The 230,686-nt window shown below is 62.0% G+C and carries 168 protein-coding genes and 1 pseudogene (2 of these 169 cut by a window edge); 98 read left to right on the top strand and 71 right to left on the bottom strand.

Annotated elements, in window-relative coordinates; all coding sequences use genetic code 11:
- From C9990_RS16295 to C9990_RS16310, 4 genes are all read left to right on the top strand, one after another.
- Positions 1-123, top strand: the 3' end of a protein-coding gene (locus C9990_RS16295) for an enoyl-CoA hydratase/isomerase family protein (protein ID WP_101270134.1). 675 nt of this gene lie to the left of the window's left edge; 123 of the gene's 798 nt are visible here — the last part of the coding sequence; its start codon lies beyond the left edge, outside the window; its stop codon occupies positions 121-123.
- A 24-nt stretch (positions 124-147) separates the two neighbouring features.
- The gene (locus tag C9990_RS16300) at positions 148-921 is read left to right on the top strand and encodes an SDR family NAD(P)-dependent oxidoreductase (protein ID WP_200846324.1); all 774 of its coding nucleotides are present in this window, start codon (positions 148-150) and stop codon (positions 919-921) included.
- A gap of 118 nt (positions 922-1,039) precedes the next feature.
- Positions 1,040-2,623 carry an MFS transporter gene (locus tag C9990_RS16305; RefSeq protein ID WP_218277276.1) on the top strand — a complete coding sequence of 528 codons (1,584 nt, stop codon included), beginning with the start codon at positions 1,040-1,042 and terminating at the stop codon, positions 2,621-2,623.
- Between the two features lie 54 nt (positions 2,624-2,677).
- On the top strand, positions 2,678-3,475 hold the full coding sequence (locus C9990_RS16310; protein ID WP_256595105.1) for a CoA ester lyase: 798 nt from the start codon (positions 2,678-2,680) through the stop codon (positions 3,473-3,475).
- A 12-nt stretch (positions 3,476-3,487) separates the two neighbouring features.
- On the opposite strand, the gene C9990_RS16315 is transcribed toward C9990_RS16310, so the two are convergent.
- From C9990_RS16315 to C9990_RS16345, 7 genes are all read right to left on the bottom strand, one after another.
- Positions 3,488-4,318 (bottom strand): amidohydrolase family protein, encoded by an 831-nt coding sequence (locus tag C9990_RS16315; protein ID WP_106803939.1) that lies wholly within the window; start codon positions 4,316-4,318, stop codon positions 3,488-3,490.
- Positions 4,319-4,331: 13 nt separating this feature from the next.
- A complete protein-coding gene (locus C9990_RS16320; RefSeq protein WP_106803940.1) occupies positions 4,332-5,102 on the bottom strand; it encodes an enoyl-CoA hydratase/isomerase family protein in 771 nt (256 codons plus the stop codon).
- Positions 5,103-5,161: 59 nt separating this feature from the next.
- The gene (locus C9990_RS16325) at positions 5,162-6,847 is read right to left on the bottom strand and encodes an AMP-binding protein (protein ID WP_106803941.1); all 1,686 of its coding nucleotides are present in this window, start codon (positions 6,845-6,847) and stop codon (positions 5,162-5,164) included.
- Positions 6,848-7,001: 154 nt separating this feature from the next.
- Positions 7,002-8,243, bottom strand: coding sequence for an OprD family porin (locus tag C9990_RS16330; protein ID WP_256595160.1), 1,242 nt, complete (start codon positions 8,241-8,243; stop codon positions 7,002-7,004).
- Between the two features lie 175 nt (positions 8,244-8,418).
- Positions 8,419-9,186: an SDR family NAD(P)-dependent oxidoreductase gene (locus tag C9990_RS16335; protein WP_106803943.1), complete on the bottom strand. Its 768-nt coding sequence runs from the start codon at positions 9,184-9,186 to the stop codon at positions 8,419-8,421.
- Positions 9,187-9,204: 18 nt separating this feature from the next.
- The gene (locus tag C9990_RS16340; RefSeq protein ID WP_106805671.1) at positions 9,205-10,020 is read right to left on the bottom strand and encodes an enoyl-CoA hydratase/isomerase family protein; all 816 of its coding nucleotides are present in this window, start codon (positions 10,018-10,020) and stop codon (positions 9,205-9,207) included.
- Positions 10,021-10,037: 17 nt separating this feature from the next.
- Positions 10,038-10,754: an NAD(P)H-dependent oxidoreductase gene (locus tag C9990_RS16345; RefSeq protein WP_106803944.1), complete on the bottom strand. Its 717-nt coding sequence runs from the start codon at positions 10,752-10,754 to the stop codon at positions 10,038-10,040.
- 96 nt (positions 10,755-10,850) lie between these two features.
- Here C9990_RS16345 and C9990_RS16350 point away from each other — a divergent pair, with 96 nt between their 5' ends.
- Both C9990_RS16350 and C9990_RS16355 read left to right on the top strand, forming a co-directional pair.
- Positions 10,851-11,876 (top strand): GlxA family transcriptional regulator, encoded by a 1,026-nt coding sequence (locus C9990_RS16350; protein ID WP_106803945.1) that lies wholly within the window; start codon positions 10,851-10,853, stop codon positions 11,874-11,876.
- Positions 11,877-11,951: 75 nt separating this feature from the next.
- On the top strand, positions 11,952-12,770 hold the full coding sequence (locus tag C9990_RS16355; protein WP_106803946.1) for an AraC family transcriptional regulator: 819 nt from the start codon (positions 11,952-11,954) through the stop codon (positions 12,768-12,770).
- On the opposite strand, the gene C9990_RS16360 is transcribed toward C9990_RS16355, so the two are convergent.
- The 4 genes from C9990_RS16360 to C9990_RS16375 form a co-directional block, all read right to left on the bottom strand.
- Positions 12,688-13,917, bottom strand: coding sequence for a pyridoxal phosphate-dependent aminotransferase (locus tag C9990_RS16360; protein ID WP_218277277.1), 1,230 nt, complete (start codon positions 13,915-13,917; stop codon positions 12,688-12,690). The genes C9990_RS16355 and C9990_RS16360 overlap by 83 nt on opposite strands.
- Before the next feature lie 40 nt (positions 13,918-13,957).
- The gene (locus C9990_RS16365; RefSeq protein ID WP_106803947.1) at positions 13,958-17,440 is read right to left on the bottom strand and encodes an indolepyruvate ferredoxin oxidoreductase family protein; all 3,483 of its coding nucleotides are present in this window, start codon (positions 17,438-17,440) and stop codon (positions 13,958-13,960) included.
- Positions 17,441-17,573: 133 nt separating this feature from the next.
- On the bottom strand, positions 17,574-17,765 hold the full coding sequence (locus C9990_RS16370; RefSeq protein WP_106803948.1) for a hypothetical protein: 192 nt from the start codon (positions 17,763-17,765) through the stop codon (positions 17,574-17,576).
- Between the two features lie 37 nt (positions 17,766-17,802).
- On the bottom strand, positions 17,803-18,843 hold the full coding sequence (locus C9990_RS16375) for an AraC family transcriptional regulator (RefSeq protein ID WP_256344154.1): 1,041 nt from the start codon (positions 18,841-18,843) through the stop codon (positions 17,803-17,805).
- A gap of 222 nt (positions 18,844-19,065) precedes the next feature.
- Here C9990_RS16375 and C9990_RS16380 point away from each other — a divergent pair, with 222 nt between their 5' ends.
- The 14 genes from C9990_RS16380 (at position 19,066) to C9990_RS16445 (ending at position 35,864) form a co-directional block, all read left to right on the top strand.
- A complete protein-coding gene (locus C9990_RS16380) occupies positions 19,066-19,839 on the top strand; it encodes an enoyl-CoA hydratase (protein WP_106803950.1) in 774 nt (257 codons plus the stop codon).
- Positions 19,840-19,856: 17 nt separating this feature from the next.
- A complete protein-coding gene (locus C9990_RS16385) occupies positions 19,857-20,972 on the top strand; it encodes an enoyl-CoA hydratase/isomerase family protein (protein ID WP_106803951.1) in 1,116 nt (371 codons plus the stop codon).
- The gene (locus C9990_RS16390) at positions 20,954-22,105 is read left to right on the top strand and encodes an acyl-CoA dehydrogenase family protein (protein ID WP_106803952.1); all 1,152 of its coding nucleotides are present in this window, start codon (positions 20,954-20,956) and stop codon (positions 22,103-22,105) included. The genes C9990_RS16385 and C9990_RS16390 overlap by 19 nt, the downstream gene beginning before the upstream one ends.
- 40 nt (positions 22,106-22,145) lie before the next feature.
- Positions 22,146-23,330 carry a beta-ketothiolase BktB gene (gene bktB / locus C9990_RS16395; RefSeq protein ID WP_106803953.1) on the top strand — a complete coding sequence of 395 codons (1,185 nt, stop codon included), beginning with the start codon at positions 22,146-22,148 and terminating at the stop codon, positions 23,328-23,330.
- A gap of 127 nt (positions 23,331-23,457) precedes the next feature.
- The gene (locus C9990_RS16400; RefSeq protein ID WP_106803954.1) at positions 23,458-24,267 is read left to right on the top strand and encodes an AraC family transcriptional regulator; all 810 of its coding nucleotides are present in this window, start codon (positions 23,458-23,460) and stop codon (positions 24,265-24,267) included.
- Between the two features lie 264 nt (positions 24,268-24,531).
- Positions 24,532-24,843 carry a DUF485 domain-containing protein gene (locus tag C9990_RS16405; RefSeq protein ID WP_101270074.1) on the top strand — a complete coding sequence of 104 codons (312 nt, stop codon included), beginning with the start codon at positions 24,532-24,534 and terminating at the stop codon, positions 24,841-24,843.
- The gene (actP, locus tag C9990_RS16410; RefSeq protein ID WP_106803955.1) at positions 24,840-26,504 is read left to right on the top strand and encodes a cation/acetate symporter ActP; all 1,665 of its coding nucleotides are present in this window, start codon (positions 24,840-24,842) and stop codon (positions 26,502-26,504) included. The genes C9990_RS16405 and actP overlap by 4 nt, the downstream gene beginning before the upstream one ends.
- A 69-nt stretch (positions 26,505-26,573) precedes the next feature.
- Positions 26,574-27,182: a TetR/AcrR family transcriptional regulator gene (locus C9990_RS16415; protein ID WP_106803956.1), complete on the top strand. Its 609-nt coding sequence runs from the start codon at positions 26,574-26,576 to the stop codon at positions 27,180-27,182.
- Positions 27,183-27,333: 151 nt separating this feature from the next.
- Positions 27,334-29,172, top strand: a complete 1,839-nt coding sequence (locus C9990_RS16420) for an autotransporter domain-containing protein (RefSeq protein ID WP_106803957.1) — start codon at positions 27,334-27,336, stop codon at positions 29,170-29,172.
- A 79-nt stretch (positions 29,173-29,251) separates the two neighbouring features.
- Positions 29,252-30,268, top strand: coding sequence for an AraC family transcriptional regulator (locus C9990_RS16425; RefSeq protein ID WP_101270066.1), 1,017 nt, complete (start codon positions 29,252-29,254; stop codon positions 30,266-30,268).
- A gap of 153 nt (positions 30,269-30,421) precedes the next feature.
- Positions 30,422-31,768: an MFS transporter gene (locus C9990_RS16430; RefSeq protein ID WP_106803958.1), complete on the top strand. Its 1,347-nt coding sequence runs from the start codon at positions 30,422-30,424 to the stop codon at positions 31,766-31,768.
- A gap of 37 nt (positions 31,769-31,805) precedes the next feature.
- On the top strand, positions 31,806-32,546 hold the full coding sequence (locus tag C9990_RS16435) for a nitroreductase (protein WP_101270062.1): 741 nt from the start codon (positions 31,806-31,808) through the stop codon (positions 32,544-32,546).
- Positions 32,543-34,180, top strand: a complete 1,638-nt coding sequence (locus C9990_RS16440) for an AMP-binding protein (RefSeq protein ID WP_106803959.1) — start codon at positions 32,543-32,545, stop codon at positions 34,178-34,180. The genes C9990_RS16435 and C9990_RS16440 overlap by 4 nt, the downstream gene beginning before the upstream one ends.
- Before the next feature lie 523 nt (positions 34,181-34,703).
- A complete protein-coding gene (locus tag C9990_RS16445) occupies positions 34,704-35,864 on the top strand; it encodes a hypothetical protein (RefSeq protein ID WP_157955083.1) in 1,161 nt (386 codons plus the stop codon).
- A 717-nt stretch (positions 35,865-36,581) separates the two neighbouring features.
- Here C9990_RS16445 and C9990_RS16455 read toward each other — a convergent pair.
- The 4 genes from C9990_RS16455 to C9990_RS16470 all read right to left on the bottom strand — a co-directional run bounded on the left by C9990_RS16455 (position 36,582) and on the right by C9990_RS16470 (position 44,485).
- Entirely contained in the window at positions 36,582-39,686 is a 3,105-nt protein-coding gene (locus C9990_RS16455; RefSeq protein WP_106803961.1) for a multidrug efflux RND transporter permease subunit, read from the bottom strand.
- A gap of 1 nt (position 39,687) precedes the next feature.
- Positions 39,688-40,827 carry an efflux RND transporter periplasmic adaptor subunit gene (locus C9990_RS16460; protein ID WP_087694509.1) on the bottom strand — a complete coding sequence of 380 codons (1,140 nt, stop codon included), beginning with the start codon at positions 40,825-40,827 and terminating at the stop codon, positions 39,688-39,690.
- Between the two features lie 64 nt (positions 40,828-40,891).
- On the bottom strand, positions 40,892-42,307 hold the full coding sequence (locus C9990_RS16465; RefSeq protein WP_087694510.1) for a diaminobutyrate--2-oxoglutarate transaminase: 1,416 nt from the start codon (positions 42,305-42,307) through the stop codon (positions 40,892-40,894).
- Positions 42,308-42,424: 117 nt separating this feature from the next.
- On the bottom strand, positions 42,425-44,485 hold the full coding sequence (locus C9990_RS16470) for a TonB-dependent receptor (protein WP_106803962.1): 2,061 nt from the start codon (positions 44,483-44,485) through the stop codon (positions 42,425-42,427).
- Positions 44,486-44,791: 306 nt separating this feature from the next.
- Between C9990_RS16470 and C9990_RS16475 the strand changes: the two genes are divergently transcribed.
- The 8 genes from C9990_RS16475 to C9990_RS16510 are packed head-to-tail and all read left to right on the top strand — an operon-like array spanning position 44,792 to position 82,663.
- The gene (locus C9990_RS16475) at positions 44,792-45,721 is read left to right on the top strand and encodes a TauD/TfdA family dioxygenase (RefSeq protein WP_218231846.1); all 930 of its coding nucleotides are present in this window, start codon (positions 44,792-44,794) and stop codon (positions 45,719-45,721) included.
- A gap of 8 nt (positions 45,722-45,729) precedes the next feature.
- Positions 45,730-49,101 carry a condensation domain-containing protein gene (locus C9990_RS16480; RefSeq protein WP_106803963.1) on the top strand — a complete coding sequence of 1,124 codons (3,372 nt, stop codon included), beginning with the start codon at positions 45,730-45,732 and terminating at the stop codon, positions 49,099-49,101.
- A 17-nt stretch (positions 49,102-49,118) separates the two neighbouring features.
- A complete protein-coding gene (locus C9990_RS16485; protein WP_087694514.1) occupies positions 49,119-50,165 on the top strand; it encodes a TauD/TfdA family dioxygenase in 1,047 nt (348 codons plus the stop codon).
- Between the two features lie 35 nt (positions 50,166-50,200).
- A complete protein-coding gene (locus C9990_RS16490) occupies positions 50,201-53,212 on the top strand; it encodes an amino acid adenylation domain-containing protein (RefSeq protein ID WP_106803964.1) in 3,012 nt (1,003 codons plus the stop codon).
- A gap of 46 nt (positions 53,213-53,258) precedes the next feature.
- Positions 53,259-67,169: a non-ribosomal peptide synthetase gene (locus C9990_RS16495; protein WP_106803965.1), complete on the top strand. Its 13,911-nt coding sequence runs from the start codon at positions 53,259-53,261 to the stop codon at positions 67,167-67,169.
- Between the two features lie 54 nt (positions 67,170-67,223).
- Complete coding sequence (locus C9990_RS16500; RefSeq protein ID WP_106803966.1) at positions 67,224-77,288, top strand: non-ribosomal peptide synthetase; 10,065 nt, start codon at positions 67,224-67,226, stop codon at positions 77,286-77,288.
- Positions 77,285-81,031 carry an amino acid adenylation domain-containing protein gene (locus C9990_RS16505; RefSeq protein WP_106803967.1) on the top strand — a complete coding sequence of 1,249 codons (3,747 nt, stop codon included), beginning with the start codon at positions 77,285-77,287 and terminating at the stop codon, positions 81,029-81,031. Before C9990_RS16500 ends, C9990_RS16505 begins: the two co-directional genes overlap by 4 nt.
- A complete protein-coding gene (locus C9990_RS16510; RefSeq protein ID WP_106803968.1) occupies positions 81,032-82,663 on the top strand; it encodes a cyclic peptide export ABC transporter in 1,632 nt (543 codons plus the stop codon).
- On the opposite strand, the gene fhuF is transcribed toward C9990_RS16510, so the two are convergent.
- Complete coding sequence (gene fhuF, locus C9990_RS16515; protein ID WP_087694536.1) at positions 82,654-83,310, bottom strand: siderophore-iron reductase FhuF; 657 nt, start codon at positions 83,308-83,310, stop codon at positions 82,654-82,656. The genes C9990_RS16510 and fhuF overlap by 10 nt on opposite strands.
- Before the next feature lie 226 nt (positions 83,311-83,536).
- On the opposite strand from fhuF, the gene C9990_RS16520 reads away from it, so the two are divergent.
- From C9990_RS16520 to C9990_RS32810, 3 genes and pseudogenes are all read left to right on the top strand, one after another.
- Positions 83,537-85,240 carry an ABC transporter ATP-binding protein/permease gene (locus C9990_RS16520; protein ID WP_106803969.1) on the top strand — a complete coding sequence of 568 codons (1,704 nt, stop codon included), beginning with the start codon at positions 83,537-83,539 and terminating at the stop codon, positions 85,238-85,240.
- A gap of 883 nt (positions 85,241-86,123) precedes the next feature.
- Positions 86,124-86,357: a hypothetical protein gene (locus C9990_RS32330; RefSeq protein ID WP_157955084.1), complete on the top strand. Its 234-nt coding sequence runs from the start codon at positions 86,124-86,126 to the stop codon at positions 86,355-86,357.
- A 576-nt stretch (positions 86,358-86,933) separates the two neighbouring features.
- Positions 86,934-87,194: pseudogene (locus C9990_RS32810) on the top strand (integrase); the annotation flags it as partial.
- Positions 87,195-87,253: 59 nt separating this feature from the next.
- Here C9990_RS32810 and C9990_RS16535 read toward each other — a convergent pair.
- On the bottom strand, positions 87,254-88,540 hold the full coding sequence (locus C9990_RS16535) for a CitMHS family transporter (protein ID WP_106803970.1): 1,287 nt from the start codon (positions 88,538-88,540) through the stop codon (positions 87,254-87,256).
- A gap of 98 nt (positions 88,541-88,638) precedes the next feature.
- Entirely contained in the window at positions 88,639-89,571 is a 933-nt protein-coding gene (locus tag C9990_RS16540; protein WP_106803971.1) for an SMP-30/gluconolactonase/LRE family protein, read from the bottom strand.
- Between the two features lie 428 nt (positions 89,572-89,999).
- Here C9990_RS16540 and C9990_RS16545 point away from each other — a divergent pair, with 428 nt between their 5' ends.
- From C9990_RS16545 to C9990_RS16560, 4 genes are all read left to right on the top strand, one after another.
- Positions 90,000-90,941, top strand: a complete 942-nt coding sequence (locus tag C9990_RS16545) for a hydroxymethylglutaryl-CoA lyase (protein WP_106803972.1) — start codon at positions 90,000-90,002, stop codon at positions 90,939-90,941.
- Positions 90,938-92,140: a CaiB/BaiF CoA-transferase family protein gene (locus tag C9990_RS16550; RefSeq protein WP_106803973.1), complete on the top strand. Its 1,203-nt coding sequence runs from the start codon at positions 90,938-90,940 to the stop codon at positions 92,138-92,140. The genes C9990_RS16545 and C9990_RS16550 overlap by 4 nt, the downstream gene beginning before the upstream one ends.
- Positions 92,141-92,312: 172 nt before the next feature.
- Positions 92,313-93,632, top strand: a complete 1,320-nt coding sequence (locus C9990_RS16555) for an MFS transporter (protein WP_106803974.1) — start codon at positions 92,313-92,315, stop codon at positions 93,630-93,632.
- A gap of 82 nt (positions 93,633-93,714) precedes the next feature.
- The gene (locus C9990_RS16560) at positions 93,715-94,539 is read left to right on the top strand and encodes an IclR family transcriptional regulator (protein ID WP_256595106.1); all 825 of its coding nucleotides are present in this window, start codon (positions 93,715-93,717) and stop codon (positions 94,537-94,539) included.
- 323 nt (positions 94,540-94,862) lie between these two features.
- Here C9990_RS16560 and C9990_RS16565 read toward each other — a convergent pair whose 3' ends face one another.
- Positions 94,863-95,783 carry a DMT family transporter gene (locus tag C9990_RS16565; RefSeq protein ID WP_106803975.1) on the bottom strand — a complete coding sequence of 307 codons (921 nt, stop codon included), beginning with the start codon at positions 95,781-95,783 and terminating at the stop codon, positions 94,863-94,865.
- A 153-nt stretch (positions 95,784-95,936) separates the two neighbouring features.
- Between C9990_RS16565 and C9990_RS16570 the strand changes: the two genes are divergently transcribed.
- On the top strand, positions 95,937-96,518 hold the full coding sequence (locus C9990_RS16570) for an XRE family transcriptional regulator (protein ID WP_106803976.1): 582 nt from the start codon (positions 95,937-95,939) through the stop codon (positions 96,516-96,518).
- A 108-nt stretch (positions 96,519-96,626) separates the two neighbouring features.
- Here the strand turns inward: C9990_RS16570 and C9990_RS16575 are convergent, their stop codons facing one another.
- Positions 96,627-97,394 (bottom strand): helix-turn-helix transcriptional regulator, encoded by a 768-nt coding sequence (locus tag C9990_RS16575; protein WP_106803977.1) that lies wholly within the window; start codon positions 97,392-97,394, stop codon positions 96,627-96,629.
- A gap of 74 nt (positions 97,395-97,468) precedes the next feature.
- Between C9990_RS16575 and C9990_RS16580 the strand changes: the two genes are divergently transcribed.
- Positions 97,469-98,611: a cytochrome P450 gene (locus C9990_RS16580; RefSeq protein WP_106803978.1), complete on the top strand. Its 1,143-nt coding sequence runs from the start codon at positions 97,469-97,471 to the stop codon at positions 98,609-98,611.
- Between the two features lie 26 nt (positions 98,612-98,637).
- Here the strand turns inward: C9990_RS16580 and C9990_RS16585 are convergent, their stop codons facing one another.
- Positions 98,638-99,573 carry a LysR family transcriptional regulator gene (locus C9990_RS16585; RefSeq protein WP_106803979.1) on the bottom strand — a complete coding sequence of 312 codons (936 nt, stop codon included), beginning with the start codon at positions 99,571-99,573 and terminating at the stop codon, positions 98,638-98,640.
- A 110-nt stretch (positions 99,574-99,683) separates the two neighbouring features.
- Here C9990_RS16585 and C9990_RS16590 point away from each other — a divergent pair, with 110 nt between their 5' ends.
- Complete coding sequence (locus C9990_RS16590) at positions 99,684-99,908, top strand: DUF2790 domain-containing protein (RefSeq protein ID WP_106803980.1); 225 nt, start codon at positions 99,684-99,686, stop codon at positions 99,906-99,908.
- Here the strand turns inward: C9990_RS16590 and C9990_RS16595 are convergent.
- The 7 genes from C9990_RS16595 to C9990_RS16625 all read right to left on the bottom strand — a co-directional run bounded on the left by C9990_RS16595 (position 99,905) and on the right by C9990_RS16625 (position 107,320).
- Positions 99,905-101,152 (bottom strand): OprD family porin, encoded by a 1,248-nt coding sequence (locus C9990_RS16595; protein ID WP_106803981.1) that lies wholly within the window; start codon positions 101,150-101,152, stop codon positions 99,905-99,907. The genes C9990_RS16590 and C9990_RS16595 overlap by 4 nt on opposite strands.
- A 42-nt stretch (positions 101,153-101,194) precedes the next feature.
- The gene (locus tag C9990_RS16600) at positions 101,195-102,529 is read right to left on the bottom strand and encodes an MFS transporter (protein WP_065905069.1); all 1,335 of its coding nucleotides are present in this window, start codon (positions 102,527-102,529) and stop codon (positions 101,195-101,197) included.
- Positions 102,530-102,598: 69 nt separating this feature from the next.
- Positions 102,599-103,360, bottom strand: coding sequence for a 1,6-dihydroxycyclohexa-2,4-diene-1-carboxylate dehydrogenase (locus C9990_RS16605; protein WP_065905068.1), 762 nt, complete (start codon positions 103,358-103,360; stop codon positions 102,599-102,601).
- A 10-nt stretch (positions 103,361-103,370) separates the two neighbouring features.
- Positions 103,371-104,393, bottom strand: coding sequence for a benzoate 1,2-dioxygenase electron transfer component BenC (gene benC, locus C9990_RS16610; RefSeq protein ID WP_106803982.1), 1,023 nt, complete (start codon positions 104,391-104,393; stop codon positions 103,371-103,373).
- 10 nt (positions 104,394-104,403) lie between these two features.
- Complete coding sequence (gene benB / locus C9990_RS16615; RefSeq protein WP_106803983.1) at positions 104,404-104,892, bottom strand: benzoate 1,2-dioxygenase small subunit; 489 nt, start codon at positions 104,890-104,892, stop codon at positions 104,404-104,406.
- On the bottom strand, positions 104,892-106,265 hold the full coding sequence (locus C9990_RS16620; RefSeq protein ID WP_065905065.1) for a Rieske 2Fe-2S domain-containing protein: 1,374 nt from the start codon (positions 106,263-106,265) through the stop codon (positions 104,892-104,894). Before C9990_RS16620 ends, benB begins: the two co-directional genes overlap by 1 nt.
- Before the next feature lie 107 nt (positions 106,266-106,372).
- Positions 106,373-107,320 (bottom strand): AraC family transcriptional regulator, encoded by a 948-nt coding sequence (locus tag C9990_RS16625; RefSeq protein ID WP_106803984.1) that lies wholly within the window; start codon positions 107,318-107,320, stop codon positions 106,373-106,375.
- Between the two features lie 264 nt (positions 107,321-107,584).
- Between C9990_RS16625 and C9990_RS16630 the strand changes: the two genes are divergently transcribed.
- On the top strand, positions 107,585-108,406 hold the full coding sequence (locus tag C9990_RS16630; RefSeq protein WP_106803985.1) for an SDR family oxidoreductase: 822 nt from the start codon (positions 107,585-107,587) through the stop codon (positions 108,404-108,406).
- Positions 108,407-108,417: 11 nt separating this feature from the next.
- On the opposite strand, the gene C9990_RS16635 is transcribed toward C9990_RS16630, so the two are convergent.
- Together C9990_RS16635 and C9990_RS16640 are read right to left on the bottom strand one after the other, a co-directional pair.
- On the bottom strand, positions 108,418-109,428 hold the full coding sequence (locus C9990_RS16635; RefSeq protein WP_106803986.1) for an aldo/keto reductase: 1,011 nt from the start codon (positions 109,426-109,428) through the stop codon (positions 108,418-108,420).
- A 106-nt stretch (positions 109,429-109,534) separates the two neighbouring features.
- Positions 109,535-110,428 (bottom strand): LysR family transcriptional regulator, encoded by an 894-nt coding sequence (locus C9990_RS16640; RefSeq protein ID WP_106803987.1) that lies wholly within the window; start codon positions 110,426-110,428, stop codon positions 109,535-109,537.
- 163 nt (positions 110,429-110,591) lie between these two features.
- On the opposite strand from C9990_RS16640, the gene C9990_RS16645 reads away from it, so the two are divergent.
- From C9990_RS16645 to C9990_RS16670, 6 genes are all read left to right on the top strand, one after another.
- Complete coding sequence (locus C9990_RS16645) at positions 110,592-111,371, top strand: carboxymuconolactone decarboxylase family protein (RefSeq protein ID WP_106803988.1); 780 nt, start codon at positions 110,592-110,594, stop codon at positions 111,369-111,371.
- Between the two features lie 197 nt (positions 111,372-111,568).
- Entirely contained in the window at positions 111,569-114,001 is a 2,433-nt protein-coding gene (locus tag C9990_RS16650; RefSeq protein WP_106803989.1) for a TonB-dependent siderophore receptor, read from the top strand.
- A 62-nt stretch (positions 114,002-114,063) separates the two neighbouring features.
- Entirely contained in the window at positions 114,064-115,674 is a 1,611-nt protein-coding gene (locus tag C9990_RS16655) for an ABC transporter substrate-binding protein (RefSeq protein ID WP_106805674.1), read from the top strand.
- On the top strand, positions 115,671-116,621 hold the full coding sequence (locus tag C9990_RS16660; protein ID WP_065905052.1) for an ABC transporter permease: 951 nt from the start codon (positions 115,671-115,673) through the stop codon (positions 116,619-116,621). The genes C9990_RS16655 and C9990_RS16660 overlap by 4 nt, the downstream gene beginning before the upstream one ends.
- 3 nt (positions 116,622-116,624) lie before the next feature.
- Positions 116,625-117,521, top strand: coding sequence for an ABC transporter permease (locus C9990_RS16665; protein ID WP_106803990.1), 897 nt, complete (start codon positions 116,625-116,627; stop codon positions 117,519-117,521).
- Entirely contained in the window at positions 117,518-119,140 is a 1,623-nt protein-coding gene (locus C9990_RS16670) for an ABC transporter ATP-binding protein (RefSeq protein WP_106803991.1), read from the top strand. Before C9990_RS16665 ends, C9990_RS16670 begins: the two co-directional genes overlap by 4 nt.
- Here C9990_RS16670 and C9990_RS16675 read toward each other — a convergent pair whose 3' ends face one another.
- The 6 genes from C9990_RS16675 to C9990_RS16700 form a co-directional block, all read right to left on the bottom strand.
- Positions 119,141-120,358, bottom strand: a complete 1,218-nt coding sequence (locus C9990_RS16675; protein WP_106803992.1) for a hypothetical protein — start codon at positions 120,356-120,358, stop codon at positions 119,141-119,143. It lies immediately after the preceding gene.
- Between the two features lie 195 nt (positions 120,359-120,553).
- Positions 120,554-121,393, bottom strand: coding sequence for a sugar phosphate isomerase/epimerase (locus C9990_RS16680; RefSeq protein ID WP_157955085.1), 840 nt, complete (start codon positions 121,391-121,393; stop codon positions 120,554-120,556).
- Between the two features lie 10 nt (positions 121,394-121,403).
- Positions 121,404-122,105 carry a hypothetical protein gene (locus C9990_RS16685; RefSeq protein ID WP_106803994.1) on the bottom strand — a complete coding sequence of 234 codons (702 nt, stop codon included), beginning with the start codon at positions 122,103-122,105 and terminating at the stop codon, positions 121,404-121,406.
- A gap of 72 nt (positions 122,106-122,177) precedes the next feature.
- Positions 122,178-123,992: a thiamine pyrophosphate-binding protein gene (locus tag C9990_RS16690; protein WP_162946080.1), complete on the bottom strand. Its 1,815-nt coding sequence runs from the start codon at positions 123,990-123,992 to the stop codon at positions 122,178-122,180.
- A complete protein-coding gene (locus C9990_RS16695) occupies positions 123,985-125,568 on the bottom strand; it encodes a GMC family oxidoreductase (protein ID WP_106803996.1) in 1,584 nt (527 codons plus the stop codon). The genes C9990_RS16690 and C9990_RS16695 overlap by 8 nt, the downstream gene beginning before the upstream one ends.
- The gene (locus tag C9990_RS16700; RefSeq protein ID WP_256595108.1) at positions 125,569-126,789 is read right to left on the bottom strand and encodes an MFS transporter; all 1,221 of its coding nucleotides are present in this window, start codon (positions 126,787-126,789) and stop codon (positions 125,569-125,571) included.
- 432 nt (positions 126,790-127,221) lie between these two features.
- Here C9990_RS16700 and C9990_RS16710 point away from each other — a divergent pair, with 432 nt between their 5' ends.
- Complete coding sequence (locus C9990_RS16710) at positions 127,222-128,088, top strand: helix-turn-helix transcriptional regulator (protein ID WP_065905153.1); 867 nt, start codon at positions 127,222-127,224, stop codon at positions 128,086-128,088.
- Positions 128,089-128,132: 44 nt separating this feature from the next.
- Here C9990_RS16710 and hisD read toward each other — a convergent pair whose 3' ends face one another.
- Positions 128,133-129,416, bottom strand: coding sequence for a histidinol dehydrogenase (hisD, locus tag C9990_RS16715; protein WP_106803998.1), 1,284 nt, complete (start codon positions 129,414-129,416; stop codon positions 128,133-128,135).
- Positions 129,417-129,763: 347 nt separating this feature from the next.
- Between hisD and C9990_RS16720 the strand changes: the two genes are divergently transcribed.
- The 4 genes from C9990_RS16720 (at position 129,764) to C9990_RS16735 (ending at position 139,930) form a co-directional block, all read left to right on the top strand.
- Entirely contained in the window at positions 129,764-133,684 is a 3,921-nt protein-coding gene (locus C9990_RS16720) for a hypothetical protein (RefSeq protein ID WP_106803999.1), read from the top strand.
- Positions 133,685-134,081: 397 nt separating this feature from the next.
- Positions 134,082-135,323 carry a multidrug efflux RND transporter periplasmic adaptor subunit MexE gene (mexE, locus tag C9990_RS16725; protein WP_065905152.1) on the top strand — a complete coding sequence of 414 codons (1,242 nt, stop codon included), beginning with the start codon at positions 134,082-134,084 and terminating at the stop codon, positions 135,321-135,323.
- A 15-nt stretch (positions 135,324-135,338) separates the two neighbouring features.
- The gene (locus C9990_RS16730; protein ID WP_106804000.1) at positions 135,339-138,518 is read left to right on the top strand and encodes an efflux RND transporter permease subunit; all 3,180 of its coding nucleotides are present in this window, start codon (positions 135,339-135,341) and stop codon (positions 138,516-138,518) included.
- Positions 138,515-139,930: an efflux transporter outer membrane subunit gene (locus C9990_RS16735; protein ID WP_106804001.1), complete on the top strand. Its 1,416-nt coding sequence runs from the start codon at positions 138,515-138,517 to the stop codon at positions 139,928-139,930. Before C9990_RS16730 ends, C9990_RS16735 begins: the two co-directional genes overlap by 4 nt.
- Before the next feature lie 180 nt (positions 139,931-140,110).
- Here C9990_RS16735 and C9990_RS16740 read toward each other — a convergent pair whose 3' ends face one another.
- Positions 140,111-141,127: an AraC family transcriptional regulator gene (locus tag C9990_RS16740; protein WP_106805675.1), complete on the bottom strand. Its 1,017-nt coding sequence runs from the start codon at positions 141,125-141,127 to the stop codon at positions 140,111-140,113.
- 168 nt (positions 141,128-141,295) lie between these two features.
- Between C9990_RS16740 and efeU the strand changes: the two genes are divergently transcribed.
- The 4 genes from efeU to efeO (C9990_RS16760) are packed head-to-tail and all read left to right on the top strand — an operon-like array spanning position 141,296 to position 145,518.
- Positions 141,296-142,141, top strand: coding sequence for an iron uptake transporter permease EfeU (gene efeU, locus C9990_RS16745; RefSeq protein WP_106804002.1), 846 nt, complete (start codon positions 141,296-141,298; stop codon positions 142,139-142,141).
- 10 nt (positions 142,142-142,151) lie between these two features.
- Positions 142,152-143,354, top strand: a complete 1,203-nt coding sequence (gene efeO, locus C9990_RS16750; protein ID WP_065905023.1) for an iron uptake system protein EfeO — start codon at positions 142,152-142,154, stop codon at positions 143,352-143,354.
- Positions 143,355-143,368: 14 nt separating this feature from the next.
- Positions 143,369-144,673, top strand: coding sequence for an iron uptake transporter deferrochelatase/peroxidase subunit (gene efeB, locus C9990_RS16755; protein ID WP_106804003.1), 1,305 nt, complete (start codon positions 143,369-143,371; stop codon positions 144,671-144,673).
- A 26-nt stretch (positions 144,674-144,699) separates the two neighbouring features.
- Entirely contained in the window at positions 144,700-145,518 is an 819-nt protein-coding gene (gene efeO / locus C9990_RS16760; protein WP_106804004.1) for an iron uptake system protein EfeO, read from the top strand.
- Positions 145,519-145,563: 45 nt separating this feature from the next.
- On the opposite strand, the gene C9990_RS16765 is transcribed toward efeO (C9990_RS16760), so the two are convergent.
- Together C9990_RS16765 and pssA are read right to left on the bottom strand one after the other, a co-directional pair.
- The gene (locus C9990_RS16765; RefSeq protein ID WP_157955086.1) at positions 145,564-149,088 is read right to left on the bottom strand and encodes a hypothetical protein; all 3,525 of its coding nucleotides are present in this window, start codon (positions 149,086-149,088) and stop codon (positions 145,564-145,566) included.
- A 209-nt stretch (positions 149,089-149,297) separates the two neighbouring features.
- On the bottom strand, positions 149,298-150,641 hold the full coding sequence (gene pssA / locus C9990_RS16770) for a CDP-diacylglycerol--serine O-phosphatidyltransferase (RefSeq protein ID WP_106804006.1): 1,344 nt from the start codon (positions 150,639-150,641) through the stop codon (positions 149,298-149,300).
- A 125-nt stretch (positions 150,642-150,766) separates the two neighbouring features.
- Here pssA and C9990_RS16775 point away from each other — a divergent pair, with 125 nt between their 5' ends.
- Together C9990_RS16775 and C9990_RS16780 are read left to right on the top strand one after the other, a co-directional pair.
- Entirely contained in the window at positions 150,767-151,330 is a 564-nt protein-coding gene (locus tag C9990_RS16775) for a TetR/AcrR family transcriptional regulator (RefSeq protein WP_106804007.1), read from the top strand.
- Between the two features lie 48 nt (positions 151,331-151,378).
- Positions 151,379-151,858: a nuclear transport factor 2 family protein gene (locus tag C9990_RS16780; RefSeq protein WP_106804008.1), complete on the top strand. Its 480-nt coding sequence runs from the start codon at positions 151,379-151,381 to the stop codon at positions 151,856-151,858.
- Positions 151,859-151,984: 126 nt separating this feature from the next.
- Here the strand turns inward: C9990_RS16780 and C9990_RS16790 are convergent, their stop codons facing one another.
- Positions 151,985-153,142, bottom strand: a complete 1,158-nt coding sequence (locus C9990_RS16790) for a PQQ-dependent sugar dehydrogenase (RefSeq protein ID WP_106804010.1) — start codon at positions 153,140-153,142, stop codon at positions 151,985-151,987.
- 11 nt (positions 153,143-153,153) lie between these two features.
- Positions 153,154-153,468, bottom strand: a complete 315-nt coding sequence (locus C9990_RS16795) for a hypothetical protein (protein ID WP_065905009.1) — start codon at positions 153,466-153,468, stop codon at positions 153,154-153,156.
- Positions 153,469-153,652: 184 nt separating this feature from the next.
- On the opposite strand from C9990_RS16795, the gene C9990_RS16800 reads away from it, so the two are divergent.
- On the top strand, positions 153,653-154,492 hold the full coding sequence (locus tag C9990_RS16800; RefSeq protein WP_065905007.1) for a Ku protein: 840 nt from the start codon (positions 153,653-153,655) through the stop codon (positions 154,490-154,492).
- A gap of 24 nt (positions 154,493-154,516) precedes the next feature.
- Positions 154,517-157,021, top strand: coding sequence for a DNA ligase D (ligD, locus tag C9990_RS16805; RefSeq protein WP_106804011.1), 2,505 nt, complete (start codon positions 154,517-154,519; stop codon positions 157,019-157,021).
- A gap of 19 nt (positions 157,022-157,040) precedes the next feature.
- Here ligD and lpxO read toward each other — a convergent pair whose 3' ends face one another.
- A complete protein-coding gene (gene lpxO, locus C9990_RS16810) occupies positions 157,041-157,940 on the bottom strand; it encodes a lipid A hydroxylase LpxO (RefSeq protein ID WP_065905003.1) in 900 nt (299 codons plus the stop codon).
- A 264-nt stretch (positions 157,941-158,204) separates the two neighbouring features.
- Entirely contained in the window at positions 158,205-159,521 is a 1,317-nt protein-coding gene (locus C9990_RS16815) for a Wzz/FepE/Etk N-terminal domain-containing protein (protein ID WP_106804012.1), read from the bottom strand.
- 398 nt (positions 159,522-159,919) lie between these two features.
- On the opposite strand from C9990_RS16815, the gene C9990_RS16820 reads away from it, so the two are divergent.
- Positions 159,920-160,306 carry a TIGR03067 domain-containing protein gene (locus C9990_RS16820; RefSeq protein ID WP_106804013.1) on the top strand — a complete coding sequence of 129 codons (387 nt, stop codon included), beginning with the start codon at positions 159,920-159,922 and terminating at the stop codon, positions 160,304-160,306.
- 140 nt (positions 160,307-160,446) lie between these two features.
- Here the strand turns inward: C9990_RS16820 and C9990_RS16825 are convergent, their stop codons facing one another.
- Positions 160,447-161,259 carry a bifunctional 2-polyprenyl-6-hydroxyphenol methylase/3-demethylubiquinol 3-O-methyltransferase UbiG gene (locus C9990_RS16825; RefSeq protein WP_106804014.1) on the bottom strand — a complete coding sequence of 271 codons (813 nt, stop codon included), beginning with the start codon at positions 161,257-161,259 and terminating at the stop codon, positions 160,447-160,449.
- Positions 161,260-161,414: 155 nt separating this feature from the next.
- On the opposite strand from C9990_RS16825, the gene C9990_RS16830 reads away from it, so the two are divergent.
- The 3 genes from C9990_RS16830 (at position 161,415) to C9990_RS16840 (ending at position 166,048) form a co-directional block, all read left to right on the top strand.
- Entirely contained in the window at positions 161,415-162,653 is a 1,239-nt protein-coding gene (locus C9990_RS16830; RefSeq protein WP_106805676.1) for an MFS transporter, read from the top strand.
- A gap of 142 nt (positions 162,654-162,795) precedes the next feature.
- Positions 162,796-164,382, top strand: coding sequence for an ABC-F family ATPase (locus C9990_RS16835; RefSeq protein WP_010210624.1), 1,587 nt, complete (start codon positions 162,796-162,798; stop codon positions 164,380-164,382).
- Between the two features lie 490 nt (positions 164,383-164,872).
- Complete coding sequence (locus C9990_RS16840; protein WP_106804015.1) at positions 164,873-166,048, top strand: MFS transporter; 1,176 nt, start codon at positions 164,873-164,875, stop codon at positions 166,046-166,048.
- Here C9990_RS16840 and C9990_RS16845 read toward each other — a convergent pair.
- The 3 genes from C9990_RS16845 to C9990_RS16855 all read right to left on the bottom strand — a co-directional run bounded on the left by C9990_RS16845 (position 166,042) and on the right by C9990_RS16855 (position 168,989).
- Positions 166,042-167,079: a dienelactone hydrolase gene (locus C9990_RS16845; protein WP_065904995.1), complete on the bottom strand. Its 1,038-nt coding sequence runs from the start codon at positions 167,077-167,079 to the stop codon at positions 166,042-166,044. The two genes, C9990_RS16840 and C9990_RS16845, sit on opposite strands and share 7 nt — an antisense overlap.
- A 229-nt stretch (positions 167,080-167,308) precedes the next feature.
- On the bottom strand, positions 167,309-167,920 hold the full coding sequence (locus C9990_RS16850; RefSeq protein WP_106804016.1) for an FMN-dependent NADH-azoreductase: 612 nt from the start codon (positions 167,918-167,920) through the stop codon (positions 167,309-167,311).
- Positions 167,921-168,062: 142 nt separating this feature from the next.
- Positions 168,063-168,989, bottom strand: coding sequence for an AraC family transcriptional regulator (locus C9990_RS16855; RefSeq protein ID WP_106804017.1), 927 nt, complete (start codon positions 168,987-168,989; stop codon positions 168,063-168,065).
- Positions 168,990-169,184: 195 nt separating this feature from the next.
- Between C9990_RS16855 and C9990_RS16860 the strand changes: the two genes are divergently transcribed.
- Both C9990_RS16860 and C9990_RS16865 read left to right on the top strand, forming a co-directional pair.
- Complete coding sequence (locus tag C9990_RS16860; RefSeq protein ID WP_106804018.1) at positions 169,185-170,093, top strand: LysR substrate-binding domain-containing protein; 909 nt, start codon at positions 169,185-169,187, stop codon at positions 170,091-170,093.
- Positions 170,090-170,446, top strand: coding sequence for an MmcQ/YjbR family DNA-binding protein (locus C9990_RS16865; RefSeq protein WP_065904991.1), 357 nt, complete (start codon positions 170,090-170,092; stop codon positions 170,444-170,446). Before C9990_RS16860 ends, C9990_RS16865 begins: the two co-directional genes overlap by 4 nt.
- On the opposite strand, the gene C9990_RS16870 is transcribed toward C9990_RS16865, so the two are convergent.
- Positions 170,435-170,818 carry a DUF1294 domain-containing protein gene (locus C9990_RS16870; RefSeq protein WP_065904990.1) on the bottom strand — a complete coding sequence of 128 codons (384 nt, stop codon included), beginning with the start codon at positions 170,816-170,818 and terminating at the stop codon, positions 170,435-170,437. The two genes, C9990_RS16865 and C9990_RS16870, sit on opposite strands and share 12 nt — an antisense overlap.
- A complete protein-coding gene (locus C9990_RS16875) occupies positions 170,815-171,645 on the bottom strand; it encodes an undecaprenyl-diphosphate phosphatase (protein ID WP_106804019.1) in 831 nt (276 codons plus the stop codon). The genes C9990_RS16870 and C9990_RS16875 overlap by 4 nt, the downstream gene beginning before the upstream one ends.
- 224 nt (positions 171,646-171,869) lie before the next feature.
- Here C9990_RS16875 and C9990_RS16880 point away from each other — a divergent pair, with 224 nt between their 5' ends.
- From C9990_RS16880 to C9990_RS16895, 4 genes are all read left to right on the top strand, one after another.
- The gene (locus tag C9990_RS16880; protein WP_106804020.1) at positions 171,870-173,504 is read left to right on the top strand and encodes a methyl-accepting chemotaxis protein; all 1,635 of its coding nucleotides are present in this window, start codon (positions 171,870-171,872) and stop codon (positions 173,502-173,504) included.
- A gap of 140 nt (positions 173,505-173,644) precedes the next feature.
- Positions 173,645-174,208 carry a nicotinamide riboside transporter PnuC gene (pnuC, locus tag C9990_RS16885; RefSeq protein WP_065904985.1) on the top strand — a complete coding sequence of 188 codons (564 nt, stop codon included), beginning with the start codon at positions 173,645-173,647 and terminating at the stop codon, positions 174,206-174,208.
- Positions 174,205-174,726: an AAA family ATPase gene (locus C9990_RS16890; RefSeq protein ID WP_106804021.1), complete on the top strand. Its 522-nt coding sequence runs from the start codon at positions 174,205-174,207 to the stop codon at positions 174,724-174,726. Before pnuC ends, C9990_RS16890 begins: the two co-directional genes overlap by 4 nt.
- Positions 174,727-174,795: 69 nt before the next feature.
- A complete protein-coding gene (locus C9990_RS16895) occupies positions 174,796-176,301 on the top strand; it encodes an FAD-dependent oxidoreductase (protein ID WP_106804022.1) in 1,506 nt (501 codons plus the stop codon).
- On the opposite strand, the gene C9990_RS16900 is transcribed toward C9990_RS16895, so the two are convergent.
- Both C9990_RS16900 and ggt read right to left on the bottom strand, forming a co-directional pair.
- On the bottom strand, positions 176,298-177,092 hold the full coding sequence (locus C9990_RS16900) for an exodeoxyribonuclease III (protein WP_106804023.1): 795 nt from the start codon (positions 177,090-177,092) through the stop codon (positions 176,298-176,300). The genes C9990_RS16895 and C9990_RS16900 overlap by 4 nt on opposite strands.
- 140 nt (positions 177,093-177,232) lie before the next feature.
- On the bottom strand, positions 177,233-178,957 hold the full coding sequence (gene ggt / locus C9990_RS16905) for a gamma-glutamyltransferase (protein WP_106804024.1): 1,725 nt from the start codon (positions 178,955-178,957) through the stop codon (positions 177,233-177,235).
- Positions 178,958-179,116: 159 nt separating this feature from the next.
- Between ggt and C9990_RS16910 the strand changes: the two genes are divergently transcribed.
- Positions 179,117-179,764: a TetR/AcrR family transcriptional regulator gene (locus C9990_RS16910; protein WP_106804025.1), complete on the top strand. Its 648-nt coding sequence runs from the start codon at positions 179,117-179,119 to the stop codon at positions 179,762-179,764.
- Positions 179,765-179,833: 69 nt separating this feature from the next.
- Here the strand turns inward: C9990_RS16910 and C9990_RS16915 are convergent, their stop codons facing one another.
- The 4 genes from C9990_RS16915 to C9990_RS16930 all read right to left on the bottom strand — a co-directional run bounded on the left by C9990_RS16915 (position 179,834) and on the right by C9990_RS16930 (position 186,130).
- Positions 179,834-183,361, bottom strand: coding sequence for a molybdopterin cofactor-binding domain-containing protein (locus C9990_RS16915; RefSeq protein ID WP_106805677.1), 3,528 nt, complete (start codon positions 183,359-183,361; stop codon positions 179,834-179,836).
- Between the two features lie 5 nt (positions 183,362-183,366).
- On the bottom strand, positions 183,367-183,849 hold the full coding sequence (locus tag C9990_RS16920; protein WP_106804026.1) for a (2Fe-2S)-binding protein: 483 nt from the start codon (positions 183,847-183,849) through the stop codon (positions 183,367-183,369).
- Positions 183,850-184,453: 604 nt separating this feature from the next.
- Positions 184,454-184,888, bottom strand: a complete 435-nt coding sequence (locus tag C9990_RS16925) for a MarR family winged helix-turn-helix transcriptional regulator (RefSeq protein ID WP_065904969.1) — start codon at positions 184,886-184,888, stop codon at positions 184,454-184,456.
- Between the two features lie 189 nt (positions 184,889-185,077).
- Positions 185,078-186,130 carry a 2,5-dihydroxypyridine 5,6-dioxygenase gene (locus tag C9990_RS16930; RefSeq protein ID WP_106804027.1) on the bottom strand — a complete coding sequence of 351 codons (1,053 nt, stop codon included), beginning with the start codon at positions 186,128-186,130 and terminating at the stop codon, positions 185,078-185,080.
- Positions 186,131-186,437: 307 nt separating this feature from the next.
- Here C9990_RS16930 and C9990_RS16935 point away from each other — a divergent pair, with 307 nt between their 5' ends.
- The 6 genes from C9990_RS16935 (at position 186,438) to C9990_RS16960 (ending at position 192,830) form a co-directional block, all read left to right on the top strand.
- On the top strand, positions 186,438-187,571 hold the full coding sequence (locus C9990_RS16935; RefSeq protein ID WP_065904961.1) for an FAD-dependent monooxygenase: 1,134 nt from the start codon (positions 186,438-186,440) through the stop codon (positions 187,569-187,571).
- The gene (locus C9990_RS16940) at positions 187,568-188,365 is read left to right on the top strand and encodes an alpha/beta fold hydrolase (protein WP_106804028.1); all 798 of its coding nucleotides are present in this window, start codon (positions 187,568-187,570) and stop codon (positions 188,363-188,365) included. The genes C9990_RS16935 and C9990_RS16940 overlap by 4 nt, the downstream gene beginning before the upstream one ends.
- 14 nt (positions 188,366-188,379) lie before the next feature.
- Positions 188,380-189,132, top strand: coding sequence for an Asp/Glu racemase (locus tag C9990_RS16945; RefSeq protein WP_010210656.1), 753 nt, complete (start codon positions 188,380-188,382; stop codon positions 189,130-189,132).
- A 331-nt stretch (positions 189,133-189,463) separates the two neighbouring features.
- On the top strand, positions 189,464-190,096 hold the full coding sequence (locus tag C9990_RS16950) for an N-carbamoylsarcosine amidohydrolase (RefSeq protein WP_106804029.1): 633 nt from the start codon (positions 189,464-189,466) through the stop codon (positions 190,094-190,096).
- 318 nt (positions 190,097-190,414) lie between these two features.
- The gene (locus tag C9990_RS16955) at positions 190,415-191,725 is read left to right on the top strand and encodes an MFS transporter (protein ID WP_106804030.1); all 1,311 of its coding nucleotides are present in this window, start codon (positions 190,415-190,417) and stop codon (positions 191,723-191,725) included.
- Between the two features lie 28 nt (positions 191,726-191,753).
- Complete coding sequence (locus tag C9990_RS16960) at positions 191,754-192,830, top strand: nucleoside hydrolase (RefSeq protein WP_106804031.1); 1,077 nt, start codon at positions 191,754-191,756, stop codon at positions 192,828-192,830.
- A gap of 40 nt (positions 192,831-192,870) precedes the next feature.
- Here C9990_RS16960 and metC read toward each other — a convergent pair whose 3' ends face one another.
- The 10 genes from metC to C9990_RS17010 form a co-directional block, all read right to left on the bottom strand.
- Entirely contained in the window at positions 192,871-195,570 is a 2,700-nt protein-coding gene (gene metC / locus C9990_RS16965; RefSeq protein WP_106804032.1) for a cystathionine beta-lyase, read from the bottom strand.
- 27 nt (positions 195,571-195,597) lie between these two features.
- Positions 195,598-196,245 (bottom strand): glutathione S-transferase family protein, encoded by a 648-nt coding sequence (locus tag C9990_RS16970; RefSeq protein WP_106804033.1) that lies wholly within the window; start codon positions 196,243-196,245, stop codon positions 195,598-195,600.
- Between the two features lie 139 nt (positions 196,246-196,384).
- Complete coding sequence (locus C9990_RS16975) at positions 196,385-196,981, bottom strand: cysteine dioxygenase (RefSeq protein WP_106804034.1); 597 nt, start codon at positions 196,979-196,981, stop codon at positions 196,385-196,387.
- Between the two features lie 16 nt (positions 196,982-196,997).
- On the bottom strand, positions 196,998-197,822 hold the full coding sequence (locus tag C9990_RS16980; protein ID WP_065904950.1) for an amino acid ABC transporter ATP-binding protein: 825 nt from the start codon (positions 197,820-197,822) through the stop codon (positions 196,998-197,000).
- Positions 197,809-198,492 carry an amino acid ABC transporter permease gene (locus tag C9990_RS16985; RefSeq protein WP_106804035.1) on the bottom strand — a complete coding sequence of 228 codons (684 nt, stop codon included), beginning with the start codon at positions 198,490-198,492 and terminating at the stop codon, positions 197,809-197,811. The genes C9990_RS16980 and C9990_RS16985 overlap by 14 nt, the downstream gene beginning before the upstream one ends.
- Positions 198,482-199,207 (bottom strand): amino acid ABC transporter permease, encoded by a 726-nt coding sequence (locus tag C9990_RS16990; protein ID WP_106804036.1) that lies wholly within the window; start codon positions 199,205-199,207, stop codon positions 198,482-198,484. Before C9990_RS16990 ends, C9990_RS16985 begins: the two co-directional genes overlap by 11 nt.
- Entirely contained in the window at positions 199,204-200,406 is a 1,203-nt protein-coding gene (locus tag C9990_RS16995; RefSeq protein WP_106804037.1) for an aminotransferase class I/II-fold pyridoxal phosphate-dependent enzyme, read from the bottom strand. Before C9990_RS16995 ends, C9990_RS16990 begins: the two co-directional genes overlap by 4 nt.
- Positions 200,403-201,824, bottom strand: a complete 1,422-nt coding sequence (locus C9990_RS17000; RefSeq protein ID WP_065904942.1) for an FAD-binding oxidoreductase — start codon at positions 201,822-201,824, stop codon at positions 200,403-200,405. The genes C9990_RS16995 and C9990_RS17000 overlap by 4 nt, the downstream gene beginning before the upstream one ends.
- Positions 201,817-202,623: a transporter substrate-binding domain-containing protein gene (locus C9990_RS17005; RefSeq protein ID WP_106804038.1), complete on the bottom strand. Its 807-nt coding sequence runs from the start codon at positions 202,621-202,623 to the stop codon at positions 201,817-201,819. The genes C9990_RS17000 and C9990_RS17005 overlap by 8 nt, the downstream gene beginning before the upstream one ends.
- 2 nt (positions 202,624-202,625) lie before the next feature.
- A complete protein-coding gene (locus C9990_RS17010) occupies positions 202,626-203,447 on the bottom strand; it encodes a transporter substrate-binding domain-containing protein (RefSeq protein WP_106804039.1) in 822 nt (273 codons plus the stop codon).
- 243 nt (positions 203,448-203,690) lie between these two features.
- Here C9990_RS17010 and C9990_RS17015 point away from each other — a divergent pair, with 243 nt between their 5' ends.
- From C9990_RS17015 to C9990_RS17080, 14 genes are all read left to right on the top strand, one after another.
- Positions 203,691-204,542 (top strand): LysR substrate-binding domain-containing protein, encoded by an 852-nt coding sequence (locus C9990_RS17015; RefSeq protein ID WP_106804040.1) that lies wholly within the window; start codon positions 203,691-203,693, stop codon positions 204,540-204,542.
- 263 nt (positions 204,543-204,805) lie between these two features.
- The gene (locus C9990_RS17020) at positions 204,806-205,900 is read left to right on the top strand and encodes a methyl-accepting chemotaxis protein (protein ID WP_106804041.1); all 1,095 of its coding nucleotides are present in this window, start codon (positions 204,806-204,808) and stop codon (positions 205,898-205,900) included.
- 43 nt (positions 205,901-205,943) lie between these two features.
- The gene (locus tag C9990_RS17025; protein WP_106804042.1) at positions 205,944-206,309 is read left to right on the top strand and encodes a response regulator; all 366 of its coding nucleotides are present in this window, start codon (positions 205,944-205,946) and stop codon (positions 206,307-206,309) included.
- 4 nt (positions 206,310-206,313) lie between these two features.
- Positions 206,314-206,631: a lipid asymmetry maintenance protein MlaB gene (locus C9990_RS17030; RefSeq protein WP_106804043.1), complete on the top strand. Its 318-nt coding sequence runs from the start codon at positions 206,314-206,316 to the stop codon at positions 206,629-206,631.
- A 2-nt stretch (positions 206,632-206,633) separates the two neighbouring features.
- A complete protein-coding gene (locus C9990_RS17035) occupies positions 206,634-208,613 on the top strand; it encodes a chemotaxis protein CheA (protein ID WP_106804044.1) in 1,980 nt (659 codons plus the stop codon).
- 19 nt (positions 208,614-208,632) lie between these two features.
- Positions 208,633-210,267, top strand: coding sequence for a methyl-accepting chemotaxis protein (locus C9990_RS17040; RefSeq protein ID WP_106804045.1), 1,635 nt, complete (start codon positions 208,633-208,635; stop codon positions 210,265-210,267).
- Between the two features lie 11 nt (positions 210,268-210,278).
- A complete protein-coding gene (locus tag C9990_RS17045) occupies positions 210,279-210,806 on the top strand; it encodes a chemotaxis protein CheW (protein WP_106804046.1) in 528 nt (175 codons plus the stop codon).
- Positions 210,807-211,619: a protein-glutamate O-methyltransferase CheR gene (locus tag C9990_RS17050; RefSeq protein WP_106804047.1), complete on the top strand. Its 813-nt coding sequence runs from the start codon at positions 210,807-210,809 to the stop codon at positions 211,617-211,619.
- Positions 211,616-212,107, top strand: a complete 492-nt coding sequence (locus tag C9990_RS17055) for a chemotaxis protein CheD (RefSeq protein ID WP_106804048.1) — start codon at positions 211,616-211,618, stop codon at positions 212,105-212,107. The genes C9990_RS17050 and C9990_RS17055 overlap by 4 nt, the downstream gene beginning before the upstream one ends.
- Entirely contained in the window at positions 212,104-213,156 is a 1,053-nt protein-coding gene (locus tag C9990_RS17060; RefSeq protein WP_106804049.1) for a chemotaxis response regulator protein-glutamate methylesterase, read from the top strand. The genes C9990_RS17055 and C9990_RS17060 overlap by 4 nt, the downstream gene beginning before the upstream one ends.
- 116 nt (positions 213,157-213,272) lie before the next feature.
- Positions 213,273-213,929 carry a response regulator transcription factor gene (locus C9990_RS17065; protein ID WP_106804050.1) on the top strand — a complete coding sequence of 219 codons (657 nt, stop codon included), beginning with the start codon at positions 213,273-213,275 and terminating at the stop codon, positions 213,927-213,929.
- A 249-nt stretch (positions 213,930-214,178) separates the two neighbouring features.
- On the top strand, positions 214,179-214,619 hold the full coding sequence (locus C9990_RS17070; protein WP_106804051.1) for a GNAT family N-acetyltransferase: 441 nt from the start codon (positions 214,179-214,181) through the stop codon (positions 214,617-214,619).
- The gene (locus C9990_RS17075) at positions 214,616-215,209 is read left to right on the top strand and encodes an FMN-dependent NADH-azoreductase (RefSeq protein ID WP_106804052.1); all 594 of its coding nucleotides are present in this window, start codon (positions 214,616-214,618) and stop codon (positions 215,207-215,209) included. Before C9990_RS17070 ends, C9990_RS17075 begins: the two co-directional genes overlap by 4 nt.
- 59 nt (positions 215,210-215,268) lie before the next feature.
- Positions 215,269-216,420 carry a MalY/PatB family protein gene (locus C9990_RS17080; protein ID WP_106804053.1) on the top strand — a complete coding sequence of 384 codons (1,152 nt, stop codon included), beginning with the start codon at positions 215,269-215,271 and terminating at the stop codon, positions 216,418-216,420.
- 129 nt (positions 216,421-216,549) lie between these two features.
- Here the strand turns inward: C9990_RS17080 and C9990_RS17085 are convergent, their stop codons facing one another.
- Positions 216,550-216,765 (bottom strand): molybdopterin-binding protein, encoded by a 216-nt coding sequence (locus C9990_RS17085; RefSeq protein WP_003173733.1) that lies wholly within the window; start codon positions 216,763-216,765, stop codon positions 216,550-216,552.
- Between the two features lie 319 nt (positions 216,766-217,084).
- Between C9990_RS17085 and C9990_RS17090 the strand changes: the two genes are divergently transcribed.
- From C9990_RS17090 to C9990_RS17105, 4 genes are read left to right on the top strand one after another with little or no spacing between them, the layout of a single operon-like run.
- Positions 217,085-218,056, top strand: coding sequence for an aliphatic sulfonate ABC transporter substrate-binding protein (locus C9990_RS17090; RefSeq protein ID WP_065904916.1), 972 nt, complete (start codon positions 217,085-217,087; stop codon positions 218,054-218,056).
- A 10-nt stretch (positions 218,057-218,066) separates the two neighbouring features.
- Positions 218,067-218,894, top strand: a complete 828-nt coding sequence (locus tag C9990_RS17095) for an ABC transporter permease (RefSeq protein ID WP_065904914.1) — start codon at positions 218,067-218,069, stop codon at positions 218,892-218,894.
- Positions 218,891-219,604 carry an ABC transporter ATP-binding protein gene (locus tag C9990_RS17100; RefSeq protein ID WP_106804054.1) on the top strand — a complete coding sequence of 238 codons (714 nt, stop codon included), beginning with the start codon at positions 218,891-218,893 and terminating at the stop codon, positions 219,602-219,604. Before C9990_RS17095 ends, C9990_RS17100 begins: the two co-directional genes overlap by 4 nt.
- Positions 219,605-219,635: 31 nt before the next feature.
- Positions 219,636-219,998, top strand: coding sequence for a hypothetical protein (locus tag C9990_RS17105; RefSeq protein ID WP_106804055.1), 363 nt, complete (start codon positions 219,636-219,638; stop codon positions 219,996-219,998).
- A 470-nt stretch (positions 219,999-220,468) separates the two neighbouring features.
- On the opposite strand, the gene C9990_RS17110 is transcribed toward C9990_RS17105, so the two are convergent.
- The 4 genes from C9990_RS17110 to C9990_RS17125 all read right to left on the bottom strand — a co-directional run bounded on the left by C9990_RS17110 (position 220,469) and on the right by C9990_RS17125 (position 223,746).
- On the bottom strand, positions 220,469-221,395 hold the full coding sequence (locus C9990_RS17110) for a FecR domain-containing protein (protein ID WP_106804056.1): 927 nt from the start codon (positions 221,393-221,395) through the stop codon (positions 220,469-220,471).
- On the bottom strand, positions 221,392-221,910 hold the full coding sequence (locus tag C9990_RS17115) for a sigma-70 family RNA polymerase sigma factor (RefSeq protein WP_106804057.1): 519 nt from the start codon (positions 221,908-221,910) through the stop codon (positions 221,392-221,394). The genes C9990_RS17110 and C9990_RS17115 overlap by 4 nt, the downstream gene beginning before the upstream one ends.
- A 93-nt stretch (positions 221,911-222,003) precedes the next feature.
- Positions 222,004-222,621 (bottom strand): LpxA family transferase, encoded by a 618-nt coding sequence (locus C9990_RS17120; protein WP_106804058.1) that lies wholly within the window; start codon positions 222,619-222,621, stop codon positions 222,004-222,006.
- A gap of 48 nt (positions 222,622-222,669) precedes the next feature.
- Positions 222,670-223,746, bottom strand: a complete 1,077-nt coding sequence (locus tag C9990_RS17125; RefSeq protein WP_065901248.1) for a sigma-54-dependent Fis family transcriptional regulator — start codon at positions 223,744-223,746, stop codon at positions 222,670-222,672.
- Positions 223,747-224,147: 401 nt separating this feature from the next.
- Between C9990_RS17125 and C9990_RS17130 the strand changes: the two genes are divergently transcribed.
- The 5 genes from C9990_RS17130 to C9990_RS17150 form a co-directional block, all read left to right on the top strand.
- Entirely contained in the window at positions 224,148-225,215 is a 1,068-nt protein-coding gene (locus C9990_RS17130; RefSeq protein ID WP_106804059.1) for an ABC transporter substrate-binding protein, read from the top strand.
- Positions 225,216-225,229: 14 nt separating this feature from the next.
- On the top strand, positions 225,230-226,456 hold the full coding sequence (locus C9990_RS17135; protein WP_065901243.1) for a lipase family protein: 1,227 nt from the start codon (positions 225,230-225,232) through the stop codon (positions 226,454-226,456).
- A 13-nt stretch (positions 226,457-226,469) separates the two neighbouring features.
- Positions 226,470-227,675 carry an LLM class flavin-dependent oxidoreductase gene (locus C9990_RS17140; protein WP_106804060.1) on the top strand — a complete coding sequence of 402 codons (1,206 nt, stop codon included), beginning with the start codon at positions 226,470-226,472 and terminating at the stop codon, positions 227,673-227,675.
- A 4-nt stretch (positions 227,676-227,679) separates the two neighbouring features.
- Positions 227,680-229,236, top strand: a complete 1,557-nt coding sequence (locus tag C9990_RS17145) for an ABC transporter substrate-binding protein (RefSeq protein WP_065901257.1) — start codon at positions 227,680-227,682, stop codon at positions 229,234-229,236.
- Between the two features lie 152 nt (positions 229,237-229,388).
- Positions 229,389-230,686: the 5' portion of a TonB-dependent receptor plug domain-containing protein gene (locus tag C9990_RS17150; protein WP_106804061.1), read on the top strand. The gene runs 1,264 nt beyond the window's last position; 1,298 of the gene's 2,562 nt are visible here — the first part of the coding sequence; its start codon is at positions 229,389-229,391; its stop codon lies beyond the right edge, outside the window.

The following is a 230,686-nucleotide window of genomic DNA, read 5'->3' on the forward strand; positions in this document are numbered from 1 at the left end:
GTACTGCGCGGCCTGGGGCGACCGCTGCAGGACGGGCTATGGATGGAAAACACCCTCTGGAACAGCACGGTTCACTCAGAAGAACTTGAAAACGGCATCTCCCGTTTCGGCGCGCGTCAATAACTCATCCAATAAGAGGTAATTATCATGACTAAAAACACCAACAACATGACTGGTAAAACCATCATCATCACTGGCGCTGCCCGTGGGCTAGGTCAAACCTATGCGCTGGAACTGGGCCGCTTGGGCGCCAACATTGTCCTGGCAGACTTCAATGACTGTGTAGAGTCCGAAAATCTTCTGGCCAAGGAAAATATTCCCTTTCTGACGGTAAAAGTAGACGTCGCAGACGCGACCAGCACTCAGAAGATGGCAGAGGCTGCCGTTGAACGCTTCGGCAAGATCGACGTCTTGGTCAACAATGCAGCCTTGTGGGCCGACCTCAAAAATACGCCGTTCACGGACATCGATCCGGACATCTGGGACCGCTGCATGAATGTCAACGTAAAGGGTGTCTGGAATTGCTCCAAAGCCGTATTCCCTTCGATGAAAGCGGCCGGCGGCGGCAGTATCATCAACATCGCGTCACTGGCCGCGGTCTACGGCATGCCCTATGCCCTGCACTACACCGCTTCCAAAGCAGCCGTCATTGGTATTACCCGTGGTTTGGCCCGTGAAGTCGGCCGCCACTGGATCCGTGTAAACAGCATCGCGCCGAGCCTGGTACTGACCGAGGCCACCAGCCAGTTCTTCGACGACAAGCTGGACAAAGCTACAGACGCTATCAAGTCGGGTCAGAGCCTCAAGGGCAACCTGACACCGGATGACGTCGTCGGTGCGGTCATCTTCCTCGCCAGCGAAGGCAGCGGTTTCGTTACTGGTCAGACGTTGATGGTGGATGGTGGCACTACCCTCCTCTAACACTTCTGCTCGTCACTAGCCTAAACAATAAAAAACTTCTCAGGCTCGCTACAGCCGTCTCGGTCAACGCACACGTTAGCCAGGAGGGCTGTGGGAGCTCATCCGTAAAACACGGTGAATGACAATGGCTACTGCAATCGATACAGACGCTCACACAACGCACACCACCACCCCCAAAGAAGAACGGCGAGTGATACTAGGCTCGTCACTGGGGACTGTATTCGAATGGTATGACTTCTACTTGTACGGAAGCCTCGCCGTGTTCTTCGGCTCGTTATTCTTTCCGAAAGGCAACGAAACAGCAGCCCTGTTGGCCAGCCTGGCTACTTTCGGCGCCGGGTTTGCCATCAGGCCTGTAGGCGCAATCATATTCGGGCGCCTTGGCGACCTGTTCGGCCGCAAAAAAACCTTCCTCGCCACCATTGTAATCATGGGCTTGTCTACCGCCTTGGTGGGTGTCCTGCCGACCTACGAACAAGTCGGTATTCTCGCGCCGATCCTGTTAGTGCTCCTTCGACTGATCCAGGGCCTGGCCATGGGCGGCGAATATGGCGGTGCCGCCATTTACGTCGCCGAACACGCGCCTGCGAAGAAGCGTGGCTTTCGCACCAGCTGGATCCAGACCACAGGAACCATCGGGTTCTTGCTGTCACTTGGCGTCATTCTTACCTGTCGGTCACTGCTGGGTGAGGAGGAATTCCGTGCGTGGGGGTGGCGTATTCCATTCCTGCTGTCGCTGGTGCTGCTGATGGTCTCGGTCTATATCCGCATGACACTCAGCGAATCCCCGGTTTTTCTCAAGATGAAGGCCGAGCACAAGTTATCGGCCAACCCGGTGAAGGAAAGCTTTGGCGACTCGAAAAACCTGCGCCTGGTGTTCATTGCATTGTTGGGCGCCATTGCCGGACAAGCGGTCGTTTGGTACACCGGGCAGTTTTACGCCCTGTTCTTTCTGCAAAGTATCCTGAAGATCGAGTTTGGCCTGTCCACCATGCTGGTCGCGTTGGCATTGGTCATCGGAACCCCGCTCTTCGTGTTCTTCGGATACCTATCGGATAAGGTCGGTAGAAAGCCGATTATTCTTGCCGGCTGCCTCTTGGGGACACTGACCTTCATGCCTATCTACAAAGGGCTGATGCACTACGGCAACCCCGCCTTGGAAGCCGCTATTGCTACCACCCCTGTAATCCTTACCGCCCCAGAAAACTGCAATAACTGCGATGCCATCCGCAATGAACTGTCGGCGCGTGGTGTGCCCTATCGTACGGTGATAGAGGCAAACAACAGTGTTGCTATTTCCATCGGCGCCCTTAATTTGACCGCGCCCGACAAGCCGACACTGACAGCGGCGTTAGCCAGTGCCGGTTACCCAGGCGCGGCGGACCCGACCCAGGTCAACAAGCCGATGATGTTGCTACTGCTGGTGCTGTTGATGACGTACGTCACCATGGTGTACGGCCCCATGGCCGCCTTCCTGGTCGAGTTGTTCCCTGCACGCATTCGCTACACCTCCATGTCATTGCCCTATCACTTGGGGAATGGCTGCTTCGGTGGCTTCCTGCCGCTGATCTCATCTTGGCTGGTGCTGTGGACAGGCAATGTTTATGCGGGGCTTTACTACCCCATCGGCGTAGCGGCGCTCACCTGCATCGTTGGTTTTATCTACATACGTGAAACCAAGAATCTCGATCTGAATCGTTAATCACTACCTGCAGGTATTGCGCTGTTCAGTGCAATGCCTGCCGCGGGAGCCCCTATGATTAGGACTGTGTTATTTGTGCCTGGGGACAGGCCGGAACGCTTCGAAAAAGCTATAGCGACAGGCGCAGGCCGCGTCGTCATCGACCTGGAAGATGCCGTTGAGCCACAGCATAAGGACCAGGCGCGCGAAAATGCTGATCGGTATTTGGCGCAGACGCGTCATCAAAATGTGATGGTCAGGATCAACTCAAATGGCGATGAGGCTTATAAACAGGATCTGGCGTTGTGCCAGGCTCACCCCCACCTAGCTGGTGTCATAGTGCCAAAGGCCGAAAGCCTTAAACAGCTGGAAGAAGTCGCTGATTCCTGCCGCAAAATCTGGCCACTGATAGAAACACCTCAAGGCCTTTTGACACTCCCCGAGTCAGCGACCTGCAAAGGCATCGAGCGCTTGGTGTTTGGCGTATTGGATCTGGCTATCCAGCTCGGTATCAATGCCTACTCGCCCAGCAGTCACAGGATCTTCGACCAGGTTCGTTATGCGCTGCTATTGCACAGCGCACTCAATGGTCTGGAACCGCCCGTCGACACGGTTTACCCCGTGCTAAGTGATATGGAGGGCCTTAGCGCCTTTGCGACCGCCTCAAAGGATCTGGGCTTCGCCGGCATGCTCTGCCTGCACCCTAAACAGGTCGAGCAGGTCGACAGTATCTTCACACCTTCAGCACACGAGCAAGCCTGGGCAGAGCGCGTGCTCGAGGCGGCAAAGCAGCACGGCGGGGCGTTTTCCTTTGAAGGGAGAATGATCGATGCACCCGTACTGACCTCGGCAAGGCGCATGCTGGGTAAATGACTGTTTGACTCTTTAGCCGGGCAACTTGAATGCCCGGCGCGCATTGTTCGCCAGGAAACAGCGCTGTACATCTTCCTCCAGGTTCAACGCTTGCAGCCCTTGTAAACAATCAGCGGCAGTCAGCATCGGGTAATTGGTGCCAAACAAGACCTTTCTCTTCCCCGCTCCACGCATATACGCCACCAGCTCCGCAGGAAACCGCGAAGCCTTGTAGGCTGATGTATCCACGTAGACGTTCGGGTGCTTCATCATCAGGGAAATCATTTCGGCCACCCACGGAAAGCCGATATGTCCACCGACGATGCGTAGCTCAGGAAACTCGTGCGCTACGTTATCCAGATAAGGCATCGGGCGCCCGGGCTCAGACGGGCGCATCGGGCCTGCATGGCCCACTTGCAAACAGAAGGTGATATCCAGCTCGATGCACTCGGCGTATAGCGGATAGTATCGGCGGTCATCAGGCGGCAGCCCCCATAGCCAGGGCAACACGCGCAAGGCCTTGAAGCCATATTGCCTGACGCAACGACGCAACTCCCTTACCGCATCCATCGGCCGGCTCAGGTCCACTGACGCTACGCCAATGACCCGCTCCGGTTGCGCCGAGACCGCAGCCGCCACTTCTTCGTTAGTGATCATCGGCCCAGCCGGCCCCCACCAGGCACTGGCAAAGACCTTGGATACTCCGTCCTTTCGGAAGGTCTCAAGCGCCTCGGCCGAGGTGATGTCAGGGGTATTTTCGGCTAAAGCCTTCCATGCTGTTGGCCAGCGCCGCAATGACTCAAACATCGAGTCCTGCAAAAAACGCTTGTTGGGAAACTGCATCCAGGCGTCGATTATTTCCACGGCGTTTTAACTCCTATTCACCCATGATTTCCCGGCGACGCTTGTCCTGGGACCGGCGATTACCCTCATCACTCATGCCGGTGGGCAGTTCCTGGTCGAGCAGCGTGGTTCGCAGGTCAATCTGCTGCATGACTGAATCCTGCAAGGCCTTCTTGGACATGGCATACGCCACGTTGCAATCGGGGGTAATGCAGCGCGCATAGGCAAGCGCGGTGGCCAGCAGTTGCGATTCCTCCACCACCTCATGGAAGAACCCGAGCTTCTCGGCCTGCTCCAGAGAATAGAGCTCACCCTTGAGGGTGGTCAGCGCGCCGACCTGATCACCCAACGCGTACTTGATGATTTCCACATACGCGGCGGGCATCGGAATACCGATAGGCACTTCGTTGAGGCCGAACTTGGCCTCTTTGCGCGCAGCGATACGGAAGTCGCAATCCAGAGCCGTGATCAGACCGCCGGCAATGGCATGCCCGTTGATCGCTGCCACCGTGGGGCGCGGGTACTGGAAAATACGCAGGTTGGTCGCGCGGTATTCGGCGTACCACTGGCGGATCCGCTCTTTGTTCTGGCTGCCAAATACATCAAAGCTGTACTTGAAGTCGATACCGGCTGAAAAGGCATTGCCCTGCCCGGTTAGAATCACCGGCAACTCGCTGAACTCGGTTTCGAGCCGATCGAAGGCATCATGCAGGTCCTTGAAGAAGGTGTCGTTCTGCACATTGACCTTGTTAGTATTCATGCGCACAACCGCACACCCCTCCATCACTTCAATCTGCCATGCCATGTTTCACTCCTTATCGGTGGCGCCTCTGAATTGGCGCATCATTGAATGTCAGCAACGCTCTAGCACACAGCCAACGCAAGCTCTTCTTCCATGATTTCGCGCATCCTGAACTTCTGTACCTTGCCGGAGAGCGTCATCGGAAAGCCGTCTACGAAGCGTATGTAGCGTGGGATTTTGTAACGAGCGATCTGGCTGCTGCAGAACTCGCGTATTTCGTCTTCGTTGATCACCAGGCCCGGGCGCACGATGACCCAGACACACAGCTCCTCGCCGTACTTCTCATCCGGCACACCGATCACCTGCGCATCCTGAATGGCCGGGTGTTGATACAGGAACTCCTCGATTTCGCGCGGGGAAATATTTTCGCCACCGCGTATCACCATATCCTTTATACGCCCGGTGATGCTGACGTAGCCCTCGGCATCCATCGTGGCCAGGTCGCCGCTGTGGATCCAGCCGTCGCTGTCGATGGTTTGAACGGTCTTTTCCGGATCATTCCAGTAGCCTTGCATCAGCGAATAACCGCGAATACACAACTCCCCCACTACACCGGTCGGCACAGTATCTCCTGACTCAGGGTGGACCACCTTGGCTTCCAGATGGGGATGCACTTTGCCGATGGTCGACACACGTTTTTCCAGCGGTGTCTCACACGTGCTTTGATAGCTGGCGGGGCTGGTCTCGGTCATGCCGTAGGCAATGGTGACATCGCGCATATGCATGTCGCGCTGAACGCGGCGCATCACCTCGATCGGGCACGCCGTACCGGCCATGATGCCGGTGCGCAAGGTGGACAGGTCAAATTCGTGAAACCGTGGGTGGTCCAGCTCGGTGATAAACATCGTCGGCACCCCATGCAGGGCGGTGCAGCGCTCATTCTGTACTGCCTCAAGGGTGCGCACCGGGTCAAACGTATCGTTTGGGTAGACAATGGTGCTGGCATGGCTCAATGCCGCCAGGTTGCCAACCACCATCCCAAAGCAGTGAAACAACGGCACGGGAATGCACAGACGGTCAGTGGCCGTGAGGCTCATGCCCTCGCCGAGGAAAAATCCATTATTGAGAATGCCGCGATGGGTCAGCGCTGCGCCCTTAGGCGAGCCCGTGGTGCCGCTGGTGAACTGGATGTTGATCGCATCAGTGTTCTTCAGCGTCGCCGCGACACGCGGGACGCGCTCGTCCAAGGCATCCCCCAGGCTCATCAGATCGCGAAAGCGCATAAAACCGGGCACTTGCTCCTCGCCCAGGTGGATCACCGTATGCAACGCGGGCAGCCTCGCAGCACTGAGATGCCCAGGCGCGCAGGTGTTGATTTCCAGGGCAATCGTTCTGATCACTTGCAGGTAATCGGTGGTCTTGAATGCCGACAGGGTGATCAATGCCTTGCAGCCCGCCTTGTTCAACGCGTACTCAAGTTCCATGGTTTTGTAGGCTGGATTGAAGTTGACCAGGATGATCCCGACCTTGGCCGTCGCCAGTTGGGTTATCAACCATTCGGCGCTGTTGTTTGCCCAGATGGCCACACGATCGCCCGGCGCCAGCGACAACGCAATCAGGGCACTCGCCAGTTGGTTTACTTCAGCTTGAAGTTGAGAATAGCTAAGCCGGATATTCTGATGACACGAAACAAGCGCCTCATTATCGGGAAATCGCGCGACCACGTCGTCAAAGAAATCTCCCAGGGTTTTCTCTATCAACGGAATATGAACCGCGCCACGCGAATAACTTCTTTTTATTGTGTTCATCGTGTCTGTCTCAACATTGAAGTACTGCTGTGCCTGTATGCACAGTACGAGAGTCGACAGCGCTGGCACATTGGCAAAACTGACGTTTTTTATGCCAATCTTGCCAAGCCAGTAATTCCCCGTGGGTGTGCGCCAGGCTGCGACTATTTCGGGCCTACCGGAGTGGCAAGCTGTAGCTGACGATCAGGCGGTTCTCATCCAGATCACTCAGGAAGTTGCTGCGGGTGGTGGCGTTACGCAGCTTCAACGCCAGGTTTTTCAGTGGTCCGCTCTGAATGACATACCCCAGATCCGTGTTGCGCTCCCAGGTTCTGCCTTCGCTCAGCCCCGCCCCGCGGTCCACGTTGTCACCCGAGAGATAGCGGGTCATCAGGGTCAACCCGGGAATGCCCAACGCGGCGAAGTCATAGTCGTAGCGCACCTGCCATGAATGCTCATCGCGGTTGCCAAAGTCGTTGATCTGTACCTGGTTGAGCAAAGCATCGTCCGCGCCATTGACGTAGGCGAAACCGGTGCGACCGCTGAGGTGCTGGTAGCCGGCGCTGAAGCTGTGGCCAAGCATTTTGTAGGTAAACAAGGCGCCCAGAGCATCGTTGTCCACGTTACTTCCGCCATCGGCACCCGAGTGTGCAAATCGGATATCGGACTTAAGGCTTTGCCCACCCCCCAACGGCAATTGGTGCACCAGATTGATCAAGTGTTGTTTGTAGATGCCATCAAGACCACCGTAGTAATAACTGGTGAACAGTGTCGGGGTCCATTGATAACGACCTCCGCCAAACAGAAATTCATCACTGGTTTTGGCACTTCCCAGCACTATATTGCGCTTGCCGCCATTGAAGACCGTCATCACTTCATTGTCCGAAGAGTCGCGCTGATTGACCCGGTCAAGACGGCCCAGGTCAAGGTTTAAACCCTCGATCTCGTTACTGGCCAACCAGGCCCCGCGAAAGGTCTGCGGCATAAGGCGTGAGTCATTGCGTATCAGAGGCGGCAACACCGGCTGGACTGTGCCGAGCTTCAAGGTGCTCTTGGAGATACGTACCTTGGCAGTAAAGCCAGACTCGCCATATTCATCCTTGGCACGCTTTGGCCCGACCGCATTGGTCTTGAGCAGGCCAGTGCCAACCCGATCAGGGCTGGAGTCCAGTTTCAGCCCCAGCATCCCGATGGCATCAATACCGAAACCTACTGGGCCCTCGCTGTAGCCGGACTCTAAGCGCAACATAAATCCTTGCGCCCATTCCTCTGCTTTATTTTGCGCCGAGCCGCCCTGTCGGAAGTCGCGATTCATATAGAAGTTACGCAGTTCCAAAGTGGATTTACTGTCCCCCAGAAAGTCTGCGTGAGCCGATCCGACAATACCCAGGGCTGCGACTGCGCAGAGTACGGGCATAACTGTACCGAAGTTGAAATGCATGGTTAGTCTACCTTTCGCTATTTTTATTGTTATTGCTGTTTTTTATTATTTTCGACTGTGACGCACACTTTAGTGCCGCTGGAATGACTTCCAACGTCACCAAACTTATTCAAACTTCCTGTTCACATTAAGCTGTAGCTTGCGTTACTCCTTATTGGGCGGCCATGCGCAGTGCACCATCGAGGCGAATCACCTCGCCGTTGAGCATGGGGTTCTGCACGATCGACGCTACCAGTTGCGCGTACTCGCTACCGCGTCCAAGACGTGACGGGAACGGCACCGTTTTGCCTAGGGACTCCTGTACTGCTGGCGGTAGACCCAGCAGCATCGGCGTCTCAAAGATGCCGGGGGCGATGGTCACGACTCGAATGCCGACACGTGCCAGCTCGCGGGCAATCGGCAGTGTCATGCCAACCACGCCAGCTTTGGATGCCGCATAGGCCGCCTGACCGATTTGCCCATCAAAGGCGGCCACGGAAGCGGTCGTGATGATTACCCCGCGCTCGCCATCGCCATTGGGCACATTGTTGCTCATGGCGGCGACGGTCAATCGGATGGCGTTAAACGTACCCACCAGATTGATCGTGATTGCCCGTGCAAAGGTCTCCAAGTCATGCGGCCCCACTTTACTCTGCACCTTCTGCCCAGGCGCAACGCCGGCGCAGCAGATCAGTCCATCCACCCGACCGAAGCGGCTCAACGATTTATCAATAGCGACCTGCATGGAGTGTTCGTCGACCGTATCCGCATGCACAAACAACGCGGCCGTTCCGAGTTCATTCGCCAGCGCTTCACCTGCCGCTGTATTGAGATCAGCCAACACTACCTGGGCACCGGCCTCGACCAACCATTTGGCTGTGGCAGCGCCTAACCCTGAAGCACCACCCGTGATGAAAAAAACCGAACCTTCGATGTTCATGAAAGACCTCTTGGAGAATTAACGAGAAGCACCAAATTGAGTTTTGCGTCGCTGGCAGAACGCGGCGACGCCCTCTGCAAAGTCAGCGCTGGCGGAAACCGCCACGAACGTGGCTTTTTCGGCTGCCAAGGCCGTTTCCAGGGTTGCGTCCAGGCCGCTACGCAGCAAGCGTTTGATCCCCGCATGCGCCGCCGCGGGGCCGTCGGCCAAACGCTGGGCGATGGCCAGGCCAGCGGTGTGTAGTTCATCGCGAGGCACCACTTCAGTCACCAGGCCCGCGGCCTTCGCGTCCGCGGCGCTCAGTTTCGGGTTCAACAACGCGATGGCCATGGCCCGATGCAACCCAACCTGCCGTGGCAGATGCCAGGTAGCACCGCCGTCTGGCGTTGCGCCAATTGCGCTGTACGCCATCAGGAAGCTTGCATCGTCGGCCGCGACCAGAATGTCGCATGCCAAGGCCAGCGACAGGCCAAAGCCAGCGGCCACGCCGTTGATCAAAGCCAGCACCGGACAGGGCAATTGCGTCAGCCCGGTTACCGCTTCGTTGACGGCACTGATCAGGGTTTCCAACTCATCGGCGCACGCCGCGTTGGAGACATTCAACAAAGCCTCGAAGCGGCGCACATCGCCCCCCACCATGAAGTGCGCGCCACTGCTGCGCAGCACCACAACGCTTGGCGGGTTCACTACCAACGAGCGCACCGCATCTCTCAGCGCCAGCCCCATGCCCAGATCCACACTGTTGCCGGTCTCAGGACGATTCAACGTGATGAAACCAATGAGCCCTTGGCGTTCGACTTGAACGCCTGCATCTGTGTTTAAAGCAGCTGTCATATCGACCTCGCAGACCTTCACGCGTGAGCCGTCGAAGGTTTTGGGCGCAGGATTTCGTCGTAGTCGTCAAGCGACGGAAACTCGAGCGCGGCACGCTGATCCAGGGTCAACAGATGCTCGCGGTACTTCGCCAGGTAGTCCTCACGCGCCGCCTGGCTGATATAGGGCACATGGAAGGCCACGAATGGCGGCAGCACCGTAAGACCGACATAGCCCAGCACACCGCGCTGGATGGGCTGCAACAGGATTTCCAGCTCACCGTGCACAGCGCCGGGACCAAACATATGGTCCTGCCCGCCCAGGGAGAACGCGAGCATGGCTTTTTTATCCTTCAAGCCTCCGCGGTCATAAATGCGTGCACCGCCATAGCAGTACCCCGAAATGAACACGCGGTCGAACCAGCCCTTCATGATCGCCGGCATGCTGAACCAGTAGATCGGGAAGTTGAAGATGATCAGGTCGGCGCGCTTGATCTTCTCCAGTTCAGCGAGGATGTCCGGCGCGAGGGTGCCAGTGGTGTAACCGTTGCGCTGCTCCAGGGCGTAGACCAGGTGCTCGCTGTTGGCGCGCTGGCCAAAGTCGCTGGCGCTGGCGACAGGGTTGAAGTTCATCGCGTATAAATCAGACACGTCCACCTCATGCCCCTGCCCGCTCAACACCTCCACAGCGAGGTTGAACATGGCCGTGTTGAATGACTGCGGTTCGTTGTGCGCGTGGACAATCAGTACGTTCATGAAAGCTCCGGTCAATGGCTGATGAGCTCACTGTACGGAAGCGGATCGCGGTGCTAAATTGGCATTAATGACTATTTTTATGCGTAATTTGCCATTATGAAAATCACCCCGGTACGCGTCGCCATTCTTGCCCTCGATGGCTGTTATGCCTCCAGCCTCGCCGGCATCGCCGACGTGTTCCATGTCACCAATGCGCACCTCAGTCGCCAGCAACACAAGACCGGTAATGCCATTGCCCGGCCCTTTTCCTGGCAGTTCGTGTCGAACAAGGGTAAGCCCGTCACGGCATGCAATGGCTTGGCGTTGAACATTGCCACCCCACTGCCGCAAGAGAAGGTCGATATGATCTTTATTCCGGGGCTGTACTACGCCGGGCATGACGCTTTCGAACAGATGCTCGAATCCGCCGCTCCGCAGTTAGAGTGGCTCAAGGCGCAATGGCGCGAGGGCGCGGTGCTGGCCGCTAATTGCACGGGTACCTTCCTGCTTGCCGAAACAGGCTTATTGCAGGGCCGCCAGGCCACTACCACCTGGTGGCTGGAGCGGCTGTTTCGCGAGCGCCACCCCACGGTGAACCTGCAATTGCGCTCGATGGTGACTGAGGAAGACCGCCTGTGGTGTGCCGGCGCCAATGCATCGTATCTGCTGCAAGGGGTCAGGATGGTTGAGCATTTCTGTGGCGCGAATACCGCGACCCTGACCGCCAAAACGATGCTTATCGACACCAGCCAGACCACTCAACTGCCTTATCTGCCCCTGCAGATGGAAACGGTGCACAGCGACACCATGGTCGCCAAGGCACAGCACTGGCTGCTCAAGCACTTTGCCGAGGATATAAGCCTGCCTGAGCTTGCTTCTGCGCTGTCAGTCAGCGTGCGTACGCTGATCCGCCACTTCAACAGCGTGCTGGGGACAACGCCCCTCGCCTACCTGCAAAATCTGCGTATTGAGATCTCCATGACCCTGCTCGAGAGCGGCGATCTGAGCATCGAGGAGATTGCCAATCAAGTCGGTTATCAGAACGCCAGTTCCTTTACGCGATTGTTTCGCCAGCAAGTGGGATCGACGCCAGCCGCTTATCGCAGTCGGTTTGCGACAACGGGCGGCAATCGACAACGATAGTCTAACCACAAACGTGCAAGCCACGGCCCCCAGTGCAGACGTACTCTGCGGGAAATCACTGAGTAGCCGCTCCCGATGCAGACAAAAGACTGGGTCAGACACGCGCCGCAGACCTCCCCCATAGAGAGACTCGAAGCATTTTTTGGCACCCATGCGTTCAACACGCACCAGCACGATACCTACGCGATCGGCATCACGCTGCACGGCGCGCACCGCTTCAATTACCGAGGTGAGGCCAAAGTTTGCGCCCCTGGTGAAGTGATGGTAGTGCACCCCGACGAACAGCATGATGGCCGCGCCGGTACCGACGCTGGCTTTCGCTATCAGGGCCTGTACTTGCCGCCCGCGCTGGTACAACAAATCCTCCAGGGCAAACCGTTGCCGTTCCTGAAAAACGCGGTATCCCAGGACCCACGTCTGACGACGACGGTATTCGAACTCTTGCACGCGCAAGACCTCGATCCCATGTCTGAAGAAGATGCACTGCTATCCTTCGTGACCACCCTCGCGGCCGTTACCGGCCAACCCCGCACACGCACGGCCCATCATTTCGAGGCCGCACGCAGGGCGCGGGACTATATTCATGACAACCTGGACGGCCCAATCACCCTTGACGAGCTCGCAGAGTGCGCGGGGCGCGACCGCTGGAGCCTGTCAAAGGATTTTCGGGTGTTCTACGGTACCAGCCCCCATCGCTACATCACCGCACGCCGGCTAAGCCGCGTAAAACTATTGGTACAAGCCGGGCAGACCTTGTCCAAAGCCGCGGTCGATGCGGGCTTCTTCGACCAGAGCCATATGTCCCGGCACTTCACGCGCAGTTTTGGGATTGCCCCTTCCCGTTGGCTTTTCCCAGAGCATGGCGCACCTGCAGAAACTGCTCCATACGACTAACCGCTTCTATGAGCCTTTCAATACTGGTCGTGTAGGAGAAGCGGATATAGCGCTCCGGCTGATTGGTCCCAAAATCCAGACCCGGCCCCGTTGCCACCCCAGCCTCTTCCAGCAGCGTCATGGCGAATGCAAAGCTGTCGGTGGTGAATGCTGAACAGTCGGCATAGATGTAAAACGCGCCTTCCGGCTTGGCCACCACACGAAAGCCTAACCTTGCCAACTCGGCAGAAAGGAAGTCGCGACGGCGCTGGAACTCCATGCGACGCGTCTCCAGCAAGTCGAGGGTTTCGGGTTTAAAGGCTGCCAGCGCCGCGTACTGGGCTGGTGCCGACGGCGACAGGAACAGGTTTTGCGCAAGCTTTTCGATGTGCCGTGTATAGCCTTCGGGTACCACCAGCCAGCCCAGGCGCCAGCCGGTCATCTGGAAGTATTTGGAGAAACTTTGAACGATCCAGACGCCCTCGCAGCACTGCAGTGCGGTGGTGGACTCCTGGTCGTAGGTGAGGCCCTGGTAGATCTCATCGAGAATAAAATGCCCGCCCTTGGCGCGGATAAATTCTGCGAACGTGCGGACCTGTTCGAGGCTGAGCATGGTGCCTGTAGGGTTGGCCGGTGAGGCAAACAGCGCGCCGGCGGTCGAATCATTCCAATGGGCTTCAAGGTCAGCCAGGGTGGGCTGGAAGTTATGCGCTTCGCCCACCGGAATCGAGGTAGGCACGCCCTCAAAGATTCGCACGAAATTGCGGTTGCACGGGTATCCAGGATCGGTCAGCAACCATTCCTTGCCCGGCTCGGCCAGGCAGGCCAGTGCGAGTAACAGCCCACCCGAAGCACCCGCCGTCACCACGATGCGTGCCGCCGGCACCGTGACGCCATAGCGCTGCAAGTAGTAATCGGCGATTGCCTGGCGCAGTTCGGGAATTCCCAGCGCCGGGGTGTAGGTGGTCTTGCCGTTGGCCAGGGCCGCTTGGCCGGCAGCAATGATGGCGGGTGGGGTCGGGAAGTCGGGCTCGCCGACCTCCATGTGCACAATGTCGCGCCCTTCCGCCTCCAGCCGCTTGGCGCGGGTCAGGATATCAATCACATGAAACGGCGCCACATCGTCCATACGGGCGGCGATAACGGGCGGTTTGATCAGTGAGTTCATGGTTTTATCCTCCATTGATAATCGGTGCGACCTGGGTGAATCAAGCCACTTTTTTCAGCGCGATCACACGACCGCGCAACACATCCAGCAAAACGCTTTCGCGCTGCCTGGCCAACGCCATGGCTTTGGCGCGAACGTGCCCATAACCGCGGATCTGCTCGGGTAGCGAAACCAGCTCCAGCAGCGTGTCGTAATGCGCGCCACCGTCCTCCAGCAGCGGCAATACCTCAGCAATCACCGCCTCGTAGCGTTGGATCAGCGCGCGCTCCTGACGGCGCTCGACGGAGTAGCCGAACACATCCAGCGCAGTCCCCCGTAGCCCACGCAGCTTGGCGAGCAGGCGGAACACCGGCACGATCCAGGGGCCAAATTCGCTTTTCTTCGGCAGTCCGGTATCAGGCGCGCGTTTGGCAAACAGCGGTGGGGCCAGGTTGAACACCAGTTTGTAGTCGCCTTCAAACTGCTGGGAGATGCGGTCAAGGAAACCGCTTTCTACATGCAGGCGTGCGACTTCGTACTCATCCTTGATCGCCAGCAATTTGAAGTAGTACTTGGCAACGGCCTGGGTCAGTTCGCTACGTCCAGTGCCGAGCCGTTGTTCTGCGTTACGTACCTGTTCGACCAAGGCGCTGTAGCGTTGGGCGTAGGCACTGTTCTGATACTCGGTAAGGAACTGCTGACGGACAGCGATCACCTCATCCAGTGTCTTGACGGGCTCCGGTGAAATACGCACACCCTGGCCGGCAGCCTTGGACTCCAGCAATTGCTCGACGGCTTGTGGGTTGACCGCTGCCTGGCGCCCCCAACGGAAGGCTTCTGTGTTCATCTTTTTGGCTGCGCCATTGAGTTCGATGGCCGATTCGATCGAAGTCGCAGAGATAGGAATCAGCCCGCGCTGGTAAGCAAACCCGAGCATGAACATGTTGGCGGCGATGCTATCGCCCAACAGCGCTGTGGCGATGCGACCGCAATCTACGAACTCGGCATGATCCTGGCCCACCGCCTCGACGATATTGCGCCGCAGCGCTTGGGTGGGGTATTGCATATCGGCATTGCGAGTAAAGGCACCCGGCATGGTTTCCTGGGTGTTGGCCAAGACGTAGGTGCTGCCATGGCGCGTTGCTGCGAGGGTCTTGGTGTTGCCCGCCACAATCAGGTCGCAGCCCAGCACCAGGTCGGCGCCACCGGCGGCGATACGGATGGTCTTGATTGACTGCGGGTCGGGGCCGAAGCGCAGATGGCTCCACACCGATCCCCCCTTCTGGGCCAGGCCAGCCATATCGAGCAAGCCACAGCCGCGCCCTTCAAGGTGCGCAGCCATGCCCAAAATGGCGCCAATGGTGACGACCCCAGTGCCGCCCATGCCCGCGACTAAAATGCTGTAGACCCGATCATCGATACTCGGCCGCATCGGTTCCGGCAGCAACGGTACCGCCTGCCCCTGCACGGCCGCCTCCGGCTTGCTCAGGCTGCCGCCAACAACGGTGACAAAGCTTGGGCAGAAGCCGTTGACGCAGGAATAGTCTTTATTGCAGGAAGACTGATCAATCGCACGCTTGCGACCAAACTCGGTTTCCACCGGCTGCACTGACACGCAGTTGGACTTCACGCCGCAGTCACCACAGCCTTCACACACCAGGTCGTTGATCACGATGCGTTTGGCCGGATCGGGGAAAGTACCGCGCTTGCGGCGCCGACGCTTTTCCGCTGCGCAGGTCTGGTCGTAGATCAGCACCGACGTGCCTTGCACCTCGCGGATCTCGCGCTGGACGTTGTCGAGTTCGTCACGGTGATGGAAGGTCACGCCGGCGGGCCAGGCGGTCTCCAGCGGGTATTTGTGGGGCTCATCGCTGACCACCACGATGCGCTTGACCCCTTCGGCACTGACTTGATGAGCGATGGCCGGCACGGTCAATGCGCCATCGTGTTTCTGCCCGCCGGTCATGGCCACGGCGTCGTTGAACAGAATCTTGAAGGTGATGTTGGTGCCGGCGGAAACGGCGGCGCGTATGCCCAGATACCCGGAGTGAAAATAGGTGCCATCGCCGATGTTCTGGAACATGTGCTTGCGCTTGGAAAACGGCGCCTCGCCGACCCACACCATGCCTTCGCCGCCCATATGGGTGTAGCCCAGGGTGGAGCGGTCCATGGATTGCGCCATCCAGTGGCAGCCAATACCGGCGTAGCCTTTGCTGCCTTCCGGCAGCACCGTGGACGAGCTGTGCGGGCAGCCGCTGCAGAAGTAATAACTGCGTGCCAGCAACTCGGTGTCGCCCTTAACCACTTGGTAGGCACGCAGCTCTTCAATGCGCAGACGCAGGCTGGAGTTGCTACCCAGTTCGAGCAGGCGTTCACCCAGGGCGATAGCGATCTGGTTGGAGTCAAGGGCCATTTCCGACTGGAACAGCGTCTGGCCCGCCTCATCCAGTTTGCCGACAATGACCGGGGCGACGGCGCGGCCGTAGAACTGCTCCTTGAGCTGGAATTCGAGCAGGCTGCGCTTCTCCTCCACCACCAGGATTTTGTTCAGACCCTCGGCAAAACGTAGCGCGCCTTTGGGTTCCAGAGGCCAGACCATCCCGACCTTGTAAATGCGCAACCCCATGACAGCGGCGGCCTGTTCGCTGAGGTTCAGGTCGTCAAGTGCTTGCAGTACATCCAGGTAGCTCTTGCCGTGGGTGATCACGCCAAGCGTAGCGCCAGGGGCATCAATGACTACGCGGTCCAGCGCGTTGTCACGGGCAAAGGCGCGCACCGCATTCAGCTTGTAGCGGTGCAGCCGCGCTTCCTGTGCGTGTGGGGTGTCGGGTTGGCGGATATTGAGGCCATCCGGCGGCAGGGCAAAGTCCTGGGGGATATGGATCTTCACGCGGTTTATGTCCACGTCAATGGTCGCCGTGGCTTCGACGGTGTCCTTGACGCATTTGATGCCGACCCAGCAGCCGCTGTAACGCGACAACGCCCAACCGATCAGACCGAAGTCGAGGATTTCCTGGACGCCGGACGGACTGAGCACCGGAATCATGGCGTCGACCATGGCAAATTCGCTCTGGTGGCAAGTACTGGACGATTCGCAAGTATGGTCATCGCCCATCAGCACCAGCACCCCGCCCAACTGCGCGGTGCCCGCGAGGTTCGCATGCCGGAACGCATCACCTGTGCGGTCAACGCCGGGTCCCTTGCCGTACCACATGCCGAACACGCCGTCGTACTTGCCCTCACCGCTCAGATGAGCCTGTTGCGCCCCCCAGATGGTGGTGGCCGCCAGATCTTCGTTGATACCCGGCACAAACAGGGTGTGGTGCTGCTCAAGGTGCTTTTTCGCCTTGCCCAACTGATCATCCAGACCGCCCAACGGCGAGCCCCGATAGCCGGAGATGTAGCCGGCCGTGTGATGGCCCTGCTGCTGATCACGCTGACGCTGGGTCATCGACAATCGAACCAGGGCTTGGGTGCCGGTGATGAAAATACGCCCATGGGAAAGCGTGTATTTATCGTCAAGCTGGACGGTCTTCAGGGTCATCATTCAACTCCACCCCTTGGCTGGGGTATTTATTGTTTTTAGTTAAGAGCAGGCGCGACTTGACCTCACGCGGCTGCATGGGGCGGCCGCGCGTATTACGTCTGTCTTTGGGGCTAAGCGGTAAGAGGGCTGGCTAGCCCGGCGAACGCCACATCGTGTAGAGCACCAGCGTGGAGAACGCACCAATCGCCAGCCCTGCCGCGAGTGAAATCTTGAGCCCCATGACGCCACCGAAGAAGCCCCCCATCAGGAGCGCCAGCAGCAGGTAAACACTGTCGCTGCGTTTGCGATGAGGGCGAATGATCAAACTCAGAAAGGGGGTCATAACCTTGCTCCGTAGCGATGACAGCCTGGATCAGCCGTCATGTGGAGCTGACTTTATCGGCTGGCGCCGCAATTGGATTGTACGTTTGTAGGTCCGCACCTGGGCGTCGATACGCGCCAGGTGTACTGCCGGTCCAGCCGCGAAAAGCACGGTGAAACACCGCCGTGGAATCAAACCCCAAGCCCAGGGCAATCTGCGTGATGGACAGGTCTGTGTGGATCAACTGCTGCACGGCGATGTCTCGGCGTAGTGCGTCCTTGACCATCTGGTAACTGGTGCCCTCCTCCTTGAGCCGGCGCGTCAACGTACGGGTGGACAGCAGCAGCGCGGTCGCCGCGCCCTGGATGGTGTCAGCCTGCTTGAGATGGGCCAGCAGGTATTGCCGCACCTGTTGCGCCACCAGGCGCTCCTTGAGCGTGGTGAACAGCCAGTATCGCGGGGCTTCGCGCAGGAACGGCAGCAACTCGGCCTTGCTGCGACGAAACTGCAGTGCACCCCACGCGGCGTCGAACGATAACGCCGTGCACGGCTGCTCGAAACGGATGGGGCCAGGGAACATATGCATGTATTCCGACGCATACACCGGCGTCGCGAAAGGAAACGCCACGCTGTGCAGCGGGATCTCCTGGCCGGCCAACCACGACGCTACGCCGTGCACAAGTTTCATCATCAGTTCGTGACCCCAGCGCTGGGCGTTGGCGCCTGGGTTACGTGCCTCCAGCGAGATAACAAGTTGGCCTTCGTGCTCGCTGTAGCTAAAACGATAGTCGTCCAGCAACAGGTTCCAGAACCGTGTGAAGCGGTACATCGCGTTGCCCAGCGAACGAGCATCAAGCAGGCTCGAACACAAATACTTGAGCGTGCCGCTGCGCATGCGCCTGGAAAACTGCCCCATCACTTCATCATCGGTGCCCAACGCAACCTGCTGGTACAAGCGCACAAACTGGTCGTAGGTGACCCGCGCGCCCGGCGCCTCCAGCAAGTGCCCGGCTATGCCTGCGGCGCCGATGAAAGCCCGGATATCGGCCTCGCTGCAGATGTTCAGAGCCCCTTGCAGCAGGCCTTGAACGAAGGTCATGGGTAAGGTGTTATCCACGGAATGGTCCACCTGCTGCACTCCTCTGCTGACGGCTGACATGGCGCGATATGCAAACTATTCGGCGGGTCGGGTTATTTCAAGGCACCGGGTACGCTGGCTAAGCTAGGCCAAAGTCCATATCCAACGCAACCTTACTCGAATGGCCACCTTAAGTAAGCCGCCACGGTCTGGCCGTTAATGCAAACCTACGGAGTCTGAACCATGCCTTTTGAAACCCTGCTGCTGGAAGTCCATGAGCGTGTGGGCCTGATCACGCTGAACCGCCCTAAATCACTCAATGCCATTAACACCCAAGTAATCACCGAGCTGAATCTGGCCCTGGATCAGTTGGAAAAAGACCCGAAAATCGGCTGCATGGTCATCACCGGCTCCCCCAAGGCCTTTGCCGCCGGTGCCGATATAAAGGAAATGGCCGAGTTCACCTACCCCCAGGTGTTTCTCGATGATTTCTTCTCGGCCGCTGACCGCATTGCCAGTCGCCGCAAGCCATTGATCGCCGCAGTGGCCGGCTATGCCCTGGGCGGTGGCTGCGAACTAGCCTTGATGTGTGACTTCATCTACGCGGCCGACAATGTACGCTTCGGCTTGCCGGAGATCACCCTGGGGGTGTTGCCGGGCGTGGGTGGTACACAGCGCCTGACCCGTGCGATTGGCAAAGCCAAGGCCATGGAAATGTGCCTGTCGGGGCGCCATATGGGCGCAGAAGAAGCCGAACGCGCCGGCGTGGTCGCGCGCGTTTTTCCGACTGAAACGCTGCTGGAGGAAACCCTCAAGGTCGCCAGCGCCATCGCCGAAAACTCCCTGCCAGCCACCATGTTGGTCAAGGAAAGTATCAACCGCGCCTTCGAGTCAAGCCTCAGTGAAGGCGTGCGTTTCGAGCGCCGGGTGTTCCATTCGTTGTTTGCCACTGCAGATCAGAAGGAAGGCATGGCCGCCTTCGTCGAAAAACGTGCGCCGCAGTTCAAACACTGCTGATAGGCCGAGGACTCAGCATGAGCAGCACAGAAATTGAACCCTCGATTCTGGCAACCGTACGTAATCGCATAGGCCACCTGACCCTAAACCGCCCGCAGAGCCTCAATGCGCTGACACTCACCATGGTGCGCCTGCTCCAGCAACACTTGCACGCGTGGGAGCAGGATCCGGACGTGGTGGCAGTGGTCTTGCGCGCGGCTGGCGAGAAGGCCTTTTGCGCCGGCGGCGATATCCGCATGTTGTACGAAAGCCAACAAGTAGCTGATGGCGTGCACCAGGTGTTCTTCGCCGAGGAATACGCGCTGGATGAGTACATTCATACCTATCCAAAGCCAGTGCTGGCGCTGATCGACGGCCTGGTACTAGGGGGTGGCATGGGACTGGTCCAAGGCGCGAGCCTGCGCGTGATCACCGAGCGCACCCGAATGGGCATGCCTGAAGTTGCGATCGGTTTTTTCCCCGATGTCGGCGGCAGTTATTTCTTGTCGCGCCTGCCGGGCGCTTTGGGCGACTACCTCGGCGTAACGGGTGTTCAGGTGCGCGCTGCCGACGCCCTGTATGCCGGGCTCGCAGACTGGTGCATCAGCAGCACGCAGATCGCGGAGCTGGATCACTGCCTGAACAACATGAGTTGGCCCCAGCAACCCGGACAAGCGTTGCGGTCGCTGATCGCCACACTGGGTGTCAATAAATTCCCTGGGTCGGAGCTTAAGGCAATGCAGCCCGCCATTGATCAGCACTTCTCGCACCCAGACGTGCAGTCGATTCACGCAGCACTCCAGGCAGAAACGACGCCGGAGTTTCAGGACTGGGCCGAAGAAACGGTCGATGTCCTAAATAGCCGGTCGCCTATGGCGATGGCCATCACCCTTGAGCTGCTGCGCCGTGGCCGCGAACTGTCTCTAAGCGATTGTTTTGCCCAGGAGCTGCAACTCAACCTTCGGTGGTTCGCGGCGGGAGACCTGATGGAAGGCGTTCGCGCACTGCTCATCGATAAGGACAAAACCCCTGTCTGGCGTCCAGCGACACTGGCCCAGCTTGAGCCTGCACAGGTGCAGGATTTTTTCTGCGACTTCGCCCCCGGCGCTGCTCGCCGCTACCCAGGAGCACTGGCATGCACGATCTCGAACTGAGCGACGAACAACGCATGATCCGCGACATGGCCCGCGATTTCGCTCGTGGCGAGATTGCCCCCCAGGCCGAAGCCATGGAGAAAGCCGGCTGGATCACAGATGACCTGGTAGCTCAAATGGGCGAATTGGGTCTGCTCGGGATGGTCGTGCCCGAGGAATGGGGCGGCACCTACATCGACTACGTGGCCTATGCCCTGGCCGTGGAAGAAATATCCGCAGGCGATGGTGCAGTGGGGGCACTGATGAGCATCCACAACTCGGTGGGCTGCGGCCCGGTCCTGAACTACGGCAGCCAGGTCCAAAAGGATCATTGGCTGGTGGATCTGGCCAGCGGCAAAACCATCGGCTGCTTTTGCCTGACCGAACCCCAGGCCGGCTCAGAGGCGCATAACCTGCGGACCCGCGCAGAACTGCATGAGGGGCACTGGGTGCTCAATGGCGCGAAGCAGTTTGTCAGTAACGGCAAGCGGGCCAAGCTGGCGATTGTGTTTGCGGTCACGGACCCTGCGCTGGGCAAGAAAGGCCTGTCGGCGTTTCTGGTACCCACTGACACCCCAGGTTTCAGCGTTGAGCGCAGTGAGAAAAAGATGGGCATTCGCGCCTCCGATACCTGCGCCGTCACCCTGAACGATTGCCGTATACCCGAAGCCAACCTGCTCGGCGCACGGGGCAAGGGCTTGTCGATTGCCCTGTCCAACCTGGAAGGCGGGCGCATCGGCATCGCCGCCCAAGCGCTGGGCATCGCCCGCGCGGCGTTTGAGGCGGCACTGGTGTATGCCCACGACCGCGTGCAGTTCGGCAAGCCGATCAACGAGCACCAGAGCATTGCCAACTTGCTGGCCGACATGCACACACAACTCAATGCCGCACGCTTGTTGATCCTGCACGCTGCACGCCTGAAAAGCGCGGGCCTTCCCTGCCTGTCCGAGGCCTCCCAGGCCAAGCTGTTTGCCTCGGAGATGGCAGAGCGCGTGTGCTCCAAAGCCCTCCAGATTCATGGCGGTTATGGCTACTTAGAGGATTACCCGGTGGAGCGCTATTACCGCGATGCCCGTATTACTCAGATCTACGAAGGTTCCAGCGAAATCCAGCGGTTGCTGATTGCCCGCGAGCTGGCGAACTACTCGATCTGACTACCCCTCGAACCTTTACTTCTCAAAACGGGAGCCTTCCATGGCCCACAAAGATGTGTTCTTCGTTGGCACGGCGCGTACCGCCATCGGCAGTTTTGGCGCCAGCCTGAAAGATGTGCCACTGGTTGACCTGGCCACCGTCGCCGTCAAAGGCGCCTTGATCCATGCCGGGATCGGTGGCGAGCCTATCGGCCACGTTGTCATGGGCAATGTGGTGCCCACCGAGCCCCGGGATGCTTACCTCTCCAGAGTAGCTGCGATGGGTGCCGAGATACCCCAGGAAACCCCGGCCTTTAACGTCAATCGCCTGTGTGGCTCCGGGCTGCAAGCCATCCTGAGTGCAGCGCAGGGCATTCTGCTGGGGGATTATTCAGTGGCCGTAGCCGGTGGCGCGGAGTCCATGAGCCGTGGCCCCTACTTGCTGCCCGGCCTGCGCTGGGGCAGCCGTCTGGGTGATAGCCAGGCCGTGGATTACATGAATGGCATCCTGCAAGACCCGTGGAAGCGCACGCACATGGGCGTGACCGCCGAAAATATCGCCAAGCGCTACGGCATTACCCGCGACATGCAGGACCGCCTGGCCCTGCAAAGCCAGGAGCGCGCTGCTCGCGCGGTAAGCGAAGGCCGATTCAAGGAGCAGATCGTCCCGGTTGAGGTGCAAGTCAAGCGCCAGACGGTGTTGTTCGACACCGATGAAAACGTGCGCGCCAATCTCGACCTCGCACAACTGGGCCGAATGCATGCGGCGTTCCAGAAAGGCGGAACGGTCACCGCCGGCAATGCCTCAAGCCTCAACGACGGCGCGGCTGCTGTGGTGCTGGCAAACGCCAGCGCGATCCAGCAACACAACCTGCAGCCCCTCGCGCGCCTAGTCGCGTATGCCCATGCCGGTGTCGATCCGGATTACATGGGTATAGGCCCGGTTCCGGCCACCCGCCTGGCCCTCAAGCGCGCCGGCTTGAGCATCCAGGACATCGATGTGATTGAGTCGAATGAAGCCTTTGCGGCCCAGGCCTGTGCCGTGGCACAGCAACTGGAGTTTGACCCGGACAAGGTCAATATCAATGGTTCGGGCATCTCCCTCGGGCACCCGGTGGGGGCGACCGGTGCAGTGATTGCGATCAAGGCGATCCATGAGCTGCAACGCAGTGGCGGGCGTTATGCCCTGGTCACCATGTGCATTGGCGGTGGTCAAGGAATTGCCGCCGTTCTCGAGCGGATGTAACCCGCCGGTCGGCTTTTGCCCCGCGAAAACCGTCAGGCCAGGTTAAACCCACAAACGTCCAAGCCAAACGGCGATGCATCTGCTTATGCTCTGCCAGACAACAGCGGTATCGCCTCGGTGCGCCAACATGCAAAACGACCAACCGAAACAAGACTGGGTGAGACACGCAGCGCCGACCTCAAAAGTAGAGCGTTTTGAAGCCTACTTCGGTTCGCACGCGTTTGATCCGCACCGACACGATACCTACGCAATCGGGCGGACCCTGTCGGGCGTACACCGCTTTCACTATCGAGGTGAATCCAAACTGTGCCTGCCCGGCGAAACCATGATCATTCACCCGGATGAATCCCATGATGGTTGCGCCGGCTCCGACGCGGGTTTCCACTATCGCGGCGTGTATGTGTCGCCTTCGCAGGTTCAAGACATCATCAAGGGCAGCGCCCTGCCCTTTTTCGGCGCCTGTATCACGCAGAATAAGCAATTGGCGGTGGCCGCCGACGCACTGCTCAACACACTGGATGCCGACCTGGACTCCATGGCCGAGGATGACGCGCTCTACACGTTTGTCATCACCCTCGCCAGCGTCGCCAACAGCGGCCTTGTCAGCGCTTCCCATCACTTTGCGGCTGCTGCCATCGCGCGCGAATACATCGACGACAACCTCGACCAGGCAATCACCCTCGATGACCTCGCTCATTGCGCCGGGCGCGACCGCTGGAGCCTGTCGAGTGACTTCCGCGAGTTTTTCGGCACCAGCCCCCATCGCTATCTGACGCTGCGTCGCCTCGATCGCGTAAAGGCTCTCGTCCAAGCCGGGCAAGGCTTGTCGGATGCGTCGATCGAAGCCGGCTTCTTCGACCAGAGTCATATGACCCGGCACTTCAAGAAGGCCTTCGGCCTTTCCCCCACGCGCTGGTGCAGCCCGCGAAGAACCTGAGGCCCAGACGCCGCAATGAACTGGCGGGTTATGCAAGTTAATCGGCGCATCGGGTTATTTAAATGCCTGTGAGGCACTGGATAAGCTAACGCCACCTACACCGGACATGACGTCCTCATCACACCTGCAAGGCTGATTCCGGCACGCACTCCACGCGTTATGGAAACGCGGCGGGGCGTAGTGCAGCACCCGCGGTGCGCAAGCACGGCAACCCCATAACAAAAAACTCCAGCCAATAACAATCAAGGTATCAAGGAGCTCAACATGTCATTGCACCCTGCCTATCAGGCGTTGCGCAGCAGCCCGCGTTATCGCGAACTGGTCCGGCGTCGCACTCGCCTGACCTTCACCCTCAGTGCCATTGTATTAGGGCTTTATTCGCTGTTTGTCGCGGCGGTGTCCTGGTTCCCCCATGTCCTGTTGCATGTGCCTGTGGGCGGTGGCATCACGGTGGGGATCTGGTCGGCACTCATCCTGATTGTCGGCTCCTGGCTCTTGACCGGGCTGTATGTGTTTCGCGCCAACCACGTGTTCGACAAGCTGAACCGGGCGCTGCTGTCGGAGGTGCAACCATGAAGGCCTCTCGCCTGTTATTCGCCACGGCGGTGCTTTGCCTGTGCAGCTTTGCGGTCCTGGCTCAAACCAGCCAAGCCGTTGCGCGCCAGCCCAACATGACTGCCATTGCGATTTTCCTGGCGTTCGTCGTGACCACCATCGGCATCACCTACTGGGCGGCTGGCCGCACACGCTCAGCGGCGGATTTCTATACCGCCGGCGGCGGCATCAGCGGGGTACAAAACGGTTTTGCGATTGCCGGCGACTACATGTCCGCCGCCGTGCTGCTGGGTGTTTCGAGCATGGTGTTTTCAACCGGTTTCGACGGCATGATTTACTCGGTCAGCGCGATTCTTGGCTGGCCCTTGATTATGTTTCTGATGGCCGAGCGTCTGCGCAACCTGGGGCGCTACACCCTGGCCGACATCATCGCCTATCGCCTCGACCCGGTGACCACTCGCTTGTTTTCGGCGTTCAGCTCGTTCGTCATCGTATGTTTCTACCTGATTGTGCAGATGGTCGGCGCCGGGCAATTGATCAACTTGCTATTCGGCCTCGACTATGAAGTTGCAGTGGTCTGCGTCGGTGTGCTGATGGTGGTGTACGTCACTTTCGGCGGCATGGTGGCGACCACCTGGGTGCAGATCATCAAGGCCGTGCTGTTGCTCAGTGGCGGCATCCTGCTGACCGGGCTGGCATTCCAGCACTTTGGTTTCAGCATGGAGCGCATGATTGACAGCGCCGTCGCGACACATCAGAGCGGACAGCTGATTCTCGGGCCGTTGAAGATCGCCACGGACCCGGTGTCGATGATTTCCCTGTCCCTGGGGCTGGTGTTCGGCATCGCCGGTTTGCCGCATATCATGATGCGTTTTTTCACCGTTCCGGACGCCAAGGCGGCGCGCAAATCGGTGTTGGTAGCCTATGGCTTGATCGGTCTGTTTTTTATCCTGGTGTGCATCCTCGGCACCGCTGCCATCAGCATCGTCGGCACCGACCCCAGCTACTTCGACCAAGGCGTGATCGGCGGGCCACTGGTGGGCGGCGTAAACATGGCAATCATGCATCTGGCGCAAGCCTTGGGCGGTGATTTGATGTTCGGCTTCCTCGCCGCCGTCGCCTTCGCGACGATCCTGGCCGTGGTGTCGGGCCTGGCGCTTGCCGGCGCGTCCGCCATCTCCCATGACCTCTACGCCAACGTGTTGTGCAAGGGCAAAGCCGACAGTGGCAAGGAAATGCGCGTCAGCCGTTGGGCCACCGTGATCCTGGGTGTGCTGGCAGTTGCGTTGGGGATTCTGTTCAAGGGGCAGAACGTGGCGTTCCTGGTGGCGCTGGCCTTTGGTATTGCGGCCTCGTCAAACTTTCCCATTCTGCTGCTGGCCATGTACTGGAAAGGCCTGACCAGCCGTGGCGCACTGTGGGGCGGGCTGAGCGGTTTGGTCAGTTCCCTGGCGCTGGTGCTGCTGTCGCCGGGGGTATGGGTCAAGGTACTGCATCACCCCGAGGCCTTGTTCCCGTACGACTACCCCGCCCTGTTCTCGATGCCGTTGGCCTTCGCCGTCGCGTGGGGCGTTTCCTGCCTGGATCGCAGCCCGAGCACAACTACCGAGCGGGATGCCTACGAGCAGCAAAGCGTGCGCGCCGAAACCGGCTGGGGGGCGGAGAAAGCCGCACAACACTGAAAACTCTTTCCGGGAGCGTGGCGCCATCGCGTCACGCTCCTTTTTTTTGCGTTATCGGGAGGCCCGACGATGCCTGTTTCTGAACGACGCTCGCATTTCACCCAGTACCGTCCTCAGGTGCTGGAACTGCTGGCCAGCAAAGGTTTCAGTCAGGTCGGCATGCGTGAACTTGCCTCCTCCCTGGGCCTGTCACCGGGTGCGCTTTATCACCATTACCCCAGTAAGCAGGAGCTGTTGTTCGACCTGATTGAAGAGCTGTATGAGGAGTTGCTTGCCGGCGTCGCCAGCGTGAGGCGCGCAGCGGTAAAAAAGCCGGAAAAACTCAACCTGTTGATCCAGGTACACCTGCGCCTGCATGCAGAAATGCCGTGGCACTTGCGCCTGGCGGAGCGGGACATTGGGTGCTTGACCGAAGAACAACAGCAGCGCTTGTACAGGCTGCGTGAAGACTACGAAGGCGGTCTTCATATGACCTTGGGCGCACCTGCCCAGATCGTTGATCCTCAAGCAGTACCGATTGCCAAAATGATCGCCAACTTGCTGCAGTGCGCGCCCGCCTGGCTGACGGGTTTAGCGCTGGATCAGCACCAACAGCATGAATTCCTGCAAGATTTCCTCACCACGGCAATAAACAAGTTGCTAACACATAAACGTACAACTCTCAGTCGTTTAGTTTAGAAAACACATAAGTGATTTTTTGAGTTCTGACATTTGTATCACGCCTTGCCCTGCGCATAATCCTCGCTGACATAAACATGTGACTGCATAACCAACACACTTTTCCGCATTGTCGGAAACGCTGCCAAAACAATAAAAACAGGTAGAGACAGTGAACATCACAGACACGCGAGTCCGCAGTATCCTGATCGCCGGCGTATTGTCGCTATCGTCTTACTCCGCCCAGGGCAATTCTTTCTATTCCTTTGGCGACAGCCTCACCGACAACGGCATTTCTGTGCGTGAATTTGGCGCAGCCATCGGCAACGCGCCTGGTCGCTACCCGGGCGCGGATGGGAAATTCACCAATGGCAGCACATGGGCCGAGGTCCTACCGGGCCTGTCCGGGCTGGCCTTCAGCGATACCAACGGTTATGCAATCGGCGGCGCAAAGAGCGGATATACCGGTTTTGACGACGCCTTGGTGGGGGCGCCCACCGGTTTTCTGACCCAAATAGAAAAGTTCAGCAGTGACGTGGTCAGTGGAAAAAAATCCTTGAGCAAAAATGACCTGATTGGCATCTGGATTGGCACCAACGATATTTTCGATGATGCGTCCCTCGCCGCATTGGATACCTACGTCAGCAATATAGAAACCGGCATCCGAACACTTCAGGCACTGGGCGCACATAACTTTGTGCTGATCGGTTCTGATGACGTCTCGTTATTGACAGACCCTTCGCTCGCGGCAGACCCGGCCCTTGAAGCGCTTTCAATTAGTGCCAAGACCTTCAACCAGCAATTGCTGGCGCTTAATATTTCCAACGTTAACATCTACTATTTCGATGTACTGAATTTACTAAAAAACACGGTAAGTGACCCCGCGAAATATGGTTTCACTCATATCACCAGCCTGGATAACTGCGAGGCCAACCAATGCGACACACTGTCCCTTGCGCAACAGAACACCTATTTAATGAAGGACAGCATTCATTACACCGATCGCTTTGAAAGGCTGATTGCGAGTTATATCGCCAATATCATCAATGCTCGAAACACCCTCAGCGTGCAATCGACCATGGTCGGTTCAGCAGGCAACCACTTTCTTCAGCCGCTGATCAGTCGATATGACCTGCGGGGTATCGATATTGAGGCGCGTAATCAGGCTTCACCCTGGACAGTTTTTATCAACGGTGGCGTCGCTAATGGGGCCGACCATTCGCAGATGCCCGGGCCTGGGCTCGACCCTGGAAAAGACACCTTCAAGAACAACGCCATCAGTATCGGAGTCGACTACCGACTCTCAAGTGAATGGACGCTCGGCGCGGCTCTTAACTACTCAGATATTGAATCGAGGCAAGCAAGCAAAGGTGGCAGCAACACCGCATTGCAGATGGGCCAAGCCGCGGTCATGGCGAGCTTTGCCGCACAAGGGACATTTATCAACATGGGGTTGGCCTATGGCGCCGGCCAGTTCGATATCTCACGGGCAGGCGTGTTCGACAACTTGGCTGCCTCACCCGATGCCAATGTGCTGAGTGCCGCAGTACGTGCCGGACAATGGTTTCGCTTTGAGTCCGTTGAGTTGGCCCCGGTGGTCGGCTTGGATTACTGGCGTAGCAGGATCAGTGGCTACACTGAGCAAGGCGATTCGCTGCTGCGCATGGGCGTGCGCGGCCAGCAATACGAACAGCTGAACGCCAGCCTTGGGGGGCAGATCGGCAAGCGCGTCAACAGCCACGGGGTATCCGTTGAGTCACTGCTGCGCCTTACCGCAGAGCAGGCCCTTACCGACAGTGATCGAACCCTTGAAAGCTATCAGCGCAACGCGCCTAATTTCAACATCAAAACACCTGTCAACGGGGCGAACGAAAGACCGCTCGGGCGGCTGAGCGCGCAAGTCGATATCCATCTGCCATCAGGATGGGGCTTGAACTTGAATGCGATGGGTACCTTCGGCAACCAGCAGGATGATCGCTCGATAATGGCTGGCTTTAGCTACGATCTCTGACGCAGGCAATGGACTTTCCGACTGGCGATCGGTGTGCATTAGCCCTACATTAGGGCCGATTACAGCCCGAGGAGCCTTCATGACACCCCCACAGGACAAAGGCACCACCTCCATTGCCCTGGTGCATGAAGCGTTGCATAGCGCCCGACACAGGTGTCTTGACCTGTCCGTGGCCCTGGCCAACGCAGAGATAGACCCCCTGTTGCTCGACGCGCCAAAAGCCCGGGTGTCGGCGACCGCCTTCGCCCGTCTGTGGGTGGAGTTGGCCGACCTGCTGGACGACGAATTCTTCGGCATCGACAGTCATCCCATGCGCCGCGGCAGCTTCAAGCTGATGTGCCAGGCGCTGCTCGACTGCACCACTCTAGGCCATGCTTTGCACAGAATGCTGGCGTTTCTGAGGCTGGTCCTGGATGACGTGCATGGCGAACTCGTGGTCAAGGACGAGAAGGCGTTTATCGTTTTGCATGACAAGGGCGTACTACGCCGCCTATTTGCCTACGGCACCTGGTTTATCCTCGTACATGGGCTTTCCTGCTGGCTGGTCAACCAGCGTATTCCCGTGCACAAATTGAGCTTTCGCGCGCCCAAGCCCGCGGATCAAAGCGATTACCGCATGCGTTTCTGCGAAGACATCGACTACGACGCCTCTACAACCTGGATCAGCTTCGACAAAAAATGCCTGGATATGAAAATCAGCCAGTCGGGCGCCACCTTGGGCCCGTTTCTCAAGGAAACGCCTGCCAGCCTGCTGGTCAGATACCGCAACGACGACAGTCTCAGCGCACAGATACGACGTTACCTCCGGGGTTTGGCCCCGGAGTGCTGGCCCGAACGCGATGACCTCGCCGGGGTGCTGCATATGTCCAACTCCACATTGCAGCGCCGCTTACAAGCCGAAGGCACGCATTACCAAAACCTCAAGGACGACCTGCGCCGCGACATGGCGATTGACCTGCTCTCCCGTGGCGAAATGACGGTCACACAGGTCGCGACCGCCACCGGTTTCCAGGAAACCAGCGCTTTTCACCGCGCGTTCAAGAAGTGGACCGGTGTGAGCCCCGGGGCGTATCGACGCGGTCAGCTCGACGAATAGCCCCCCTTTCACATTCCCCCCCTTTATCACCCCTTGAATGCCCAAACAGCTCACGCACATTGATGCGCCCAGGCATGGGCGACACGCGGACGCCTTCCTAGAATGTGGCGAAGTGGACTTCACCAACAACAATAAAATTGAAGGAGACACGCCATGCCACCAGTGAACGTCTATACGCTCGCAGGCGAATCAACATTCAACGGGTTCCACCGGCTTATTCTGTTCTGGTGTGTGCTGATCCTGATAATCGATGGGTATGACCTCGCCGTGGTCGGTGCCGCATTGCCCGCCATCATGCAGGACATGGGCATTGACGCAACCAGTGCAGGGGTCATGGCCGGTTCGGCGCTGCTGGGTACGATGCTCGGCGCAATCTTCCTGGGCACCTTGGCAGACCGCATCGGCCGACCGAAGATGATCGCCATCTGCGTCGCGCTGTTTAGCCTGTTTACCGCTGCAGCGGGGCTGACCAGCGACCCCTTCAGCTTCAGTGTTTCGCGCTTCATTGCCGGCCTCGGCATTGGCGGCGTACTACCGATTGTCACCGCACAGATGGGCGAGTTTTCGCCGGCCAGGCTGCGCACGCGCCTTGTCACCCTGGTGTTTGCCGGATACTCAGTGGGCGGCATTCTGGTTGCACTCACCGGTAAGCACCTGATCGAGAGCCATGGCTGGCAGTCGGTGTTCTTTGTGGCAGGGCTGCCGGTACTGCTGATTCCGCTGATTTTGAAGATGATGCCGGAGTCCATGGCGTACCTGCTCAAACAAGGCCGCCAGGCTGAGCTGCGCGGTATTGTGCTGCGAATCAACCCCACGCTTGAGCTGAGCGATGAGACGCTGCTGGCCGGTCATCCGGCAGAGGCCAAGGCCGCCCTCGATAGCCCGATCAAAGGCCTGTTCAGCGAAGGGCGCGGTTTCAGTACCCTGATGATATGGGCGGCGTTCATGACCGGACTCTTCATGGTCTACGCGCTCAACTCCTGGCTGACCAAATTGATGGCGATGTCCGGCCACAGTCTTGGCTCGGCATTGAACTTCGTCATTGTGTTCAACGTTGGGGCGATTGTGGGTGCGATCGGCGGCGGTTGGCTGAGCGACAAGCTCAATATCAAGCATGTGCTGATTGCGTTTTATGTCGTCGGTGCACTGGCGCTCACTGCGATGGCCTTTACTCGCTCCACCGAATTGCTGTTTGTGGTGGTGTTCATTGTCGGCGCCTCGACGCTGGGTACGCAGTTGATTGCCTACGCCTATGCCGGGGATTTCTACCCAACTCCAATCCGTTCAACAGGCGTAGGGTTCGCATCGGGGGTTGGCCGAGTCGGCGCAATCATCGCCCCGGTGCTGATCGGCTGGCTGGTGTCACTGGCCCTGCCCCTTGAGCAAAATTTCATGGTGATCGCGTTGGCGGGTCTGCTTGGCGCGCTGGCGGTTACCTTTGTCAATCAGTCACGGGCCGACTCACAAAGGGTCAGCAAGTTAACGGCACTCACGCGCTGAACCCCGTCCGAACTGAGCCATGTAAAGGAGGTACACCTTGGACCGCTTGTCACCACCGCCGCTGTCTGCGCTGCAACTGCAGCGCACTGTTGACTGGACTATCAGCTCACGTCGCAGTGTCAGGGCGTTTCTTCCGACGGCCGTGGCCCATGAGGAAATCGAGGCCATTCTGGATATCGCACGCTTCAGTGCCTCAGGCGTGAATATGCAACCGTGGCGGGTGCACGTGGTGACCGGTGACGCCAAGGAGCAGCTGTCGCAGGCCATCGCCGCTGTCGATAACGACCCGCAACTCAGTCGCGACATGCAGGACCCCTACGAATACTACCCGCGCGAATGGACCACGCCTTATCTGGATCGCCGACGCAAGGTGGGTTGGGACCTCTACGGGTTGCTGGGGATTGCCAAGCACGAAAAGCAGCGTATGCACCAACAGCACGGGCGCAACTACCGTTTCTTCGATGCCCCGGTTGGCCTGCTGTTTACCGTCGACAAGGTATTGGAGCAAGGCAGCTTGCTGGACTATGGCATGTTTTTGCAAAGCGTCATGCTGGCCGCGCTCGGGCGCGGTTTGCACACCTGCCCGCAGGCGGCGTTTCTCAAGTACCACCCGGTTATCGCGCAGACGCTGAACATTCCCGCCGACCAGATGCTGGTGTGTGGCATGAGCCTGGGCTATGCCGACCCCCAGGCGATTGAAAACACGCTGGTCACCGCACGGGAACCGGTCAGCGCTTTCGCTGTTTTTCACAATAATAATAAGGAGACCTGCCCATGATCAGTGAACTTGAGCACAACCCGGCCAACCATGTGCCCTTGACCCCCGTGGGGTTCCTGGACCGTGCTGCGCTGGTTCATCCGGAACGTATTGCGATCATTCACGGCGACGTGCGGCGCACGTGGGCACACACGCGAGAACGCTGTTATCGCCTCGCTTCAGCGCTAGTCAGCCGGGGCGTACAACCGGGTGAGACAGTGTCAATCCTCTCGCCGAATACCCCGGCAATGATCGAGGCCCACTTCGGCATTCCGCTGAGCGGTGCCATTCTCAATACCATCAACCATCGCTTGGACGCTGACGGCATTGCGTTCATCTTGCAGCACAGCGAGTGCAGGTTGTTATTGGTCGATTGCGAGTTCATGGCCGTGGCAGGCGCGGCACTGTCCAAGCTTGAGCGGCCGCCGGCCATCGTGATGATTCGCGATCACCTGGCCACCCCCTGGACAGGCGCGCAGGCACCGGACTATGAAAGCCTGCTCACGCAAGGCGACCCGCAGTTTGAAGGCGTAAGGCCCGCAACCGAGTGGCAGCCCATCGCGCTAAACTACACCTCAGGCACCACCGGCGATCCCAAAGGCGTGGTGGTCAGCCACCGTGGCACGTACCTGATGAGCCTGCTGCAAATGACCAACTGGCCGCTGCCGCAAACACCACGGTATTTGTGGACGCTGCCGATGTTCCATGCCAACGGCTGGTGCTTCACCTGGGCGATTACCGCTGCGGCAGGCACTCATATTTGCCTGCGCAAAGTCACCGCCGAGGCGGTGCTGGACGCCATCGCCGAGCACCACGCCGACCATTTCTGCGCGGCACCAACGGTGATGGCGATGATTGCCAATACGCCAGCGCCGCCGCCATTACCGCACCCGGTTCGGGTGTTGACCGCCGGCTCGCCGCCTCCGGCCTCCGTGCTGGACGCGGTAGTGGCCATGGGTTTCCAGGTGGATCACGTGTACGGCATCACGGAAGTGGCGGGCACGCCCATCAGTTGCGTCTGGCAAGACGGTTGGGACCAACTCGACGCGACCGACAAAGCCCGGCTGCGCGTCAGGCAAGGCGCTCGGGCGGCGGCATTCGAGGGTTTGATGGTGGCCGACGGCGAAACCCTTGAACCTGTCCCCCACGATGGCCAGACCACCGGTGAGCTGTTGCTGCGTGGCAACACCGTGATGATGGGCTACCTGAAAAACCCCTCAGCTACGCAAAAAGCTTTTGAAGGCGGGTGGTTTCACACGGGAGATGTCGCCGTGGTACATCCCGACGGCTACCTGCAGATCACCGACCGCTGCAAAGACGTGATTATCTCTGGGGGCGAAAATATTTCTTCAGTGGAAATCGAAGACATCCTCCACGGCCACGCATCGGTGCTGCACGCCGCCGTAGTGGCGCAGCCGGATAACAAATGGGGCGAAGTACCCTGCGCCTTCATCGAGTTGAAAAGCCAGGCACCGGTGCCGAGCGAAGCGGAACTGATCGCTTATTGCCAGGCACGACTGGCGCGCTACAAGTGCCCTAGCCGGGTGATATTTGGGGAAGTGCCCAAAACGGCAACTGGAAAAATCCAGAAGTTCATCCTACGCCAACTGGCCGGTAGCCAAGAGGCGATCACCCGCTTGGCTTCCGCCGGCTGACCCCGCCTCAGCTTCCAAACACTGTCCATATTGCGCAGCGCGCGCCGGATGCGCCTTGGGGGAGCCGTGCGCGCTGAAAACACCAAAAACAACAACAAAAGGTGCATAAGACATGCTTATGGACTCATGGAGCTGCAGACTGTAGTGATCCGAGTATCACTGGTGAGAACGTGAAGCTCAGGAACCTGAATACCCTCTCTCTGCAGTTCGTCCATTGCCCTCAGCGCGAGCGCCACAGTGACCGAACTGTCCTTGCCGAAACTGCAGGCGATCACGCAACGCCTCCCGTCCAAGATCTGCTGCTTGATAACCGCGATAGCATCATCAACTTTTCGTCAAATGGAAGCTCCGCGGTAGGCGCTTTGACCGGTGCAGCATCATGGAAGAGGGTGGCGGGGATCAATTGCATGGTGGCGGCTCAGTGATGAAAGTACACTTTAAACATATCGGCAAATCCTAATTCGCAACGACTAGGTGATGCCCTCACTGAGTCGTTCCACCACTCATGTTCAAAAGGTGCTTTTTGACAACCATTACCTGGGATAAGAAGATTCTCTGCGCAGATACGCTTGTAAGTTTCGACACTGCTGCCTTGACTGCAATGTCGAACGCCCGCGGTTGGGAGATAAAGAGCAAGCTGTTTACGCCAGGCAAAGTAGTCATGTTTGAGGGGGCGCCAATTATAGCCGTGGGAGCCGCCGGCAACGGGGCCGCAGGAAACAGTCTCAGAGATTGGCTGTTTGACCAGAATCTGAAACCCGGTTATTACCCCAGACCTTCCGCCCCTCTACGCAACGACCTCATACGGCAAGCACAAATATCTCAAGTGCTTGTGGCAGAGGATTCTTGGCTGTTTGTTCTCACTGAAACCCACTGTTGGCATGTGACCTCTGTCATTGGCATTCAGCCGAGCGTTGATGACGTAACGACGAACTCAACAGCGATCGGCCTCGGTGCAAAATATGCTCGACCCTGCCTGGCCAAAAGACTGGATGGCGTTAACGCTATCATTGAAGCCGCTAAGCACACCGACTCAGAAACTAACTTCAAAATCGAAAGCGTTCAGCACAAGCCCGGTTCGCAGATCAAACTTGAGCTCCGATCGCTAACCACCTTGAAGGATCCAGTGCGCAAAAATCGAGTACTGGCATGCGTCTTGGGAACCGCTGGCCATCTCCTAACTGCCATTTGCGGGGTCTCCCTACTGGCGGGCGGATTTGAGGGACTGACCCGCTTACTGTGGGTTGCCGCCTTAATGCTTGGGGTGATGGTGTCGGGTTGGTCGATGTTGACCTCTTTTAGATCGAAGCGAGCCCCTTTCTACACCTTGGGTGCTCTGATTTTGATGCTGGCGCCTTTGGCGATCCCAGAAACAGAAGCCTTCATCGTTGCCAACAACCTCGAATCGTTGATTGTCCTTCCGTGGTTAGCATTTGCGGTGCTATACCTTCCCACGCAAAGATTTCCGGCATTAATGAATCCCTTGATTGCTTCCTACATTGTTTCTGTACTATCTGTGATTGCAGTGTTGGTAGCCGTGGTGGGGTTCAACGACCCTCCCTACAATTGGGCCGAGGCATTTGTGGGTTTCCTGGGCGTCGGGGTTGGATTCTCTATTGTCTGGCTTTGCGCCAGGCATATCGAAAGCAACGAAAGGCGGTTTTGGCATCTATTTGATCTGTGACCTTGCCGAGGGTATCCCTCGGCTTAACACGAGCTGCATAGCTGCTCGACACGTAATCGCACCCTGAGTACGGTACGTGCGCAGCAACTCCTCCCTAAACCGGCTACCACCGTTATCATCACAGCAGATGACGTCACCATTTTGCGGGAGAAATAACAGTGCCAACCGATCTGGAGGGGCGCGTAGCGCTCAAAGAACTGATTGAGAAATACCTCCAGGGAAGAGATCCCGATTGCGACGGTCTGATCGAAGTTGTTCAGGATCCCTCGCGGCAAGTTCCGATTAGGAGTGTGCTTGAAGGACATTAGACGGTACAACAAGGCCCAGTACACGCAGCAGGAGCTAGATCTGATCGACGACCTTTTGTACATGTATGGGTGATACAGAACGTGCTGGTAGAGGGCAAATGGTTGGATAAGAACTGAATCGCGTTTGGTTTCGTAGACACTTCCAAGCCCAGCAAACCAATTACGTGGATACAAATATTGGGTCGAACACAGCCGATCGGAGTTGCTGTTCTCGACCGAGAGCGGACTAGCTGGTCCTTGATGAGCCCTGCCCTCTCCCACCCAGATCCGATGAGGAGTAACACTGAAAGCCATCGACGACCACCCTAGCCCGCCTCAGAGATCGCCAATCTCGATCGCCCACGTATCCCGCTCTAGTGGGGGCCAAACTGGGGGCACATTTGAATTTTATCCGACTGAAAACACCGTCCTAGAGCCAAGTCCAAATGTTTTTTGGCGACCCCGAGAGTCTTTGAGAAACCGCCATCACCGTTACAAATAGCACTGGCACCCACAACACGCCCAGCACTGTCGCCGCGAGCATTCCGCCAATCACCCCAGTTCCAATCGATTGCTGGCTGGCGGCGCCCGGCCCGGTGGCGAGCGCCAGCGGCACTACGCCCAGGATAAATGCCAGTGATGTCATGATGATCGGGCGAAAGCGCAGGCGTGCAGCCTGGACCGACGCATCTGCAAGACGTGCGCCTTGGGCGTGCAGCTCTTTGGCAAACTCGACAATGAGTATCGCGTTCTTCGCCGACAGGCCGATGATGGTAATCAAACCCACCTTGAAATAGACGTCATTGGGCATGCCCATGATGGTGACGGCCGCCACTGACCCCAGCACGCCAACCGGTACGATCAACAGCACGGCAAACGGTATCGCCCAGCTTTCATACAAGGCCACCAGTACCAGCAGGACCGTCAACAGTGATAATCCCATCAACAGCGGCACCTGGGCACCGGATTGTTGCTCCTGCAGCGACAGCCCGGCCCACTCCAGGCTGAAACCGCCCGGCAGTTGCTCCGCGATGTTCTGCAATACCTGCATGGCCTGGCCGGTGCTGTAGCCAGCCGCGGCGTCACCGGTAAAGCGCAGCGATTGCGAGCCGTTGTAACGCACGATCTGCAGCGGGCCGACTTGCCATTCAAAACGGCTGAAGGCTTCGAGGGGCACCAGCGTGTTCTGCCGGTTGAGCACTTGCAGGCGCAGCAGCGCTTCGGGTGTCTGGCGGCTACCGCCGTCAGCTTGGACAATCACGCGCTGCATACGCCCCTGGTTGGCAAATTCGTTGATTTGCTGTGAACCGAGGGCCGCCGATAACGCAGCGCTGACCACATCGAAACTCACACCAAGGGCCTCGGCTTTTTCCCGGTCGATGTCGACTTTTATCTGCGGCGCGTCCGACAGGCCTTCATCGCGCAGGCTGCCGATCACCGGGGACTCTTTTGCGGCAGCGAGCAGTTGCGCGCGGGCGCCCAGCAGCTCGGCGTGACTGTGACCGGTCAGGTCTTGCAGGCGCAGTTCGAAGCCGGCAGACGTACCAAGACCATCGACCGCCGGCGGCACCGTGCTAAATACGGTGCCGTCGCTGACCTCTTCAAAGGCCTGGGTTGCGCGCTGTGCCACGGCGCGACTGGCCTGGTCGGCCCCGCGAACCGACCAGTCCTTGAGGCTGATATACGACAAGGCGGCATTGGCTCCCTCGCCGGAAAAGCTGAAGCCCAGAATGCTCAGCACCTGTTGGGTGGCCGGTTGTGCCAGGGCATATTGCTCCCACGCGTTCACCGTCACTTCGGTACGCGCTGCGGAGGCCGCTGGAGGCAACTGGATATCGGTGACGGTGTAGCCCTGGTCCTCACTGGGAATGAAGGAGGATGGCAAACGGTGGTAGGCAAACACCAGCACCGCCAGCAACAACAGGTACAGACACACGCTGCGAGTGCCCCGCTGCACCCAGCTGCCGGCGATGCGCTCATAGTGTGCAGTCAACCTGTCAAAGTGTCGGTTGAACCCATTCAGCCGCTGTGCCGGATCAAAAGGCTTGAGCAATGCCGCACAGAGCGCCGGCGTCAGGGTCAGCGCGAGGAACCCGGAGAAAAGAATCGATACCGACAATACCAGGGCGAACTGCTGGTAGATCACGCCCACCGAACCGCCCATGAAGGCCAGTGGCAAAAATACCGTTGAGAGCACCAGTGTAATGCCAACAATGGCGCCGCTGATCTGGCCCATGGCCTTGCGGGTCGCGTCTTGGGGTGACAGGCGCTCCTGGTTGATCAAGCGCTCGACGTTTTCCACCACGACAATGGCGTCGTCCACCAGCATGCCGATGGCCAGGACCATGCCGAACAGGGTCATCATATTGATGGAAAAGCCCAACACCCCCATTACTGCGAGCGTGCCCGACAGGCATACCGGCACGACCACCGCCGGAATCAAGGTGTAGCGCAGCTTTTGCAAGAACAGCCACATCACCAGGAATACCAGCACCATGGCTTCGATCAAGGTGTAGACGACCTGCTTGATCGCGGCCTGGACAAAGGGCGCCGTATCGTACGGCACGCTAAAGCGCATGTTGCTCGGCAGGGTGCTCGACAGGTGGTCCAGACGCGCCTTGACTGCCTGCGCGGTCTGCAACGCATTGCCACCCGGCGCGAGTTGCACCGACATGGCCGCCACGGGCTTGCCGTTCAGACGGGCATCGAAGCGGTAGTCCTGGCGCCCCAGTTCCACCCGCGCCACATCGTGAATTCGCACACTGGCGCCGTCGTCATTGGCACGCAGCACAATATTGCCAAACGCCTCCACCGACTCCAACTGGCCCTGCACCATGACGGTAGCGGTAATCTGCTGGTCCACCGGCCCCGGGCGTTCACCCATGCTGCCGGCCGGCACCTGAACGTTCTGCGCCGCGATGGCTTTGCTCACATCCGCCATCGACAGGCCATAACCCACCAGCTTCGCCGGGTCGACCCAAATACGCATGGCGCGCTCGGCGGTATACATCTGCACGCGGCCGACGCCGGCCACACGACGAATTTCGTTATTCACTGCGCGGGCAGCAAAATCGGCCAGGCCGACCGAATCCTGCTGTTCGTCGGTGTACGAAAGGGCATAAATCATCAGAAAGTTGGCGCGCACCTGCTCGACTTTCAAGCCCTGCTCGATCACCGCTTGGGGCAAGCGCCCCACCACCCGTTGCAAACGGTTTTGCACATCAATCTGCGCGCGGTCCGGGTCAGTGCCCGGTTTAAAGGTGACGGTGGTGTCTGCACTGCCATTGGCACTGGTGGACTCGTAGTACAGCAAGTCAGGCAGGCCGTTGAGTTCTTCTTCCAGCAGGCTGGTGACGTTGAGGTTGATGATCTGCGCCGAGGCACCCGGGTAGCTGGCACTGACGCTGATTTGTGGCGGCGCAACGTCGGGGTATTGGCTGACGGGCAAACGGCCGAGCGCCAGCGCACCCGCCAGCACGACAAACAACGCGATGACCCAGGCGAAATTCGGACGATCAATGAAGAAGTCGGCCATCTCAGTCTGCGGCCTGTCGCGCAGCCAGAGCAACAACGCTGACCTTGCTACCGGCGCTGAGCTTGTCGACCCGCTCCACCACCACCCGCTCACCTGCCTTCAGGCCTTGAGTGATCTGCCAGTCGGGACCGAGCATCGCGCCGGTGCTGACGATGCGCTCCTGCACCACGCCTTGGGCGTCGACCAGCATCAGCCGGGCCTGCCCGTCAGTGCCGCGCTGCACCGCCTGCTGCGGCACGAACATCGCCTGTGGGTCCACCCCGGCCGGTGCCACTACCCTGACGTACATGCCAGGCAGCAGCACGTTATCGGGGTTGGGAAACTCACCGCGCAAAGTGACTTGGCCGGTACTGCGGTCTACGGAGATATCTGAGAACAACAGCTTGCCCGCGCGGGTCTGCATCGGGTTGCCGACCTGCAACGAGACCTGGGCCGCGCCCTCCCCGGTCAACACCAGGCGGCCGTTGGCGACGGCTTGGCGCAGCGCCACGACCTGTTCGGCGGGCTGGGTGAAGTCGGCGTAGATCGGGTCCAGTTGTTGAATCCGTGCCATCTGTGTGGCCTCGTCCTGGCCGACCAGTGCGCCTTCGCTGACCAGCGCACGGCCTATGCGGCCACTGATCGACGCACGCACCTGGCAGTAGTCCAAATTGAGTTGCGCGGTGGCCCGGTCGGCCTCTGCGGCCAGGCGGTCGGCCTTGGCGCGTTTGAGATCGGCCATCGCGTCATCAAATAATTGCGGGCTGACCGCATTGATCTCGACCAGTTGCGTATAGCGCTGCACATGGGCGTTGGCGCGATAGACATCCGCCTCGGCCCTGGCCAGGTCACCTTCAACTCGCATTAACTTGGCCTTGAGCGGCGCCGGGTCGATGCTGAACAGCAACTGGCCCGCCTTGACGTCACTGCCTTCGACAAAATGCCGCGCCAGCACCACCCCGGCGACCCGTGCGCGCACTTCTGCGACGCGCACCGGCTCAATGCGGCCCGGTAATTCGGCAGTCATGGCGAAGGCGCGGGGTTGTACGGTCAGGGTCTTGACCTGCGGCGGCAGCGTCTTGGAAGCAACGGGCAGCGGCCTAACATCGCAGCCGCCCAGGGTCAGCGCAGCAAACAGCAGTGTCGATACAGCCTTGTGCATGTGTCGTCCTTTCGCTGAAAAATGCGCCCTTCCATTCCCTTGGCAGGCACCGGGCATGGCTCGATCAGGGCCGCGTGGTGATCGCGTGGGCAGCCTGGAACAGGATTTGCGCAACAAAATCGATTTCTTGCTCGGTGATGATCAACGGCGGCAGGAAGCGCACCGTTGCTCCATGACGCCCACCCAGCTCGACGATCAACCCATGCTTGAGGCACGCTTGCTGGAAAGCCTTGGCCCGCGCAGTGTCCACCGGTGGGTGCCCTTGTACATCAGATACCCCGTGCGGGTCGACGATTTCCATGCCGAGCATCAGGCCGCGACCGCGAACGTCACCGACCCAGGCGAATTCACTCTGCAGCGCCTGCAAGTGTTTGCGCAAGTGCGCGCCGACGGTCTCGGCGTGCGCCACCAGGTCATTGTCGCGAATGAAGCGCAAGGTCGCCGTACCGGCCGCCATCGCCAACTGATTGCCACGGAAGGTGCCGGCGTGCGCGCCGGGCTGCCAGACATCCAGCGAATCGTTATAGACCATGACCGATAACGGCAAGCCACCACCGATGGCCTTGGACAGGGTGATCACATCCGGGGTAATGCCCGATTGCTCGAAGCCGAACATACGGCCACTGCGAGCAATGCCGCATTGGATTTCGTCGACAATCAGCGGGATACCGTGGGCGCGGGTCAAGCGTCGCAGTTCCTGCAACCAGCGATCCGGCGCGGCAATCACCCCACCTTCGCCCTGGATCGGCTCAAGAATCATCGCGGCCGGTAAGGTGACGCCGCTTTCCGGGTCGTTGAGCAGGTGTTCCAGGTAGCGCACATTCAGGGTCACGCCTTGATCGCCGGCGACACCAAACGGACAGCGGTAATCATGCGGGTACGGTAGGCGTTGCACGCCCGGCATCAACGCGCCGAGGGCATTTTTTGGGGACAGGTTGCCGCTGATGGCCAAGGTGCCGAGGGTCATGCCGTGATAGGCGCCTTCGAAGGCCAGCACCGAATGGCGCCCGGTCGCGGTGCGCGTCAATTTGAGTGCAGCTTCCACCGCATCGGCCCCACTGGGGCCGCAAAACTGGATGCGGGCATTGCGTGCAAAGTCGGGCGGCAGGCAGCCGAAGACTTCCTGAACGAAAGCGTCCTTGACCGGCGTCATCAGGTCCAGCGTGTGCATCGGCACACCGGCGGCCATCAGTTGTGTGATTGCTTCGATAATCACCGGGTGATTGTGGCCCAGCGCCAGGGTTCCGGCACCCGCCAGGCAATCGACAAACACTTGCCCGCGACTGTCCTGTACGTAAATCCCATGGGCGCGTTCAAGCACCAGCGGGATGCGTCGTGGGTAGCTGCGGGCGTTGGATTCTTGCTGTTGCTGGCGCTCGAGTATCGGCGTCAGGTCCAGGCAGTAAGGTTGGGACAGCCCAGTGTGCAACAGGCGTAGCTGTTGCGCACCACCGGTTGTGGCATTCGAAAAAGCGTTCATGAGGTCCTCCATGGAGGCTGGGTTTGGAAGCAAGCAGCGCTGCCTGGACACGAACGCGCCAGGCAGCAAAAGTCTTGAAACCAGACGCAGGGAATGCGCACCCCTGCGCCCATCGACTTACATGTCGTAACGCAGTACCAGGCCGAATGTGCGCGGGGCGCCCACATCGATGATGTCGCCGATGCGGTTGCTGGTGACGTATTCCTTGCCGAAGGCGTTTTTCAGGTAGCCGGACACGGCGACGTTCTTGGTCACCTTGTACTCGGTGCTGAAGTTGGTCAGGACGTAGTTGTCACTGCGGCGCACTTTGCTCACGTTGCCGTTGGCGTCAAATTCGAAGTCAGACGGCGCGGTGCTCTGGTAAGTGAGGTCGGTGTTGAGGGTCAAGCGATCGTTCCAACGGTAGGTACCGCCCACAGACATCTTGTATTTCGGCGAGTACAGGAACGGCTGGCCGCTGCGGTCAAGGCCGTCACCGGTATTGAAGTCCTTGTACTTGGCGTCGGTGATGGCACCGCCGATGTTCAAGGTCAACTGCTCACCGAAGTCTTTCTCGACGCTGACTTCCAGGCCCTTGATGTCACTGCGACCGGCGTTGTAGACGAGGAAGAAATCACCCGACGAGTCAAGCACGCTGACCTGCTGGTCTTTCCAGTCGGTGTAGTACAGGTTGGCACGTGCGCGCAGGCTCTTCTCGAGGAACGAACCCCGGTACGACAGCTCGTAGTTGGTGGTGTATTCCGGATCGTAAGCCTGGTGACCGCCACCGGCTCGCACGTTGACGCCACCCCCACGGTAGCCTTTCTGCACCATGAAACCGACGTACTGGTCGGGGATGAATTGATAGTCGACGCCCAGTTTCGGCAACAGCGCGTGGAAGGTCTTCTTGACCTTGCCAGGGCTGGAGAAGTCATCCTGCTCGATGTCGGTATCGTTGGTTTCGTAGTCGTAGCGCAGGCCGGTGATCAGGGTCCAGTTCGGCGCGAAATCCCAGTCCACTTCACCGAACAACGCGGCGTTGTTGATATCGACATCGCCCTTGGCGGCGCCGCGCTGAACGTTATTGAACAGCAGGCGGTCGTGGAAGCTGTTGGTGGTACGGCCGTAGTACACACCGCCGAAACTGCGGATGGTGTCGGACGTATAGCCCAAACGCAGTTCCTGGCTGAACATGTCGCCGGCCTGGTTACGCAGGATTTCGTTATTCACCGTGGCGGTCTGGTCGAAGTCCTTGCGCGCCGTATAGGACGAATGGGTGTAAGTGGTCAGGTTGGTCAGCGTCCAGGCCTCGTTGAGGCGCCAGTCGATCTTCGCGCTCACCGTATCCTGGTTAAGGTTGTCGTAGGCCTTGGTGTTCGAGGCAATCTTGTAATACTGGACCTTGTCGCCGATGCGGGTGATCGAGTTGTCGCCCTGGCGGTGTTCGTTGTGCGCGTAGGTCAGCAGCACGTCAGTGTCATCGTTCGGCGTGATCAACAACTTGCCGCGGTAGTTGCTGGTGCGGTGCGGGTTGGCATCGTCGTGGTTAGTGGTGTTGCGGATATAACCGTCGCCGTCCTGAGTGTCGATGGCGATACGGCCGGCGATCTTGTCGTCGACGATCGAGCCACCGCCAGCCACGGCCACGCCGCGTTCACCGTAGTTGCCGATGTTGGTTTGGGCGGAGAAGGACGGTTCAAAGGTCGGGTTCTTGGTCTGAATTACTACCGCACCAGCCAGGGAGTTGCGACCTTGGGTGGTGGACTGCGGGCCAAGGAAAACCTCGACCTGCTCCGTGTCCCACAGGCCGATCGGGCTTAGCGTCAGCGCACGGTTGGGTTGTTGCGCGCCATCGACATACACCGACACTGCGCCGTTCAGCGTCGCCGGGCCCTGGTCATCGAAACCGGACACCGGCACACCACGGATACCCCAGTTTTCGTTGCCCGCCTGGTTGTACACACCCGGTGTACGGGCAAACACGTCGATCAGGTTGTGATCGGCTTTGTCGCGCAGTTGCTGTTCCGTCACAACGGCGACGCTCGACTGGGTCTGCTCAAGTGTGCGGTTGATTTTTTCACCAGTGACGGTGATCGGCGCAATCTCCACCGCCGAGGTTTGATCCTCCGCCCATGCACTGTTCAACAGGCACATAGCAGACCCTACCGCCAACGCAAGTGTATTAATTTTGTAATTCACGCCCCGCTCCCCTACCGCAGTTATTTGTATTTTTATCCGTTGGCAAATCGCTGTTTTTCCCCAGCGGGGCCGGAGTCTAGACGAAAAAAAATATTAAAGGAATAGTATTGATAATCCATCTCATTAACACCTAGTATGACCACATGTAACGAGATATAAGCATTTCGTTGCAAAGCTTCATCGAGGCCACTGCCCAGTTTTCACGGCCTGCTGTCACGTCGCTACAGAGCCAAAAAAAACAAACAGGATGTGCAAAGGATGACTTCAATCGAACACCCGAACGGACGTTCGGAGCCTGTTTCAATCATGGATCAAGCCCCTGGCGCAGCCGTTCTGCCAAGGCGCGTGCAAGCCAGCCCGGGCCAGTCGATCCATGCGCTCGAACAGTCGATCCGCGACAGCCTCGACGACAGCTTGCGTACGGCGGGCGGTGTGCTGTTTCGCGGCTTCAATGTCGCCACGCCCATCGACTTCAAGCGTTTCGCCGCCAGCTTCGGCGCGCCATTGGCCAGCTACGAATTCGGCTCCACCCCGCGCAGCAAAGTGTTCGCCGGGGTCTACAGTTCGACGGAATACCCGGCTCACCAATTCATCCCCCTGCACAACGAACAGGCCTATACCCGGCCCTGGCCTGCGCGCATCTGGTTCCACTGCATCAAGGCCAGTGAAACCGGCGGCGAAACGCCGATTTGCGATAGCCGCCTGATCTACCAGCGCATGCCGGCCGAGATTCGCGAAGCGTTCGCCAGCCGTGAGCTGCTCTATGTGCGCAATTACAGCGGCGCCCTCGATCTGCCCTGGCAAAAGGTGTTCAACACCGAAGACCGCGCCCAGGTCGAGCGCTACTGCCAGGACAACAACATCGAGTGGGAATGGAAAGCTGACGGCGACCTGCGCACCCGCCAGCGCTGCGCCGCCGTGTTGCAGCACCCCGAGACCGGTGAGTGGGTCTGGTTCAATCAGGCGCACCTGTTCCACGTCTCGGCCATTGAACCCGGTGTGCGTGCCAGCCTGCTGGCGGCCGTCGGTGAAGAGAACCTGCCGCGCCATGTGTATTTCGGTGACGGCTCGGCGATCCCCGATGCGATGCTCGATACGGTGCGTGCGGTCTATGACCAGACCGCCGTCAGCTTCCCCTGGGAGCCCGGCGACATCCTGATGCTCGACAACCGACTGGTCGCCCACGGGCGCAATCCTTATACCGGTGACCGTAAAGTCATCGTGGCCATGGCGTAAATCCCACCATGTTTGCATTCAATCACTGGATCGAAGTGCTGGAAGCTAACGCCCTGCACTTCCCACAGCGTGCTGCCTTGCACTTCCTGCCCGACGGCGTCGAGATCGGCGAAACCCTGACGTTTGCCCAATTGCACGAGCAGTCGCAATCCCTGGCCGCCGCCTTGCAGGCGCGTTGCAGCCCAGGCGACCGCGTGCTGTTGATGCTGCCCAGCAGCCTCGACTACGCCCGAGCGTTCTGCGCTTGCTTATATGCCGGGCTGATCGCCGTGCCGTTGTTCCCGCCGCCGTCGCGTAAACCGCGGCATCTGGACCGTGTGCGTAATGTGGTGATCGACGCGCAGCCAGCGCTGATCCTCACGCCGCTGGAACATTGCGACAGTCTGCGCGAACTGGTGGAAAACCGCGTCGAGGTGTTGACCGTCAAAGACCTCGGCACACCGGCGCCCAGCCAGTGGCAACGGCCGTCGGTCAATGGCGCTACCGTCGCGTTCCTGCAATACACCTCGGGCTCGACCGGCACGCCCAAAGGCGTCGAAGTGCGCCAGCGCAACCTGATCGCCAACGTCGAATTGATGCGCCAGGCCTACGGTTTCGATGAGCACGGCGCCATGGTCAACTGGCTGCCGCTGTACCACGACATGGGCCTGATCGGCGGCGTACTCGCCCCGCTCTACAGCGGCATGCCGTGCTACCTGATGGCCTCGCAAACCTTCGTGAATGCACCGTCCACCTGGCTGCAGGCCTTGAGCCGCTACCGCGCGACCGCGAGTTTCGCGCCGAACTTTGCCTATGCCCTGTGTCACCGCGTCGTCAGCGACAACCTTATCGCCCAGCTCGATTTGAGCGCCTGGCAGCATGCAATCAACGGCGCCGAACCGATCCACCCCGGCACGCTCGACGCCTTCACCCAACGCTTTGCCGCGTGCGGTCTCAACCCCTTGGCCATCAGCCCCGGTTACGGCCAGGCCGAAGCCACGTTGTGCGTCAGCGCAACACCTGCGAACAAGCTGCCGGTGGTGTTGCGCCTGGACAAAAGCGTACTGGAAACCGGCCAGGTCACCCTGGCGTCCGGCGACGCTGCTGCGGTTGAATTTGTCGCCTGTGGCTACCCGCAAGCGCTTCACGCTGTCGCCATCGCGGACCCGAACACCCACGAACGCTGCGCCGCGGACCGCATCGGTGAAGTCTGGCTGCAAGGCCCGAGCAACGCCGAGGCCTACTGGAAAAACCCCGAAGCCAGCCGCTACGCGTTTGAGGCGCAAATAGTCGGTGAACCCGGCCATTACCTGCGCTCCGGTGACCTGGGTTTCATGCATGAAGGTCAGATCGTCATCTGCGGGCGCCTCAAAGACCTGCTGATACTCAACGGTCGCAACCTTTACCCCCACGATATCGAGTTTGCGATCACTGACAGCGAGCCGGGCATCCGCACCGGGCGCATCGCCGCCTTCTCGCAGATGGACCCGCTGCTGGGCCGCGAGAAACTAGTGATCGTTGCCGAACCGCAGCGCAAGTTCGTTGACCCGGCGCATCACCCGGCGCTGTTCGCGTCGATGCAAACCGCCGTGCGTGAAGCGGCCGACTGCGGTATCGACCAGATTGTGCTGGTGCAAGCCGGCACCATTCCGATGACCACCAGCGGCAAGATCGCCCGTCAAGGCGCACGTAGCCAACTGGCGGCCGGCACCTTGAGCATCATCGCCCAGAGCGGCGGGCAAGCAAGCGCGCCGGTGGAACGGATCGAGGCCGAGCAATTGCGTGAGCAACCGAGCCTGTCTGCCTGCCGTCAGTGGTTGGAGCAGGTCTTGCACGAGGTCAATCCGTACCTCACGGTCGACGTTGAACTCAGCCTGATCGGATTGGGGCTGGACTCCATCGGCATCGCCGATTTTGCCGCCCGCCTTTACCGCGACCTGGGTTGGAACCTCGACACCCAGAGCCTGTTCGGCGAACAAAGCCTGGCCGAATGGGCGCAGGCGCTGCGGGTGTACCTCGGCACGCCAATGCCCATTGCCAGCCCCGAATCAGACGCGACTACTCACCATAGCCGCCAATCCTTCGCCCAGCGCCGCCTGTGGTTCCTGCATCAATTGAACCCGCAGGACACCCACCACAACCTGGTATTGCAACTGAAGCTGCACGGCCCATTGGATAAGGCGCTGTTGTCGCAACGGCTCAGTGCCCTGGTCGAGCGCCACAGCGTGCTGCGCACGATCTACCACGATAGCGTTGATGGCCCGCAGCAACAGGTGCTGGCGGCCAGCAACGTGCCGTTGATCCTCCACGATCATCTAGCGGACTGCCTGGCCCAGGAGCACGCGACCCCGATCGACCTCAAGCAAGGCCCACTGCTGCGCGCCCACCTGATCAGCCACGATCACCAGCACGATCTGCTGCTGACCCTGCACCACATCGCCTTCGATGGCCGTTCCGCGCAACTGCTACTGGCTGAATTGTCGACTCAGGCCACCGATGACGCACCGCAGCAGTACCTCGAATTCGCCCGCTGGGAAGCCGCGCACTGGACAGCTCAACGCATCGCTACCCACCAGGACTTCTGGCGCGAACACCTGGCCGATATGCCGCAAACCCTGGAGCTGGGCGGCAGCGGCACCACACACACCGAACACAGCGTGAATTTCAGCCTGCCCCAAGCCACATGCGACACCCTGGCCGGTGTCGCCCGTGAACAGGGCATGACGCTGTTCATGCTGCTATTGGCGAGCTATCAACTGGTGCTCAAGCAATTGAGCGGCCAGCAACGTTTCCTGCTGGGTACGGATGTGAGCGGCCGCCCGCTGGCCGCGCACAACGAGATGATCGGTTTCTTCGTCAACCAGTTGACCCTGCGCTGCGAGGTCGGCGAGGACGGCACGCTGGCCGATTTTTTCGCGCACGTGCGTGATCAGACCCGCCTGGCGTATGCCCACCAAGACCTGCCGTTCGATCTGGTCGTCGCGGCGCTGGCGCCAACACGCCGCCCCGGCCATTCACCGCTGTTCCAGGTCAAGCTCAACTATCAACCTTCGCGAGTCGAGCCAACCACTCTTGCCGGGGCGCAGCTGACGGCTGTGGACGTCGCGCAGGCGCCGGGAGACTTCCATTTGGTGCTCGACTTGGTGCATGCCAGCCACGGCATCGACGCCACGCTCAAATACCGCGGGGAATACTTCGATCAGGCACGCGCCGAACGCCTGCAACACTTGTGGACGCGCCTGCTCGACGAAGCTCGCGACCTGCTGGATGAGCCGCTGACTGCATTGGCCCAACGCATCGACACCTGGGATCAGGCTTTGCGCAATGAACGCCAGCAATCCCAAGCCCTCGCCGGTCGCAGCCAGTTGCTGCAAACCAAACGTCGCTCACTGACCCTTTGATCAAGGTGGATGCTTGTATGCCTATCGTGCCCCCAGCCGCACGCACACTGGGGGGTGTGCGCCGCAAAGCCATGAACGTCGCTCCCCAGCAACTGGTCAGCGAGCGCCTGCTCAGCCCCGATCACGCCTTGCCGCTGGTCATCGAGCCGGCAGTCAACGGTGTCGACCTGGTGGCCTGGGCCACCGGCGAACGCGAAGCCCTGGAACAGAAACTGCTGCAATACGGCGCCCTGCTGTTCCGCGGTTTCGACGTCGCATCGGTGGAACACTTCGATCAGGTCATCGCTGCGCTGTCGCCCGGCGCGCTGGAATACATGTTCCGCGCCTCACCGCGTACGCGGGTCGGCGGCAATATCTATACCTCGACCGACTACCCGGCCGACCAGATGATTTTCCCGCATAACGAACATTCCTATTCGCCGCGTTTCCCGCTGCGGCTGTTCTTTTATTGCCAACTGCCGTCCGAGACCGGTGGTGAAACGCCGATCGGCTCAACCCGCGCGGTCAAGGCCAGGATCAGCGCCGACATCGAAGCGCGCTTTCGTGAAAAAGGCGTGCTCTACGTGCGCAATTACGGCGACGGTTTCGGCCTGCCGTGGCAAAGCGTGTTCCAGTCCGCCGACCGCAGCGAAGTCGAAGCCTACTGCGCCAGCGTCGGCATCGAAGTGGAATGGAAAGAAAACAACCGCCTGCGCACCCGCCAACGCGGCCCGGCGGTGGTGCGTCACCCGCGTACCGGCGAAGAGGTCTGGTTCAACCACGCGACCTTTTTTCACATCAGCACCCTGCCGCCGGCCCTGCGCGATTCGCTGCAAAGCAACTTCAACGACCTCGACCTGCCGACCAACACCTTCTATGGCGACGGCGCACCGATCGAGCCAGAGGTGCTGGAGTCGCTGCGCGCCGCCTACCTGGATTCACTGGTGCGTTTCTCCTGGCAACAAGGCGACGTGCTGTTTATCGACAACATGCTCGCGGTGCACGGTCGTGAACCCTTTACCGGCAACCGCGCAATCATGACCGGCATGGCCGAGGCCTTGCTGTCCAGCGACGTGGCTGTCTGACCGCTATCCACCCCTTTTTTGCAGTTGAGTTGAACATGAACGGACTTCAAGGCTTTCGAATCTCACCGCAACAGGCGTCGCTCTACCCGCACCTCAACGACGCACCCGAACACACGTTCAGTTGCCAACTGCAATGGACGATCGACCAGGCGGTAGACGCCGACACCCTCACCCAGCGCCTGCAAGCAATGGCCAGCGGCAGCGAGATCCTGCGTACACAACTGACACCGGTGCCCGGCCTGCGCCACCCGGTGCAAGTGATTCATGACGAGGCCGCGCTGACCGTCGCGACCAAGGACCTGCGCCACCTCAGCCCGGCAGACCAGCGCGTTGCCCTGACCACCCTTGACTGGGTTGCGCCACTGACCGTAACGCTGGTGCAGTTGACCGAGGGGCACGTACTGCACCTGGCCGCAGCGAGCAGTCATCTTGACCTCACCAGCCTGAAACTGCTGGCAATTGCCCTGCTGCAAGACACCCCGCCGGACCTGTCCGAAACCCTGCAATACGCCGATTACGCCGAGTGGCGCTGGAGCCTTGCCGAAGACGAGCCCGAGCACCCCGGCGCGCTGTTCTGGAAGCCTTCGGCTGACAGCGAACAGCCCAGCTTGCAGCTGTCGCTGGAAACACCCCGTTCCGGTGGCTTCAGCCCGGAACGTATCGACATCAACCTGCCCGTCCACCCGGCATTGACTTGCGAGCTGATGCTGGCGGCCTGGGCCGTGCTGCTCGGTCGTCTGTCTGGCCAACAGCAGGTGCCGATCACCCTGATCCATGCCAGTCGCGGCCCGGAACTCGACAGCACCTTGGGCCTGTTCGAGCAAACCCTGCCCGTGCGCATCGATCTGCAAGCCCAGGCGACCTTGCTGGAACAAAGCCGCCAGATCAACGCCGTGATCGAGCATGCCGCAGGCTGGCAGGACTATTACACCCACGAGTTGAAGGGCGGTTATGCCTACGCCTGGCGAGCCAGTGATGCGCGCCAACGCGACGCCAGCGCGGTGATGAACCCGGCCAAGGCGTGCCTGCAAGTCCACCAAGGCGCCGACCAGCTCGACGCACAGCTCATCTACGATCGCAACCTGCTAAGCCACGAGGTTGCCGCTTGTATGGCCGAGCAATGGGCGCAGTTACTGCAATCGGCTCTGGCCGCACCGCAACAACCCTGGGCGCACCTGTCCATGAGCGGGCCGCAGCAAGCGCACATCATCGCCAGCCAGGCGCAATCGCCGGTGATTGAAGCGGTGACCCTGGTAGAACTGATTGCTCGCCAAGTGCAGCAACAGCCAACAGCCATCGCCCTCAGCGACCAGCACGGCGAGTTGAGCTACGCGCAACTGGAAGCAAGCTCTGCACACTTGGCACACCAACTGGTCGCTGCCGGCATCGGTGCCGGTGTGCCGGTCGGTATTCTGTTCCCACGCAGCAACGCCGCGATTGTCGCCATGCTTGCCGTGTTGAAGGCCGGTGGCGCTTATGTGCCGATCGATCCGAGCTACCCGCTGGACCGCCGCGCCTACATGCTCGCCGACAGTGCCATCGCGCACATCGTCGTCAGCCCGGAGTTGGCCGACAGCGTCCCATTCGGCCTGCAAAGCTTTGTGCTGGACGACCTGCACGCCTCCAACACCCTGCCGCCATTGCCGCTACCCCGCGCCGACAGCCTCGCGTACCTGATCTACACCTCCGGCTCCACCGGCGCACCGAAAGCCGTCGAAATCACTCACGCGGCCTTGAGCTATTCCACCCAGGTACGCATGGCGGCGTATGAGGCGCCCATGAGCGCATACCTGTTGCTGTCCTCGTTTGCCTTCGACAGCTCCGTGGCCGGTATCTTCTGGACCCTCGCCCAAGGTGGCCGCCTGGTATTGCCGGCACCCGGCGAAGAACTGGACATGCCTCGCCTGGCGCACTTGATCGCCCAGCACCGCGTCAGCCACGGCCTGTCGTTGCCCTCGTTGTATCAAGCGCTGCTGGATCAACTTAGCAGCGTTGCCAGCCTGCAATGCTGGATCGTCGCCGGTGAAGCCTGCCCGCCACACCTGATCGCCCAGCACAGCAACACCCTGCCCCACGCGCTGCTGGTCAACGAATACGGTCCCACTGAGGCGACCGTGTGGGCGACTTACGATGTGCTCAGCCCCGACCGCGCATTAACCATCGGCCGCCCGATTGCCGGCATGGACCTGCGCGTCTTGAATGAACACGACATCGTCAGCGCCATCGGTGAACCGGGTGAAATCGTGCTCGCTGGCCCGACCCTGGCCCGCGGTTATCGCAATAAGCCTGAGGAAACCGCCAAGGCTTTTGTCACCCTGGCCGACGGTACCCGCGCCTACCGCACAGGTGACCTGGCGTGCTGGCTCGCCGACGGGCGCCTGGCGTTCCTGGGGCGCAAGGACCACCAGGTCAAGTTGCGCGGCTATCGCATTGAACTCGGCGAGATCGAGCGTCAATTGTGCAGCCATAGTGACGTGCGCGAAGCCGCTGTGATCGTGCAGGACCAGCCCGCGGGCAAGCGCCTGGTCGCCTACGTCCTCGCCGCCCATGGCTACGCGCCGGATTCGGAAGCACTCAAGCGCTACCTCGGCGAGCGACTGCCGGCGTACATGGTGCCAACGCGGGTGCTGACATTATCAGCCTTCCCCCGTACCCCCAACGGCAAACTCGATGCCCGCCAGCTGCCCGACCCGGACCAGTTCGACCACAGCGCCTATGTCGCCCCGCGTACGCCAATGGAAACCACGCTACACGCCATCGTCGCCAAGGTCTTGAAGCTCGACAACGTCAGTGTCACCGAGAGTTTCTTTGCCATGGGCGGCGACTCAATCCTTAGCCTGCAAGTGGTGGCCCAGGCCCACGAACAAGGTGTTGCCCTGTCGGCCAAGCATGTATTCGAACATCAGACCATCGCGGCCATGGCCGACGTCGCGCAGCCGCTGGAGGCCCGTCACGTCGAACCCGAAAGTGCCGAGTTCAGTGCCTCCGGCATGTCGCAAGACGAGCTTAACGCGTTGATGGCCGAGCTCAACGACGCCGACCTGTAACCGCCGCGCGTATCGCCGTTGCCCCTTTTTCTGCAGGACGTTTTGAATGACCACCGACAAGACCACCAGCAATCCGATCGAAGATGTCTACCCGCTGTCACCGCTGCAACAGGGGATGTTGTTCCACTCCCTGCTGCATGAAGACTCCGGCGTTTATTTGATGCAGGATCGCTACCGCATCGGTGGGGCCATTGATGAAGGCGCATTCCTTGAGTCCTGGCGTCAAGTCGTGGCATTGCACCCCTCGCTACGTGCCAGCTTCCAGTGGAAAACCCAGAAGCAACCGGTGCAGGTGATTCACCGCGAGGTCAAGGTGCCGCTGGACACCCTCGATTTGCGCGGCCTGGCGCCCCATGAGCAGGAAGCGCGGATTCGCGGTGTGCTCGAAGATGAGCAGAAAATCGGCTTCAACCTGTCCAAGCCACCGCTGATTCGCTTCCGCCTGGTGCGCCTGGCGGATGAGTCCTATGAGTTCATTCGCAGCTTTCACCATATCTTGATGGATGCCTGGTGCATTTCCCTGGTGACCGTGGACTTTCTCAAGGTCTACGAGGCGCTGTGCAACGACCGTACGCCACAGATCAAAAGCCCACGCCCGTTTCGTGACTACATTCAATGGCTGCAACGCCAGGACGCAGGCAAAGCCGAGCAGTTCTGGCGCGGTCAGTTGCGCGGGCTCAACGCACCAACGCCGCTGACCGTGGACAACGGCGTGAGCCGCGACCGCTACACCGACGCGGTGCTGGTGGCCGACCAGTTGATCCATCTGAGCGAGGACGAAACCCAGGCCCTGGCGACCTTCTGCCGTCACCGCCGGATCACCCCCAATACGTTTTTCCAGGGTGTCTGGTCATTGCTGTTGTCACGCTACAGCGGTCAGCGTGACGTGGTCTTCGGCGTTACCGTGGCGGGGCGTCCCGCTGAGTTGACCGGCGTCGCCGAGATGATTGGCCTGTTCATCAACACCCTGCCACTGCGGGTCAGCGTCGATCCGCAGGCGACGCTGGGCGACTGGCTCAGCGCGTTGCAGGGACTGAACGTCGAGATGCGCGACTACGAGCACACGCCGCTGACCGACATTCAGGGTTGGAGCGACTTCCCCCGTGGCGAAACCTTGTTTGACAGCATCCTGGTGTTTGAAAACGCGCCGATCGATGAACAGATTCTGGACGGCGGTTTTGAGTTCAGCCTCGACGGCATGGACCACAGCGTGCACACCCACTACGGCTTGACCGTAGTGATTCTGCCCGGCGAGCAACTGGGCATTCGCGTGTCCTACGACCGCGAACGGTTTGAAGCGGAAACGGTGCAGCGCCTGCTCGGCCACCTGGCCAGCCTGGTGCGCGGCATGCTGGCCGCGCCTGAAGCGCCGTTGGGCAGCTTCGAGCTGCTGGCCGCAGACGAGCGCCAGCAATTGCTCGGCGAGTGGGCACTCAACCCCCACGATTTTCCGTTGGATAAAAGCTACGCCGAACTGTTTGCCGCCCAGGTTGCCAAGCGTGGCGATCAGATCGCCGCGATCTGCGCCGGTGAATCCCTGACCTATGCAGAGCTGGATCAGCGCTCCACGCGCCTGGCCCATGCGCTGATTGCAGCCGGTGCCGCAGAGGATCAGTTGGTCGCGCTGGTCGCCCCCCGAGGCCTGGCGTTGTTGACAAGCATGCTCGCCGTGTTCAAGGCCGGCGCCGCGATGCTGCCGCTGGAGGTCAATCACCCGCCGGAGCGCCTGCGCGAGATCCTCAACCTCTCCCGCGCCCCGCTGCTGGTGGCGAGTGAAGGTTGCAGTGGCCTGCTCGATCAACTGCTCAGCGGCCTCGACCACGCGCCCACGGCACTGTTCGCCGAGGCTGCCTGGAACTCACCCAACGACACACCACTGGCGCTGGCCGGCGGCCCGGCCAGCCTGGCCTACGTGCTGTTTACCTCGGGCTCGACCGGTATGCCCAAGGGCGTGATGATCGAGCAACGCGGCATGCTCAATAACATCTTCGGTAAAGTCCCGGCCCTGGGGCTCAGCGCCAACGACCGCATTCCACAGACGGCTTCGGTGGCCTTCGATATTTCCGTGTGGCAATTCCTCGCCGCACCGGTCCTGGGCGCCACCGTGCATATCTTGCCGGATGAAGTGGCCCACGACCCGCAACGCCTGCTGCAAGTGCTCGCCAGCGAACGGCTCAACGTGCTGGAAATCGTCCCAAGCCTGATGCGCACCCTGCTCGCGCTAAGCCCGTGCGACTTGCAGTTACCCGACCTGCGCTGGGTGCTGCCCACGGGGGAAGCGCTGCCGCCGACCGTGGCGCGCGACTGGTTCGCGCGCTTCCCGGACATCGCGCTGATGAACGCCTACGGCCCGGCCGAGTGCGCCGACGACGTGGCATTCCAGCCGATTACCGAAGCTCCGCACGCCAACGTCAGCCACATGCCCATCGGCCAACCCACGGCCAACAACCGCCTGTACGTGATGGATGAGGCCTTGCGCCCGGTGCCGATTGGCGTGGTCGGGGAGATCTGCGTCGGCGGCGTGGGTGTCGGCCGGGGTTACCTGCATGATCCGCAGCGCACCGCCGAAGCGTTCATCCAACACCCACAAATCGAGGGTCGCCTGTACCGCACCGGCGACCTCGGCCGCTGGCGTGCCGACGGTGTGATCGAGTACCTCGGCCGTCGCGACCAACAAGTGAAACTGCGCGGCCATCGCATCGAACTGACCGAAATTGAACACCGCCTGGCCCAACACCCCAACGTGCGTGAAGCCGCGGTATTGCTGCGCGAGAACAACGTAGGCGAAGCCTGGCTGGTGGCCTACTGGTCGGCCCATGACGACACACTGGGCAGCACCGGCCTGAGCGAACACCTGCGCGCCCAACTGCCGCCGTACATGGTACCGGCAGCGTTCGAATGCATGGAACGCTTGCCGTTGAACAACAACGGCAAGGTCGACCGCAAAGCCTTGGCCGCGCTGCAATTGAACTGGCAGGCTGGCACCCGTGAAAGTCTCGCGCCACGTAACGAGCGCGAAGCCGCCATCGCCCGGACTTGGGCCGAGGTGCTCGGCCGCGACAGCGTCGGCGTGGAAGACAACTTCTTCACCCTTGGTGGCCACTCGTTGCTGGCGACCCAGATCGTCGCGCGCTTGCGCAGCCAGTTCAAACTTGACCTGCCGCTGCGTGTACTGTTCGAACAGCCGACCGTCGCGCTGCTGGCCGTGGCCATCGCTGAGCGTGAGGCAAGAGCCGCTGCACCGCAGACCGCCGTCCTCGACACACCGCATGCCAAGGCACGCCCGGCGTTGTTGCCGCTGTCGTTCTCGCAACAACGCCTGTGGTTTATCGAGCAACTGACGCCCGGCACCACGCTGTTCAATATCCCGTTTGCCCTGCACCTCAAGGGTCAACTCGACGTTGCAGCACTGCACGCCAGCCTGAATGACTTGCTGGTGCGCCATGAAATCCTGCGCACCGGCATCCGCAGCGTGGATGGCGTACCGAGCCAGCACATCAGCGAAGCCCTGGACTTTGCGCTCCCGTTTGAAGACTTTTCCGGCTTAGGCGCAACAGCCCGTGAGGGCGCGCAGTTCAACGCACTGCAAGCTACCTTTGAACAGCCCTTCGACCTGACCGCACCGCCGCTGTTGCGCGCCCGCCTGTTGAAGGTCGCGCCGGACGAACATGTGCTGGGCATCGCGCTGCATCACCTGGTCTCCGACGCTTGGTCGGCCACCATCGCCCTGCGCGAACTGGCCTTGGGGTATCAAGCCCGCTGCAATGGTGCAGCCGCGCAATTGCCGGTCTTGCCGCTGCAATACGCGGATTTTGCCCTGTGGCAACGGGAGCATCTGCAAGGTGCTGAACTCAAGCGCCAACTCGATTACTGGACCCACACTCTTGAGCGTCGCGACAGTGACGCCAGCCCGCTGCTGGCCCTGCCCACCGACCATCCTCGGCCGTCAGTGCAGAGCTATCGCGCCGGCCTGGTGCAACGCGAACTGAGTGCCGACTTGAGTGGCCGCGTGCAAACCCTCGCCAGCCGCTTGGGCACCACCCCGTTCAGCGTGCTGTTCGCAGGTTTTGCGGTGCTGATGCACCGTTTGAGCGGCGACGCCACCGTGTTGATCGGCACACCGGTCACCCACCGCGAACAACCCGGTACCGAAGGTCTGTTGGGAATTTTGCTGAACAACCTGGCGATCCGCGCGGACTTCACCGCACAGGCCGATTTCAGCGCCGTGGTCGCTCAGGTCGCCTCCCGACTGCGCGAAGGCCTGCAACATCAGGACCTGCCGTTCGAACAACTGGTCGACAGCCTGCAACTGCCGCGCAGCCTCAGTCATGCGCCGCTGTATCAAGTGATGGTCGCGCAGCAACTGGCCATGGAGTCGCGCCTGCAGTTCCCGGGGCTGGCCTTCGAAGCCCTGGACACGCCGCTCAAACACTCCGAGTGCGACCTGGACCTGCACGTACTGTGCCCGGCCAACGCACCGATTCAGCTGGAGCTGATGTTTGCCCTGGACCTGTTCACCCAGGACAGCGCGCGCCAGACACTCGCTCGCCTGGAACACCTGCTGGAACAGATGCTCGCCGAACCACAACGCCCGGTGGCGGCCCTGCCGCTGCTGATGCCGGCCGAATGGCAGCGCACCGTGGTCGAGTGGAACCGCACCGAGATGGACGTGCCGCAGCACCTGACGTTCGCCCAGTTGTTTGAGCAACAAGCCGAACGCACGCCGCAGCGCGATGCGTTGTGTTTTGAAGGCCAATGCCTGAGCTACGCCGAGTTGAACCGCCGCGCCAACCGAGTCGCACACTACCTGCGCGGACAAGGAGTGGTCGCCAATCGCCCGGTGGCGTTGTGCGTGGAGCGCTCGCTGGAGTTGTTGGTCGGCCTGCTCGGCATTCTCAAGGCCGGTGGCGCCTATGTGCCGCTGGACCCGAGCTACCCGGTTGATCGCCTGGCCTACATGCTCGACGATGCGCAACCGGCGCTGTTCCTCGGCCAGCAAGGCCTGCTCGAACAGTTGGGCAGCGACTTGCCACGCCTGCGCCTGGACGCCGATGCCGCGCTGTTCGCCTCGCAGCCCGAGAGCAACCCTGCACCGCTGGCAGGCCCGGATGACCTGGCCTACATCATGTACACCTCGGGTTCCACCGGTAAGCCCAAAGGCACCCTGGTCACCCAAAAATCGGTGGTCAACTTGGCCTGGGCGCGGATCCATGGCCTGTATCGCCGCTACACCGACCAGCCGATGCGCACCAGCTTCAACTATTCCTTCGCCTTTGATAGCTCGGTGGCGGAATTGATTCTGCTGCTCGACGGCCACAGCCTGTACCTGACCCCGGAAGACGTGCGCTACGACCCTGCCGCCCTGGCGCAGTTCTTCCAGGAAACTCGCCTGGAAGCATTCGAATGCACCCCGGCGCAACTCAAGAGCCTGCTCGAAACCGACGGCGTGCGCCGCGGTGAAACCTACCTGCCGCGCTTCGTGCTGTTCGGCGGCGACGCGGTAGACGCACAGCTCTGGCAACGCCTGCCGTCGATCAGCGGCAGCCGCTTTTTCAATACCTACGGCCCGACCGAGTGCACCGTGGATGCCACCGGGTGTGCGGTGGACGACTTCCCGCAACGCCCGATCATTGGTCGGCCCATCGCCAACGTACGCACCTATGTGCTGGACGCGTTCTTGAATCCGATGCCTGTCGGTGTGCCCGGCGAGCTGCATATCGGCGGCGCCGGGGTGACCCTGGGTTACCTCAACCGCGCCGAACAAACCGCCAAGGTGTTTATCAACGACCCGTTCTCGCCGCTGCCGCAGGCGCGGATGTACAAGTCCGGAGACTTGGTGCGCTGGCTGCCCGACGGCCAGCTGGAATACCTCGGGCGCATGGATCACCAAGTAAAGATCCGTGGTTTCCGCGTTGAGCTGGGCGAGATCGAAGCCTTGATCGGCGCACAACCTGGCGTGCGCCAGGCCGTGGTACTGGCCCGTGAAGACGTGCCAGGCGACAAGCGCCTGGTGGCGTACGTCACTTGCGATCAACCTTGCGAGGTGAATGCCTGGCGCAACAGCCTGGGCGCTGCGCTGCCCGACTACATGGTGCCGTCGGCCTTTGTGGTGCTGGACGAACTGCCGCTCACCGACAACGGCAAACTCAATCGCAAGGCCCTGCCCGCGCCGGATATCCAGGCCGAACCGGACGCCGAAGATCCGCCGCGCACCGACGCCGAGCGCCAGCTGGCGGCCTTGTGGGCCGAGCTGCTGAACGTACCCTTGGGCGCCATTGGGCGTGACAGCCAGTTCTTTTACCTGGGCGGCCATTCGTTGCTGGCGGCAGTGCTGTTTGCCCGACTGCGTCAGCAATTCGCCACGGTCCCGCCGCTGCGCGCGGTGTTTGAACACCCGACGTTGCAGGCCTTGGCTGCGCTGTTGGGGCAACCGCTGCAAACACCTGCCGCGACCTTTGTACCCGCGGCCCGCCCGGCGCACTTGCCGTTGTCGTTCGAACAGCAGCGCCTGTGGTTCCTCGAACAGCTGAGCGGCGCCAGCGAATACAACGTGGTCAGCGCCGTGCAATTCGACGGCGAGTTGAATGTGCAAGCGCTGCAATCGGCTTTGAACACGGTGATCCAGCGCCATGAAATCCTGCGCAGTCGCATCGTGCGTGAGGATGAAGGTGAGTTGGCGTTGGTGATTGAGCCGCAGGTTGAGCTGACGCTCGGCCTGGCGCGGTGGGATACCGTCAGCGATGAACGCTGGCAACAGCTGACCGACGCGGCGATCCAGGCCGCCACCGCGCAGCGCTTTGACCTGGCCAACGAGGTGCCGATTCGCGCCACCTTGCTTTCGCGCAACCACCAGGCGTTGCTGGTGCTGACGTTGCACCATTGCGCGACGGACGACGCTTCCACCCATAACCTGCTCGACGAACTCGCCCAGTGCTACAGCGCCGAATGCCAGGGCCACGTCGCCAACCTGCCGGGGCTGGCGTTGCAATACCCGGATTACGCGCTCTGGCAGCGCGAGCCGGCCCAGCAGGCGCTGTTCGACAGCCAATTGAACTACTGGCGTACCCAGCTGGAAGACGGCAGTTACCAGTTGGAACTGCCCACCGATCAGCCACGCCCGCCTGTGCTTGACCCGCGTGCCGGCTCCGTCCACTTGCAACTGCCTGCGGAACTGAGCGGCCGTCTGCGCCAGTTCGCACATCAACGCGGGGCCACGCTGTACATGCTGCTGCTCAGCGCCGCGCAACTGCTGCTGGGGCGCTACGCAAACCAGCGCGACGTACGTTTCGGCAGCCCGGTAGCCCAGCGCCCACTGGCCGAGTTGCAACCGCTGATCGGCTGCTTCGTCAACACCCTGGTGATGCGCACCGACCTGGCGCCGGGCCTGGATTTTTCCGGTTTGCTCGAGCAGGTACGAGACACCGTACTGGATGCACAACAGCATCAGGACGTGCCGTTTGATCAAGTGGTCGAACACCTGGCGCCAGAACGCAGTCTCGGCCAGACGCCATTGTTCCAAGTGTTGTTCGTGATGCAGAACGCCAACACCACTGCCAGCCAGTGGCCGCAGCTGCAAGTGAGCGAACGCGCAGTGACGGCCGACGCCACCAAGTTCGACCTGAACTGGGAAGTGCATGACGGCGAGGTCCTGTCGGTAATGCTCGAATACCGTAGCGCATTGTTCACCCAGGCCACCGCCGAGCGCTGGCTGGCGCAATGGCAAGCCCTGCTCGAAAGCATGCTGCAAGCACAACAGACGCGTTTGAGTGACTGGTCGCCGTTGACCGTCGCAGAGCGTCAACAGCAATGGGCGTGGAACGCTACCGAGCGCAAATATTCCGGCCCGACGAACTTGCACACGGCCCTGAGCCAGCAAGCCGCGTTGACGCCCAACGCGCCCGCGCTGGTGTTCGAAGGCCAACGCCTGAGCTACGCCGAACTGGACCAACGCGCACAAACCGTTGCCCGAGCCCTGCGCGCGGCGGGCATCGGTCGCGAGTCGATCGTGCCGGTGTGCATGGAACGCTCCGTCGACATGGTCGTGGCTTTGCTCGGCGTGGTGCACGCCGGGGCCGCATGGTTGCCGCTGGATCCGGAGTTGCCGCTCGCGCGCCTGGCGTTCCTGATTACCGACGCCGATGCCCAGGTGACGCTGACTCAATCACAGTGGCTGCCACATTTACCCGCTGGCCATGTCGCCTGGACCTTGGAAACACTGCCTGCCGCTGAAAACAGCGAGCCCCTGAGCGTGGAAGCCAGCGACCTCGCCTACGTGCTCTACACCTCCGGCTCCACCGGCCAACCCAAAGGCGTGATGAACGAACACGGCGCGCTGATGAACCGTCTGCACTGGATGCAGGAGGCGTTCCCGATTGGCCCGAATGACCGTGTGCTGCAAAAAACCCCGTACAGCTTCGACGTGTCGGTGTGGGAGTTCTTCTGGCCGCTGATCACCGGCGCGACGCTCGTGGTTGCGCGTCCGGACGGCCATCGCGACCCGGCGTACCTGAGCCAGTTGATCCAGCAGGAGCAGGTCACCACCCTGCACTTCGTACCGTCGATGCTGCGCGCCTTTGTCGAAGAACCAAGCCTGACCCACTGCCGCAGCCTGCGCCAAGTGTTTGCCAGCGGCGAAGCCTTGCCGGTGGATCTGGTGCAGCGGTTCATGTCCCAACACCCCGCCGCGCTGGTCAACCTGTATGGCCCAACCGAAGCGGCGATTGACGTGTCGGTGTGGCGTTGCTCGGCCAACGACACGCTCGTGCCGATCGGCAAACCCATCGCCAACCTGCGCCTGCATATCCTCGATGAGGCCCAACAACCGTTGCCGATTGGCAGCATCGGCGAGCTGTACATTGGCGGTGTCGGCGTGGCACGCGGTTACCTCAAACGTGCAGACCTGACCGCCGAGCGCTTCCTGATGGTTAACGGTGAGCGCCTGTACCGCACAGGCGACCGTTGCCGCTTCCTTGCCGACGGCAATATCGATTACCTCGGCCGCCTCGACCATCAGGTCAAGCTGCGTGGCCAGCGCATCGAACTGGGCGAGATCGACGCCGCCCTGCTGGCTCAGCCCGGCGTGCGCGACGCGGCCACCCTGCTGCTGGACCAGCGTCTGGTGACCTTCTGGAGCGGCAACGCCGATGAAGCGAGCCTGCGCGACGACCTCGGCAAGCACTTGCCCACGTACATGCTGCCGAGCCTGCTGGTGCAACTTGACCACCTGCCGCTCAACAGCAACGGCAAGCTCGACCGCAAGGCCTTGGCCGCGATCACCTTGCCCGATACGCCCCGCGAGCAACCCCATCGGGCGCCGCGCAACGCCACCGAAACCCTGCTCTGCGACGTGTTCAGCGAAGTGCTGGAATGCCCCTCGGTAGGCATCGACGACCACTTCTTCCACCTCGGCGGCCATTCGTTGCTCGCCACGCGCCTGGTGGCCCGGGTGCGTGAACGCCTGGGCGTCACCTTGCCGTTGGCGGTGGTGTTTGCCCAGCCAACAGTGGCGGCGTTGGCCGACCACTTGCGCGACGCCTTGCCCGCTGAGGTGATCACGGCCCAACCGCGTCCGGCAACGTTGCCGCTGGGTCTGGCGCAACATCGTTTCTGGATGCTCAGCCGCCTGGTGCCGGAGTCCCGCGAGTACCACATGCCGTTCGCGCTGACCTTGAAGGGCACGCTGGATCTGGCAGCCCTGCGCGAAGCCTTCGACCAAGTCAGCGAGCGGCACTTGGTGCTGCGCAGCCGCATCGTAGAAACCGCCGGCCAAGCGCAGTTGCTCATTGATCCGCAAGGCCCTGCGCTGCGGGTGACCTCGGTCGCCACCAACGCCTGGAATGACGCGTGCAGCCGTGCCCAGGCCGAATTGATGGCCCCGTTCGACCTGGCCGCCGCTGCACCTTGGCGTGCACAGTTGCTGCAACGCCAAGACAGCGACGAAAACCTGCTGCTGCTGTGCCTGCACCACAGCGCCACAGACGGCTGGGCCATGCAACTGCTGATCGACGAACTGGCGCTGGCCTACCGTGCCGGGCTGAGCGGGCAGACACCGGACTGGACGCCACTGGACCTCGACTACGTTGATTTCGCCCTGTGGCAGCAACACCCACAAACCCAGGCCCGGCGCCAAGCCAGCTTGGACTACTGGAAACATCATCTGGGCACGGACGATTACGTACTCGACCTGCCCCTGGACAGACCACGCGCCGCCGAAGCGGATCGGCGCGCCGGGCAGTTGATCCTCCACCTGGGCCCCGAGCGCGCCGCCGCGATCCGCCACTTTGCGCGCCTGCGGAGCACCACGCCGTATGTGGTGCTGGCGAGCGCGTTGAGTGCCCTGCTCGCCCGTTACAGCGGCCAGCGCGATATTCGCCTGGGCACCCCGGCCGACCAGCGCGACCAGCCGCAAACCCAGGCGCTGCTGGCCTGCCTGGTCAATACCTTGGTGATTCGCAGCGAGGTCGATCAACAGGCGCCAGCGTCTGCCTTGCTGACGGCGCTGGAGACCGACCTGCGCGCCGCCCAGGCCCACGCCGACCTGCCGTTCGCCACCTTGGTCGGCGCCGTGACCCAGCGCCGTGACCTGAACCGCACGCCGTTGTTCCAGGTGCTGTTCTCCCTCAACCACGGCCGCATGGACAGCCGCGAATGGCCGGGCCTTGAACTCACAGAACAGACTCTGCCCGCCATCGACGCCAAGTTCGAACAAAGTTGGGAAGTCCACGACGACGGCAGCGACATGACCCTGGCGCTGGAATACCAGGCGGCACTGTTCGATGCCGCCACGATGCAGCGCTGGAGCGCGCAATGGTGTGCGCTGCTGGATGCACTCATCGCCACGCCGGAGCGTGCGCTGGTGGCGTTGTTCCCGCAGCAGCAGGATCAGGCGCAACTCGCTCGATGGAATGCCACCGAGCGCGAATATTCGGGCCCGACGAACTTGCACACGGCCCTGAGCCAGCAAGCCGCGTTGACGCCGAACGCGCCCGCGCTGGTGTTCGAAGGCCAACGCCTGAGCTACGCCGAACTGGACCAACGCGCACAAACCGTTGCCCGAGCGCTGCGCGCCGCCGGGATTGGTCGCGAGTCGATCGTGCCGGTGTGCATGGAACGCTCCGTGGACATGGTCGTGGCTTTGCTCGGTGTGGTGCATGCTGGGGCCGCATGGTTGCCGCTGGATCCGGAATTGCCGCCCGCGCGCCTGGCGTTCCTGATTGCCGACGCCGATGCCCAGGTGACGCTGACTCAATCACAGTGGCTGCCACATTTACCCGCTGGCCATGTCGCCTGGACCTTGGAAACACTGCCTGCCGCTGAAAACAGCGAGCCCCTGAGCGTGGAAGCCAGCGACCTCGCCTACGTGCTCTACACCTCCGGTTCCACCGGCCAGCCCAAAGGCGTGATGAACGAACACGGCGCGCTGATGAACCGTCTGCACTGGATGCAGGACGCGTTCCCGATTGGCCCGAATGACCGTGTGCTGCAAAAAACCCCGTACAGCTTCGACGTGTCGGTGTGGGAGTTCTTCTGGCCGCTGATCACCGGCGCGACGCTCGTGGTTGCGCGTCCGGACGGCCATCGCGACCCGGCGTACCTGAGCCAGTTGATCCAGCAGGAGCAGGTCACCACCCTGCACTTCGTACCGTCGATGCTGCGCGCCTTTGTCGAAGAACCAAGCCTGACCCACTGCCGCAGCCTGCGCCAAGTGTTTGCCAGCGGCGAAGCCTTGCCGGTGGATCTGGTGCAGCGGTTCATGTCCCAACACCCCGCCGCGCTGGTCAACCTGTATGGCCCAACCGAAGCGGCGATTGACGTGTCGGTGTGGCGTTGCTCGGCCAACGACACGCTCGTGCCGATCGGCAAACCCATCGCCAACCTGCGCCTGCATATCCTCGATGAAGCCCAACAACCGTTGCCGATTGGCAGCATCGGCGAGCTGTACATCGGCGGTGTCGGCGTGGCGCGCGGTTATTTGAAACGCGCAGACCTGACTGCCGAGCGCTTCCTGACGGTTAACGGTGAGCGCCTGTACCGCACGGGCGACCGTTGCCGCTTCCTTGCCGACGGCAATATCGACTACCTCGGCCGCCTCGACCACCAGGTCAAGCTGCGCGGCCAGCGCATCGAACTGGGCGAAATCGACGCCGCACTGCTGGCTCAGCCCGGCATAACCGGCGCCTGCACGCTGGTTATCGACAACCGCCTGGTGGCGTTCTACAGCAGCCAGGCGCCGCAGTCGGAGCTGACCGCTGTGCTCAGCGCCGAATTGCCAGCCTATATGGTGCCAGCGGTGTGGGTCGAAGTGCCGAGCCTGCCGCTGACCAGCAACGGCAAGCTCGACCGCAAAGCCCTGGCCGCGTTGCCACTGCCGCAGTCCCAACACGAATCCGTCGCCCCGCGTAACGCCTTGGAAAGCCTGGTCTGCCAGCTGTTCAGCGACGTGCTCGGCGACGGCCTCACGGCTGGGCGTGTGGTCGGTACGGCTGACAGTTTCTTCGCCTTGGGCGGTGATTCGATCCTTGGTTTGAAGCTGATTTCGCACCTGCGCGACCAGGGTTACGCCCTGACGCCCAAAGACCTGTTCCGCGCCCAGACACCTGCGGGCCTGGCGCTGGTGATCACACCGCTGCGGGCGGTGGCCGAGCAAGGAGAAGTCAGCGGTGCGATGCCGTTGATGCCGCTGCACCAGTGGTTCTTCGATCAGCAGCAACCGCAGCCCGCCTACTGGAACCAATCGGTGCTGGCCGACAGCGATCGCGTGCTGCAGCCGGTAGTGGTACAGGCCACCCTGGATCGATTGATCGCCCATCACGATGCCTTGCGCCTGCGCTTCATCGAAGTAGACGGTCAATGGCAAGCCCATATTGCAGCGGTCGAGTCTGCCCGCTTGACGCTCGTCACGGACGTGGACCAGTTGCAACAGGTCGCGCAGAGCCTGAACCTGCAACATGGCCCGCTGTTCGCCGCTGCCTTGCTCGAAGGTAATCCGCAACGCCTATATCTGGTTGCGCATCACCTAGTGATCGACGCCGTCTCCTGGACGCCACTGCTGGAAGATTTCCAGCAGCTGTATGCGGCGCTGGAAAACGGCACGCCGACGAGCCTGCCGGCAAAAACCACGTCCTATCGCCAATGGGCCGAGCACCTGCAGGCGCATGCCGGCAAAGTCGCCGCGGAGCAGCGTTACTGGGCCAGCCAGGTCGCAACCAACCCTCGGCCCCAGGCCACCGTGGCCGAGCGCCAGACCTTGTCGGCCCGTTGGGATGCCACACGGACTCATCAATGGCTCACCGAGTCCCACGCCGCCTACCGGACCCAACCGGAAGAGCTGTTGATCGCCGCCCTGGTCGCCACCCTGGCGCAAGCCGAACAGCGCCAGGACATCGTCGTCGACCTCGAGCGCCACGGCCGCGATGCCGGTTTTGAGGGCCTGGATGCCAGCCGCACCGTGGGCTGGTTCACCACCCTGTTCCCGCTGCGCGTCAACGCCCGTGGCGCCGCCGGCGACTGGGTGCGCCAGGCCAAGGAAGCCCTGCGCGGCGTTCCCGGCCAGGGCCTCGGGCACGGCTTGCTGCGCCTGCGCGGCGAGTTGCCAGCGGCCAGCGGTGATGTGCTGTTCAACTATTTGGGCCACGAGCAAACCTCGCCGGGCTGGTTGCGTGCCAGCTCGCTGGCGGCGCCGTCGGAGGTGGCTTTGGGTAACCGCGTCAGCCATGCCCGTGAAGTGGTGGCCTGGCTGGAGGACGGCGTGCTGCACCTGCATTGGCACAGCGTCAACCCGGACGCCGATCGCGACCTGCCTGCGCAACTGCTCAAGCACCTGCAGGCGCTGCTGGAACATTGCCTCGATCCGCAGGCCGGGGCACTGATGCCGTCTGACTTCCCGTTGGCCAAGGCGCTCAATCAGAAGTCCCTGGACGCGTTGCTAGGCAAGCTCAAGAGCAAACCGAATTCCTGAAAACGGCCCGTGGCTGGCCGTTTTCTCCAAGCATTTGAAATGGATCGCACAACCATGAACAACATCGAAGACATCTACTCCCTATCGCCGACCCAGCACGGTTTGCTGTTTCACAGCGTGGTCGAGCCAGAATCCCGGGTGTACTACCAGCAATTGAGCCTGGAGATGAACGGCCCGGTGCAATTGCCGGCGTTTCGCGCTGCCTGGCAAGCATTGATGCAACGCCACGCCGTGTTGCGCAGCGCGTTTCTATGGGAAGACCTCGACGATGCCTATCAGGTGGTGCAAACCGACGTCGGGTTGCCCCTGAGCGAGCTGGACTGGCAAGGCCACGCCGACCCGAAAACCGCGCTGCAGCAATTGGCCCTGGAACAACGCGCACAACCGCTGGAACTGAATGACTCGCCCCTGATGCGCCTGACCCTGGTGCGCCTGGAACCGCAGCGCTGGCACCTGATCTGGACCTTCCACCACATCATCATGGACGGCTGGAGCGTCGGCATTGCGATCCAGGAGTGGCTGGCGCTCTATTACGAACACGCCCATGGCCGCCCGGCCAACCTGGCGCCGACGCGCGCCTACCGCGACTACATCGCCTGGCTGGCAGAACAGGACATGGCTGCCACCGAAGGTTTCTGGCGTGACCAGTTGCAGGACGTCAGCGAACCGACGCCGCTGCCCGATTTCGGCTTGCGCCTGCTTCCCACGACCGACGCGCCATGCGCCGAACGGGAAAACCGCCTGAGTGTCGACGAAACCGAACAACTGGCGCAGTTCGCCCGTCGCCATCACTTGACGCTCAACACCCTGATCCAAGGCGCCTGGGCCCTGTTGCTCGGCCAACACGCAGGCCGCGATGACGTGATCTACGGCGTGACCGTGGCCGGGCGACCGGAAAATCTCGCGGCGGTCGACAGCACAGTCGGCCTGTTCATCAACACCCTGCCCCTGCGCGTGCAATGGGCCGACGGCCCGGCACTGGTGGACTGGCTGCAACAGTTGCAGCAAGCCAACAGCGACCTGCGCCACCACGCCTACCTGCCCCTGGGCAAACTCAAGTCGATGAGTAAGATAGCGGCCGAACAGGCGCTGTTCGATTCGATCCTGGTGTTCGAAAACTTCCCGGTCACCGATGCGCTCAATCAGGACGCCGGCGGCTTGAGCTTCGCCGACCCGAACCGTGAGCAGGCCACCGATGGCCTGGTCCTGACCCAGGGGCGCAACCATTTTCCGCTGTCACTGATCGTGGTGCCGGGCGAACAACTGCACTACCTGTTCAGCTACAACCGCAGCCGTTTCAGTGACGCCGAGATCGCGCTGCTGTCGGCACAATTGCGCAACGTACTGCTGGCCATGGCCGCGCAACCCCAACGCCGTGTGGGCGAACTCGATTGGCTGGGCGCTGACGAACGCCAGCACCTGCAAGCCCTGGGGCGCGGTGTGTCACTCGCCGTTCCTGAGGCGTGCTTGCATCAGCGTTTTGAGCAACAGGTCGTTGCCGCTCCGGACCAACCGGCAATCCGCGACCGCGCAGGCGTACTGAGTTACGCCGAGCTGGACCGGCGCGCCAACCGTCTCAGCCATCATTTGCGCGCCCAAGGCATCGGCCACCAGAGCCTGGTCGCACTGGCCCTGGAGCGCAGCGCCGATTTCGTCATCGCCCTGCTCGCCACCCTCAAGGCCGGTGCCGCCTACCTGCCGTTGGACCTGAAACAACCGGCCGGGCGTCTGGCCGATGTACTGCAAGACAGCCGCGCCGCGCTGCTGATCGGCGCCACGGCTTCGCCCTTGCTGGCACGCCTGGCCGAGCACACGCCGTTGCTGTGCCTGACCGAGCAGGCCGAGGTCATCGCCGCACAGCCGCAGACCTCGCCCGCCGTCGCCCACAGCCTGGATGATGCGGCCTACGTGATCTACACGTCGGGCTCCACCGGTACGCCAAAAGGCGTGGTGGTCGAACACCGGGCAATCGTTGACTACCTGACAGCGGTGCACAGCGTGCTCAAGCCGCCTGCCGCCGCTCGCTACGGGCTGCTGTCGAGCGTTGCCGCCGACCTCGGCCACACTCAACTGTTCGGCGCGCTGTGCAGCGGTGGCAGCCTGTTGCTGGTGGATGACGAGAGCGGTTTCAGCCCCTTGGCCCTGGCGGAGTTGTTCAGCCAGCACCCGGTGGACGTGCTGAAAATTACCCCGAGCCACCTCAGCGGTCTGTTGCAAGCGCTGCCGGATGCGCGTTTGTTGCCAGAGGCGTTGCTGGTGTTTGGCGGCGACGCGCTGAGCCCGGCGCTGCTGGCGCAGGTCAACGGCCTGGCGCCGGGGCTGCGGGTGTTCAACCACTATGGGCCGAGTGAAGCGACGGTCGGTGCGATTGCCACCCAACTCACGCCGGGCCAGCGCAGTATTGCCTTGGGCCGACCGCTGCCGAATCGTCAATTGCAGGTGGTGGATGTTCAGGGTCGTGAGGTGGCGACAGGGGTGAGCGGTGAGCTGCTGATCAGCGGCGCCCTCGCCCGTGGTTATCTGCACCGTGACGACCTCAGCGCCGAGCGCTTCCACCACGATGCCCAACACCAACGTTGGTACCGAACGGGTGACCGCGTGCGTTGGCTGGTGGACGGCCAACTGGCGTTCCTTGGCCGAGTCGACAGCCAGGTGAAGATTCGTGGCAACCGCCTGGAACTGGGCGAAGTCGAGACACAGATCAAACGCCTGTCACCGCTGATCGAACAGGTGGTGGTGCGCGCGATTGAACTGGACGGCGGCCTGCGCCTGGTCGCTTATCTGGTGGCGAGCCAGTCACTGTCAGCGCTCAAGCTGCGCAACGATCTCGGCAACCGCGTGCCGGACTACATGGTGCCGGCGCACTTCATCACCCTGGATGAATTGCCCCTGACCCGTAACGGCAAGGTCGACGCACAGCGCCTGCCGCTGCCACCCACCAGCCGCGATGACAACGCCACCCACGTCGCCCCGCGCAATGAAGTGGAAACGCTGCTGGCCGCGATCTGGCAGGACGTGCTCAAGCTGGAACAGGTGGGTGTGCACGACAACTTCTTCGCCATCGGCGGTGATTCAATCCTCAACCTGCAAATCATCGCGCGGGCCAATCAGCAAGGGCTCAAGCTCACGCCACGGCAGTTATTCGAGAACCGCACCATCGCCGATATCGCCCGTGTTCTGGGGGCCGACGCTAGCCATGCAGTGGCCGAGCAGCGTGCCGATGGCTATGCATTGCCCCTGAGCGCCGGCCAACGCGCACGCCTGGAACAAGGCCCATTGACCGCCACCTGGCGTTGCGTGGCGCTGGCGCAACCGCTTGATCGCGAGCTGCTCAGCCAGGCCCTTGGCGCCTTGCAGCAGCATCACCAGGCCCTGCGCCTGGCGTTCGACGCAGACTGGCAACAGCGTGTGCTGGTGGCCCCCAAGGCGGCTGCGATCACCTCGGGCGACTACCACCCGGCACACCTGCACGCACTGGCCCAGGCCGCAGTCGACGCACTTGACCTACAGGCAGGCCAAAGCCTGCATGCCAGCCTGCTTGGCGATCACCTGTTATTGGCCGCGCACCCGTTATGCGTGGATGAGGCTTCCTGGTCGTTGCTGCTGACGGACCTCAATCTGGCGCTGGCACAACTGCGCCTGCAACGGCCGGTGCGGCTGTCCTACAGCGGTGGCAACTTCACCCAATGGACCCGTCATCAGCAAGCGCATGCCGAGAGCGATGCCCTCGACGACGCGTGGGAACACTGGCTGCAATACGCCGGCATGGACACGCTGCAACTGCCTGACAACCACCAGGCGAGCAACGTGGTCGAGCTGAGCCTGAGTGGCGCAACCTCCGGCGAGCTGAAGCGCTTGGCCGATGTGTTGCACCTGGAGTGGAACAGCCTGCTGGCCACTGCCGTGGCCGAACAATGCGGCGACGGTTTGTTGGCGTTGGACCTGTACGCCGCACGCCCGGCCACCGAACGCCTGCCAGTGGGCGCGCCCCTGGTGCTGGCCGACCTCGAGCCGCAACTGATCGTCGGTGCGCTGGACCTGGCCGTGCCGGTGTTCCTGCAAGCCGCAGGTGCTAATGCGTTGCAACGCCTGCAGTCGGTGGCCGCGCAACTGCGTGCGTACCCGCAACACGGTGCCGATTACGGCGCGCTGCGCTACCTCTCAGACAACACCTACCTGCAAGAACCCCTGCGCGACTTGCCTGCTGCACCGATTGCTATCCATTGGCGCGGCGATTTCGACATCCACCGTGAACCGCGCAGCCTGTTGGCACACATCACCGCTGCCAATACGCCAGCGGCATCGACCCATGCCTTGCGCATCGATGCGCATTGGCAGGACGGCCAACTGCACCTGCGGGTTGAAGGCGCGCTGGCCGCCGACTGGGCGCCGCAACTGGCCGAACGCCTTGGCGCCCTCGCGACCGTGCTCGCCGAGCCAGGGCTGCGCCCGGCCAGCGAGGCTTTCCCGCTGTGCCACAAACAAGCCGCAACGCTTGCGACCGAACCGCTGGATTGGTCAAACCTGGAAGACGTCTACCCGCTGTCGTCGATGCAACAAGGCATGCTGCTGCACACTTTGCTGCAACCCCACAGTGGCATCTACCTGATGCAACAGCGCTACAGCTGGGACGGCGTATTGCAACGCCCGGCCATGGAGGCCGCCTGGCAACTGTTCCTCGACCGCCACCCGATGATGCGCACCGCGTTCTGGTGGCAGGACGACCACGAACCGCTGCAATGTGTGTATCGCAAGACAGCTGCGGCGTTCGATTGGCAAGACTTGCGTCACCTGGATGACGCGCAGCAGCACCTCGCCATGGACCAGGCCCTGGAAGCCCAGCGCGTGCAGGGTTTCGACATGAGCAGCGCACCCTTGACCCATCTGCGGGTGTTCCAGCTCGATGAACAGCGTTTTGCGGTGGTGCGCAGTTTCCACCATATCCTTACGGACGCGTGGTGCTTCGGCCTGTTGATGGAGGACCTGCTGGCGATCTATCAGGCCCTCGTACGCCAAGAGCCCGTGGCGCGCCCGCGCTTGCGTTCGTTCCGCGGCTACATGAGCTGGTTGGAACGCCAGGACATGGCCGCTGCACATGCCTTCTGGCAAGCCGACCTGGCCGGTTTCAGCGAGCCGACGCCGCTGCACGTGGACAGCGCCCTCGCCGGTCCGGAACAGGCGCCGGAACAGGTCGGCGACTTCGACCAGACCTTAAGTATCAGCCAGACCCAACGTTTGCAGCAGCTGTGCCAGCATTACCAATTGACGCCCAACACCTGGATCCAGGGCGCTTGGGCACTGCTGTTGTCGCGCTACAGCGGCAACCGCGACGTGCTGTTCGGCGTCACCGTGGCCGGTCGCCCAACCGATCTGGCGGGTGTCGAGGAAATGGTCGGGCTGTTCATCAACAGCTTGCCGTTGCGCGTTGATGTCGACCCGCAAGCGCCAGTCGCGGGCTGGCTGCAGGCTCTGCTGTCACACAACGCTCGCCTGCGTGAACATGAAAGCGCATCGCTGGTGGATATCCAGCGCAGCAGCAACGTGCCTCGCGGCCAACCGCTGTTCGACAGCCTGGTGGTGTTCGAAAACGCACCGTTGGATATCAGCAGCGTGCAACTGGATGCCTTCAGCATCGATATCTATGAAGATCGGGTGCACACCAACTTCCCGATGACGGTGGTGTTGTACCCCGGCGATCGCCTGGGCATTCGCTTGTCCTATGACAACCAGCGCTTCAGCACCGACACCGTGCAGCGCATGCTCGGGCATCTGGTGCAATTGCTTTCGAGCATGCTCGACGCGCCAGAAGCGCCACTGGGCACGGTGCACATGCTGCCAGCCACCGAGCGCGAGCAACTGCAAGTGGCGTGGAACCGCAGCGAGGTCGATTTCCCGCTGGCTCGAGGCTACGCCGAGCTGTTCGCTGAACAGGCGCACCGCCGGCCACAACAGATTGCCGCTGTGCACCAGCACGAATCCTTGACCTACGCCGAGCTGGACCGTCGCGCCAATGCCGTTGCCCATGCCTTGCAAGCCGCGGGTGCCGGGCCGGAAACCCTGGTGGCGCTGTTCGCCGAGCGTGGCTTGGCATTGCTGACCCTGATGATCGGTACACTCAAGGCTGGTGCCGCCTTCCAGGCCCTGGACATTCAACAGCCGGCCACACGCCTGGCCGAACTGCTTAACCTGGGTGCAGCGCCGCTGCTACTGGTGTGCGACAGCGCCACCGGCGTGCTGGATAGCGTGCTGCCGCAGCTGCGCACACAGCCGACGTGCCTGGTCGCGCAGGCCCTGTGGCAAGGCGAGGACAAGCCCGCGATTGGATACGCGCACAACCCCGACCAACTGGCCTATGTGATTTTTACCTCGGGCTCCACCGGTACGCCAAAAGGCGTCATGGTCGAACAGCGCGGTATGCTGAATAACATCTTCGGTAAAGTCCCGGCCCTGGGCCTGGGTGAACATGACCGCATCGCACAGACCGCTTCGCCGGCGTTCGATATTTGCGTGTGGCAGTTCCTCGCCGCACCACTGGTGGGTGCCACCGTGCATATCCTGCCCGACGCGCAGGCCCATGATCCGCTGGCCTTGCTCGATGCGGTACAGGCGCAGCAGTTAACGTTGCTGGAAACCGTGCCGGCGCTGATTCGCGGCATGCTCCAGGAGGTGCGCGCACAAGACAACCTGGCCAGTCTGCGCTGGCTGCTGCCCACCGGCGAGGCACTGCCGCCAGCGCTGGCACAGGATTGGTTCGCACGCTTCCCGTCGATCCCGTTGATGAATGCCTACGGTCCGGCCGAGTGTTCGGATGACGTGGCGTTCTACCCGATCACCGAGGCGCCGGGCGATGACTGCCTGCACATGCCGATCGGCCGGCCGACCGCAAACAACCAGGTATTTGTGCTGGATCCCGACCTGCGCTGCGTGCCGATCGGCGTGCCGGGTGAGTTGTGCATCGGTGGCGTGGGTGTCGGCCGTGGTTACCTGCGCGACCCGCAACGCACCCGCGAAGCCTTTGTCGCACATCCGTTCCAGCCCGGCGCGCGCCTGTATCGCAGCGGCGATATCGGCCGCCTGCGCGCCGATGGGGTGATTGAGTACCTCGGCCGCCGCGACCAGCAGGTGAAGATTCGGGGTTATCGCATCGAGCTGGGCGAAATCGAAAACCGTCTGATGCAACACCCGGCAGTCGACAGCGCGGCGGTCTTGGCGCTGCCCGATGCCCGTGGGGCGTTGCAACTGGTGGCCTGGTATGTGCTCGACGGCGCGGCCGGACTCGACGCGCCAACCGCGCAACAGGTACTCACCGCGCACCTGAACGGGCAATTGGCGAGCTATATGGTGCCAGCGCGCTGGCAGGTGCTGACACAATTGCCGCTGAATGCCAACGGTAAGGTCGACCGCCGTGCCCTGGCGGCACTGGATGTGGCACCGGCCGAACAGGTCGAAGGCGTGTCGGTTGCGCCGCGTACGCCGACGGAAACAGCCCTCGCCGAGCTGTGGCAGGACCTGCTCGGCGTGGCCAGCGTGAGTGTGTACGACGACTTCTTCGCCATCGGCGGGCACTCGTTGCTGGCCACGCAAATGCTCTCACGCATTCGTCGCCGCTTAAACGTCAGCCTGCCGCTGCGCACCTTGTTCGAAGGCGGCACGCTGGAGGAACTGGCGCAGGCGGTCGATCAGCAGGCTCAGGTATCTGATGACAGCGAGATTGTGCCGGCACCCCGCAACCAGGCGCTGGCGTTGTCGTACGCCCAGCAGCGGCTGTGGTTCCTCGACCGCTTCGAAGGGCCGAATGCGGCCTACAACATGTCCAGCGTGGTGCGCTTGCGTGGCACGCTCGACATTGCGGCCTTGCAACAGGCGTTGCAACGTGTGCTGGAGCGGCATGAAGCGCTGCGCACCACTTACCACTTGAACGGCGAGCAGCCGTGCCAAGTCATCAATGAAGCGCCCACGCTTGACCTCACCCCGGTCACTGTCGAATCCCATGCCCTGCAAAGCGTGATTGACCGGCAGTCGGCGCAGCCGTTCGACCTTCAGCAGGCACCGATGCTGCGCGCCCACCTGTTGCACCTGGGTACGGATGATCATGTGCTGCAACTGGTGCTGCACCATATCGCCACCGACGCCTGGTCCATGGGCATCCTGATCCAGGAACTGATCACCGGCTACCAGGCCTACTCCAGCGGCGCGGTCCCGGCCTTCTCGCCGTTGCCGATCCAGTACGCCGATTACGCCCAGTGGCAACGCAGCGAACCCCAACAGCGCCAGTTGGCGCGGGCGATTGACTATTGGCGGCGTCAGCTCGACGGCGCACCGACCTTGATCGCGTTGCCGCTGGACGCGCCGCGCCCGACGCAGCCGGATTACAGGGGTGCGGTGTTGACCCAGCAGTTCAGCCCGGCGCAAACACTGGCACTCAAGGCGTACGCGCAACAGCACAAGGCCACGTTGTTCATGGTGTTGCTCAATGCGTTCAACAGCCTCTTGCAGCGGGCCACCGGTACTCACGACTTTATCGTCGGCACCGACCTGGCCAACCGCGAGCAATCGGTGCTGGAGCCGTTGATCGGTTTCTTCGTCAACGTGCTGCCGATTCGCGCGCGCCTCGACGACAACGACACCTTTGATAGCCGCCTGCAACGCTTGCGCGAGGATTGCCTGTCAGCCTTCCAGCACCAGCAGGTGCCGTTCGACAAGCTGGTCGAGACACTGCAACCGCCGCGTACGCCCGGCGTAAACCCGCTGGTGCAGGTGTTGTTTGTGATGCAGAACACGCCGCAGGGCTCGGCCAGCTTGTCAGGCCTGGCGGTGGAACACTTGGCGCCGCAGCAGGAATCCAGCAAGTTCGATCTGGCGGTGTTTGTCGAGGAAGACGAGAGCGGCCTGAATGTGCGCTGGGTCTATCGCACCGGCGTGTTGAGCGCCCAGACCGTTACTCATTTTGAACAAGGCTTCCAAGCCCTGCTGGACACTCTGAACCTGCAAGACTGGGCGTGGCGCCTGGCGGGCGACACCCCAGCTGAACCTCTTGCAATCGACGACGCCCAAGCACGCAGCGCGCGCAAGCTGTCGAAAATGAGCAAGCTAAAAAGCACCCGCGCCACCGCCGTGAGCCAACGGCCCCACGAACAGGTGCGCACACGCACCTTGAGCGACGGCCAACCACTGCCCCTGGTAATCGAGCCGCTGCTGGCCGACCTGGACCCGGTGCATTGGGCCGTACAGGCGCGCGAATGGATCAATGTGCAACTGCGCAGCCACGGCGGCCTATTGTTCCGTGGTTTCAACCTGCCGGACGCGAACGCCTTCGAGCAGTTCGCCCAGGCGATCGAACCGGACTTGTATGGCACCTACGGCGATCTGCCGAAGAATAAATCCGGCAAGAACATCTACCACTCCACGCCGTACCCGGAACAACACATGATTCTGTTCCATAACGAAAGCTCGCACCTGGCGCAATGGCCGCGCAAGCAGTGGTTCTTCTGCGAGATTCCGGCACCACGCGGTGGTTGCACCCCGATTGTCGATTGCCGCCAGGTACTGACGCAGTTGCCGCCGGCCATTGTCGAGCGCTTCAAGGCGCTGGGCCTGCTGTATGTGCGGCACTTCACCGACAAGCTGGATGTGCGCTGGCAGGACTTCTTCAAAACCGAAACACGCGAAGAGGTCGAACGCCAATGCTTGCTATCCGGCATGCAGTGGGAATGGCTGGGAGAGGACAATCTGAAGGTTGCCCAACACTGCCCGGCGATTGTCACGCATCCGGATACCGGTGAGGCGTCGTTCTTCAACCAGGTGCAACTGCATCACAGCGCCTGCCTGGAAGCGGAGGTGCGCAGCAACCTGATAAACCTGTTTGGCGCCGGCAACCTGCCGCGCAATGTGTATTACGGCGATGGCAGCGTGATTGAGGATGCAGTGATGGACGTGATCGGTACGGCGTACGAGGCCTGTGCAGTGCGCTTCGACTGGCAAAAAGGCGACATGGTGATGCTCGACAATATGCTGGTGGCGCACGCCCGCGACCCGTTTGAGGGGGAGCGCAAGATCTGCGTTGCCATGGGCCAGATGATGAATCGCGAACAATTGCAGCACGCGCAGGAGCCGGTATGAGCCACTACGAAGCAGCGTTCGCCTTGTCGCCACAACAGCGCAGCCAATGGCTGGCGAATGCGCCGCCGGCACGCTTGACCCTGCAAGTGCACGGTGCTGCCGCGCTGGCACAGCTGCACGAACGGCTGGCATCGCTGGCCGCCGTGCACGATGCGCTGCGCCTGCAAACCCGACCGGAACCAGGCTTGCAAGTGCCATTGCAGATCGTCGCGGCGACCCACACCTTCAGTGTCGATGTACAGGCACGGGTGGAGGATGTGTATCAGGTCACGTTGCAATTACCCGCCCTGGCCGCCGACCGTGGGACGCTGCTTCGCTTGGCGCAAGCCCTGGGTTCGGCTTTGGCGCCGGTGCCTGACGACGAGGCCATGACTTACACCCAATACAGCGCCTGGATTCACGACTTGCAGGCGGATGAAGACGCCGCACAAGGTCGGCAATACTGGGCTGGCCTGGCGTTGGGCGAGCAGGCCGGTACCGAGTTGCTGTACCGCGAGGCACGCAGCGATCAGGCTGCTACGACGCTGACCACCAGCGTCATGCTTAACCCTGCATTGAGCGCAGCCTTGCAAAGTCACTCCGCGCCCGCCGAACAGTTGCTGATGACGGCCTGGGGCGTGTTGTTGCAGCGCCTTAGTGCCAATGACAGTGCGGCGCTCACCCTGAACTGGGTGCATGACTGCCGTGACGACTACGAAGAACTCGCCGACTGCTGGGGCTTGTTCGCCAAGGCCCTGCCGCTGCCGTGGCAACCGGTTGTCGAGCGGCCATTCACCGGGGCACTGGCCACACTGCAAGTGCTCTGCGAACAGGCGGGCGAATGGCAGGAATACTCGCTGCCGGTTGAGACCGCGCCTTACGGTTTCCAGTGGACCCCGGGGTTCGAAACCGCGGGCAGCTCGTTCAAGGTGCTGGAGATGCACGCCATCCCCGCCGGCATGGAACTGCTGCTGATGGCTGAACCACAGGGCACTGCCGGTTACCGCCTGACGCTGTGTCATCAAGCGCGGTGCTACAGCATTCCTGCCGCGCAGACCCTGCTGGAGCAATTGCAGTCGCTGCTGCTCGACGCCCTCACCCACCCTGCCAAGCCGCTCGCCGAGCTGTCGCTGCGCGCACCAGGGTTTTCGGCGGCGCTGGCTGCTCGTCATGAGCAGGCCGCACCGCTCTTTGCCAGCGTACCAGCGCGCTTCAACGCCTGTGCGGCCAGCTTTGCCGAACACCTGGCGTTGCGCGACCCCGGACAGCACCTGAGCTACGCCGAACTGCATGCGCGCAGCAATCAGTTGGCGCATTATCTGATAGCTCAGGGCATCGGCCGCGAAGACCGCGTGGCGTTGTACCTGGACCGTTCGGCACAGATGGTGTTGGCGATGCTCGCCGTGCTCAAGAGCGGCGCAGCGTTTGTACCGTTGGACGTGCACCAGCCCGCCCAACGCTCGCTGGCGATTCTGCAACAGGCGCAACCGCGCCTGGTGCTCACCGGCGCCGCTGGCGATGCCCCTGTGCTGGCGTCGATGGGTGGCCTTGATCTGCGCGAGACTGCCGTTTGGCAACAGGCACCAATGACCGACGTTGCGCCTGACATCCGGCCTGAGGATGCCGCGTACCTATTGTTCACCTCGGGGAGCACCGGTTTGCCGAAAGGCGTGATCGTCGAGCACGCGCAACTGGCCAGTTACGTGTCGAGTGTGTCTTCGCGCCTGCAGTTGCAAGCCCGCGAACGCAGTGCCGTGGTCACCTCGCTGGCCGCGGACCTGGGTTACACCCTGCTGTTCCCAGCGCTGCTAAGCGGCGGCGAATTGCACGTACTCGACAAGGAAACCGCCATGGACGCCCAGGCCTGGGCCGCCTGGCAGGCGCAGTACCCCGTCGATCATCTGAAAATCGTACCGTCGTTGCTCGACGCCTGGCTGATCCACACGCCAAGCGCCGCCGTGCTGCCGCGCAAGCAACTGATCCTTGGCGGCGAGACCTGTTCGCGGCGCCTGTTGCAATCGATCCGCGCGTTCGCACCGGCGCTCACGGTGTTCAACCACTACGGGCCGACCGAAACCACCGTTGGCGTGGTGATGCACAAGGTCGATCCGGCCTGTGACTATCGGCGCCTGCCCTTGGGCGACCGCCTCGATGGCATGCGTTTGTATGTGTTCGACGACCAGCAACAACTGGCCGCGCCTGGGCAAAACGCCGAACTGTATATCGCCGGCCCGCAGTTGGCGCGTGGCTACCTGGATGCGCAACACGACGCCGGGCGTTTTATCCAGCGCGACGGCGAGCGCCTGTACCGCACCGGAGATCGTGCGCGGTATCGGCATGACGCCAGCCTGGAAATCACCGGGCGCACCGATCGCCAGGTCAAGGTGCGCGGGTTTCGCGTCGAGCTCGACGAGATCCAGGCCCAGTTGGCGAGCCTGTCGGGCGTGGCCCAGGCGGCGGTGGAATGCCTGCCTAAAGGTGAGCTGGGCCAGCAACTGTTTGCGTTCCTGACCTTGGCGCCAGGGCATTCGCTGACAGTGGCGCAACTGCATGGCCAGGCGCAGGACCGCCTGCCGGATTACATGCTGCCGAACCTGCGTATCGTTGAAGCGTTGCCGTTGATGGGCAATGGCAAGCTCGACCGCAAGACCTTGCAGCAATGGGCAGACAAGGTCCTCGACAGCGTGGGCGGCGCCCTGCCGCGCACGCCATTGGAGGCATTGCTGGCCGAAGTCTGGGCGCAGGTGTTGGGCCTGGAGCGGGTGGGGATCGAGGATGACTTCTTCGCCCTGGGCGGGCACTCGCTGGCGGCGGTGAGCCTGGCGAGCCGCTTGCAGACGGTGTTGTCGGCGCCGGTCACCGTCAATGCGGTGTTCAATGCGCCAAGCGTGGCGGCATTTGCAGCGCTGGTGCAGGCGCAGTTCACGTTGTCGCCGCTGGTGCGGCTGTCGGCGGCGGGACCGGGTACCAACCTGTTCTGCTTCCACCCGTCCACCGGCCATGTGCAGGATTACCGCGCGCTGCTGCCCCATCTACCCAACTGGCAAGTGTGGGGCTTGCAGGCGGCGTATCTGGGCGACGACAGCATAGCGCTCGACAGCAACATCGACAGCCTCGCAGCGCTGTATGTCGAGCAACTGCGCCAGCAGCAGCCCCAAGGCCCCTATCATCTACTTGGGTTTTCACTGGGCGGGCTGCTGGCGATCACCGCAGCGGCGCAGCTGGAACGTTGCGGCGAACAGGTGGCATTTCTTGGCATCCTCGACTCGCAATACCAGCGACAGGACGAGGACGATAGCGTCGAGGCATTGCTCGACTCAGCCGCGCAGGCGCTGACCGTTGACAGCCAGGCGCGGTTGCGCAATTTGCCGGCATCGGTTTCCACCGCGTTGACTGCTCGATTGGCTACACTGCCCGCCGCCGAGCGCCTGCCCGCGCTGGCGCAATGGGCGCACCAGCAAGGCCTGCAACTGCAGGGCGACAGCTGGGAACATCTGCACACGCGCATTGGCTACCAGCAACATACGCAGCAGTTACTCGCCAGCTTCCAGCCGCCACGGCTAAGCTGCCCGGTGCATATCTGGTGGGCCGATGCCACGCTGCAAGCAGCGGACTTTGCCGACCCGCAGTGGGAACAGCTGAGCAGCGGGCCATGGGTGCGTGACGTGGTGCAGGCGCAACACTTGAACATCCTGGAACAACCCACGATGCATCAACAATTGATCGTCGGCCTTGCGGCCCTGGCGACAGACGGAGCAGTTTGAATGGATTTGCTGATGCTCATGGCCAAGCGCTCGTGGCGCGCCCTGTTGGTGGCGACGCTGACCGGCCTGGCCTGCGGACTTGCGGCAGCAGGGTTGATCGCGATGATCAACCACAGCCTCACGGTGTTCGACCAACTGCGACCGATTGACGGCCTGTACTTCGGTGGACTGGTGCTGCTGGTGGCGGTGTCGCGGATTATTTCCGATATCAGCCTGCTGCGCCTCGGCCAGGCGGCGGTCAACGATATGCGCCTGCACTTGAGCGCCAAGCTGATCGACACGCCCTATGCGCAATTGCAACGATTGGGCAAGCACCGGCTGCTGGCGATGTTGACCGACGACACGCAAACCATCAGCCAGGCAGTGGAGCTGGTGCCGATCCTTTTGGTCAACGGCGGGATCATCATCGCTTGCCTGGGTTACCTGGGATGGCTGAGCTTGCCGCTGCTGGGCTTGACGGTGTTGCTGATCATGCTCGGCAGCCTGAGTTTCAACTGGCCGCAACGCCGGGCGCTGACGTCGATTTCCCGCGCGCGCGAACTCAAGGACCAACTGTTCGAGCATTACCGCTTGCTGACTGATGGCAGCAAGGAGCTGCAGCTCAATCACCCGCGTCGCCAACACTTCTTTACGCGCCTGCTGCTGCCGGTCAGCCAGCAATACCGGCGCGACTTTGTGCGCGGCATGAGCATCTATGCGGTGGTTATGAACTGGGGCAATGCGGTGTTCTACCTGCTGATCGGCGTGGTGTTGTTTGTAGCGCCGCACTTTATCGAGCTGAGCGTGAGCCTGGTCACCGGCTATATCCTCGCGATCCTGTACATGATCACGCCGCTCTCGGAATTGATGCACGCCCTGCCAACCCTGGGCCGTGCCAGCGTGGCGCTGAACAAGATCCGCGCCCTGGAAGGCGAAATGCAGGGCGCCAGCGAAACCCTGGAAACCTTCGCGCCGACCCAGGTGCGCAGCCTTGTGTGCCGCGACATGACGCATACCTACTACCGCGAACGCGAAGACGGCCACTTCACCCTCGGGCCGATCAACGTCACCTTAAAGGCGAGCGAGACGGTGTTTATCACTGGCGGCAACGGCAGCGGCAAGACCACCCTGGCGTTGTTGCTGACCGGGCTTTATCGCCCGGAAAGCGGCGATGTGATGCTCGACGAGCAGGTGTCGTCGAGCAATAACAACCACCATTTCCGTCAGCACTTCTCGGCGATCTTTACCGACTTCTGCCTGTTCGAAAACCTGTTCGACGGCGACGATCCGCAGTTGGTGCAGCAGGCCCAGGATTACCTGGTGCACCTGCAATTGGACCACAAGGTGCAAATCGAACAGGGCCGCTTGACCACGCTGGCGCTGTCCACCGGGCAACGCAAGCGCCTGGCGCTGCTCAGTGCGTATCTGGATGATCGTCCCTGCTACCTGTTCGACGAATGGGCCGCAGACCAAGACCCGGTATTCAAACACTTCTTCTACACCCGCATCCTCACGGACCTGCGTGCGCGCGGCAAACTGGTGATCGTGATATCCCACGACGACGCGTACTTCGGCCTTGCCGATCGCTTGTTGCGTATCGAGCATGGGCGCCTGAGCGAAGCGCCGTTGACGGTCAGCGCCGCTCAGTCATAGAGGGAGTGCAGGTAGCTGACCTGCTCCGCCAAGGGCAGACGGTGCAGTTTGGGGCAGGATTCGCACAGCACCAGCGGCTCGCCTTCAACCAGCGGGTGCAGCTGGTAGTGCAGGCAACAATGCCGGCGTAGTGGCAGACGCGGGCAAATATCCGGTGCGGGCGACGGGACTTGGCGTTGCAGGCCGCGCAACTTCAAACGTCCGTCGTTAACGCTGACCTGCTCCAGCCAACGGTGCACCTCGGCAAAGCCTGGCCGGGACAGGTCGGGGTCGAACCGGTCGAACGCACCGTCCCAGATCGCGACGAAATTGCCCCACAAAATCTTCGGTGCCAAGCCACCGGCTGCCGCCAGGGTGGCGAACAACGGTGCCAGGTGCTCGTGCAGCCAGCGCGAAAGGTAGAGGACGCGCTCAGGTTCCGTCAGTGTCGGCAAGCCACTGGTGAAGTTCAACGCCAGCGGTTGTCCGGCATCCAGGTGCAACACACTGCCATCTGTCCAGAAGTCGATCGCCTGCTGGCGTGTGAGCAGGCAGGCCAGGGTCGCCGGCACCACGATGCTCATGTAGTTCATCGACCACTGCGACACCACTGCAGGCTTGTTGATGCCGGGATAGCGCAGGGCAAACTCGGCCAGCACGGGCTGCAGCAAGGCAGGATCGGCGACACGGCTTAATGGGATGAAAGGCTGGTCATTCGGCTCAAGCCTGATGACCCGTTGTATAGGTGGCCATGCCTGCTTTAGCCAGTCTGGAAATTCGATAACGGGGCTCCTGTCGCTTTCCCTTATGAATGCAAGCGATTAGCATTGGCGGATCCTATCCTCCCTATCCTGCAAACTCAACGTCGCCAGCGACCGGACTTCTTTAACCTTCATGCATACACTTCGCAATTTCTGGCGCCTGGCACGGCCTTTCTGGACCTCCGAACAGAAATACCCGGCCCTGCTGTTGCTGCTGGCCACGGTGGCGATGAACCTGTGCCTGGTGGGTGTCAATATCCTCAATAACTTCTGGAACCTGCATTTTTATAATGCGCTGCAGGAAAAAGACTACCCGGGCTTCCTGCTGGGCGGCCTGCAATTCATCCTGCTTCAGATCGGCCTGGCGGCCTTTACCGTCGGCGCGTTTCACTTTCAGCAGAAACTGACCTTGCTGTGGCGGCGCTGGTCGACGCGCAACCTGCTCGCGCAATGGCTCGACAGCCAGCGCTACCAGAAGCTGAAACTGACCGAAACCGAGGTAGACAACCCCGACCAGCGCATCGCCGAAGATATCGACCTGTTTATCATCAAGTCGCTCAAGCTGAGCCTGGGGCTGCTGACGGCGGTGGTGTCGCTGTTTTCGTTCCTGAATATTCTCTGGCAAGCCTCGGGCCTGGTCAGCATTCCATGGGGTGACGAAGGCCTGGTGATTCCCGGGCTGCTGGTGTGGGTGGCGTTGGTCTACGCGCTGCTGGGCACCGGATTCGCCTTCTGGCTCGGCCGCGCCCTGCCCCATCTGAACTTCATGCAGCAGCGGCGCGAGGCCGATTTCCGTTTCTCGTTGATGCGCCTGCGGGAGAACGCCGATTCGGTCGCCCAGTACCGGGGCGAGGCCGTGGAAAGCCAGCGTTTCAATCAGCGCCTGGAAGCTGCTTTGCAGAACTTCTGGGTCCTGGTGAAAAAGCAGAAGCTGATCATGGGTTACTCGACCTTCTACCTGCGCAGTGCCACGGTGATTCCGATGTTCATCATGGCCCCGCATTTTTTCGCCGGGGCCTTTACCCTCGGCCGTCTCACCCAGATCAGCGCGGCGTTTGGCGAAGTGCATGCCGCCGTGGCCTATCTGGTTGGGGTGTTTCCGGAACTGGCCGAATGGAAGTCGGTCATTGATCGGCTGGACGGCTTCCAGCAACGTCTGGATAACGTCAGGGTCGACTCGGATGTGGTGCTGACGCAACAGTCCGAAGGACTGGATATTCGCAATCTGGATATCTGGCTGCCTGACGGGCGGCGACTGTTTGCAGGGTTCAACTTGGCACTCAAGCCTGGTGATAGCCTGCTGATCAAGGCCCCTTCGGGGTTCGGCAAGTCCACGCTGATTCGCGCAGTGACTGGGCTCTGGCACCATGCGTCAGGCGCCGTGGCCTATGACCGTGAGCGCACGCTCACGCTCTCGCAAAAAACCTATCTACCCTTGGGCAGCTTGCGCGAAACACTGTGGTACCCCAATCCCGCCCCCGAAGAAAAGGATGCCGAGTTGCAGCACATCATGCAGCAAGTCGGCCTGGAGCATCTGGACAGCCAACTGGCCCATGAGCGTGACTGGGCGCAAACCCTGAGCCTCGGCGAACAGCAGCGCTGCGCCTTCGTACGCGCCCTTCTGGCCCGCCCTGCGGTGCTGTTTCTCGACGAGAGCAGCGCCGCGATGGATGCAGCCAATGAAGCGTGTTGTTACCAGCTACTTAAGGAAATGCTACCGGAGACGATCCTGATCAGCGTCGGCCACCACGCCTCACTGGAGCGCTTTCATGGCCACGTCCTGGAATTGCAAAATGAGGTGGAATGGACGCAGAGGGCGGTGAGTCGAACGATGTGAATGGAAGGATGACAGACGCAACCGGGCGCAAAGTGCGGGCATATTTGAACTTTTTATGCCTGGAAGTATTGCTTTAGAGGCTTGGAAAAATGTTTTTTGGGGACCCTGAGAGTCTTTAGGCGTTGTCGGGCAGGCTGTTTAACCGTTCTGGCTGGAGGCTCCGCGGGCAATCTGACCGTGCAGACCGACGGGAGTGTCTTGCTAGTGCACGCTCTCGCGGCCACGACCGCCGAACACTGGTTGAGCGCACAGCACTCGCACCAACCCCGCCGGGGCAACCAACCCCGCTGCGGTTTCCCATGTCGGTTGCATGCGCTCGACCAGCACCGCAGCCGCGTGCATCGAAGCAGCTGATGAGGTGATCTGGTGGATGCCATCTACGCCTGCCCTGCCCTCGCCTCTGCCTTGGTCTCCTGCCGAGGTGAACGCTCTTACTCAATTAGGTGTGCAGTTGCGAGACCCGGCGCGTGAGCTTGTATCGTTAGCACTGAAGTGGCTGCGGCCAACCATTGCTTCCGGCGAACTGCTAATTCGAGACCCGAAACTTTTCGAGAGTCTCCAAGGCATTCACGACAAAGCTGTGGTAGCTGAAATGGAGGCTTAGGGGGTGTTCCACGCCTGCAACAAGCAGAACGTGCCTGTAATAGTCGTTCGCGGCATCAGCGATTACGGAGACAAGACCAAGGACAACACTTTCCACAAGGTGGCTTCCGAAGCTGCTGCCATCGTGACCCTGGATTACGCCATCCATGGATGGAGCCGCAGACCGGCTCTCTGAGCCATCGTCTCTTGTTAAGTTGAGCGCCCTTCGGCCAAGGGTGCTTTCATCATAAAGAGCAACCTGCTCCGGCGTAAGGGCCGGACTATGCAAGGAGACATGAACTTGACTGATGACGTCCGATCCGAAGACCAGCCACTTCCACCTTGCTCCATCCCTGCATCATGCCAAATATCATTTCGGGGCATATCTGAAGGTGTTGAGTGGCAAGAAAAATTCATCGCCATTGCTCGAAAGGTGGTTGAAGCCTCTGGTTGCCACCATCAGCTCAACGAGGAGATTGAAATCACTGTCAAAACCCCTGAAATTCTTCATTCGTTAACCCCCAAAAAATCTTGAAAGGCGTTGCCTGACGGAGCTTTTGGTAAGCGGCGCATCAAATTTAAAATCAATGACCTCAACACCATTTTCAGCACATAGCCTACGTTTGGAGGCGTCTCTTTCCACCACCCGTAGATGGGCCTCCTCACCACCGAAGACCTTTAGAGGCCGGTAGTGCTGCTCTCCTTGATGCTCAATAGCGAGCCCCAGCTCTGGCAGGTAAATGTCGAGTCTCATCCTGCCAAGCCACCCTGGAGAGGCCTCACGCAAAACCTGATGATCAGGAAAATGAATCGCCCCGGCTTATCTAGACACCTTGCAAGCTCAACGAAAGCGATTAGCCGCTACTCATCCTCATAGTGGAGAGACACGCTGAAAGCCATCAAGTCCCCCATTGCATCACCGCCAGGGCGCGCACTCGCAATTGTTCGTGGATCGCATGCGAATGGGGGCAAAACTGGGGGCATAGTTGGTTTTTCTAAGCCTAGAAGCACCGTCCTAGAGCCAAGTCAAAATGTTCTTCGGGGATCCCGATAGCTTGTAATGGAGGGTTTAGCGGAGCGCTGAACAACCACATATTGCCTGCCATTGGTAGAAGGCAAAGGCTGGGTGTTCGTCTCGCCGGTCTATCCGGGACCTCCCATAAACCCGACCTCCATGCTCAAGTCCTTTTCAGCGTATCTGGCCAGAGTACGACATCACTGCCCACGGCTTTCGCGCCACCTACCGGACCTCTACCTCGACGAGCATTTGCATAGATCCGTTGTTTCACCAAATGCCAGGTGCGATCGAGGCAGTTTATGCGCGCAACTCCTAGTGCAGAGCCAGAAGGCGGCTCGACAATGGGCTGATTAGACCCATTGCGGCAAAATAACGGTGGACGCCCCAACCGCCCCGCGTAACGGCGTAGACCCTCAGTTATAAATATCGATAAAACCCAGCACGACAGCGGCTACAAACATCACCAGGCAGGTACCGATGCACCAGAAAATGGAGGCGCGCTGGTTGTCGCCGTAGTCCACATCCAGGAGGCCGCACAGCAGATAAGTAGAGGCTACCAGTGGGCTGAGAAGGTGCACCGGCTGACCGATCAGGCTCGCAATCGCCATCTCCTGAGCTTCGATGCCGTAATGGCTGGCGGTCTCGGCCAGGATCGGCAGAATGCCGAAGTAGAAGGCGTCGTTGGTCAGGACATAGGTGAATGGCATGCTGATGAAGGCGGTGAACACCGACATGAAGTGCCCGGCGGAATCAGGGATGACCATGATCAGGCTTTCGGAGATAGCTTTGACCATGCCGGTACCGGACATGATGCCGACAAAAATACCTGCCGCAAAAATCAGCGAGGTGACGGCCATGACGTTGTCGGCGTGCTTGCCGATCACCGCTTTCTGCGCCTTGAGCGTGGGAAAGTTGACCATCAGGCCCAGGGCAAAGGCGATGGTGAACAGCACCGGCAGTGGCATCAGGTTGAGCATCATCAGCGCGATCAGGGTGATGGTCAGAGCGGCGTTAAACAGAAAGCGCCAGTCACCCAGGCGAAACTCTGTGAACTGATCCATGAGCTCATCGTTGTCGAGCGTCAAGATCCCGAGGCGGCGTCGTTCTTTCAAACCAAGCCAGAATGCACTGAAGATCACCCAGCCAAGCCCCGCGATCATGATTGGGATCATCTCGATAAACAGGTCGGTAATGTCGACGTGCATAGCACTGGCCGCGCGGGAGAACGGGCCGGCCCACGGCAGGATGTTCATCACACCAATGGTCAGGATCAGCACTGTCGCCATGACTTGCAGACTTATACCCGTACGGCGGTAGAGCGGGAGCATCGCTGCTGTGGTGATGATGTACATCGTTGCACCATCCCCGTCGAGGCCGACGCAAATGCCCAGGATCGCGGTGCCCACCACGATTTTCAGCGGGTCGCCCTTGACCAGCTTCAGGATCAACTTGATCAGCGGGTTGAACAGACCTGCGTCCGTCATCATGCAGAAATACAGGATGGCGAAGGTGAGCATGATCCCCGTCGGGGCGAGCATTTTCATGCCGTCGAGCATCATCGGGCCCAGGGCGGTGGAAAACCCGGCGAGGCAGCCAAACACGATAGGCACCAGCACGAGTGCAACCAGTGGTGACAGTCGCTTGCTCATGATCAGGTACATGAAGCAGGCGATCATTGTGTAGCTGAGGATCGTAAGCATGTGTCCCTCTTCTTATTGGTTTTGTTTGGGCAAAGCGCAGCCATTAGCGCGGTTCGAGGCGAATCGAATCCACGCGCCTTGGGCTTGCGTGTCTGTAGTTACGTAGTGGCGTGCGAGAACATCGGCTTGCCAGGATGCTCCATGGCTATCTTGAGGATGTGGCCGGTTGAAGAGTCGGTGACGAACAGGTGCCGGTTGCCTTCACCGCCAAACGCCAGGTTGGTCAAGGTCCGTCCTTCGGTGCAGGACCGCAGGCGATAGAGAGGCACCGCATGGCGATCGAAGACCCATACGCAGCCATTACCCGCATCGCAAACGAACAGGTTGCCCTGGTCATCCAGTGCAATGCCGTCCGCGCCGCTCACCCCGCCTGCCATGGCCGTGAACACTCCGACCTTGGACGTCGTGCCGTCCGATTGAATGGGCAGGCGCCAGATCGAATTGCCCCGGGTCATGGCCACAAGCAATGCTTGCTCGTGCAGGTCCATGACCAGGCCATTGGGGCTCGGTCCGTTATCCAACAGACAATCCAGACGTTGGCTTTCCAGGTCATAGCGAAACACACGGCCACTGGGGTCGTGCATGCCGGTCTGGCCCTGGTCGGTGAAGTAGAGACGCCCTTCATGATCGAAAAACAGGTCATTGACGCCCTTGAAGCCCTCGCTGCGGCGGTGGGTAAGGAAAGGCTCAATGCGCTTGCTTAGCGGGTCCAGGACCAGGATGCCGCGCTTGTAGTCGGCAATGAAAATTCTGCCATCACCATGAATTTTCAGGCCATTGGGCCAGCCGTCGTACTCCACGACCAACTCCCACTCCCCCTGCGGTGAAATGCGAAAGATGCGGCCGTAGGGGATATCGGTCACGTAAAGATTGCCGGCCCGGTCGAAGGAGGGTCCTTCCAGAAAACTGGCAACCTTCTGGCCCGGTTTGTTGGCACGAACCCAATCCGAGTCGCCGTTGCGCCAGAACTTCTCGGGCAGCCGGGTGAAGACCTCGGTGGTCCTCTCCTGAGGTGGGGGATACAGGCTCATGGCAGCACTCCGCGTATCAACTGGCATCGTGACAAGGAAGGCGAACCTAATTGCTTCAGGTAACGCCTTGCCGTCCAGATGCACAGAGGTTTTTGTTTTTATTTGTTCTATCTGATAGAACAACATTCCTTCTAGCGGAATAACTTTCCAAGCATTTTGATTGCCTGTCAAGCGCGAGATTTCGCTGGGGCGTTGCGCGCGCAGAGCAAAAATTATTCCGCGGGATAACCAGAAACCCTTTGAAAGCGCCAGAGGCATGGGGGTGTGAGTGCATCAAGACAGCCGTTGACAGCAGGTATTTTCAAGGCCAATACTAAAAATAGAACAATATTCTGCCTGATAGAACACGCATGACAATACGTGCTATTCCTAACCGCCGCATTGCGTGAATGTTCAACAGGCTGTCCCGCAGATGAGGAGAACCTACTGTGAAAGACGCCACTGAAATCGACATCCTGGTAAGTGAAGTGGGGCCGCGTGATGGCCTGCAAAGCGTCAACGCCATCATGTCTACCGAGCTCAAACTGGAATGGATAACGGCACTGGCAACAGCAGGCCTACGCGAGATCGAAGTGGGTTCGTTTGTGCCTCCCAAGCTGCTGCCGCAAATGGCGGACTGTGCGCTCGTCGTGGCCCATGCGCTGACACTGCCGAACCTGCACGTGACCGCCCTGGTGCCTAATCTTCGTGGGGCTGAAGCGGCCTTTCACGCCGGTGTACACAAGATCACCCTGCCCATCTCTGTCAGTGAGCAGCACTCGATCTCCAACATCCGCAAGACTCACGCACAGGTGTTCGAAGAGGTGAAGGCCGTGGTCGCGTTGCGCAACGAACGCTTCCCTGGCATCCAGATAGAAGCAGGCGTCTCCACGGCTTTTGGCTGCACGCTTCAAGGCGTGGTCACGGACGACGAGACCCTTGCCATTGCCGTGAAAATGGCCGAACTCGGTGTAGATGAGGTCGGCCTGTCCGACACCGTCGGCTATGCCAACCCCACTCAAGTGCGCCGCCTATTCATCCGGCTACGCAACGAAATAGGCGCACTCAGCGGCAGTGCGCATTTTCACAATACCCGCGGGCAGGGCCTGGCCAATGTCGTGGCGGCACTGGAAGCTGGCGTCACTACGTTCGATGGTTCCCAAGGCGGTATTGGCGGCTGCCCCTACGCGCCTGGCGCCTCGGGAAATATCGTTACCGAAGACCTCGTTTACCTGCTCGAATCGATGGGCCTGCGCACCGGCGTTGACCTTGACCGCCTGGTTCATGCGCGGGATTGGCTGCTTAGAGGGCTGCCAGGTGAACCGCTGTATGGCTTCATCCCGGATGCCGGCGTGGGCAAGAACTTCACCTATGCCAAGGAGCGCGTATGAACCAGCCAGTAGAAAAACAGCTGCCACTGGCCGGGATCCGCGTGATCGAGTTCGTCCACATGGTGATGGGCCCAACCTGCGGCCTGCTGCTCGCCGATCTTGGTGCCGAGGTGATCAAGGTTGAGCCCGTGCCAGAGGGCGACAACACCCGCCGCCTGATGGGCTCCGGCGCGGGCTACTGGATGACCTACAACCGCAACAAGAAGAGTTTTGCGGTGGATATCAAATCCGACGAAGGCAAGGAAGCGGTGCGAAAACTCATCGCCACCGCCGATGTGGTCATCGAGAACTTCCGCCTCGGAGCCATGGAAAAACTGGAACTGGGCTATGAACAGGTCAAAGCCATCAAGCCGGACATCATCTACAGCTCGATGAAAGGGTTCTTGCCGGGCCCCTACGAAAACCGCACCGCCCTCGACGAAGTCGTGCAGATGATGACCGGGTTGGCCTACATGACAGGCCCTGTCGGGCGCCCACTGCGTGCCGGTGCGTCGGTCAACGATGTGATGGGCGGCATGTTCAGCGCCGTCTCCATCCTGGCGGCCCTGCTCCAGCGCAAGGAAACCGGACGCGGTCAATTCGTCCAGACCGGGCTCTTCGAGAACTCGGCGTTCCTGGTAGCCCAGCACATGATGCAGAAAGTGGTCACGGGCGCCTCCGCCGCCCCCATGCCCAGCCGCATTTCTGCCTGGGCGATCTATGACGTGTTTGATACGGATCAAGAAAACGAACAGGTCTTTATCGGCGTGGTGAGCGATAGCCAATGGCAAGCGTTCTGCACCGCCTTCGACTTCCAGGAACTGGGCAACGACCCGGCTCTTGCGCGCAATAACCAGCGTGTGATTGCTCGCGAGCAGATTATGCCATCGGTACGTGAACGCGTTGCCGGCATGAGCAAGCAGGCGGTGATGAAGCTGTGTGAACAGGCCGGCCTGCCCTTCTCCCCGATTCAACGCCCGGATGACCTGTTCGACGATCACCACCTCAACGAATCCGGCGGCATGACAGAACTGGCGCTGCCCAACGGCGAGACCGTGAAAGTGCCGATGCTCCCTTTCGAGATGGACGGCCAGCGTTTTGGCGCACGCCTGAATGTTCCGCAAATGGGTAGCCACTCTCGGGAACTGTTGGAACAACTCGGTTATACCGCCGAGGCAATCGACGCCCTTGAGGCCACAGGCACGATCAAGAGCGCCTGACCGGCGCTACGGCGGGCCAACCTGGGCCCGTTGCGGCTGCCGATAAATCTGACGCGCCGAGGGAGGCTCGGCGTGAACTGCAGAACGGAGTGCCGGAACCGCACGAAATCCTGCCAGAACCGTCGGCGTATCCCGCCACGGTATCCATAACAACAATACCGAGGATACAGTCATGGCTAACGTCACGACCACGACTTCCCACTTGCCCCAGTCCCAGCCTGAAGTGCATTCGGGACTTCAACGCCGAGCGATGAAAAAAGCCGCCTGGCGCTTGATTCCCCTGCTTGCACTGGCCTATTTCTTCAACTATCTGGACCGCACCAGTGTGGGTTATGCCGCGCTGCAGATGACCGATCAGCTCGGACTTACTGCGGCCCAGTTCGGACTGGGCGCCGGCATTATGTTTGTCGGCTACTGCCTCTGCGAAGTGCCCAGCAACCTGGCGATGTACCGTTTCGGGGCCCGGGTGTGGATGGCCCGCATCATGATTAGCTGGGGCCTGGCCGCAGCGGCCACCGCCTGGGTTATCGGCCCTTATAGTTTCTATGCCGTTCGCTTCATCCTGGGTGTGGCGGAAGCGGGCTTCTTTCCTGGCGTGATTTTCTTCCTGACCCTGTGGTTCCCCGCGCAATACCGTACACGGGTATTGGCGTGGTTCACCGTGGCTACCCCTATTTCCTTTCTGGTCGGCGGCCCGCTGTCGATCTGGTTGCTACAGATGCACGGCATCTGGGGCCTGGCCGGCTGGCAATGGATGTTCCTGATCGAGGGCATTCCGGCGTGTGTGCTGGGGTTGATCACATTGAAGGTCCTGGCAAACCGCCCCAGCGAAGCCAAATGGCTGACGCAGGAAGAACGTGATGCCCTGAACGACATGCTGGAAAAGGAAGCCGGCAAGGATCAGAAACGCCATGACTTCGGTGTTGTACTCAAGGATCCACGCGTGTGGATCCTCAGCTCGATCACCTTCAGCTTCACCATCGGCACGTACGGCATTGGCATCTGGCTTCCACAGATGCTCAAGGCGCATGGCGTGGAAATCAGCATGATCGGCTGGGTCGCGGCCATTCCGTACTTTTTCTCCACCCTAGGCCTGCTGTTCTGGGCCAAGTATGTCGACCGCACAGGCAGAGGCATCCTCAACCTGGTGATTGCGCTGGTGCTGGCGGGCCTGGCGTTGATGTTCGCACTGAACATGAACGCACTGGCCCCGGCGCTGATAGGCATCACCCTGGCCCTGGTCGGGACGATTTCTGCGAAAACCATCTTCTATACCTTGCCGGCCAAGTTCCTTTCGGGCCGGGCCGCCGCGGGAGGGATTGCGCTGATCAATACCTTTGGCGCGTTCGGAGGCTTCGTCGGCCCCTACCTGATGGGCTATCTGAAAGACGCCACGCAGTCGTTCACCGCGGGCCTGATGGTCATGGGTTGCGTACTGTTGTTTGCCGCGCTGATGGCCGTGTCGCTACGTTTCTTCATGCGTGACGCTTGAGCAGCGAATGCTCAGGGCCAGAATGATGTGCTGCCAGACAGACTAGTCGGCGAGTAGGCGCTGCGGGTAAGGTATCGTCAAATTGCTCACCCGTCGCAAGGGTGGGCTTACTCACGATGATGGATTTGCAGCCCAATCACTGGCCGAAATGACCATGAACAGTAACGAAAAACCTGAGAAAGATCCCGCTGACGGCGGCGTTGCCGCGGTGGACCGCGCCTTTGCCATACTCGGCGCCTTCGACACGCAGTGCAGCGTGTTGCCACTGGCGGAATTGGCGCGCCGCACCGGTCTCTACAAAAGTACCATCCTGCGCTTAATGATCTCCCTGGAAAGAGCCGGTTACATTCGTCGATTGCCGGACGGACAATTCGCTATCGGCCACGAACCCCTTCGGCTGGCACCGCTTTACCAAAGTTCATTTCGCCTGCGCGACATCATCTACCCAATACTCGAAACGCTCTCGCAAGAGAGCGGGGAAACTTCTTCGTTCTACGTCATCGAAAACGACAGTCGGGTGGTGCTTTTCCGCGTAGAACCCAAGCGTTCCGTGCGGGTTTCCATTCACGAGGGTGATCGTTTTCCACTTAACGCCGGGGCTTCGGGAAAGATTCTGCGGACTTTCGGCCCGTCTGTTGCTGATGCGCTTGCCAATGTTCGCGAGCAACTCTGGGCGAGTTCTTTTGGCGAACGCGATCCCGATACCGCAGCGGTGTCGGTACCTGTGTTCGGCATGAATAACGAACTCAAGGGCGCCCTGACCCTCTCGGGGCCCTCCGAGCGTTTCAACGAAGACGCCATTACGAGTGCGCGCAAGATGCTGTTGAAACTGGCAGCCCAAGCCACCGGTGCGCTGGGGGGGGACGCTCGGGAGTTACAGCAGGCCAGTGCAAAGATCGAGGGGTGAACCGTTCCACCGAGGCTGACGCGACCATTGAGCAGTCAGCGTATCGCAGCACCCTCCACAGGCCCGCCCGAGCGCAGGTTAGGTGCTGCTATCTGCACTGGCAGATGGGCTCTGGGCAAGGCTGCCGGGAGTCACCCGCTCTGCTATGACTACCTTCCTCCTGCGCTGCAGCGTGAACCATGGCAGCTCAAATCTTGGCGGGGTCCGGTTACATCGTACAGATCTGCCCGGAGTGGCGACCAGCAGCGTATGCCAACCCTCAACGTCATATGACAGCGCGTGCCACACCAGCCACAGGTGGCCGAGTTGAAACACCGCCCAGGTCAATCCTGGCGACCACGGCGGTCAGTCAGCGCGATTATCTGCGGCCCGGGACGGCGCAGTGACCAACCGAAGTTCATCCCCGCCGCCGCCAGCAGAATGGCGCTCGCGCCAATCACTTGCAGGCTGCTGAGCGGATGCGCGAAGGCCACCCAGTCGACCAGGATAGCGGCGATCGGGTAGATGAATGACAGAGCCCCGACCAGGGCCGTGGGGATTTTCTGGATGGCGCTGTAGAGCAGCGTCGACATCAGCCCGGTATGGACCACGCCGATAATGATCAGGTAAATCCAGGCATCCCCGACCGTGTCGCCCCTGCCAAAGTCCACGAATGGGGCCAGCACCAGCACGCCGACCACCATCTGGATCAGCACGATCAGGTGCGCGGGCACCTCCTTGAGGCGCTTGGTGATCGCTGCTGCCACCGCGTAGAAGAAGGCGGAAGACAGCGCCAGGCAGACGCCCAGCAGGTAGTCAGCGCCGCTGGCCTGCCCTCCGCCATTGGCGAACACGATCAGCATCAGGCCGACGAAGGCCACCAGCAGCCAGCCGAGCTTGGCGATGCTGAGGCGTTCGGCGTAAAACAGCGCACCCAGACCGACCAGCATGAACGGCTGGACATGGTAGACCACCGTGGCAATGGCGATTGAGGCGTGCTGGTAGGCACTGAACAGCAGCACCCAATTGAGCATCAGCGCCACCCCGCCCAGGCACCCCCAAATGAACTGCCGGGCAGTGATCAGCGGGCGACGCAGCACCCCCAGCATCAGGCACGCGACCAACATCGCCAACGCGCCGAACACGCAACGCCAGAACACCACGGCCTGCGGGCTCTGCCCCGACATGATGACGAACCAGCCCACCGTGCCGGAGATCAGCATGGCCGAAATCATTTCGAACGTCCCACGGGTTTGCGCCTTCATCACTCACGGCTTCCTTGCTGTCGACATTGCCGTGACCCAGGCCGCCGTTCGCGGGAGAGTTCGACAAATAGAACTTTATAATGAACGAACGACCACTATAATGAACACGCCAACCCAGAGCGTCAATTCGCAATCGGATGATTTGAAGAACAAATGACTGACATAACGAACAGCTCCATGAGCCATAATCCCAGCCGAATCGATCTGCTGGCGCTTTCAATCAAGCGCGAACGCCTAGCCGCCGGGCTGTCCTTGACCGAATTGGCGAAGCGCGCCGGGGTGGCGAAATCGACCTTGTCTCAATTGGAGTCGGGAATCGGTAACCCCAGCATCGAAACCTTGTGGTCGTTGGCGATGGCGATGGGCTTGCAAGTCACTCGCTTCTTCGAGCAGCCCCAGCAAACCCTGCGGGTGATCCGCGCCAACGAGGGCATGACGACGTATGCCGAGACGGCCAATTATGCCGCGACACTGCTTGCCGACTGCCCGGCCGGAGTACGGCGCGACCTCTACCGGTGGAAGGTACAGCCTGGCGAAGTCCGCCTGTCTCAGCCTCACCCGGCAGGCACCGTAGAGCACGTGGTGCTGTGCAGTGGCAGTGCCCGCATCGGCCCGGCAGACGGACCGGTGTTGCTGAACGCGGGCGACTACATAAGCTACCTGGCGAATGCGCCTCACGTGTTCGAAGCGCTTGAGGCCGATACGACTGCGGTGATGGTGATCGAGCATCTTTGAGGTGGCGACCATGGACACGGCACGAACAACCAGCCACGCGCCGAAGTCACCGGCAACGTGCCAATGCCCCGCGAACACGCAGAGGCTGCTTTGCCAGACACGTATCCGTCAGCCGTCACAGGCCAGCTCGGCGGATCGGTTGATCTTTCGCTGCACTGATCCCTGCACCTGTGGGCTTTCAAGCGTGATCCCGAACCGGCCAGACAGCGCTTCCCGCCCCTTGGCTGTCAATCCAAGTGCGCGACTGTCGAGGTCTTGAATAACCCACTGGCGGCTCAGGAGCATCTGCAGGAAAGCCGCGCCGAGCGCCCCCGCCAGATGAGGGCGGCGCATGCTCCAGTCCAGGCATGAACACGCGAAACGACGTCGCTGGGCCCTGGCCTTTTCCACCTCGATACCCAACCCCGTCATGGCTGTTTCGCCGCTCGCCGTGAGCTGATACAGGACATCTCCGGCATCCGCCACGGTCAGCCAGCCTGACGCGATGAAGTGGTCGTGCAGCTGCACGGCCAATGATCCTGCCATGTGGTCATAACAGGTACGCGCAAACTGCAATCGGCTTGGGGTCGTGGAAACGTAGCGCGCGTCCGCGTTTTGGCTGATCACCATGAGGGCCTCGATCGCCTGGGCCACCTGCGCGTCCGCCAGGCTGTAGTAGCGATGCCGGCCCTGCGTGTGCAGCCTTACCAAGCCGGCGTCTTTGAGCCGTACCAGATGCGCACTCGCCGTGGATGCACTCACGTCGGCGATAACCGCCATTTCGGTACTGGTACGTGCGTGGCCATCCATCAGCGCACACAGCATTTTAGTCCTCGCAGGCTCGGCAATGGCACCGGCTACCCGAGAAATCGCGCTGTCATTGCCTGGGGCATCCATATTTCGTTCCTGAGCGAATCGTCGGCATGAAAGGTGTTCGATAGTAGCCGTTCTTTGTGAACAGGACTCCAGGAATGACGCCTTTTGAAGCCGCGACCCATGCCGATCCCTACCCTTATTACGCCTACCTCAGGCGACAAGGTGGGCTGTACTTCGATACCGACCTTCGGTTATGGATTGCAAGTAGTGCCAGCGCGGTCGACGCCCTCCTCGGGCACCCCGACTGTCGGGTGCGTCCGCCGGACGAGCCGGTTCCCGCGGCCATTGCGCAAGGCGCCGCGGGGATGATTTTCGCTCGTTTGATGCGCATGAACGAGGGCCCGCAGCACATGTGCCCGAGGATGGCCATCGAACCGGCGTTGGCCGCTGTCGAGACAGAACGCATCGCAGGCCTCGTGGCACGCCTGGTCGAGACCCTCCCCGTCGAGCACCTGGATGAATTGATGTTCACCGTACCGGTGTGCGTCATTGCAGCGCTGATAGGCTTCCCACCCTGCCAGCTACAGGACGTCGCAAGGCTGACGCGGGATTTTGTTGCCTGCCTGTCGCCCCTGAGCGACGACATTCAACTCGACAGCGCCCATGGCGCGGCGACTCGACTCAGGCAATTATTCAGCGCGCTGCTGAGTGACGCCAATGACAGTAGCCGCTTCTTGAGCCACGTCCAAAGCGCTTGCGCAGCCACCGCCTGGAGAGACCGCGAGGCATTGATCGCCAACCTGATCGGCTTGTTGTCGCAGACCTGCGAAGCCAGCGCAGGCTTGATCGGCAACAGCCTCGTGGCGCTGCATCGTGAGCCTGGACTGCTTGAAGGCGGGCAGCAGGTTGCAGACCTGGTGGCAGAAGTGGCGCGCTACGACTCACCGGTGCAAAACACCCGGCGATTCGTCACCCAGCAATGCAATATCGAGGGCAACGTACTGGCGCCCGGCGATACCGTTCTCCTATTGCTCGCCTCAGCCAACCGGGATCCCGGCGCGAACCCGGACCCCGATCGCTGCATGCTCGAACGAACCCAGCGACGAACCTTCAGCTTTGGCGCGGGAAGACATCAATGTCCAGGCCAGTCGCTTGCCTTGGCGATCGCCGCCGAGGCGGTCTCGGCATGGCTGCGCCGACAGCCAGCGGCGTCCGTGGGTGCTTTTCGCTGGCGGTATCTGCCCTCCCTCAATGGTCGTATTCCCAGGTTCCATGGTGATCGGGACACCCAGCGATGATCGCAGGATTTGCTCAGGCCGCGAGATCAACGCGGCGCCCAATGCCCCGGTTGTTCCACCACCCCGACGTACTCGGCCAACAACGCCGGCAGGCTGGCCTGCAAAAACGTCACCCACGTGCGTACCTTGGCGTCCAGAAAGCGCCGCGAGGGGTACACCGCGAAGATAGTGCGCTCACGCAGCCGATAATCCGGCAGCAGGCGTAGCAGCGAGCCGTCCTGCAAGGCCGGGGCAGCGCTGAAGAACGGCAACAGGCTGATGCCCATGCCCTCTTGCGTCGCCTTGACCATGGCGTCGGCCACGTTGGTCCGGAAGGCTGTGCCGGGGGGAACGCTGAGGTCTCCCGCCTCGCCCTGGAAGCGCCACTCATCTTCCTGAAAATCCTGCAGGTGCAGGCGCCGGTGTTGCAGCAGTTGCCCGGGATGGTCGGGCACGCCATGGTTTGCCAGGTAACGGGGCGCTGCGCACGGCACGCTGAACAGCTGGCCGATGGTCTGGCTGACGAGGGCCGAATCCGGCAGCGCGTGGGCGATGGAGATCACCACATCATGCCCCTCCTCGAGCGGATCGGGGGTGTGCTGGGACAAGCTCAGTTCCATCGACACCTGCGGGTGAAGCTCGCTGTAGCGTGCGATCAGCGGGGTGATCAGCACGCCCAGCCCGCTCATGCAGTGCACGCGCAGGCGTCCGCGCGGGTTGAGGTGGGCGCCGCTGGCTTCGGCGCTGGCGTCCCGGATGTCGTCGAGGATGCCGCGACAGCGCAGCAGGAAACGCTCGCCCGACTCGGTCAGGCTCAGGCGTCGGGTGGTGCGCTGCAGCAGGCGCGTCTGCAGGTGCTGCTCCAGATCGGCGATCAACCGTGAGACGTGCGCGCCGGAGAGGCTCAACACCTCTGCCGCCGCCGCGAAGCTACCGCTGTCGACCACCTGCACAAACACCCGCATGCCATTGAACACGTCCATCAGCGTCGGGCCTTGATTGCTACGCAATACGTACGGGTCATTTACCGGTTCCTGTCTTTAATACGGCGCTGCAGCCACTACACTGGAGCCTGTTGATAGAGGACGACACCATGAAAATTCGATTGCTCGGCGTTGCTTTGCTGCTCACCGCCACCGGCGCTTTCGCCGCCGGCGGCAATGACAGCCAGGGGCTGGATATCCAGCAGATTGTTTCCGTCACAGCGGTGCCCGGCAGTTGCCAGGTCGAGCCCGCGACCCTGGTGTATCTCGACAGCCAGGGCGTCAGTCACACGGTCAACTACAGCGTGATGGGCACCTGCCAGGGCGGCGTCTAGAGCAGCTTCCAGGTGTAACTGAGGATCAGCCGGTTCTCATCGATGTCGCTGCGGTAGTTGGAGCGCGCCATCACATTGCGGATGCGGATGCCCAGGCCACTCAGCACGCCACTTTGCACGGCGTACCCGATGTCGAGGTCGCGCTCGCGGTCCTTGCCCTCGTAGCCGGCACCGGTCTTTACGTTGTCGCCGGTGATGTAGCGCACGGTGGTGGTCAGTCCTGGCAGGCCCAGCGCGGCAAAATCGTAGTCGTAGCGCACTTGCCACGAGCGCTCGTCGGTGTAGGCGAACTCATAGGTGGGCACCTCGTTGCCCAGCGGGCTGATGTTGGCGAAGACGCGCGGGAAAGCGCTGTCGCCGTACATCGCTTGGTAACCCACATAGACCGTGTGCGCGCCGCGCTTGGCCGACAACAGCGAGAAAAACGCCTGGTTGTCGATCTTGCCGAGCAACCGGTCGCCGTCTTCGCGCGCAGTGTAATAGCCAAGATTGGCGCCCAGTACCCAGGTGCCAACCGGCTGGCTGTGCTTGAGGCCGATGAAATCCTGGGCGTAGATGTCCTTCAACTGCCCGTGCCAATAACTGACGCTGGTGCGCTTGCTGTTGAAGGCATAGTCGCCGCCCACGTAGTTGAAGGCATCACTCTCGGCCCCGCGCTGCGGTACATGGCCGAGCATGGCGATCATCTTTTCGTCACCCGCCTCGTTGCGCAGGCTTGTGGTGCTCAAGTGGCCTGCCTGCAACGCCAGGCCGTTGATCTCGCTGGAGCTGATGCCCACGCCCTGGTAACTCGGGGGCAGCAGGCGGATGTCGCTGAAGGCCAGCACTGGCAGGTTGGGCTGCAGCTCGCCGACCTTCAATTCGGTGTTGGACAGCCGCGCCTTGAAGGTCAGCCCCAGGCGGCTGTACTCGTCGGCGGCGCGGCCATCGTCCTTGACCGGCAGCAAGCCGGTATTGACCCGGTCCGGGCTGCTGTCGAGCTTGAGGCCCAGGGTGCCCAGCGCATCCAGGCCAAAGCCCACGGGGCCTGGGGTGTAGCCGGACTTGTAGGTGAGGATGAAGCCCTGGCCCCACTCCTCGGCCCGCGATTGCCGATTGGCCCCGACGATGTCAGAGAAGTCGCGGCTGAAGTAATAGTTGCGGGCCTGCAGGGTGGCCGTCGAGTCCTTGAGAAAACCACCCTCGTCAGCCGTCGCCGCAAGGGGCACGCCCAACAGGGCGAGCCAGATACGTTGTGTGTGCATGTCGTTGCTCTTCGTTATTGTTGTTATCGACGGTTCGGCAGGTCACAGCGCCTGGGCGGTCGGCAAGACGACACGGGTGCGCCGCTCATTCAGGGCAAAGACGGTCATCGCCAATGCGGCGATGGCACCGGGAATCGCGAAGGCCATGAAATTCAGCTGCAGCGGCAGTTCAATCGCCATCAGCGCACCGCCCAGCAGCGGGCCGACGATGGCACCATTGCGGCCGATGCCGGACGCCCAGCCCAGGCCGGTCGCGCGGATAGACAAGCCATACAATTGCGCCGCCCCGGCATACAGCAGGATTTGCGTGCCGATGGTGGTCGCGCCCGCGATGAAGATCAGCAGGTAGAGCACCGGCATCGGGCTGTTGATGCCCAGCAGGCTGATCGAGAACACCCCGGCGATAAAGAAGCCGATGGTCACGGTCACCAGGTTGAGGCGATCACCCAGGCGCCCGCCGATCAACGCGCCCGCCATGCCGCCCAGGTTCAGCGCCACCAGGAACGACAGGCTCGACCCGAGGCTGTAGCCGGCGCCGGCCATCAGTTTGGGCAGCCATGAACTCAATGCATAGACCATCAGCAGGCAGCAGAAAAACGCGGTCCAGATCATTGCCGTGCGCACCGCCAGGCCGTGGCGGAACAACTCCACCACCGAGGCGCCCTTGCCCTTGATGTCCGCGATGACCAACTCGTCGTCGGCATTGATCGGCGTGCCCGGCGACAGCCGCGCGAGCAGTGCCCGTGCCTGGTCCGTGCGGCCCTGGCGGATCAGGAAACCAATCGATTCCGGCAGCCAGTACACCACCAACGGCAGCAACAGCAGCGGGATGACGGCGACAAAAAACATCGACGACCAGCCATAGGCCGGCAGCATGAAAATCCCCACGCTGGCCGCGAGCATGCCGCCCAGGGAGTAGCCGCTGAACATGAAGGCCATCAAGGTACTGCGGACTTTTTTCGGTGCATATTCGTTGATCAGCGCGGCGGCATTGGGCATCAACCCGCCACAACCGAGCCCGGCGATAAACCGGCAGATCCCGAACTCGGTCGGGCTGCTGGCGAAGCCGTTGATCACGGTGGCGATGCTGAATAACGCAAAGCAGAACACGATGCCTTTCTTGCGGCCGAAGCGGTCCGCCAGGGTGCCGAAGATCAACGCGCCGAACATCATGCCGAACAGCGCATAGCTGCCCAGGGCGCCGGCCTGCAAGGGGGTGAGCCCCCACTCACGCATGATCGACGGCAGGACCACACCGTAGATAAACAGGTCATAGCCGTCAAAGATCAACAGCACCGCGCACAGGCTCACGATCAGCCAGTGAAAGCGGTTGAACGGGGCATTATCAATTATCGAATGAACATCATGGGTACGCATGGCAGTGCTCTCTTTATTGTTGTTGTGAGTCAATGTCTGCAGGTGGAACACGCAGGTGAAAGCGGGCAGTCAGCCGAGGTCGCCACCCCCTACCGGCAGGGTTACGCCGGTGATGTAGGACGCCTCGTCGGAGGCCAGGAACAGAATCGCGCCAGCCTGTTCGTCGATGCTGCCGTAGCGCTTCATCGGGCTGCTGTCGAGGGTCTGGTCAACGATCTGCTGATACCACAGGCGTTCCTGCTCGCTCTGTGGCTGGCTGTTGCGCGGGATACGCCGTGGCGGCGCCTCGGTGCCGCCGGGCGCGGTGGCATTGACGCGGATGCCGCTGCCGGCGGTTTCCAGGGCCAGGCAGGCAGTCAGTGCATTCACCCCGCCCTTGGCCGCGCCGTACGGCACGCGATTGAGCCCACGGGTGGCCACCGAAGACACATTGACGATGGCGCCGCTGCCCTGCGCCAACATGTAGGGCAGCACGCAATGGCAGCACCACAGCGTCGGGAACAATGAACGGCGCACTTCGGCTTCGATTTCGCTCTCGGCGTAGTGCTCGAACGGCTTGGCCCAGATGGTCCCGCCGACGTTGTTGACGAGAATGTCGAGGCGTCCGAACCGCGCCTTGGCGGCGGCCATCACCCGCGCGCATTCGGCGTGCTGTTCGAGGTCGGCGGTGAGCAGCAGCGCGCGCTCATGCTGCAACTCATGCACGAGCTCCGAGCGATCCACCGCCACCAGCCAAGCGCCCTCCTCCAGCAAACGCTCGGCAACACGGCGGCCAATGCCCTGGGCCGCGCCGGTGACCAGCGCGACTTTGTCAGTGAAACGTGAAGTCATGCGTATGTCCTCAGGCGGCATCGCAGCTGGCGCTGACGTTGGGGGTGAATTTTTCGTAGTGGAAGCTCGCAGGGTTCACGCCCTTCGTCTTGAAGTGCTCGCGCACGGCATCAACCATCGGCGGCGGCCCGCACAGGTACACGTCGACATCACCGTCGTTGAGTACTTCACTGGCCATGTGTTGGGTGACATAGCCCTGGCGTGGATGCGCGGTCTGCGGGTCGGCCACGCAGGTGACGAAGTTGAAGCTCGGCAGCCGTGCGGCAAACGCCTGCAGTGCCTCGACCATGACGAGATCCTGGTCGCGCGTGACCCCGTAGATCAGCGTGATCGGGCGGGTTTCCTGGCGCTGCGCAAGCACTTCGAGCATCGACAGGAACGGCGCCAGGCCGGTGCCGCCGGCCAGCAACAGCAACGGCCGCGCCACTTCGCGCAGGTAGAAACTGCCCAGCGGGCCGGTCATGGTCACGCTGTCGCCCGGTTGCGCGCGCTGCAGCCAGCCGCTCATCAAGCCGCCCGGCACGTGCTTGATCAGAAAACTCGCGCCGGTCTCACCGGGGCGGCTGCTGAACGAATACGCACGCGTCTGGCCGCTGTCGGGCACGCCGATGTTCACGTACTGGCCGGGCAGGAACACCGGGGCCTGGTCCAGTTCGAAACGCACCTCCAGCGCCGCATCGGCGTGGCGGGTAATGCCGGTCAGCGTCGCCGCAAATGTGGTGGTGCCGGTTTTGCAGGCGCTGGACGGCAGCGGCACGGCAATCACGCAATCGGACTGCGGCACCATCTGGCAGGTCAGCACCTGGCGCTGCTGCGCCTCGTCTTCGCTCAGGGCGTCGTCGATGTAGTCGTCGCCCAAGTCATAGGCGCCGGTTTCGCAGTGGCATTTACAGGTGCCGCACACGCCGTCCGAGCAGTCCATGGGCAGGTTGATGCGTTGGCGGAAGGCAGCATCGAGCACCTTCTCACCCGCCTTGCAGTCGATGAAACGAGTGACCCCATCTTCGAAGTTCAGGGCAATGGCATACGTCATGGCGGTGTCCTCAGATGTGGTAGATGTCGATGACCTGGTGGATGTAGTCGTTTTTCAACACGACTTTCTTGCGTGTGATCAGCGGCTGCTCGGCGCGGATATCGAGGTGGTAGAACGAGGTGCCGAAGTAACTGTCGGTGGTCTTGTAGCGATGGCTGAGGGTGTGCCAGTTGAAGCGCAGTTCCACCTGGGCGCCGTCGTCGGCCAGCACTTCGAGGTTGCTGAGCAGGTGCACGGTGCGCGGTTCCGGTGTACTGGCGCTGGAGCGCTCGGTCTTGATCCGGAAGATGCGGTCTTCGAGGCCGTCACGGCTGGGGTAGTAGATCAGCGAGATCTCGCGTTGCGGGTCTTCGACGAGGGTGTCGTGGTCGTCCCAGGCCGGCATCCAGAACTCCGCCTTGGGTGAATAGCATGCCAGCCATTCATCCCACTGACGGTCATCGAGCAAGCGCGCTTCGCGGTAGAGAAAGTCGAGCAGGCGGTCACGGGACAGGCTCATCACACCGCCTCCCGGTCGCTGGCAATCAGGCCTTGCTGCTCACGTTCGATCGCGCGCTGCAGGCTCGCCGCCCAATGCGCGTGCTGGCGCACGAACAACCCTTCGTCTTCGGTTTTGACCCCGCTGAGTTGCGGGTGCATGCCCATGGCCCTGGCGTTTTCATCGGCGCCTTCGACCCATTGCTTGGCGCCACGGCTGAGGTCGTTCCACAAGGTGCTCGCGCCTTGGTAGCCGGTCTGGCAGGCGCGGAATTCCTCCAGGTCGTCCGGTGTGCCCATGCCGCTGACGTTGAAGAAATCTTCGTACTGGCGGATACGCGTGGCGCGCTCCTGGGCACTTTCGCCGATGGGCGCCATGCAATAAATCGTCACTTCGGTCTTGTCCACCGCGAGCGGCCGCACCACCCGGATCTGCGTCGAGAACTGGTCCATCAGGTACACATTCGGGTAGAGGCACAGGTTGCGGGTCTGGTCGACGATAAAGTCGGCACGCGCCTGGCCGAGGCGTTCGGCCAGCGCCTCGCGATGGGCATGCACCGGGCGCACGTCCGGGTTGAGCAGGCGTGTCCACAGCAGGATATGCCCGTGATCGAAGGCGTAGACGCCGCCGAGGCTTTTCGACCAGCCATTGGCGTCGACGGTGCGTGTGCCCTCGGCCTCGTAGTTGCGCCGGCCCATGGTCGCCGAGTAATTCCAGTGCACCGAACTGACGTGGTAACCGTCGGCGCCGTTCTCGATCTGCAGTTTCCAGTTGCCGTCATAGACATACGTCGAACTGCCGCGCAGCACCTCCAGGCCCAAGGGCGCCTGGTCGACCATCTGGTCGATGATCACGCGGGTTTCGCCGAGGTAGTCGCTCAGTTCAGGCACGTCCTCGCCGAGGCTGCCGAACAGAAAGCCGCGGTAGTTTTCAAACCGCGCCAGGCGCTTGAGGTCATGCGAGCCGTCACAGTCAAAGCTGTCGGGGTAGGCCCCGGTCTTGGCGTCCTTGACCTTGAGCAGCTTGCCCGCATTGCTGAATGTCCAGCCGTGGAACGGGCACGTGAACGAGCCCTTGTTGCCTTGCTTGCGCCGGCACAACATGGCGCCGCGATGCGCACAGGCGTTGACCAGGCCATGCAGGCTGCCGTGCTTGTCACGGGTGATGACCACCGGCTGGCGCCCGATCCAGGTGGTGAAATAGTCGTTGATCTCGGGCACCTGGCTCTCATGGGCCAGGTAGAGCCAACCGCCTTCGAAGATGTGCTTCATCTCCAGGGCGAACAGGTCAGGGTCGGTAAAAATGTCGCGGCGGCAGCGGAACACGCCGTTGGCGGGATCTTCCTGCACGGACTCGCGCAGTTGTCGGGCGAGTCGGTCGAGTGTACTGGTCATGGGGCAAGCCCTCCGTTGTTCTTGTATCAGGCGCCCTCACCGTACGTGTCCGACATGTTGTCCAATATCCCTTTTCTGCAGATCACTATCCGCCGAGCGCGCGCCGCTCAGCGGTGGCGCTTCCAGGTCTGCGAGGGCAACTCGCCAAAGCGTTGGCGATAGGCCTCGGAGAACCGTCCCAGGTGCGTAAAACCGTGGTCCAGCGCCACCTCGGTCACGCTGCGCGCGCTGCTCAGCTGCAGGCGGGCATGCACCCGTTCAAGCTTGCGCCGCCGTACGTAGTCACGCGGGGACAGGCCGACCTGGCGCTCGAACAGGCTGTACAGCGAGCGCTCACTGACCTTGGCCACTGCCATCAGTTGTTCGAGGCTGATGTCGTCGGTGAGGTGCTGTTCGACAAACTCACGCACCGCTTCGAAGCCGCCACCGTATGCAGGCTGGGGGATCACCCGCAGTACATTGCTGCCCAGCAGGGCCAGCAACTTGGTCGCCACGATGCGCTCGTACAGGCTCTGCATATGCGGTTCGGCAGCGTTTTCCGCCTCGTGACAGATCAGCCCGAGCAACGGCAGGAACCCGCCCATTTCGCTGAGCGCATGGCGCGCGGTCGCAAAGCGGATACCCGGCTGCGGCAGCGCCCATTGCTGCTCCAGGCAAGCGTTTTCGAGCAGGCGTACGGGTAATTTGATGATGAATTTTTCGCAGTCGGCGGAATACGTCAGGTCCACCGGATCATCCGGGTTGATCAGCAGGATCTCGCCAGGTCCGAACACATGCTCCACGCCTCGCGAATGCGAGCGGCAATGCCCGCTCAGCAGGATCTGCAAGTGGTAGATGGTTTCCAGCGCCACCGACGTGACCCGCACCGGCGCGCCGTAACTGATGCGGCACAGGTCCAGGCTGGAAAAAGTGCGGTGGCTGATGCTCGCCTGCGGCCGGCCCTTGGGGGGCAGGCGAATGCAGTGGCTGCCGACATGCTGGTTGACGTAGTCCGACACCGCATAGGCGTCGGCACCCTGGAAAATCTGGCTGCGCTCACTCAATAGCACGGTCATGGTTGCGCCTCTTTTATAGTTATTGGCCTCAGGCTGACGCCAGGTGTTGCGAGCGTCCAATATGGATAAGGTCTGAATGAATACCCTGCAGGTATGGTCGACGGATAATACGCATAAGCCCGCGCACCGGCGCACGGGCGGCGAAACGTCTTGATACCTATTAGCCGACTCATGAGATCAGCTCATGAGACCTCGCGGTTTTGCACGACTAATCATCAGGAGCTGCTGCCTCTAAAGTGGGCACCCCCGCTTTGAGGAAATCCCATGAAGGAAGTCACCGTAGTCATAGGCGCCGGCTCGATCGGCCAGGCCATCGCGCGGCGCGTCAGTGCCGGCCAGCACGTCGTGCTTGCCGACCTGCGCCAGGACACCGCCGAGGCGGCAGCAAAAGTCTTGAGTGATGCCGGTTTCGAGGTGACCACCGCCCAGGTGGATGTCGCGTCGCGAGAGTCGGTCGTAGCGCTCGTCGCACTGGCTGCCGGCCTTGGCGAGATCACCAAGGTGATCCATGCCGCCGGTGTGTCACCGTCCCAGGCATCGCCGGCGACCATCCTGCGGGTCGACCTGTACGGCACGGCGCTGGTGCTGGAGCTGTTTGGCGAAGTGATTGCCAAGGGCGGTTCGGCCATCGTCATCGCCTCGCAGTCCGGGCACCGTCTGCCCGCGCTGAGTGCCGAGCAGAACAAGGCGTTGGCGCTGACCGCGACTGAAGCGTTGCTGGCCCTGCCGATGTTGCAGCCTGCGCAAGTGACCGACTCGCTGCACGCCTACCAGCTGTCCAAGCGTGGCAACGCGCTGCGCGTCGCAGCGCAGGCCGTGCACTGGGGCAAGCGCGGTGCGCGTGTGAACACGATCAGCCCGGGCATTATCTTCACCCCGTTGGCCCGCGATGAGCTGAACGGCCCACGCGGGGATGGTTACCGTCGCATGATCGAATCCAGCGCCGCCAAGCGCGGCGGAACACCCGATGAAGTCGCGGCCGTCGCGGCCTTGTTGATGGGCCCGGAAGGCACCTTCATCACAGGCAGCGACTTCCTCATGGACGGCGGGGTCACCGCGCACTACTGGTACGGCAATGACCAGTGATACCGCGCGGTCTAGCTGACCTTGCGCCCTTCCACCGGGTAACCCGGATCAGTAAAGCCATGGGTCGAGGCATGGCCGGGCACGACCAGGCTGTCGACCAGCGCTTCGTCCTCCGGCCCCAGTTCCAGGCCCAGCGCCTCCAGGTAGCTGTCCCACTGCGCTTCGGTGCGCGGGCCGGCGATCGCCGCGCTGATCAAGCGGTTCTTCAAGACCCAGGCAATCGCGAAAGCCACCGAAGTGGTACCCCGCGCTGCCGCATGCTCGGCAATGGCCTTGGCGATCTTCAACGACTCGGGGCGCCATTCGGTCTGCTGGATCCGTTTGTCACCGCGCCCGGCGCGGGTGTCCGCCGGTGGCGGCGCGTCCACCGCGTATTTGCCGCTGAGCACGCCACGGGCCAGCGGGCTGTAGGGCACAACACCAATGCCGTAGTGGCCCGCCACCGGCAACTGCTCGACCTCGGCGACACGGTTGACGATGTTGTACAGCGGCTGGCTGACGGTCGGGCGCTGGATGCCCAGCGCGTCGGCGATGCGCACCATCTCGGCGATTTTCCAGCCGTGAAAATTCGACACCCCGTAATAGCGGATCTTGCCTTGGCGAATCAGGTCGTCGATGGCGCGCAGGCCCTCTTCCAGTGGCGCATCGCTCAAGGTGCGGTGGAAATACACGATGTCGATGTAGTCGCTGCCGAGGCGTTGCAGGCTGGCGTCGACCGCCTGCATGATCCATTTGCGCGACTGGCCCTGCTGGTTCGGGCCGGCCTCGGCCGACGCCGGATAACCGAACTTGGTTGCCACCACCCATTGGTCACGCTGGGCGGCAATGGCGCGGCCGACCACGGTTTCGGAGCGCCCGGCGTGATAGGCATCGGCGGTATCGATAAAGTTGACGCCAGCGGCGCCGGCTTTGTCGATGATGCGTTTGGCGCTGGCTTCATCGGCCTCGCCGCCGAACATCATGGCCCCCAGGCACAGGGGCGACACTTTCAAGGCACTGCGGCCCAGGTAACGGTAATTCATGGCTCACCCTCAACGGCGTTGGAAACGTAGACGGATCCTAGGCCAATGCGCATTGATGATTAAGGCGCTGAGGAAGGATACGGCCATGAGCCTGCCTCATGAGTGATCAAGTGTTATAGCGCAGCGCCTCCACCACCAGGCTCAACGCCCGCGAAGATTGGCGTCGACTCGGGTAGTAGATGTGCAGGCCGGGAAAAGTCGGAAACCATTCTTCAAGCACCCAGCACAGGCGATCCGCCGCCACGTGCTCTTTGGCCAGGTCTTCGGGCAGGTACGCCACGCCGCAGCCGTCCAGCGCCGCCGCCAGCATCGGGTAGGTGCCGTTGAACGTCAGTTGGCCCTGCACCCGCACCTGCACTTCGCGGTCGCCGTTGGCCAACTCCCATGCATAGCAGCCGCCGTGGGTCGGCAGGCGCAGGTTGATGCAGTTGTGCGCGGCCAGCTCGTCCGGGGCCTGCGGCGCCGGGTGGGCTTGCAGGTAGGCCGGCGACGCGACCATGGCCATGCGCAGGTCGGGGCCGATACGCACGGCGATCATGTCCTGGGCCACCTGGTTGCCCAGGCGCACGCCAATGTCATAGCGCTCGGCGACGATATCGGTCAGGCCATAGTCGGTGATGATTTCGACCTTGATGTCGGGATAGCGCGGCATGAACGCTGACAGGCGCGGCCACAGCAGCGCATTCGCTGCGTAGTCGGTGGCCGAGATACGCACCGTGCCGCGCGGCGAATCGCGCAGTTCGAGGACTTCGGCCAGGTCCGACTCGATCTCGTCAAAGCGTGGCGCCAGCTTGTTGTACAGCTGCTCGCCGGCCTCGGTCGGCGCCACGCTGCGGGTCGTTCGCGTCAGCAGGCGCACGCCCAGTCGGGCTTCGAGCGCCCGCACGGTATGACTCAGGGCTGATTGCGAAACGCCCAGCTGAGCGGCCGCACGGGTGAAGCTGCGTTCACGCGCGACCGCCACAAAAGCCAACAGGTCGCCGTAGCCTTCGCGTGCCATTGATGAACCTCATTCATAGGGTGATGACGGTGCAGCGTATCGCAGATCAATCCGACCTCGCGATGAATTGATGAGCCGGACTCATAAGCGCATGCCGGTTATGCGGCTTAATCAATGCAAGCCAGCTGCCTACCATGGGGCTCACCTGCTTAAGGAGCGCCCGATGAAACTGTTGACCGCCACCACCTTCGCCACCCTGCTCTGCGCGGCTGTCGTAGATGCCGATCAAGCCCGGCCGCGTCCGGACCCAAAGCCCTCCTCTGCGGTGCTGGAAGTCACGCCGCAACTGTATGCCTACACCACCGAGCTGTTATTCGGTGAGGTGTGGAAACGTACCGAACTGGCCCCGCGTGATCGCAGCCTGATCACCGTGTCGGCGCTGATCGCCAACGGACAGGTGTCGGCACTCGCGGACCACCTCAAGCTGGGCCTCGACAATGGCCTCACCCCCAGCGAGATCAGCGCGCTGATCACGCATCTCGCGTTCTATTCAGGCTGGCCGAACGCGATGTCCGCAGCCGCAATCGCCAAGCAGGTGTTCATCGAACGAAACATCCCGGACGAGCAGATCTCGCCACCGGCAGGCGCCGTGCTGACGCTGGACCCCGACAGTGAAGCCAAGCGCCGTGCCGCTGTGGACGCCGGTGTCGGCGGTGTGACCCCGCAACTGGCGCGCTACACCAATGAAGTGTTGTTCGCTGACCTGTGGCGCCAAAGCACTCTCAGCGCTCGCGACCGCAGCCTGGTCACCGTCGCCGCGTTGATCGCCCAGGGCCAGGCGGCGCAACTGCCCTTCCACCTCAACCGCGCGCTGGACAACGGCCTGAGCCAGGCCCAGGCCGCCGAGGGGGTGACGCACCTGGCGTTCTACGTGGGCTGGCCGAAGGCGATGTCGGCGGTGCCGGTGCTCAAGGAGGTCTTCGCCGCCCGCGGACAAGGTTGATGCACACGACATAATAAAAATAGATGATCTTATTAATTCATAAAATAACAATGTCTAATAATTAGCTTATTCCAAAAAAGACTTTCACTCAGGTTTTTTATAGGAATATCTTCGTATCACAGACCGACCCCATGCCTGGCGGAGGACGTACCCCGACCACCAGGAGCCTCTCGCAGGCTGAATGGATCCTTCTCGATATGCCAGATATTCAATTCCCTAAACCGCTGAAAAAACTCCATTGGTCATTGGTGACCAGCTCCCTGCTGCTGGCCACCGCGCCCTCCTTCGCCGACACCACCAAGGAGGATGCCAAGCTCGGTACCGTCACGGTGATCTCCACCGGCCTGCGCGGCCAGGAGCGCACCGTGGCCGACAGCCCGGCGCCGATTGATGTGATCAACAGCGACCAGTTGCTCAAGACCGGCCGCGCCGAGTTGTCCGAGGCCATCGCCAAGCTGCTGCCGTCGTTCAACTTCGGCACCAATATCGCCGGCTACAATTCGGTGACGCGCCCCCTGAGCAACCGCAGCCTCGGCCCGGCCTACACGCTGGTGCTGGTCAACGGTAAACGCCGGCACAACGGTGCCACCGGCCAGCGCGGTTCGATCGACAACAGCGGCGCGAATGCGGTGGACATCGACCTGATCCCGGTCAGCGCGGTGGACCATATCGAAGTACTCAAAGACAGCGCTGCCGCGCAGTACGGCTCGGACGCGGTAGCCGGCGTGATCAATATCATCCTCAAGTCCACCAACAACGGTGGGCACCTGGAAACCAGTTACGGGCAGCTGTATTCGGGCCAGGGCGAAACTATCAAGGTCGCCGGCGACCAAGGCTTCAAGCTTGGTGATGGCGGGTTTTTCCACTTCTCGGCAGATGCGCGCAAACGCGGTGAAGCCTCATGGAACGACAAGGCCGACAACAGCGTGCGCGCATTTGCCGACCCGGCAAAAGAAGCGGCGTGGGATCGCGTGGCGATCAAGAACGGCGACCCCGATCTCAAGGCCTTCAACCTCGCCTACAACGCCGAGTTGCCACTCGAAGACCTGACCCTGTATTCGTTCTCCACCTACGGCGAGCGCGATGCCGAGGCTGCCAACTATTTCCGCCTGCCAACCGGCACGGCCGCCGTGCCCGAGGTGTTCCCCGACGGTTATTTCCCACTCAACAACATCAAGGACCGTGACTACCAGCTGCTGTTCGGCGGCAAGGGCCAGGTGGCCGACTGGAACTGGGACCTGAGCACCACCTACGGGCGCAACAACGTCCACCATTCCAGCGACCTCAATATCAACCCGTCACTGGGCACCGCCTCGCCGACCAAATTCGACAACCTTGCCACCTTCCGCTTCGAGCAATGGGTCAACAACCTCGACTTCACGCGCCGCTATGACAGCCTGTTCAACCTGACGTCGCCGGTGCAAGTCTCGGCCGGCCTGGAACACCGCTGGGAGCATTTCAGTACCTTTGCCGGCGACCGCGAAGCCTACATCACCGGGACTTACCCGGCGGCCTCTGGCGCGCAGGCGGCGGTGACGATCCGTCCTGAAGATGAAGTCAGCCTGATCCGCAACAACTACGCCGGCTACCTGGACCTGGGTTTTGACCTGACCGAGCGCTGGTTCCTCGACCTCGCCGGTCGGGTCGAGCACTACGACGATGACTCGGGCAACACCTTCGGCCTGAAGCTCAACTCACGCTACGAACTGACCGACACCGTGGCGGTACGCGGCACGGTTGGCACCGGTTTCCGCGCGCCGTCGCTGACGCAGATCGGCTATACCGTGGCCGACAACCGCGTGGCGACCGATGTGAACGGCAACGTGGTGCCCGCCGTGACGCGCCTGACGCCGTCCGGCAGCAACCTGGCCAAGGCGCTGGGGGGCGATGATCTCAAGCCGGAAAAATCGCGCAACCTCGGCCTCGGCCTGACCTGGCAACCGGCGCCGCGCACCAGCATTACCGCCGACGCCTACCTGATCGACATCGATGACCGCATCGCACTGACCAGCAACATCTACGACCGTGGCAACGGCGCGATCAACGCGATCCTCGCCGCACAGGGTGTGCCCACCGGCACCTGGGTCAACTATTACACCAACGCGTTCGATACCCGCACCAAAGGCCTGGATGTGGTGGCGGACCACACCACGCCGCTGGATGCCTGGGGCGACGTGCGCTGGAGCCTGGGCTTCAACTGGAACAAGACCACCATCGAAGGCACCCCGGACACGCCGGCGGCGCTGGCCAATTCCGGCGTGACCCTGGTCGGCCGTGATCGCCAGGGCGACCTCACCGATGCCACGCCCAAGACCAAGTGGATCCTGGGCGCCAACTGGAAGGTCGACGACCTCGCGGTCAACCTGCAAACCGCCCGCTATGGCGCGGTCAAGACCCTGGCAGTCAACCCCTCCGGCGACCGCAGCTTTGGCGCCAAATGGATCACCGACCTCGACGTCAGCTACACCTTCGTCGACAGCATCACCGTCAGCATCGGCGGCACCAATATCTTCGACGTGCGCCCGGACAAGCATGCCGTCTACAGCAACCTGGGCCTGGCGCCCTACGGCAACCCGCCGTTCTACCCCGGCGGCGGCTACTGGTACACCAAGCTCGCCTACGACTTCTGATCCACACCTTGCACGCACACGCATCGCCACATGAGGGCAACCCATTGAATACCTCCAACTTGATGAGCCGTCTGCTGGCCCCGTGCGCCCTGGCGCTGAGCCTCGCCGCCTGCTCGCCCGGGAATGACACCCAGGCGGGCAAAACCCTGAACATCGCGTTCTTCGGCGATAACACCACCCTGGTCAGCGTCGATCCATTCCAGGTCTACTGGCTGGAACACCGCGTGCTGCTGCGCAATGTCGCCGAGTCCCTCACCGACCAGGATCCGGAAACCGGCAAGATCATCCCCTGGCTGGCCAAAAGCTGGGAGATCAGTGACGACGCGCTGACCTACACCTTCCACCTGCGCAATGACGTGACCTTCAGCAACGGCGAGCGCTTCGATGCCAAGGCGGTGAAAACCGCATTCGACAGCGACAAGGCGCTGGCCACCGAGCTGCCGGCCACCTTCGGCGCCACCTACCTCGCCGGGTTCGATCACGCCGAAGTGGTCGATGACTTCACTGTCAAGCTGGTGCTCGCCAAACCCAACGCAGGGTTCCTGCAAGCGACGTCCACCACTAACCTGGCGATCCTCGCGCCCGCCTCCTACGCGCTGACGGCCAAGGAGCGCTCCCTGGGCAAAATCATCGGCACCGGGCCGTTCGTGCTCGCCAGCTACACGCCCGAAGTCGGCGCGCACCTGACCAAGCGCAAGGGCTACGCGTGGCCGTCGGCCAATATGAAAAACCCCGGCGAGGCGCACCTGGAGACCGTGGACATCAGCTACATCCCCGAAGAGAGCGTGCGCAACGGCCTGTTCCTGCAGGGCAAGGCCGATATCCTGTGGCCGCGCAATCCGTTCTCGGAAGTCGACCTGAAGCTGTTCCAGTCCAAGGGCGCGACCATCCAGAGCCGTTCCCTGCCGGGCCCGGCGCTGAACCTGTATCCCAACACCCGTGGCGAGCGCATCCTCGCGGACCAGCACGTGCGCCTGGCCGTGCAGAAGTCCCTGGACCGCAAGAGCTACGCGAGCACGGTCTACAACGCCGAATTCCCGGTGGTCGACGGCATTTTCGATGTGACCACGCCCTACTTCAAAAGCCAGGGCAACAAGCTGGCCTACGACCCGCAGGGCGCCGAGCAACTGCTGGACCAAGCCGGCTGGGCCAAAGGCGCCGATGGCTACCGGCAGAAAAACGGCAAGCGCCTGACCCTGAGCTACAACATCAGCCCGGCCGAAACCGCCGGTGACGTGCTGATCCAGGATCAACTGCGCAAGGTCGGCATCGAGTTGAAACTCAGCGTGGTCACCCGCGCCGAATGGGTCGCCAACAACTCCGCAGGCAACTATGACCTGACGATCAACTACATGACCCGCGCCGACCCGATCATCCTGCAAACCATCCTCGACCCGCGCAGCGCCAACAGCTCGACCGTGGCCACCAACACCTATGAACCGGCGATCCTGGAAAAGGCCAAGGGCCTGTTCGATGCCGGCATCACCGCGACCCAAGGCCCACAACGCGCCACGGCCTACGGTGACCTGCAGGACTTGCTGATTGATCAAAGCTCGGCGTTCCCGGTGTATGAACGCGTGTGGCAAGCGGCGACCTCGGCCAAGGTGAAGAACTTCCGCTGGACCGCCGAGGGCTTCGCGCTGCTGGGTGATATCGAGGTCGGCACGCCATGAGCCGCTACCTGATCGGCCGCGTCGGCCAGGCCCTGCTGGTGCTGTGGGGGGCCTACAGCATCACCTATTTCATTTTGTACCTGCTGCCGGGTGACACCCTGTCGATCATGCTCAGCGCCTCGGGCATGGAAGCCGATTCGCTGTCGGTGGCGGACCTGGCCAAGGCGCGCGCCTACTACGGGCTCGACAAGGGCGTGTTCGAGCAATATTTCGACCTGCTGCTGGGCGCGCTGCGCGGCGATTTCGGCCAATCCCTTTCGCTTAACCGCCCGGTAGCCGAGTTGCTTGCCGAGCGCCTGCCGCAGACGCTGTCCCTGGCCGGCCTGGCGATTGTGCTGTCGCTGATCGGCGGGGTGGGCCTGGCCTACCTGACCGCCTACATCCGGTGGGCGCCGTTGAAAAAAGCCCTGGCGCGCCTGCCGTCCCTGGGTTTCTCGGTGCCGGTGTTCTGGATGGGCCTGCTGCTGATCCAGGTGTTCGCGTTCGGCCTGGGCTGGTTCCCCGCCACCGGCAGCCGGGGCGTTGAAAGCCTGGTGCTGCCGGCGATCACCCTGGCGATTCCGAGTGCGGCGGTGTACGCCCAGGTGCTGCAGCGCAGTTTCCAAGGGGTGTGGCAACAGTCGTACATCGTCACCGCCTACGCCAAGGGCCTCACCCGTGGCCAGGTGCAGGCACGGCACGGATTCAAGAACGCCGCGCTGCCGATCCTCACCCTGATCGGCCTGCAGGTGGGCAACACGGTGTCCGGTGCGGTGCTGGTGGAAACCATCTTCGCGCGCTCAGGCATCGGCCGCCTGGCCCAGGAAGCCGTGCTGCGCCAGGACATTCCGGTGGTGCTGGCGATTGTCGCCGTCTCGGCGGCGGCGTTTGTACTGGTCAACCTGTTGGTCGACCTGCTCTACCCCTGGCTTGACCCGCGAATCTCCCACACGCCAAAGGTGTCGTAGACCATGACCATCCTCGAGCAGAATCTTGGCCACAAAACCCTCGCGGCCAGCCCCGTATGGCGTCGGCGCAGCCGCCTGCAGCGTGCGCAAGCCAGCGTGTTGCCGTTGTTGCGCCGGCCGGGTTTCAGCCTGGCGGTGCTGATCGTGCTGTTCGCCCTGGTCGCGGCCGTCGCGCCGCACTGGCTGACCCACTTCGACCCTTACGCCACCGCGCCGGCGGTCAAGCTCAGCGCGCCGAACCCGACGCACTGGTTCGGCACCGATGAGCTGGGGCGCGACCTGTATACCCGCGTGGTCTACGGCTCCAGCCTGTCGGTGCTGGCGGCCTTCCTCGCGGTAGGGATCGCGTTGCTGGGCGGGCTGGGCCTGGGGATTGTCTCCGGCTTTGCCGGTGGCCGCATCGACGCAGTGATCATGCGCTTTGTCGACGTACTGCTGGCCCTGCCGGGGCTGTTGCTGGCGTTGGCGATCGTCACTGCGATCGGCTTCGGCACGGTGCCGGTGGCCATCGCGGTGGGCGTGGGGATTATCCCCGGCTTCGCCCGTACGACCCGCGCCGAGGTGTTGCGAGTCAAGACCCTGCCCTACGTCGAAGCCGCACGCCTGGGCGGCGCCAGTTGGCGACGGACCTTGCTGCGGCACATCCTGCCCAACGCCTGGGGCCCGGTGGCAGTGTTGGCCACCCTGGATTTCGGCGCGGCCATCCTGGCCACCGCCGGCTTGAGCTTTCTCGGTTTCGGCGCCGCACCACCTGCGGCGGAATGGGGCACGCTGATCGCCAACGGCCGGCACTTCCTGATCACCGCACCGTGGGTCTCGCTGCTGCCCGGCCTGTTCCTGGTCGCGGTGGTGTTCAGCCTTAACCATATCGCCCGCACCTTCGAGGAGATCCAGCGATGAGCGCCCTTCACCCGTTAGTCGATGTGCGCCAACTGAGTGTCAGCTACCGACACGGCCAGACGGCGGTCAATCGCCTGTCGCTGAGCCTCGCCCAGGGCGAGACACTGGCGATTGTCGGCGAGTCCGGCTCGGGCAAGACCACCCTGGCCAATGCAATCCTCGGCCTGTTGCCGGACAACGCGCAGATCAGCGCCGGCGAACTGTGGATCGACGGCACCGACTTCACCCACGCCAACGAACGCCAGAAACGCCACCTGCGCGGACGTACCATCGGCCTGGTGCCCCAGGACCCGATGGTCAGCCTCAACCCGACCCTGCGCGTCGGCCAGCAGATCGGCGAAGCGCTGGTGTTGGCCAAGGGCAAGCGCTACCCCGGGGTTGACGCCGACATCGTCGAGTTGCTGCAACAGGTCGGTATCGACAAGCCGGTGCTGCGCGCACGCCAGTATCCCCATGAGCTTTCCGGCGGCATGCGCCAGCGCGTGCTGATCGCCATCGCCCTGGCCGGCAACCCGCGGCTGATCATCGCCGACGAGCCGACCAGCGCCCTCGACGTCACCGTGCAGCGCAAAATCCTCGACCACTTGCAGCGCCTGGTCAGTGAGCGCGGGATTTCGCTGCTGATCATCACCCATGACCTGGGCGTGGCGCTTGACCGCGCCGACCGCATCCTGGTGATGCAACAAGGCGAAGTGGTCGAGCAAGGCCCACCCCGGCAGATCCTCGTCGCCCCCCAGCACGACTACACCCGCGCGCTGATCGCCGCAGCGCCGGCGTTCGCCAGGCGCCGTGAGCCGCCTATCCATATTGATCCCACCCGGCAGCCGATCCTGCGCCTGCAAAACGTCGGCAAGACGTTCGTGCTGCCCAAGGTCAAGGGTGAAGACCCAGCGTTTGTAGCGCTGGAAGACCTGAGCCTGCAGGTCTACCCCGGACAAACCCTGGCCATCGTCGGTGAGTCGGGCTCGGGCAAGAGCACCGCGCTGCGCATCGCCCTGGGGCTGGAGAAGCCCAGCCGTGGCCGGGTCTGGTTCGAGCAACAGGACGTGACCGACCTCAGTTGGCGCGACTTCCGCCCGCTGCGCCAGCGCCTGCAGCTGGTGCAACAAAACCCGTTCGCCGCGCTGGACCCGCGCTTCACCGTGTTCGACAGCATCGTCGAGCCGCTGGTGTCGTTCGGTCTGCTCAAGGGCCCCGCCCTGGAACAGGCCGCGCGCGAGTTGATCAGCCGTGTGCACCTGCCGGTCAGTTACCTGGACCGCCTGCCCCGCGAGCTATCCGGCGGCCAGTGCCAGCGGGTGGCCATTGCCCGGTCGTTGGCGCTGAAACCCGACCTGTTGCTGCTGGATGAGCCGGTCAGCGCGCTGGATGTGTCGGTGCAGGCGCATATCCTCGACCTGCTCGAAGAGCTGCAGCGGGAGATGGGCATTGCCTACGTGCTGGTGTCCCATGACCTGTCGGTGGTGGCCAACTTTGCCCATCAGGTGCTGGTGTTGCGCAACGGCCGGGTGATTGAACAAGGCTCGGTGGAGCAGATTTTCAACACGCCGGCCAGTGACTACACGCGTGAATTGATTGCCGCCATCCCAGGGCGGCAGGTCACGGCGACGGCGGCGTGATCAGCCGCCTGACCCCGCACGCAGCAAACTGACCCTGGGTGTGAGGTTGATCCGCACCCGCTGCCAGTCGACGAATTGCGCCGCCTTGCCGGCCCAGATCGACCTTGCCGTCGGCGGCGCATGCAGGCTCATCTGCGGCGGCATGCGATGGACCCGGCTGGCGCGGGTGAACCAGCAAAGTCTGGTGTAGCGCGGCAGTTCATGAAGTTTGGCCGCGTGCACAGCCACCGGGCAAATCAGCAACAGGTCGCCGAATGCAAACAGCTGGTAAGCGTCCACCTGCACGCGTGCGTCGTCGCGCAGGTGTGTGTGCCATTGCAGTGAATCCAGATCGCCCAGTTTGACCTGGTCCTCCAGGATGAAACGGGCGGCATGGTTCTGGCGGATTTCCAACGTGCCCGCGACGATGTAAGTAATGCTCGACATCGGCCCGCGCGCGGACAGCAGGAACAGGACGAAGAACATCACTACCGATGCGGCCACTGTGGACACCCGGCGCAACAGGCTGCCCTTGACCACGAAAAACAATAGCGCCGGGATCAGGCTGAACACAAAGGAACCAATCGAGAACAGCGCGACAAACCTGACCGCCGCGGCATCGTCCTGGCCGACATAGCTGTCCAGGATCAACAGTGTCGGCAATGTCCCGGAGACCACGGTAAACAGCAGCATGATGGCAAGGGGGACGTACACCCACTTCCGATGGCCACGGGGCGCCCCTTGCGCGATCAGCACCCGCACCCGCCTGATCCGATTCAGGCCGAACAGCGCCAGCAATGTCATGCCCGAAACAATCAGCAGGGCCTGCCCGGCGCCGACGTCTTCGTTCCAGTAAAACGCCAACGCCATGAACGTGGAGAACCCGACCACCAACGGCACCAACAGGCACAACGCAATGCATCGGGTGCTGTCGCGGCGGCTATAAAGCAATGAAACCGACATGCCATACAACCACGCCGACACCATCAGCACCGCCAACTGCAGGGTCATCATGAACATCACGACGAGCACCCACACCAGCAGAGCCGACTTGGCATCCAGCGTGGACATGAAAATATCCGCGCGGCCAATGGCCTTGGTGTAGATGTAAAGGCTGAGCATGCCAAAGCCTGTGCCCAGAAAAATCACCGTCACCGTAAACGGTGTCCAGTGCTCAAGCAGGTGCTTGAACCCTCTGCGAAAAAATACCTGGAACGTTGACGCGGTCGCTGCGGACATCAGATCTCCTTGAAGTAAACCATCCCGGGGGGGCTGTTTTAATCCACAAAGCGCTGCACCGCAAACAGTCTCGACCTGGCGTCCTTGCCGTGGGCCGTCGGCAGCCGAAGCCTTCAAGGCCCAAACACGCGCGGTTTTGCCCACGTCAACCGTTGATAGGCTGACGCAGCCCGCATGCCGATATTGCCGGTGGCCTCACCCGCCAGCCGCAACGGCCTGAGCGGCTGACGGTTGGTAAGCGCGCCACTGGCGGGCACTCGCACGTATCTGCGCATCCAGCGCCTGGCAGTCGGGCTCGCTGGTCGGCGGCTGCCCTGGAAGCAGATGCGGCAGTACCAGCTCGATGGACACATCGCCGCTGAAACCGTTGGCCACCAATGTCTGGTACTGGGCGGCGAAGTCGATGTGCCCGGTGCCGATAGCGCCTCGTCCGGAATCCGAGATGTGATAGATCGCGGTGAAGTGCGCGCAGTCGCGCAGCGTCTGCACCGGGTCGGGCTCATTGATGTTCATGTGGAAGCTGTCCAGCACCATGCGCAGGTTGTCACTGCCGACCGCGCGGATCAGCTCCCGGCATTGCTGCGCCGTATTGATCAACGGCAATTCAAAATGGTTGCACGGCTCGTACAAGGTGGGCACGCCGCGGCGTTGGGCATAGGCGTCGATCACCTTGCAGCACGCCAGCAGTCGCGCGTACGCCGAGGCAGGATCCGGGCAATTACGTGTCCACAGCGACAGGCCTTGCAAGGTCACGGGCACGTTGCCCAGCTCGGCTGCGAAATCGATGACCTTCCGGTAGTAATCCACGGCCAGGTCCTGCGTGGCGTCGGCGCTGTGCTGCGGCCCGGCATTGATCGGGTCGACCGCAAGAATCGTGATGCCTGCCCGACGCGCCTGCTCGCGCAGGTCTACCGGGCAGGCGTCGCGGTGATCACCTGAGTACTGGATGCCGTCCAGCCCCAGCGCGAGCGCCTTGGCCAGCACCGCTTGCGGCTCGCTGAGCCCGAGTGTCCAGGTCACTAAAGCCAGTTTCATAGACATCCCCTCAGCCTTTTGGATGAAACTCGATGGCCAGCCAGATCGCATCCGAATCCGACCAGTAGCGATGCCACGGATAGGTAGGACTGCCCTCGCTGTCCACAAGGGTGAAGGGGTCGTGCGTGTAGCCCGGCGCCATGCTGATCTGCCGGTACAGCGTGCTTGCGTCGCGCTCGCGGAATAACTGGATGCGCCCTGCCCCGTGGATCTGGGTATGAATTTCCACAAAAGGGTGTTCATTGTGCAAGTAACAGTCGGTGTTGGTCGGCGCCCACCACAGGTTGAGGCGAATCGCGTACTCGCGTGCATCCACCACCGCCTCGCGCTGATTGGCGAAGGCGAACGGGTCCAGGCGCACGGCACCAATCTCGTCGTAGCGCGAGATGTATAACGGCGTGGTGCGCGGAAACTTGGCAAAGCGGTTGCCAAACCAGTCCCACTCCCCCAGCACGATGCCGCCCAGGTCGACCTCGCTGCGCACGCGGAACACCGCCATGCGTGCGGCCTCGGCGACCACGGCGTTGAACAGCATGGTGGATTTCCACGCAGGCACCACACTCGGTACCGGGCCGCCGATGCTCATGGGGCGGTAATCGAGGTTGACCACCACGCCCGCCTCGACGGTAAAGTCTTTTACGTTCTCGACCAGGTAACACTCGACGAACTGGTCACTGAATTGCAGCGCTCGCTGTTGATTGAATGGTGTCACTTCGCAGGCCCTATCGGTTCTGGAATAAAGCCCCGCGCTCGTCCATGAGCGCAGGGAGTTGGCATCAGCGCATCAGAAACCGCGGTTCTTCACATACTCGTCGCGGTACTCGCCCAGGTAGTCAGGCACGGTGATGTCCCACCAGCCGGTGGGGTGCATGTTGCTCCAGGGGCGCTCGATCGAGCAGATCGCCTCGATCACGTAGGGCTGATTGGATGCGAGTGCGCGGTCCACCGCGGCGCCGATCTGCAGCGGGTCGGTCACCCGCTCGGCGGCGGCACCCAGCGACTTGGCGAAATCGGCAATGTTGGCCGACCAGGACGCGCCGTCCGGGGTGCGGAAATCGGTGATGATTTCGCGGTCCTCGCCGAACATGTTCAGTTGCAGGTTGCGGATCGCGCCCCAGCCACCGTTGTTGATGATCAGGAAAATCGCCGGTACGCCCATCATCACCGCCGTCGCCAGCTCCTGGCCGGTCTGCAGGAACGCGCCGTCCCCGCAAATGGCAACCACCGGCTGATTCGGCGCGCCCATCTTCGCGCCAATGGCGGCTGGCAGCGCAAAACCGATCCCGGAGAAACCACCCGGCGTGATGTGCTGCTTGGGGCCATACACCGGAAACTCGTTGAACACCTGGTTCTGCGGGTTGCTGGAGTCGGTCACGACAATGGTGTTGCGCGGCAGGATCTTGCGCGCTTCGAACAACACCTGGGACACCGTCATCGGCGACTGATTGCAGGTACGCAGCGGCGCCAGGTGTTCCTCCCACTTGGCCTTCAGGTGCTGCAGGCGCTGGAACATCGGCGAGGTGCTGTAGTCACGCGCCGCCCCGCTGTCACGCAATGCGGCCAGCAGCGCCTGCAGGATCGGCCCGGCGTCGCCGACGATGCCGACTTCCACCGGGTAGTTCTTGCCCAGCTCGAAGCCATCGATATCGATCTGGATCAGTTGGGTCTTGTTCGGAATATCGAAGGTCACGCCGGGCCGGTAGGAGGACGTGATTCGATCACTGAAGCGGCAACCGACGGCGAGGATCACATCGGCCTCGCGGGTCATCGCATTGCCGGGGATCGAGCCGAGGTCGCCGCACGGCCAGGCATACAGCGGATGGTCCTCGGGGATCGAGCCTTTGCCCATGAACGAGGTGGTCACCGCGGCGCCCAGGTGTTCGGCGATGGCGACCAGGTCGTCACTGGCGTTCGCGGCGATCACGCCGCCACCTGCCATGATCACCGGACGTTCCGCCGACATCAGCAGGTGCACGGCACGCGCGATGTCGGCCGGGTCGCCGTGCAGACGGCCGTGGCCACGGTGCGTCTGCGGCGCTGGCAACTCGATTTCCGCACATTCGGCCTGCAAGTCCTGCGGCAGGTTGATCAAGGTAGGACCACGGCGCCCTTCGAGCATCACGTTGAACGCTTGGGTCATGACCCCGGGCAACTGCGCCACCGTGCCCGGTTGCCACCAGCGCTTCACCACGGGTTCCGCCATGCGCGGGAAGTTATCGCCGTGGGGACGGTCGAGTTCCTGCAGCACGCCTTTGCCCAGCATGTAGGTGTGCACACCGCCACTGATCACCAGTTGCGGCAGCGAGTCGGCGAACGCGGTGGCGATCCCCGTCAGGGTATTGGTCGCCCCCGGACCAATGGAGGCGCAGACGGCCGCGATTTGCCCGCTGGAGCGGTAGAAGCCGTCAGCCATGTGTGACGCACCTTGCTCGTGCATGGCCGGCACCAGGGTGATCTCATCCTTGCGGTCGACAAAGGCGTCCAGCAGCGCGGTATTGCCATGCCCCGGGATCCCGAAGACATAGGGCACTTTCTCGCGGATAAGGTACTCGACCACGATTTGCCCACCGGTCATTTTTTTTGTTTTCGTATCAGTCATGCTGCGCTCCTGCTATGGCGTAAAGAGAGAGTGTCGCGGCCTGTTGTTCATCAGGCCGCCGGATAGAGGTGATGCCGAATTCCGTCGCGAGAATATGTTCCGCAGCCCGCAGCGCCTGGGCGGCGATGGTCAAGGCCGGGTTGACCGCGGCGGACGACGGCATGAATGACGCATCGATCACGAACAGGTTCGCGTGGTCATGGCTGCGGCAATAGATGTCCAGGGCCGAGGTCGTCGGATCGCGACCAAATCGCACGGTGCCGCACTGGTGAGAGGTGGAGTGCTTGAGCAACGGCTTGGTCAATACGATCGGGTAACCGCTGGCACGCAGCAGCGCCACCATCTTCTTGATGAACCGACGGTGGGGGCGCAGGTTGTTGCGGCGGATCGCCATCTGGATCTGGCCGTCCTTGATCAGGATGCGGCTGTCGGGGTCCGGTAGGTCCTCCGAGAAGGCAATCCAGTCCATGCTGTGCTTGGCCATGGTGGCGCCGACCACCTTGGGCATGAACGGCACATTGGCCGAAAGCATCCCGCCCTGGAGTTTGCCGAGCATCTGCGCATGGCCCAGTGGGAAGGGATAATCCGGCGCGCCGAAGTAGAACTCGTTCATCGACACGGTTTTCTGGAACACCGTGTCGTTGGGGCGCGGCGACAACCCCATCAATGCGGTCTGGTTGTGTGCCATGTAGTAACGGCCAACCACGTCCGAGCTGTTCGCGACGCCATTCGGCGCGGCTTCGCACGCTGACCGCAGCAGCAAGGCCGCACTGTTTACGGCGCCACAGGAGACCACGATGAGCCGGGCGGTCAGTACTTCAGTCTGGCCGTCACTTTCCACCACGACCCCGGTCACTTGCTTGCCATCCTGGCTGAGCAGCAACCGCTTGACCAAGGTGTTGGTACGCAGGGTCACATTGCCTGTTGCCAGCGCAGGCTGCACCAGTGCGGTCTCTGCCTCCATTTTTGCCGAAATCCGGCAAGGAAAGCCGTCGCAGGTCTTGCACAGCGTGCAGTGGCCGTCAGCCGAATAATCGACCGCCAGCGGCATCGCCGAGGTGCGCGCGCCCGCTGCCCGCATGCCCTTGCACATGTGCTCGACGATAGGCGCCGACGCCACCGCAGGGTACGGATACGGCTTGCTGCGCCACGGCGCCGACGGATCGTCGCGGTCGTCACCGTGCACTTTGAAAATCTGCTCGGCCTGGGTGTAATACGGTTCGAACTCGGCGTAACTGACCGGCCACGCCGGCGACACGCCCTCCTCGTGCTGCAGCACCTCGAAATCCCGCTCGCGGTAGCGGATCATCGAGCCGCCATAGAACTTGGTACAGCCGCCGACGTTGTAGTAGATGCTCGGGCGAAACGGCTTGCCTTGGGCATCCAGCCAGGTGTCGTGGGCGGTGTATTTCTTGTCGAAGAACACCGAGGCCACACGCCAGTTGTCCGCTTCCTTCGGCACCCAGTCGCCACGCTCGAGCATCAGTACGTTCACCCCGTGTTCGGCCAGGCGGCGGGCGGTCATGGCGCCGCCGACCCCGCTGCCGATCACGATGACTTCAGGAGTGGCTTGCATTTAAATCTTCGCCTCGCTGTTGTTGGCAGCTGCGGATGCAGCCGGATGGCCCGCCGAGGCGCCGGGTTTGACCCGCATCAACAGCGGGCCGAAGATCGCGATCAGGCTCATGAGCACCAGCGGCATGTAGAACAGCGCGCCGATGCCGTAGGTGCTCACCAGGTACGAATAGACCGCCGGGCCACCGAGCATGCCGCCAAACCCGATGCCGTTGACGATGCCGACATTGCGGCCCGAGTTGGCCGGGTCCTTGCGCCCCGCCGCCGACAGCATCAGCGGCGCGATACACGCGAGCCCGAGCCCCAGCAGGGCAAAGCCAGCCATGCCCATCACCGGGGCGTGACTCAGGGTTGCCAGGAAGATGCCGACAATCGAGATCGCGCCGCAGCAGAACACCATCGCCGCCGCGCCGATACGCTCGGCCAGCCAGTCACCGGTCATGCGCGCGATAAACCCGGCGCCGGTAAAGAAGCTGATGGCCAGGCCGGCGGTCGAGATGGTCATGCCGGTCTCGCGCACCAGGAACTCCTGGCCCCAGTCGCTGACCGAGCTTTCACTGATCATCCCGGCAATCAGCAGCGCGCCGAAAGCCACCATCAACATCAGCACTTTCCAGTTACGCGCGGTGGGCGCGGCGGCGCTGCGAGTCGGTTCGTGGTTGACCGGCAGCAGCTCGTCCTTGCCGAGCATGAACTGACTGGTCAGCAGGCTCAGCAGCGCCAGCGAAACCCCGGCCACCGTGAAGGGAATAATCGCGCTGTCGGAAGAAAAGCCGGCGAGGTAGCTGGCCAGGATTCCAAACAGAAAGCCGCCCAACGAAAAGTACGCATGAAACGCCGACATGATGGAGCGTTGATAGAACCGTTCGACCTGCACACCGTGCGCATTCAGGGCGGTATCGACCGACCCGCGCAAGGCGCCCAACAGGCATCCGAACATCAGCGCGAAGGTGTATTGCGAGGCAAACCCCAGGGCGATGAGCGAGAGTGGATAGGCCAGCAAGGTGGTGCGGATCACGGTCCGTGGGCCGAACCGATCGACGAAATATCCGACGATGAATGCACCGAAGGTGCCGCCGATGGCAATCCCCAGGGCGACCATGCCGAAGTTCAGGTCGCCGAGGCTTCCCTCCATGCCTAAATGGTTTCGAAACGCGCTCACCCCGACCGACCAGGTGTAAAACAGCGCCCCCATGATCATGAAGCCCGCGAACGTGGCCATTCGCGCTTTCTTGATTCTGGGCGTAACCAGGGAGTTGTCGCGTTTGCTCGATAACATGGATCACCTGTCGAGGGGCTGAGGCCCCTTCGTTATTGGAATTAATGGCCGCTGGCCATCAGTATTTAGACAGTGATGTTGCAAGGTGCCCCACGTGGAAGGTCGCTCTTGATGGCTGACATGCACGCGCTCATGGACTGCCGGCGAGCAGGCCACGTGGACGTTTCGAGTATCGAGAGATCGTGCGCGCGGCTCAATTTCGCAGATGGCTGTGGTGTGACGCAGACCGACGCACATGTGCAGCAGCGACAGTCCGGCAAGTGCGTGCTGGACGCTCGGTTGCAGACTATCTAGCATGCTCGGCATGCAGCTCACGCCTGATCCGCTGCCCGAAAAAAAACTAAAAAAGCCGCTTGCGAGGAGATCCACGCCCCCATGTCAGTTGTAATCGCCCCCTCCCATGGAGAGCGCCATCAAGTGCGCAATGACCTGCAAGGCAACGTGCAGAGAAACCTCGCCACGCTGGTGGAGTCGTGCCGGTCAGTCGCTGACATGTGCCGCAAGATCGATGTGAACCGCCAGCAGTTCAACAAGTACCTGGCCGGCCAGCATGTGCCGTCGCAGAAGATCCTGCAGAAAATCGCGCGCTATTTCATGATGGAAGCCGAGGACCTGTTTCGTCCCCCGGCCGACTTCAAGCAGTTCTACGAAGGGTTCGAAAACGAGCTGCCGATCGGGCTGCGTGCCTCCGCGCAGTTCAATCACTTCCTGCCACTGGCCAAGGCTTCGGCGCACGCGCTGGACGACTACCTGGGCGTGTATTACCGCTACCACAACTCGTCGATCTATAAAGGCCGGATCCTGCGCTCGGTGACGTGCCTCTACCGCGCAGACACAATGGTGCAGTACGTGACCGTCGAGCGCTTCCCGTTGCAGGATGGCAGCGGCAAGACCGGCTACTCGTTCACCTATCACGGTTTCTGCCTGTTGCTGGGCGACCGGTTGTTCATGGTGGATTTCGAGGGCAAGCAGCGCAACGAAATCACTTTCTCGATCCTCACGCCGCAGCACCGGCGGCCCATACGCTTTCTGCATGGGCTGGTCACCGGGGTGGCGTCATCGTCCTATCGCCAGCCCTTCTCCACCCGGCTGACGTTGAACTATGTGGAAAAAGGCCTGATTCGCAAACGGCACCTGCGCGCGGCAACAGTGCTGCTGCCCGCCGACCTGTCACTGCCGGTGGAGGTGCGCGAGTACATGACGGGAGACAATGCGGCGATCGTCTGGGGTGGGCAGGACTAGAAGCAACGCCGCCCTGCTGCCCATTGCGGGCAGCAGGGCGTGACTCAAGCGGTGGTCTTGTAGCGACGGATGCGGATATCCGCCTGCTCCTTGTGGCCGGCAAACCCTTCCATCGCGCAGAGTCGCGAGCAGTATTCGCCCACCAGCACCGAGGCCTCATCCGTCAGCACGCGCTGGTACGTACAGGTCTTGATGAACTTGCCCACCCACAACCCGCCGGTGTACCGCGCAGCTTTGGTGGTCGGCAGGGTGTGGTTGGTGCCGATGACTTTATCGCCATACGAGACGTTGGTGCGCTCCCCGAGGAACAGCGCGCCGTAATTGGTCATGTGCTCGAGGAAATACAACGGATCACGGGTCATGACCTGGACATGCTCGGAGGCGATGCGATCGGCCTCCTCCACCAGTTCCTCAACACTGTCACAGAGGATGATTTCACCGTAGTCACGCCAGGCGATGGCAGCCACTCCGGCCGTGGGCAGGACCGCCAGTTGGCGCTCGATCTCGGCTGGAATCGCCTCGGCGAGTGCACGGCAGTTGGTCAGGAATACCGCCGGAGAGTTCACCCCATGCTCTGCTTGCCCCAGCAGGTCGGCGACCACCAGTTCTGCATCCGAGGTTTCGTCAGCGATAACCAGGGTTTCGGTGGGGCCGGCAATCAGGTCGATACCGATCTTGCCGTACAACTGGCGCTTGGCTTCTGCCACATACGCGTTACCGGGGCCCACGACCATGTCGACCGGCGCAAACGTGTCGGTGCCCAAGGCAAGCGCGGCAATGGCCTGCACCCCGCCGAGGCAGTAGATCTCGTCAGCGCCCGCCAGGTGCATCGCCGTGACGATGGCCGGATGCGGGCGGCCATCGAACGGCGGCGCCACGGCCACCACGCGCTTGACGCCGGCGACCTTGGCAGTCAACACGCTCATATGCGCCGACGCCAACAGCGGGTATTTGCCGCCGGGGATATAGCAGCCCACCGAGTTCACCGGAATGTTCTTGTGCCCCAGGATCACGCCCGGCAGGGTCTCGACCTCGACATCCACCAGCGCAGCCTTTTGCACCTGCGCAAAGCGGCGCACCTGCTCCTGGGCAAAGGTGATATCGCCGATCTCTTGCGCCGAGAGGCTGGCGACGCAGGCGGCAATTTCCTCATCGGTCAGACGAAAGCTGACCGGGTCCCACTGATCGAACTGCCGGGAATACTCACGGACCGCGGCGTCCCCCTGGCGACCGACGTTGGCAATGATGTCAGCCACCACATCGCGAACCTGGCTCGCGATCTCGGCCTGTGCAGCCACCGGTTTGGCAGTCTTGAGGTATTGAATCATGTCTTGCTCCAGTTTAAGTACGCGTCGTCAGCCAAGCCTCGAAGCACGGGCGTGCTCGACAGATACCTGGCAACTGGAGTCGATTTTCCGGGCTGCACGGCCCTGTCCACAATTTCGCACTGACGGCCCAGGTGACGCACGATGACGCACGGCGCCCCCAACTTGATTGCGGCAACAGGCGCGCCGGGGGATGACCGTCTCGCACAGTCCGGCAGGTAGCAATTGATAACATTCCGCTGTCGGAAAATTGGAATCAAACCTCACGGTGACTCACTCACGCTACGAGCCCAGTCGATAAAACCCGCGCTGGGTGACTCTGCCTGAACCAGACCGCGAGATAACACTGCATGAGCCTATCAGCGACCGTCACCCAGCCGACTGTCACGCCAGCACGCCCTCTTCCGCCAACAACCGCCATCCCCCCTCTCCCGGCAGCCGGCACCGGCAACGCGGCACACACCGCCGATCAAGCCCCGGACGCCCGCCCCGAAGCCAAGGGCGACAAAGACCTCGCGCTGTTATTTGCCACGGCCGCGCAGAACATCGCCCGGAACGGGCCTTCATTTGACGGTACGGACACTATCAACGGCATACCGCCGCAATCGACATTCGGCCAGTGGTGGGGCCACCTGCACAAACTGCTTGAAAACCCCCAGTTCGTGGAATGGGCGAGCGCCAAACATATTGATCTGTCCAAGCCGCTGTCGATCAGTTCCTTCGGCCATCTCACCGCGACTGCCAGTGGCCGTCGCGAGACGTTCAGGGCCGCGGATAAAGACCCGTTATGGGACACGCTCGTTGCCCCCGTGCTGCGCGCGGCAGGCGTTGTGGCGGCAGGCAACAACCCCTTGATCGTCACCCCCGGCAGTCACTCATCCGCGCCTCTGTTTGTCGTGGCGAATTTCTATGGAGAAGACGCCAATGGCAATGCGGCGCGAGCCAATGAGTTGGCGCAGACCCAAGTGTTCCGGAAAAACGCGGCTAACGATCCAGACAGTCAAATGGCACCTGCAGCCGACCTGGGCATACTTGACGACGAAAAAACTGCGCGAGGTGATCTCGCCGATATGCATGGGTTGTCCGCCAAATTGACGCACCTGGTGAACAGTGGGTCTCGCCAGGTCGAAGAGGCCTTGAAGAACACCACGATGGCGGTGGATCCCGACTCGTCGTTCAGCCAGCAGAGACAATTGGGTGACACCACGGCGCCGACCCTCGAGCAGTTTATGCTTGCGAACAATTGGATCCTGCCAAAAACCGTGGCAGAACTCGAGAACGTCAGGAACGTCATCAGCAGCGCACCGCTGCCGGTCTCGAAACTCGGCAGCCTCGGCGGAGCCTTGTCCTGGCCCGTGCCGCTGGAGAATTACGAACAAAAAACCGTCTACAGCCACTTCAACTACAACCTTAACCTGCCGACCCTGAGCAACGATGGGACGTCACGTCCGGATCGACGCGGTGCGCTGGGCTACCTGGCGAAAAACATGCAATTTTCCACCAGCGAATTGCGCAATCCTCTGCAAGTCATAGAAAAAATAGTCAATACGCCCAAGGCCCGCGAACTCGAATCCGCCCTGAAGGCCAAGATGGGCGACACCTGGAAAACCAGCACGCCCCATGACTGGGTCCTGACCGCCATTGTGACCACCCTGGACAAGGAAAGCCTGTTTCATCCAAAGCCAAACCATGTGGCGGGATACAACCTGGCAGACGACCGTTTCAGTGGAAAGCCCCTGGTGACGATCAAACAGGGCCTCGCCGACCATCTCGTCCAGCTCAACCGGGTATCGCCCGAGTTGGCACCCGTGGCCGCGCACCTGCTGCTGGCGCGGGCGGCGCCGGAGCTGCTGGTCCAGAACATTCCCAATGACGTGAGTTACGGCTCGACTGCCTGGGTCGCGTTCAAGGCCGCAGTGGCGCGCATTGAAACCTACAGCCCTGGCGCCACCGCAGATATGACCTTTGCCCAGGTGTTTGCGCAGGATGCCAAGGACCCGATTACCGATTTCGGCCAAGCCATACAGGAGGGGACATCCCGCCTGGCGTTGATCGAATGGGGGAAACTGCACGGTACGCTCCCGCCCCGGGAGGACGGCGACTATCCGCAAGCGCAGATCGATCAGACGAAAAAAGCATTCAAGGACAAAACGTCGACGCTGGAAACAACCCTCGGATACCTTGCCGCCAAGGTGCCGACCCAACGAGAGCTTGCCTTGGAGGCGCTGAAGAAAAAATTCGGTGTCGAATTGCCTTACGAACTCAAGTGTTTCCGGGATAACGGGCCTGCAGGGCGAGCCCACGGTGCTCATGCCTATCTCACCCCAATCAGATACTCATTGGTGGATTTCTATCTTTCAAATCCTGAGTCAAATGTCTTTTCACGCTGGATTTCCGAAGACCGCCGGTTCCCCACCAGCATGCTCACTCAACTGGCAGACCGACCCGACCCAATACTCGAGCATAAAAACAAGTTTACTGCCTACAAAAACAACCTCATCGGCGCACACGCCACCGTTATAAAAAACCAGATATCCAGGCTGCCCCTGGAAGATCGAAAAAATCTCGAGTTCGGGAAAATTCGAGTGTTCGTCGAAGGCCAAGTCAGTAAGACAACGGTGTTCACTCGCGCAGGCAGACAAGAAGATGAAGATCTCACGCCGGCGCAACCCATGGACAACCGCAGGCTGATTGTCCATACCCTGCGTGACGGCAACCCGGAATTCTATGAAATGTCATCGCAGAAAGGCCAAATAACCAAGCGCGACGACCTGAAAGAAAACTTCAAGGAAGGCCTTCAAGGCGAATGGGTCGAAACCCCCACTGATGTTGGCCAAGCCTGGGAAAGCTCGGCGATCCAAGAGCTGACCCCTTCTAAGGATCAAGCCGCCAGGCAAGCAGCCAGCCCATTACCCGTCACCATCCCGGCGTCCTTCACCAGCGCGCGCAGCAACTATATTGCCGAGCGGGTTTCCAGCCATTCCCTCCCCTCCTTCAGCTTCGATAAGCTGTTCGAGTTGACCAAGACAACCAGCACATTCGAGGACGAGGCGGCCAAGGACAAGGCCAGGCTCAAATTCATCACTGGCCTGGCACCCGGTGGATCCGCCGCCATGAACCTTGTCAACGGTGATTGGCTGGCCGCGCTTAGCGATGTGATATTCGATGGTGTCATGTACATGACAGGTGCGGCATTCGGCAAAGGCGCGGGGGCGCTGCGTGGGGCAGGACGAAGTGTGCCGGCCGGGGCTGCCCGCGGGGTTGGACGGGCCGGAGCGGCAAGCAGGCCATTTGGTCGCGGTGTACTGGGGAAGGCACCCGGCCTGCCAGCCAGCCAAGTGCCAAATGCCGCAACCGGAAAATTCCCCACTCTGCGCAAGTTGCAACAAAGCGGGATGAACAATGCGCAGTTCAATGAGTTCGTCAAAAGAGCGGATATTGCTGAAGGTACCTATAAAGTCGGCACGCGCACTGAACGGATCAAAACGACTGCCATACAGGATGAGAAAACCGGTGATTGGTTTCACTACGACGCTGCCAGGAACCGTGCCTACGGGGCAAAGATAGAGCACTTCGCCGCTCAGGCAAATGACCCGGTCTCGGCCACCGCTTCCGCGTCTGCGTCCCCGGGCAATAACTTCCAGAAAAGCCTGGCCAAAGACAAAGCCATTAAGCCGAATCACATGCAAGACCTCAAAATGATCGCCAACGAAGTGCATACCTATGTTGACAACTACAAGGGGCCGCAGCGTCTTAACATTGTGGCCCACGGGCATGGGCGCGACTTTGTTGACAAGTTGCTGAGACAAGGCACCCATGTGGTTATCGACCAAACGCAGTACTCCGCTAAAGAGTTGGTTGCGTTATTAAAAAGCAAGGGTGTTGACCCCTCGAGTTACGACAACATCAGGTTGTTGATTTGCCACTCCGGTGAGGGCGGAAGTCATTCGTTTGCTCGATTGCTACAGCAAGAGATCAAGCGCCCCGTCAAGGCTTTCGAGGGCACGGTGACCATGAACTATGGTTCCACCTATATGACCCAGAGGCGAAACGAGCTGGCAATCGGCCGTCAAGATAAGTTACCTGGCCTTTCTGCCGAAGGTGCCGAAAGATGGGCGAACGATAAGCTCAAAAATGACCTGATTAACAAGATCACCCCAAAAGTCACCAAAACGCATGGCGTGAAGCAAGAGTTTAATGTGGCAGGTTTAGGCGAAGAGCCACGCTACGTGACCAAGACAATTTCCTACAAGCCGGTGTATTTCCAATAGGGCCGGCCGCTCACTCGGGCGATTCATCACCCGCTGCTATGCCCGCTCCCGGCATACTCGGCGGGTTTGGCGTCGATCAATCTGGTGCCACTCGACTTCCAATGGGCATCACAGGCCTATTCGCCCAGCCGCTGTGGGGCCACCTATTTAGCGCTTCCATGCGCACGCTGCACGGAACACCGAAATCTACCCCCCAGAAAATCCTGAGTTGCACCGCACGCAATAGTGTTTTGTCATCAAGCCCATTGATAGCACCCTAACGAAACCCCCATGCTAGAGGGCTAATCTCGCGCTTATATCATTCCGAATGATAGTTACCTTTGCTTCATTCGATTCGTGACATAGCACAGCGCCGCGCATGATCCGCCCATCTCAAATACATTGGCGGATGCACCTCATGGAACAGTCACTCAAACATTTGCGCTTTCCCCTGGCGATTTTGGCCGTGGTGGTGATGAGCGCATGCGGCAAGACCCCGGAACAAGCGGCCGCCATGCCAGCTGCAAAAGTCAGCGTGGCGAAGGTGCTGGAGCAACCGGTCAACGAGTGGGACGAATTCACCGGTCGCCTGGAGGCACCGGAAACCGTGCAGATTCGTCCACGCGTCTCGGGCCAGATCGATCAGGTAGCCTTCATCGAAGGCGCCCTGGTGAAGAAAGGCGACCTGCTGTTCCAGATCGACCCGCGCCCGTTCCAGGCTGAAGTGCGCCGCCTCGAAGCCCAGCTGGCACAAACCAAAGCCGCCGCCTCGCGCAGCGACAATGAAGCCCAGCGCGGCGAACGCCTGCGCCAGAGCAATGCGATCTCCGCCGAACTGGCCGACTCGCGCACCACCGCCGCCCAGGAATCGCGCGCCGCCGTCGCCGGGATCCAGGCGCAGTTGGACCTGGCCAAGCTGAACCTGAGCTTCACCCGCGTGACCTCGCCGATCAGCGGCCGCGTCAGCCGTGCCGAAATCACCGCCGGCAACCTGGTGACCGCCGACGTCACCGCGCTCACCAGCGTGGTCTCCACCGACAAGGTCTATGCCTACTTCGACGCCGATGAGCGCGTATTCCTCAAGTACACCGAGCTGGCTCGCCAAGGCCGTCGTGGTGCTACGACCCCTGTCTACCTGGGCCTGTCCAACGAAACCGGCAACCCGCACCTGGGCCAGATGAACTTCGTCGACAACCAGGTCAACCCGGCCACCGGCACCATCCGGGGTCGCGCCGTGTTCGACAACAGCAAGGGCGAATACACCCCTGGCCTGTATGCGCGCCTGAAACTGGTCGGCAGCGGCACCTACTCCGCCGTGCTGATCAACGACGAGGCCGTGGGCACTGACCTGGGCAAGAAGTTCGTGCTGGTGATGGACGGCGACAAGCCGGCGTATCGCTCGGTGGAACTGGGGCCGAAGATCGAAGGTTTGCGCATCGTACGCAGCGGCCTGAACAAGGACGACACCATTATCGTCAAGGGCCTGCAGCGCGTGCGCCCTGGGTCGCCGGTCGCTCCGGAAACCATCCCGATGGCCAGCAAGGAAACCCTCGCGGCCTTGGCACAACAACGACAAGCGCTTGAAGCAAGCAACCTGGAGCAAGTGGCGCCGGAAAAAACCGCGCCCAAGCTCGCAGCCGTTGCGACTCCACGCGGTTAAGGGATACGACTCAAGATGAATTTTTCCAAGTTCTTCATTTCGCGGCCGATCTTCGCAGCGGTGCTCTCGCTGTTGATCCTGATCGCCGGCGCGATCTCGCTGTTCCAATTGCCGATCAGCGAATACCCCGAAGTCGTGCCGCCGACCGTGGTGGTGCGCGCCAACTTCCCGGGCGCCAACCCCAAAGTCATCGGTGAAACCGTGGCCGCTCCGCTCGAGCAAGCCATCACCGGCGTCGAGAACATGCTGTACATGTCCTCGCAGTCGACCGCCGACGGCAAGCTGACCCTGACCATCACCTTCGCCCTGGGCACCGACCTGGACAACGCGCAGGTGCAGGTACAGAACCGGGTGACGCGGACCCAGCCGAAACTGCCTGAGGAAGTGACGCGCATCGGTATCACCGTGGACAAGGCCTCTCCCGACCTGACCATGGTGGTGCACATCACCTCCCCGGACCAACGCTACAACATGCTCTACCTGTCCAACTACGCCATCCTCAATATCAAGGATGAGTTGGCACGCCTGGGCGGCGTGGGCGATGTGCAGTTGTTCGGCATGGGCGATTATTCCCTGCGTGTGTGGCTGGACCCGAACAAGACCGCCTCGCGCAACCTGACCGCCACCGATGTGGTGACGGCCATTCGTGAACAGAACCGCCAGGTGGCTGCCGGTGCATTGGGCGCGCAGCCTGCACCGAATGACACCAGCTTCCAACTCTCGGTCAACACCCAGGGCCGCCTGGTCACTGAGGAAGAGTTCGAGAATATCGTCATCCGTGCCGGCGCCAACGGCGAAATCACCCGCCTCAAAGACATTGCGCGGGTGGAGTTGGGCTCCAGCCAATACGCCCTGCGCTCGTTGATCGATAACCAGCCGGCCGTGGCGATTCCGATCTTCCAGCGCCCTGGCTCCAACGCCATCGACATCTCCAATGAAGTGCGGGCGAAGATGGCGGAGCTCAAGCAGAGCTTCCCGGAAGGCATGGATTACCGCATCGCCTATGACCCGACCGTCTTCGTGCGCGGCTCCATCGAGGCAGTGGTCCACACCTTGTTCGAAGCACTGATCCTGGTGGTGCTGGTGGTGATCCTGTTCCTGCAGACCTGGCGCGCCTCGATCATTCCATTGGTGGCGGTGCCGGTATCGTTGATCGGTACGTTTGCGGTGATGCACCTGTTCGGCTTCTCACTCAACGCGCTGTCACTGTTCGGCCTGGTATTGGCCATCGGTATCGTGGTGGACGACGCCATCGTGGTGGTGGAGAACGTCGAGCGGAACATCGAATTGGGACTCGAACCGTTCCCGGCCACTGAAAAGGCCATGAGCGAAGTGACCGGCCCGATCATCGCCACCGCGTTGGTACTGTGTGCGGTGTTCGTTCCAGCGGCCTTCATCAGCGGCTTGACCGGACAGTTCTATAAGCAGTTCGCCTTGACCATTGCGATCTCGACGGTGATTTCGGCGTTCAACTCGCTGACCCTGTCGCCCGCGCTGGCAGCGGTATTGCTTAAAGGTCACGACGCACCGAAGGATCGCTTCTCCAAGTTCCTCGACAAGTTGCTCGGCGGCTGGTTGTTCAAACCGTTCAACCGCTTCTTCGACAAAGCCAGCCATGGTTACGTCGGCACCGTACGCCGGGTGATTCGCGGCAGCGGCATTGCGCTGTTCCTGTACGCCGGCCTGATGGTGCTGACATGGTTGGGCTTCGCCCACACGCCGACCGGTTTCGTCCCGGCCCAGGACAAGCAATACCTGGTGGCCTTCGCGCAATTGCCGGACGCCGCGAGCCTGGACCGCACCGAAGACGTGATCAAGCGCATGTCTGACATCGCCATGAAACAGCCCGGCGTGGAAAGCGCTATCGCCTTCCCCGGCCTGTCGATCAACGGTTTCACCAACAGCCCGAACAACGGCATCGTGTTCGTGACCTTGAAGCCATTCGAGGAGCGTAAAGACCCGAGCCTATCCGCAGGTGCGATTGCCGGTGCACTGAACGGCAAGTACAGCAGTATCGAGGAAGCCTACATGGCGATCTTCCCGCCGCCGCCGGTACAGGGCCTGGGGACGATTGGCGGCTTCCGCCTGCAGGTCGAAGACCGTGGCAACCTGGGTTATGACGAGCTGTACAAAGAAGTGCAGAACATCATCACCAAGAGCCGTGGCGTACCTGAGTTGTTCGGCCTGTTCACCAGCTACACGGTCAACGTGCCGCAGGTCGATGCTGCCATCGACCGTGAAAAGGCCAAGACCCACGGCGTGGCGATCAGCGACATCTTCGACACCCTGCAGATCTACCTGGGTTCGTTGTATGCCAACGACTTCAACCGCTTCGGCCGTACTTACCAGGTCAACGTGCAGGCTGAGCAGCAGTTCCGCCAGGATGAAGACCAGATCGGCCAGCTGAAAGTGCGTAACAACAAAGGCGAGATGATCCCGCTGGCGACCTTTATCAAGGTCAGCGACACCTCGGGCCCGGACCGCGTGATGCACTACAACGGCTTCATCACCGCAGAAATCAACGGCAACGCCGCACCGGGCTACAGCTCCGGCCAGGCCCAGGCGGCGATTGAAAAACTGTTGAAGGATGAACTGCCCAACGGCATGACCTACGAGTGGACCGACCTGACGTATCAGCAAATCCTCTCGGGCAACACCGCGCTGTTCGTGTTCCCGCTCTGCGTACTGCTGGCGTTCCTGGTACTGGCCGCCCAATACGAAAGCTGGAGCCTGCCGTTGGCGGTGATCCTGATCGTACCGATGACGCTGCTGTCGGCCATCACCGGGGTGATTATCTCGGGCGGCGACAACAACATCTTCACCCAGATCGGCCTGATCGTACTGGTGGGCCTGGCGTGTAAGAACGCGATTCTGATCGTCGAGTTTGCCAAGGATAAACAGGCCGAGGGTCTCGACCCACTGGCGGCGGTACTCGAAGCGTGCCGTCTGCGTCTGCGGCCGATCCTGATGACCTCGTTCGCCTTCATCATGGGTGTAGTGCCCCTGGTGTTGTCCAGCGGTGCCGGTGCCGAGATGCGTCATGCCATGGGTGTGGCGGTGTTCTCCGGGATGATCGGGGTGACCTTCTTCGGTCTGTTGCTGACACCAGTGTTCTACGTACTGATCCGACGTTATGTGGAGCGCCGGGACGCGCGCAAAGCGGCCAAGGCCTTGAAGCTGGAGACACAGCAATGAGCGTGAAAATATTCCTGCCGAGCCTCCTGGTACTGGCGCTTGCCGCCTGTGCCGTGGGCCCGGACTACAAGACCCAGACCCCGGAGGCGGCCAATATCACCGCCGCCGTGGACGCCAAGAACTACGACCACGCCAAGTTCGAAGGCATCTGGTGGCAGCAATTCGAAGACCCGATCCTCAACCAGTTGGTGACTCAGTCGCTGCAAGGTAACCGTGACCTGCGCGTCGCCTTTGCCCGCCTGCGTGCTGCCCGTGCGATTCGCGATGACGCCAGCAACGACGCCATGCCGGTAATTACCAGCCGCGCCAGCAGTGACCTGGGCAAAGGGCAGATCCCTGGCCAGACCACCAAGCGCGTCAACAGCGAGCGTTACGACCTGGGCCTGGACATGGCCTGGGAACTGGACCTGTTCGGCCGCATCCAGCGCAACCTGGAAGCCACCGACGCCGACCAGCAGGCTGCCGAAGCCGACCTGTACCAACTGCAAGTCACCATGATTGCCGAACTGGTGGACGCCTATGGTCAACTGCGCGGCGCACAATTGCGTGAACGCATTGCCCTGGACAACCTGAAGAACCAGCAGGATTCGCGCACCATCACCGTCAGCCTGCGCGATGCCGGGGTGGGCGACCAACTCGACGTCGAGCGTGCCGACGCACGTCTCGCCGCGGTGGAAGCCAGCGTGCCGCAACTGCAGGCCGAACAAGTGCGCGAGCGTAACCGCATCGCCACCCTCCTCGGCCAGCGCCCCGACAAGCTGACCGTCGACCTGAGCCCCAAAGACCTGCCGGCGATTGCCAAGGCGTTGCCGATCGGCGACCCGGGGCAACTGCTGCAACGGCGCCCGGACATCCTCAGCGCCGAACGCAAACTGGCCGCCGCCACCGCGCGTATCGGCGTGGCCAAGGCCGACCTGTTCCCACGGGTCAGCCTCAGCGGTTTCCTCGGCTTTACCGCCGGGCGGGGTTCGCAGATCGGCTCATCGGCCGCCAACGCCTGGGCCCTTGGCCCGAGCATCACCTGGGCCGCATTTGACCTGGGCAGCGTGCGCGCACGTTTGCGCGGAGCCGATGCACAGGCCGATGGCGCCCTGGCGACCTACGAGCAGCAAGTCCTGCTCGCACTGGAAGAGTCCGAAAATGCCTTCAGCGATTACGGCAAACGCCAGCAACGCCTGGTCTCGCTGATCCGTCAAAGCGAATCCAGCCGCGCCGCCGCCGACCTCGCGGCAATCCGCTACCGCGAAGGCACCGTGGACTTCCTGGTACTGCTCGACGCACAACGTGAACGCCTGGCCGCCGAAGACTCCCAGGCCCAGGCCGAAGTAGACCTGTATCGCGGCATCGTGGCGATCTACAAGGCGTTGGGCGGCGGCTGGCAGCCGGATACGGTGGTAGCAACCGCCAAGTAATTCAAGCGCTCCTTTGGTTGGTCGCATCCAGCCAATTTTTAGCCCCGTGGTCCATTCGGTCACGGGGCTTTTTTTGTTTGGAGGGTCCTGGAATGTTGAACGCTTGAATCGTGCTGGGCTGACTGTTGAAACGTGGCGCACGAACTCCACCCTTCCAAGCGTCAGCGCAAAGCTGATGCCTTACGTAGCCTCATTCAAAATCAAACTCCGATAATGCCCCGGATTCGATCCGCTCCATTTACGAAACGCCTTATAAAACGAACTGGTATCGGCAAACCCCAGCCGCTCGGCAATCTGCGCGAAGCTGATCTGCGGTTCCGCCAGCCAGACAATCGCCAGCTCTTTGCGCACGCTGTCCTTGAGGCCTTGGTAGGTCTGCCCCTCTTCCGCCAGGCGCCGGCGCAGGGTTGATGCAGAGATACACAGGCTGGTAGCGAGGCCCTCGGTTTCCGGCCAGGTGTCGGGGGGCATTCGGCGCAGGTCGTGCTTGATGCGGTTGGCCAGGCTGTCGGGGTCGCGGTATTTGACCAGGATGTTGGCCGGCGCATGGGCCAGGAAGCGTTTGAGTTCCTCTGCGCTGCGCTTGATTGGCAGGTCGAGGCAGTCGGCGGAAAAGATCATGCGGGTACGTGGCCGATCAAACCGTAGGTTGTCGGAAAACATCACCTGGTAGTCATCGCAGAAATCCGGCCGGGGGCAGCGCAGTTCAATCGCCAGGATCGGTATCCGTCGCCCCGCCAGCCAGCAGGCCACGCCGTGGACGATCATCCAGTAGGTGAAGTAGGTAAACGCCCGCTTGGGCTCGACCTCAGGCTCCAACAGCACGATCTCGGCCAGGCTTTGCTGGCGCACCAACTGGGCGGGCAGTTGCTCGAACATCAAGGATAAAAACCCCAGGCCGGTTTCCAGGCTGGCGTCCAGGCTCGTTTGCGCCATGGCTGCGCGACACAGGAACGCCAGGCTGCCGGATTTGAGCTTGCGTGGGTCCATGCCGAAGAACTCATCGTCCAGGCGCCGCGCCAGCAGGCGCCACAAACGTGCGTAGGTGGTGGCCGACACCCGTGCAGCGGGCTGGTCAAGCAGTGCCGGGTCGATGCCGACTTTGTTCAGCACTTCAACGCTGGCCGCACCCGGCGCGCAGCTCTGCAACAAGGCTTCGCGCACGAGGTGGATGGAAATGGTGTCTTTTTCCGACATGGGAGGTTGGGCAATCCGATCGCGCACAAGATGGCCTGCATCATAAGGGCGGTTGCGCTTCGCCACCACCGTTCAGCCGCTGTTCAGCAAACGTCAATATTCCTTGTTTAGTAATGAGTATCATTATGTTACAACTTAGCATCCTATCTAGTTATGATGCGGTGCCGAATGCTTGTTCCTTTTCTCATCATGCTGCGCGAAGGCATTGAAGCCGCGCTGATCGTCGGCATCATCGCCAGTTACCTGCAGCAGACCGGCCGCGGCCAGTGGATGCCCGCCGTCTGGATCGGCGTCTTCCTCGCCGCCGCGCTCGCGTTGCTGGTGGGTGGTGGCCTGGAACTGGTCAGCGCCGAATTCCCGCAAAAACAGCAGGAATTGTTCGAAGGCATCGTCGGCCTGGTCGCCGTGGGCATCCTCAGCTCCATGGTGTTCTGGATGCGCAAGGTCGCGCGCTCGATCAAGCACGCCCTGCATGAATCTCTCGATCACGCGCTGGCCGGCTCCAAGCACCAGGTCACGGCGCTGATCCTGATGGTGTTTTTTGCCGTGGCCCGTGAAGGCCTGGAAACCGTGTTTTTCCTGCTGGCGGTGTTCCAGCAGAGCGAGGGCCCGGGCGCTCCGATTGGCGCCCTGCTCGGCCTGATCCTGGCGATTGTCGTCGGCTTCCTGATCTACTCCGGCAGCATGCGCCTGAACCTCGGCGCGTTCTTCCGCTGGACCGGCCTGTTCATCCTGGTGGTGGCTGCCGGCATTCTGGCCAACTCGGTGCAGGCCCTGCACGAAGCCGGTGTGTGGAACCACTGGCAGACCGTCTTGTTCGATTTCAGCGCCGTGCTGCCGATGGACAGCCCGCTGGGCTCGGTGCTGGCCGGGATGTTCGGCTATCAGGAAGCACCGACTATCAGCACGCTGGGCGCCTACCTGATTTACCTGGTGGTGGCCCTGGTGATGTTCTTCCTGCCTGCGGCACCGGCCAAGCCTGCCGCCACCTCCTCTTCCGTTTCCAGCCATTAAGGACCGTCTCTTGTCCAACCCAACTCCTCAACCGGCTTCGCCACCCCGCGCCTTGCGCTGGGCCGTGGCGGGCTCGGTGGTCGTGATGATCGCCGCCGGCGGCCTGTTCTATTACGCCTCGCAGCTGGCTGCCAGCAAGCGCCAGGCCAACCACAATGAAATCGCCGTGACCATTCATGGCCACGCCTGCGAGCCCAACGAGCTGACCGTACCGGCTGGCCGTGCGAGCTTTCGCATCATCAACCGCTCGGACCGGGCGGTGGAATGGGAAATCCTCGACGGCGTGCTGGTGGTCGAAGAGCGCGAAAACATTGCGCCGGGCCTGAGCCAGGTGATCAACGCCAACCTGTTGCCCGGCGATTACGCGATTACCTGCGGCTTGCTGAGCAACCCGCGCGGCACCTTGCATGTGACGCCAACGGCGGAGTCCGATGCCCAGGCCAAGGCCAAGCCGTCGATGGTGGCGTTTATCGGCCCGCTGTCGGAGTTTCGCGTGTACCTGAGCAGCCAGGGCAGCGCGCTGGTCAAGGCGGTGACCGCGCTGCAGCAGGCAATCGACGCCGGTGACCTGGCCCAGGCGCAGGCCCTGTATGTGCCGGCCCGCGAGGCTTATCAACGGTTGGCGCCGGCTTCACAGCGCCTGGCCGAGTTAGACAACGCCATCAACGCGCGTGCCGATTACTTCGAAAAGCGTGAACAGGACCCGGCCTTCAGCGGCTTCCACCGCCTCGAATACAGCCTGTTCCAGCAACGCACCGTCGAGGGCCTGGCCCCGGTTGCGCAGCGCCTGCTGACCGACGTCACCACCCTCAAGCAGCAGTTGCTGGCCCAGTCGCTGCCGCCGGAGCAACTGGTGGGCATCGTGGTGCGCAACCTCAACAGCCTCGCCGACGTGCGCGCCCTCAGCGGTGAGGAAGAGCGCTACAGCCATATCGACTTGAATGGCTTTGCCGCCAACCTCGAAGCCGCGCACAAAGTGGTCGAGCTGATGCGTCCGCTATTGACCAAATCCGCCGCTGACCTGCTGCCGAAAGTCGACAGCGCCCTCGCCGCCCTCGATGCCGAGTTGCAAGGCTTCAAGGTCGACAAAAGCTACGCGACGTATGACAGCGTCACCGCCGATCAGCGCAAGCAGATCGCCGACAAGGCCAAGGCTCTGGCCGCTGCACTCGATGGAATTGACCCAGCCCTTGGCCTCTCCGGCCTGCAGTGAAGACGACCGTACCCATGAGTGATTCAGAACAATTTTCCGCACAGCGCCGCCGTGTCCTGCTGGGCATGGCCGCGACCGGCGCCGCGATTGCCGGCAGTACCCTGACCTGCCCGGCCATGGCGGCCGCCGCCGAGCAAGTCACCACCGCACCGCGCAGTGACAAGACCCAGGACCACCACGATTATTTCGGCAAGCACCAGAGCGGCATCGTCACCCCGCGCCCGGCCTGCGGGATGCTGGTGGCATTCGATGTATTGGCCAGCGACCGCGAGGACCTGGAGCGCCTGTTCCGCACCTTGAACGAGCGCATCAGCTTCCTGATGACCGGCGGCACTGTGCCGCAAGTCGATCCGAAGTTGCCGCCCACCGATTCCGGGATTCTCGGCCCGGTGGTCACCCCGGACAACCTGACCATCACCGTGTCCGTTGGCGAATCGCTGTTCGATGAGCGCTTTGGCCTCACCGCCGCCAAACCCAAGCGCCTGAGCCGCATGGTCGGTTTCCCCAACGATGCGCTGGAACCGGCGCAGTGCCATGGCGACCTGAGCCTGCAGTTCAGCTCGAACACCCCGGACACCAATATCCACGCCCTGCGCGACATCGTGAAGAACCTGCCCGACCTGCTGCTGGTGCGCTGGAAGCAAGAAGGCAGCGTGCCGCCCCAGGCACCGAGCAAACCCGGAGAGCCGGCGCAGAGCGCGCGCAATTTCCTCGGTTTCCGTGACGGCTCGGCCAACCCGAACTCCAACGACGACACGGCGATGAACCAGATCGTCTGGGTGCAGCCCGGCAGCGACGAACCCGCCTGGGCGGTGAACGGCAGCTACCAGGCCGTGCGCATCATCCGCAATTTCGTCGAACGCTGGGACCGCACGCCGCTGCAGGAGCAGGAAAGCATCATCGGCCGCGTCAAGACCACGGGCGCGCCCATGGACGGCCATCAGGAAACCCAGGTGCCGGACTACAGCAAGGACCCCGAAGGCAAGTTGACCAAGCTCGATGCCCACATCCGCCTGGCCAACCCGCGCACCCCGCAGACTCAGGCCAACCTGATCCTGCGTCGGCCGTTCAACTACTCCAACGGCGTCAATAAAAACGGTCAGCTGGACATGGGGCTGCTGTTCATCTGCTACCAGGCTGACCTGGAGAAAGGTTTTATCAGTGTGCAAACCCGGCTCAACGGCGAGCCCCTGGAGGAGTACCTCAAGCCGGTCGGCGGCGGGTATTTCTTCACCTTGCCAGGCGTCACCGGGCCCAAGGATTTCATTGGGCGCACGCTGCTCGCTGCAACGCATCCTCAAACCACTGCCAACACCTAAAACAAACCCAGAGCGGAAACCGTCCCATGAAGAAGTCGACCCTCGCGTTGTCGTTGTTTATGACCCTCTCGCCGCTGGCAGCCTTCGCCGCCACGGCGCCGTTGGACCTGGTAGGCCCGGTTTCGGACTACAAGATCTACGTCACCGAAGAAATCGGCGAGTTGGTGACCCAGACCCAGGCGTTCACCGACGCCATCAACAAGGGCGACCTGGCCACCGCCAAGAAGCTCTATGCACCGACCCGTGTGCACTACGAGTCCATCGAGCCGATCGCCGAGCTGTTCAGTGACCTGGATGCCTCGATCGACTCCCGTGTCGACGACCACGAGAAAGGCGTGACGGCCGAAGACTTCACCGGTTTCCACCGCATCGAGTACGTGCTGTTCTCGCAGAACACCACCAAGGGCCTGGAGACGCTGACCGCCAAGCTCAACACCGACGTCAATGATCTCAAGACCCGCGTCGATGGCCTGACCTTCCCACCGGAAAAAGTCGTCGGCGGCGCCGCAGCGCTGCTGGAAGAAGTCGCCGCTACCAAGATCTCCGGCGAAGAAGACCGCTACAGCCACACCGACCTTTACGACTTCCAGGGCAACATCGACGGCGCGAAGAAAATCGTCGACCTGTTCCGTGGCCAGATCGAGAAGCAGGACAAGGCGTTCCTGGCCAAGGTCGACAAGAACTTCGCCACCGTGGACAAGATCCTGGCCAAGTACAAGACCAAGGACGGCGGCTTTGAAACCTACGACAAGGTCAAGGAAAACGATCGCAAGGCGCTGGTTGGCCCGGTCAACACCCTGGCCGAAGACCTGTCGACCCTGCGCGGCAAGCTGGGCCTGAACTGATCAGGCGCACCTGACCTCCCGCGCCGGGCGCGGGAGGTCGGCGGCTCAACGGGCCGGCTGGAACCCGTTCAGTGGTGTGCCGAAAGGTTTGCCACTGCGCGGGTCAATCGCATACCAGCGACCATTGTAGGGTGCCGCGTGCACGTCCACCGCTTCATAGCGCCCAGCCCTTCCCGCTGTCGGCATGCCGCCAGATGCCTCAGTACTGCTCGCCTGCCCGGCAGCGATGAGTAAATAGGCGCGCAGCTTCTCCTCGGCCGTGACCATATGCGGCATCACCTTGCCCCACTTCAACGCGCCCCCGGCCAGCAATACCGGCAACTTCACCACCCCCTTGATCGCGGCATTGATCAACTGCGGGTAACCATCCAACGGATTCAGCGCCGCACTGCTGAACAAAGCGGACTGCCGGACGAAGTCGAACGCACGATCGCTGAAGCTTGCTGCAGACTTTAACGGCGCCAACGTTACAGCGGCAGGCTTGAACCGCGTGGCCAGCCGACTCGGCACCAGGGCCTTGGCCGAGCGGATCAGCCCACGCGCTTGCCCACCCGCACCAATGGCCACGCCAGCAACATCCAGCGCCAGGTTAGCCAGGCCGGCACCGATATTGCCTTGCTTGAACTCCTGATACGCGCCCACGAAGGGTACGAACCCCAACAGAAATGCATGCTCGCGGGCCCGCTCTTCGCGGCGTCGCTCCAGTGGCAGCGGTTCGCTCGCGCGTTGCAACATCGACTCGGTGGATTGGTAAAAATTGTCCTGGGCAATCCTGTCGGCAATGCTTTGCGTCTTTCGTGAGGCATAAGTGTCCGGCACGTAGGATTGCGCCGTATGGTTGGCGGGCAATTCGCGCACAGGAAACTGAGGTCCCAACCCCTCCACGATGACCGTCGAGGGCTTCACATTGGGTCCCGTCGGAGCGCCGCCGGCATAGGCCTCGAGATCGAGAGGCATCCGTGTACCGCGTACCACCGGCAAATACACAAAGCCACGCGGTGATGGATAGCGCTCACGACGAATGACGCCATCCAGCTCGATGGTCTTGGGCAAATCCGTGCGCTTGATGATCTTGCCCTGGGCGAACAGCTCGAAATACACCACCTCGGGTCCATGCTCCACACGCATCAAGGTGCCTTGTCGCGCCCTGCGCGCGAGTCTCAGCGCTGCGGTTTCGCTGTGTTCGGTCACACCGGTTTCGGCACGCAAGGTGAACAGCTCGACCTTGCCCAGTTCCAGCAACCGGCGATCATCCAGCGGCAATTCGGCCAGCATCAGCTTGAGCTTGATGGCATAGGCCTGCTGAAGCTGATCCTGATGCTGGCCGACTGTAGTCTTCAGCACCCCGTCGAGTTCAGGCAGGCGGCGAATAAGCGTGTCGAGCCGGGTGCGCGCCGCTTCGGGAATCTGCGGTGTGCTGGCGGGCTGGTAAGGTGTCCTGGTCGCAGGCGGCGATGCGGGCATGTCTTCGCCGAGCACCCATTTGCCCGGCGTGAGGTCGCCCGTCATGTAGGTTTCGACCAACGAGCGGGTGCGCGGCTCCGAGATCGGCAGGTTGCGCCGGTCCTCGGCGCTGGCCAGTTGCACACTGAGGTTTTCCAGCTCGGCCGGGGTGGTGCCAGGAAACACACGCAGCAGCTCCTTGACGGCCAGGGCCCTGCGCGTCGGCAGCGGCGCGCTCGCACGCGTGAAGGCGCCGGCGGCCTCTTCCCGCTGTTGGAAAAATGCCCGCGCGGCGTCCTCGATATCCGCCTGCGAGTATTCACCGTCACTGCGCTGCCTGACGCTGCCGTTCAACACCCCCCAGTCCGCGAGGATCTTCAGCGCATTGAGTTGCATCAGCGTGGCCTGCTCGTCGCTGGTGGGCGCCAGCGTGGTCAGGGCACTGACCTGTTGCTCGTTCATCCTTCTCGACGTCCCCGGCGCGTGGTGATCCGCCAGTGCGCAGCCCAGGCGCAATTCCATCCAGGCCGGGGTGCCGAGGTGCACCGATTCCGGCACATCGTGCACCAGCATTTCCGGCGCTGCCTGGGCCAGGCAGAGCTGGGTCGCCACGACCGCCAGCTTGGGGTCCAGACCTTTGTGCTGCAGATGAAGCTCGATATCACGGCGCACGGCGCTGAAACTGCGGCCCATGTTCGAGGGCTGGTAGATCGAATAACCGCCGACCTCGCCAGGCTTGCCGGACATCGCGGGATCGACCTGCAGCTTGATCGCGGCAATCACCAACTGTTGGCGCAACACCTTGGGCAACGCCACGGCACCGCCTGGGCCGACCGGCCACTGCAGCGCGCTGGCCAGCTGTTCGGCGAATGCCAAGGCGTCCGGGCTGTCGAGCAGCCTGTCCAGGTGGCCCTGCGGATCCGCCTGCAGCGCTTGCAGCGTGACATTCGACAGTGCACGAAACTGCGTGCCGCCCAGGCGGGTACGGGCCATCGCACTCACATTTTGCCGGTCCTGCTCGGTCAGGGCGCCGGGCGTCCATGGCTGCGTGAGCAAGGCGCCGTAGTCCCCCAGGGGTGGCGGCGTCGGCAAAGAAGTGCGTAGCCAGGCAATCACATTGCGGGTTTCTTCCACGTTGCGCGGCGAGCCCAGCCCCTTCATATCCAGCAGTTGGCGAATATCCTGACGGGGCGTCGAATACACGCTATTGCCCAACGGCACGCTGAGTGCGGTCAGCGCCTTGAGTTCCTCGCCCAATGCGCGCTCTGCGTCGATGTGGTGGGTCAAGTCCAACCAGCCGCCGACCGGGCTCAGGCATTCCAGACGGCCTTCAGACACTCGAAACAGCGCGTCCGGCCAAGCGACACCTTCGCGCTCAAGCAGGCGGGTCATGTCTGCACGCGCGACAAACTGCTGCAAGCGCTGCATGGCAGCCTCGCTGTTCCGCGGCAAGGTCGAGGCCGGTGCGACGTCGCTGGCATGGCTCGACCAGTCCGTGCGCGCTGCCCGCGGCAGATGCTCAAGCTCGGCCTCAAGGCGATCGGCCAGGTCATCGCGCTCCTCCAGTTCTCCGATCACCTGCCATGTCTGCTCAAGGGCACTGGTGTTGATGTGGCTGACCAATGGGTGCGGCAGCCATAGCGCGTCGTCTTGCCCGATAAAAGGCAGCCCCTGGTCGGTAGGGTCGAGCAGTTCGCGAAGCGGCCGCAAGGTGCGCGAAACCTCGTTCCAACCGGAGTTGTCGGTCAGGCTGAAGCGGACTGCGCTGCGCACGCCCTCATGGTCGGCATAGCCCTCGACATGGTCACGGTGGAACGTCAGGGTTGCCGGTTCAAGGCGCTGCTCGACCATCCACTGCTGCAACAGTGGGCGGTTGAGCAACTGCTGGTACACGCGCAGCGCAGGGCCCGGGCGGCTGTCCGGCGGCACCTCGACCAAGGTGTGGCCGCTGATTTCAGCGGCAGCGATGCGCTCCGCCAACTGGGCGTCGGCAGCGGCGCCCCGGTCGCGATCCAGAGCGGGTAATCGCGTCCACTTGTCATCGGGTATGGGCGACTGCGCGACAGCGGTGCGCCGCCGGCGGGGGCCGGAGGGTTGAGCCCAGGCGGGCTCAGGTGCAGCAGTCACTGCGCTCGGAGGCAGCGCAGCGTGAGGAATGGGAAAAGGATTGCTCAGCGACATCAGCATAGGACAGGGCTCTCTCGGATACGGCCATAAGGACCAGGTCCGCCCATCCGTGAACGGTGAGAGCCACTGTAGGGACGCTACGCGCTAGCTGACTGTAAGCGCTATCCGATGCCCTTTACCCGTGCATTGCTGATGATTTCAGCGCGGACCTACAGGATTCGGTACAACAACCGCTCGATCCGCACGCGGCTGACGCGACGCAAAAACTTGCCCACGGCTTCCGGGTAATCCACCAGTGTCTGCAGATCCTGATAACGCTCGATCCGCGTGGTGTGCTGGAAAATCTGCGCCAGTTCGGTCCGCCGTGGGCCGAGCCACTGGCCTTGCGGGTCGTCGAGCAGCAAGGCGTTTTCCAGGTCGAGACGGAAGGCCCGTGGGTTGAGGTTGTTGCCGGTGAGCAAGGTGTAGCGCTGGTCGATCCACATGCCCTTGAGGTGGTAGGTGTTATCGCCGTCTCGCCACAGGTGCAGGTTCAATTGGCCGCTGTCGATCATCGGCTGATGGCGCTTGGCGAAACGGCGCAGGCTGATTTCATACAGGTAAGGCAGGGCCGAGATCACCTTGAATGGCTCGCTCGGCGGAATGTAGAAATCGTTGGCGGTCTTGTCGCCCACGATAATGTCGACCTTGACCCCGCGCGCCAACGCACGGTTGATTTCCCGGGTGACCGGCAAAGGCAGGTTGAAGTACGGCGTGCAGATGGTCAGTTGATGCTGGGCGCTGGCGATCAGCTCGAGAATCACCCGGTTCAGTGGGTTGTTCTTGCCCACCCCCAACAGCGGGCTGACAGACAGGTGGCCATTGGGCAATTGCCCCGCCGTGGTGTCGTAGGCCGCGTGTTTGAGACGGCTGCGCAGGTCGCCGATGTCGTTGCGCAGGCTGCGCGTCGTCGGCGGGTTCGGCAGGTCCAGGCGATGCACGGCCTTGGACGCCACCAAGCCATGCTCCACCAGATGTTGCATGGAGTCGGCCAGCGGTTGGCTGTGGATCAGGTGGTAACGGTCGAAGCGGTATTTGTCGAACTTGTGCAGGTACACGTTGTTGAGGCTGGCGCCGCTGTACAGCACGCTGTCGTCGATCACAAAGCCCTTGAGGTGCAACACACCGAACAGTTCGCGGGTTTGCACCGGCACGCCGTACACCGGTACTTCGCTGCTGTGGCTTTGCGTCATGGCCTGGTACCAGGCGCTGTTGCCCGGTTGTTTGCCGGCGCCGATCAGCCCGCGCTGCGCGCGCAGCCAGTCAACCACCACCACGATGTCCAATTCCGGCCGCGCCGCCTTGGCGGCGTGCAGGGCGTCGTAGATTTCCTGCCCCGCTTCGTCCTGCTGCAAATACAGCGCGACGATGTAGATACGCCGGGTGGCCTGGGGGATCTGTTCCAGCAGGCAGCGGCGGAATGCATCCGCGCCGGACAGCACGTCGATAGCGTCGGGAGAGAGAGGAAAACCGCGCAGTTTGGGCAACAGGGAGCGTTTGAAGAACGACGGCATAAGGCTCGCAATGGGTCGAATCCGAAGAGGCCCCGAGCTTACACCATGGGGGTGCTCAGGTCTCGTCGTCGCCGATGGAAAAAATTTAATTGACCAAGAAGAACGATCGTTCTACTGTTCGTCACATGAACGACTCACTGCGCAATGATACCCGCGACATTATCCTCGACGTCACCGAGAAGTTGATCTATCGCCATGGCATCGCCGCCACGGGCATGGACTTGCTGGTGAAAACCGCCGGGGTCTCGCGCAAGAGTATTTACCGTTACTTCGCCAATAAAGATGAACTTGTCATTGCCGCCCTGCACCGCCGCGATGAGCGCTGGATGCACTGGTTGCGCACTGAAGTGGAACGTACCGAGGGCAGCGGCGAACGCCTGCTGGCCGTGTTCAGCGCGCTTGAAACCTGGTTCGGCTCGGCGGACTTTCGCGGTTGCGCCTTTATCAATACCAGTGGCGAAACCGGCGACCCGCAAGACCCGGTCCGCCTGCTGGCCAAAGCGCACAAACAGAAACTGTTCGAGTACGTACTTGAACTGTGTGAAGCACATGGCACCCCCGACCCCGTACGGCAGGCCGCGCACTTGCTGATCCTGATCGATGGCGCCATTACCGTGGCATTGGTCATGGGCGATTCAACGGCTGCCGATAACGCGCGCTGCATGGCGCGAACGTTACTCGGGCTTTAATCCCCCAGGTCCGCCACTTTCGATCAATCCGTCCAAGGAGCTGCCCCCATGTCTTCTGCCGCAGAATCACGCCCACCGTTGCCACCGTTCACCCATGCCTCGGCCATCGAGAAGGTGCGCCTGGCTGAAGACGGCTGGAACTCCCGGGACCCGCAACGCGTGTCGCTGGCCTACACGCCGGACACCCAATGGCGTAACCGCGCCGAGTTCGTGCACAACCGCGAGGAAGCCCAGGCTTTTCTCACGCGCAAATGGGCCAAGGAGCTGGAGTATCGGCTGATCAAGGAACTGTGGGCTTTTACTGATAACCGCATCGCCGTGCGCTATGCCTATGAATGGCACGACGACTCGGGCAACTGGTTCCGCTCCTACGGCAACGAGAACTGGGAGTTCGACGAAAACGGCCTGATGGCCAACCGTTTTGCCTGCATCAACGACCTGCCGATCAAGGCAAGCGAGCGCAAGTTCCACTGGCCGCTGGGCCGGCGCCCGGATGAGCATCCGGGGTTATCGGAGCTTGGGTTGTAGGCTCGACGCTGCCCACCTGTGGGAGCGGGCTTGCTCGCGAAGGCGATGGTTCAGCCAACATCTTTAACGACTGACGCAGCGCTTTCGCAAGCAAACCCGCTCCCACATTGGTATATGCAGTGTCCGTCAGTCCTGGTTCAGCCCCACCTGATACAACACGCCGTTATCTTCATCCGTGAGCACATACAGGTAGCCATCCGGCCCCTGCCGCACGTCGCGAATCCGCGCCTTCAAGTCGCCGAGCAACCGCTCTTCGTGGACCACCTTGTCGCCGTCGAACTGCAGCCGGATCAACTCCTGGCTGACCAGTGCGCCAATAAACACGTTGTGCTGCCATGGCTTGAAGCGATCGGCATCATAGAACGCCATGCCGCTGATGCCCGGTGATTTTTCCCAGACGTGATGCGGCGGCACGGTGCCTTCCACGGTCTTGCCCTGGGCCTCGGGGATCGGTGTCAGCGAGTAATTGATGCCGTGGGTTGCCAGCGGCCAGCCGTAGTTCTTGCCGCGCTCGATGATATTGATTTCATCCCCGCCGCGCGGCCCGTGCTCGTTTTCCCAGATCGTGCCGCTCCACGGGTTGAGCGCCAGGCCCTGAGGGTTGCGCTGGCCGTAGGACCAGATTTCAGGGCGTACCCCGGCTTGGCCGACAAAGGGGTTGTCGTCCGGCACGCGGCCGTCCGGGTAGATGCGCACGACCTTGCCCTGCAGTTTGTCGAGGTCCTGGGCGGTCGGTCGATCGTTGTTTTCACCCAGGGTCACGAACAGGTAGCCATCGCGGTCAAACGCCAGGCGCGAACCGAAATGGTTGCCGGTGGAGAGCTTCGGCTCCTGGCGCAGGATCACCTTGAAATCGGTCAAGCCGCTGAGGTCTGGCGCCAGGCGGCCACGGCCGACGGCGGTGCCGGCTTTACCGTCCTTGCCGCCGCCTTCAGCGTATGAAAGGTAGACCAGTCGGTCCTGTTTGAAGTCCGGCGACAGCACCACATCGAGCAAGCCGCCCTGCCCCTTGGCCCACACCTGCGGCACGCCCGTCAAGGGTGCCGACAGCTTGCCGTCCGGGCTGACAAAGCGCAGGTGGCCTGGCCGCTCGGTAACCAGGAAGCCTTGCTTATCCGGCAGAAACGCCACCGCCCACGGATGGTCGAGGCCCTTGGCGATAGGGGTGGCGGTGATGCTGCCTTGTTCGCTGGGAAACTGCTGGGCATCGGCCGCATACACGGCGGTCAGTGGCAGCAAAGTGGTTGCGCACAGCGCGGCTAACAGGGTTTTACGTACAAACATAAGCAGAGTCCTTACCGGCGATTGCCGTTGGCATCATAGGTGGGGGCTTTGGTTTCGGTGGCCGGACGGCTCGGCGCGGCGTTGCGCTGGGGATAGCGATTGCCGATGCCACCGTTTTCCAGGGTCGGGGTGCGCTGGGTCGGGCCGGTCTGGATACCCCGGGTCAACGGCGCAGTGGGCTGGGTGCCCTGCATGCTGTTGGGGTTGGCCCGGTGAATCGGGCTGTTATTGGAGTCGCTTGAGCCCGGCAGGCTTTGCGCCTGGGCCAACGGCAGCAGTGCCAGGCCCAACGCCAGCACTGCGAGGTGACGCACACAGCTGTTCATGACAAAGCCTCTCTGGGGCGAGGGTTACGTGCTTTCGATAACACGCTACGCCTTGGGTTCGGCTTTCGACACTAAATACTTTCTCATCAGGTGTAACACGATCTGTCCGCGTATCTGGCGGGGGAAACTTTTCCCGCGACCTTCGAGTCACCAGAACACAGCCCCTGCTTAAGGAATCGTACGTATGCCACGCTCTATCTGGAAAGGTGCCATCAGCTTCGGCTTGGTACACATCCCGGTGTCACTGGTCTCGGCCACCTCCTCCCAAGGTGTGGATTTCGACTGGCTGGACAAGCGCAGCATGGACCCGGTCGGCTACAAGCGCATCAACAAGACCACCGGCAAGGAAGTCACCAAGGAGAATATCGTCAAAGGGGTGGCCTTCGAGAAAGGCCGCTATGTGGTGCTCAGTGAAGACGAGATCCGCTCGGCCCACCCCAAGTCGACCCAGACCATCGAAATCATCGCCTTCGTCGACAGTGACCAGATCCCCCTGCAGAACATCGATACGCCCTACTTCCTGGCCCCGGACAAACGCGGCGGCAAGGTCTACGCCCTGCTGCGCGAAACCCTGAAGAAAACCCGCAAGGTCGCCCTGGCCAATGTGGTGCTGCACACCAAGCAGCACCTGGCGGCGCTGATGCCCCTGGAGTCGGCGCTGGTCCTGGTGATGCTGCGTTGGCCCGCCGAAGTGCGCAGCCTGGATGAACTCGAACTCGGCAGCGACGTGACCAAGCCCAACCTGGCCAAGGGCGAGCTGGACATGGCCAAGCGCCTGGTGGAAGACATGAGCGCCGACTGGCAGCCCGAGGAATACCGCGACAGCTTCCAGGAAAAAATCATGGCACTGGTGGCGAAGAAGGCCAAGGCCGGCAAGATCGAAGATGTGGAATCCCAGGAAGGCAGCGAGGAGCGCAAGTCTGCCGACGTGATCGACCTGACGGAATTGCTCAAGCGCAGCCTGGCCGGCAAACCGGCGGCGAAAAAGCCGGCCGCGAAAAAATCCACCAAAAAGGCTTCTTGAGCCTGCCATACGCTGGAGCACGCCATGGCAAAGCCTTTGAGCGAATACAACCGCAAGCGCGATTTTGAAATCACCGCCGAACCGTCAGGCAGCACGCCGACCGGCAAACGCAAGGCCTCGGCGCTGAGCTTCGTGATCCAGAAACATGCCGCGCGCAACCTGCACTATGACTTTCGCCTGGAGCTGGACGGTGTGCTGCTGAGTTGGGCGGTTCCCAAGGGCCCGAGCCTGGACCCGAGCCAGAAACGCCTGGCGGTGCACGTTGAAGATCACCCGCTCGGCTATGGCAGCTTCGAGGGCAGCATCCCCGCCGGCCAATACGGGGCCGGCGATGTCATCGTATGGGATCGCGGCGTGTGGCAACCGCATGACGAGCCGCGCAAGGCCTACGCTGCCGGCAAGCTCAAATTCACCCTGGTCGGTGAAAAACTCTCGGGCGACTGGACGCTGGTGCGTACGCGCCTCAAAGGCAGCGGCGACAAAGAACAATGGCTGCTGATCAAGGAAAAAGACCCGCAGGCACGCCCTGCCGCCGAGTACGACATCGTTGCGGCCGAGCCTGACAGCGTCCTCAGCGACGCATCCCTAGGCACTCCGAAGCCAACCGCAAAACCCAAGGCCAAGGCCAAAGCCAAGCCGAAGAAGGCTGCAACCGCCCTCCCCGAGCAATTTTCCCCGCAGCTGGCGACATTGGTCGACCGCGCCCCCGAAGGCGACTGGCTGTATGAAATCAAGTTCGATGGCTACCGCATGCTGGCGCGCATCCGCGATGGCGAGGTGCGCTTGTTTACACGCAACGGCCACGACTGGACCGAGCGCCTGCCGCGCCAGGCCAAGGCCTTGCAAGCACTCAAGCTCAAGGACAGCTGGCTCGACGGCGAAATGGTAAGCCTGAATGGCGACGGCCTGCCAGACTTCCAGGCGTTGCAGAACGCCTTTGATGTCGGCCGCAGCCTGGATATCGTCTACTACCTGTTCGACGCGCCATTCCTCAACGGCGCGGACCAACGCGAGGCGCCGGTGGAGCAGCGCCGGGCCGCCCTCAAGACTGCGTTGTCCGGCAGCCGCAGCAAACTGCTGCGTTTCTCCGAAGCGTTCGCCGCCAACCAGCGCGATATTTTCGAGAGTGCCTGCGACCTGGCTCTGGAGGGCGTGATCGGTAAACGTGCGGGCAGCCCTTATAGCTCCAGCCGCAATGCCGACTGGATCAAGCTCAAGTGCCGGCTGCGCCAGGAGTTCGTGATTATCGGCTACACCCGGCCCCAGGGTTCACGCAGCGGCTTTGGCGCCCTGCTGCTGGCCGTCAATGATGACAGCGGCCTGGTCTATGCCGGGCGGGTCGGCACCGGCTTTGACCAGGCTGCGTTGAAAACCATCTACGCCCAGCTCACGCCCCTGGAACGCAAGGCCTCCCCATTGGCAAAACCCCTGACCAGTGCTCAGGCGCGTGGCGTGCACTGGGTGGAGCCGACATTGGTCGGCGAGGTGCAATTCGCCGAGTGGACCCGCGAAGGCGTGGTACGCCAGGCCGCGTTTGTCGGGATGCGCAGCGACAAGCCCGCCGCACAGATCATCCATGAGCAGCCGCGCACGGCGAAATCGCTGAAAGCCCCCAAGGCCTCCAGTGCGAAAAAAACCAGCGACGGGGTGAACATTACGCACCCCGAGCGGATCATCGACACCCAAAGCGGCACGCAAAAGCAGCAACTGGCCGCGTTTTACCAGAGCATCAGCGAGTGGGTCCTGCCCTTCCTGCGCCACCGGCCCGTCTCATTGCTGAGGGCACTCGAAGGCGTCGACTGCGAGCAGTTCTTCCAGAAGCACTCGGAGCGCCTGGCCATTCCCAACATCAAGCAGCTGGACCTGTCACTGGACCCAGGCCACGCCCGCCTGATGGAAATCGACAGCCCTCGCGCGCTGCTCGGGGCCGTGCAAATGGGCACCATCGAGCTGCATACCTGGGGCGCCACCACGGACAAGATCGAGACGCCGGACCTGTTTGTGCTGGACCTCGACCCGGACCCCGCACTACCGTGGAAAACCATGCTGGAAGCGGCGCAGCTGACCCTGTCGGTGCTTGACGAACTGGGCCTGGAGGCCTACGTCAAGACCAGCGGCGGCAAGGGCTTGCACCTGATCGTCCCGCTGGCGCGACGCGATGGCTGGGACACGGTGAAAGCCTTCGCCAAGGCTGTCGCGCAGTTCATGACCGCACAACTGCCAGAGCGTTTCACCGCCACCTCCGGGCCAAAGAATCGTGTCGGCAAAATCTTTATCGATTACCTGCGCAACGCGCGAGGCGCCAGTACGGTGGCGGCCTATTCCGTACGGGCACGCCCGGGCCTGCCGGTATCGGTACCGGTAAGTCGCGATGAGTTGAAGGGGTTGCGCGGTGCGCAGCAATGGACGGTGGCCAACCTGCAGGAACGCTTGAATAGCCTGAAGAGTGACCCGTGGGCGGGCTATGCCAATCGGCAGAAGATCACCCGCAAGATGTGGGACAAGCTGGGCGCGACACCACCGGAGTGAGTCGTGCCCTTGCCCGGTGTCAGATCAGCACGAAGATCAACGCCAGTGCAGCGAAGATCGCCCACTTTTCCAGGTAGTAGCGCGTACGGTTGCGCTTTTTCAGTTCCTTGCCGCGCAGGCGGATCTTGTACAGGCGCGTAAACGCACGGTTCAGCCCGCCGGTCTTGTCCCCATCGTCGTTGGGCGAGCCGGCGGCGGCCATCACGTTGCGGCTGAACCAGCGATTGAAGGCGGCGGCCCAGCGGTATTTCATTGGCCGCTCGATGTCGCAGAACAGGATGATGCGGTTCTGCTGCGTGGTGTTTTCGGCGTAGTGAATGTAGGTCTCGTCAAACATCACCGGCTCGCCATCGCGCCAGTAGTAATTCTCGCCATCCACATTGATGTAGCAGCCAGGATCGTTCGGCGTCTCCAGGCCCAGGTGGTAGCGGTACGACCCGGCATACGGATCACGGTGACGCACCAGTTTCGAGCCTGGTGGCAGCTCGGCGAACATGGCCGCCTTGATCGAGCCGATGCTCTGCACCAGTTCGGTGGTGCGCGGGCACAGCTTCATCGCCGACGGGTGGCTGTCGCCATACCACTTCAGGTAGAAACGCTTCCAGCCAGACTTGAAAAACGAGTTGAAGCCGACGTCGTTGTATTGGTCGGAACGCTTGATTTCGCCGGCCCGCATCAGGTTCTGGCCTTCCTGGCGGATTTCCTCCCAGTGCTCCTGCAACGGGCTCAGGTCGGGAAAATCACTCGGCGACAGGTACGGTCGGCTGGGCAGCTTGGAGAAGAGGTAGAGAAAGCAGTTGATCGGTGCAAGGAAGGTCGAGTGATCGCTGAGCTGACGGCCCAGCTTGTGCCGCACTCGACCGCGCAGGTGTACATACGCGATGGAGGCAACGTAGAGAACAACAATGATGAGTTTCAAGGGATTTCGTCACAAGTCAGAAGAGAACAGGCTGCTCCTGCGCGCCCACAACGGCCGAGGATGGATAGCAGCACCTGAAATCACAATTCACACAATCGGCACCAAGCCTGGTTGACAACCTGGTTCGTGGCCATTGGCAGTTATTTAGCCACAAGTTGTAACCAAAAGTTAACTAAGAATTGTGAAAAGCTGTCTTGTGAATGTGATGGGCGACGACCTCGGCGGGCAGGCTTTACAGCCCGCCCGCGAGGTGTCTGGCCCGCGCTAGCGCAGCGGGAGACGGCGATCGGCGGTCACCGAAAAAGGCCCGTTTTCACGTCGCACCTGCGCGAAGTGGGTAATCAATGCCAGCAATATACCCAGCAGCAGCCCGGCCACCACGCTAAGGGCGATAATCAACGCGCCCTTGGGTTTTATCGGGTTCAGCGGTTCCTGGGCCTGGCGGTCCACCGTCACCAATTTCAACGTACTCATGTCGATGTTGAGGCTGCGCAGCCGGGCCTCTTCTGCCCACAAGGGCTCCACGTTCTGCAGGAATATGTCCTCATTCTTGCGATCGTTGAGCACCTCGACCTCACGATTCACATCAAGCATGCGCAGTTCCTTGCTGATCTCGGCGACACGACTGTTGGTGAAATCATCGTTGGTACGCCGTTGCAGTGCCTTGCGCTCAGCTTCCAGGACTTCCGTACCCATGAAATACAGCGGCAGCTTCTGGTTGGTCACCACGGTGCGCATGACCTGGCTGGATCTACCGGAAGCATCAGCGCCCATGGCCGAGGGCGCAGTGGGAGTCCGGATGCCGACAGCCCTGGCAATCGAGATCGCCTCGTCGAGTTCCGCCAGGTGACTGGTACGCTCCATCTTCAGTTGCAAGTGCAAGGCGCTGAGTTCGTCCTGCAGTCGCGCGCGCTTGACCTTATCGTCCTCCAAAAGCCTGGCGATTTTCGCCGCCTTGGCGGTTTCGTAATTGCTCCGCGCCGCGTCAATTTTGCCCTTCAGCTCATTGAGACGGTTGTTGACGATCACCTTGAAATCCGCGCCCACCTGGCTGCGCTCCTGCGCAATCGCGTAGTCGACGAATCCGTTGAGAATCGCCACGCCGTCAATGCCCGTGGGGTACTGCATCTCCACCCGGATCGAACTGTTGAGGGGTTCGGATTTTTTCGGATCCGGCAACATCAGGTTGATGGCATTGCGATTGAACGCTTCAAAGCTCTGCTCCAGGCTTCGCCCTGGACGCTGGAACGCTTCGAACAGTGCCGGGTTAGCCCGGAAAAAACCCAGGCGGGCCTCGTAAGAGTCCAATTGCATGCCCACCTTGGCCAATGCCTCGGCGGGCGGCAGCCGGTAGACGTCAGAGCGATTCAGGGCATCCAATTCATTGATCGCTGCAGGCCGAAGCACACTGCTCACCTGGTAAACCCTGGGTGCCAGAAACGCGTAGCCTACTCCCAGAAGGCCCGCCAGAATCGTGCAACCGATGACCCGTTTCTTGTGCTTCCAGATCGCGTGAAACAGTTCAAATAGATCAATCTCGTCCGACGGTAAATGTTGATGGAGCTGGGGAGTGTTATTCAAGATTCATACACCCTGATGAGTTGAAATCCAGTGCCCAAAAAATCAAACCTGGATAACGACTGAATAAACAGGGGGCAACGTCCGGGCACACGATACACATGGCCCTCTGCCGGCAGAGGGACCACCCAATTGATTGAACCTTCACACCTGACGGCGTGACGTTTCATTTCAGTTACCCGGGTGTCATGACTGGCAGACACCCGGAGCATAGACGGTCCGTTACGAGACGTTACCCGGCGGCCAGGCAAAGTAACGCTAATTGCCTGTCGGGAAAGGAAAAATTACATTTAAACCTGAAAAATAAGACAATTCCTACACGCGGTTAAGCTTCTGGTACGCAAACCTGCCACATTGTCCCTAACGACCAGCGATTGGTCCTTCAGCAAAAAGGAATTTGTATGTCATCCATTTCAGACCCGGATTTTCTAGCCCTGCAAGGTGCCTGGGAGCAGACCTCACTCGAAGACAACGGCGTGCTCAATCCCCCCGACGCCCACACCGCTCCTGGAGCAATCACCACGATTACCGGCGAGCACTTCGAAGTGAAGACCGTCAGTGGCGAGGTATTGCTGGCTGGGCGGTTTTCCCTGGACAGCACCACGGTTCCCAAGAGCATTACCTGGGTGGACTCCATAGGAGAGGATGCCGGCAAGCAATTGCCCGCCAGTTATCGCCTCGAAGGGGATGAGTTTGTGTTTATTGCCGCAGATGAAAGTATGCCCAGGCCCCTCTCGTTCAGTACTGGCCCAGGTCAAACCATGCGCACTTTCGTACGCCGTACTTGACCCCGGCTCATCCGAACTTTCGACAGCATTTTCACAAAGCCTTCACTTGCGGGTCTATAGGGTGAAGCCTACCTACTCCAGTGAATCCCTTAGCCCGCCTCTCCTCGCGGGCTTTTTTTGGCCGCTCGGAAAGCCCCGAATCAGGGAGCACGCTTGGTCGCGGCGAGGGTAAAACACAGGGGTAATTGCGCAGGCTGGTGCTCGTACTGGTCGTAGAGTTCTTCGCGATTGGAGTGGCCGTATTCCTGCAGGTGGCTGATCTGCAGCTGCGCGTCAATCGCGGCACTGACCACATCCCCCAGCGTATGCACATACCAATAGGAGGTCGGCCCGGCCACTTCGCCCTGCCCTTCATAGACAATCGACTCCTGCAGCACAAACGGCTCACGCTGGAAGTACGAATGGGCGGGCAGTAGCGGATTTTGCGCGCGGGGGTCGAACACCTCCAGGAACGGATGGGTTTCATACATCACCAGCGTGCCGCCGGGCTTCAAGGTGTCGGCGACATGACGCATGAACAGTGCCACATCCGGCATCCAACCCAGCACACCGATGGTCACCAGGGCAATATCAAATCGCCCGTGCAGGTGGTGCGGCAACTGGTGAATATCGCTTTCGATAAATTCCGGGCTGTGCGGAGAAACCGCAGCCAGCTCATGGGCCTGCTGCAAAAACGCCCGGGATTGGTCGATTCCCACCACCGAACGCGCGCCCAGGCCGAACAGTGACAGGCTTTCGCGACCGTTGTTGCAGCACAGTTGCACCACGTCCTTGCCCGCGATGCCGATGTCGTGCAGCAAGCCGGTGATGGTGGGGTCCAGGCAGGAAAAATCCGCAGCGCCGACCCGGCTGAGCAGCGCGTTCCAGGTGTCGGTGGTCCTGTGCAGGCCGGCGGATTGGTCCCAGGCATCCTTGTTAGAGGTAATCGCCTGCTGAGCTGAGGGCATGTCCATTGCGTCTCCAGATAATTGTTACAGCGAGGGACTGAAAATAAGCCAAGAGCCTGCGGATTAAAACCCCGGAAGACGTACGAAACTTAACGCAAACCTTGCAGGTCACTACGCCATGCAGTGTTCAGCCGTTGAACACCCTCTGCGAAGACCGCGCCATGGCCAAGCCCTCCGATCTGCGTAATACCCTATCCCTGGACGGCCTGAATTTCTTTCTGGCAGATGTGCGCGACGGCCTCGGTCCGTACCTGGCGATTTATCTGCTGGCGGTACACAAGTGGGACCCGGCCAGCATCGGCGTGGTCATGACGCTGGCGGGGATTGCCGCGCTGATCACTCAAGGTCCGGCGGGCGCACTGATTGATCGCACGCGCAGTAAACGTGCGGTGATTGCAGTGGCGGCGATTTTGGTGACGGTCAGTTGCCTGCTGCTGCCATTTGTCAGTTCTTTCAGCCTGGTGGCCGTTACCCAGGCGGCCAGCGCCATTGCTGCCTCGGTCTTCGCGCCCGCCATCTCTGCCATCTCTCTGGGAATCACCGGGCCGCGCGCCTTTACTCGCCGCACCGGGCGCAACGAGACCTTCAATCATGCCGGCAATGCCGTAGCCGCGTTGCTGGCCGGGGGCCTGGCGTATCTGTTTGGTCCGGTGGTGGTGTTTTACCTGATGGGGTTTATGGCGGCAGCCAGTATCGTTGCGGTCAGTTGCGTCTCGGCGAAGGCGATCGACCACGAGGTCGCCCGTGGTTTCGACCCGGCCCACACCAATGACCACGAACAGCCGTCTGGCATTAGCGTGTTGTTGGCCAACCGCCCCCTGCTGGTGTTTGCCATTTGCTGTGCACTGTTTCACCTGGCGAATGCCGCCATGCTGCCGTTGGTCAGCCAGAAGCTGGCGCAAATCAACCTGCAGATGGCCACGCCACTGACGTCGGCCTGCATCGTCGCGGCGCAATTGGTGATGGTGCCGATGGCCTGGCTGGTGGGCCTCAAGGCCGATGTGTGGGGACGCAAGCCGCTGCTGCTCGCCGGTTTCCTGATTCTGCCCTTGCGCGCAATGCTCTATACGCTGTCCAACGACCCCTATTGGCTGGTGGCAGTGCAAATGCTCGATGGCATCGGCGCGGGGATCTTCGGCGCGCTGTTCCCGGTGATCGTCAAGGACCTGACCCAGGGTACCGGACGCTTCAACGTCAGCCTGGGCGCGCTGTCGACTGTTTTTGGCCTGGGCGCGGCATTGAGCAGCAGCCTGGCCGGCCTGGTAGTCCAACAGGCTGGCTACAACGCGGCGTTCCTGACCCTCGCGGGCGTGGCTGCGGTGGCCTTGGCGCTGGTCTGGCTGGCGATGCCGGAGACCTTGGTGAAAGCATCTTTCGCCTGCCATACAACTGTCGCCTGACATATGCGACAATGCGCGCCAAATTCCAACACACATCCCCCATTTTTTGCTCAGCGACCGGGTTTCGCGCCTTGATGTCGCTGTTGATGCATGCCTGAAGGCTCCTGCCGCCACGCTCGCAACCCATTGATAGGTAAAGTAATTGATCTCCACAGCTAACATCACCATGCAGTTCGGCGCCAAGCCGCTCTTCGAGAACGTTTCGGTCAAGTTCGGCGCCGGCAACCGGTATGGTCTGATCGGTGCCAACGGTTGCGGCAAGTCGACCTTCATGAAAATCCTCGGTGGCGACCTCGATCCGTCGGGCGGCCAGGTCATGCTGGAGCCGAATGTTCGCCTGGGTAAATTGCGCCAGGACCAGTTCGCCTACGAAGAATTCACCGTACTCGACACCGTGATCATGGGCCACGAGGAACTGTGGAAAGTCAAGGCCGAGCGCGATCGCATCTACTCGCTGCCGGAAATGAGCGAAGAAGACGGCATGGCCGTGGCCGAGCTGGAAACCGAGTTCGCCGAGATGGACGGCTACACCGCCGAGTCCCGCGCCGGCGAACTGCTGCTGGGCCTGGGCATTCCCCTGGAACAGCATTTCGGCCCGATGAGCGAAGTGTCGCCCGGCTGGAAACTGCGCGTGCTGCTGGCCCAGGCGCTGTTCTCCGATCCTGAAGTGCTGTTGCTCGACGAACCGACCAACCACCTGGACATCAACACCATCCGCTGGCTGGAAAACATCCTGACCCAGCGCTCCAGCCTGATGATCATCATCTCTCACGACCGTCACTTCCTGAACAGCGTGTGCACCCACATGGCTGACCTGGACTACGGCGAGTTGCGCCTGTTCCCGGGCAACTACGACGAGTACATGACCGTGGCGACCCAGTCCCGCGAGCAACTGCTGTCGGACAACGCCAAGAAGAAAGCGCAGATCTCCGAACTGCAATCGTTCGTCAGCCGCTTCTCGGCCAACGCCTCGAAAGCCAAGCAGGCCACCTCGCGTGCCAAGGCGATCGACAAGATCCAGCTGGCCGAGGTCAAGCCTTCGAGCCGCGTGAGCCCGTTCATCCGTTTCGAGCAGAACAAAAAACTGCACCGCCAGGCGGTCATCGTCGAGCGCATGGCCAAGGGTTTCGACGGCAAGCCGCTGTTCAAGGACTTCAGCTTCCAGGTTGAAGCCGGCGAGCGCGTGGCGATCATCGGCCCGAACGGTATCGGCAAAACCACCCTGCTGCGCACCCTGGTCAACGAACTGACCCCGGATGCCGGTAGCATCAAGTGGACCGACGCCGCGGAACTGGGCTACTACGCCCAGGACCACGCGCATGACTTCGAAGACGACGTCACCCTGTTCGACTGGATGGGCCAGTGGACGCAAGGCGAGCAGATGATCCGTGGCACCTTGGGTCGCATGCTGTTCTCCAACGACGAGATCCAGAAGTCGGTCAAGGTGATTTCCGGTGGTGAGCAAGGCCGCATGCTGTTCGGCAAGCTGATCCTGCAAAAGCCGAACGTGCTGATCATGGACGAACCGACCAACCACTTGGACATGGAATCCATCGAAGCGCTGAACCTGGCGCTGGAGAACTACCCGGGCACGCTGATCTTCGTCAGCCACGACCGCGAGTTCGTATCGTCCCTGGCCACGCGCATCATCGAGTTGAGCGCCACCGGCGTGATCGACTTCAGCGGTACCTACGACGACTACCTGCGCAGCCAAGGCGTGGTGTTCTAAATCGCGTCGCTGTCCCTGTGGTCAGCAGGCTTGCTGTGATCAGCAGGCCTGTTGTGGCTTGCAAGCCTGTTGTGACTGACAGGCCTATTGTGGCTGGCAAGCTCATTGTGGCTGACAGACTTATTGTGGTGAGCAGGCTTGCCCTGCGTTGGGCTGCGAAGCAGCCCTAAATTCAAACACCGCGCTCTGTCTGGCAGAACGCGGTGCTTTTTATAGGGGCTGCTTCGCAGCCCAACGCAGGGCAAGCCTGCTCGCCACAATAAGCTTGCTGACCTCAAATAAACTTGCTCACCTCAAATATGCCTGCCACCTCAAATAAGCTTGCTCACCACAAATAGGCCTGCACACCGCAATAAGCCTGCACACTACCAATAAGCTTACCCACCGAAATCAAAGCCCCACTCCACTTCAAACAAAGTAGTTAGCCTGCTTCCTTTTCCCCCTGCCCCTTGCCATCATGCCCTCACCGCCCGCCCGCGAATGAGTGACCATGTCTGACGCCGCCCCCAGTTCCCTGTCGATCACCCTGCAGATCGTCTCCATCGTCTTCTACACCTTCATCGCGTTCATCTGCATCGGCCTGCCGATTGCGGTCATTCCTGGCTATGTGCACGAGCAACTGGGATTCAGCGCAGTAGTGGCCGGCGTGACCATTGGCTCGCAGTACCTGGCCACCCTGCTCAGCCGCCCCATGGCCGGGCGCATGTCCGACAACGTCGGTACCAAGCGCGCGATCGTCCTGGGCCTGGCGGGCATTCTGCTCAGTGGTGTGCTGACGTTTTTCGCCACGCTGGCAGAAAGCCTGCCCAACTTGAGCCTGGCCATCCTGATTGCCGCCCGGCTGCTGCTGGGTGTGGCCCAGGGCCTGATCGGCGTGGGCACCATCAGTTGGTGCATGGGCGCGGTGGGCGCCGAACACACCGCGCGTTCGATTTCCTGGAACGGTATTGCGTCCTACGGCGCCATCGCCATCGGCGCACCGCTGGGGGTGGTGATGGTCGCCGACTATGGCTACAGCAGCCTGGGCATCGCCCTGACGATACTGGCGGCATTGGGCCTGGTGCTGATCCGCAACAAGCCCTCGGTGCCGGTGGTGCGTGGCGAGCGCCTGCCGTTCTGGGCCGTGTTCGGGCGCATCGCGCCGTTTGGTGCGAGCCTGTGCCTGGCGTCGATCGGCTACGGCACGCTGACCACGTTTATTACCCTGTATTACCTCAACCGCGGTTGGGCCGGCGCGGCGTACTGCCTCACGGTCTTTGGCGTGTGCTTTATCCTGTCGCGGCTGGTGTTCATCTCGGCGATCAGCCGCTTCGGCGGCTTTCGCGCGGCCATTGCCTGCATGACCATCGAGACCGTGGGCCTCACGCTGCTGTGGCTGGCACCCTCCACTGGCGTGGCCTTGATCGGTGCCGGGCTGACCGGTTTCGGTTTGTCGCTGGTGTACCCGGCGCTCGGCGTGGAAGCCATCAAGCAAGTGCCCAACAGCAGCCGGGGCGCGGGTTTGAGTGCCTATGCGGTGTTTTTCGACCTGGCCCTGGCGATTGCCGGGCCACTGATGGGCGCCGTGGCGCTGAACCTCGGCTACGGCTGGATTTTCTTCTGCGCAGCGCTGCTGTCGGTCACCGCCCTGGGCTTGACGGTGTCGCTCAAGCGTCGCGCTTACTGATCGGCAGTCTGCAACCCGGCGCGGGTGGATTGGCCGAGGGTGTGGCCGAAAAAGCGCCCGGCCTCGGAGATCAGGTCACGGTGGATGCCTTCGCGGTCGACGCCATCGGCATCGGTGCAGATCGCCGGCATCGCCGCCAATTGATCGCTGTCGCACGGCGCCATGAACACAAAATGCCCGGCCCCGGCCAGCAGCTTGAAGTCCGGCGGCTCCGGCAGCTTGCGCGCCAGGGCCGCGGCGTTCTTGTCCACGGCTACCAGCTTGTCGCCGTCGCCGCTGTAGAGCAACACCGGCACATGCACATCAGCCAACGTCTGGCGGCCGAACATCAAGCTCAGCGGCGCCATCAGCATCAAGGCATGGATACGCGGGTCGGATTGCGGTTGCAGGTCGTCACGGTCCACCACCAACTCGCCTTTGGTGGTGCAGGCGTCGCGGTCTTCCGGGCGCTCCTGGCAATAGCGGCGCAGGCGGTCGAAATCCGGCTTGGCCCCCGCCAGGATCAACGCAGTTTCACCCCCAGCCGAATAGCCGATGACCCCGACCTGATTGACGTTGACGAACGGCGACAGCATCGGGTCGCCCAGGGTGGCGGTGATGGCTTCGGAAATCTGGATCGGCCGGCCATACAGGTTGCTCACGGTGCCAAGGCGGCTGTGGTCCTTGTAGTTGTCACCCGGGTGCAGCACCGCCACCACTACAAAGCCTTTGCGCGCCAGCGAGGTGGCCAGGTCATGCAGGGCCAGTGGCGTACCGGTGTTGCCATGGGACAGCATCAACATCGGGAAACGCCCGATGGCGATCTTCGCATCTTCAGTGGCCGCGACATGGTAGGCGCCCAACTGCGTGGTGTGCTCAAGCCCGGTGGAGGGGTAGAAGGCGACGGCTTTCATCGGCTGCAGGTCGAGCGGGTCGAGAAACGTCATGCGGTGGAAGCCCACACTCCAGTGCGGGTGCGGGGCAGGCGCGGCATGCACTGAAATCAGGCCGCCCAGCAGGAAAAGAACCATAACAGCACAAAGACGCATCATGAGGATGTCCACCTTTGCTGCATTAAAACCGGCATGTCTGATTGAAAAGTCCATGGTTCAAGGTACTCGCACCGGGTGGTAAACCCATGTGTGCATAACCTGGGCCAAAGTAAAGACAGCGGGCAAACGAAAAAACTCCGTACTCCGGTCGTTTTCAGGCGGCCAGAATACAGAGTTTAGGCGCCCCGCTTCAGATTGAAACGGGGCAGAGGCGAAATTTACACAAGCCTTACGCGGCGGCGAACAACTGCTGGTTGATCTGTGCGTTGGCGTCGCTCAGGGACTTGCTGCGCACTTCGTCACCGTAGGCCAGGCCTTCGGCGCGCACGATTTCGATGTCAGTGATGCCAAGGAAGCCAAACAGCAATTTCAGGTAGCCTTCATGGGCCGCGCCCGACGCCTGGCCAGCATGCAGGCCGCCGGCGGTGGATACGATGATGACTTTCTTGTTGCCGCACAGGCCTTCCGGGCCGGCTTCGGTGTAGCGGAAGGTCTGGCCGGCGACCGCGATACGGTCGATCCAGGCTTTCAACTGGGTTGGAATGGTGAAGTTGTACATCGGCGCACCGATCACCACGGCGTCGGCGGCGAGGAACTCGGCCAGCGACGAGGCGCTCAGTTCGGCTTCGTGCTTTTGCGCGGCGTCGCGCAGTTCAGCGGCGGTGCCCAGGGCGCCCAGGGTCGCGCCGGAGAAGTGGCTGATGCCTTCGCTGGCCAGGTCGCGGTACGTCACTTCCACACCGGGCTCGGCCGCTTGCCAGGCCTTGACCACACCAGCGCTGAGCTGACGGGAAGCCGAGTTGTCGCCGAGGATGCTGGAATCGATATGCAACAGTTTCATGCGGGATCTCCAAGTGAGGATCGCGACAGGGCGATCAAGTGAGGTTGATCCTACAGGTGAAGCCAATGATCGATTAGAGGGTTGAAATGCGACTGTTCGTCTCGTCAGCGGGACAGTGCGCTGTCTCAAGCCCGCTTCACACTCAATGGGACGACACGTAGATCGACGCCGACGCAGGCGCGGGCAGCGCATACGTCCGCTTCATCCACTGGATCTCCTCCTGCGGCGTGCGGCCGAAGAAGCGCTTGAACTCGCGACTGAACTGCGAGGCGCTTTCATAGCCGACCTGGGTGCTGGCCGTGGCTGCGGTGATATCGCTGCGCAGCATCAGCAGGCGCGCCTGGTGCAAGCGCGTGGACTTGAGGTACTGCATCGGCGAGGTGTCGGTGACGGTGCGAAAATGCGCGTGAAAACTCGGCACGCTCATCATCGCTTCCCTGGCCAGCGCCTCCACGTCCAGGTGCTGGTGATAACACCCATGGATCTTGCGAATCGCCCGCGCGACCTTGCCGAACTGCCCCTGGCGATTCAGCGCGGCGCGCATCGAGCCGCCCTGCTCCCCCGTGAGGATCCGGTAATAGATCTCGCGTACCAGCGCGGGCCCAAGGATATGCGCCTCCATCGGCACACTCATGGCCTCGAGAAAGCGCAGCAGCGACGCGCTGAGCGGCTCATCCATCGGCGAGGAATACATGCCCCTGGGCTTGGCTTCATCCAGCCCCGGGAAGTCATCCAGCGCCAGCATCAACTCCGCCGCCAGGGTGAAATCCAGGCGCAGGTATACCGCGAGCATTGGCGCTTGTTCAGTGGCCTCGGTTTCCATGGTGAACGGCACCGGCACTGACACCACCAGGTAGTGCTGGGCGTCGTACACGTAGATGTCCTCGCCGAGATAACCGCGCTTGCGCCCTTGGCACACGATCACGATGCCCGGATCGTAGAGCACCGGCACGCGGTGCAACGGGCGGTTGGAACGCAGGAAGCGCACGTCATCGAGTGCGGTCAGGTTATAGCCTTCGACAGGCGCCAGGCGGCCCATCAACTCGATGATTGTTTCGATGCGGCCCATGCTGGCTGGCTCCAGTGCAAAAACACACGGTATCGCGCCAGACCGGCTGACGCTACGCCCTGATAGGAATAGGCAATCAGTACAGTGGATCCGTGCAAAAAAACCAGCGCTCAACTGCTGCTGGCCTTTTTTGGGGTGGATTTGCCTTGCGCAGACGCGGATGATTCGTCCCATCGACAGGACAATAGGCCGACCATGCAAGACCTCAACGACCTCTACTATTTCGCCAAAGTCGTCGAAGCCGGTGGCTTTGCGGCCGCCGGGCGGCTGTTGGGGATTCCCAAGTCGCGCCTGTCCCGGCGCATTGCCGAGCTGGAAGAACGCCTCGGCGCGCGCCTGCTGCAGCGCACCACCCGCCAATTGACCCTGACCGCCGTCGGCGAGCGCTACCTGCGCCACTGCCAGGCCATGCTGCTGGAAGCGGAAATGGCCGATGAAGCCGTCGCCAGTATGTCCAGCGAACCGCGCGGGCGCTTGCGGGTGAGTTGCCCGGTGGGCATGGCCCAGCACATTCTGCCGGAACTGGTGGCCGGGTTTCTGGCCGCCCACCCGCTGGTCCAGCTGGAAATGACCCTGGTCAACCGCCGCGTCGACCTGGTCGCCGAAGGCATCGACGTGGCCCTGCGCGTGCGCGAACTCGGTGACGAGGACCCGCTGCTGGTGACCAAGCGCCTGCGCCAGGCCCAGACCGTGCTGGTCGCCAGCCCCGCCCTGATGCTCGGGCGCCAGGTCAGTACCCTCGACGACCTCAAGCAGTTGCCGATACTCGGCGCGCTGGAGGCGGATCGCCTGGTACACCAGCGCATCCTCGACCCCCAGGGCAACCCGCACGAGCTGGCGATGGAAGCCCGGCTGGGCATCGACGACTTCATTGTGCGCAAAGCCAGCGCGATCATGGGCCTGGGCTTTACCGTGCTGCCGATGATGTACTGCGAAGAAGAACTGGCCAGCGGCCGCCTGGTGCAACTGCTGCCGCAATGGTCCCTGCCGGGTGGCTGGCTGCAGGCCGTGTACCCGCATCGACGCGGCGTGCTGCCGGCCATTCGCGCCTGGATCGATTACCTAGAAGAAGGGTTCAAAGGCTGTGGAGATCGCCTGCTATGAAGATGACCGAAGCCCACGTCGCAGATTTCTGTCTGAGCCTGCCCGGCGCGCGGGAAGACTACAAATGGGGTGGCGTGCGGGTGTTCTCGATTGCCGGCAACAAGATGTTTGCCCTGCAGAACCTGCGCGGTGACTCGTTGGCGTTCAAGGTCGACAAGGAGCTGTTCCTTGGCCATGTCGACCGCCCGGGCATTCACCCGGCGCCGTATTTGGCGCGGGCGCAGTGGATCATCATGAACACGCCCTACCCGCTGGGCGCCGAGGAACTGCGCGGCTTGTTGCAGCGTTCCCACCAGTTGGTGGTGAGCAAGCTGCCCAAGCGCACGCAGATCGGTTTGTTGCTAGAGGACTGAAACCAGCGTGCCGCCGAGGAACAACTGGTCGAGCCAGAACACCTGGTGCAGCAACACGATCACCCAGAACAGCACCTGGTACGACACCTTGCGGGTCTTGTGGCGAAACACCTGCTGCGCGATCAGCGCCCCCGGCCAGCCGCCCGCCAGTTCCACCGCGTGGAGGATGTTTTCCGGGGTGCGCCAGCCGTCGGTACGCGCCTTGCGCTTGTCGCTCCAGTAGAGGAAAAACGCGATCACGCTGACCACGCCATACGCCACCAGCGGGATCAGCGTTTCACCGCGTAGCCACACCAGTACCGAGCCCAACCCGGGCGCCGCGCACAGCAGCACGAAGATCAGCGCCTTCAGGCGCGGGTGCTGGATCATCATGCCTTGGCGGCCGCCCAGTCGATCCAGCCGAACTGCCAGGTCGCCAGGATCAGCAGGCCGAACGCAATGCGGTACCAGGCAAACGCCGCATAACTGTGGCTGGCGATGAACTTGAGCAGGCCCTTGACCGCGATCATCGCGAAGATGAACGAGGTGACAAAGCCGATGGCAAACACCGGCAGGTCAGCCGGCTGGAACAGGTCGCGGTACTTATAGCCCGAATACACCGCCGCACCGACCATGGTCGGCATCGCCAGGAAGAACGAGAACTCGGTGGCGGTCTTGCGCGACAGGCCGAACAGCAACCCACCGATGATGGTCGAGCCCGAGCGCGAGGTGCCCGGAATCATCGCCAGGCACTGCGCAAACCCAACCTTCAGCGCGTCTTTCCAGGTGATCTCGTCCACGCTTTCGGCGTGCACTTCATGCTGGCGCCGTTCGGCCCACAACATGATGATGCCGCCCACCACCAGCGCCGTGGCCACGGTAATGGGGTTGAACAGGTAGTGGTGGATCAAGTCGGCAAAGATCACCCCGAGCACCACCGCCGGCAGAAACGCGATCAACAGGTTGATCGTGAAGCGCTGGGCGTTGCGCTGGGTCGGCAGGCCGGTGACCACGTCGAGGATCTTGCGGCGAAACTCCCAGACCACCGCGAGGATCGCGCCGAGCTGGATGATGATGTTGAACGCCATGGCGCGTTCGCCGCCGAAGTCGAGCAGGTCGGCGACGATAATCTGGTGGCCGGTGCTGGAGATCGGCAAGAACTCCGTCAGCCCCTCCACCACGCCGAGAATCAATGCCTGTGCGGCGGTCCACAAATCCATACTTCCCCCAAAGGTCATGCTCAATCGCATGCCTGGTTTATCTTTTAATGTTCACTGACGGGCACACCCAAGGCCCGGCGTTGATTCTCAACGCCGGCCTGCAAAAATTCTGTGAAAAATCAGGCAGTACTCAGGTTTTGCGATTGCAGGCCGAAAGCCTATCAGACAAGGCGTAAAAGTCGATGCAGCACCCACAATTATAAAAAGCACGGAGTGACAGGACGATGAACAGTTTGCGCAATATGTCGATCAGTCGGCGCCTCTGGCTGATCCTGATAGTCGCCGTGCTGATGCTGTTTGCCCTGGGTTTATTGATGCTCAGGCAAATTCATGACGACCTGTACCAGGCCAAGCGCCAGCAGACCCAGCACGTGGTCCAGACCGCCAGCGGCATCCTGACGTTTTATCACAGCCTCGAAACCACCGGCGTGATGACCCGTGACGCTGCGCAGAAGCAGGCCTTGAGCGCGGTGCGCGGCTTGCGCTACGACCATGACGACTACTTCTGGATCAACGACCTCACCCCCGTGATGATCATGCACCCGGCCAACCCCAAGCTGGACGGCCAGAACCTCTCGGCCATCCGTGACCCCGATGGGTTCGCGGTGTTCAACGAATTCGTGATCCTGGCCAAGGCCAAGGGCGCCGGCATCGTCAACTACCGCTGGCCGAAACCCGGCGCCGAAGCGCCGGTGGCGAAAACCTCGTATATCCAGCTGTTCGAGCCGTGGGGCTGGATCATCGGCTCCGGCGTGTACGTGGATGATGTGCAGGCCGAGTTCAGCGGCCAGGTGTGGAAAGCCTCGGTGATCGGCCTGGGCATCGCACTGGTCATGGCCCTGCTGGTCACGCTGATCGCCCGCAGCATCGTGCAGCCATTGCAGGCAGCGGTGAACGCCATGGGCAACATCGCCAGCGGCGAAAGCGACCTCACCCGCAGCCTCGACACCCACGGCCACGACGAAGTCACCCAACTGTCCCGGCACTTCAACAGCTTCACCGCCAAGCTGCGCCAGGTGGTCAGACAGTTGCAGGTGTGCGCCAATGCGCTCGGCGAGTCGTCCAGGGAGCTGGGCACCAACGCCACCCAGGCCCATGCTCGCAGCCAGCAGCAGTCCCAGCAGATGGAACTGGTGGCCACCGCGATCAATGAGGTCACCTATGGTGTACAGGACGTGGCCAAGAACGCCGAACACGCCGCCAGCGAAATGCGCGACGCCCAGGTCCAGGCCCAGCAAGGCCAGGTCAATATCGACGGCAGCCTGCAGCAGATCGACCACCTCTCCGGCACCATCCGCCAGGCCGTCGAAGTGATCCGCACCCTGTCCAGCGAAAGCACGCAGATTGGCGGCGTGCTGGAGGTGATCCGCTCGATCGCCGACCAGACCAACCTGCTCGCGCTGAACGCCGCGATTGAAGCGGCACGTGCCGGTGAACAAGGCCGTGGCTTTGCGGTGGTAGCCGACGAAGTGCGCCTGCTGGCCCAGCGCACACAGAAGTCGACTGCCGAGATCCAACTGATGATCGAGCGTTTGCAGGGGCATTCGGAAGCGGCGGTCAAGGTCATCAGCGACAGCCACAGCGCATCGCAGCTGACCATCGAACAGGCCGGCCAGGCCGGGGCCAGCCTCAATGCCATCGGCCAGGCCCTGCGCAACCTCAACGGCCTGAATGCCTCGATTGCCAGCGCCACCCTGCAACAGGCGCACGTAGTCGAAGACATCAACCAGAACGTGACCCAGGCGGCTGGCTTGTCCCACAGCACGGCGCTGGCGGCGGAACAGTCGAGCGCCGCCAGTGTGCAGTTGCGCGGCTTGAGCGAACAGCTCGACGGCCTGCTGCGCCAATTCAAAGTCTGACTGCAGGTGCCGGCTGGCCGGCGATGAGGCCCTTGGGATCCATGCGAGACTCAAGGGCGCCATCGCCGGCAAGCCAGCTCCAACAATGGTTGATCTTTGGTTACAATCCCCGCCCTCTGCCATTCGCCCAAGGAACCACCATGTCCGCGCTTGAACTGTTCGCCGCTGCCCTGGGGGTGATTGCCGTGTGGCTGACGGTCAAGCAGAACCCTTGGTGCTGGCCGATCGGGCTGATCATGGTGTTGCTCTACACCTGGGTATTCTTCGACGTGAAGCTGTATTCCGACATGCTCCTGCAAGTCGTCTACGCGGCCCTGCAGGTCTACGGCTGGTGGCAGTGGACCCGCGCCGGCGAGGTCAAGCAGGGGCGCCAGGTCACCAGCCTGGGCGTGCCGGCGATCATCGCCAGCCTCGCAGTGGGCGCGGTCGGCAGCCTGTTGCTCGGCGCCGCCATGGCCCATTGGACCGACGCCGCCCAACCCTGGCTGGACGCCGCCCTCACCGGCTTCAGCCTGGTGGCGCAAATGTGGATGGCGCAAAAACGCGTGCAGTGCTGGCCGCTGTGGATTGCCGTGGATGTGATCTTCGTCGGGCTGTTTCTCTACAAAGGCCTGTACCTCACCGCCGCGCTGTATGCGCTGTTTACCGTGATCGCCGTGCAGGGCTGGCGTGAATGGCGCGCCGATCCGGCGTTGCACGCATGAAAGTGGTCGTACTCGCCGGCCCCGAGTCCAGCGGCAAAAGCTGGTTGGCGGCCGAGTTGCAGGCGCACTTCGGCGGGCTGATGGTCGGTGAATACGTGCGCTATTTCATCGACCATCACCAGCGTGATACCACCCTCGCGGACATCCCCGCCATTGCCCGTGGCCAACTGGCCTGGGAAGATGCCGCCCGCGCCCAGCAGCCGCGCCTGCTGATTCTCGACACGCACCTGCTGACCAACAAACTCTGGAGCCAGACGCTGTTCGGTGACTACCCGGCATGGCTCGACGATGAGTTGCTGGCGCGGCATTACGACCTGCACCTGCTGCTGTCTCCCGACGACGTCGAGTGGACGGCGGACGGGCAACGCTGCCAACCGCAACTGGCCGATCGACAGGCGTTTTTCCAGGCCAGCCTCGACTGGATCGAGCAGCACCAGCAGCCCGCCCTGGTGATCGGCGGCAATTGGCAGGAACGCCGCGCCAAAGCCTTCGCCGCCGTGGCGCGAGTGTTGGAATAACGACCGACCATCGGGTCAACGCAGTCCATCGCCCTGCTCACCAGTCAATCTTCTAAAGGAGATTGGCCCATGAACATGCGCATCGTTGCCCGCCTGATCAACCTGCCCGAAAACCGTGGTGTTCGTGTCGAAACCGCCGCCCACCCCGTGCTGCTGGTGCGCGTCGGCGACCAGGTGCGGGCGTTCGAGGCGGACTGCCCGCACGCTGGCGCGCCGCTCGAACAAGGCGTGATCTGCAACGGGCATATCGTGTGCCCGTGGCACAAGGCGGCCTTTGCCGTGGACAGTGGCGCGGTGCGGGAACCCCCGGCACTGGTCGGGCTCAAGCAATACCCGGTGCAAGTGCATGATGGCGTGGTCAGCGTCGGCGATACCGCTCTGTGCGCCGAGCCCACGCCACTGCCCCACGATTCACGCTGCTTCGCGGTGATCGGTGCCGGCGCGGCAGGTGCAGCGGCCGTGGCCAGCCTGCAACGCGACGGGTTTGCCGGGCGCCTGCTGTGGATCGACCGCGAACCGAACCCTGCCTACGATCGCACCGCCCTGAGCAAATTCGTGATTGCCGGCCAGATGGCTGCCGATGACACGCCTGCCCTGCTGGACGAGGCCGTGGTGATTCACGGCGAGGTGCAGCGCCTCGACGCCGCGGCCAAACGCATCGAACTGGTCGACGGCCGCCACTTCGACTACGACGCCGCGCTCGTGGCCACCGGCGGCGACGCCCAGCGCCTGGACATCCCCGGCGCCGTGCTGAATAACGTGTTCGTGCTGCGCAGCCGCGACGATGCTGCACGGATCAGCGCGGCGGCGGCCTCGGCGACGTGCGCGGTGATCATCGGTGACAGTTTTATCGGCCTGGAGGCAGCGTCGGCGCTGCGTCAGCGTGGCCTCGTGGTGCAGGTTGTCAGCCGTCACGCCATCCCGCTGGCCGCGCAATTGGGGCCGCGCATTGGCGCCGCCATCCGCCAGTTGCATGAAGACCACGGGGTGATCTTCCACAGCAATACCGAGCCCGAACGCCTGGACGGGCATGGCGCCGTCAGTACGGTGCTGTTGAAAAATGGCAATCGCCTGGCCGCCGACCTGGTGCTCATCGGCGTCGGCGTACAACCGGCCACCGCCTTTATCGACGGGGTGCAAAAAGCCGAGGACCACTCACTGCAGGTCGATGCGCACCTGCAGGCAGCCCCGGGCCTGTGGGCCGCCGGCGACAACGTGACCTTTGCCTGGCAACAGCGGCCCACGCGCATCGAGCACTGGCGCGTGGCCCAGCAACTGGGGGTGCTGGCGGCGCGCAACATGCTCGGTGAAGCCCAAACGTATGCCGACGTGCCGTTCTTCTGGACTTACCACTTCGACAAGACCTTCGAGCTGCTCGGCCACCCGCGCCACTGGAACCGCCTGCACCTGGAAGGCGACCTGCACCACCATGATTTCATCGCCCTGCTCTGCCATGGCGACCAGGTTGAAGCGGTGATTGCCTGTGAACACCAGCAGGCCATGGCCGACCTCTCACAGCGCATGCAGCAGCCCCTGGGCAAAGCCGAAGCCCTGGACATCATCCGCCGCCGTTAACGCTTTTTGCGCGTGCCCAGTTGAATCCACGTCGGCGCATGGTCGCTGGCGTGCGGCTCGTTGCGCACCCAGGCATCCACGCCGGCATCCTTGAGGTACGGCGTGAGCGCGGGGTTGAGCAGCAGGTGGTCGATGCGCAGGCCGGCGTTTTTCTGCCAGTGCTGGCGAAAGTAATCCCAGAAGGTATACACCCGTGCCTCGGGATACAGATGGCGCACGGAATCAGTCCAGCCCTGCTCCAGCAGGCGCTGGTACGCGGCGCGGCTTTCCGGTTGCAGCAAGGCATCCTTGAGCCAGGAGCGCGGGTTGTAGATGTCCAGGTCGGTGGGCACCACGTTGAAATCGCCAGCCAGCAGCACCGGATGCTCACTGGCCTGCAACGCTTGGGCATAGGCAATCAGCCGTTCGAACCAGGCCAGCTTGTACTCGAATTTCGGCCCAGGCTGCGGGTTGCCATTGGGCAGGTACAGGCAGCCGACCAGCACACCGTGCACGGCGGCTTCGACATAGCGGCTTTGCGTGTCGTGCTCGTCACCGGGCAAACCGCGCCGGCTCTCCAGAGGCTGGGCATCGCGCGCCAGGATCGCCACGCCATTCCACGACGCCTGGCCCAGGCAGATCGCCCCGTAGCCGGCGGCTTCGAAGTCGGCATACGGGAACAGGCTGTCGGGCGCCTTGAGTTCCTGCAGGCAGACGATGTCGGGCTGATCGCGCGCCAGCCATTGCAACAGGTTGGGCAGGCGGGCACGAATACCGTTGATATTGAACGTGGCGATTTTCAGGGCTTTCATCGCAGCGGATCCTTGCAGGGCTCTTGGGGTAGAGCCTGCAAGGCGTGCAGATGTTCAATCCAGGTCGGTCCAGCGCGTAATACCGACAGCCAGGGCAGCCTTGCGCTGTCCCTGGCTCACCGGCATCAGCCCCTCAGGCCTCAGTAGCCCAGGGACAGACCGGTATTGCGACGCGGATCGTTGGCGCCGTAGAAGCGGTTGTTGCCCACCGGCTTGCCGTCCAGGGATGGCGCACCGACCAGGATAGCGGCCAAATGGTTGGCATCCTGGGGACCGGCAAACTTGTGGCCCCAGCTCTCCAGGATCTTCTGGGTGTCCGGGCTGACCGCGAAGGTCTCGAGATTGGTGGTCTCCGGCATCCACTGCTGGTGGAAACGCGGCGCGTCCACGGCTTCCTGAATGTTCATCTTGTAGTCGATGACATTGAGGATGGTCAGCAACGTCGCGGTGATGATGCGGCTGCCACCTGGCGTGCCCACCACCATCACGGCCTTGCCATCCTTGGTCACGATGGTCGGGCTCATCGACGACAGCGGCGCCTTGCCCGGCGCGATGGCGTTGGCTTCACCCTGGACCAGGCCGTACATGTTCGGCACGCCGACCTTGACGGTGAAGTCGTCCATTTCATCGTTGAGGATCACCCCGGTCTTGCTCGCCATCACGCCCGCACCGAACCAGTCGTTGAGGGTGTAGGTCACCGACACCGCGTTGCCCCACTTGTCGACGATCGAATAGTGAGTGGTGTTGTTGCCTTCATGCGGCGACACGCCCGGCTTGATTGCCTGGGAGTCCCCGGCCTTCTGCGGTTCGATGGCGGCGCGCAGCTTGGCGGCGTAGTCCTTGTCCAGCAGATGGGCGATCGGGTTCTTCACGAAATCCGGGTCACCGAGGTAGCTGTTACGGTCCACGTACGCGTGGCGCATCGCTTCGATCTGATAGTGCAGGCCCTGGGCCGAGTGATAGCCGAGGTCGGCCATCGGGTAGCCTTCGAGGATGTTCATGATCTGGCAGATCACCACGCCACCGGAGCTCGGAGGCGGTGCCGAGACCACGTGGTAGCCACGGTAGTCACACTCGATGGGCGCCAGTTCACGGGTCTTGTACTTGTCGAGGTCAGCCTGGGTGATGATGCCCTTGCCGGCCTGGCTGGAATCTACCAGCGCCTTGGCGACCCAGCCTTTATAGAAGCCGTCGCTGCCCTTGGCGGAGATTTCCTTGAGGGTCTTGGCCAGGTCTTTCTGCACCAGTTTCTGGCCGACCTGCATCGGCTGGCCGTTGTGCAGGAAGATCCCGCGCATGTCCTGGTCTTTTTCGAACTCGCCGGTGGCGGTGTGCAGAAGGTCGATATCACCCTGCTCCAGCTCGAAACCGTTTTCCGCCAGCTTGATCGCCGGGGCAATCACCTGGGCGCGCTTGAGGGTGCCGTATTTGCTCAGGGCCAGTTCCATGCCAGACACGGTGCCGGGCACGCCGACGGCCAGATGGCCTTTGGCACTGAGGCCTTCGACGACATTGCCGGCCTTGTCCAGGTACATGTCGGCGGTGGCCGCCAACGGGGCTTTTTCGCGGAAGTCGAGGAAGGTCTTGCGTCCGTCGGCCAACTGCACGGTCATGAAACCGCCGCCACCGAGGTTGCCGGCCGCCGGGTACACCACGGCCAGCGCGTAGCCGACTGCCACGGCCGCATCGACCGCGTTGCCGCCGGCCTTGAGTACATCCACACCGACATGAGTGGCCAAATGCTGGGCCGTCACCACCATGCCGTTTTCACCGGCCACCGGGGCCTGGGACGCGGCGTGAACGCCACTGAACGTCAACACCAGTGCAGTGGCAATCAAGGTACGGCTGAAGGGTTGGTATTTCATCCATGGCTACTCTAGTTATTGAGACGCACCAAAATAGCCCGTCGCGGGTTTAATCCCCAGTGCAATGGCGTTTTTATTACAGAACTTGTCGGTCACAGAACGGCCGGCAAAATGCCCATGCTATATTTCGCGCCAAACTGTCGTCGAAGGCGCGCTGGCATGGCAATCAAGAAGACCGGGATCCGAGCCCAACAGGCGGACCAGACGCGCGCACGCATCCTGCAGGCGGCGATCAAGGTGTTTACCCGCGACGGCTATTCCGGCGGGCGTGTCGACAGCATTTCCAAGGAAGCGGACTCCAACGACCGCATGCTTTATTACTATTTCGGCAGCAAGGAGCACCTGTTCGTCTGCGTGCTGGAACACACCTACGAGCAGTTCAACAAAGCCGAAAGCACGCTCAAGCTGGACCTCGACACCCCAGTGCAGGCCCTGCGCGAACTGGTGGCGTTTATCTGGAACTACTACGTCAAGCACCCGGAGTTCGTGGCGATCCTGAGCATCGAGAACCTGCACCAAGGCAAACACGCGCAGCAGTCCGGCGAATTGCGCCGGTTGTCCGGGGAAGCAGTCGGCGTGCTGCGCCCGATCATCGAGGCGGGCCAGGCCCAGGGCGTGTTCCGCGAGGATGTCGACCTCAAGCACGTGTACCTGATGATCGCCTCGCTCTGCTACTTCTATAACTCCAACCGCCACACCCTCAGCTCATTCCTCGGCGAGGACTTGTCGAACAAGCGGCAGCAGCAGGATTGGCTGGGGTTTATCAGTGACTTGGTGGTGCGAGGCGTCACCCCGGTCTCCGTATAGAAACCCACTCCAACTGTGGAAACCGGGCTTGCCCGGCGCCCACAGTTGATCGGCTTATCGCCCGGACTATCAGTGCGTACCGGGGTTCGCACGCAAGTGAGCGACCTTCTGCTCCAGGCCACTCCATGCCGGCGCGTTCGGCGCAAACTGCCCGCGCAGATAGCCAACCAGTTCCGCCACCTGCGTGTTCGACAGGCTGTCCTTGAAACCCGGCATGTACCCCAGGTCCTTGGTCGCAGGGTTGCTGATGCCTTGCAAAATCACCTTGATCAAATTATCCGGCTGATCGCTGTGCACATTGGTATTGGTCGCCAATGAGGGGCTGACCCCAAACAGCTTCGGCCCCAGGCCGTCGGCATGGCAGGCCTTGCACGAGCCCTCGAACACGCGTCGGCCATTCGGATTCGGCACCGTCACCGCGGCGGCGACCTTGGCCTCGGCCGCCGCCTCGCCATTCAGCGACGCCAGGTACACCGCCATCGCGCGGATATCCGCCTTGGGCAACTTCGCCAACTCACTCACCACCGGGCCCATCGGGCCGGCCGCCACCCCGTGCGCCTCGGAATAGCCGGTGCTCAAATAGGTGAACAACTGCTCTTCGGTCCACGGTGTCGGCGCCTTGGACAACCCCGTCAATGCCGGCGCTTCCCAGCCATCCACTATGCCCCCCGCCAGGAACGACTGGCCGCCCTTCTCCGCGCCCATCAGGTTACGCGGCGAATGGCAGGCGGCACAGTGCCCCAGGCCATTGACCAGATAGTTGCCACGGTTCCACTGCTCACCGCGTTCAGGCTGTGGCGTGATCTCACCGCGCCGCAGGTTCAGCGCATTCCAGCCCGCCATCAACGGCCGGATGTTGAACGGAAAGCGCATGGCATTCGGTGTCGGCGCCTGGCTGACCGGGGCCTGGGACATCAGGTAGGCATACAGGGCCTGCATGTCGGCATCGTCGATATTGCGAAATGCGGTGTAGGGAAACGCCGGGTAGAGGTTGCGCCCATCACGGCCAATGCCGTCGCGCATCGCTCGCTCGAACGCCGGGTACGACCAGGCGCCGATGCCGGTTTTGACATCCGGGGTGATGTTGCTGCTGTACAGCGTGCCGAAGGGCGTTTGCATTGCCAGCCCACCGGCATTGGTCGCGCCACCGGGCGCCGTGTGGCACACCGCGCAATCGCCGACGGCCGCCAGCAGGCGCCCGCGTTCCAGGGTGGCCTTGGACCAGGTGCCGGCGCTGGGCGGCGCTATCGGCGCGATCTCGGGGTGAAACGGCCAGGCCGTGGCCAGCAGCGCGCCCAAGCTCGCGAACAGTGCACCGAACCACCATTTGCGGCGTTTTTGCGGCGACTTGGCCGGCTCACCCAAGGTGCCGGCGTTCAACGCCGCCAATACGCGCTCCGGGGTGATCGGCAACTCGCGAAAGCGAATCCCGGTGGCATCGTAGATCGCATTGGCAATCGCCGCCGCGCTGGGCACCGAGGCTGACTCACCGGCGCCCATCGGTGGCTGGTCCTGGCGCGGCATCATCAGCACGTCGATCTGCGGCACCTGCGGGAACGTCAGGATCGGATAACCGCCCCACTCTTTGCTCGCCACCGTCGACTCTTCAAAGGTCACGCGCTCCTTGAGCACGCGGCTGGTGGACTGGATCACATTGCCGTGGATCTGATGCTGCACCCCCGCCGGGTTGATCATCATCCCCGAATCATGACCGATCACCACCCGCGTCACCGACACATCGCCGGTCTGCTTGTCGATCGCCACGTCCGCGACCCAGGCCGCCCATGCCGCGCCGAAGCCGGGAAACTTGCTGTGGATGTAGCGCGCGTAGGCAAAGCCACGGCCACGCAGCAGGTGGTCTGGATTGGCGGTCTGCATCGGTGCGGTGCGCGGCGACCAGTTGGCGCGTTCGGCGGTGGATTTCACCAGGTCGATGGCGCGCTCGTCCTTGAGGTAGCGCAGGCGGTATTCCACCGGGTCGACGCCAGCGGCAAACGCCAGTTCATCGATATAGGATTCATGCGCGAAGGTATTGGGCAACGCCGACACGCCGCGCATCCACGACGCACGCACGATGGGCGCCATGTCGTTGATGGTCACGCGCATGTTGTCGATGTCGTACGGCGGGATCGAGGTGCGGTCGCCCATTTCGAACATCGCCGCCACCGGCTCCACGCGCCCCGTCAGCAGCAATGCCAGGGTCGGCGCGCCGTTGGACGGGTAGCTGGTTTCGAAGTCATAGGCGGCGATGCTGCCGTCGGCGTTGAGGCCACCGTCGACGTCCATCAACTGCCCGGTGCCCTTGGGTTCCCACAAGTGTTCCTGCTCGCGGGTCAATTGCACCCGCACCGGCTTGCCCACCGCGCGCGACAGCAGCAAGGCGTCGGCGCAGACATCGTCAGCGCAGTTACGCCCGTAGCAGCCGGAGGCTTCCATGCGGATCACGTCGATCAGCGCTTCATCGCATTCGAGCAGCCATGCGAGGTCAGCGCGCAACAGGTGCGGGTTCTGGCTGCCGGACCAGACGCGACTGCCACTGGCTTGGTAGTCCGCCACGCCACAGGACGGGCCGATCGAACCGTGCATCTGGTAAGGCCACAAATAACTGCGCGACAAGCGCTGGCTGGTACCCGCCAGCGCTTCATCGACATTGCCCTGGTCGAGAACAGTGCGGCGCACCCGTGGATTGTCGCGGATGGCCTGTTCCACATCGCTCATGTCCGGCAACCCATTGTTCCAAGGTTTCCAGTGCACCTGCAGCGCTTCGGCGGCCTTGATCGCCTGCTCCTCACGCAGCGCCACCACGCCGACAAAATCGCGGATCACCACGACTGCGACGATGCCGGGGATATGCGCGATGGAGGCCTCGTCCACGCGCAGCAGGCTGTTGCCGACAAACTCGCCGCAATCCAGGCCGGCGTACGGCGGGCGGATCACCCGCCCATGGAGCATGTCGGGCACGCGCATGTCGTGCACATAGGTCAGTTCGCCGGTGGCCTTGCCGGGAATATCCACCCGCGCAGCACCCTTGCCCACCAGGCGGTAATCCTCGACGGCCTTGAGCGGTGCGTCGCCGCTGATGCGCAACTGGTCGTGCTGGCCGCTGACCAGTTCGCCGTAGGTGGTGGTGCGCCCGTCCGCCGTTTGAATCACACCGGCGTCGACCTTGAGGCTGGCGGTGCTTACTCCCCAGCGCCCCGCCGCCCGCGCCAGCAAGAAGCGCCGCGCTTCGGCGGCCGCATTGCGCAAGGGCACGGCGGAAATCTGCAAGGTCGCGCTGGCAATCGTCGCGCCCTGGTTCGGCACGCGCTCGGTGTCGCCAAGCACCATCTTCACCTGGTCCATGCCCAGGTCGAGTTCTTCGGCGACGATCTGCGCCAGCGAAGTGCGGATGCCGGTGCCCAAATCCACATGGCCGTTGAATGCGTACACCAGGCCGTCGTCGTTGACGGCGATAAACAGCCCCAGTTCCTTGGGCTTCACGGTCGGCGTACCGCCCTTGGCCACCGGGCCCGAAGGCGGCAGCACGTCATCGACGATCAACAGGACGCCGGCCTTGGCCAGCCACTGGTCACGGGAAAGCGGAGTGTCGGTCATGGTCATCAATCCACGGTCATGAGGCGAGCGGCACGCAGCACCGCGCGGAGGATTTCGATATGGGTGCCGCAGCGACAGAGGTTGCCCGACAGCTCGTTGCGCACCTGGGCTTCGCTGGGGTTGGGGTTACGGTCGAGCAAGGCCTTGGTGGTCATGATCATGCCGTTGAGGCAATAGCCGCATTGCGCGGCCTGCTCATCGATAAAGGCCTGCTGCACCGGATGCGGCGCCTGGCGCGTGCCGAGGCCTTCCAGGGTGACAATCTCGCGCCCCACCGCGCCGGACAGCGGGAACACACAGGAACGCGCCGCCACGCCATCGATGATCACCGTGCAGGCACCGCACTCGCCCAGGCCGCAGCCGTACTTGGGGCCGTTGAGCTGCAGGTCATTGCGCAACACCAACAACAGCGGCGTATCCGCCATGGCGCTGACGTCGCTTTGCTGCCCGTTGACCTCAAGCGTTACCGTGATGTGCTGGCTGATCATTCGCTTCGCTCGTAACAGTTGGTGAAGTAGTCACTACACTAAACAGTCAAAAAAAAGCGCCGCGGACCTGGGGTCTCACGACACACTTGACTGATGAAGTGGCTGCTACATCAACCTGGAGCAAAAACGGTGCCAATGGGGGGGGAAGTGGTTAACAGACTACCTGTGGTGAACTGACTTATTGTGGTGAACAGACTGCCTGTGGTGAGCAGCCTTCTTTGTGGTGAACAGACTGCCTGTGGTGAGCAGCCTTCTTTGTGGTGAACAGACTGCCTGTGGTGAGCAGCCTTCTTTGTGGTGAACAGACTTCCTGTGGTGAGCAGCCTTCTTTGTGGTGAACAGACTGCCTGTAGTGAGCAGTCTTCTTTGTGGCGAGCGGGCTTGCCCCGCGTTGGGCTGCGAAGCGGCCCCAAAACCACACTCCGCAATTCTTCAGCAATAACTCAGCATGCTTGAAAGGGGCCGCTTCGCGCCCCAACGCGGGGCAAGCCCGCTCACCACAAGCAAGCCTGCTCAACATAAGCAAGCCCGCTCACCACAAGCAAGTCTGCTCACCACAGGGACGTTTGCTGAGCACCGCTGGTCAGCTCACAACCCTGCCGCCCTACTCCTGCGGATCCTCGATCATCTTGCGCAACAGAAACAGCACTGCCACGCGTTCGGCGGGGTTGAGGTTGCTCATGGTCAATTCACTGATCTGCGCAGCACGCGGCGCGGTTTGCGCGACCAGTTCGGCGCCGGCCGGGGACAGGTCGACCACGACTTTGCGCTTGTCCTGCGGGTCGGGCTCAAGCGTGATCAATTCCTTGGCCTTGAGCCGCTCGACGATACCGCGAATGGTCGCCTGGTCCACTGCCGTGGCCTTGACCAGTTCAGTCAGCGAACTTGCACCGTGATCGCGCAGCGCACACAGGGTGACGAACTGCACGGCGGTGAGCTGGGAGTCGCCGACATTCTGCTGAAAAATCGCCAGGTGACGCTGGTAAGCCTTGCGCAACAGGTGGCCAACTTGCTCAGAAAAAACGTAGGAATCAGGCACGGCGAAGCTCAGTGGGTGGCTAGCGATGGGGAAGCATGATGGCGAGGTTGTCGCAATGACTCAAGGATCTCATTGCCGGAACGCAGTCGAAATGTGGGAGCGGGCTTGCTCGCGAATGCGGTGTGCCAGGTGGCGCATTGTTGACCGACGTAGCGCATTCGCGAGCAAGCCCGCTCCCACAGTGGGTATTCAGCGTGCCAGGGAGGCTGGCGGTGCGACCACATCGCCGGCGATGACGACGGCCTGGTCATCCAGGTACACATCGCAATTGCGCAGCGGAATGTCCATGTGGCACGGCGTCTTGCGCGTCCCGCCCACTTCGGTGTTCGGCCCGGTGGAGAAGAGGAAATTGCCGTAGAACGCCCGCGCGTCCATGCACATGCCGTCGTTCTTGTCGTGCAGGCCCATGGCAGTCCACTGCGCCCGAGGCTGCAGGCCCCAGCCGATGTGGGAGATGCCGTACACCTCGGGGTCGTTGAAGTACTTCATGTAGTCGCGCAGGTACTCGGCCTCGAATCCCCCATGGATACCAGTGATAAAGCCCTTCTCGATCTCCAGGGTGATCTTCTCGCGGGTGTAGGTCTTGAACGGCAGCAGGATGTCGCCGATGTCCAGCACCAGCACGCCCTCGGCGGTTTCTTCGTTGGGCCAGGAGAACAGGAAGCCGCTGGGCCAGTGGTCCCAGCGCCCAGGCTCGTCGGCAAATCCGTACTCGGTCACCGACGGGTATTGCCCCAGTGCAGCGCGAAAATCGCTGCCGGCACGCGACTTCACATGAATCGAGCGCGCCTGCTTCAACAACTGCTCGGCAGCCAGCACACGCACCTTGTCTTCCTCGGTAGGCAGCATCCGCGCCAGCACTTCCGGCGGCTCCACGGCCAGCAGGATACGTGTGCCGGTCTTGAGGATCTGCTCCTGCTCCGGCGAATGCAGCAACATCATCGTGTCGACAATCAGGTCGGCCGCCTCCAGCGCGCGTTGCGCGGCGATATTGCCGGTCAGCGCCGTGTCGCCGCAGTAGGCAGTCATGTCATTGCCCATCGCCCGTGGGTGATTGAACGATGGCAACTCCACCGCATACACCTTGGCCCCCAGGCGCTGCGCCGCATCCATCGCCGCGCGCACGGTGCGCGGGTCGGAGTAATGGCTCTTGAGCACCGCGACGCTCTGCGTCGGGTCGACCTTCGACAGCGTCAGCACGTGTTCAAACATCTGGGTCAGTTCGCAATCGCTTACCGGCATTTTCCTGTCTCCTCTGGGGCTGCACCACGTTCAGGCACCGCGCTTCACTCTGGTGCATTTTTATAGCGTATACGCCATTTAATAACGATAAGACCTGAATTGAAGGCGAACTGCAAGCACCACACCAAAACGTTACCTTTCCACACAAACCCAACAGATAAAGGGTAAAAAGCGTTACAGATGAAAATAACGGTTGAAAAATAAATTTTTAAAGGTGGGCTTCCCATTTCAAAAAATGAGCGTATACACTTTAAAAACCTTGCGGACAGACGCCGCCGACAATCAACAAGAGAGAGGATCACGCCCCATGGGAAGCACACAAAAAATCGCCATCGTCGGTGCCGGCCTGGGCGGCGCGGCTGCAGCCACCCTGTTGCAGCAAGCCGGTTTCGATGTGGACGTGTACGAGCAGGCGCCGGAATTTTCCCGACTGGGCGCGGGGATCCACATGGGCCCCAACATCATGAAAATCTTCCGGCGCATGGGCATCGAAAAGCAGCTGGACCTGATGGGCTCGCACCCCGAGCACTGGTTCAGCCGCTGCGGTGAAAGTGGCGACTACCTCTCGCGCATTCCACTCACCGGCTACGGCGCGTCCTACATCACCGTGCACCGTGGCGACCTGCACGCGCTGCAGATGTCCACCCTCAAGCCCGGCACCCTGCACTTCAACAAGCGCCTGGAAACCCTCGAAGAAACCGACACCCAGGTGCGCCTGACCTTCGCCGACGGCGAAGTGACCTACGCCGACATCGTGATCGGCGCCGATGGCATCAATTCAAAGATCCGCGAAGAACTGCTCGGCGTGGAAAAACCGCTGTACAGCGGCTGGGTTGCGCACCGCGCGCTGATCCGTGGCGACCAGCTGGCCAAGTACGACCTCAAGTTCGAAGACTGCATCAAGTGGTGGACCGAAGACCGCCACATGATGGTGTATTACACCACCGGCAAGCGCGACGAGTACTACTACGTGACCGGCGTGCCGCATGCCGAATGGGACTTCCAGGGCGCGTTCGTCGACAGTAGCCGCGAAGAGATGTTCGACGCGTTCAAGGGCTACCACCCCACCGTGCAGGCGCTGATCGAGTCCACCGAAAGCGTGACCAAATGGCCGCTGCGCAACCGCAACCCGTTGCCACTGTGGAGCCGTGGTCGCCTGGTGCTGCTGGGCGACGCCTGCCACCCGATGAAACCCCACATGGCCCAGGGGGCCGGCATGGCCATCGAAGACGCGGCGATGCTTACCCGCTGCCTGCAGGAAACCGGGATCAGCGACTACCGCACCGCGTTCCAGCTCTACGAAGCCAACCGCAAGGAGCGCGCCTCCCGCGTGCAGGCCGTGTCCAACGCCAATACCTGGCTGCGGACCCAGGAAGACCCGGCCTGGGTCTACGGCTATGACCTGTATGCCCAGGAACTGAAGTCGGGGGTGGCCGCGTGAGCACCTACCTCTACGGCGGCAACGTCCAGGCCAACGGCATTCGCCAGCACTACCTGCGCTACGGCGGCAAAGGCCCGGCGCTGATCCTGATCCCCGGCATCACCAGCCCGGCGATCACCTGGGGCTTCGTCGCCGAGCGTCTTGGCGCGCAGTTCGACACCTACGTGCTGGACGTACGCGGTCGCGGCTTGTCGTCGACCGGGCCCGAACTGGACTACAGCGCCGACACCTGCGCCGAGGACATCGGTGCCTTTGCCGACGCACTCGGCCTTGAGAGCTACCACCTGATGGGCCACTCGATGGGCGCGCGCTTTGCTGTTCGCAGCGCCGTGCTGCATCCCCAGGGCGTCAACCGCGTGGTGCTGATCGACCCGCCCGTCTCCGGCCCGGGTCGCCGCGAATACCCGAGCAAGCTGCCGTGGTATGTCGATTCGATCCGCCAATCGCAGGTCGGCATGGATGCGGAGGCGATGCGCGCCTTCTGCGCCACCTGGACCGACGAGCAGCTGCAGCTGCGCGCGGAATGGCTGCACACCTGCTACGAGCCCGCCATCGTGCGTGCCTTCAATGACTTCCACAGCGTGGATTTCCACCAGCACCTGCTCCATCTGAAGGCCCCTGCCCTGTTGATGGTGGCCGGGCGTGGGGGCGTGATCCTCGATGACGACATTGCCGAAATCCAGGACCTGCAACCCGGCATCCAGGTCGCCCGTGTGCCGAATGCCGGACACATGATTCCCTGGGATGACCTCGACGGTTTCTTCCACGCCCTCGGCGACTTCCTCGAACAATAACCATGGAGACCACCATGCAGAAGCCTTACCGCATCGGCCAGATCGTGCCGAGTTCCAATACCACCATGGAAACCGAGATCCCGGCGATGCTCACCGCCCGCCAGGCGATCCGGCCCGAGCGTTTTACCTTTCACTCCAGCCGCATGCGCATGAAGCAAGTGCGCAAGGAAGAACTGGCGGCCATGGACGGCGAGTCCGACCGTTGCGCCGTCGAGCTGTCCGACGCCAAGGTCGACGTGCTGGGCTACGCGTGCCTGGTGGCGATCATGGCCATGGGCCTGGGTTACCACCGCAATTCCGAACAGCGCCTGCGCAAGGCCACTGCTGACAACGACGCCAACGCCCCGGTCATCACCAGTGCCGGCGCGCTGATCGAAGGCCTCAAGGTGATGGGTGCCAAGCGCATCGCGATTGTCGCGCCGTACATGAAGCCGCTGACCGAACTGGTGGTGAACTACATCCGTGAAGAAGGCTTCGAGGTGGTGGACTGGCGTGCGCTGGAGATTCCCGACAACCTCGAAGTGGCCCGCCACGACCCGGCCAACCTGCCGGCCATCGTCGCCGGGATGAACTTGGAAGGCGTCGACGTGATCGTGCTATCGGCCTGCGTGCAGATGCAGTCGCTGCCAGTGGTGGCCAAGGTCGAGGCGCAAACCGGCAAACCAGTGCTTACCGCCGCCATCGCCACCACTTACGCCATGCTCAAGGCCCTGGACCTGGAACCCATCGTCCCCGGCGCGGGCGCCCTGCTGTCTGGTGCTTATTGAGGGAGCGAGGGAGTGGCTGAGACTTTTGTGGTAGGCGCGCTTGTTTTGTTGTGAGCGGGCTTGTTGTGAATTGCAGGCTTTTTTGTGGACTGCAGGCTTGTTGTGGTGAGCGGGCTTGCCCCGCGTTGGGGGGCGAAGCCGCCCTGAAACCAGGCACCGCGGACTGCCTGAAAGACCTCATGGGCTCTATTGGGGCGGCTTCGCCACCCAACGCGGGGCAAGCCCGCTCACCACAAAAAAAGCCCGCTCACGACAACAAGCCTGCTCACCATAAAAAGCTCGCTCACCACAAAAACAGAGCCTGTGCACCACCCATCAATGAGGGTCGAACATGACTGAACAATCCGCCGACGCCAACTATCAAGGCGTCTGGGGCAACCGTATCGGCTTCGGCAAAAAAGCCGCATTGCTGATGATCGACTTCATGCAGGGCTACACCACCGAAGGCGCGCCGCTCTATGCCCCCGAAGTGGTGATCGCCGTGGCGGAAAGCGTCGAGCTGCTGGCCACCGCACGCCGGCACGGGATTGCGGTGGTACACACCAATATCCGTTACCATCCCGGCCATTTCGCCGACGGCGGCATCTGGGTCAAGAAGGCCCCGGTGATGAAAGACATGGTCGAAGGCAACCCGCTCGCGGCGTTCTGCGTCGAGGTGCTGCCCCAGGCCGATGAAGTGGTGATCACCAAACAATACGCCAGTGCGTTTTTTGGCAGCAGCCTGGCCCCGATGCTGCACGCCCAGGGTATCGACACGGTGGTCCTCGCCGGCTGCTCCACCAGCGGCTGCATTCGTGCAACGGCGGTGGACGCGGTGCAACACGGGTTTCGCACCATCGTCGTGCGCGAGTGCGTCGGCGACCGACACCCCGCGCCCCACGAAGCCAACCTGTTCGATATCGACAGCAAGTACGGCGACGTGGTGAGCAAACAGGAGGCCATGAGCAAATTCAGGGAGCAATAAGACGGTACCGAGAACCGCGCCATAGAGCGCGGTCTTGAAAAACTGAGGCCCAGGCCTTGGAATGCAGTCCCCCGTGGGAACCGATCCCTGTGGGAGCCGGGCTTGCCCGCGATGCAGACGCTGCGGTGTATCAGCTACACCGCGTCGATGTCATCGCAGTCAAGCCCGCGCCCACCCAGGCCGGTTCCCACCCGTGATCGCCTCCAGGCCCCCTCAGTCTTCTGACACTGCCTTTGGAAGTCGCTTCTACAGCACTCCGAAGTGCTGAAAGAAAAGCGGCTGTATAAAAACCATAAGTCACCGCCAGGAGACACCCCGATGCCCATTGCGAATGCAGCGCCCGCGACCACGGTCGCCGACCCGGTCAACACGCTTTACCACAAGATCACCTGGAAGCTGATTCCGTTCCTGTGTTTCTGTTATCTGGCCGCGTACCTCGACCGGATCAACATCGGTTTCGCCAAACTGCAGATGCTCGACCAGTTGCAGTTCAGCGAAACCGCGTTCGGCCTTGGCGCCGGCCTGTTCTTTGTCGGCTATATCCTGTTTGAAGTCCCGAGCAACCTGGTGCTGGAACGGGTCGGTGCGAAGATCTGGATCGCGCGCATCATGATCACCTGGGGCCTGCTGTCGGCCTGCACCATGCTGGTCACCTCCACCACCCAGTTCTACATCCTGCGCTTTCTGCTCGGCGCCGCCGAAGCCGGCTTCCTGCCGGGCGTGCTGTACTACCTGACCACCTGGTTCCCCACCTACCGACGCGGGCGCATCATCGCGCTGTTCATGATCGGCCTGCCGCTGTCCAGCGTGATCGGCGGGCCGTTGTCCGGCTGGATCATGGGCCACTTCGATCACATGGCCGGCCTGCGCGGCTGGCAATGGCTGTTCCTGATCGAAGCCGTGCCCAGCGTGCTGCTCGGCGTACTGACGTTCTGGGCACTGCCCAACACCTACCAACAGGCCAAGTGGCTGTCGGACGAAGAAAAGGCCCTGCTGGAAACCGAGCTGCGCAAGGACGACGCCGACAGCAACGGCAGCAAGCACAGCTTCCGTGACGGTTTCTTCAACCTCAAAGTGTGGATGCTCGGCGGTATCGACTTCTCGATCCTGCTCAGCGCCTACGCCATGGGCTTCTGGATGCCGACCTTCATTCGCAACGCCGGGGTCACCGACACCTTCCATATCGGCATCCTCACCGCGCTGCCAAGCGTCGCTGCACTGCTGGGTATGCTGCTGATCGGCGCCAGTTCAGACAAACACCGCGAACGCCGCTGGCACATCATCGTGCCGTTTTTCATCGGCGCCGCCGCGATGGCCACCAGCACGTTCTTTACCCACAACGTCGCGGCCACCGTCGCCTTGTTCGCGATTGCCTCGGCGGCGATCATCGGCGCGGTGCCGGTGTTCTTCAGCCTGCCGGCGACCTTTCTCAAAGGCACCGCCGCGGCTACCGGCTTCGCCCTGGCCTGCTCGCTGGCGAATATCGCCGGCCTGGTGAGCAACTCGTTGATGGGGGTGGCGATCGACGTCACAGGCAGCAGCGCGGGTGCCTTGTGGTTTTTCGCCGGCTGCCTGATTCTCAGCAGCTTCCTGGTCATCGCCTTGCCGGCGAAACTGGTGAACCGTTGATCACACCCACTCTTTCGGATGAACCACCATGCAAGGCTTTCTGAAACGCTGTGCCCTGCTTGTCGCGGTCGGCCTGTGTGCCGGCACCGCGCAGGCAGCGGAAAAAGTCATCTTCGACACTGACTTCAATGTGCTCAACGATGACGGCCAGGCCTTCATCATGCTCGCCCAACTGCACGCGCAAAAACGCATCGACCTGCTGGGCATGACCTTGGTCAGCGGCAACGCCTGGGTCGACCAGGAACAGGTCGACGCCCTCAAGGCCGTGGAGCGCATGGGCGTGGAGAAAGAGGTCGGCGTGTATTCCGGCGCCGCCTACCCGCTGCTGCATGACTACGCCACCTACGAGGCGGAAAAAGCCCTGTTCGGCTCAGGCTGGCCGGGAGCGTTCAAGAACCCGCGACCGACCTCGCCCTCCCAACTGGTCGCGCCACCGGATGGCCTGGCGACCCACACCCAGCTGCGCAAGGAAACCGCCGCGCAATTCATCGTCGACAGCGTAAGGGCCAACCCGCATCAGGTGACGATCCTGGCGGTCGGCCCGCTGACCAACGTCGCCCTGGCGATCCGCTCGGCACCGGACATCGTGCCGCTGATCAAGCGCATCGTGTACATGGGCGGTGCCCTGGAGATTCCGGGCAATACCACGCCGGCAGCGGAGTTCAACTGGTGGTTCGACCCGGAGGCGGCGAAGATCGTGTTGCGCGCGCCCATCGAACACGTGATTTTCCCCAACGACGTGTGCGAGAAGGTCACCTTCGACAAGTCGGTGTACCAGCGCGTGATTGCGCAGAAAGGCGCGATTGCCGACCTGTACAAGCATGAGTTCGGCCCGTTGTTCGACAAGGACCCCAGCTACCACAGCTTCACCTGGGACAGCCTGCCGGCGCTGTACCTGGTCAACCCGCAGATCGTGACCGAGTCGCGCAAGTTGTGGGTGGATGTGGACGCCACCTTTGGCGCCGACTACGGCCGCGCACTGGGCTACAAGAAAGGCGCCCCGGTAGGCACGCAGAAGGCCAAGGTGGTGTTCGGGGTGGATCAGAAGACATTCTGGGACGGCTACGTCAACCTCGTGACCCTGCCGACGCCGGTCAAGCACTGACCGGCTGCGCGCTCCCACCTTGCATGGGAGCGCGCAGGCCTCAACCTGCCAGCGCAAACCCGCGCTGCAGGTCCTCGATCAGCGCCGCCACATCTTCCAGGCCGATATGCAAACGCACCACCGGGTTCAACGCCCGGTCGGATGCGCTGTCGCGGTCCTGGGTGTCGGCCACGGTGACCAGGCTTTCATAGCCGCCCCACGAAGCCCCCAGGCCGAACAGCTGCAAGCCGTCGATAAAGCGTTCGACGTAGCCGGCATCGGCACTGGCCAACTCAAACGACAACAACCCATTGCTGCCGGTGAAGTCGCGACGCCATAGCGCATGCCCCGGATGCTCGGGCAGCGCCGGGTGGAACACGCGCTTGACCTGCGGCTGCGCCTGCAACCACAGGGCGATGTCCACGGCCTGGCGTTCGTGCACATCCAGGCGCGACGCCAGGGTGCGGGCACCGCGCAGGATCAGGTAGGCATCGTCGGCACTCACCGAATTGCCGAAGGTGTCACTCATCTTGCCCAGCGCCGGCCAGGCGGCCTCGGTGGTGCACACGCTGCCCATCATCACGTCACTGTGCCCGCCGAGGTATTTGGTCAGGGCCATGATCGAAATGTCCGCGCCCAATGCCAGTGGCCGGTACAGGTAGCCTGAGCCCCAGGTGTTGTCGACGGCCAGCAGGATGTTGCGCGGCTTGCACAACGCCGCAATCGCAGGCAAATCGCACAGTTCATACAGCAGCGAGCCCGGCACTTCGGCGTAGACCAGCCGGGTATTGGCTTGCAGTTGCGCCTCCACACCCTTGCCATCCGGCGAGAAGTAACTCACCTCGATGCCGAAGGGCTGGAGAAACTCGCAGGCCAGTTTGCGCACCGGCGAGTACACCGCATCGGTGATCAGCACATGATCGCCGGGGCGCAGATAGGCCAGGAACACCTGGGCCGCTGCCGCCAGGCCCGTGCCGTAGAGACGCGTGCGATAGCCACCTTCGAGTTCGCTCACCAGATCTTCCAGCGCGTGGGAGGTCGGGTTGCCGCGCGCGCCGTAGGTCAGCACGCGCTCGCTGTCGCGGCGGGCACGGGCGTCGCGCATTTGCGCCAGGTTGTCGAACAGCACCGTGCTCAGGCGGGTGATCGGCACATTGACCGCGCGGCCGCCGTGGCCCTTTTCGGTACGTGCGGCGTGGATCAACCGCGTGCGCACGCGTGACGGCGGCGCCAAGGGTTTGAGGCTGGCGATTTCCGCCTCACTCATTTGCGCCAACAGGCCGATTTCCCAGGCCAGGTACTGGCGGGCGGCGTCCTTGTTGCCGCTATGGCGGTCGTGGGTGAAGAACAGGAAGTCGATGCACTGCGCGTCGGGCGGGTTTTGCGAGTCTTCGTTGACCGGCAGGCCAGCCGCTGCCCAGGCAGTGAGGCCGCCGTCGAGCAATCGAGCCGACAGCCCTTGGGCCGCGAAGGCCGCCACTGCAGGGTCATCCGCCACCAGCACCAGCGGACGCTGATCGGTTTTAAGCTGCGCACGAATCGACCAGGTAGCACCGGCAATATGCCCCTTGCGATACACCATGCTCGGGCGCAGATCGACCAGGTTTACCTCACTCAATTGCGCCGCCAGCGCCTCTGGGCTGATCAACGGCAACGGCTCATACGCCACCGGCTGCAACACCGGCAGGGCCAGGCCACTGTCGATACCACCGCTCAGCACGTAGGCCTCATGCCCCAACTGCCGCAGCCAGCTGGCGACAATCGGTGCGCGCACGCCATCGCTGTCCACCAGCACAATGCGCGCCTGGCGCACGCCGATGTACAGGTCGGTGGACTGGATCAACTGCCCGCCCGGCGTGTGTTGCGCGCCGGGCAACGTGCCCAGGGCAAACTCTTCGCCAGTGCGCACGTCACACAGGAACAGGCTGCGTTGCGCGTCATCGGCCCATTGGCGAACCTGATCCGCCGACACCGTCGTCACCCCTGCCCGCTCAGCCAGTTGCCGCGCAGCCTGGCGCTGGGAGGCCAGGTCGCCGTTGACCTGCTCGGCGTAGCGGCGGGTGCTGCCATGCTCCAGCTGGAAGTCTTCCAGGTACCAGCCCTGGGTGCCGTTTTCCAAGGCGTAGATCGGGTTTTTCAAGCCCAGGTTGATCAGCGTCTGCGCGCCGATAATGCTGCGCGTACGCCCGGCGCAGTTGACCACGATCGGCGTGCGGTCATCCGGCACCAGGTCATGCACGCGATAACCCAGCTCGCCGTTGGGGCAGCAGATCGAACCGGGGATGGTCATCTTGCGGTACTCCTCGAACGGCCGCCCGTCGAGCACCACCAGCGGCTCGCCACGCGCCTGCCACTCGGCCAGTTGCCGCGCGGTGACGTGAGGCGTGTGGCTGGCCTCCTCGACCAGCTCGCCAAAGGCCTTGGACGGCACATGCACCCCGGCAAACAGCTGCAAACCGGCGGCCTGCCAACCCTGGGCGCCACCTTCAAGCACATGCACGCGGCGGTAGCCCAGCGCCTGCAACCGCGCCGCCGCCAGTGCCGCGACTTCACCGCCATCCTGGTCGTAGATCACCAGGCGCACCTGCGGGTTGGGCGCCAGGCGGCGTACCTCCAGCTCCAGGCGGCTATAGGGCAGGTTCACCCCATGGAACAGGTGGGCCTCGCCGTATTGCCCGTGTTCGCGCACGTCGAATACGGCGATTTCCTGCCCGTCGAACAGCCATTGCTGCAGTTGACTTGGGGTGATGGTCTGGCTCATGGAAGTCCCAACAAAGTAAGAAAAGAGTTACTGCAACGCCAACGAACGTTCGCCCGGTGCCACTTCGCGCCCCTTGGCATAGGCACGCTGCACCGCCGGCCGCGCCTGGATGCGCAAGCGCCAGGCCTGGATATGCGGGTAGTCCACCAACTGCTGGCCCTGGCGCAACGGCTGGATCCACGGAAAAATCGCCATGTCTGCCACCGAGTACTCGCCGGCCACATACGGCACTTCGGCCAGGCGCTGCTCCAGCACCCGGTACAGGCGCGTGGCTTCGGCATTCAACAGGTCGAGGGCGAAGGCAATCGGCTCGGGGGCCTTCTCCTTGAACAGCTGCAACTGGCTGAGATACGGGGTGATATGCCCGACCTGCCAGAACAGCCATTCCTGGACCTTCTGCCGCTCGGCAGTGCCGGCCGGTGGCAGGAATTGCCCGGCGCTGTCGGCCAGGTAATTGAGGATCGCGCCGGACTCGAACAGGCTCAACGGCACCTCGGGACGGTGGTCGACAATCGCCGGGATACGCCCGTTGGCGCTGATGCGCTGGAAGTCGGCGTGCTTTTGCTGGCCTTCACGGATATTTACCGGCACCAGGCGGTAATCCAGGCCCAGCTCTTCGAGCAGGATCCCGACCTTGAGGCCGTTGCCCGTGGGCCAGTAGTACAGATCAATCATAAAAACCCCGCCCTTTGATCATTCCCACGCTCTGCGTGGGAATGTCGTTTGGGACGCTCTGCGTCCCGGTGTCTGGCGTGACGCAGAGCGTCACAACCTGCGTTCCCACGCAGAGCGTGGGAACGATCCTCAGGAGTGCTTACAAATACGCCTTGATGGAAGGCGCCATCTGCGAGGCGTTGTAGTTGAGGATGCGGCCGTCCGCTTCCACGCCATACCGGCCGTTCAGCGACTCCAGCGGCAAGCCGTAGAGGTGGAAGTGCAGCGTCGCCTGCTCGCCTTCAACCTTGATGCCGTGCAGGTCTTCACCGAGGAACGAAATCGAGGTGCCCGGTTGCACGATCACTTCTTTCTCAAGCGTCAGGGTGGTGAAGCCCGGCTCACGGCCTTCATCACTGCGGGCGTAGACGTAGTTGATTTCCTGGCCTTCCACCGCACTGATGATTGCCCACGTCTCGTGGTTATGCGCGATTGTGCTTTTGCCCGGCAACAGCGAGTTGAGGTACAGCGTCGGAGTGTCGCCATCGTCATTCAGGCGATAGCGGAACGCGGTACTGCCCTGCCCCGGCACCGGCGCGGGGAATTCATCGAAGTTGAACAGGTCGCGCCGCTCGGCGAGGTTTTCCAGCAGGCCGACGATTTCCATCAGGGCCGCGCGGTCTACGCCGCGCTGGTTGATGACGCGGATTTGCTGCAGGAACGCTTCGATAACAGCAGCACGGTTTTCGCTACTCATGACGGTTTTCCTCTTATCAGACTGACAGGCTGTAACGGCTCAAATTGGTCAACAGGTACGGATCATGGGCGATCGGGCCACGGCGCCCGGAGTCGCCCAGGGCATGGCGCAGGAACGTCTGGGTGCGTTCGCTGGCCGGGTTCTGGAAAATCTGCGCGGCGCTGCCATGCTCGACAATCACACCGTTTTCGGTGAAATACACGACGTCGCTGATCTCTTCGGCGAAGCGCATTTCGTGGGTGACCAACACGCAGGTCATGCCCTCTTCGGTCAGCTCGCGGATCACCGTCAGCACTTCGCCGACGGTTTCCGGGTCGAGTGCCGAGGTCACTTCGTCGAACAGGATCAGTTCCGGGCGCATCGCCAGGGCACGGGCAATCGCCACGCGCTGCTGCTGGCCACCGGAGAGCTGGCCGGGATACGCGTCGGCCTTGTGCTCCATGCGCACCTTGGCCAACAGCGCCCGCGCGTCTTTTTCTGCATCGGCACGATTGCGCCCGAGCACCTTGCGCGGGGCGATCACCAGGTTCTCCAGCACCGACAAGTGCGGGAACAGGTTGTATTGCTGGAACACAAAACCGACGCGCTTGCGCAACTCGATGCGCTGGGCTTCCTGGGCCAGCGTGTCGACCTGGGTCTGGCCGACGCGGATGCTGCCGCGCTGGGGCTGCAACAGCCCGGTGATGCAGCGCAGGATCGTGGACTTGCCCGAGCCCGACGGGCCGATGATCGACACCGCCTGGCCGCGCAGCACCTCAAGATCGATGCCCTTGAGCACCGGGTTGGCGCCGAACGACAGGTGGACATCCCGCAGGCTCACCAGGGGTTCAATAGAAGGCATAGCGGCGCTCCAGGTGTTGGGTGAGACGGGAAATCGGGTAGCAATAGGCAAAGAACAGCACCAGCAGGCTGAGGTAGATCACCACGGTAAAACCGGTCATGTTCACGGTGTTGCTGGCAATCTGCGCGGTGTCGATCACGTCATGCACGCCCACCAGCGACGCCAGCGCGGTGCCCATGGTGACCACCGCGTAGAGGTTCATCCACGGCGGCAACATGCGCTTGAAGCACTGCGGCAAGATGATCGAACGGAACAGCTGGCCACGGGTGAACGCCAGCGAACGCGCGGCTTCCCACTGGGTGCTGGGGATCGAGCCGATGGCGCCGCGAAAGATTTCCGCGACGTTGGCACTGGCCGGCAGGGCCAGGCCTATCGTGACCTTGATCCAGTCGGGAAACGACACGTAGCTGCTGCCGATATGAATCTCGAACGGAAACACGTAGGTGGTGAAATAGATCAGTACCAGCCACGGCGCATTGCGAAATACCTGCACCCACAGCCGCGCGACAACCCCCAATGGCGATAGCGCCAGGGCGCCGATCAACAGGCCCAGCACCGAACCAATGCCAATCGCCAACAGGCTGATGAGGATGTTCTGGCCAAAGCCTGCAACCAGCGCCGGCGACCATTGCAGCAAGGCCGACAGCACCGGGAATGAATCAATGGCCATAGCCGGGCATCCTCAGGCGCGCTTCGAGCCAGCGCCCCACACAATTGACGATAAAACTCAGCAGGCCGAAGAAGCTCAGGATCAGGATCATCAGCTCCAGCACGTTGTCGCTCTGGGTCCAGATCATGATCGCGGCGTAGGTGATGTCACCCACCGCAATCGCCGAGGCCACGGCGGTCATCTTCACCAGGTCGATCAGGTTGTTGATCAGCGACGGCAAGGCAAAACGCAGGGCCAGCGGCAACTGCACATTCCACAATAATTGACGGCTGCTGAAGGCCAGCGAACTGGCGGCTTCGAGGGTCACGGCGGGCACCGCCTCGATGCCGGCGCGCAGGGCCTCGGCATGGAATGCGCCCTTGTGCAGGGAGATGACGATCACCACCCAGGCGAACGGCGTGAGCGGGTTGGCCGCGCCGACCGCCTGGGTCAGCAGCATGTTCAGCACCAGGAACGCGCAGTACAGCTGTACCAGGGTCGGCGTGTTGCGCGTGACCTCGATAAACACCCGCGCCGGCTTGGCCAGCCACGGGTTGCCGGACGTCAGCATCGCCGCCAGGCTGATACCCGCGAGCAGGCTGCCGATAATGGTGAACAGGCACAGCAGCCCCGTGGTCAGCGCGCCCTGCACCAGCGTGCCGCGCTGATAGGCATCCAGCAGAAAGTTGTAGTTCAGGCCGATACCGGCAGCCCAGTGGACGAACAGCTCCATCATTGCAACTTCCCGCAGGCGGTCGCGATCCGCCGCCCTGCTTCGGCGACACTCTCGGTCGCGGTGGCAATCGACAGGCGAAACCACGGCGACAACCCATAGGCGCTGCCTGCCACCCCGGCCACGCCCTCCTCCAGCAACCAGGCGACCACGTCGCCGTCGTTGTCGATGCGCTGGCCATCGGGACGAGAACGCCCCAGCAGCCCGGCGCAACGCACGAAGACGAAGAAGCCGCCCTGGGGTTCCAGCACTTGCAGACCGTCGACGTTTTCCAGCGCGGCGACCAGGATGTCCCGGCGCAATTGATACGCCGCAACCTGCTCGGCGAGAAAATCCAGTCCGCCGGTGTAGGCCGCCAACGCCGCCGCCTGGCCAACCGAAGAAGCACCGGAGGTCGATTGCGATTGCACCACCGCCATGGCGTCGGTGAGGGTTTTCGGCCCCGCGCCAAAGCCGATGCGCCAGCCGGTCATGGCGTAGGTCTTGGACACACCGCCCACCAGCAGGCACCGGTCCTGCAGGTCCGGAGCGACGTTCAACAGGCTCTGGGCCGGACGACCGTCGAAGCGGATGTGTTCATACAGTTCATCCAGCAGCACCAGCACCTGGGGATGGCGACGCAGCACCGCGGCCAACGCCTGCAACTCGGTGGTGCTGTACACCGCGCCGCTGGGGTTGCCCGGGCCGTTGAGAATCAGCCAGCGCGTGTGCGCACTGATGTGCTGTTCCAACTGGGCCGGCAGCAGCTTGCAGCCCTGCTCCAGCCCGCATTCGATCAAGACCGGCTCGCCCCCGTTGAAGCGCACGCTGTCGGGAAATGACGGCCAGTACGGCGTCGGCACCAGCACTTCATCGCCGTCATCCAGGGTGGCGGCGAAAGCATTGAAGATGATCTGCTTGGCGCCGTTGGCGATCACAATCGACGCCAGCGGATAATCCAGGTGGTTTTCTGCGGCCAGCTTGCGCTGCACCGCCACCCGCAAGGCCTTTACGCCCGGCGTCGGCGTGTACTTGGTGGCACCCGCAGCGATGGCCGCATAGGCGGCCTGCTTGATGTGCTCCGGGGTGTCGAAGTCCGGCTCGCCGGTGGTGAGGTCGAGGATGTCACGACCGGCCTCCCGCAGTTCGGTGGCGCGGGACTTGGCGGCGGCATTGGCGGACAGCGACACTCGCTGCACGCGCCGGGACAGGCGTACGGTCATGGCTGCACCTCGAGGACTTTGCCGGGATTGAGCAGGTTGTGCGGGTCCAGCGCCTGCTTGATGCGGCGCATCAGGTCCAGTTCCACCGCGCTTTTATAGCGACCCAGCATGCCCACCTTGCGCTGGCCGATGCCGTGCTCGGCACTGATCGAGCCGCCATGGGCATGGGCGCTGTCGTGCACCATCGCGCTCAACTCGGCGTACTGCGCCATGTGCGCCTCCACCGTCGAATCGAGTGGATGCGCCACGTTGTAATGCAGGTTGCCGTCGCCGAGGTGGCCGAAGGTGAAATTGCGCACGCCGGGGAAATGCTGCTGGAGCACGGCATCCGTGTGCGCGACGAAGGCCACCACCTGGGAAATCGGTACCGAGATATCGTGCTTCATATTGCGCCCGGCGCGCTTTTGCGCCTCGCTCATGTTCTCGCGCAGCAGCCACAGTGCTTCGCTTTGCGCCAGGCTTTCGGCAATCAGCGCGTCTGCGATCAAGGCCTGCTCGAAGGCTTCACCGAGCACGCGCTCAAAGGCTTCGCGGGCATGCTGTTCGCCGTGGTTGTCGGAGAGTTCGATCAAGGCAAACCACGGCTGGCTCGCGCCCTTGAACGGCTGCGGGCCGTCCGGGAACTGCTCGCGCAGCAACGCCAGGCAATCGGCGCTGAGCAATTCGAAGGCCGTGAGATTGGCGCCAAAACCGGCGCGGGCGTGGGACAGGAACGCCACGGCCTGGGCCAGTTGGTCAAAGGCCAACAGCGCGGTGGCCTGGGCCAAGGGCTGCGGGAACAGCTTCAGGGTGGCCGCGGTGATAATGCCGAGCGTGCCCTCGCTGCCAATGTACAAATCGCGCAGGTCGTAGCCGGTATTGTCCTTGCGCAGACCGCGCAGGCCATGCCAGATCTCGCCTTCGGCGGTCACCACTTCCAGGCCCAGGGTCAACTCACGGGTGTTGCCGTAACGCAGCACGGCCGTGCCGCCGGCATTCGTGCCGAGGTTGCCGCCAATCGTGCAACTGCCCTCGGCACCGAGGCTCAGGGGGAACAGGCGGCCGGCAGCGCGGGCCACGTCCTGCACGTGTTGCAGGATGCAGCCGGCCTCCACCGTGAGGGTGTCATTGTCGGTATCGACCTGGCGCACGCGGTTCATGCGGTCGAGCAGCAGCAACACCGAACGCCCGCTGGCATCCGGCGTGGCACCGGCCATCAGGCCGGTGTTGCCACCCTGCACTACGATCGGCGCCTTCAACGCCACGCAGGCGCGCACCACCGCCGCCACTTCTTCAGTGTTGGCCGGGTGCACCGCCGCAATCACCTGCCCGGTGTAGCGCCCCTGTTTGTCGGTGAGGTACTGCGCCGCCTCGTCACTGCTGTGTACATGGGCCGCGCCGAGCAGTTGTTGCAAGGTGGCGAACAACGCATCACTCATGGCTGTAGTGCTCGTGCAGGTCGCGCAGGGCCTGGGACGGCGCCATGCCGGTACGCTCGCCGAGGGCGATCAGGAAGCCGCTCTTGTGCCAGTCGCGCACAATGGCATCGAGCTTGGCCTGGGTGTCGTGTTCGCCCTTGCGAATCCAGATCACCGATTTGGACGGGATCAGGTCGCCCGGCAACGGGATCTCATAACCGGCCCACTCGGCATCGCTGAGCAATGCGTGCATGGTCGGGCTGACGTGCACCGCCGCCACGCAGCCATTGCCGCGCAGCGACAACAGCGATTCGGACTGGCTGCGGAACGCCTTGATCTGCGCGCCGTAGGTCTCCTGCAGTGGCTTGATGAAGTTGCTGCCTTGGGACACGCACACCGGCTTGTCCTTGAGGTCGGCCCACTGGGTGATGCCCGCGCCCTTGCGAATCAAGGCCGCGCCGCCGACTTCTTCATACGGCGTCGGCACGTAGTCGAGGATCTCGGCGCGCTCTTCGGTGAACTGCATATTGGCGATCAGGATGTCGACCTTGCCCTGCTGCAGGAACTGCACGCGGTTGGGCGCCAGCACCGAGACTGTCCGGGTCTCGACGCCCAGCGCCTGGCCGATGCCCTTGGCCAGTTCGACGTTGTAGCCCAGGTGCTCGCCAGTCTTCGGGTCGAGGGTGCCGAACGGCGGACCACTGAGAATCACACCGACGCTGATGGCGTGGCGCTGCTGGATCTTGTCGAGGGTAGCGTCGGCGTGTGCGAAGCCGGCGCACAGGGCCAGGCCGAGTGCGGCCAGGGTTTTGATCTGCATGCTCAGGCGCCCTTGAACTGTTTTTGCAATTCCACCAGGGCCGGCGACGCCGGGCTGATGCGGTTGCGGGTCTGGGCGTCGATCAGCCAGCCACTGCGGTGCAGTTCCTTGACGATCGGGTCGAGCTTGGCCTGGGTATCGTTTTCGCCGCGACGGGTCCAGATCACCGACGGTGCCGGGTTGAGTTCCGGGCTGATCGCGCGGTAATCCTTCCATTCGGCGCTGTCGTTGATCAGCGGGTTGATCAGCGTGGAGTCATGCACCGCCGCCACGCAGTTGTTGCCACGCAGCGCCAGCAGTGATTCGGAGGAGCTCTTGAACGCCTTGATCTGCGCGCCGAGCTCGGTCAGCGGCTTCACATAGCTGCTGCCCTGGGAGGTGCAGACGGGCTGGTCCTTGAGGTCTTCCCAACGGGTGATCTTGCTGTCCTTGAGCACTGCGGCGGTGCCGCCGATGCGGTAGAACGGGGTCGGGACAAAACCGAGGATCTCACCGCGCTCGGCGGTCCACTCCATGTTGGCGATCAGCAGGTCGACCTTGCCCTGTTGCAGGAACTGCACGCGGTTGGCCGGCAACACCGGCACCAGTTGCACCTGGGCCTTGAGTTGACGCCCCAGCTCGTTGGCCAGGTCGACGTTCAAGCCCTTGGGCTGTTGCGTGGCCGGGTCGATGCTGCCGAACGGCCCGCCGGACAACAGCACGCCGACCACCAGCACATGGCGCTGCTCGATCTTGTCCAGGGTCGCATCGGCCTGCGCCGCCACACTGCCGCCCAGGGCGATCATCGACCCAAGGGCCACCGGCAACCATTTCTTCAACATCATTGGACTTCCCCCTGGCTAATGATCGGCGTACCCCGACCTGATGGAGGGGCATGCTAGGGAGTGTGCAGGGGCAACGGAAATGCAAATATCTCATATCGTTATAACTTGCCGTATCTGCACGACCTGCAGTTTCGGCATAACCCATGATTTACTGGGCGCGGTAAAAATCTGCTTCACGCATACATAAATATCTGTAATGTTTAACTTCACACCCTTGATGTAAAACCGCCCCTGGAACCGGCCATGTCGACCCTCGACCTTGAACTCCTGCGCACCTTTATCGCCGTGGTCGACCACCACAGCTTCGCCGAAGCCGGCACGCACCTGTCTCGCACCCAATCGTCCGTGACCCAGCACATGCAGCGCCTGGAGCAGCAAGTGGGGGTCAGCCTGTTCGAGAAGCGCGGCCGGCAGAAACAGCTGACCGAGCCGGGCCTGCAGCTGCTGCGGCATGCGCGGCAGATGCTGTCGCTGAATGACGACGCGCTGAATTCGCTGCGCGAAAGCAGCCTGAGCGGCGTGCTGCGCATTGGCTCGCCACACGATATCGCCGACACCATCCTGCCGCCGATCCTCAGCCATATCGCCCGTTCCGCGCCGCGCCTGCGCCTGGAAATCGATGTGGGCCGCAGCCCGTTCCTGATGGATGACCTGCACCGCGGCAAGGTCGACATGGTGATTTCCACCCGCTCCGACCCCAACCTGGAAGGCTTCGCCCTGCGCACCTCGCCGGTGTGGTGGATCTGTTCGGCGCAGTACATTCATTCGCCGAGCGAGCCGTTGCCGCTGATCCTTGTCGACGAGCCGAGCATCTATCGGCGCTACGCGCTCGAGGCCCTGGAGCGGGCGAATATCCCCTGGCGCCAGGCGTACCTGGCGTCGAACTTGATCGGCATCAAGGCCGCCACTCGCGCGGGCCTGGGCGTGACGCCACGGAGCATGGAGATGCTCGGGCCGGACATGCGCGTGCTCGGGGAAACGGATGGATTGCCGCGCTTGCCGGAAGTCACCTACTACCTGTGGATCCGGCCGAATACGGCAAACCCGATTGCGCGCAAAGCGTATGACCTGATCCGCGGCAGCCAAGGCCTGTGAGGGAGGCCTGGCTCGGCGTGAGCGACCCTTACGCCGAAACCCTACTCCAAACTCCCTGCCCAGCCTGCACCCCGCAATCGACGCTGCTCTTGCAACCCTTGGGTGCAACGCTTTTTACCTGATCGACCGGTCGACTTGTTACCCGCCCAAAGCCCGCTTGGTTTTGTAGGACATAACCTACGGATTAAGGGTTGTCCTTATACTGACATCATTACGCCATCGCTATCATCCGCCGATCTGACACCCTGCAACGGAAGCTGGCGATGCGCATTTACCTTGGGGCCTGGCTCGGCCTCGCATTGGCAACCATCGGATTGGTTGTACCCGTCCACCTGTTACCCCACGCCGGACTGTTGCTGAGCAGCCTCGCCCTGCTCGCCCTGCGCCCGAGAAAAACCGCCAAAGCCGCTGCCACCAGTCATTCCCAGACGCCGGTTGAATCGGTCGTGACGCACGCCAGCGCTGGCGACTGGCAACTGATCGAGGGCGTCGCCCCGAGCTGGCGCGACAGCCTGGGGCAAACGCGGGCATTGCTGCAAAGCAATATCGGCGAGCTGTTCCAGCGTTTCCACAACATCGCCCAACGCCTCGAACAGAGCCTCGACAACTCCAACGACGTGCTCGGCAACGGCGGCGTCGGCGAAAGCCTGCGCGATGCCAACCAGCGCCTGCACGAAGTCACCGAATCGTTTCGCGCCAGCAGCCAGCGCCAGCATGCACTGCTCGACACCATCAGCCACCTGGACAGCTACGCCAGCCAGTTGCAGCACATGGCCCGCCGGGTCCAGGAGATTGCCAAGCAAACCAACCTGCTGGCACTGAATGCGGCTATCGAGGCGGCCCGGGCCGGTGAGTACGGCCGCGGTTTTTCGGTGGTCGCCGATGAGGTGCGCAAGCTTTCCACGCTGTCGGCCGAGACCGGCCTGGCCATGGATGAGAAGGTTGGCGAGATCACCCACGCGATCCAGACCACCATCGAGGCGGCCGCCGAACTGGGCACCAGCGAACAGAGCAACCTGGACTTCCTCAGCCAGTCGGTGAGCGGCGTGATGAGTCGCCTGGGCGACAACCTCAACCAGTTGTCCGACGCCTCCCACGCGCTGCAGCACGATGCCCGCGAAACCCAGCACGACATCCAGGCAATCATGGTCAGCCTGCAGTTCCAGGACCGCACCGACCAGATGCTCGAACACGTACAGAGTGACCTGCAGGACCTGCTCGACGCCATCGTCGCCAACGACCCGAGCCTGCACGACGCTCCTGCCTGGCTGGACCGGCTACGTCAGCGTTTTACCACTGATGAAGAACGCCACGGCCAGCCCAAGACCCCTTCCAGCGCCGAAGTGACATTTTTCTGAGGCGACGACTTTCCAGTTAATTTCACTTTCGAGGGAGCCGAACATGGCCAAGACCATACTAATCGTCGATGACTCGCAGTCCATGCGCCAACTGGTCAAGATGACCCTCACCGGCGCCGGCCACCAGGTCCTGGAGGCCTGCGACGGGCGCGATGCACTGACCAAGCTGACCGGGCAAAAGATCAACCTGATCATCAGCGACGTGAACATGCCGAACCTCGACGGCATCGGCCTGGTGAAAGCGGTCAAGGCGCGCAACGAATACCGCTTCACGCCCATCATCATGCTCACCACCGAAAGCGAACAGTCGAAAAAAGCCGAAGGCCAGGCGGCCGGCGCGAGGGCCTGGATCGTCAAGCCGTTCCAGCCGCAGAACCTGTTGGCGGCCGTCGAAAAGTTGATGGGCTGAGCCCATGTTCACGCTGACCCCTTCCGCTTTCGGCGGCCCGACGCGCATTCGTATCGACGGTGACCTGAGCATTTATCAGGTCAGCGAGGCGCGTGATGCCTTTGTCGCGCTGTTGCCGCTCAATGCCGACGCCTGGCAGCTTGACCTGGCCGGCATCGGCGATTTCGACAGCGCCGGCCTGCAATTGCTGCTGGTGATGCAACGCGCGCTCAGCCAGGGCGGTAGCCCGGTCACCGTGGTCGATGCCGCCCCGGCCGTGCGCGAAACCCTCGCACTGCTGCGCCTGGAATCACTGTTTCCCAACGCTCGGATCGAGGATTGACCATGCTCACTGGCGAACAGTGGAACCAATTGCTCCAGGGCTTCCTGAGCGAAGGCCGGGACTTGCTCAAGGATGCCGAAGACAGCCTGCTTCAACTGGAAACCGCGCCCGAAGACAGCGACGCGGTCAACGGCTTGTTCCGCGCCGTGCACACGTTGAAGGGCTCGGCGGGCATTTTCTCGCTGACACCGCTGGTCAATCTCACCCATCACCTTGAAAGCCTGCTGATGCAAGTGCGCGACGGCCAGCGCACGCTCAATGAAGACCTCACCTCGTTGATGCTGCGCTGCATGGACGAACTGCGCCGGATGCTTGCAGCCGTCGACCCCGCCACCGGCGAGATGCACACCGACCTGGCCCAACAGGCACTGTTGCTCGACGCCCTGGCCCAGGCGCGTGGCCTGAGTGACGACACGCTCGTCGTCGACAGCGTGCCGGCCGCGCCGACTATCAGCGCCAATGCGCAACTCTGGCAACTGTCGATCGACTTCAGCGAGGCGCTGTTGCGCAACGGGTTCGATCCGGCGGCCTTCCTGCGTTACCTCAGCCGCCTGGGCGAAATCGTCACCCTGCACACCCGCACCGATCGGCTGCCGGGCCTCGACAGCTTCGACCCCGAAGCCTGTTACCTGGGCTTTACCTTGACCCTGCGCAGCGCCGCGAGCCGCGAGGAGATCGCCGACGTCTTCGACTTCATCGTCGACTTCTGCACCCTCACCCTCGAACCCTGCGTCGAGCCAGCGCCGACCCTGGCCGCGCCCGCCGAAAAAAAATCGCCGGCCCGCGACCGCCGTCCGCAAGACACCAGCATGGTCAAGGTCCCTGCGCACAAGCTCGATGAGCTGATCAACCTGGTCGGCGAGCTGGTCATCAGCACCGCCGGTGCGCAGATGCAGGCCAAACGCACTGGCGACAATGCGTGTATCGAAAGCGCCTTGGCCGTGCACCAGCACGTCGAGCAGATCCGCGAGAGCGCGCTGAAACTGCGCATGGTCGAGGTCGGTGAAACCTTCAACCGCTTCCACCGCGTGGTCCGCGATGTCAGCAAGCAACTGGGCAAGCACATCCAGCTGGGCATCCGTGGCGGCGACACCGAGCTGGACAAAACCGTGATCGACAAGATCGCCGACCCGCTCACCCATCTGGTGCGCAACGCTATCGACCATGGCATCGAGTCGGCCGCCGAACGCCTCGCAGCCGGCAAGCCCGCCGAGGGCAACCTGCAGCTCAACGCCTACCATGACTCCGGCATGATCGTGCTGGAAATCAGTGACGACGGGCGCGGCCTGAATACCGCGCGGATTCGCGAAAAAGCCATCGGCAAAGGCCTGATCGAGGCAGACGCGGTGCTCAACGAGACCGCGATTCACCGGCTGATTTTCGAAGCCGGCTTTTCCACCGCCGAACAGGTGTCCGACCTCTCCGGGCGCGGCGTTGGCATGGACGTGGTGCGCAGCGCCATCGAGCAATTGCGCGGCAGCATCGAGATCGAGTCGCAGCAAGGCCTGCGCTGCACCTTCCGGATTCGCCTGCCGCTGACCCTGGCGATCATTGACGGCTTTCACGTGGGCGTGGGCCAAGACAGTTTTGTCATCCCGCTGGACATGGTCACCGAATGCATGGAGGCCAACGCCGCGTCGCTCACCAGCCAGTACGGCTACCTCAACCTGCGCGGCACGCCGCTGCCGTGCATAGCCCTGGATCAACACTTCGGGCTGCCCGCAAGCACTGCCCGGCGCCGCAATATCGTGGTGGTCAGCCAAGGCCGGCAGCACGCCGGGTTGATCGTCGACCACCTGCTGGGCGAGCTGCAAACCGTGATCAAGCCACTCGGCCAGATGTTCCAGCACCTGCGCGGCATCAGTGGCTCGACCATCCTCGGCTCCGGGCAAGTGGCGCTGATCCTGGATGTGCCCAGCCTGTTCCGACAGCTGCAGGCCCCTGCCGCCCTCGACGTATCCCTTTTAGAACCCCTTGCCTAGCCTTTTCAGGAGAAACCGCATGCAATTTGTTCGCAACATGAAGATAGGCATCCGACTCACCGCCGGTTTCCTGGTGGTCGTCGCGTTGACCGCGATCATCGGGTTTATCGGCATCCGCAACCTCGAACAGGTGAATGGCCTGTCCGACCGCATGTACGAGCTGGACGTCACGGGCTTGAGCACCCTGCAGGAAGCCAATATCCAGCTGATCGTCGCCGGCCGCTCGATGCGCCAGAGCCTGTTGTCGACCAACCACGCGGCGCGTGAGCAGGCGGCGAACCAGGCCAAGGCCGCACTGGATAAAACCCGCACGCTGATCAACAGCGCTCGCGCCAGCTTTATCACCAAGGAAGGCATGGCGCAGATCGACCAGCTGGAAACGCCGCTCAAGGACTACGAAAACCTGGTGCACCAGGTGTTGACCCTGCATCAGCAATCCAGCCAGCTGCAGGAGACCAGCGACGTCACCGACCTGCTGCCCAAGGCCGTGGTCAGCGGCGAGCAGATCGACCGCCTGATCGGCGAAGTCAGCCGCTACAAACAGGAGCGCGCCAAAGAGGCCAATCAGCAAATCTCCGACATCGCCGACCGCTCGCGCCTGCAAATGATCGCGCTGGTCCTCGCCGCCACGCTGTTTGGCGTGGTCATTGGCGTGCTGGTCACGCGCAGTATCACCAAGCCGCTCAACGGTGCGGTGGCCGCCGCCAACCGCATGGCTGCCGGCGACCTGAGCCAGGACCTGCAGGCAGACAGCCGCGATGAAACCGGCCAGTTGCTCGCTGCCATGCAAAACATGACCGAGCGCCTGCGCAGCATCCTCGGAGACGTGCGCAGTTCCGCCGATTCACTCTCCTCGGCGTCCGAACAAGTCAGCTCCACCTCGCAGTCACTGAGCCAGGCCGCCAACGAACAGGCGGCCAGCGTCGAGCAGACCAGCGCCTCGGTCGAGGAAATGTCGGCGTCGATCGCCCAGAACACTGAAAGCGCAAAAATCACCGACGGCATTGCCGGCAAAGCCGCCAACGACGCGGTGCAAGGCGGTGGCGCGGTCAGCGACACGGTGCTGGCGATGAAGCAGATTGCCGACAAGATCAGCATCATCGACGACATCGCCTACCAGACCAACCTGCTGGCGCTCAACGCCGCCATCGAAGCGGCACGCGCCGGTGATCACGGCAAAGGCTTCGCGGTGGTCGCCGCCGAAGTGCGCAAGCTCGCCGAACGCAGCCAGGTGGCGGCCCAGGAGATCGGTCAAGTTGCCTCCAGCAGCGTGCACCTGGCCGAACAGGCTGGCCGCCTGTTGAACGAAATCGTCCCGAACATCCAGAAAACCTCGGACCTGGTGCAGGAAATCACTGCCGCCTCGCAGGAACAAAGCAGCGCCGCCGGGCAGATCAATGTTGCCATGGGCCAGATGAACCAAATCACCCAGCAAAACGCCGCCGCCTCGGAAGAGCTTGCCGCCACCGCCGAAGAAATGAACGCCCAGGCCGGACAATTGCAGGAGCTGATCGGCTTCTTCCGCTTCGAACAGGACGGCCCCGCACTCAAGCGTGGCCTGCCGCGCAGCCAGGACAACTACGCCAGCGCGTCGCCAAGCTGGTCCAAGGGCAGGACGACGGTCGATGAAGGCCAGTTCGTCAGTTTCAATTGAGCACCGCGCCCATGACTTCCCTTGCCAACCAACGTTTTCAAACCGTCGACTCACTGGCCGAACCCCTGAGCATCCAGCACTTGTCGTTTCGCGTGCGTGACGCGGACTATGCGCTGCCGATCGAACTGGTGCGCGAGATCATCGAATACGCACAAGTGACGGCCGTGCCGATGATGCCGGCGTTTATCCATGGCGTGATCAACCTGCGCGGCAATGTCGTGCCGGTGCTGGACCTGGCTGCGCGCTTTGGCTTCGAGCTGACCCGCGCGGGCAACCGCACCTGCATTGTCATCATCGAACTGGCCTTGAGCGACAGCACCCAGGCCATCGGCCTGGTCGTGGATGCCGTCGACGCGGTGCTCGATATCGACCCGCAGCAGGTGGTCGCACCGCCGCCGTTCGGCGCCGGGATCCGCACCGACTTCATCGCCGGCATGGCCCGCAATGAACAAGGTTTCACGATCATTCTCGATATCGCCCAGGTATTGTCGCTGGATGACATCGCGCAATTGAGCCTTGCCGTCACGAACGGCCTTTGAATGTCTGCGCTTTTAACCCTGCCGAAACTCGCCGAACACGAGTTTCGCCGCTTGCAGAAACTCATGGCCGAGGCGTCGGGCATCCAGTTGGCGCCCAACAAATGTCCGCTGGTCGCCGGCCGCCTGATGAAGCGCCTGCGCCACTATCGGCTGGGCAGCTACGCCGATTACTTGCAGTTGCTCGACAACCCGTTGTTCATCAAGGAGCGGCGGCTGGTGGTGGATTTGCTCACCACCAACGAAACGTACTTTTTTCGTGAGCATCCGCACTTCGATTTCTTCGGTGAATGGTTGGCCCGCCAGCGCGGACCGCAGAAGATCTGGAGTGCCGCCTGCTCCTCCGGCGAAGAGCCTTACAGCCTGGCAATGGTTGCCAGCGAAAACGCGCGCACGCAGGACTGGTCCATCGTCGCCAGCGACCTGAGCCAAAGCATGCTCGCGCGGGCCCGCGACGGCATCTATGACATGGCCCAGGCCAAGTATTTTCCCGAGGGTTGGCTCAAGCGCTATTGCCTGAACGGCGTCGGCGACATGAGCGGGCGATTTCGCGTGCAGGCCGCGCTGCGCGAGCGCATCACCCTGCGTGAGATCAACCTAACGCAACCGCTGCCAGAGGCACTCGGGCCTTTCGACGTGATCTTTTTGCGCAACGTACTGATCTATTTCAACAACGAAGAGAAACAGCGGATTGTCCGGCGCCTGATTACCCAGCTGCGCGTCGGCGGCCTGCTGTTTATCGGGCACGCGGAAAGCATCCACGGCTTTGATCTGCCGATGCGCCTGACCTGCCCTTCGGTCTACGAGCTTTTATGAAACCTTCGATATTCCTGCACCCCGGCGATTACTTCTTCGGGACCCACGACGGCGTGGTCACCCCCTTGCTCGGCAGCTGCGTCGCCGTAGTGCTGTGGCACCCACACCGGCGGCTGCTGGCGGTCTCGCACTTCCTGCTGCCCAACGATCCGGGCGCAGGCACACGCCTGGACACCCGTTACGGCGAGTCCGTGTTCAAGCGCATCCACGCCGACATGGCCCGTCACGGCACGCAACCTACGGAGTACCGCAAGGGCATTTTCGGCGGTGGCAGCCTGGTGCGCTTCGAAGGCAACCCACGGCGCAGGGTCGGCGCCGGCAACAGCGCTTTTGCGCGGGAACAGTTCAGCCTGCGCAATTGGTCGGTCGACGCCTGGGACCTCAACGGCGACCATTACCGGCGCCTGCAGGTCAACGGCCGCAGCGGTGCAATCGAGTGCCTGCGCAACGGCCTGCCGTCGCCGCCGGTACGGAGCCTGCCGCGATGATCAAGGTGTTTATCGTCGACGACTCGGCGCTGGTGCGCCAGGTGCTCACCAGTTGCCTGGCCAGCCACCCACGGATCACGGTCATCGGCCAGGCGGCCGACCCGCTCTACGCCATCGAGAAAATGCGCCGCGACTGGCCGGACGTGCTGGTGCTCGACATCGAAATGCCGCGCATGGACGGCCTGACCTTCCTGCGCCAGCTCATGCGCGAACGCCCGACGCCGACCATCATCTGCTCGACGCTGACCGAGCAGGGCAACAGCGTCGCCGTCGAGGCGCTGTCGGCAGGCGCCGTGGGCGTATTCACCAAGGCGCGGCTGGGGCTCAAGCAAAGCCTGGAAGCGTTGTCGGCCGAGTTGATACGCAAGATCGAGGACGGCGCCAAGACCCGTCCACGCGCCCTGCCCGCGACGGTCACGGCGCCTGGCGAGGACAGCCGGATTGCACCGGTCAACCGGCTGCGCACCACCGAAAAAGTCGTCGCGCTCGGCTGTTCCACCGGTGGCACGCAAGCCCTCGAATTTGTCTTGCGCCAATTGCCACGTGACTGCCCGGGGATTGTCATCGTTCAACACATGCCGGAAAAATTCACCGCCGACTTTGCCCGGCGCCTGGACAAGCTCTGCCAGATCGAAGTGCGCGAGGCCAGGCATCTGGATCGGGTGCACAGTGGCCTGGCATTGTTGGCCCCCGGCGGCCTGCATATGCAACTCAAGCGCAGCGGTGCGCACTACCAGGTCGAGGTTGTGGACGGCCCGCCGGTTAACCGGCATAAACCTTCGGTAGACGTGCTGTTTCGTTCGATCGCCAGGCATGCCGCGCCCAGCGCCTTGGGCATGATCATGACCGGCATGGGCGACGACGGCGCGCGCGGGCTGCTGGCAATGCGTGAAAATGGCGCGCAGACCATCGCCCAGGATGAGGCCAGTTGCGTGGTCTTTGGCATGCCCAGGGAAGCGATCAAACTGGGCTCGGCCCAAGCCGTTGAACCGTTGAATAAATTCTCCCGCTTGATCCAGGAGTTTGGCGATAACGCGCGCCACGGCTGAAAAGTCTTCACACTCTGCGACCTGCGCGTTAACCCCTGTAGACACGGACGCTACACAGTAAATTACAGCAGCGAGATCAACGCTGCCTCTTGTCTCTGCGATTTGGGCTGAAGCCTATGCGTTGTCGAATCCTTGTAGCGAATGTATATCCCCTGTTACGTGCCGGCCTGCGTGCACTCCTGGAGCAAAAAGAGCCCTACGAAGTCATCGCGGAAGCCGACAGTGAGAGCACCACCCTCGAACTCGCCTCGAGCCTGCAACCGGACATTATTGTGTTCGACATGGATATCGAACGGGTTGCCTGCATGAAACTGCTCAAGAGCCTGTCGATCAGCGCGCCGGCCAGCCGCATCCTGATGATCTCGACCCACAAGGATTCCAGCTTCGTGATGCAGTGCCTGCAACTCGGCACCAAGGGCTATCTGTTGAAAAGTGCCAGCGTGCTTGAGCTCGAACTCGCGCTGGAGGCGCTCAAGAGCGGCGGCCAGTACCTGTCGGTGCCGGTTGTGTCGTTGGTGGTCAGCCAGGCCGTCAAGCAGACTCGCGAAGAAACCAAGCCCATCTCGCACTCGAAACTGACCGTGCGCCAACTGGAGATACTCCGGTTGATCGCCCGCGGCGAAACCACGCGCAATATTGCCCAAGGCCTGCGGCTGAGCATCAAGACGATCGAGGCACATCGCTCGCAGATCATGCATCGCCTGCACATCCATGATGTCGCCAGCCTGGTGATGTTTGCGGTACGCGAAGGGATCGTGCAGATAAACGACTAAGACCGGCCTCCCCGACCGGCGATCCGGCTCCGCCACGCACGCCCCGCGCACTGCACTTCAACGCCGCCCCACAGGCGCTACGCCTGATCATGTCCCAGGCCACTTGTCCATTCATGCCCCTGTTGGTTCGCCTGGCTACCCGCGAAAATGGCGCCTCTCTTGCGTGCCACCAGGAACTGCCCATGCCTTCTCGCCTCAACAATGCCTTCGCCACTTGCGCCAGCCAGGCGTGTCAGGAGCACTTCAACCATGCATGAGTCTGTCGAGTTCGTAGCAATGCAAACCGAGGCCGATTGCATCGCCAGCTTTGCGCTGATGCAGCAACTGCGCCCTCACCTGACCGACGCCAGCGCCTTCGCCGCGCAGGTCCAACGGCAACGGCAAAACGGCTACCACCTGTTGGCCGCGCGCGAGCACGGCCAGGTGATTGGCCTGGCCGGCTACCGGCTGACGGAAAACACCCTGTATGGCCGGTTTATCTATGTCGATGATTTAGTCGTGGACGCCACCCTGCAGCGTCGACGCCTGGGCGAACAACTGCTCGAGCGGGTCCGCGAAGAAACCCGCGCCCGTGGCTATCGCTGGCTGGTGCTCGACACCGGCATGCACATGGCCCTGGCCCAGCGTTTCTATTTCCGCCAAGGCCTGTTGCCGCTGGGCATGCATTTCTCCCAGGACCTGAGCCAATGACCCGCGCCCTGTTGCTGAGTTTCAGCCCGCATGGCAAGGCGGCCCAGACCTTCAAGCTGGCCCGTGCGCTGCTGCGCGACCTGGTACCGGACGCCGCAGTGACGGAGCGCGACTATGGCGGCCAGGCCCTGCCCCCGTTGAGCCGCGAATACGCCAACGCCCTCACCACCCCGGGCGGCTTGAGCGGCAGCGCCACCGCGCGGTCGGAGGAGTTGATCGTCGAGTTGGAGGCCTGCGACCTGCTGGTCATCTGCACCCCCGTGCATAATTTCAGCGTGCCGGCGGCGCTCAAGAGCTGGATCGACCATGTGGTGCGCATCCAGCGCAGCTTCACGGTGAATGCGCAGTTCGAAAAAGTCGGCTTGCTCAAGGACCGCCGCACCTTTGTGCTGGTCAGTTCCGGCAATGCCCGCAAGGGCCATGAGCCGGACTTCCTGACGCCGTACATGCACGCCATCCTGGCCACGGTGGGCATCCACACGGTGGATTTCATCTACCTGGGCGCAATGGTGCGTGGCGCGGAAGCGGTCAACCGCGCGGTGGAACTCGCCCACCGGCAACTGTCCGAGGCAATCAGCTCTGGCCTATAAAAATAATGGCGCTAGAATCAGCGCCATTCTTGCGCCCGCCTCCCTGACACGAGCCTCCCATGAGCTTTGATTTCGACACGATCCACCCCCGCCTCGGCACCGGCAGCACCAAGTGGAACCGTTATCCGTCCGACGTTTTGCCGATGTGGATCGCCGACATGGATATCGCCGCGCCACCTGCGGTGCTACAGGCGCTGCGCGCGCGCCTCGACCAGCAGATCCTCGGCTACAGCGTGGCCGGTCCGGATGTGCGCGAAGCCATTGTCGCCGACCTGTGGGCCAAGTACGCCTGGCGCGTGCAACCGGAAGAACTGCTGTTTTTGCCCGGCGTCGAACCGGGCTTCAATATGGCGCTGCACGCCTTCGTGCAACTCGGCCAGCCGGTGGTGCTGCAGACCCCCAACTATCGCCCGATCCGCCTGGCGCCGGGGCATTGGAACCTGCCGCGTATCGAAGTGCCGTTTGAATTGATCAACGGTGAATACCTGACCCCGCTGCCGGCCCTGCGCCAGGCACTCGACGGCGCCGGCGCGCTGCTGTTGAGCAACCCGCACAACCCGATGGGCAAAGTCTTTCCGCGCGAAGAACTGCTGGCCGTGGCCACTGCCTGCCTGGAACAGGGCGCGCTGATCATCAGCGACGAGATTCACGCCGAGCTGTGCTTCGACGGCCGCCGGCACATCCCCACCGCCAGCCTCAGCCCCGAGATCGCCCAGCGCACCATCACCCTGATGTCGGCGAGCAAGGCCTATAACGTCGCCGGCCTGAAGACCTGCTTTGCGGTGGTGCAGAACGCCGAGATTCGCGAGCGCTTCAACCAGGCGCGCTGCGGCATGGTCGACAGCGTCAGCCCCCTGGGCCTGGAGGCCACCCGCGCCGCCTACAGCCAGTGTGGCGACTGGCTGGAGGCGCTGGTCGGGTACCTGCAAGCCAACCGCGACTACATGCTCGACGCGGTCAACACGCGCTTGCCCGGCGTCGTCATGCACGCCCCGCAGGGCACCTACCTGGCCTGGCTGGATTGCAGCGCCCTGGGCCTGGACGACCCGCAGCAGTTCTTCCTCGAACACGCCAAGGTCGGCCTGAGCGCAGGGATCGAATTCGGCGACGACAGCCAGCAGTTCGTGCGCCTGAACTTCGGCTGCCCACGCTCGATGCTCGAAGAAGGCCTGCAACGCATGGAGCATGCCTTGCGTCACCGCCGGGGCTGATTCGCGACGTTGACGGTACGCAAAAAAATGTGGGAGCGGGCTTGCTCGCGAATGCATCGGGACAGTTAACGATGGGTTGACTGACACACTGCCTTCGCGAGCAAGCCCGCTCCCACATTTATATGGGGTTCACAATTTGGCGATGGATACTTCGGTGGACTTCACAAACGCAATCACTTCACTGCCGACCTTCAATTCCAGATCGCGCACCGAGCGGGTGGTGATCACCGAAGTGACGATACCCGACGCGGTTTGCACGTCGATTTCGGACACCACTTCGCCCAGCAGGATCTCCTTGATCACGCCCTTGAACTGGTTGCGCACGTTGATCGCTTTAATGGTCATGTCGGGTTTCCTTTTGGCTGTTGGGTCAATCCGCACGAATGCGCAGGCCCTCAAAATGCGCTATCACGGAGAACATTAAAAGGAATAAATAACTCTTTATTTATATGATTTAGAAATATACCAACTGTTCGCCTGCCAACAGTGGTTCAACAATCTGCTGCACCCAACAACAGCCTGACCTGTCCAAACCCCAGCAAATCCGGCCTCGCGCAAGATGGCACAGAGACTGCATATTCCTATAAAGCATGATGGAACATGCCATCTCAGCTTTCTGAATATAAGAAAAGCCTTCTCTCAACGCCTTGTCCGGAGCTGTTCCATGAAACCTTTGACCCACCGTCTACTCGGCGCCTGCGCCCTTGCCCTGTGCCTGCAATCGCCGGCCTTCGCCGCCGAGACCGACCCCGCCGAAGTCAACCTCGACTACGCCTACTACTCCCCCGTCAGCCTGGTGCTCAAACACTTCGGTTGGCTGGAACAAGCCCTGCCCAAGAGCAAAGTCGGCTGGGTCCTGAGCCAGGGCAGCAACCGTTCCCTGGAGTACCTCAACAGCGGCGGCGTGGACTTCGCCTCCTCCGCCAGCCTCTCGGCAGTGTTGAGCCGCGCGAATGGCAGCCCGATCAAATCGGTGTACGTCTACAGCCGCGCCGAGTGGACCGCCCTGGTGGTGCGCAAGGACTCGCCGTTCAAGAGCGTGACCGACCTCAAAGGCAAGAAAATCGCGGCCACCAAAGGCACCGACCCGTACCTGTTCACCCTGCGCAGCCTGCAATTGGCCGGGCTGAAAAAAGACGACGTCGAGTTGGTCCACCTGCAGCATCCGGATGGCCGCACCGCGCTGGAAAAAGGTGACGTCGATGCCTGGGCCGGTCTCGACCCGCACATGGCCGCCAGTGAAATCCAGGCCGGCTCGCGCCTGCTCTACCGCAACAAAGACTTCAACAGCTACGGCGTAGTCAGCGTCACCGAAAAATTCGCCAAGGAGCACCCACAAACCATCACCAAAGTACTCGGTGCCTATGAAAAAGCCCGCGACTGGGCAGTGAAGCACCCGGATGAATTCGCCAAGCTGCTCGCCGACGAATCCGGCCTGCCGCTGGAAGTGGCCAAGCTGCAACTGTCGCGCACCGACCTCAGCACCCCGCTGCTGAGCAGCAAGGATGTGCAGTCGTCCAAGGCCGCTGCGCCGATCCTGGTGTCCGAAGAGTTGGTCCGCAAAGGCGTGAATGTCGACCAGGTGATCGACCAGTTGATCGATACCTCGTTCGGCCAAACCCTGCCCAAGCCATAAGGGGTCTGTGATGACCAGCAAAACCCAAGCACTGCCGCTGCCTGCGCCGCTGATCAACCCGCGCAGCGCCTGGCCGCGCCGGCTCAAGGGGCTGGTGTTGCCGGTGGCGATCCTGTTGATCCTCGAAGTGGTCGTGCGGGTCGGCTGGCTGCCCTCCTACCAGATGCCGGCGCCAAGCGAGATCGCCGTGACCCTCACCGACCTGGCCGAAGGCGCGTTGTGGAAGCACATCAGCGCCAGCCTCGGCCGGGTATTGCTGGGCTTTGCCATCGGCGCCAGCCTGGCCCTGGTGTTCGCCGCCTGGGTCGGCCTCAGCCGTGAGGCCGAGGCCTATCTGGAACCGACCTTCGCGGGCCTGCGCTCGATCCCGAGCCTGGCATGGGTGCCGCTGTTGCTGCTGTGGCTGGGCATCGATGAAACCTCGAAAATCGTGCTGATCGCGATTGGCGCGTTCTTCCCGGTTTACCTCAACGGGGTGGCGGCGATCCGCGATATCGACCGCAAGCTGGTGGAGGTCGGGCAAATGTACGGCTTCAGTCGGCGCCGGCTGGTGCGGCGCATCCTGCTGCCCGCCGCCCTGCCCGGCCTGTTCACCGGCTTGCGCAGTGGCCTGAGCCTGGCGTGGATGTTCCTGGTGGCGGCCGAGCTGATCGCGGCGACCAAGGGCCTGGGTTACCTGCTCAGCGATGGGCGCGAAACCTCGCGGCCGGACATCGTGCTGGCGGCAATCATCGTGCTCGCGCTGTTGGGCAAGGTCAGCGACGGCCTGCTCGCCGCGCTGGAAAAACGCTGCCTGGCCTGGCGCGATACTTTCAATGGCCAAGGAGCGCAACCATGAGCCAGCCGTTATTGGAGATTCGGGTGGAGCGTAAAAGCTTCGCCAGCACCACCGTGTTGAAAGACGTGCGCCTGGCCTTGCGACCTAGGGAAGCCGTGAGCCTGCTAGGCCCCAGCGGTTGCGGCAAGAGCACCTTGCTGCGCATCGTGGCCGGGTTGGAAAAGGACTTCCAGGGCGAACTGCGCAGCCCCGATGGCGAAGTGGCGTTCGTGTTCCAGGAACCTCGGCTGATGCCCTGGCTCACCGTGGAACAGAACATCGGCTTCAGCGACGACAGCCACTACAACAAGGCCTGGGTCGCGCAGTTGATCGAGGAAGTCGGCCTCAAGGGGTTTGCCCAGGCGCTGCCCAAGGCGCTGTCCGGCGGCATGGCGCAACGCGTGGCCATCGCACGCGGCCTGTATTCACGTCCGCAGGTGTTGCTGCTGGATGAGCCGTTCAGTGCGGTGGATGCATTCACGCGCATGAAACTGCAGGACTTGCTGCTGCAACTGGCCGCGCACCATGCCATCGCACTGCTGCTGGTGACCCATGATGTGGACGAGGCGCTGTACCTGAGTGACCGGGTGCTGGTGATGGACAACCGCCCGAGCAGCATCCGCCAGGAACTGACAGTGGAGCTGCCGCACCCACGGGACCGACGCGACCCACTGCTGGCCCGGCTCAAGGTCGAGTCGCTGACTGAGCTGCAACGGGCGCATGTGATTTGACGGTGATGGAGGGAGGAGTTGCTGGTCTGTCGTGGCCACAGAGCTTTATGTGCCTGATGGGCTCATTGTGACCACTGAAATTTCTGGGGCTGATGAACTCATTGTGGCCACTGGAATTTCTGGGGCTGATGAACTCATCGTGCCCCCTGGGATTTCTGCGGCTGATGAACTCATTGTGACCCCTGGGATTTCTGGTGCTGATGAACTCATTGTGACCCCTGGGATTTCTGGGGCTGATGAACTCATTGTGGCCCCTGGAATTTCTGGGGCTGATGAACTCATTGTGGCCCCTGGGATTTCTGGGGCTGATGAACTCATTGTGCCCCCTGGGATTTCTGCGGCTGATGACCTCATTGTGCCCCCTGGAATTTCTGGGCTGATGAACTCATTGTGACCACTGGAATTTCTGGGGCTGATGACCTCATTGTGATCTCTGGAATTTCTGGGGCTGATGAACTCATTGTGACCCTGGGTTTTCTGGGGCTGATGAACTCATTGTGACCCCTGGGATTTCTGGGGCTGATGAACTCATTGTGACCACTGGAATTTCTGGGGCTGATGAACTCATTGTGACCACTGGGATTTCTGCGGCTGATGAACTCATTGTGGCCCCTGGGATTTCTGGGGCTAATGAACTCATTGTGGCGAGCGGGCTTGCCCCGCGTTGGGCTGCGAAGCGGCCCCAGAACCTGACACCGAGGATTGCCTGACACACTGCATTCTGCTGGACTGGGGCTGCTGCGCAGCCCAACGCGGGGCAAGCCCGCTCACCACAATTGAAAACCCAGTAACCATATAAAGTTCAGCTGCCTCAACAACCCCACCAGGCACATAAAGTCGGCCAGGCAACCACCACCACAACCCTCAAACAGCCGTGTCCCGCGGTGCCAGGGTCACCCAATAGCGGGTGCGTGAGTGCAGCTCCAGCCCCAGCGTCGAAGCCAGCAGGCTGAGGATGCGGTCGGTGTCGTCGAGGCGGAAACTGCCGGTGACCCGCAGCGATTCCAGGCTCGGATCCCAACGCAATACACCCGGGCGATAGCGCTCCAGTTCACGCAGGAAATCCCCCAGCGCCTGGTTCTGTGCCGTCAGCACGCCGTCGCGCCAGCCCAGTTGCAGCACATCGAACGGCGCCCAGGCACCCAGCCCGCTGACTTGCAGAGACGCTTGTTGACCGCCTTGCAGCGTCGCCAATTGCCCTTTCAGGTCGCGTACCTGCACCGCCCCCTTGAGCACCGAGACCCGGCAGCCGGAAGCCAGTTGCCGCACACACACCTCGGCCTGGCTGACGCGCAATTGGCCATAGCGGGTGTCCACGGTCAGCGCTGCCGTACCCGGCACCGTCAGCGCCAGTTCGCCGTCGACCAGGGTCACGCGGCGTTGCGCCAAGTCCACGTCCACCGCCGTCGCGGTGTTGAGCTGCAGGCTGGCGCCGTCCGCCAGTGGCAGGCGCTTGCGCTCGCCGGTGGCGGTGCGCAGGTCGGCACGCCAGGCGTCGAGGGGCAACTGCCGGCTGATCAGCCAGGCCGCCGGCACCAGCGCCGCCACACCCAATGCGCGCTTGAGCACCGCGCGACGCCCCGGCTGCGGGCGGTCGAGGCTGGCCATGGCCAGTGCCTGGGGCAACTCACTGAAGCGCTGGCGCAGGCTTTGCGCGCGCTGCCAGGTCTGTTCGTGCTGAGGATGACTGTCGCGCCAGTGCTGCAGGGCGGCGTGATCACCCTCGGTGGCGGCGCCGGATTCCAGCAGTGCCAGCCACTGGGCGGCCGCACGCGCGACGTCACGGTTCACAGCTCCACCAGCAGGCAATGTTCATAGGCCTGGGCCATGTAGCGCTTCACGGTGCGCTCGGACACTGCCAGGCGCTCGGCAATCTCGCGGTATCCCAGGCCTTCGAGCTGGCTCCACAAGAACGCGCGGCGGACCACGGCCGGCAAGCCATCGAGCAATTCATCCAGGGCCTGCAGGGTTTCCAGCACCAACCAGCGTTGTTCGGGCGACGGAACACAGGCCTCGGGCAAAGTGGCCAGGGCATTCAGGTAGGCCTGTTCGAGGCTGCGGCGCTGATGAAAATTCACCAGCAGGCGCTTGCCGACGGTCACCAGGTAAGCCCGCGGTTCCTGCATCTGCGCGATCGGCTGGGCACTCGCAAGCACCCGCAGGAACGTGTCCTGGCTCAGGTCGGCTGCATCCCAGGCATTGCCCAGGCGCCGCCGCAGCCAGCTTTCCAGCCAACTGCGATGCTCGCGGTACAGGCACGACAAGGTCAGTTCGGGGGCGTGCGTAGGGACAACAGCATCATTCATGGCGAGCAACCTGCACGGGCGCGATTATGTCTCAAATGAGATTCATTCTAATTAATATCCCGCCGCGACACCACGATCTTTTCAACCTCGCGTTTATATCGGCGCCTCGGCGTCGAACACCTGCCCGCGCCCAATCACGCTGGCAGGCGCCAACACCGCCCCCGGGGCCAGCACTGCATTGGCACCGATGCGGCACTGGTCACCGAGCAACGCGCCGAACTTGTCGCACCCGGTGCGCTGCAACAGGCCTGCGACGCGCACCTGCACTTCCTTGTCATCGCGCTCGTTGCGGTAGTTGGCGACGATGCTGCCCGCCTCCAGGTTGATACCGTGGCCGAGCACCGAATCGCCGACAAAGTTGAAGTGCGCCAGCTTGCTGCCGCTGAACACGAAGGAAGTTTTCAACTCGGCGCCCGGGCCGATGATGCAGCGCGCATCCAGCCAACACCCACCGCGCAGCAATGCGCCGCTGGCGATAAAGCAATCGGCGCCAATGATCAGCGGCGGCTTGAGCAAGGCGCCCGGTTCGACGATGGCGCTGCGGTGGATAGCAATTTCGCCTTGCACGCTGTAGTCGTCAGCCGGCAGGTCGGCCAGCAACTGGCGAACCACCGCAGGTGCCTGGGTCACCAGCGCCCAGGGCGACAGGTCGGCCCAGGGGGACAGTGCGGAGCGGGAAATATCGGCGATGTAATCGGTCAGTCGGATCAATGTCGAGCCCTCTACAGATCAGAGAAGCTCGAAACGCTAACACCCGGTTTACTGGCCGTCGAGCAGCGCAGGCTTGCCCAGTTCGCCGATCTTCTCCAGCCGCGCGCGCACGATATTGCGGCTGATATTGAGCAGCCGCCCGGTCTGCAACTGGTTGCCGTGGCAGTAGCGGTACGCCGCGCGAAAGATCGTCTCTTCGATGTGTTCGTAGAGGTCTGGAATGTTTTGCTCGAACAGCGCGTTGAGTGCGCTCTCCAGGTCGACCGGGCCGCTGATGGCCGGCGGCGCATGGTTGGCTTCGTCCTGGCGAATGCCCGACGAACGCATGTCCACCAGGTGCAGATCGGCCGGTTGCACACGCTGGTTGCGGCACACCAGCAAGGCGTGGTGAATGGCGTTTTCCAGCTCGCGGATATTCCCCGGCCAGCTGTGTTCGAGCATTTTGCGCTCGGCTTCCAGGCTCAGGCTGGCGCGGTTGTAGCCCAGGCGCTGGCAGTGCTCTTCGAGGAAGAATTCGGCCAGCGGCAGGATGTCACCGGGGCGTTCGCGCAGCGGTGGCAGGCGGATCGTCGCGACGTGCAAACGGTAAAATAAATCCTCACGAAAATGCCCCGCCACTACCGCGTCCGCGAGGTTGACGTTGGTCGCCGCCACCAGCCGCACGTTGATCGGGATGGGCGTTCGCGACCCCAGGCGCACCACCTCGCGCTCTTGCAGCACGCGCAGCAATTTCACCTGCATGTTCAGTGGCAGGTCGCCGATTTCATCGAGGAACAATGTGCCGCCGTTCGCCGCTTCAAACCAGCCAGCCTTGTGCGTGGTAGCGCCGGTGAACGCGCCCTTTTCATGGCCGAACAGTTCGCTCTCCACCAGGGTTTCGGCGAAGGCACCGCAGTTCACCGCGACAAAGGGCTCGCGTCCGCGTCGACTCAAATTGTGAATATGCCGCGCGACCAATTCCTTGCCGGTGCCCGTCTCGCCAATGATCAAGGTGTTGGCCTCGCTGGGCGCGAGGCGCTCGATACGCGCCAGCAGTTCCTGCGAGCGCGGGTCCTTGAAGACCAGCACGGTGGCACGCACCGACTTGGTCAATTCACGGGCGTTGGGATGGGTGATCAGCGACATGGTGCATTCCTGGCAGTAAAAGCGCGTGCTCAATAGTGCATGAAGTTTTCTAGACCATTTAATTATTAATTAATATTAATATATTCCCTGATCGAATATACCAACAGCGACACCTGGCACTGCTGCTGGAGCAGCAACCGGCCAGCACTTGCGTGTTCGCCCATCAGCAACCAGCCTTTCGAGCCACCTTTGGACGAAACCCTGCAGGCCTTGCAGCACGCGGGCTAGAGCGCTTTTTTCGCTGGCTGGCATGCAATCTGCTCTCTCCCTCCCAACACGATCTCCGTGCAGGAGCCGACGTGCTGGCGATAGCGTCTTTTCAGGCGCTGCAAGGCTCAAGGGCCGCATCGCCGGCCAGCCGGCTCCTAACGGGGTTGTCAATTCAGGTAGGGAGAACGCCCATGAAAAACCTCTGGCGCAAGACCATCGCGGCGCTGTTCGGGGTACTTGCAATCAGCACCGTCCACGCCGCTCCGACCTCGGTGAAAATCGCCATCGTCGCCTACACCCAAGGCGGTAAACCGGTGTTTGGTGGCATCGCCGGGCGCGTGATCGAGGAGGGCTGGCTTGAAGCGCAACTGCGCGAGCGCGGGGTCAAGCTGGAATGGATCGCCCTGCCCCACGCCGGCGCCGGCCCACAGATCAACGAGGGCTTCAGCAACAACAGCGTGGACTTCGCCGTGCGCGGCGACCTGCCTTCCGTCATCGCCGGTGCCGGCGGTGTGCCGGGCAAGCTGATCGTGCCCGGGGGCAGCGGCAACAACATCTACCTGGTGGTGCCCGAAGGCTCCAGCGCCAAGACCATCGAAGATCTCAAGGGCAAGCGCCTTGCGCTGCACCGTGGCCGTCCCTGGGAGTTCGCCTTCAGCAACTTCCTGGCCAGCAAGGGCCTGAAACTCGACGACTTCAAGATCGCCAACCTCAACCCGCAGGTCGGCGCCGCAGCGGTCTCGGCCGGCAAGGTCGATGCGGCCGTGCTGCTCAGCGAAGCCTACGCCCTGGAAGACAAAGGCGTGGGCAAGATCATCTGGTCGACCAAGCAAGGCAGCAACGACTGGCGCCTGGTCTCGGACCTGTGGGGCACCGACGCGTTTGTGCAGCAGAACCCGGACATCACCCAATTGCTCGCCACCGCGTGGGTCAAGGCGGCGTGGTGGATTTCCCAGCCGCAGAACCAGGACGCCTATTACCAGCTGTCTTCGCGCGCCGGCACCGCCGAGAGCGTGCTGCGACGCGACGACCAGAATGACCCGGTGGCCTGGAAAGACCGCTGGGCACCGAAAAGCGACGCGCAACTCAAGGCCCACTACCAGGCGCTGACCGCCTACGCGCTGGCCAACCACCTGATTCGCGACACCTACGACATCGGCCCGTCACTGGCCACCGGCTTCACCAACCAGGCCCTGATCGACCTGAAACTCACCGACTACTGGCCGGCCCTGCATGGCCAGGTCAGCACTAATCCTTGATAGGGAAATGACTGATGAAACTGCCGCACTCCTTCGCCTTCGGTCTCAGCGTACTGGCCTTGTCCATGAGCGCCTTCGCCGCCGACGTGCACGCCCCCAAGCCCGACCCGCTGCAAGGCGATGGCCGCGTCTCGGCGTTCTACACCTGGGAAAAAGTCATTCCGGCCACCCCCGGCAAACTGCTGCGCAGCGAACCGCTGGACAAGACCCTGAGCCTGGCAAACGCCGCCAGTGCCCAACGCATTCTGTACACCTCCACCGATGGCATCGATAACAAGACGCCAATCGTGGTCTCCGGTGCGCTGTTCCTGCCCAAGGGCAAGGCACCGGCCGGCGGCTGGCCCGTGGTCAGCTGGGGCCACGGCACCGTGGGCGTGGCGGACGTTTGCGCGCCGTCCTGGCAAGGTCGCTCCTACCGCGATGTGACCTACCTCAACCGCTGGCTGGAAGAAGGGTTTGCGGTGGTCGCCACCGACTATCAAGGCCTCGGCGTGCCCGGCGGCCATCCATTGCTCAACAGCCGCATGGCCGCCTACGGCATTCTCGACGCCGCCAAGGCGGTGGTCGCCGATGTGCCGGGGCTGGCGGATAAAGTCTTGATCGTCGGCCAGTCCCAGGGCGGTGCCGGGGCCTTTGCCGCCGCAGCCTATGCCGCCACCTATGCGCCGAACCTGGGCGTGAAGGGCAGCGTGGGCACCGGCGTGATCTACACCCTCGACTACGCGAAGAACCCCAGTGAAGAAGTGCGCAACAAAGTCGACCCGACCCTGGCCTATGGTTTCTACACCTTGCTGGCGGCCCAGCAATACGACCCGAGCATCAACCCGGCCGACTTCTACACCGACAAGGCCCTGCCGCTGTTCGAACAGGCGCGCACCAGTTGCCTGTTTGCCCTGGAAGGCGACGTCGAAGGCCTCGGCTTGAGCATTGCCAACACCAAGAAAGACTACAAGGGCAAACAACTCGCGCCGTGGCTCGCGCAAATCGCCTACCCGACCCTGAAGACCTCCAAGCCGATCTTCATCGGCACCGGTGCCGAAGACACCACCCCCGCTGCCGCCACCCAGGTCAAGCTGATGCAGGACGCCTGCAACGCCGGCTCCATCGTCGAAGGCCACCTGTACAAGGGCCTGGGCCACAGCGCCACGGTCAATGCGTCGCTGAAGGACTCGATCCCGTTTGCCCACAAGGTCATCAACGACCAGCCGATTACCCCGGTGTGCGCCCCGAGCGCGCAATAAGCAGGAGGCTTGCATGAGCATCGAATTCTTCACCCGCTTGCCGCTGCACGGCGAAACCCAGTTCCTGCCCGGCGATCCACGTAACCGTGGCGACTGGCATCGCGGCGGCGCCAACGGCACTGGCGCAGTGTCCGGGTTCAGCGTGGGCGACCACTTCACCTATATCGACTACCTGGGGCAGATCGCCAAGGCGGCCGAGATCAACCAGTTCGGCGGCGCGTTGATGGTCAACGCGCCGACCGGTGAAGAACCCTGGACGGTCTGCTCGCTGCTCGCCCGCGAGACCCGCACCTTGCAGTTCGTCACGGCGTTCCAGCCCTACCACTACACCCCGTGGGTGGCCGTGCAGCAGGCGGCCACCTACCAGCGCGCCACCGGCAACCGGCTGGTCTGGAACATCATCAACGGCGGCTCGGACGCGATCCAGCGCCAGGTCGGCGACTACAGCGACCACGATGAACGCTACGCGCGCGCCACCGAGTTCATGGACGTGGTCAAGGGCTATTGGCACAACGAGACCTTCCACTACGACGGCAAATTCTACAAAGCCGATGGCGGTGGCCTGCGCGGGCCGCTGAAGAAAGCCCAGTTGCCGCTGATCTGCACCGCCGGCTCGTCGATTGCGGCCCGCGAGTTCGCTGCCAAGCACGCCGACTTCTACCTGATGCGCGCCGAGCACCCGGATGAAATCGCCGCGCTGATCGCCGACCTGCGCCAGCGCGCCCTTAAGTGGGGACGCACCGACATTCGCTTCGGCCTGTCGATCGACGTGATCACGCGCGAGACCGAAGACCTGGCCCGCACCGAGGCCAAGCGTTTCTTCGACGAAGGCATCGCCCGTGGCGCGGTCAAGGCCGTGGCCGCGCATGCCGGGCTGCGCACCGCGCGCAAACTGAGCTATGAGCATGGCTTTGCCGAGAAGAACGAAGCGCAGGGCTTCGACGACTTCTTCATTCACCCCAATGTGTGGACCGGCTTCGGCTATATCGGCATTCCGCCGGGCTGCGCGCTGGTGGGCAGCTACGAGAACGTGGTGGCGCGGATTCGCGAGTACAACAGCATCGGCATCGACCTGTTCTTCCTCGCCGGCTACCCGCACCTGGAAGAAGCCTATCGCCTCGGCGAGCATATCCTCCCGCACTTTCGCAGCGAGCGGGTCGAACTGAGCCGCACACAGGAGCCGGTGCGCGAACTGCACTCGGCCAATGGCGGGGCCTGACGCCATGACCTTACTGCTCAGCCGCCGGGACTTTCTCGGCTACAGCGCAACCGTCGGCGGCGGCCTGCTGCTGGCGGGCTGCGGCCCCAGCGACACACCCGGCGCGGTCGCCGGCAACGACCAGCCACGCTACGGCGGACGCCTGCGCCTGGGGATTCTCGACGGCAACCAGAGTGGCAACCTCGACGCGCACAAGCCGATTGGCAGCGGCATCGTCCGCGGCTTCGCGCTGTACAGCAAGCTATGGGAATGGGACGAGCAGATGCAGCCGCGCCTGGCGCTGGCCGAGTTCGCCGAGCCGAATGCCGACGCCAGCGCCTGGACCCTGCGCCTGCGTCCGGGCCTGGAGTTCCACAACGGCAAGACCATCGATGCCGATGACCTGATCTTCTCGATCCGGCGCCTGACCGATCCGCAACTCGCCTCGCCGTATGCAGCGCTGTTGCACTGGGTGGACCGCGACAACCTGGTCAAGCTCGACAACCGCACCGTGCGCCTGGGCTTTCGTGACGGACGCAGCTACATGCCGCTGGCGGAAACCTGGGTCAATTTTGGCGGCATCGTTCCCGTGGACTATCACCCGGTCACCAACCCGGTGGGCGCCGGCCCCTACAAACTGAAAAGCTTTACCCCCGGCCAGCGCTCGCTGTTCACCCGTTTCGACAACTACTACAAGGACGGCAAGCCCTACGCCGACGAACTGGAAATCATCGACTTCAAGGACCAGGTCTCACGCCTCGCGGCCCTGCGCGCCGGGCAGATCGACATGGCCAACGTGATGCCTACCGAGCAACTGCCGATCCTGCAAAAGGACCCACGCCTGCAGGTGATCAAGTCGGTGACCGGCAACTGGCTGTCCTTCGACATGAACCTGGACAAACCGCCGTTCAACGACCCGCGCGTGCGCGAGGCGTTTCGCCTGATGGCCGACCGTGAGGAACTGGTGCGCCGTGCGCTCAACGGCCAGGGCCGCGTGGCCAACGATTTGTATGCGCCCAGCGACCCGACCTTCAACCACGACCTCGGCCCGCGCGCCCACGACCCGCAACGCGCGGCGCAATTGCTCAAGGACGCCGGCCAGGAAAACCTCGAGGTGGAGCTGATCACCACCCCGGGCCCCGGCTTGAGTTCGGCGCTGGTGCTGGCCGAACAAGCCAAGCGCATCGGCGTGACGCTCAAGGTCAAGCAGGTGGACCTGGCAACGTTCCAGGGCCCGCTGAAAAACGACTGGACCCTGAGCACCGGCGGCAGCATCGGCGCCCCGTTCCTGGCCAGTGCGATTCACACGGATGCGCCGTTCGCGGTGTCGAACAAGACCCACTTCAACGACCCGCAGTTCAGCGAACTGTTCCTCGCCGCCATGGCCCAACCCGACCTGGAAAAACGCAAGGCCCTGGTGCATCAGGTGCAGCAAATCCAGTACGAGCGCGGCGGCATGTTGATCTGGGGCTACGCCGACCTGCTCGACAGCGTGTCCACCCGCGTTGGTGGTGCGCAATCGGAAGAGTCACTGTTCAGCACCTGGCGCTTCGAGAAGCTCTGGCTCAAAGACACCGCCTGAATCACTGACACCGCCTATCCCTGCAGGCGCCGGCTTGCCGGCGATGACGTCCGTCAGGCCGAGGCCAGGCGGGAAGCCCTCATCGCCGGCAAGCCGGGCGCCTGCAAGGGCACACCGCATTGATCCAATTTTCGACAGGAGGCATTTCTGCCATGCACGCTATCGCCTTGCGTTTACCCCTGCTGCTGGCCGCAAGCCTGCCGCTGCAGGTCTTTGCCGCTGATACTCAACTGCAGACCGTGACGGTGCAGGCCAGTAGCAGCGAGTCGGATGACGACGCCCTGCCCACTCGCCCACCGACCTCGGTGTACGGCGGCATCGAAGCCAGTGTGCTCGACACCCCGCGCTCGGTGGTGCAGGTGAATGCCGAGCAATTGGCCAACGGCTCGATCCACAGTGCCGACGACCTGGTCAAATACGCGCCCGGGATTACTCGCGGCGGCGGCCAGAACGCCGGGATCGCCCCGCAGTTCCGGGCCCAGGGCTCGGAAATCTTCCAGGATGGCCAGCGCGCCTATGGCGTGCGTCACCCGGCAAACTTCAACGCCTATGAAAGCGCGGATATCGTCGCCGGCCCGTCCTCGGTCACCTACGGGTCGGTGTCCGGCAGCGGCGGCTATGTCAACTACCTGAGCAAGAAGCCCAACTTCACCGAGTTCAAGACCAAGCTCAGCGGCGAGCTGGGTTCGTGGGTTCCGGACGGCACCTCGCGCAGCGCCAACAAGTTCAGCATCGACAACACCGGCCCGCTGAGTGACAACCTGGCGTACCGCGTGAGCATCACCAAGCAGCGCCAGCAGGATTTCTACGACAACGTCGACAACAACTTCGACGCATTCTACGGCGCGCTGGCCTGGCGCAACGACAACGTGCGCGTGGACTGGAACGCCAGCTACGACAACTACTACGACTACAACATCACCCACGGCTGGAACCGCGCGACCCAGGACCTGGTGGATCACGGCAAGTACTACGCCGGCCGGGCCACGCCGATTTTCCAGAACGGCAACACCCTGTGGTCACCCGTGCTGGCTTCCGGCGCCGCCGACGCACCGACCATTGGCTGGGTGCAGCGCCAGCGCAATGCCCAGGGCCAATACAGCGTGGTCGACGGCAGCTTCCAGACCGCCTCGCCCAACACACAGGCCAGCCCCGGCAGCCTGCGCGGCTGGGTGTATGACCCGACGCTGGCCGGCAATGGCGAGCAGTCGCTGTCGTCCCAGGTCGGGCAACGCAAGGAAGACGAAAGCAGCTCGCGGCGCTTTACCACGCAATTGCGTATCGAGGCTGACCTGTCGCCGACCATCACTGTGGCCAACAGCACGTTCTACCAGCGCTCCAGGGACATCACCGATGCCGTCGGCGCGTTCCAGGTGCAATCCAAAGACAATATTTTCGACAACCGTTTCGAATTCCGCTCGCGTAACGAAGCCCAACTCGGCGGCTGGAC

This window comes from Pseudomonas sp. S5D5 (assembly GCF_003013355.1).
In the GTDB taxonomy this organism is placed as follows: Bacteria; Pseudomonadota; Gammaproteobacteria; order Pseudomonadales; family Pseudomonadaceae; genus Aquipseudomonas; species Aquipseudomonas aylmerensis.

Bases quoted from the DNA above. Each gene is read 5' to 3' on its own strand.
- bktB (WP_106803953.1), top strand. From the start codon at position 22,146: ATGGCCCACAAAGATGTGTTCTTCGTTGGCACGGCGCGTACCGCCATC.
- C9990_RS16910 (WP_106804025.1), top strand. From the start codon at position 179,117: ATGGCAATCAAGAAGACCGGGATCCGAGCCCAACAGGCGGACCAGACG.
- C9990_RS16825 (WP_106804014.1), bottom strand. From the start codon at position 161,259: ATGGACATGCCCTCAGCTCAGCAGGCGATTACCTCTAACAAGGATGCC.
- C9990_RS16955 (WP_106804030.1), top strand. From the start codon at position 190,415: ATGCCCATTGCGAATGCAGCGCCCGCGACCACGGTCGCCGACCCGGTC.
- C9990_RS16790 (WP_106804010.1), bottom strand. From the start codon at position 153,142: ATGTTTGTACGTAAAACCCTGTTAGCCGCGCTGTGCGCAACCACTTTG.
- efeB (WP_106804003.1), top strand. From the start codon at position 143,369: ATGAGTGATTCAGAACAATTTTCCGCACAGCGCCGCCGTGTCCTGCTG.
- C9990_RS16485 (WP_087694514.1), top strand. From the start codon at position 49,119: ATGCCTATCGTGCCCCCAGCCGCACGCACACTGGGGGGTGTGCGCCGC.
- C9990_RS16335 (WP_106803943.1), bottom strand. From the start codon at position 9,186: ATGAACATCGAAGGTTCGGTTTTTTTCATCACGGGTGGTGCTTCAGGG.
- C9990_RS16550 (WP_106803973.1), top strand. From the start codon at position 90,938: ATGAACCAGCCAGTAGAAAAACAGCTGCCACTGGCCGGGATCCGCGTG.
- C9990_RS17030 (WP_106804043.1), top strand. From the start codon at position 206,314: ATGTTCACGCTGACCCCTTCCGCTTTCGGCGGCCCGACGCGCATTCGT.
- C9990_RS16865 (WP_065904991.1), top strand. From the start codon at position 170,090: ATGAAGATGACCGAAGCCCACGTCGCAGATTTCTGTCTGAGCCTGCCC.
- C9990_RS16600 (WP_065905069.1), bottom strand. From the start codon at position 102,529: ATGCGTACCCATGATGTTCATTCGATAATTGATAATGCCCCGTTCAAC.
- C9990_RS16585 (WP_106803979.1), bottom strand. From the start codon at position 99,573: ATGGACGTGTTCAATGGCATGCGGGTGTTTGTGCAGGTGGTCGACAGC.
- C9990_RS16655 (WP_106805674.1), top strand. From the start codon at position 114,064: ATGAGCCGTCTGCTGGCCCCGTGCGCCCTGGCGCTGAGCCTCGCCGCC.
- C9990_RS16855 (WP_106804017.1), bottom strand. From the start codon at position 168,989: ATGGGCCGCATCGAAACAATCATCGAGTTGATGGGCCGCCTGGCGCCT.
- C9990_RS17090 (WP_065904916.1), top strand. From the start codon at position 217,085: ATGAAACCTTTGACCCACCGTCTACTCGGCGCCTGCGCCCTTGCCCTG.
- C9990_RS16645 (WP_106803988.1), top strand. From the start codon at position 110,592: ATGAAACTGTTGACCGCCACCACCTTCGCCACCCTGCTCTGCGCGGCT.
- C9990_RS17055 (WP_106804048.1), top strand. From the start codon at position 211,616: ATGAAACCTTCGATATTCCTGCACCCCGGCGATTACTTCTTCGGGACC.
- C9990_RS16490 (WP_106803964.1), top strand. From the start codon at position 50,201: ATGAACGGACTTCAAGGCTTTCGAATCTCACCGCAACAGGCGTCGCTC.
- C9990_RS16390 (WP_106803952.1), top strand. From the start codon at position 20,954: ATGCACGATCTCGAACTGAGCGACGAACAACGCATGATCCGCGACATG.
- C9990_RS16460 (WP_087694509.1), bottom strand. From the start codon at position 40,827: ATGCACAAGGCTGTATCGACACTGCTGTTTGCTGCGCTGACCCTGGGC.
- C9990_RS16465 (WP_087694510.1), bottom strand. From the start codon at position 42,307: ATGAACGCTTTTTCGAATGCCACAACCGGTGGTGCGCAACAGCTACGC.
- C9990_RS16930 (WP_106804027.1), bottom strand. From the start codon at position 186,130: ATGCCGGTAAGCGATTGCGAACTGACCCAGATGTTTGAACACGTGCTG.
- C9990_RS16680 (WP_157955085.1), bottom strand. From the start codon at position 121,393: ATGAAACTGGCTTTAGTGACCTGGACACTCGGGCTCAGCGAGCCGCAA.
- C9990_RS17075 (WP_106804052.1), top strand. From the start codon at position 214,616: ATGACCCGCGCCCTGTTGCTGAGTTTCAGCCCGCATGGCAAGGCGGCC.
- benC (WP_106803982.1), bottom strand. From the start codon at position 104,393: ATGACGTATGCCATTGCCCTGAACTTCGAAGATGGGGTCACTCGTTTC.
- C9990_RS16710 (WP_065905153.1), top strand. From the start codon at position 127,222: ATGTCAGTTGTAATCGCCCCCTCCCATGGAGAGCGCCATCAAGTGCGC.
- C9990_RS16795 (WP_065905009.1), bottom strand. From the start codon at position 153,468: ATGAACAGCTGTGTGCGTCACCTCGCAGTGCTGGCGTTGGGCCTGGCA.
- C9990_RS16535 (WP_106803970.1), bottom strand. From the start codon at position 88,540: ATGCTTACGATCCTCAGCTACACAATGATCGCCTGCTTCATGTACCTG.
- C9990_RS16365 (WP_106803947.1), bottom strand. From the start codon at position 17,440: ATGACCCTGAAGACCGTCCAGCTTGACGATAAATACACGCTTTCCCAT.
- C9990_RS16305 (WP_218277276.1), top strand. From the start codon at position 1,040: ATGACAATGGCTACTGCAATCGATACAGACGCTCACACAACGCACACC.
- C9990_RS16700 (WP_256595108.1), bottom strand. From the start codon at position 126,789: ATGGCCACGTTCGCGGGCTTCATGATCATGGGGGCGCTGTTTTACACC.
- C9990_RS16605 (WP_065905068.1), bottom strand. From the start codon at position 103,360: ATGACTTCACGTTTCACTGACAAAGTCGCGCTGGTCACCGGCGCGGCC.
- C9990_RS17005 (WP_106804038.1), bottom strand. From the start codon at position 202,623: ATGCAGATCAAAACCCTGGCCGCACTCGGCCTGGCCCTGTGCGCCGGC.
- C9990_RS17130 (WP_106804059.1), top strand. From the start codon at position 224,148: ATGAAAAACCTCTGGCGCAAGACCATCGCGGCGCTGTTCGGGGTACTT.
- C9990_RS16520 (WP_106803969.1), top strand. From the start codon at position 83,537: ATGCATACACTTCGCAATTTCTGGCGCCTGGCACGGCCTTTCTGGACC.
- C9990_RS16665 (WP_106803990.1), top strand. From the start codon at position 116,625: ATGACCATCCTCGAGCAGAATCTTGGCCACAAAACCCTCGCGGCCAGC.
- pnuC (WP_065904985.1), top strand. From the start codon at position 173,645: ATGTCCGCGCTTGAACTGTTCGCCGCTGCCCTGGGGGTGATTGCCGTG.
- ligD (WP_106804011.1), top strand. From the start codon at position 154,517: ATGGCAAAGCCTTTGAGCGAATACAACCGCAAGCGCGATTTTGAAATC.
- C9990_RS16740 (WP_106805675.1), bottom strand. From the start codon at position 141,127: ATGTCGGAAAAAGACACCATTTCCATCCACCTCGTGCGCGAAGCCTTG.
- C9990_RS17135 (WP_065901243.1), top strand. From the start codon at position 225,230: ATGAAACTGCCGCACTCCTTCGCCTTCGGTCTCAGCGTACTGGCCTTG.
- C9990_RS16375 (WP_256344154.1), bottom strand. From the start codon at position 18,843: ATGACCTTCGTTCAAGGCCTGCTGCAAGGGGCTCTGAACATCTGCAGC.
- C9990_RS16985 (WP_106804035.1), bottom strand. From the start codon at position 198,492: ATGGCCATTGATTCATTCCCGGTGCTGTCGGCCTTGCTGCAATGGTCG.
- C9990_RS16735 (WP_106804001.1), top strand. From the start codon at position 138,515: ATGAGCGTGAAAATATTCCTGCCGAGCCTCCTGGTACTGGCGCTTGCC.
- mexE (WP_065905152.1), top strand. From the start codon at position 134,082: ATGGAACAGTCACTCAAACATTTGCGCTTTCCCCTGGCGATTTTGGCC.
- C9990_RS17015 (WP_106804040.1), top strand. From the start codon at position 203,691: ATGTCGACCCTCGACCTTGAACTCCTGCGCACCTTTATCGCCGTGGTC.
- actP (WP_106803955.1), top strand. From the start codon at position 24,840: ATGAAGGCCTCTCGCCTGTTATTCGCCACGGCGGTGCTTTGCCTGTGC.
- C9990_RS17040 (WP_106804045.1), top strand. From the start codon at position 208,633: ATGCAATTTGTTCGCAACATGAAGATAGGCATCCGACTCACCGCCGGT.
- C9990_RS16340 (WP_106805671.1), bottom strand. From the start codon at position 10,020: ATGACAGCTGCTTTAAACACAGATGCAGGCGTTCAAGTCGAACGCCAA.
- C9990_RS16590 (WP_106803980.1), top strand. From the start codon at position 99,684: ATGAAAATTCGATTGCTCGGCGTTGCTTTGCTGCTCACCGCCACCGGC.
- C9990_RS16720 (WP_106803999.1), top strand. From the start codon at position 129,764: ATGAGCCTATCAGCGACCGTCACCCAGCCGACTGTCACGCCAGCACGC.
- C9990_RS16935 (WP_065904961.1), top strand. From the start codon at position 186,438: ATGGGAAGCACACAAAAAATCGCCATCGTCGGTGCCGGCCTGGGCGGC.
- C9990_RS17010 (WP_106804039.1), bottom strand. From the start codon at position 203,447: ATGATGTTGAAGAAATGGTTGCCGGTGGCCCTTGGGTCGATGATCGCC.
- C9990_RS16850 (WP_106804016.1), bottom strand. From the start codon at position 167,920: ATGAAACTGTTGCATATCGATTCCAGCATCCTCGGCGACAACTCGGCT.
- C9990_RS17070 (WP_106804051.1), top strand. From the start codon at position 214,179: ATGCATGAGTCTGTCGAGTTCGTAGCAATGCAAACCGAGGCCGATTGC.
- C9990_RS16975 (WP_106804034.1), bottom strand. From the start codon at position 196,981: ATGAGTAGCGAAAACCGTGCTGCTGTTATCGAAGCGTTCCTGCAGCAA.
- C9990_RS16480 (WP_106803963.1), top strand. From the start codon at position 45,730: ATGTTTGCATTCAATCACTGGATCGAAGTGCTGGAAGCTAACGCCCTG.
- C9990_RS17025 (WP_106804042.1), top strand. From the start codon at position 205,944: ATGGCCAAGACCATACTAATCGTCGATGACTCGCAGTCCATGCGCCAA.
- C9990_RS16875 (WP_106804019.1), bottom strand. From the start codon at position 171,645: ATGGATTTGTGGACCGCCGCACAGGCATTGATTCTCGGCGTGGTGGAG.
- metC (WP_106804032.1), bottom strand. From the start codon at position 195,570: ATGAGCCAGACCATCACCCCAAGTCAACTGCAGCAATGGCTGTTCGAC.
- C9990_RS16675 (WP_106803992.1), bottom strand. From the start codon at position 120,358: ATGTCCGCAGCGACCGCGTCAACGTTCCAGGTATTTTTTCGCAGAGGG.
- C9990_RS16555 (WP_106803974.1), top strand. From the start codon at position 92,313: ATGGCTAACGTCACGACCACGACTTCCCACTTGCCCCAGTCCCAGCCT.
- C9990_RS16430 (WP_106803958.1), top strand. From the start codon at position 30,422: ATGCCACCAGTGAACGTCTATACGCTCGCAGGCGAATCAACATTCAAC.
- C9990_RS17035 (WP_106804044.1), top strand. From the start codon at position 206,634: ATGCTCACTGGCGAACAGTGGAACCAATTGCTCCAGGGCTTCCTGAGC.
- C9990_RS16505 (WP_106803967.1), top strand. From the start codon at position 77,285: ATGAGCCACTACGAAGCAGCGTTCGCCTTGTCGCCACAACAGCGCAGC.
- C9990_RS17100 (WP_106804054.1), top strand. From the start codon at position 218,891: ATGAGCCAGCCGTTATTGGAGATTCGGGTGGAGCGTAAAAGCTTCGCC.
- C9990_RS16895 (WP_106804022.1), top strand. From the start codon at position 174,796: ATGAACATGCGCATCGTTGCCCGCCTGATCAACCTGCCCGAAAACCGT.
- C9990_RS16640 (WP_106803987.1), bottom strand. From the start codon at position 110,428: ATGGCACGCGAAGGCTACGGCGACCTGTTGGCTTTTGTGGCGGTCGCG.
- C9990_RS17140 (WP_106804060.1), top strand. From the start codon at position 226,470: ATGAGCATCGAATTCTTCACCCGCTTGCCGCTGCACGGCGAAACCCAG.
- C9990_RS17095 (WP_065904914.1), top strand. From the start codon at position 218,067: ATGACCAGCAAAACCCAAGCACTGCCGCTGCCTGCGCCGCTGATCAAC.
- C9990_RS17045 (WP_106804046.1), top strand. From the start codon at position 210,279: ATGACTTCCCTTGCCAACCAACGTTTTCAAACCGTCGACTCACTGGCC.
- C9990_RS17125 (WP_065901248.1), bottom strand. From the start codon at position 223,746: ATGTCGCTGATCACCCATCCCAACGCCCGTGAATTGACCAAGTCGGTG.
- C9990_RS16400 (WP_106803954.1), top strand. From the start codon at position 23,458: ATGCAAAACGACCAACCGAAACAAGACTGGGTGAGACACGCAGCGCCG.
- hisD (WP_106803998.1), bottom strand. From the start codon at position 129,416: ATGATTCAATACCTCAAGACTGCCAAACCGGTGGCTGCACAGGCCGAG.
- C9990_RS16370 (WP_106803948.1), bottom strand. From the start codon at position 17,765: ATGACCCCCTTTCTGAGTTTGATCATTCGCCCTCATCGCAAACGCAGC.
- C9990_RS16355 (WP_106803946.1), top strand. From the start codon at position 11,952: ATGCAGACAAAAGACTGGGTCAGACACGCGCCGCAGACCTCCCCCATA.
- C9990_RS16325 (WP_106803941.1), bottom strand. From the start codon at position 6,847: ATGAACACAATAAAAAGAAGTTATTCGCGTGGCGCGGTTCATATTCCG.
- C9990_RS16960 (WP_106804031.1), top strand. From the start codon at position 191,754: ATGCAAGGCTTTCTGAAACGCTGTGCCCTGCTTGTCGCGGTCGGCCTG.
- C9990_RS17065 (WP_106804050.1), top strand. From the start codon at position 213,273: ATGCGTTGTCGAATCCTTGTAGCGAATGTATATCCCCTGTTACGTGCC.
- C9990_RS16670 (WP_106803991.1), top strand. From the start codon at position 117,518: ATGAGCGCCCTTCACCCGTTAGTCGATGTGCGCCAACTGAGTGTCAGC.
- C9990_RS16425 (WP_101270066.1), top strand. From the start codon at position 29,252: ATGACACCCCCACAGGACAAAGGCACCACCTCCATTGCCCTGGTGCAT.
- C9990_RS17080 (WP_106804053.1), top strand. From the start codon at position 215,269: ATGAGCTTTGATTTCGACACGATCCACCCCCGCCTCGGCACCGGCAGC.
- C9990_RS16915 (WP_106805677.1), bottom strand. From the start codon at position 183,361: ATGACCGACACTCCGCTTTCCCGTGACCAGTGGCTGGCCAAGGCCGGC.
- C9990_RS16595 (WP_106803981.1), bottom strand. From the start codon at position 101,152: ATGCACACACAACGTATCTGGCTCGCCCTGTTGGGCGTGCCCCTTGCG.
- C9990_RS16440 (WP_106803959.1), top strand. From the start codon at position 32,543: ATGATCAGTGAACTTGAGCACAACCCGGCCAACCATGTGCCCTTGACC.
- C9990_RS16415 (WP_106803956.1), top strand. From the start codon at position 26,574: ATGCCTGTTTCTGAACGACGCTCGCATTTCACCCAGTACCGTCCTCAG.
- pssA (WP_106804006.1), bottom strand. From the start codon at position 150,641: ATGCCGTCGTTCTTCAAACGCTCCCTGTTGCCCAAACTGCGCGGTTTT.
- C9990_RS17050 (WP_106804047.1), top strand. From the start codon at position 210,807: ATGTCTGCGCTTTTAACCCTGCCGAAACTCGCCGAACACGAGTTTCGC.
- C9990_RS16775 (WP_106804007.1), top strand. From the start codon at position 150,767: ATGAACGACTCACTGCGCAATGATACCCGCGACATTATCCTCGACGTC.
- C9990_RS16990 (WP_106804036.1), bottom strand. From the start codon at position 199,207: ATGATGGAGCTGTTCGTCCACTGGGCTGCCGGTATCGGCCTGAACTAC.
- efeO (WP_106804004.1), top strand. From the start codon at position 144,700: ATGAAGAAGTCGACCCTCGCGTTGTCGTTGTTTATGACCCTCTCGCCG.
- C9990_RS16860 (WP_106804018.1), top strand. From the start codon at position 169,185: ATGCAAGACCTCAACGACCTCTACTATTTCGCCAAAGTCGTCGAAGCC.
- C9990_RS16510 (WP_106803968.1), top strand. From the start codon at position 81,032: ATGGATTTGCTGATGCTCATGGCCAAGCGCTCGTGGCGCGCCCTGTTG.
- ggt (WP_106804024.1), bottom strand. From the start codon at position 178,957: ATGAAATACCAACCCTTCAGCCGTACCTTGATTGCCACTGCACTGGTG.
- C9990_RS17145 (WP_065901257.1), top strand. From the start codon at position 227,680: ATGACCTTACTGCTCAGCCGCCGGGACTTTCTCGGCTACAGCGCAACC.
- C9990_RS16565 (WP_106803975.1), bottom strand. From the start codon at position 95,783: ATGAAGGCGCAAACCCGTGGGACGTTCGAAATGATTTCGGCCATGCTG.
- C9990_RS17115 (WP_106804057.1), bottom strand. From the start codon at position 221,910: ATGAATGATGCTGTTGTCCCTACGCACGCCCCCGAACTGACCTTGTCG.
- C9990_RS16405 (WP_101270074.1), top strand. From the start codon at position 24,532: ATGTCATTGCACCCTGCCTATCAGGCGTTGCGCAGCAGCCCGCGTTAT.
- C9990_RS16690 (WP_162946080.1), bottom strand. From the start codon at position 123,992: ATGACTGATACGAAAACAAAAAAAATGACCGGTGGGCAAATCGTGGTC.
- C9990_RS16880 (WP_106804020.1), top strand. From the start codon at position 171,870: ATGAACAGTTTGCGCAATATGTCGATCAGTCGGCGCCTCTGGCTGATC.
- C9990_RS16840 (WP_106804015.1), top strand. From the start codon at position 164,873: ATGTCTGACGCCGCCCCCAGTTCCCTGTCGATCACCCTGCAGATCGTC.
- C9990_RS17085 (WP_003173733.1), bottom strand. From the start codon at position 216,765: ATGACCATTAAAGCGATCAACGTGCGCAACCAGTTCAAGGGCGTGATC.
- C9990_RS17000 (WP_065904942.1), bottom strand. From the start codon at position 201,824: ATGAGTGATGCGTTGTTCGCCACCTTGCAACAACTGCTCGGCGCGGCC.
- C9990_RS16495 (WP_106803965.1), top strand. From the start codon at position 53,259: ATGACCACCGACAAGACCACCAGCAATCCGATCGAAGATGTCTACCCG.
- C9990_RS16380 (WP_106803950.1), top strand. From the start codon at position 19,066: ATGCCTTTTGAAACCCTGCTGCTGGAAGTCCATGAGCGTGTGGGCCTG.
- efeU (WP_106804002.1), top strand. From the start codon at position 141,296: ATGCTTGTTCCTTTTCTCATCATGCTGCGCGAAGGCATTGAAGCCGCG.
- C9990_RS16970 (WP_106804033.1), bottom strand. From the start codon at position 196,245: ATGATTGATCTGTACTACTGGCCCACGGGCAACGGCCTCAAGGTCGGG.
- C9990_RS16540 (WP_106803971.1), bottom strand. From the start codon at position 89,571: ATGAGCCTGTATCCCCCACCTCAGGAGAGGACCACCGAGGTCTTCACC.
- C9990_RS16800 (WP_065905007.1), top strand. From the start codon at position 153,653: ATGCCACGCTCTATCTGGAAAGGTGCCATCAGCTTCGGCTTGGTACAC.
- C9990_RS16870 (WP_065904990.1), bottom strand. From the start codon at position 170,818: ATGATGATCCAGCACCCGCGCCTGAAGGCGCTGATCTTCGTGCTGCTG.
- C9990_RS16980 (WP_065904950.1), bottom strand. From the start codon at position 197,822: ATGCCTTCTATTGAACCCCTGGTGAGCCTGCGGGATGTCCACCTGTCG.
- C9990_RS16730 (WP_106804000.1), top strand. From the start codon at position 135,339: ATGAATTTTTCCAAGTTCTTCATTTCGCGGCCGATCTTCGCAGCGGTG.
- C9990_RS16995 (WP_106804037.1), bottom strand. From the start codon at position 200,406: ATGACCGTACGCCTGTCCCGGCGCGTGCAGCGAGTGTCGCTGTCCGCC.
- C9990_RS16500 (WP_106803966.1), top strand. From the start codon at position 67,224: ATGAACAACATCGAAGACATCTACTCCCTATCGCCGACCCAGCACGGT.
- C9990_RS16845 (WP_065904995.1), bottom strand. From the start codon at position 167,079: ATGATGCGTCTTTGTGCTGTTATGGTTCTTTTCCTGCTGGGCGGCCTG.
- C9990_RS16900 (WP_106804023.1), bottom strand. From the start codon at position 177,092: ATGAAAGCCCTGAAAATCGCCACGTTCAATATCAACGGTATTCGTGCC.
- C9990_RS16580 (WP_106803978.1), top strand. From the start codon at position 97,469: ATGACGCCTTTTGAAGCCGCGACCCATGCCGATCCCTACCCTTATTAC.
- C9990_RS17020 (WP_106804041.1), top strand. From the start codon at position 204,806: ATGCGCATTTACCTTGGGGCCTGGCTCGGCCTCGCATTGGCAACCATC.
- C9990_RS16575 (WP_106803977.1), bottom strand. From the start codon at position 97,394: ATGGATGCCCCAGGCAATGACAGCGCGATTTCTCGGGTAGCCGGTGCC.
- C9990_RS16890 (WP_106804021.1), top strand. From the start codon at position 174,205: ATGAAAGTGGTCGTACTCGCCGGCCCCGAGTCCAGCGGCAAAAGCTGG.
- C9990_RS16630 (WP_106803985.1), top strand. From the start codon at position 107,585: ATGAAGGAAGTCACCGTAGTCATAGGCGCCGGCTCGATCGGCCAGGCC.
- C9990_RS16330 (WP_256595160.1), bottom strand. From the start codon at position 8,243: ATGCCCGTACTCTGCGCAGTCGCAGCCCTGGGTATTGTCGGATCGGCT.
- C9990_RS16635 (WP_106803986.1), bottom strand. From the start codon at position 109,428: ATGAATTACCGTTACCTGGGCCGCAGTGCCTTGAAAGTGTCGCCCCTG.
- C9990_RS16660 (WP_065905052.1), top strand. From the start codon at position 115,671: ATGAGCCGCTACCTGATCGGCCGCGTCGGCCAGGCCCTGCTGGTGCTG.
- C9990_RS16780 (WP_106804008.1), top strand. From the start codon at position 151,379: ATGTCTTCTGCCGCAGAATCACGCCCACCGTTGCCACCGTTCACCCAT.
- C9990_RS16920 (WP_106804026.1), bottom strand. From the start codon at position 183,849: ATGATCAGCCAGCACATCACGGTAACGCTTGAGGTCAACGGGCAGCAA.
- C9990_RS16360 (WP_218277277.1), bottom strand. From the start codon at position 13,917: ATGAACTCACTGATCAAACCGCCCGTTATCGCCGCCCGTATGGACGAT.
- C9990_RS16475 (WP_218231846.1), top strand. From the start codon at position 44,792: ATGGATCAAGCCCCTGGCGCAGCCGTTCTGCCAAGGCGCGTGCAAGCC.
- C9990_RS16650 (WP_106803989.1), top strand. From the start codon at position 111,569: ATGCCAGATATTCAATTCCCTAAACCGCTGAAAAAACTCCATTGGTCA.
- C9990_RS16945 (WP_010210656.1), top strand. From the start codon at position 188,380: ATGCAGAAGCCTTACCGCATCGGCCAGATCGTGCCGAGTTCCAATACC.
- C9990_RS16950 (WP_106804029.1), top strand. From the start codon at position 189,464: ATGACTGAACAATCCGCCGACGCCAACTATCAAGGCGTCTGGGGCAAC.
- C9990_RS16350 (WP_106803945.1), top strand. From the start codon at position 10,851: ATGAAAATCACCCCGGTACGCGTCGCCATTCTTGCCCTCGATGGCTGT.
- C9990_RS16300 (WP_200846324.1), top strand. From the start codon at position 148: ATGACTAAAAACACCAACAACATGACTGGTAAAACCATCATCATCACT.
- C9990_RS16310 (WP_256595105.1), top strand. From the start codon at position 2,678: ATGATTAGGACTGTGTTATTTGTGCCTGGGGACAGGCCGGAACGCTTC.
- C9990_RS16695 (WP_106803996.1), bottom strand. From the start codon at position 125,568: ATGCAAGCCACTCCTGAAGTCATCGTGATCGGCAGCGGGGTCGGCGGC.
- C9990_RS16830 (WP_106805676.1), top strand. From the start codon at position 161,415: ATGGCCAAGCCCTCCGATCTGCGTAATACCCTATCCCTGGACGGCCTG.
- C9990_RS16345 (WP_106803944.1), bottom strand. From the start codon at position 10,754: ATGAACGTACTGATTGTCCACGCGCACAACGAACCGCAGTCATTCAAC.
- C9990_RS16625 (WP_106803984.1), bottom strand. From the start codon at position 107,320: ATGACCGTGCTATTGAGTGAGCGCAGCCAGATTTTCCAGGGTGCCGAC.
- C9990_RS17060 (WP_106804049.1), top strand. From the start codon at position 212,104: ATGATCAAGGTGTTTATCGTCGACGACTCGGCGCTGGTGCGCCAGGTG.
- benB (WP_106803983.1), bottom strand. From the start codon at position 104,892: ATGAGCCTGTCCCGTGACCGCCTGCTCGACTTTCTCTACCGCGAAGCG.
- C9990_RS16320 (WP_106803940.1), bottom strand. From the start codon at position 5,102: ATGGCATGGCAGATTGAAGTGATGGAGGGGTGTGCGGTTGTGCGCATG.
- C9990_RS16820 (WP_106804013.1), top strand. From the start codon at position 159,920: ATGTCATCCATTTCAGACCCGGATTTTCTAGCCCTGCAAGGTGCCTGG.
- C9990_RS16620 (WP_065905065.1), bottom strand. From the start codon at position 106,265: ATGACCAGTACACTCGACCGACTCGCCCGACAACTGCGCGAGTCCGTG.
- C9990_RS16570 (WP_106803976.1), top strand. From the start codon at position 95,937: ATGACTGACATAACGAACAGCTCCATGAGCCATAATCCCAGCCGAATC.
- C9990_RS16455 (WP_106803961.1), bottom strand. From the start codon at position 39,686: ATGGCCGACTTCTTCATTGATCGTCCGAATTTCGCCTGGGTCATCGCG.
- C9990_RS16385 (WP_106803951.1), top strand. From the start codon at position 19,857: ATGAGCAGCACAGAAATTGAACCCTCGATTCTGGCAACCGTACGTAAT.